This is a genomic window from Streptococcus sp. FSL K6-1323, assembly GCF_038630745.1.
GTDB classification, from domain to species: domain Bacteria; phylum Bacillota; class Bacilli; order Lactobacillales; family Streptococcaceae; genus Streptococcus; species Streptococcus salivarius_D.
In genome coordinates, this window is record NZ_CP152039.1 from 762,057 (window position 1) to 992,742 (window position 230,686).

At 38.9% G+C, this 230,686-nt stretch carries 199 protein-coding genes, 5 pseudogenes and 1 riboswitch (2 of these 205 only partly in view); of the genes and pseudogenes, 160 read left to right on the forward strand and 44 right to left on the reverse strand.

Translation table 11 applies throughout. The features are described from left to right. On the reverse strand, window positions 1-48 hold the 5' portion of the coding sequence (locus tag NST80_RS03370) for a S66 peptidase family protein (RefSeq protein ID WP_183138158.1). Its footprint begins 984 nt before the window's first position; the window shows 48 of its 1,032 coding nt (coding positions 1-48); its start codon is at window positions 46-48; its stop codon lies beyond the left edge, outside the window. Between the two features lie 507 nt (window positions 49-555). Between NST80_RS03370 and NST80_RS03375 the strand changes: the two genes are divergently transcribed. The 3 genes from NST80_RS03375 to NST80_RS03385 all read left to right on the forward strand — a co-directional run bounded on the left by NST80_RS03375 (window position 556) and on the right by NST80_RS03385 (window position 3,514). Further along, window positions 556-885 (forward strand): bacteriocin immunity protein, encoded by a 330-nt coding sequence (locus NST80_RS03375; RefSeq protein WP_021151650.1) that lies wholly within the window; start codon window positions 556-558, stop codon window positions 883-885. A gap of 159 nt (window positions 886-1,044) precedes the next feature. Continuing rightward, window positions 1,045-3,060, forward strand: a complete 2,016-nt coding sequence (locus NST80_RS03380; protein ID WP_183138159.1) for a M13 family metallopeptidase — start codon at window positions 1,045-1,047, stop codon at window positions 3,058-3,060. A gap of 133 nt (window positions 3,061-3,193) precedes the next feature. Then, window positions 3,194-3,514 carry a hypothetical protein gene (locus tag NST80_RS03385; RefSeq protein WP_175057209.1) on the forward strand — a complete coding sequence of 107 codons (321 nt, stop codon included), beginning with the start codon at window positions 3,194-3,196 and terminating at the stop codon, window positions 3,512-3,514. A gap of 234 nt (window positions 3,515-3,748) precedes the next feature. Here the strand turns inward: NST80_RS03385 and NST80_RS03390 are convergent, their stop codons facing one another. Further along, complete coding sequence (locus NST80_RS03390; protein WP_183138160.1) at window positions 3,749-7,255, reverse strand: KxYKxGKxW signal peptide domain-containing protein; 3,507 nt, start codon at window positions 7,253-7,255, stop codon at window positions 3,749-3,751. Window positions 7,256-7,621: 366 nt separating this feature from the next. Continuing rightward, entirely contained in the window at window positions 7,622-8,887 is a 1,266-nt protein-coding gene (locus NST80_RS03395) for a threonine/serine exporter family protein (protein WP_048790027.1), read from the reverse strand. Between the two features lie 325 nt (window positions 8,888-9,212). Here NST80_RS03395 and dhaK point away from each other — a divergent pair, with 325 nt between their 5' ends. The 6 genes from dhaK to NST80_RS03425 all read left to right on the forward strand — a co-directional run bounded on the left by dhaK (window position 9,213) and on the right by NST80_RS03425 (window position 14,067). Continuing rightward, complete coding sequence (dhaK, locus tag NST80_RS03400; RefSeq protein WP_183138161.1) at window positions 9,213-10,202, forward strand: dihydroxyacetone kinase subunit DhaK; 990 nt, start codon at window positions 9,213-9,215, stop codon at window positions 10,200-10,202. 31 nt (window positions 10,203-10,233) lie between these two features. Further along, window positions 10,234-10,809, forward strand: a complete 576-nt coding sequence (gene dhaL, locus NST80_RS03405) for a dihydroxyacetone kinase subunit DhaL (RefSeq protein WP_183138162.1) — start codon at window positions 10,234-10,236, stop codon at window positions 10,807-10,809. A 3-nt stretch (window positions 10,810-10,812) separates the two neighbouring features. After that, window positions 10,813-11,187: a dihydroxyacetone kinase phosphoryl donor subunit DhaM gene (gene dhaM, locus NST80_RS03410; protein ID WP_021143900.1), complete on the forward strand. Its 375-nt coding sequence runs from the start codon at window positions 10,813-10,815 to the stop codon at window positions 11,185-11,187. A gap of 14 nt (window positions 11,188-11,201) precedes the next feature. Further along, the gene (locus tag NST80_RS03415) at window positions 11,202-12,185 is read left to right on the forward strand and encodes a Gfo/Idh/MocA family oxidoreductase (RefSeq protein ID WP_342504638.1); all 984 of its coding nucleotides are present in this window, start codon (window positions 11,202-11,204) and stop codon (window positions 12,183-12,185) included. Between the two features lie 143 nt (window positions 12,186-12,328). Further along, complete coding sequence (locus tag NST80_RS03420) at window positions 12,329-13,420, forward strand: glycerol dehydrogenase (RefSeq protein ID WP_037601104.1); 1,092 nt, start codon at window positions 12,329-12,331, stop codon at window positions 13,418-13,420. 302 nt (window positions 13,421-13,722) lie between these two features. Further along, window positions 13,723-14,067 (forward strand): hypothetical protein, encoded by a 345-nt coding sequence (locus NST80_RS03425; protein ID WP_002891292.1) that lies wholly within the window; start codon window positions 13,723-13,725, stop codon window positions 14,065-14,067. A 221-nt stretch (window positions 14,068-14,288) separates the two neighbouring features. Here the strand turns inward: NST80_RS03425 and NST80_RS03430 are convergent, their stop codons facing one another. Further along, window positions 14,289-15,773 (reverse strand): DUF1846 domain-containing protein, encoded by a 1,485-nt coding sequence (locus tag NST80_RS03430; protein WP_342504639.1) that lies wholly within the window; start codon window positions 15,771-15,773, stop codon window positions 14,289-14,291. 306 nt (window positions 15,774-16,079) lie between these two features. On the opposite strand from NST80_RS03430, the gene NST80_RS03435 reads away from it, so the two are divergent. The 5 genes from NST80_RS03435 (at window position 16,080) to NST80_RS03455 (ending at window position 21,403) form a co-directional block, all read left to right on the forward strand. Continuing rightward, on the forward strand, window positions 16,080-17,339 hold the full coding sequence (locus NST80_RS03435; protein WP_118172238.1) for an FtsX-like permease family protein: 1,260 nt from the start codon (window positions 16,080-16,082) through the stop codon (window positions 17,337-17,339). Window positions 17,340-17,354: 15 nt separating this feature from the next. Next, window positions 17,355-17,987, forward strand: a complete 633-nt coding sequence (locus NST80_RS03440; protein WP_002885283.1) for an ABC transporter ATP-binding protein — start codon at window positions 17,355-17,357, stop codon at window positions 17,985-17,987. Between the two features lie 13 nt (window positions 17,988-18,000). Further along, complete coding sequence (locus tag NST80_RS03445) at window positions 18,001-19,377, forward strand: FtsX-like permease family protein (protein WP_342504640.1); 1,377 nt, start codon at window positions 18,001-18,003, stop codon at window positions 19,375-19,377. 71 nt (window positions 19,378-19,448) lie between these two features. Then, complete coding sequence (locus tag NST80_RS03450; protein ID WP_045768546.1) at window positions 19,449-20,102, forward strand: response regulator transcription factor; 654 nt, start codon at window positions 19,449-19,451, stop codon at window positions 20,100-20,102. Beyond that, the gene (locus tag NST80_RS03455; protein ID WP_118172241.1) at window positions 20,099-21,403 is read left to right on the forward strand and encodes a HAMP domain-containing sensor histidine kinase; all 1,305 of its coding nucleotides are present in this window, start codon (window positions 20,099-20,101) and stop codon (window positions 21,401-21,403) included. The genes NST80_RS03450 and NST80_RS03455 overlap by 4 nt, the downstream gene beginning before the upstream one ends. Window positions 21,404-21,467: 64 nt before the next feature. Here the strand turns inward: NST80_RS03455 and NST80_RS03460 are convergent. Next, a pseudogene (locus NST80_RS03460) lies at window positions 21,468-22,717 on the reverse strand (ISL3 family transposase). Window positions 22,718-23,054: 337 nt separating this feature from the next. Between NST80_RS03460 and NST80_RS03465 the strand changes: the two are divergent. After that, window positions 23,055-24,665, forward strand: a complete 1,611-nt coding sequence (locus tag NST80_RS03465; RefSeq protein ID WP_183138166.1) for an alpha-glucosidase — start codon at window positions 23,055-23,057, stop codon at window positions 24,663-24,665. Window positions 24,666-24,716: 51 nt separating this feature from the next. Here the strand turns inward: NST80_RS03465 and NST80_RS03470 are convergent, their stop codons facing one another. Further along, entirely contained in the window at window positions 24,717-25,742 is a 1,026-nt protein-coding gene (locus NST80_RS03470; protein ID WP_193757568.1) for a LacI family DNA-binding transcriptional regulator, read from the reverse strand. A 140-nt stretch (window positions 25,743-25,882) separates the two neighbouring features. Here NST80_RS03470 and NST80_RS03475 point away from each other — a divergent pair, with 140 nt between their 5' ends. The 14 genes from NST80_RS03475 to NST80_RS03540 all read left to right on the forward strand — a co-directional run bounded on the left by NST80_RS03475 (window position 25,883) and on the right by NST80_RS03540 (window position 42,206). Beyond that, on the forward strand, window positions 25,883-27,049 hold the full coding sequence (locus NST80_RS03475; RefSeq protein ID WP_183138168.1) for a galactokinase: 1,167 nt from the start codon (window positions 25,883-25,885) through the stop codon (window positions 27,047-27,049). 19 nt (window positions 27,050-27,068) lie between these two features. Further along, window positions 27,069-28,550, forward strand: coding sequence for a UDP-glucose--hexose-1-phosphate uridylyltransferase (gene galT / locus NST80_RS03480; protein WP_193757567.1), 1,482 nt, complete (start codon window positions 27,069-27,071; stop codon window positions 28,548-28,550). A 29-nt stretch (window positions 28,551-28,579) separates the two neighbouring features. After that, entirely contained in the window at window positions 28,580-29,581 is a 1,002-nt protein-coding gene (galE, locus tag NST80_RS03485) for a UDP-glucose 4-epimerase GalE (RefSeq protein WP_002888050.1), read from the forward strand. Window positions 29,582-29,656: 75 nt separating this feature from the next. Beyond that, window positions 29,657-30,703 carry a galactose-1-epimerase gene (locus NST80_RS03490; RefSeq protein ID WP_096833031.1) on the forward strand — a complete coding sequence of 349 codons (1,047 nt, stop codon included), beginning with the start codon at window positions 29,657-29,659 and terminating at the stop codon, window positions 30,701-30,703. A 110-nt stretch (window positions 30,704-30,813) separates the two neighbouring features. Then, window positions 30,814-32,718 carry a PTS sugar transporter subunit IIA gene (locus tag NST80_RS03495; protein WP_014632923.1) on the forward strand — a complete coding sequence of 635 codons (1,905 nt, stop codon included), beginning with the start codon at window positions 30,814-30,816 and terminating at the stop codon, window positions 32,716-32,718. A 3-nt stretch (window positions 32,719-32,721) separates the two neighbouring features. Beyond that, window positions 32,722-35,739 (forward strand): glycoside hydrolase family 2 TIM barrel-domain containing protein, encoded by a 3,018-nt coding sequence (locus NST80_RS03500; RefSeq protein ID WP_183138170.1) that lies wholly within the window; start codon window positions 32,722-32,724, stop codon window positions 35,737-35,739. Between the two features lie 490 nt (window positions 35,740-36,229). Further along, window positions 36,230-37,396: a hypothetical protein gene (locus NST80_RS03505; RefSeq protein ID WP_229056989.1), complete on the forward strand. Its 1,167-nt coding sequence runs from the start codon at window positions 36,230-36,232 to the stop codon at window positions 37,394-37,396. Window positions 37,397-37,489: 93 nt separating this feature from the next. After that, window positions 37,490-38,332 (forward strand): aldo/keto reductase, encoded by an 843-nt coding sequence (locus NST80_RS03510; RefSeq protein ID WP_183138171.1) that lies wholly within the window; start codon window positions 37,490-37,492, stop codon window positions 38,330-38,332. 133 nt (window positions 38,333-38,465) lie between these two features. Then, the gene (locus tag NST80_RS03515; protein WP_070438100.1) at window positions 38,466-38,681 is read left to right on the forward strand and encodes a DUF6290 family protein; all 216 of its coding nucleotides are present in this window, start codon (window positions 38,466-38,468) and stop codon (window positions 38,679-38,681) included. After that, entirely contained in the window at window positions 38,671-38,925 is a 255-nt protein-coding gene (locus NST80_RS03520) for a type II toxin-antitoxin system RelE/ParE family toxin (protein WP_145517253.1), read from the forward strand. The genes NST80_RS03515 and NST80_RS03520 overlap by 11 nt, the downstream gene beginning before the upstream one ends. Window positions 38,926-39,069: 144 nt before the next feature. Continuing rightward, window positions 39,070-39,756, forward strand: coding sequence for a YoaK family protein (locus tag NST80_RS03525; protein ID WP_145517254.1), 687 nt, complete (start codon window positions 39,070-39,072; stop codon window positions 39,754-39,756). A 92-nt stretch (window positions 39,757-39,848) separates the two neighbouring features. Next, window positions 39,849-40,481, forward strand: a complete 633-nt coding sequence (locus NST80_RS03530) for a nitroreductase family protein (protein ID WP_145517255.1) — start codon at window positions 39,849-39,851, stop codon at window positions 40,479-40,481. 163 nt (window positions 40,482-40,644) lie between these two features. Next, on the forward strand, window positions 40,645-41,328 hold the full coding sequence (locus tag NST80_RS03535; RefSeq protein ID WP_118172357.1) for a response regulator transcription factor: 684 nt from the start codon (window positions 40,645-40,647) through the stop codon (window positions 41,326-41,328). After that, window positions 41,328-42,206 (forward strand): HAMP domain-containing sensor histidine kinase, encoded by an 879-nt coding sequence (locus NST80_RS03540; protein WP_037602222.1) that lies wholly within the window; start codon window positions 41,328-41,330, stop codon window positions 42,204-42,206. The genes NST80_RS03535 and NST80_RS03540 overlap by 1 nt, the downstream gene beginning before the upstream one ends. A 477-nt stretch (window positions 42,207-42,683) precedes the next feature. On the opposite strand, the gene NST80_RS03545 is transcribed toward NST80_RS03540, so the two are convergent. Then, complete coding sequence (locus NST80_RS03545; protein WP_064525289.1) at window positions 42,684-43,439, reverse strand: ABC transporter permease; 756 nt, start codon at window positions 43,437-43,439, stop codon at window positions 42,684-42,686. Window positions 43,440-43,443: 4 nt separating this feature from the next. Continuing rightward, on the reverse strand, window positions 43,444-44,364 hold the full coding sequence (locus NST80_RS03550) for an ABC transporter ATP-binding protein (protein WP_021151675.1): 921 nt from the start codon (window positions 44,362-44,364) through the stop codon (window positions 43,444-43,446). A 248-nt stretch (window positions 44,365-44,612) separates the two neighbouring features. Between NST80_RS03550 and NST80_RS03555 the strand changes: the two genes are divergently transcribed. The 6 genes and pseudogenes from NST80_RS03555 to NST80_RS03580 all read left to right on the forward strand — a co-directional run bounded on the left by NST80_RS03555 (window position 44,613) and on the right by NST80_RS03580 (window position 50,209). Then, complete coding sequence (locus NST80_RS03555) at window positions 44,613-45,905, forward strand: PTS sugar transporter subunit IIC (RefSeq protein WP_118172359.1); 1,293 nt, start codon at window positions 44,613-44,615, stop codon at window positions 45,903-45,905. Beyond that, window positions 45,892-46,755 (forward strand): alpha/beta hydrolase, encoded by an 864-nt coding sequence (locus NST80_RS03560; protein WP_118172360.1) that lies wholly within the window; start codon window positions 45,892-45,894, stop codon window positions 46,753-46,755. Before NST80_RS03555 ends, NST80_RS03560 begins: the two co-directional genes overlap by 14 nt. A gap of 180 nt (window positions 46,756-46,935) precedes the next feature. Further along, window positions 46,936-47,385, forward strand: coding sequence for an Rrf2 family transcriptional regulator (locus tag NST80_RS03565; RefSeq protein ID WP_118172363.1), 450 nt, complete (start codon window positions 46,936-46,938; stop codon window positions 47,383-47,385). Between the two features lie 132 nt (window positions 47,386-47,517). Continuing rightward, complete coding sequence (locus tag NST80_RS03570; RefSeq protein ID WP_118172365.1) at window positions 47,518-48,372, forward strand: VOC family protein; 855 nt, start codon at window positions 47,518-47,520, stop codon at window positions 48,370-48,372. Window positions 48,373-48,508: 136 nt separating this feature from the next. Next, a pseudogene (locus tag NST80_RS03575) lies at window positions 48,509-48,778 on the forward strand (nitroreductase family protein); the annotation flags it as partial. A gap of 135 nt (window positions 48,779-48,913) precedes the next feature. Further along, window positions 48,914-50,209 carry an FctA domain-containing protein gene (locus tag NST80_RS03580; protein WP_229056988.1) on the forward strand — a complete coding sequence of 432 codons (1,296 nt, stop codon included), beginning with the start codon at window positions 48,914-48,916 and terminating at the stop codon, window positions 50,207-50,209. 73 nt (window positions 50,210-50,282) lie between these two features. Here NST80_RS03580 and NST80_RS03585 read toward each other — a convergent pair whose 3' ends face one another. Continuing rightward, complete coding sequence (locus NST80_RS03585; RefSeq protein WP_118172367.1) at window positions 50,283-50,834, reverse strand: hypothetical protein; 552 nt, start codon at window positions 50,832-50,834, stop codon at window positions 50,283-50,285. 461 nt (window positions 50,835-51,295) lie between these two features. Then, on the reverse strand, window positions 51,296-52,282 hold the full coding sequence (locus NST80_RS03590) for an IS30 family transposase (RefSeq protein WP_013990693.1): 987 nt from the start codon (window positions 52,280-52,282) through the stop codon (window positions 51,296-51,298). 146 nt (window positions 52,283-52,428) lie between these two features. On the opposite strand from NST80_RS03590, the gene NST80_RS03595 reads away from it, so the two are divergent. From NST80_RS03595 to NST80_RS03630, 8 genes are all read left to right on the forward strand, one after another. Continuing rightward, window positions 52,429-54,273: a YcaO-like family protein gene (locus tag NST80_RS03595; protein ID WP_118172369.1), complete on the forward strand. Its 1,845-nt coding sequence runs from the start codon at window positions 52,429-52,431 to the stop codon at window positions 54,271-54,273. 5 nt (window positions 54,274-54,278) lie between these two features. Then, window positions 54,279-54,443 carry a hypothetical protein gene (locus NST80_RS03600; RefSeq protein WP_181971223.1) on the forward strand — a complete coding sequence of 55 codons (165 nt, stop codon included), beginning with the start codon at window positions 54,279-54,281 and terminating at the stop codon, window positions 54,441-54,443. 16 nt (window positions 54,444-54,459) lie between these two features. After that, window positions 54,460-54,639, forward strand: a complete 180-nt coding sequence (locus NST80_RS03605; protein ID WP_118172372.1) for a hypothetical protein — start codon at window positions 54,460-54,462, stop codon at window positions 54,637-54,639. Between the two features lie 70 nt (window positions 54,640-54,709). Beyond that, on the forward strand, window positions 54,710-55,726 hold the full coding sequence (locus NST80_RS03610; protein ID WP_118172373.1) for a hypothetical protein: 1,017 nt from the start codon (window positions 54,710-54,712) through the stop codon (window positions 55,724-55,726). Beyond that, a complete protein-coding gene (locus NST80_RS03615) occupies window positions 55,723-56,106 on the forward strand; it encodes a hypothetical protein (RefSeq protein WP_118172375.1) in 384 nt (127 codons plus the stop codon). Before NST80_RS03610 ends, NST80_RS03615 begins: the two co-directional genes overlap by 4 nt. Continuing rightward, on the forward strand, window positions 56,107-56,703 hold the full coding sequence (locus NST80_RS03620; protein ID WP_118172377.1) for a DUF3267 domain-containing protein: 597 nt from the start codon (window positions 56,107-56,109) through the stop codon (window positions 56,701-56,703). 80 nt (window positions 56,704-56,783) lie between these two features. Continuing rightward, complete coding sequence (locus NST80_RS03625; protein ID WP_118172381.1) at window positions 56,784-57,614, forward strand: ABC transporter ATP-binding protein; 831 nt, start codon at window positions 56,784-56,786, stop codon at window positions 57,612-57,614. Then, window positions 57,607-58,314 (forward strand): ABC transporter permease, encoded by a 708-nt coding sequence (locus tag NST80_RS03630; protein ID WP_118172379.1) that lies wholly within the window; start codon window positions 57,607-57,609, stop codon window positions 58,312-58,314. The genes NST80_RS03625 and NST80_RS03630 overlap by 8 nt, the downstream gene beginning before the upstream one ends. A gap of 22 nt (window positions 58,315-58,336) precedes the next feature. Here NST80_RS03630 and NST80_RS03635 read toward each other — a convergent pair whose 3' ends face one another. Continuing rightward, on the reverse strand, window positions 58,337-59,323 hold the full coding sequence (locus NST80_RS03635) for an IS30 family transposase (RefSeq protein ID WP_013990693.1): 987 nt from the start codon (window positions 59,321-59,323) through the stop codon (window positions 58,337-58,339). A 147-nt stretch (window positions 59,324-59,470) separates the two neighbouring features. Here NST80_RS03635 and NST80_RS03640 point away from each other — a divergent pair, with 147 nt between their 5' ends. The 5 genes from NST80_RS03640 to NST80_RS03660 all read left to right on the forward strand — a co-directional run bounded on the left by NST80_RS03640 (window position 59,471) and on the right by NST80_RS03660 (window position 63,500). Further along, window positions 59,471-60,394 (forward strand): aldo/keto reductase, encoded by a 924-nt coding sequence (locus tag NST80_RS03640; RefSeq protein ID WP_118171903.1) that lies wholly within the window; start codon window positions 59,471-59,473, stop codon window positions 60,392-60,394. A 148-nt stretch (window positions 60,395-60,542) separates the two neighbouring features. Beyond that, window positions 60,543-61,118, forward strand: a complete 576-nt coding sequence (locus tag NST80_RS03645; RefSeq protein WP_118171902.1) for a TetR/AcrR family transcriptional regulator — start codon at window positions 60,543-60,545, stop codon at window positions 61,116-61,118. Beyond that, on the forward strand, window positions 61,115-61,795 hold the full coding sequence (locus tag NST80_RS03650; RefSeq protein WP_003007931.1) for an ABC transporter ATP-binding protein: 681 nt from the start codon (window positions 61,115-61,117) through the stop codon (window positions 61,793-61,795). Before NST80_RS03645 ends, NST80_RS03650 begins: the two co-directional genes overlap by 4 nt. Window positions 61,796-61,798: 3 nt before the next feature. Continuing rightward, window positions 61,799-62,944 carry an FtsX-like permease family protein gene (locus tag NST80_RS03655; RefSeq protein ID WP_045768567.1) on the forward strand — a complete coding sequence of 382 codons (1,146 nt, stop codon included), beginning with the start codon at window positions 61,799-61,801 and terminating at the stop codon, window positions 62,942-62,944. A gap of 295 nt (window positions 62,945-63,239) precedes the next feature. After that, on the forward strand, window positions 63,240-63,500 hold the full coding sequence (locus NST80_RS03660; RefSeq protein WP_002885327.1) for a SemiSWEET family transporter: 261 nt from the start codon (window positions 63,240-63,242) through the stop codon (window positions 63,498-63,500). Window positions 63,501-63,607: 107 nt separating this feature from the next. On the opposite strand, the gene NST80_RS03665 is transcribed toward NST80_RS03660, so the two are convergent. Then, on the reverse strand, window positions 63,608-64,090 hold the full coding sequence (locus NST80_RS03665; RefSeq protein WP_045768568.1) for a glutathione peroxidase: 483 nt from the start codon (window positions 64,088-64,090) through the stop codon (window positions 63,608-63,610). A 382-nt stretch (window positions 64,091-64,472) separates the two neighbouring features. Between NST80_RS03665 and NST80_RS03670 the strand changes: the two genes are divergently transcribed. The 5 genes from NST80_RS03670 (at window position 64,473) to NST80_RS03690 (ending at window position 68,583) form a co-directional block, all read left to right on the forward strand. Continuing rightward, window positions 64,473-65,471: a uroporphyrinogen decarboxylase family protein gene (locus tag NST80_RS03670; RefSeq protein ID WP_045768569.1), complete on the forward strand. Its 999-nt coding sequence runs from the start codon at window positions 64,473-64,475 to the stop codon at window positions 65,469-65,471. A gap of 18 nt (window positions 65,472-65,489) precedes the next feature. Next, window positions 65,490-66,356 (forward strand): transporter substrate-binding domain-containing protein, encoded by an 867-nt coding sequence (locus NST80_RS03675; protein WP_045768570.1) that lies wholly within the window; start codon window positions 65,490-65,492, stop codon window positions 66,354-66,356. A 68-nt stretch (window positions 66,357-66,424) separates the two neighbouring features. Then, window positions 66,425-67,117, forward strand: coding sequence for an amino acid ABC transporter permease (locus NST80_RS03680; RefSeq protein ID WP_045768571.1), 693 nt, complete (start codon window positions 66,425-66,427; stop codon window positions 67,115-67,117). A gap of 3 nt (window positions 67,118-67,120) precedes the next feature. Next, a complete protein-coding gene (locus NST80_RS03685) occupies window positions 67,121-67,807 on the forward strand; it encodes an amino acid ABC transporter permease (protein ID WP_014632957.1) in 687 nt (228 codons plus the stop codon). Between the two features lie 11 nt (window positions 67,808-67,818). Then, window positions 67,819-68,583, forward strand: coding sequence for an amino acid ABC transporter ATP-binding protein (locus tag NST80_RS03690; RefSeq protein ID WP_021143941.1), 765 nt, complete (start codon window positions 67,819-67,821; stop codon window positions 68,581-68,583). Between the two features lie 162 nt (window positions 68,584-68,745). Here NST80_RS03690 and NST80_RS03695 read toward each other — a convergent pair whose 3' ends face one another. After that, window positions 68,746-71,895, reverse strand: coding sequence for a KxYKxGKxW signal peptide domain-containing protein (locus tag NST80_RS03695; RefSeq protein WP_118171897.1), 3,150 nt, complete (start codon window positions 71,893-71,895; stop codon window positions 68,746-68,748). A 326-nt stretch (window positions 71,896-72,221) separates the two neighbouring features. Here NST80_RS03695 and NST80_RS03700 point away from each other — a divergent pair, with 326 nt between their 5' ends. From NST80_RS03700 to NST80_RS03710, 3 genes are all read left to right on the forward strand, one after another. Continuing rightward, window positions 72,222-73,607, forward strand: a complete 1,386-nt coding sequence (locus tag NST80_RS03700; RefSeq protein ID WP_118171896.1) for an amino acid permease — start codon at window positions 72,222-72,224, stop codon at window positions 73,605-73,607. Window positions 73,608-73,681: 74 nt separating this feature from the next. Continuing rightward, window positions 73,682-74,125 (forward strand): ASCH domain-containing protein, encoded by a 444-nt coding sequence (locus NST80_RS03705; RefSeq protein ID WP_118171895.1) that lies wholly within the window; start codon window positions 73,682-73,684, stop codon window positions 74,123-74,125. A gap of 119 nt (window positions 74,126-74,244) precedes the next feature. Continuing rightward, complete coding sequence (locus NST80_RS03710) at window positions 74,245-76,890, forward strand: carbohydrate-binding domain-containing protein (protein ID WP_118171894.1); 2,646 nt, start codon at window positions 74,245-74,247, stop codon at window positions 76,888-76,890. Window positions 76,891-76,956: 66 nt separating this feature from the next. Here the strand turns inward: NST80_RS03710 and NST80_RS03715 are convergent, their stop codons facing one another. The 3 genes from NST80_RS03715 to NST80_RS03725 form a co-directional block, all read right to left on the reverse strand. Continuing rightward, on the reverse strand, window positions 76,957-77,151 hold the full coding sequence (locus NST80_RS03715; RefSeq protein ID WP_013990383.1) for a CsbD family protein: 195 nt from the start codon (window positions 77,149-77,151) through the stop codon (window positions 76,957-76,959). A 66-nt stretch (window positions 77,152-77,217) separates the two neighbouring features. Continuing rightward, window positions 77,218-77,850: a DUF421 domain-containing protein gene (locus NST80_RS03720; RefSeq protein WP_002885232.1), complete on the reverse strand. Its 633-nt coding sequence runs from the start codon at window positions 77,848-77,850 to the stop codon at window positions 77,218-77,220. Further along, complete coding sequence (locus NST80_RS03725; protein ID WP_002885310.1) at window positions 77,847-78,299, reverse strand: DUF3290 family protein; 453 nt, start codon at window positions 78,297-78,299, stop codon at window positions 77,847-77,849. Before NST80_RS03725 ends, NST80_RS03720 begins: the two co-directional genes overlap by 4 nt. A gap of 378 nt (window positions 78,300-78,677) precedes the next feature. Between NST80_RS03725 and manA the strand changes: the two genes are divergently transcribed. The 7 genes from manA (at window position 78,678) to msrB (ending at window position 89,302) form a co-directional block, all read left to right on the forward strand. After that, entirely contained in the window at window positions 78,678-79,619 is a 942-nt protein-coding gene (gene manA, locus NST80_RS03730; protein WP_175060584.1) for a mannose-6-phosphate isomerase, class I, read from the forward strand. Between the two features lie 212 nt (window positions 79,620-79,831). Continuing rightward, complete coding sequence (gene brnQ, locus NST80_RS03735) at window positions 79,832-81,160, forward strand: branched-chain amino acid transport system II carrier protein (protein WP_175060585.1); 1,329 nt, start codon at window positions 79,832-79,834, stop codon at window positions 81,158-81,160. A gap of 159 nt (window positions 81,161-81,319) precedes the next feature. After that, window positions 81,320-83,794: a dynamin family protein gene (locus NST80_RS03740; protein ID WP_070849449.1), complete on the forward strand. Its 2,475-nt coding sequence runs from the start codon at window positions 81,320-81,322 to the stop codon at window positions 83,792-83,794. Window positions 83,795-83,813: 19 nt separating this feature from the next. Further along, window positions 83,814-87,233, forward strand: a complete 3,420-nt coding sequence (locus NST80_RS03745; RefSeq protein WP_183138174.1) for a DUF87 domain-containing protein — start codon at window positions 83,814-83,816, stop codon at window positions 87,231-87,233. Further along, window positions 87,233-87,826, forward strand: a complete 594-nt coding sequence (locus tag NST80_RS03750) for an HNH endonuclease (protein ID WP_183138175.1) — start codon at window positions 87,233-87,235, stop codon at window positions 87,824-87,826. Before NST80_RS03745 ends, NST80_RS03750 begins: the two co-directional genes overlap by 1 nt. Beyond that, window positions 87,823-88,200 (forward strand): hypothetical protein, encoded by a 378-nt coding sequence (locus NST80_RS03755; protein ID WP_049528082.1) that lies wholly within the window; start codon window positions 87,823-87,825, stop codon window positions 88,198-88,200. Before NST80_RS03750 ends, NST80_RS03755 begins: the two co-directional genes overlap by 4 nt. 151 nt (window positions 88,201-88,351) lie before the next feature. Continuing rightward, on the forward strand, window positions 88,352-89,302 hold the full coding sequence (gene msrB / locus NST80_RS03760; RefSeq protein ID WP_049528085.1) for a peptide-methionine (R)-S-oxide reductase MsrB: 951 nt from the start codon (window positions 88,352-88,354) through the stop codon (window positions 89,300-89,302). A gap of 884 nt (window positions 89,303-90,186) precedes the next feature. On the opposite strand, the gene NST80_RS03765 is transcribed toward msrB, so the two are convergent. From NST80_RS03765 to NST80_RS03775, 3 genes are all read right to left on the reverse strand, one after another. After that, complete coding sequence (locus NST80_RS03765; protein ID WP_118171890.1) at window positions 90,187-91,536, reverse strand: MATE family efflux transporter; 1,350 nt, start codon at window positions 91,534-91,536, stop codon at window positions 90,187-90,189. Window positions 91,537-91,663: 127 nt separating this feature from the next. Further along, on the reverse strand, window positions 91,664-92,932 hold the full coding sequence (locus NST80_RS03770) for a nucleobase:cation symporter-2 family protein (RefSeq protein WP_070578812.1): 1,269 nt from the start codon (window positions 92,930-92,932) through the stop codon (window positions 91,664-91,666). Next, entirely contained in the window at window positions 92,932-93,513 is a 582-nt protein-coding gene (locus NST80_RS03775; RefSeq protein WP_070578815.1) for a xanthine phosphoribosyltransferase, read from the reverse strand. Before NST80_RS03775 ends, NST80_RS03770 begins: the two co-directional genes overlap by 1 nt. Before the next feature lie 147 nt (window positions 93,514-93,660). After that, window positions 93,661-93,756: riboswitch (purine riboswitch) on the reverse strand. 205 nt (window positions 93,757-93,961) lie between these two features. Here NST80_RS03775 and NST80_RS03780 point away from each other — a divergent pair. The 29 genes from NST80_RS03780 to NST80_RS03920 all read left to right on the forward strand — a co-directional run bounded on the left by NST80_RS03780 (window position 93,962) and on the right by NST80_RS03920 (window position 125,413). After that, the gene (locus NST80_RS03780) at window positions 93,962-94,642 is read left to right on the forward strand and encodes a response regulator transcription factor (RefSeq protein WP_070578818.1); all 681 of its coding nucleotides are present in this window, start codon (window positions 93,962-93,964) and stop codon (window positions 94,640-94,642) included. Further along, window positions 94,632-95,606, forward strand: a complete 975-nt coding sequence (locus tag NST80_RS03785) for a sensor histidine kinase (protein WP_183138176.1) — start codon at window positions 94,632-94,634, stop codon at window positions 95,604-95,606. The genes NST80_RS03780 and NST80_RS03785 overlap by 11 nt, the downstream gene beginning before the upstream one ends. Window positions 95,607-95,750: 144 nt before the next feature. Continuing rightward, window positions 95,751-96,509, forward strand: a complete 759-nt coding sequence (locus NST80_RS03790; RefSeq protein ID WP_155214087.1) for an ABC transporter ATP-binding protein — start codon at window positions 95,751-95,753, stop codon at window positions 96,507-96,509. Between the two features lies 1 nt (window position 96,510). Next, window positions 96,511-98,511: an ABC transporter permease gene (locus NST80_RS03795; RefSeq protein ID WP_183138177.1), complete on the forward strand. Its 2,001-nt coding sequence runs from the start codon at window positions 96,511-96,513 to the stop codon at window positions 98,509-98,511. Between the two features lie 84 nt (window positions 98,512-98,595). Then, window positions 98,596-99,090: a YkgJ family cysteine cluster protein gene (locus NST80_RS03800; RefSeq protein ID WP_002885314.1), complete on the forward strand. Its 495-nt coding sequence runs from the start codon at window positions 98,596-98,598 to the stop codon at window positions 99,088-99,090. A 12-nt stretch (window positions 99,091-99,102) separates the two neighbouring features. Then, window positions 99,103-99,768: a hypothetical protein gene (locus NST80_RS03805; protein ID WP_183138178.1), complete on the forward strand. Its 666-nt coding sequence runs from the start codon at window positions 99,103-99,105 to the stop codon at window positions 99,766-99,768. 136 nt (window positions 99,769-99,904) lie between these two features. Continuing rightward, window positions 99,905-100,582: a hypothetical protein gene (locus tag NST80_RS03810; RefSeq protein ID WP_183138179.1), complete on the forward strand. Its 678-nt coding sequence runs from the start codon at window positions 99,905-99,907 to the stop codon at window positions 100,580-100,582. Between the two features lie 70 nt (window positions 100,583-100,652). Beyond that, complete coding sequence (locus NST80_RS03815; RefSeq protein ID WP_138261610.1) at window positions 100,653-101,534, forward strand: ABC transporter ATP-binding protein; 882 nt, start codon at window positions 100,653-100,655, stop codon at window positions 101,532-101,534. After that, a complete protein-coding gene (locus NST80_RS03820) occupies window positions 101,531-102,268 on the forward strand; it encodes an ABC transporter permease (RefSeq protein ID WP_004182313.1) in 738 nt (245 codons plus the stop codon). Before NST80_RS03815 ends, NST80_RS03820 begins: the two co-directional genes overlap by 4 nt. Before the next feature lie 10 nt (window positions 102,269-102,278). Then, the gene (locus NST80_RS03825; RefSeq protein ID WP_110981479.1) at window positions 102,279-102,728 is read left to right on the forward strand and encodes a cytidine deaminase; all 450 of its coding nucleotides are present in this window, start codon (window positions 102,279-102,281) and stop codon (window positions 102,726-102,728) included. Window positions 102,729-102,870: 142 nt separating this feature from the next. Next, window positions 102,871-103,806, forward strand: a complete 936-nt coding sequence (locus NST80_RS03830) for a bile acid:sodium symporter family protein (protein WP_138261609.1) — start codon at window positions 102,871-102,873, stop codon at window positions 103,804-103,806. A gap of 163 nt (window positions 103,807-103,969) precedes the next feature. After that, complete coding sequence (locus NST80_RS03835) at window positions 103,970-104,179, forward strand: hypothetical protein (protein ID WP_004182317.1); 210 nt, start codon at window positions 103,970-103,972, stop codon at window positions 104,177-104,179. A 10-nt stretch (window positions 104,180-104,189) separates the two neighbouring features. After that, a complete protein-coding gene (locus NST80_RS03840) occupies window positions 104,190-104,369 on the forward strand; it encodes a hypothetical protein (protein WP_096833342.1) in 180 nt (59 codons plus the stop codon). Then, on the forward strand, window positions 104,362-105,243 hold the full coding sequence (locus tag NST80_RS03845; RefSeq protein WP_138261608.1) for an ABC transporter ATP-binding protein: 882 nt from the start codon (window positions 104,362-104,364) through the stop codon (window positions 105,241-105,243). The genes NST80_RS03840 and NST80_RS03845 overlap by 8 nt, the downstream gene beginning before the upstream one ends. After that, window positions 105,240-105,977: an ABC transporter permease gene (locus NST80_RS03850; RefSeq protein WP_080610623.1), complete on the forward strand. Its 738-nt coding sequence runs from the start codon at window positions 105,240-105,242 to the stop codon at window positions 105,975-105,977. The genes NST80_RS03845 and NST80_RS03850 overlap by 4 nt, the downstream gene beginning before the upstream one ends. After that, window positions 105,970-107,052, forward strand: a complete 1,083-nt coding sequence (locus NST80_RS03855; RefSeq protein WP_138261607.1) for a sensor histidine kinase — start codon at window positions 105,970-105,972, stop codon at window positions 107,050-107,052. The genes NST80_RS03850 and NST80_RS03855 overlap by 8 nt, the downstream gene beginning before the upstream one ends. Next, a complete protein-coding gene (locus tag NST80_RS03860) occupies window positions 107,049-107,651 on the forward strand; it encodes a response regulator transcription factor (protein WP_138261606.1) in 603 nt (200 codons plus the stop codon). Before NST80_RS03855 ends, NST80_RS03860 begins: the two co-directional genes overlap by 4 nt. A gap of 170 nt (window positions 107,652-107,821) precedes the next feature. Further along, entirely contained in the window at window positions 107,822-109,360 is a 1,539-nt protein-coding gene (locus tag NST80_RS03865; protein ID WP_173018352.1) for a DUF262 domain-containing protein, read from the forward strand. A 2-nt stretch (window positions 109,361-109,362) separates the two neighbouring features. Further along, a complete protein-coding gene (locus NST80_RS03870) occupies window positions 109,363-111,447 on the forward strand; it encodes a DUF262 domain-containing protein (RefSeq protein WP_183138180.1) in 2,085 nt (694 codons plus the stop codon). A gap of 157 nt (window positions 111,448-111,604) precedes the next feature. Then, window positions 111,605-112,612, forward strand: coding sequence for a WYL domain-containing protein (locus NST80_RS03875; RefSeq protein WP_084871300.1), 1,008 nt, complete (start codon window positions 111,605-111,607; stop codon window positions 112,610-112,612). A 210-nt stretch (window positions 112,613-112,822) separates the two neighbouring features. Beyond that, entirely contained in the window at window positions 112,823-113,092 is a 270-nt protein-coding gene (locus NST80_RS03880) for a hypothetical protein (protein ID WP_084870027.1), read from the forward strand. Window positions 113,093-113,278: 186 nt separating this feature from the next. Continuing rightward, entirely contained in the window at window positions 113,279-113,434 is a 156-nt protein-coding gene (locus NST80_RS03885) for a hypothetical protein (protein ID WP_155214083.1), read from the forward strand. 526 nt (window positions 113,435-113,960) lie between these two features. Further along, window positions 113,961-114,953, forward strand: a complete 993-nt coding sequence (locus tag NST80_RS03890; protein ID WP_049546121.1) for an ATP-binding cassette domain-containing protein — start codon at window positions 113,961-113,963, stop codon at window positions 114,951-114,953. Window position 114,954: 1 nt separating this feature from the next. Beyond that, complete coding sequence (locus NST80_RS03895; RefSeq protein WP_049546120.1) at window positions 114,955-115,773, forward strand: ABC-2 family transporter protein; 819 nt, start codon at window positions 114,955-114,957, stop codon at window positions 115,771-115,773. A 1-nt stretch (window position 115,774) separates the two neighbouring features. Further along, window positions 115,775-116,560 (forward strand): ABC transporter permease, encoded by a 786-nt coding sequence (locus NST80_RS03900; RefSeq protein WP_045768591.1) that lies wholly within the window; start codon window positions 115,775-115,777, stop codon window positions 116,558-116,560. Window positions 116,561-116,598: 38 nt separating this feature from the next. Then, window positions 116,599-116,877: a hypothetical protein gene (locus NST80_RS03905; RefSeq protein WP_021147220.1), complete on the forward strand. Its 279-nt coding sequence runs from the start codon at window positions 116,599-116,601 to the stop codon at window positions 116,875-116,877. After that, complete coding sequence (locus tag NST80_RS03910; RefSeq protein ID WP_231724209.1) at window positions 116,862-117,059, forward strand: GNAT family N-acetyltransferase; 198 nt, start codon at window positions 116,862-116,864, stop codon at window positions 117,057-117,059. The genes NST80_RS03905 and NST80_RS03910 overlap by 16 nt, the downstream gene beginning before the upstream one ends. A gap of 728 nt (window positions 117,060-117,787) precedes the next feature. After that, window positions 117,788-118,807 carry an IS30-like element IS1139 family transposase gene (locus NST80_RS03915; protein WP_171021848.1) on the forward strand — a complete coding sequence of 340 codons (1,020 nt, stop codon included), beginning with the start codon at window positions 117,788-117,790 and terminating at the stop codon, window positions 118,805-118,807. Window positions 118,808-118,918: 111 nt separating this feature from the next. Continuing rightward, window positions 118,919-125,413, forward strand: coding sequence for a S8 family serine peptidase (locus tag NST80_RS03920; protein WP_155213863.1), 6,495 nt, complete (start codon window positions 118,919-118,921; stop codon window positions 125,411-125,413). 427 nt (window positions 125,414-125,840) lie between these two features. Here the strand turns inward: NST80_RS03920 and NST80_RS03925 are convergent. Further along, window positions 125,841-126,037, reverse strand: a pseudogene (locus NST80_RS03925) (transposase); the annotation flags it as partial. A 32-nt stretch (window positions 126,038-126,069) separates the two neighbouring features. Between NST80_RS03925 and NST80_RS03930 the strand changes: the two are divergent. Together NST80_RS03930 and NST80_RS03935 are read left to right on the forward strand one after the other, a co-directional pair. Next, a complete protein-coding gene (locus tag NST80_RS03930) occupies window positions 126,070-126,582 on the forward strand; it encodes an NAD(P)H-dependent oxidoreductase (protein WP_155213864.1) in 513 nt (170 codons plus the stop codon). 177 nt (window positions 126,583-126,759) lie between these two features. After that, window positions 126,760-126,837: pseudogene (locus tag NST80_RS03935) on the forward strand (XRE family transcriptional regulator); the annotation flags it as partial. A gap of 108 nt (window positions 126,838-126,945) precedes the next feature. Here the strand turns inward: NST80_RS03935 and NST80_RS03940 are convergent. The 4 genes from NST80_RS03940 to NST80_RS03955 all read right to left on the reverse strand — a co-directional run bounded on the left by NST80_RS03940 (window position 126,946) and on the right by NST80_RS03955 (window position 130,551). After that, the gene (locus NST80_RS03940) at window positions 126,946-127,854 is read right to left on the reverse strand and encodes an XRE family transcriptional regulator (protein ID WP_155213865.1); all 909 of its coding nucleotides are present in this window, start codon (window positions 127,852-127,854) and stop codon (window positions 126,946-126,948) included. A gap of 155 nt (window positions 127,855-128,009) precedes the next feature. After that, a complete protein-coding gene (locus NST80_RS03945; protein WP_155213866.1) occupies window positions 128,010-128,729 on the reverse strand; it encodes an ABC transporter permease in 720 nt (239 codons plus the stop codon). After that, window positions 128,722-129,558 carry an ABC transporter ATP-binding protein gene (locus tag NST80_RS03950; RefSeq protein WP_155213867.1) on the reverse strand — a complete coding sequence of 279 codons (837 nt, stop codon included), beginning with the start codon at window positions 129,556-129,558 and terminating at the stop codon, window positions 128,722-128,724. Before NST80_RS03950 ends, NST80_RS03945 begins: the two co-directional genes overlap by 8 nt. A gap of 72 nt (window positions 129,559-129,630) precedes the next feature. Further along, window positions 129,631-130,551: an XRE family transcriptional regulator gene (locus tag NST80_RS03955; protein ID WP_014632992.1), complete on the reverse strand. Its 921-nt coding sequence runs from the start codon at window positions 130,549-130,551 to the stop codon at window positions 129,631-129,633. Between the two features lie 217 nt (window positions 130,552-130,768). Between NST80_RS03955 and NST80_RS03960 the strand changes: the two genes are divergently transcribed. From NST80_RS03960 to NST80_RS03985, 6 genes and pseudogenes are all read left to right on the forward strand, one after another. After that, on the forward strand, window positions 130,769-131,290 hold the full coding sequence (locus tag NST80_RS03960) for an RDD family protein (protein WP_229104935.1): 522 nt from the start codon (window positions 130,769-130,771) through the stop codon (window positions 131,288-131,290). Between the two features lie 60 nt (window positions 131,291-131,350). Beyond that, complete coding sequence (locus tag NST80_RS03965; RefSeq protein ID WP_014634653.1) at window positions 131,351-131,794, forward strand: 8-oxo-dGTP diphosphatase; 444 nt, start codon at window positions 131,351-131,353, stop codon at window positions 131,792-131,794. A 186-nt stretch (window positions 131,795-131,980) separates the two neighbouring features. Next, a complete protein-coding gene (locus NST80_RS03970) occupies window positions 131,981-133,330 on the forward strand; it encodes a DUF262 domain-containing protein (protein WP_014634652.1) in 1,350 nt (449 codons plus the stop codon). 4 nt (window positions 133,331-133,334) lie between these two features. Then, on the forward strand, window positions 133,335-135,167 hold the full coding sequence (locus tag NST80_RS03975; RefSeq protein WP_014634651.1) for a DUF262 domain-containing protein: 1,833 nt from the start codon (window positions 133,335-133,337) through the stop codon (window positions 135,165-135,167). A 178-nt stretch (window positions 135,168-135,345) separates the two neighbouring features. After that, a pseudogene (locus tag NST80_RS03980) lies at window positions 135,346-136,281 on the forward strand (IS30 family transposase). Between the two features lie 441 nt (window positions 136,282-136,722). Next, a complete protein-coding gene (locus tag NST80_RS03985) occupies window positions 136,723-140,634 on the forward strand; it encodes a GH32 C-terminal domain-containing protein (RefSeq protein ID WP_183138181.1) in 3,912 nt (1,303 codons plus the stop codon). 83 nt (window positions 140,635-140,717) lie between these two features. Here NST80_RS03985 and sdaAA read toward each other — a convergent pair whose 3' ends face one another. Both sdaAA and sdaAB read right to left on the reverse strand, forming a co-directional pair. Next, window positions 140,718-141,587 (reverse strand): L-serine ammonia-lyase, iron-sulfur-dependent, subunit alpha, encoded by an 870-nt coding sequence (sdaAA, locus tag NST80_RS03990; protein ID WP_021147208.1) that lies wholly within the window; start codon window positions 141,585-141,587, stop codon window positions 140,718-140,720. A 12-nt stretch (window positions 141,588-141,599) separates the two neighbouring features. Continuing rightward, window positions 141,600-142,271: an L-serine ammonia-lyase, iron-sulfur-dependent subunit beta gene (sdaAB, locus tag NST80_RS03995; RefSeq protein ID WP_126429695.1), complete on the reverse strand. Its 672-nt coding sequence runs from the start codon at window positions 142,269-142,271 to the stop codon at window positions 141,600-141,602. A gap of 275 nt (window positions 142,272-142,546) precedes the next feature. Here sdaAB and NST80_RS04000 point away from each other — a divergent pair, with 275 nt between their 5' ends. The 10 genes from NST80_RS04000 to smc all read left to right on the forward strand — a co-directional run bounded on the left by NST80_RS04000 (window position 142,547) and on the right by smc (window position 156,780). Continuing rightward, complete coding sequence (locus NST80_RS04000) at window positions 142,547-143,242, forward strand: YjjG family noncanonical pyrimidine nucleotidase (protein WP_048675436.1); 696 nt, start codon at window positions 142,547-142,549, stop codon at window positions 143,240-143,242. A gap of 71 nt (window positions 143,243-143,313) precedes the next feature. Next, entirely contained in the window at window positions 143,314-145,101 is a 1,788-nt protein-coding gene (gene uvrC / locus NST80_RS04005) for an excinuclease ABC subunit UvrC (RefSeq protein ID WP_183138182.1), read from the forward strand. An 88-nt stretch (window positions 145,102-145,189) separates the two neighbouring features. Continuing rightward, window positions 145,190-146,740: a cardiolipin synthase gene (gene cls / locus NST80_RS04010; RefSeq protein ID WP_183138303.1), complete on the forward strand. Its 1,551-nt coding sequence runs from the start codon at window positions 145,190-145,192 to the stop codon at window positions 146,738-146,740. A gap of 80 nt (window positions 146,741-146,820) precedes the next feature. Beyond that, window positions 146,821-147,333: a GNAT family N-acetyltransferase gene (locus tag NST80_RS04015; RefSeq protein ID WP_045001650.1), complete on the forward strand. Its 513-nt coding sequence runs from the start codon at window positions 146,821-146,823 to the stop codon at window positions 147,331-147,333. Window positions 147,334-147,461: 128 nt separating this feature from the next. Further along, window positions 147,462-149,036, forward strand: a complete 1,575-nt coding sequence (gene cls / locus NST80_RS04020) for a cardiolipin synthase (protein ID WP_045002063.1) — start codon at window positions 147,462-147,464, stop codon at window positions 149,034-149,036. 15 nt (window positions 149,037-149,051) lie between these two features. Further along, entirely contained in the window at window positions 149,052-149,705 is a 654-nt protein-coding gene (locus tag NST80_RS04025) for a DNA alkylation repair protein (RefSeq protein ID WP_014633003.1), read from the forward strand. A gap of 296 nt (window positions 149,706-150,001) precedes the next feature. Continuing rightward, window positions 150,002-151,078, forward strand: a complete 1,077-nt coding sequence (locus NST80_RS04030; RefSeq protein WP_014633004.1) for an aspartate-semialdehyde dehydrogenase — start codon at window positions 150,002-150,004, stop codon at window positions 151,076-151,078. Between the two features lie 384 nt (window positions 151,079-151,462). Beyond that, window positions 151,463-152,398, forward strand: a complete 936-nt coding sequence (dapA, locus tag NST80_RS04035; protein ID WP_014633005.1) for a 4-hydroxy-tetrahydrodipicolinate synthase — start codon at window positions 151,463-151,465, stop codon at window positions 152,396-152,398. Between the two features lie 156 nt (window positions 152,399-152,554). Next, the gene (rnc, locus tag NST80_RS04040; RefSeq protein ID WP_002885331.1) at window positions 152,555-153,244 is read left to right on the forward strand and encodes a ribonuclease III; all 690 of its coding nucleotides are present in this window, start codon (window positions 152,555-152,557) and stop codon (window positions 153,242-153,244) included. A gap of 2 nt (window positions 153,245-153,246) precedes the next feature. Beyond that, on the forward strand, window positions 153,247-156,780 hold the full coding sequence (gene smc, locus NST80_RS04045) for a chromosome segregation protein SMC (RefSeq protein WP_014633007.1): 3,534 nt from the start codon (window positions 153,247-153,249) through the stop codon (window positions 156,778-156,780). A gap of 390 nt (window positions 156,781-157,170) precedes the next feature. Here the strand turns inward: smc and NST80_RS04050 are convergent, their stop codons facing one another. Further along, window positions 157,171-157,716, reverse strand: coding sequence for a DUF3278 domain-containing protein (locus NST80_RS04050; protein ID WP_014633008.1), 546 nt, complete (start codon window positions 157,714-157,716; stop codon window positions 157,171-157,173). Between the two features lie 26 nt (window positions 157,717-157,742). Continuing rightward, window positions 157,743-157,940: a helix-turn-helix transcriptional regulator gene (locus NST80_RS04055; RefSeq protein ID WP_004182348.1), complete on the reverse strand. Its 198-nt coding sequence runs from the start codon at window positions 157,938-157,940 to the stop codon at window positions 157,743-157,745. A 436-nt stretch (window positions 157,941-158,376) separates the two neighbouring features. On the opposite strand from NST80_RS04055, the gene pheS reads away from it, so the two are divergent. From pheS to NST80_RS04080, 5 genes are all read left to right on the forward strand, one after another. Continuing rightward, window positions 158,377-159,420, forward strand: a complete 1,044-nt coding sequence (pheS, locus tag NST80_RS04060; RefSeq protein WP_014633009.1) for a phenylalanine--tRNA ligase subunit alpha — start codon at window positions 158,377-158,379, stop codon at window positions 159,418-159,420. A 16-nt stretch (window positions 159,421-159,436) separates the two neighbouring features. Beyond that, entirely contained in the window at window positions 159,437-159,955 is a 519-nt protein-coding gene (locus NST80_RS04065; protein ID WP_045768603.1) for an N-acetyltransferase, read from the forward strand. Between the two features lie 216 nt (window positions 159,956-160,171). Further along, entirely contained in the window at window positions 160,172-162,580 is a 2,409-nt protein-coding gene (gene pheT, locus NST80_RS04070; protein WP_014633011.1) for a phenylalanine--tRNA ligase subunit beta, read from the forward strand. A 68-nt stretch (window positions 162,581-162,648) separates the two neighbouring features. Further along, window positions 162,649-163,230, forward strand: a complete 582-nt coding sequence (locus tag NST80_RS04075) for a hypothetical protein (RefSeq protein ID WP_045768604.1) — start codon at window positions 162,649-162,651, stop codon at window positions 163,228-163,230. A gap of 91 nt (window positions 163,231-163,321) precedes the next feature. Continuing rightward, the gene (locus NST80_RS04080) at window positions 163,322-163,660 is read left to right on the forward strand and encodes an ATP cone domain-containing protein (protein WP_002891184.1); all 339 of its coding nucleotides are present in this window, start codon (window positions 163,322-163,324) and stop codon (window positions 163,658-163,660) included. Between the two features lie 39 nt (window positions 163,661-163,699). Here the strand turns inward: NST80_RS04080 and NST80_RS04085 are convergent, their stop codons facing one another. Further along, window positions 163,700-164,965 carry a PLP-dependent aminotransferase family protein gene (locus tag NST80_RS04085; RefSeq protein ID WP_118171870.1) on the reverse strand — a complete coding sequence of 422 codons (1,266 nt, stop codon included), beginning with the start codon at window positions 164,963-164,965 and terminating at the stop codon, window positions 163,700-163,702. A 159-nt stretch (window positions 164,966-165,124) separates the two neighbouring features. On the opposite strand from NST80_RS04085, the gene NST80_RS04090 reads away from it, so the two are divergent. The 6 genes from NST80_RS04090 (at window position 165,125) to NST80_RS04115 (ending at window position 171,021) form a co-directional block, all read left to right on the forward strand. After that, window positions 165,125-165,655: a DUF5067 domain-containing protein gene (locus tag NST80_RS04090; protein WP_045768606.1), complete on the forward strand. Its 531-nt coding sequence runs from the start codon at window positions 165,125-165,127 to the stop codon at window positions 165,653-165,655. Between the two features lie 138 nt (window positions 165,656-165,793). Then, window positions 165,794-166,303 (forward strand): ECF transporter S component, encoded by a 510-nt coding sequence (locus tag NST80_RS04095; protein ID WP_118171869.1) that lies wholly within the window; start codon window positions 165,794-165,796, stop codon window positions 166,301-166,303. Then, entirely contained in the window at window positions 166,304-167,161 is an 858-nt protein-coding gene (locus NST80_RS04100) for a pyridoxamine kinase (protein WP_045768608.1), read from the forward strand. Next, window positions 167,151-167,681: an ECF transporter S component gene (locus tag NST80_RS04105; protein WP_045768609.1), complete on the forward strand. Its 531-nt coding sequence runs from the start codon at window positions 167,151-167,153 to the stop codon at window positions 167,679-167,681. The genes NST80_RS04100 and NST80_RS04105 overlap by 11 nt, the downstream gene beginning before the upstream one ends. 138 nt (window positions 167,682-167,819) lie before the next feature. Beyond that, window positions 167,820-169,358 (forward strand): ABC-F family ATP-binding cassette domain-containing protein, encoded by a 1,539-nt coding sequence (locus NST80_RS04110; RefSeq protein WP_265107414.1) that lies wholly within the window; start codon window positions 167,820-167,822, stop codon window positions 169,356-169,358. Between the two features lie 289 nt (window positions 169,359-169,647). Beyond that, window positions 169,648-171,021, forward strand: coding sequence for an FAD-dependent oxidoreductase (locus tag NST80_RS04115; protein ID WP_048675487.1), 1,374 nt, complete (start codon window positions 169,648-169,650; stop codon window positions 171,019-171,021). A 94-nt stretch (window positions 171,022-171,115) separates the two neighbouring features. On the opposite strand, the gene NST80_RS04120 is transcribed toward NST80_RS04115, so the two are convergent. Beyond that, complete coding sequence (locus tag NST80_RS04120) at window positions 171,116-172,102, reverse strand: L-lactate dehydrogenase (protein WP_060972460.1); 987 nt, start codon at window positions 172,100-172,102, stop codon at window positions 171,116-171,118. Between the two features lie 219 nt (window positions 172,103-172,321). Between NST80_RS04120 and gyrA the strand changes: the two genes are divergently transcribed. The 5 genes from gyrA (at window position 172,322) to NST80_RS04145 (ending at window position 178,475) form a co-directional block, all read left to right on the forward strand. Next, window positions 172,322-174,790: a DNA gyrase subunit A gene (gene gyrA, locus NST80_RS04125; protein WP_265107412.1), complete on the forward strand. Its 2,469-nt coding sequence runs from the start codon at window positions 172,322-172,324 to the stop codon at window positions 174,788-174,790. Then, a complete protein-coding gene (locus tag NST80_RS04130) occupies window positions 174,790-175,551 on the forward strand; it encodes a sortase (RefSeq protein WP_060972462.1) in 762 nt (253 codons plus the stop codon). The genes gyrA and NST80_RS04130 overlap by 1 nt, the downstream gene beginning before the upstream one ends. 36 nt (window positions 175,552-175,587) lie before the next feature. After that, window positions 175,588-175,989 carry a VOC family protein gene (locus NST80_RS04135; RefSeq protein WP_048790443.1) on the forward strand — a complete coding sequence of 134 codons (402 nt, stop codon included), beginning with the start codon at window positions 175,588-175,590 and terminating at the stop codon, window positions 175,987-175,989. A gap of 114 nt (window positions 175,990-176,103) precedes the next feature. Continuing rightward, entirely contained in the window at window positions 176,104-177,072 is a 969-nt protein-coding gene (locus NST80_RS04140; RefSeq protein WP_265107411.1) for a DUF1002 domain-containing protein, read from the forward strand. Between the two features lie 140 nt (window positions 177,073-177,212). Beyond that, window positions 177,213-178,475, forward strand: a complete 1,263-nt coding sequence (locus tag NST80_RS04145; protein ID WP_004182364.1) for an NRAMP family divalent metal transporter — start codon at window positions 177,213-177,215, stop codon at window positions 178,473-178,475. Window positions 178,476-178,601: 126 nt separating this feature from the next. Here the strand turns inward: NST80_RS04145 and NST80_RS04150 are convergent, their stop codons facing one another. From NST80_RS04150 to yghU, 4 genes are all read right to left on the reverse strand, one after another. Next, window positions 178,602-178,844 carry a type B 50S ribosomal protein L31 gene (locus tag NST80_RS04150; protein ID WP_003093591.1) on the reverse strand — a complete coding sequence of 81 codons (243 nt, stop codon included), beginning with the start codon at window positions 178,842-178,844 and terminating at the stop codon, window positions 178,602-178,604. A gap of 105 nt (window positions 178,845-178,949) precedes the next feature. Then, entirely contained in the window at window positions 178,950-179,882 is a 933-nt protein-coding gene (locus tag NST80_RS04155; protein ID WP_175062618.1) for an FAD:protein FMN transferase, read from the reverse strand. Then, window positions 179,869-180,813 carry a bifunctional oligoribonuclease/PAP phosphatase NrnA gene (locus NST80_RS04160; protein ID WP_164332275.1) on the reverse strand — a complete coding sequence of 315 codons (945 nt, stop codon included), beginning with the start codon at window positions 180,811-180,813 and terminating at the stop codon, window positions 179,869-179,871. The genes NST80_RS04155 and NST80_RS04160 overlap by 14 nt, the downstream gene beginning before the upstream one ends. Window positions 180,814-180,893: 80 nt before the next feature. Further along, on the reverse strand, window positions 180,894-181,682 hold the full coding sequence (gene yghU / locus NST80_RS04165; protein ID WP_014633021.1) for a glutathione-dependent disulfide-bond oxidoreductase: 789 nt from the start codon (window positions 181,680-181,682) through the stop codon (window positions 180,894-180,896). A gap of 174 nt (window positions 181,683-181,856) precedes the next feature. Here yghU and add point away from each other — a divergent pair, with 174 nt between their 5' ends. From add to dltD, 15 genes are all read left to right on the forward strand, one after another. Beyond that, on the forward strand, window positions 181,857-182,867 hold the full coding sequence (gene add / locus NST80_RS04170) for an adenosine deaminase (protein ID WP_342504641.1): 1,011 nt from the start codon (window positions 181,857-181,859) through the stop codon (window positions 182,865-182,867). Between the two features lie 183 nt (window positions 182,868-183,050). Further along, window positions 183,051-183,647 (forward strand): thymidine kinase, encoded by a 597-nt coding sequence (locus NST80_RS04175; RefSeq protein WP_004182369.1) that lies wholly within the window; start codon window positions 183,051-183,053, stop codon window positions 183,645-183,647. 37 nt (window positions 183,648-183,684) lie between these two features. Continuing rightward, window positions 183,685-184,764 (forward strand): peptide chain release factor 1, encoded by a 1,080-nt coding sequence (gene prfA, locus NST80_RS04180; RefSeq protein ID WP_004182370.1) that lies wholly within the window; start codon window positions 183,685-183,687, stop codon window positions 184,762-184,764. Then, complete coding sequence (gene prmC, locus NST80_RS04185) at window positions 184,761-185,594, forward strand: peptide chain release factor N(5)-glutamine methyltransferase (protein ID WP_004182371.1); 834 nt, start codon at window positions 184,761-184,763, stop codon at window positions 185,592-185,594. Before prfA ends, prmC begins: the two co-directional genes overlap by 4 nt. After that, the gene (locus NST80_RS04190) at window positions 185,581-186,186 is read left to right on the forward strand and encodes an L-threonylcarbamoyladenylate synthase (protein ID WP_342504642.1); all 606 of its coding nucleotides are present in this window, start codon (window positions 185,581-185,583) and stop codon (window positions 186,184-186,186) included. The genes prmC and NST80_RS04190 overlap by 14 nt, the downstream gene beginning before the upstream one ends. A 93-nt stretch (window positions 186,187-186,279) precedes the next feature. Further along, complete coding sequence (gene glyA, locus NST80_RS04195; RefSeq protein ID WP_342504643.1) at window positions 186,280-187,530, forward strand: serine hydroxymethyltransferase; 1,251 nt, start codon at window positions 186,280-186,282, stop codon at window positions 187,528-187,530. Window positions 187,531-187,535: 5 nt separating this feature from the next. Further along, window positions 187,536-188,513, forward strand: coding sequence for a nucleoid-associated protein (locus NST80_RS04200; protein ID WP_342504644.1), 978 nt, complete (start codon window positions 187,536-187,538; stop codon window positions 188,511-188,513). 1 nt (window position 188,514) lies between these two features. Next, window positions 188,515-189,126, forward strand: a complete 612-nt coding sequence (locus NST80_RS04205; RefSeq protein ID WP_073949933.1) for a lysozyme family protein — start codon at window positions 188,515-188,517, stop codon at window positions 189,124-189,126. A 31-nt stretch (window positions 189,127-189,157) separates the two neighbouring features. Next, on the forward strand, window positions 189,158-190,897 hold the full coding sequence (locus NST80_RS04210; protein ID WP_342504645.1) for an ABC transporter ATP-binding protein: 1,740 nt from the start codon (window positions 189,158-189,160) through the stop codon (window positions 190,895-190,897). Further along, window positions 190,887-192,635, forward strand: coding sequence for an ABC transporter ATP-binding protein (locus tag NST80_RS04215; protein ID WP_201041760.1), 1,749 nt, complete (start codon window positions 190,887-190,889; stop codon window positions 192,633-192,635). The genes NST80_RS04210 and NST80_RS04215 overlap by 11 nt, the downstream gene beginning before the upstream one ends. Before the next feature lie 176 nt (window positions 192,636-192,811). Continuing rightward, window positions 192,812-192,943, forward strand: coding sequence for a teichoic acid D-Ala incorporation-associated protein DltX (locus NST80_RS04220; RefSeq protein ID WP_002885174.1), 132 nt, complete (start codon window positions 192,812-192,814; stop codon window positions 192,941-192,943). Between the two features lie 8 nt (window positions 192,944-192,951). Next, window positions 192,952-194,502 (forward strand): D-alanine--poly(phosphoribitol) ligase subunit DltA, encoded by a 1,551-nt coding sequence (gene dltA / locus NST80_RS04225; protein ID WP_227039397.1) that lies wholly within the window; start codon window positions 192,952-192,954, stop codon window positions 194,500-194,502. Then, a complete protein-coding gene (dltB, locus tag NST80_RS04230) occupies window positions 194,499-195,746 on the forward strand; it encodes a D-alanyl-lipoteichoic acid biosynthesis protein DltB (protein WP_342504646.1) in 1,248 nt (415 codons plus the stop codon). Before dltA ends, dltB begins: the two co-directional genes overlap by 4 nt. An 18-nt stretch (window positions 195,747-195,764) precedes the next feature. Next, the gene (gene dltC / locus NST80_RS04235; protein ID WP_002891149.1) at window positions 195,765-196,004 is read left to right on the forward strand and encodes a D-alanine--poly(phosphoribitol) ligase subunit DltC; all 240 of its coding nucleotides are present in this window, start codon (window positions 195,765-195,767) and stop codon (window positions 196,002-196,004) included. Further along, window positions 195,997-197,265 carry a D-alanyl-lipoteichoic acid biosynthesis protein DltD gene (gene dltD, locus NST80_RS04240; RefSeq protein WP_073687013.1) on the forward strand — a complete coding sequence of 423 codons (1,269 nt, stop codon included), beginning with the start codon at window positions 195,997-195,999 and terminating at the stop codon, window positions 197,263-197,265. The genes dltC and dltD overlap by 8 nt, the downstream gene beginning before the upstream one ends. 146 nt (window positions 197,266-197,411) lie before the next feature. Here the strand turns inward: dltD and NST80_RS04245 are convergent, their stop codons facing one another. Next, on the reverse strand, window positions 197,412-200,048 hold the full coding sequence (locus tag NST80_RS04245; protein WP_118171865.1) for a calcium-translocating P-type ATPase, PMCA-type: 2,637 nt from the start codon (window positions 200,046-200,048) through the stop codon (window positions 197,412-197,414). 216 nt (window positions 200,049-200,264) lie between these two features. Continuing rightward, complete coding sequence (pabB, locus tag NST80_RS04250; protein WP_014633029.1) at window positions 200,265-201,995, reverse strand: aminodeoxychorismate synthase component I; 1,731 nt, start codon at window positions 201,993-201,995, stop codon at window positions 200,265-200,267. Between the two features lie 146 nt (window positions 201,996-202,141). Between pabB and NST80_RS04255 the strand changes: the two genes are divergently transcribed. The 3 genes from NST80_RS04255 to metF all read left to right on the forward strand — a co-directional run bounded on the left by NST80_RS04255 (window position 202,142) and on the right by metF (window position 206,057). Next, window positions 202,142-202,495, forward strand: coding sequence for a hypothetical protein (locus tag NST80_RS04255; RefSeq protein ID WP_045001669.1), 354 nt, complete (start codon window positions 202,142-202,144; stop codon window positions 202,493-202,495). A gap of 250 nt (window positions 202,496-202,745) precedes the next feature. Continuing rightward, window positions 202,746-204,995: a 5-methyltetrahydropteroyltriglutamate--homocysteine S-methyltransferase gene (metE, locus tag NST80_RS04260; RefSeq protein ID WP_118171863.1), complete on the forward strand. Its 2,250-nt coding sequence runs from the start codon at window positions 202,746-202,748 to the stop codon at window positions 204,993-204,995. Between the two features lie 186 nt (window positions 204,996-205,181). Further along, the gene (metF, locus tag NST80_RS04265; RefSeq protein WP_021144026.1) at window positions 205,182-206,057 is read left to right on the forward strand and encodes a methylenetetrahydrofolate reductase [NAD(P)H]; all 876 of its coding nucleotides are present in this window, start codon (window positions 205,182-205,184) and stop codon (window positions 206,055-206,057) included. 134 nt (window positions 206,058-206,191) lie between these two features. Here metF and NST80_RS04270 read toward each other — a convergent pair whose 3' ends face one another. The 5 genes from NST80_RS04270 to NST80_RS04290 all read right to left on the reverse strand — a co-directional run bounded on the left by NST80_RS04270 (window position 206,192) and on the right by NST80_RS04290 (window position 210,512). Further along, window positions 206,192-207,910 (reverse strand): phospho-sugar mutase, encoded by a 1,719-nt coding sequence (locus NST80_RS04270; RefSeq protein WP_004182081.1) that lies wholly within the window; start codon window positions 207,908-207,910, stop codon window positions 206,192-206,194. Window positions 207,911-208,062: 152 nt separating this feature from the next. Continuing rightward, window positions 208,063-208,623 carry an ECF transporter S component gene (locus NST80_RS04275; protein WP_004182060.1) on the reverse strand — a complete coding sequence of 187 codons (561 nt, stop codon included), beginning with the start codon at window positions 208,621-208,623 and terminating at the stop codon, window positions 208,063-208,065. A gap of 66 nt (window positions 208,624-208,689) precedes the next feature. Then, on the reverse strand, window positions 208,690-209,262 hold the full coding sequence (locus NST80_RS04280) for an ECF transporter S component (protein ID WP_084871334.1): 573 nt from the start codon (window positions 209,260-209,262) through the stop codon (window positions 208,690-208,692). A 28-nt stretch (window positions 209,263-209,290) separates the two neighbouring features. Beyond that, window positions 209,291-209,836 (reverse strand): phosphopantothenoylcysteine decarboxylase, encoded by a 546-nt coding sequence (gene coaC / locus NST80_RS04285; protein ID WP_084871335.1) that lies wholly within the window; start codon window positions 209,834-209,836, stop codon window positions 209,291-209,293. Next, entirely contained in the window at window positions 209,829-210,512 is a 684-nt protein-coding gene (locus tag NST80_RS04290; protein WP_084871336.1) for a phosphopantothenate--cysteine ligase, read from the reverse strand. Before NST80_RS04290 ends, coaC begins: the two co-directional genes overlap by 8 nt. A gap of 193 nt (window positions 210,513-210,705) precedes the next feature. On the opposite strand from NST80_RS04290, the gene NST80_RS04295 reads away from it, so the two are divergent. The 3 genes from NST80_RS04295 to NST80_RS04305 all read left to right on the forward strand — a co-directional run bounded on the left by NST80_RS04295 (window position 210,706) and on the right by NST80_RS04305 (window position 214,654). Next, a complete protein-coding gene (locus NST80_RS04295; protein WP_118171862.1) occupies window positions 210,706-212,376 on the forward strand; it encodes a formate--tetrahydrofolate ligase in 1,671 nt (556 codons plus the stop codon). Window positions 212,377-212,574: 198 nt separating this feature from the next. Next, window positions 212,575-213,249, forward strand: a complete 675-nt coding sequence (locus NST80_RS04300; RefSeq protein ID WP_002891134.1) for a response regulator transcription factor — start codon at window positions 212,575-212,577, stop codon at window positions 213,247-213,249. Continuing rightward, window positions 213,239-214,654 carry a HAMP domain-containing sensor histidine kinase gene (locus NST80_RS04305; RefSeq protein WP_118171861.1) on the forward strand — a complete coding sequence of 472 codons (1,416 nt, stop codon included), beginning with the start codon at window positions 213,239-213,241 and terminating at the stop codon, window positions 214,652-214,654. Before NST80_RS04300 ends, NST80_RS04305 begins: the two co-directional genes overlap by 11 nt. 77 nt (window positions 214,655-214,731) lie before the next feature. Here the strand turns inward: NST80_RS04305 and rpsT are convergent, their stop codons facing one another. Both rpsT and coaA read right to left on the reverse strand, forming a co-directional pair. Beyond that, the gene (gene rpsT, locus NST80_RS04310) at window positions 214,732-214,968 is read right to left on the reverse strand and encodes a 30S ribosomal protein S20 (protein ID WP_004182129.1); all 237 of its coding nucleotides are present in this window, start codon (window positions 214,966-214,968) and stop codon (window positions 214,732-214,734) included. A 69-nt stretch (window positions 214,969-215,037) separates the two neighbouring features. Then, entirely contained in the window at window positions 215,038-215,958 is a 921-nt protein-coding gene (gene coaA / locus NST80_RS04315) for a type I pantothenate kinase (RefSeq protein WP_022496694.1), read from the reverse strand. 112 nt (window positions 215,959-216,070) lie between these two features. Between coaA and NST80_RS04320 the strand changes: the two genes are divergently transcribed. The 8 genes from NST80_RS04320 (at window position 216,071) to NST80_RS04355 (ending at window position 223,824) form a co-directional block, all read left to right on the forward strand. After that, window positions 216,071-216,661 (forward strand): class I SAM-dependent methyltransferase, encoded by a 591-nt coding sequence (locus NST80_RS04320; RefSeq protein ID WP_014633038.1) that lies wholly within the window; start codon window positions 216,071-216,073, stop codon window positions 216,659-216,661. Further along, window positions 216,658-217,935, forward strand: coding sequence for a pyrimidine-nucleoside phosphorylase (locus tag NST80_RS04325; protein WP_342504647.1), 1,278 nt, complete (start codon window positions 216,658-216,660; stop codon window positions 217,933-217,935). The genes NST80_RS04320 and NST80_RS04325 overlap by 4 nt, the downstream gene beginning before the upstream one ends. A gap of 33 nt (window positions 217,936-217,968) precedes the next feature. Continuing rightward, entirely contained in the window at window positions 217,969-218,631 is a 663-nt protein-coding gene (deoC, locus tag NST80_RS04330; protein WP_022496692.1) for a deoxyribose-phosphate aldolase, read from the forward strand. Continuing rightward, the gene (locus NST80_RS04335) at window positions 218,618-219,016 is read left to right on the forward strand and encodes a cytidine deaminase (RefSeq protein ID WP_118171859.1); all 399 of its coding nucleotides are present in this window, start codon (window positions 218,618-218,620) and stop codon (window positions 219,014-219,016) included. The genes deoC and NST80_RS04335 overlap by 14 nt, the downstream gene beginning before the upstream one ends. Window positions 219,017-219,083: 67 nt before the next feature. Continuing rightward, window positions 219,084-220,148 (forward strand): BMP family protein, encoded by a 1,065-nt coding sequence (locus NST80_RS04340; RefSeq protein ID WP_282098142.1) that lies wholly within the window; start codon window positions 219,084-219,086, stop codon window positions 220,146-220,148. Between the two features lie 119 nt (window positions 220,149-220,267). Then, complete coding sequence (locus tag NST80_RS04345) at window positions 220,268-221,806, forward strand: ABC transporter ATP-binding protein (protein WP_045001677.1); 1,539 nt, start codon at window positions 220,268-220,270, stop codon at window positions 221,804-221,806. Beyond that, the gene (locus NST80_RS04350) at window positions 221,799-222,866 is read left to right on the forward strand and encodes an ABC transporter permease (protein WP_045768637.1); all 1,068 of its coding nucleotides are present in this window, start codon (window positions 221,799-221,801) and stop codon (window positions 222,864-222,866) included. The genes NST80_RS04345 and NST80_RS04350 overlap by 8 nt, the downstream gene beginning before the upstream one ends. A gap of 1 nt (window position 222,867) precedes the next feature. Then, window positions 222,868-223,824, forward strand: a complete 957-nt coding sequence (locus NST80_RS04355) for an ABC transporter permease (RefSeq protein ID WP_004182401.1) — start codon at window positions 222,868-222,870, stop codon at window positions 223,822-223,824. A gap of 107 nt (window positions 223,825-223,931) precedes the next feature. Here NST80_RS04355 and NST80_RS04360 read toward each other — a convergent pair whose 3' ends face one another. Continuing rightward, window positions 223,932-224,567, reverse strand: coding sequence for an MBL fold metallo-hydrolase (locus tag NST80_RS04360; protein WP_045768638.1), 636 nt, complete (start codon window positions 224,565-224,567; stop codon window positions 223,932-223,934). 95 nt (window positions 224,568-224,662) lie between these two features. Here NST80_RS04360 and NST80_RS04365 point away from each other — a divergent pair, with 95 nt between their 5' ends. The 5 genes from NST80_RS04365 to NST80_RS04385 form a co-directional block, all read left to right on the forward strand. Continuing rightward, window positions 224,663-227,149 (forward strand): bifunctional DnaQ family exonuclease/ATP-dependent helicase, encoded by a 2,487-nt coding sequence (locus tag NST80_RS04365; protein WP_342504648.1) that lies wholly within the window; start codon window positions 224,663-224,665, stop codon window positions 227,147-227,149. A 156-nt stretch (window positions 227,150-227,305) separates the two neighbouring features. Then, window positions 227,306-227,788: a DUF5590 domain-containing protein gene (locus tag NST80_RS04370; protein WP_214256695.1), complete on the forward strand. Its 483-nt coding sequence runs from the start codon at window positions 227,306-227,308 to the stop codon at window positions 227,786-227,788. Between the two features lie 4 nt (window positions 227,789-227,792). Then, window positions 227,793-228,974, forward strand: a complete 1,182-nt coding sequence (locus NST80_RS04375; protein WP_013990479.1) for a pyridoxal phosphate-dependent aminotransferase — start codon at window positions 227,793-227,795, stop codon at window positions 228,972-228,974. Between the two features lie 36 nt (window positions 228,975-229,010). Further along, a complete protein-coding gene (gene asnS, locus NST80_RS04380; RefSeq protein ID WP_073689031.1) occupies window positions 229,011-230,357 on the forward strand; it encodes an asparagine--tRNA ligase in 1,347 nt (448 codons plus the stop codon). 26 nt (window positions 230,358-230,383) lie between these two features. After that, window positions 230,384-230,686, forward strand: the 5' portion of a protein-coding gene (locus NST80_RS04385) for a hypothetical protein (protein ID WP_342504649.1). It continues 105 nt past the right edge of the window; the window shows 303 of its 408 coding nt (coding positions 1-303); it begins with the start codon at window positions 230,384-230,386; its stop codon lies off the right edge, out of view.

Consider the following 230,686-nt stretch of genomic DNA (forward strand, 5'->3'; position numbering starts at 1 on the left):
ACCGATAATTCCACTAGATAAGCTCACAATACCAATAGTAGAAGTCATATATTATCCTCCTAAAAATAAATTGATGCTATTGTATCATAAAGAATGGTAGAAAAATATAAGGAATAGCGTTAGACATATGATTTTATGTCAATAAATCAATAGAAAAATAACCGTTCGATGTGCTTACTTCAGAATATAGGCAAGCCCTTTTAGAAGTTGGTTACCACGTAGTTAAATCTCTTAGGAATATTGATGTAATGGAATTTATAAGAGTTTTTCACTTTATACTCTAAAAGAAACAGATTGAAGAAAGTTGCCTAAAATGGACTTTTTCTTCAATCTGAGAAGTAATCGTTTGATTACTTCTTTTTATCTGTTTGTGCTAAATTTGGACCATTTGTGGCAGAAGGATATTTTTGTTCTTGAATTTGATATGCTAGATGTGTATAATGATGTCACAGCGAACTATTAAAAGAGGTCGTTGCTCATGACAACACAAACAATTAACCAATTTAATTCACTTGCTCGACCTAATCTTGCTACAGGTTATAGGAGGTAATCTAGATGACAAAAAGCAATAACACGCAAATTACGGATATCTTAAACAATATCTATAATCTGATTGTAAATCCAGAAACAACTGAAAATGAGAGAGAGTTGCTCGTAACGTTTAAAAATGAAATCGAAGTTGGAAAGAAGGATAATGATGAACTTCTTGCAGAATTATGCAGAGCTATTCAAGTTCTAGCAGTCCGCAATCTTTCTAAAGGCAAATCACTGAGTTCTGGAGTGAGTGACTTGAGTAAGACACTCACAGAATTCCAAGAAAAATCAGAACGTAACTTTAATCTAGCAAGAGGATTAACATCACTCGGTAGTTTGTCTTTTAAATGATTTATCTTGAGTGTTATAATACCTAATTTTCGCTATTTAAGAAAATAAAGAGAAGTAATCGTCTGATTACTTCTTTTTGTCTTCCGGAAACATCTTGCTAAAGTTTGTGTTCTAATGATATAATACAAGTATATTAATCTAATTTTCTAAGGAGTATCTATGAAAAAGCGTAAGAAAATTATTCTTGGTTCCATAACGGGAGCCTTGGCCTTGGCTCTTGCAGGAGGTGGTTTTTGGGCTTATAAAACCTTTGTCCCACAAGAGACACCGATTGACAAGAATGCTACGGTAGCCTCAAATTTTTACCAAGCTGTTAACAAGGACTGGCTTCTAAAAACCAAAATTCCTGCTGATTCTCCAAGCATTGATAATTTTTATACTTTAGATGAAGATATCAAAGGAAAACTAAAGAAGGATATCAAAAATTTAGGGGAGGGCAAGGAAACGTCAGATATTACAGGGATGTCTGAGTTTATTACTTTCTACAAGGCTGCTAGTGATTACAAGCAACGTGAGAAAGATGGACTAGAACCTCTCAAACCTTATCTAAAAGAAATTGAGGATATCAAGGATCTAAATGATTTGGCCAGTAAATCTGCTAGCTTGACTGATAAAGGGATTCCTCTTCCATTTGGTTATGACGTAGGAACTAACGCAGAGAATACCAGCCAAAAACAAATCCAATTGAGTCCCCCAAGTATCTTATTGCCAGATGTGTCTATTTATAAAGACGAGGCCAGCAAGAAACAATATTTGACTCCAATTGAAACAGCCACGCAAAAAGCCTTGGAAATGCTTGGATATAGCGAAAAAAATAGTAAACGCATTGTCAAAGAAGCACTGGAGTTCGACGAAATCATTGCTAAGTACAGTCTCAGTAACGAAGAGATGTCTGAAAGTAAGAATTTGGTTCACCCTAAAACAGCAGAAGAGATTAATGCCTACTCTGGTTCCTTCAAATTATATGATGTCATTAAAGGCATTATGGGACGTGATTTAGAAACCATCAATGTCCCTAATACCAAGTATTTTGAGAATTATAGTAAGATCGTCAATCAGGACAATTTTTCTAAAATCAAATCATGGATCTTGGTGCAAGAAGCTATGGCAGCCTCAAATTCTCTGACAGAAGATTACCGCTTGAATTTTCAATCGATTAGCATGGCTATTATGGGTACACAGAAGCCAGTTTCTAAGGAAGATACGGTTTACGAGATGAGTGTCCATCTGTTTAGTGATGTCATGAGTGTCTATTATGGACGTAAATACTTTGGTGAGGAAGCCAAGACTGATGTGACAGATATGATTGATAAAATCAAAAATGTCTATCGTGGCCGTCTTCAACAGAATAATTGGTTGACAGAAGGTACACGCAACAAGGCCATCGAAAAGTTGGATAAAATGAAGGTTTTTGTAGGTTATCAGGAAGATGTCGACCCTGGTACTAAGGAACTACATCTTGACCCGAACAAGTCCTTCTTTGAATTGTCAGAAGACATTGCCCAGTTCGGAAAACGTTATACCATTGATCATTTTGATGATCCTATTGATAAGAATAAATGGTCTGGTTCTGCCTTTGATATCAATGCCTATTACAATCCAGAAAGTAACAGTATCAACTTCCCGGCTGGTATTTTGCAAGCTCCGTTTTATGACAAAAACCAAAGTACTGAAAAGAACTATGGTGGTATCGGTGTCGTGATTGGACATGAAATTACCCATGCCTTTGACTCCAATGGAGCCGATTATGATGAGAATGGCGACATGCATAACTGGTGGACAAAAGCAGATACTAAAGCTTTCGACAAGAGGATCAAAGCCTTTGAAGACCAGTGGAATGGTTTGGAAATCTACGGGACTAAGGTAAATGGAAAACTCACAGTCACTGAGAATGTCGCAGATGCTGGGGGTCTTTCATCCACACTACAAGTTCTCAAAACAGATATGACAAAACCTAACCTCAAGGATTACTTTGAGAACTACGCAGATATCTGGAAACAAAAGGCTAGCCTACAGTACAACAAATATACCATGGTACAAGACGTCCACGCACCAAATGAGTTGCGTGTCAACCAACAACTTAAAAATCTTCCTGAGTTTTATGAGGCCTACCCTCAGATTAAGGAAGGCGATGCTATGTACTTGGCACCAAGCAAACGCATTAGTTTGTGGTAAAGTGTGTTGCTATTTTGTTAATCAAGAAGAAGAGAATTTGGAATGGAAACATCCCAGATTCTTTTTTTATGTTGTCACTTTGGAGAATCATTTTCTAGTGTTATAATGTTGCTATTAAGGAAAGGATTCAAGAATGAAGCATAAAAAGAATCTGATAGAAGATAACAAAAAAGCCGAGAATCAGAGCTTTCTCTACTTTCTACATGAGGAGAAAAAATTTGACGCAAAGGCACTTAATGATTTGTGTCACTACATCATAGAACTGGATACAATCAGTCTCGAGCAGTTGAGAGATATCCATTATATTGAAAATCAAATACTACGTCATCTCGTGTATCATTTTGATGATAATGATCTAAGTAAGATTTCCAATCTCCCTTTTGAGTATTGGGAGTATATAGAGCCCTTTGAACGCTTGGTGGCATGTTTGTATGAGGGTGATGGTGAGGAATGACAATTATCCAGGGCATAACAAAGACTTAATCGAGCGTTTAAATCAACAGTATGGCTATGCTAAAGATGTCAAGAAATATTTTGACTTGAAGTAGATTGATGATAGAGATTTTGCCGGTAGCCTTACTAGGTTTTAGACAAAAAGAAAACACCAGAAAAAATGATTTCTGGTGTTTTTGAATACATTTTGGCAAAAATGAGGTATTTTTAAATGCTTACAGTTGTTAGTTTGATATTAATCCTTTTTCTCTGTAGCTACGCCATTTTCGTCAATAATATAGGTTTTTCCATCTTTTTCAAGCGTAGTGTTAGTGGTAATTGGAGAACCTTTTGAGTATGGACTAACTGATATCGGCATTTCAAAATGATAAAGTTTACCATCAAACTCTGCCCATTCGCCACTAAAAGGAGTAGTCATATAAATTTCAGGGTTGAAATAATAAAGCCTATTATCTTCTAACCGAATGACACCTGTTTTTACAACTCCATTTTCATCAGAGATACAGAAACCATTCCAAGAGGTCGAGGTGTCTGTAGCTGTATTCCTTAGAAGTCGTCCTTTAGGGCCCAAAAGATAGGTCTTTTCATTGATAGTTTTTAGATATGTTCGGTCTTCAGCTCCCCATGGTGGGCTAATATAGTAGGTTTCATTATTGTGATTAACCCACCCGAACTGTAGATGACCGTCCTTATCAGCATAATAGTATTTGTAGTTGCCGTCAATATCATTAGCAAGCATACTACCGTCTTTTTTGAAGAAATAATCGAAACCACCTATCTTGTATGTATCATTTCGAACTTGGTAGCCATCTTCTTTAAAATAAACACGTTTACCGTCAATAGTTGCCCAACCAAATATCTGGTTTCCATCCTCGCCAAAATAAGTATATTTTTTAGAAAAGTAATCGCCTGTTTCATGGAATTTATTTACGAACATAGCACCAGTATCGTTATCGAAGAAATAGTACTTTCCATCAAGCAGAAGTCGTTTTCCTTTGGCTTGTTTTCCAGTTGGATCAAAGTAGTATTTTTGATGATTAATAATTTGAAGTCCAGTGGCTAACTGTCCATTTTCTTTAATATAAGCCCAATCACCATCTTTATCTTGAATAAATTGTCCAGGTTTGTTCATCGTTACATAACCATTTTGGTCAATGACATAACGAATACCATTAAGTTCAAGTGTTCGGTTAGTCCACATAGCTCCGCTGTCTCTATCGAAATAATGTGTTTGACCGTCAATTTCGACAAGTCGTCCCTTAGCTTGTTTGCCCTCTTTATCAAAGTATAGAGTGACATTATCTATTGAATGGAGTCCGGTGACAGCTTTTCCCTCGTTATCAAAGTAGTACCAATTCCATGCATCATCGTGTTCGAAACGATTTGTTAGTTTAGTTTCGGTCGCTACTCCTTTATCATCAATGAGGTAGGCTTTTTTATTGTAAACTAAGGTCTTGGAAACTGTAAGAGGGGAAGTTTCGGAAAGCGAACTTGTTCTATTGAAAGCATAGAATTTATTGTCACTTTGAATTACAGTTTCTTCAATCTTGGTTAAATCTGTGTTTTCTGGAAGTAGATGTCCGATGTAAAAATCATTGTTTTCATCAAGATAGTATAGATTACCAAAATCATCATCAATAATACGTTTAATCTTATCGGTCTTTGTTCGTACTCCGTGGTTAATAATGTCTACTTCTTCTCTGACGGTATAGGTTCGGCTTCTTCCAGATTTGTAAGTTCTGTTTATGCTAGGTTCTAAGTGGTATAGCTTACCATCAATCGTTTTCCATGTAGGTGTTGTAACTGTAACCATTTGGGGGATATATCTTTCATGGTAAATATCTCCTTTATTTTCAAAATAATAGAGTTTACCATTATTTGCAGTGCTAACACCAGTAAGTAAAACCCCATCCTTATCTGTACCTACGATGCCAGAGTAGTATGCATCATAATCCAGTTCCTGACGTTTGAGTAAAGGTCCGAGATAGTTTTTTAGAAGTTTGCCTTCAAAATAGTAATAGTCCTTGCCTCCTTTTTCGACTATATCAGTGACTGGTGAACCAGAATTTGAAAAATAGTAGTCATCGCCATTAATGTGATGTTCTCCGGTTAGTACTTGGCCAAATTTATTGGAGCGATAGCTAGTATTTAAAGTTCCAACAAAGACACGTAATGACTGAATATAAAAGGCATCTTTTACCAATTTTCCATGATTATCAAAGAGGTAGTTTTGTCCTTTGAAGATAGTAAGACCATTTTCAACTCGACCAGTATGATCAAAATAATAAAGTTGATCGCCAACTCGATGCCATCCATAGTAACGTCGACCATCAGAACCATAATATTCGTAATACGTTTTAGCAAATGGTTCCTGTCTTCTGATTTCAATAGACCAAGTATGCCAATAGTTGGTTTTTACAGCACCTGAATAGTGACTAAAATAGTAATGGGAGCCGTCAATGATTCTTTCCCCATCTTTCGCTTGACGACCTTCTTCGTCAAAGTAAAGAGTTACTCCATCTACATTTTGCCATCCTTTTAGTTTCTCTCCTGTTGCGGTGTAATAGTACCAGTTGCCTGAGGAATCTTCTTGGAAATGGCCACCAGAAACAAGTGGACGTTGAGGAAGTTTCTGTTCAGTTTCAATCAAAAGACCATTAGCTTCTGCGTGGTAAGTTTTTCCATTAATAGTGATGTCGGTATTTATAACCTTATGACCACTATCCTTATCAAAGTAATAGGGTTCGATACCTATTGTAACGATTTCACCCTTGGCCTGAACACCGTCTGGGTAGAAATACATGTCGAAGCCATCTATAGTCTGTTCGCCTGTTAGAAGTTTCCCTTCTTTATCACTATAGTACCAGTTGCCGTCGTCATCCGACCAAAAACGGTCACGAACCAATTGGCCAGTATCTTTTTGAAAATAATAGGAATTTCCATCTAGGATGACAAAGGCATCTTTAGCTTGAACACCATTAGGGTAAAAGTAGAGTGTAATATTGTCAATAACTTGGCTGCCAGTAAGTGCTTTCCCGTCGTGGCCTAAATAGTACCAATTTCCATTCTTATCAGATGCAAAAGCATTACGGGTGAGTTGTCCACTATCTTTCTCAAAGTGATATGTTGATCCATTAACGTGACGAGTGTCTCCTTTGACTTGCTTACCATCGGCATCGAAGTAGACAGCCACATTATCAATATTTTGCATACCAGTAAGTGCTTTCCCATCCTTAATATAGTACCAGTTGCCCTGATCATCGCTAGTGTAATGACCGCCGGATATTACGGGTCTTTCTTCTACTTCATGGGCTGCATTTGTTTCAGAATGTGATGTTTCAGAGCTTACGACTTCACTGCTAGTAACAGTAGAGACTTCCGAACGAAGAGCTTGTTGAGAGTTAATTTCAGAAGTACCTATGTCTGAAGTAGCTGTATCAGTGACACTTTGTTTAGATTCAGTAGAAGTAGTTTCAGTAATGATTTCTCTTGTGTTTGGTGTTACAAAAGATTTGTCTTCCTCTGGTTTAGTGGTGACTTCATTAGTTGACGAGCTTATGACATCGATTGCATTTTCTTCTATGCTGTTTTCAACCGTTGGTTCTGTGGTGGGGTGAGTCTGTTCAGCTGCGGACACATAGCCCAAGCTTGCAAAACTAAGTCCTAGAGCTAGACTAGTTACTGCAATGGTTACCCATTGTTTTTTTACTTTGTGAAGTTTAAAGTATACTTTCTTTTCCATGGTAATGCTCCTTTCATAAAACTAAATAATAGTAGCAAGGATATGGTTAACTCATGAGTGAAATTAAGTTAGTGTTACGGTTTTCTCATTTACACATTCAGTTTATCATCACATTTTAATAAAATCAAAGAATTGTGTAAGCGTTTTTATTTTTTGTATAAACTCTTTCCAACTCTACTCTAAACAAAACTGATAGTATATGAATGATGAACTTTCATTAAAGAGTGTTAATGATGTATTTGCTTTAAGTTAGCAGCGGATAGATCCTTGAGTAGGGTATTTTTGATATTCATAATATGCTATTCACTGATTTTAGAACGCCACCAAAAAAGCCACTGGTATATAAAACCAATGGCTTTTAACAATTTATTTCTTTTTCCCTAATACAAAATAGCGGCTAGGGATTTGTTGTGTCAAACTGACGGCGATGGCGATGGTAAATGAGGCCAGGAAACAAGCACGTAGGAAGCTGAGACCTAGGTCCGAATTTCCAATCAAGAGGAAGTAGACCGCACGGTAGAAGCTCATCCCTGGGATGAGTGGGAACATGCTTGAGGCTAGGAAGACTGTAGCTGGACATCTACGGTAGTGGGCCAAGAAGCGTGAGGTGAATGTGACTAGAAGGGCTGGGAAGAGGATGGCAAGGACTTCGTGATGGGTATTGTTCCAAATCAAGAGGTAGAGGAGCCACGAGCCTGCACCTAGGGTTCCGAGGTCTAAGAAGTATTTCTTGGGTACTCGGTAAAGCACAGAGAAGGCTGCTGTCCCCAGCCCTGCCATGAAGGTTTGAATCAAGACCTCCTGCCATGAGGTAGATGGTGTTGAGAACATGCCTGATAATTGTTCCGCAAAGGGAAGAAGTGAAATCATGGCAAGAACACCGACAGAGATAGACAGACAAGTGGAGACCCCTGACAGCATCAGGGCCAGACCACTATAGTAGTTGTTCTGAGTGAATTCTCGTATGGCATTAACAAAGTAGGCCCCAGGAATCAAAATCATCAAGGTTCCCAGGATAATGACACTACGATGTTGGCCGATTCCTAGATAGTAGAGAACATTGGCTGATAAAGCAGCGATGGCACTAGAGAGGATAATCTGCAAGAAACTGGTATGAATAAAACGTGAAAAGAGCTGCATACCAATCCCTACAAAAAGTCCAGATATAGCGGCAGCAGTTCCATCAATCCAACTACTTCCCAGAGCTAGCGAGAAGCTCCCTGCACCAATGACACAGGCTATAATATCCTCTAAAGGACGATAGAAAGTCTTCTGCTCAATAGTTTTCAGCTTTTGAAAAATGCTAGAGACAGGCTGATTTGGTTGCTCTGCCAGTTCACGAGACAGGCGGTTAACTTCCTCGAGTTTGCCCAGATGGATAGAAGGAGCTGAGGTAGCTAGGACACGAGACTCCTTAAGACCAGATCGGTTGAGTCCGGAGATCATTACCCCTCGATTGACCACGTAAGTGGAAAAGTCTCTGATACCAAGAGACTTGGCCATATGCCCCATGGTGTCTTCAATACGGTAAATCTCAGCACCGCTCTCCATAAGGACACGGCCAGCCTGAAGGACGGCATCCATTTCGTTTTTAGTTTCTGTTTCTGTCTCTCTTTGGAAATCGATGGTCATTTGAACCTCCTTATCGCTTAATTCGTCATTCCATTATAAGGTTTGAATGGTGGTTTTTCAATAGCTTTGGCGACTAAAATAGGACTTTCTATGAGATTTTTCTTCTACTTAATGATAGAAGTCAGGAAAATGGAGGTCTTGACTTTTGCCTTGCTATTGATAGAGGCAAATGCTACAATTAAATTATTAAATGTATGCGTTTACATATTTTTACGCTGTCTTTCTCAAAAAGCCTTGAAGTCCTTTATTTAAAGGGAATTAACAATCACAGAAGGAAGCCAATGTAAGTGCAAATAGTTGATACCTTTGAAAAGGAGGCAATTCCATGAAAAAAATTATCAATAAACCTGAAAATGTAGTGACAGAGATGCTAGATGGCTTGGCTTATGTTCACAGTGATTTGGTACATCGTGTTGAGGGGTTTGACATCATCGCAAGAAATGAGCAGGCTGCTGGTCAGGTTGGTCTCATTTCTGGTGGTGGAAGTGGTCACGAGCCAGCTCACGCAGGTTTTGTAGGTGATGGTATGCTTTCTGCAGCCATTGCAGGTGCTGTCTTCACGTCACCAACGCCAGATCAGATTTTGGAAGCTATCAAGGAAGCGGACCAAGGGGCTGGTGTCTTCATGGTTGTTAAAAATTACTCTGGTGACATCATGAATTTCGAGATGGCTCAAGAATTAGCTGAGATGGAAGGGATTGAAGTAGCTAGCGTTGTTGTTGACGACGACATTGCTGTGGAAAATAGCCTCTATACACAAGGTCGTCGTGGGGTTGCAGGTACTATTTTCGTTCACAAAATCCTAGGTCATGCGGCTCGTGAAGGTAAGTCTCTGGCTGAAATCAAAGACTTGGCTGACAAGATCGTTCCTAACATCCACACCATTGGTTTGGCCCTTAGCGGTGCAACGGTTCCTGAGGTTGGTAAGCCTGGTTTTGTCCTAGCTGAGGATGAAATCGAGTACGGTATTGGTATTCATGGTGAGCCAGGCTATCGTAAGGAGTCTATGCAACCATCTCGCCAGTTAGCTGAAGAATTGACAGGGAAACTCCTTGAAGCTTTTGAGGCTAAGGCAGGTGAACGCTATGCCCTTCTCATCAATGGTATGGGTGCGACACCTCTCATGGAGCAGTATATCTTTGCTAACGATGTAGCAAGCATTCTTGGAGAAGTTGGACTAGAAGTGGCCTATAAAAAATTAGGTAACTACATGACATCGATTGATATGGCAGGTCTTTCATTGACGCTCATGAAGATTGAAGATGACGCTTGGCTTGAGGCTCTGGAGAGTCCTGTTAAGACCATTGCTTGGTAGTCTGACATGAAAACTAGAAATTAGGTATATTATGGATAAAACAGTTGCAGTAAAATGGATGCAATGCTTTGATCAAAAGGTTGAAGCAGAAAAAGACCACTTGTCTGAATTAGACGGTCCTATTGGAGATGGTGATCATGGTGCTAACTTGGCGCGTGGCATGGCGGCAGCCATCGAGGCTATTAACAGCACTGAACCACAAAGTGCAGCAGAAGTGTTCAAGGCGGTGTCTATGGCCTTGATTAGTAAGGTTGGCGGTGCCTCAGGTCCGCTTTATGGGTCTGCCTTTATGGGCATGATGAAGGCTGAACAAGCTGGTCAAGATTTGGCAGGAGTGCTTGAGGCAGGTCTCGAGATGATTAAAAAACGTGGTCATGCACAAGTTGGTGAAAAGACCATGGTGGATGTTTGGCACCCAGTTGTTGAAGCTGTCAAACAAGGTCAATTAACCAATGACCTTATTGATCAAGCTGTTCTTTCAACCAAGGAAGTTGTGGCTACCAAGGGGCGTGCCTCTTATGTAGGTGAGCGTTCTATTGGTCACATTGATCCAGGCTCTTATTCGTCTGGTCTACTCTTCAAAGCCTTGCTAGAAGCGGAGGGCTAGGATATGCCAGAACTTGGAATTGTGATTGTGTCCCACTCTGCGGATATTGCTAAAGGTTTGGTGAGCCTGATTCGTGAAGTCGCTCCAGATATCCCTTTGACGGCTACAGGTGGTCTGGAAGATGGCGGCCTGGGATCTAGTTTTGACCATGTTCAAGTGGCTGTGGACAGTCAGCCAGCCAATCGCCTTCTGGCCTTTTACGACTTAGGCAGTGCCCGTATGAATTTGGAAATGCTTGAGGAATTTTCAGACAAGGAAATCCTTATTCAACAGGTACCTCTCATTGAGGGGGCTTATGCGGCTGCAGCCTTGCTTCAGGCAGGAGCGAGTGAGGTTGAAATCTTATCTCAGATTAATGAATTGACTATTCAAAAATAGAATAAAGGAAAACTATGACAAATCAAATTAAGTACAACTGGGCTAGTCTTGGAACTGGCGTTATTGCCAACGAATTGGCACAAGCTTTGGAAGCTCTTGGCGGGAAACTCTATTCCGTTGCCAATCGTACCTATGACAAGGGTGTAGCCTTCGCTGAGAAATATGGTATTGAAAAGGTTTATGAAGAGATTGACCAAGTCTTTGAAGATCCTGAAGTGGATATTATCTACATCTCAACGCCTCACAATACGCATATTAATTACCTTCGCAAGGCCTTAGCAGCTGGCAAGCACGTCCTCTGTGAAAAATCCATCACCCTAAATAGTGAGGAATTGGCAGAAGCTATAAAACTTGCTGAAGAAAATCATGTCAAACTGGCAGAAGCCATGACCATTTTCCATATGCCTATCTATCGAAAACTCTCTGAAATCGTGGAAAGTGGTAAGTTGGGACCTCTTAAGGTTATCCAGATGAACTTTGGTTCCTATAAAGAATATGACATGACCAACCGCTTTTTCAATCGTAATCTGGCAGGTGGTGCTTTACTTGATATCGGTGTCTATGCCTTATCTTTCGTACGTTGGTTCATGACGTCGCAACCGACAGAGATGGTTTCACAGGTTAAATTAGCTCCAACTGGTGTTGATGAACAAGCGGGTATTCTCCTTACCAATGCAGAAGGGGAAATGGCAACAGTGACACTGAGTCTTCATGCCAAACAACCTAAACGTGGCACTATCGCTTATGACAAGGGCTATATCGAACTTTACGAATACCCACGTGGGCAAAAGGCAGTCATCACCTATACAGAAGATGGCTCACAAGAAGTCATCGAGGCCGGAGAAACCGCCAAAGCCCTCCAGTATGAGGTCCTAGACATGGAAGCAGCTGTTGCAGGCGAGGACGATCATAGCTACCTCAATTACAGCCGAGATGTCATGGAACTTATGACTCAACTCCGCAAAGACTGGGGCTTGGTCTACCCAGAAGAAGAGTAGCGATTAGATGATAAACAAGACCAGTATAATGTCCTGACTACAAAAGATAGACAGTCTCTTAAAAGGATTTAGCCCTGCATAAGATAGGAATAGGTCCATTTAACCGATTCTATATAAATACATTTATGTCAAAGGAGAAAGACATGAGAAATTTTGCAAGTCCGTCACGTTACATTCAAGGTGAAAATGCCTTATTTGAAAATGCAAAAGCCATTTCAGAATTGGGAACTCATCCTGTTTTACTATGTGACTCAGTAGTTTATGATATTGTAGGTAAACGTTTCGAAGAATACCTTGTTCAAAATGGACTCACAGTTGTACCAGTCTTCTTTAATGGAGAAGCATCGGATAATGAAATTAATCGTGTGGTCAGCCTAGCCAAAGAAGAAGGCTGTGATTTAGTTATTGGACTCGGTGGTGGTAAGACTATCGATAGTGCTAAAGCTATTGCAGACCTTCTACAATCGTCAGTTGTTATTGCCCCAACTATCGCATCTACAGATGCTCCAGTTTCAGCTTTGTCTGTTATCTATACTGACGAGGGTGCCTTTGAGCGCTATATCTTCTATTCTAAGAACCCAGAGTTGGTTTTGGTGGATAGTAAAGTGATCTCTCAAGCACCAAAACGTTTGTTAGCATCTGGTATTGCAGATGGCTTAGCAACTTGGGTAGAAGCTCGAGCAGTTATGCAAGCCAACGGAAAAACTATGCTAGGTAAACACCAAACTCTAGCAGGGGTTGCCATTGCTGAACGCTGTGAAGAGATTCTTTTTGCAGATGGTCTACAAGCCATGGCCGCTTGTGAAGCTAAAGTGGTAACGCCTGCCCTAGAAAATATTATTGAAGCTAATACCCTTCTTAGTGGTATTGGATTTGAAAGTGGTGGTTTGGCTGCTGCTCATGCCATCCATAATGGTTTCACAGCTCTCACTGGCGATATTCACCATTTGACTCATGGTGAAAAAGTAGCCTACGGAACTCTTGTGCAATTGTTCTTAGAAAATCGTCCAAAAGAAGTTTTGGATAAATACATTCGCTTCTATCAACAAATTGGCATGCCAACTACTCTTAAAGAAATGCATCTTGAAAATGCAAGCTATGAAGATCTTCTCAAGGTTGGTCAACAAGCGACTATTGAAGGAGAAACTATCCATCAAATGCCATTTGAAGTGAAAGCCTCTGATATTGCGCAAGCCATCGTTGCTGTAGATGCTTATGTTCATGGATTAGCCTAAGTAAATTTGGTCTTTTGTAGGGAAAGTGCCACCATTCCCGTATAGGAATATTATCCCCCTCAGGCACTTATCCCAACAGGATAGACAAATTGTTATAGGAAAGGGTTCAGTTCTGTATTAGATAGGACTGAGCCCTTTTTACTATTAAAAAACCAATATTTCCAAAGTCCCTCAAAGCGGTTTAAGAACTTTTGAAAACATAAAACATTTTCAAGAAATCTTGATTTAACAGTCATTTCCCTTGTGTAAGCGTTTCAAAAGGTGTATACTATAAATGAAAAGATAGGAAAAGGAGATGACTAGTGGCTAGTATTACAATCGAAGCGAGCAAGGTAGCTAGAAAGAGTCCTATTCGCGTAGACAGTAGTCTTGTGGGGACAGTTTCTGGAGTGGAAGACGTGAGCGTTTCCCTACCATCGTCAAAAGCTCGTTTGAGTGTCGGAAAATTGGGTTACAAGTCTAACACTATTACGGTGGAGGATGGGCAAATTGTCCGTGTTACTAGCAATTTTCTAAATCGCTTTATAGCGATAGCGCCATTGTTACTTTATCTTGTTGGAGGTCGTTACCTCCCACTTGTTGCTGTCCTATCTACTATAATTTTGCTTTTTAGCTTACCTTTTCTCAAGTTAGAAATCGTAGGCTGATTAGAATCGGGAGTGGCTTAGCCCTCTGTTTGATACCTTTAACTCACTTTTTCATAATAATGCTAGGCCACTCCCTTTTCATTGGGAACGGGTCGAGACGAAAGAGTGGGTTATCAAAAAGGGAACTCGATAGAGTTTCCCTTTTTTCTTTCTCCAGCTAAAGTGATTTCGAAAAGACCCCAGTTGGTAAAACTGAGGTCTTTCTTGTTTTAAATCATGAATTACTTACGGTACAATTTGTCGTATTGATAGTAAGGATCAAAGGTCACATTGATACCGAGCTTACGAAGAACATTTTTGTCTTCATCGGTAAGAATGATTGTTGAGTGAGCTTCAGAACCTTTGAGGTTACCAAGTTCCTTCATGGCATGCGCCGCATCCGCATTGTTGGCAGCAGTAATGGCCAAGGCAATGAGGATTTCGTTTGAGTGGAGGCGAGGGTTACGGCTACCTAAATGGTCAATTTTCAGACCTTGGATAGGTTTAACCACCTCAGGCTCGATAAGTTTAGTATCCTTATCAATACCTGCAGAAGTCTTGATAGCGTTGATTAAAGCAGCCGCAGTTGGACCAAAGAGTTCTGAATTTTTACCAGTGACGATTTGGCCATTTGGCAATTCGAGGGCAAGAGCAGAACCACCTGTTTCTTCAGCCTTAGCGCGTGCTGCAACGACCACTTGGCGATCTTCAGGAGTAATACCAAGATCGTTCATGAGCAACTCAATCTTCTTGACAGCGGTTTCAGGAACGCGTTCATTTTTGAAATCAAGTACAGTTTGATAGTAGCGACGGATGATTTCTTGTTTAGAAGCTTCTTTGGCAGCCTCATCATCTGTAATGGCAAAACCAACCATGTTAACACCCATATCTGTAGGTGAAGCATAAGGAGACTCACCAAGGATACGTTCAAGCATACGTTTGAGAACTGGGAAAATCTCGATGTCACGGTTGTAGTTTACCGTAGTTTTGCCGTAAGTTTCCAAGTGGAATGGGTCAATCATATTGACATCATCAAGGTCTGCAGTGGCAGCTTCATAGGCCAAGTTAATTGGGTGATGAAGTGGTAAATTCCAAACTGGGAAGGTTTCAAATTTAGCATAACCTGACTTGATGCCATTGATTTGGTCGTGGTACATGTTAGACATACATGTCGCCAATTTACCAGAACCAGGACCAGGGGCAGTAACGACGATAAGGTTACGACTAGTCTTGATATAGTCGTTTTTCCCCATACCCTCAGGAGAAATGATATGGTTCATATCCGTTGGATAGCCCTTGATAGGGTAGTGGATGTAAGACGTGATGCCATTTTTTTCCAATTGGTTACGGAAAGCATCAGCTGCAGGTTGACCAGAATACTGCGTAATAACAACAGAACCCACATAGATATTGAGCTCGTTGAACTTATCAATCAGACGAAGGACCTCTTGGTCGTAGGAAATGCCAAGGTCACCTCGAGCCTTAGAATGCTCGATATTGCTAGCATTGATGGCAATGACTACTTCGACCTGATCTTTGAGCTCTTGAAGGAGCTTGATTTTATTGTCAGGTTCATAACCAGGAAGGACGCGGGCAGCGTGGAAATCTTCCAACATCTTACCACCAAACTCCAAGTAGAGCTTGCCGTCAAACTGGTTAATGCGATCCAAAATATGGTCGCGTTGCAGATTCAAATACTGTTCAGAACTAAAAGCTTGTTTCTTCATAAATAAAAATACCTCTGAGAAAAATTATATCAAATGCCGAGGGTAAATGCTATTAGCGAAAGACGATTTATGGGAGAAAAAGATGTGAAGTCAATCATGAAACGTATTTTTTATGATAGTCCTTTAGAGTTATTATTTAATTGGAGTTCTCATCTCAGCAGTTAGATTTTTAGATAACAATCACTTTAGAATATTGAATTTCATAAAGGTTTCACATTTGTCGTCTATAATTAGGATAAGAAAAATGAAGAGTCCTCATTTATCTTTGGTGTAGCTGAGGGCCAATGTCTTAAATGGAGGTGGAAGATGGTTCTCTTACAACAGGCAGTTGCTTATATTTTCCGCAAAAAAACGCGGAATTTTATCCTTTTTCTTATTTTATTTTTGATATTATCTTGCTTGTACTTTTGTTTTTCTCTTATGCAAGTTGGTGGAGGAATGGAGGCACAAATCAGGAAGTCAAGTGGGGCAAGTTTTGATCTGGTAAGTAAAGAAAGAGGGAGTGCCTTTTCCTGGAAAGAGGGGGCAAAGATTAGTCATCTATCTGATGTGATTTCAACGATACCTCAATATGTAAGTCCGGTGCGACTTATCGATAAGAAGGTAGTTACAGGAAAACAAACGGTGGAACGTGATGATCTTAATAATGAGGCTAATCAAGCCTTGGGAGCCACTTTTACTAAGGAAACAGGCCAAAGTGTTGATTTTAGGAGTGGTGCTTTTCAACTCATTAAGGGGAAGCACATATCTGCTAAAAGGCAAATTATGATTCATGAATCGCTTGCTAGGAAAAATAAGCTAAGCGTCGGAGATAAGCTGACCTTGTCCAATTTCCAGATGACTGAAAGTGGAGCTAGGGAAATGACCTTTGATATCGTTGGTATTTTTTCTGGCAAGAAGGAGGAGACATTTACTGGAATGTCCTCAGATTTAAGTGAAAATCAAATCTTCCTCCATTATGACGATAATAGCCAACTGCTTAATTTGACTGATAAGTTAGTGACAAAATTATCCTTTGGTATTAAGAATCCAGATAGACTCAATCAAGTCATTAAACAAGTGGAACAATTGGAAATCGATTGGAATCGTCTACGTTTAGACGAGGACCGTAAGGCTTTTGACTCCTTGAAGGAATCGTCTAAAGCGCTACAAGGAATCGTCAGAACGATGATGATTAGTTTAATTGTTACAGGAGCAGGGGTCCTCTCATTTTTAATGGCACTATGGACGCGTGAGCGAAATCATGAGATAGGTATTCTTTTAGCAATTGGGAAGAGTAAGGGACGCATTTTTGCTCAATTTCTTATGGAGATATTGTTGGTGTCCCTTATGTCTTTGCTACCTGCCCTTGCTATTGGACGGCTACTAAGTCGACTGTTTTTGCAAGAATTTATAGGACAGCAAGGACAGCAGCAGGCTCTTCAGTTATTAGATCAAATACCTCAGGGACTACCTTTAGGCCAATCTTATCTAAGTCTTCTAGTCTTGGTAATATTATCGCTCGGTGTGACAACAGGTCTCATTTGGCGTAAAACTCCAAAAGAAATCTTATCTAATATGAGTTAAGGAGAAAGGAACACTATGTTAGAACTCAAAGATGTTACGTATAGTTATCAAAATAAAAGTGAAGCTATCCTCTCGAAGGTGAATTATCGTTTCGAGAAAGGTAAATTTTATAGTATTATTGGGCAATCTGGAGCGGGAAAATCGACCTTACTTTCACTTTTGGCAGGTCTTGATTATCCCAAGAAGGGGCAGGTCTTGTTTAATGGAGAAAATATCAAGAAAAAAGGCTCTAGTTATCATCGTAGACACCATGTTGCGCTTGTTTTTCAAAATTACAATCTCATTGATTATCTTACACCTTTAGAAAATGTACGACTTGTTAATAAAAATGCTGATAGGAAGATACTTTCTGAATTGGGATTAGATGAAAAACAAATTAATCGAAATGTCCTGCAACTTTCAGGTGGGCAACAACAACGTGTAGCTATTGCGCGAGCTTTGGTTTCAGAGGCTCCAATTATCTTAGCAGATGAACCGACAGGAAATCTAGACGAGGAAACTGCGAAGGATATTATTGCTATCCTTAAAAGAATGGCCTTAGATCGCCAAAAATGTGTCATAGTTGTTACGCACAGTAAGGAAGTTGCTCAGGCATCTGATGTGGTTTTAGAGTTGAAGAAGAAACAACTCATAGAAAAGAAAAAATAAAGAAAGGACTCTTATGTTTCGAAACGCTTTTGCATATATTACACGAAAATGGTCAAAGTCACTATTACTGTTAATTATTATTCTTTTGATGAGTACTCTTAGTTTGTTAGGACTTGCTATGCGAAGTGCAACCCAAGAAGCTGCATCCAAGAGTCTAGGGTCAATTACCAATAGTTTTTCAATGCAGATTAATCGTAACACGAATCCTGGAACTCCTCGTGGGGCTGGAAATCTTAAGGGAGAAGATATTAAAAAGATTAGTGAGACTAAAGGGATTGTTTCGACTATAAAACGGATAAATGGTATTGGTGATTTACTAGATTATGAGATTATCGAAACAGAGCAAACGCTACAAAATCAGTCTCCAGAACGTGCTAAAAATTTTAAGTCTACCTTGATGTTGACAGGAGTCAATGACTCATCAAAAGAAGACAAATTTGTTTCAGGTGCTTATAAACTAGTTGAAGGAGAACATCTAACCGATAAGGATCATAATCAAATCTTGATGCACGAAGATTTAGCTAAAAAGAATGGTCTTAATGTAGGAGATAAAGTAAAGCTTAAATCTAATCTCTATGACGCTGATAACGAAAAAAGGGCTGATGAAACAGTAGAAGTGACTATCAAAGGTTTATTTTCTGGTCAAAATAAAGCAGCCGTTACCTATGCTCAGGAGTTGTATGAAAACACCCTCATCACTGATCTAGATACAGTAGCAAAACTCTATGGTAATACTGTAGAAACTGCCACTTATGAGGATGCCACTTTCTTTGCTAAAGGCGATCAAAATCTTGATTCCTTGATAGCAAAGATTAAAAAGTTGAATATTAACTGGTCCCTCTACGATCTTGTTAAGAGCTCGTCAAATTACCCTGCTTTACAGAAATCTATTCTTGGGATGTATCGTGTGGCAAACCGTATGTTTATTGGAAGTCTCATTTTTACAAGTTTATTGCTAACCCTTCTGTTAATTTTATGGTTAAATGCTCGTCGTAGAGAAGTTGGTATCTTTTTGTCCTTGGGACTTAAAAAGACACAGGTTGCGGGTCAATTTTTAATAGAATTGCTGATGATTGCCTTACCAGCCTTTCTTTTGTCATATGGTTTAGCTAGTTTCTTTGCCGAAAAAGTTGGTAATACAGTCCTTTCCAATGTTACTGAAGGTATCAGTAAGCAAATGACAAAAGAATCTCTAGCTGCAAATCTCGGTGGAGGGGCTGAGGCAGAGAGCTTCAGCAAGACTCTGACTCAGATTCACATGACAGTCCAACCTAAGCAACTTTTGGTAGTCATTCTAGTCGGTGGATTTATTTTAAGCTTGGTATCCTTGATTTCTTCTCGCTGGCTTCTTCACAAGAAACCCAAGGATCTCTTAGTTGATGTTGAATGATAAGTTTGCTGCACCTATAAAAAACGGTATAATGGAAGAAAGAGACCATATATAGATTAAAAGGATAATGTATGAAGATACTAATCGTAGAAGATGAAGTCCTGATTCGAGAAGGGATGAGCGACTATCTCATGGAATGTGGCTATGAGGTCTTTGAAGCAGGCGATGGGCAGGAGGCCCTGGATATCTTTCACAGAGAAGCTCCGGATTTAGTCTTGCTGGACATCCAGCTTCCTATCCTCAATGGCTTGGAAGTCCTCAAGACCATCCGGAAGACCAGCTCAGTCCCTGTCCTCATGCTAACGGCCTTCCATGACGAGGACTATAAGTTGACAGCTTTTGGAGAGTTGGCAGATGGCTACCTAGAAAAACCCTTCTCCTTGTCCCTCTTGAAGGTCCGTATCGAAGCTATTTTTAAAAAGCTCCAACCTTCACGGGTCTTCACCTATGGAGAGGCACGGGTGGATTTTGAGAGTTATACAGCCAGCCTAGCTGGGCAAGCTATTTCCATGAATGCCAAGGAGTTGGAAATCTTGGAATACTTGCTCCAACATGAGGGCAAGGCCCGGACCCGCTCTCAGATCCTCGATGCCGTCTGGAAGGAGACGGAGGAGATTCCTTTTGACCGGGTGATCGATGTCTATATCAAGGAGCTACGAAAAAAACTGGAGCTGGACTGTATCGTAACGGTACGCAATGTCGGCTATAAATTGGAGAGACCATGACCAAACGGAGTATCTTTGCAAAGATCTTTCTGATCACCTTTGCCCTTTTTAGTGGCTTAGTCATCCTTCTACACGCTTCGGTTTACTTTATTTTCCCCTCGACCTATATCGAGTCCCAGCGCCAGACGATTTTGAAGAAATCAGAGGCCCTAGCTAAGAGTTTCCAGGGGCAGGAAGAAGGGACCATTGAGTCCGTCATCGACCTTTATTCCAAGACTAATGATATCAAGATATCTATCAAGGGCAAGGAAAAACAAAATGCCATAGAGGTCAAGGATGACCTACTCGTAAACCCTAACAGCCAGAATAATTCCTTGGTCATTGAAGAGCGAAAAATTCAGACTAAAGAAGGACAAGACTTGACCTTGCAATTCTTAGCGACCGTCGATTCTCAAAAGGAAGCGCGGGACATCAGTCTGGGCTTTCTTCCCTATAGTCTTCTGGCTTCCTTTGTTCTGTCGCTGATTGCCTCCTATCTCTATGCCCGCATGATTTCTGCTCCAATCCTTGAGATCAAGCAGATGACCAAGCGGATGAAGCGCCTGGATCGGACAGCTAGTCTTCCCATTCACTCGCAGGATGAGATCGGCGTTCTCAAGCAACAGATCAACGACCTCTATCACCATCTCCTAGAAGTAATCGACAATCTAGAGCAGCAGAAACAGGAAAATCTGAAGTTAGAGCAGATGAAGGTCGAATTTCTAAGAGGGGCTTCGCATGAACTCAAGACGCCTCTAGCTAGCTTGAAAATTATCCTAGAAAATATGCGAGATAATATTGGCCGCTACAAGGATCGGGACCGCTACCTGTCGGTCTCCCTCGATATCGTCGATGAGATGAACCAGATCGTTCTAGAAATCCTGTCCCTGTCCTCTGTCCAAGAATTGGCTGGAGACAAGGAGTGGATCCAGTTAGATGATGTGGTAAATCGCATACTCACTCAAAATCAAGTGTTGGTTGAGACTCGCTCCCTATCAATTGAAAATTATCTTCCGATAACTAGTATTTTCATGAATTTAGCTATTTTGAAATTGGTTCTCTCAAATATTATCAGTAATGCCGTCAAGCATTCTGATAAGGGTGGAGTGGTTCGAATAGGTTTAGAAAATGGAGGAACCGATTTTGTCATTGAAAATACAATTGTATCTAAAGAAAATTCTTCAACTAAAGCTCAAGCTAAGAAAGAAGGGGGATTAGGACTTTTTGTGGTCAAATACCTTCTAGAACATGAGGAACTTAGCTATAGATTTGAGGAAAGTTCTACGGGGAGGCGCTTTGTTATGGTCTTGCCCAAAAAGTAAAAAAGCGACGGTTAAGGTATTAACGGCTCTTTGTCAACTGTAGTGGGTGACGAAAAGCTAACATCTAGAGAGGACCTGATAGGTCTTCTCTTTTTTTATGTTTAGAGTGATGAAGACACGTTTCTTAAAGTTGATGAAGTTTCTAAAACCGAAGCCCAACCGTTTGATGTCTTTGATCAACTTGTTAGTCGCTTCGAGTTTCGCGTTTGAATAGTCAGTTTCTAGCGCATTCTTGATGTATTGCTTGTGTCTAAGAAAAGTCCTAAAGACCGTTTGAAAGTAGTGATTGACCTTGCTCATGTTCTCCTCTATTGACTCAAAAAACTCATCTACCCTCTTCTCCTGAAAGTGAAAAAGCAAAAGCTGATAGAGGTTGTAGTCATTAGCGAGCTCTTCTGAAAAGTCTAGAGTCTTCTCAACGACTTCATGTGGTGCTAAAGTTTGTCGGAAAGTCTTTGAATAAAAAGAGTTGAGCGATAGCTTACGGCTGTCCTTTTGAAAGAGTCGCCAGTGATTTTTCAAGGCTCGATAGGGTAGTGACTTCTTATCAAACTGGTTCATAATAGCAATTCTTGTCTTTAAAAATGCTCGACCAAGGTGCTGGATAATGTGGAAACGATCAAGAACGATTTTGGCGTTTGGAAAAAGTTTTTTGGCTAGTGGCATATAGGTCCCAGACATATCCATCGTGATAAACTGTACCTGTTGTCGGACTTTCAATGGATACTTCAAAAAGTAGTTTCGTATAGTGGTTTGGCGACGATTATCAAGGATGGTTATGAGTTCGTTTGTCTCATAATTCTGGGCTACAAAAGCGAATTCCCCTTTCTTGAACCCAAACTCATCCCAGGACATAACAGTAGGGAGCTTGTCATAATGTTCCTTGAAAGTAAACTGGTCGAGCTTACGATAGACAGTGGACGTCGACACACGAAGCTTTCTGGCAATATCAGTTAGTGACATCTTCTCAGTTAGGAGTTGTGTAAGCTTTTGTCGGACAAGGTTGGAGATTTGACAGTTTTTCTCAACGATTGATGTCTCAGCTACCGTGACTCTCCTACAATTTTTACACTGGAAGCGGCGTTTCTTCAGACGTAGTAGTGTTGGAGTTCCCGCTTGTTCGAGAAGAGGGATTTTAGAAGGCTTTTGAAAGTCGTACTTGATCATTTTTCCATGGCAATGAGGACATGATGGTGCAGGATAATCGAGTTTTGCTTGAATCTCGATATGAGTATCAGTTTCAAAAACAAGTGAAATATTGATATTTTGGTCTTTAATTCCGATTAATTCTGTGGTATTCTTAATAAGTCTCATAAGTTCTTCCTAATGATGGTTTGGTTGCTTTTCATTATAGTTCTTATGGGACTTTTTGTCTGCATTCAAAAAGCTCTATAATCTCTACAGTAGTTTTACCCACTACAGAAATTATAGAGCCGTATTAACTATCGTTTTTTTGTATTGTTAAAATAATCAAAGGCTAACCTTACATTTCAACTCTATTGTTTTTCAACATTACCAAAAATTTAAGGAGTCTGGAGTATAGGTCATTGAAATGTTTTAAACAACGAGAGAAAACGCTTGCATAACTTCTAGAAAAACGTAAAATAGAACCATCAGACTCATGATGATAATAAAAACAAGGAGTAGAATCATGCAAAAATACTGGTGGCATAAAGCTACGATTTATCAAATTTACCCTAAATCATTCATGGATTCCAATGGTGATGGTATCGGTGATCTCAAGGGGATTACAAGTAAACTAGATTATCTTCAAAAACTCGGAATAACAGCCCTATGGCTTTCGCCTGTCTATGACAGTCCAATGGATGACAATGGCTATGATATCGCTAACTATGAGGCTATTGCAGATATTTTTGGAGACATGAGTGACATGGATGAGCTTTTGGTGGAAGCCAAGAAGCGTGATATTCAAATTGTTATGGACTTGGTGGTTAACCATACCTCTGATGAACATGCATGGTTCATCGAAGCGCGTAAAAATCCAGAAAGTCCTGAACGAGATTTCTACATCTGGCGAGATAAACCTAATGAGTTAGTATCTATCTTTAGTGGATCTGCTTGGGAATATGATGAGACCTCAGGGCAATATTATCTGCATTTCTTTAGTAAGAAACAGCCAGACCTCAATTGGGAAAATCCACAGTTGCGCCAGAAAGTTTATGACATGATGAATTTCTGGATTGATAAGGGAATCGGTGGTTTCCGCATGGATGTGATTGATATGATTGGTAAGATTCCAGATCAACTGATTGATACAAACGGTCCAAGGCTTCACGATTACATCAAGGAAATGAACCAGGCGAGCTTTGGCAAGCATGACCTTCTAACCGTTGGTGAAACCTGGGGAGCGACACCTGAAATTGCTAAACAGTATTCAAATCCTGATAATCAAGAACTTTCAATGGTTTTCCAGTTTGAACATATTGGACTTCAGCATAAGCCAGATAGCCCTAAATGGGAGTATGAGAAGGAGTTGGATGTTTCAGCACTTAAGGCTATTTTTAATAAATGGCAAACCGAGTTAGAGTTGGGACAAGGGTGGAACTCACTTTTTTGGAACAACCACGACTTACCTCGTATTCTCTCAATGTGGGGAGATACTGGTGTCTATCGTGAGAAGTCAGCCAAGGCCTTGGCTATCCTCCTTCATCTGATGAGAGGAACACCTTACATTTATCAAGGTGAAGAAATCGGCATGACCAATTATCCTTTTAGAACTTTGGAAGAATTGAATGACATTGAATCTCTCAACTATGCCAAAGAGGCTCTCGAAAAAGGGGCATCGATAGAAGTTATCATGGACCAAATCCGTCAGGTGGGTCGTGACAATGCTCGAACACCAATGCAATGGGATACATCTAAAAATGCTGGATTTAGCATATCGGATAAGACTTGGTTACCTGTTAATCCAAACTATAAGGACATAAATGTTGAATCAGCCCTTGCCAATCCAGAATCAATTTTCTATACATATCAGAAGCTCGTAGAGCTTCGTAAGACTCAAGATTGGTTGGTAGATGCTGACTTTGAACTCTTGGAGACAACTGACAAAGTGTTTGCTTATATTCGGAAAACCAAAGATAGCAGTTATCTGGTTGTAGTCAACCTATCAGACCAAGAACAAGACTTCTGTTATGATTTTGACAAAGCAGAAGTTGTCATTGCAAATACCGAATTAGAGCCAATTGCAGACCAAGGAAAACTCCAAGCCTGGGATGCTATTTGTGTGAAAGTGAAATAAAAAGTGGTTGTCAACTTACAGTTGACGACCACTTTTTAGTCTATTGAGTAATCATGGGTTAGTTGGCAGTCGGATTGTCCTTTCCTTCGTACTACCCCTCAAGGTTAATTTCGTACCTAACATGGTAAGAGTTGGAATTTCTCGTGGAGCCAGGACTTGTTTATTGAGGACATCCATGGCCGTTCGTCCCATTTCTTCGGTGTAGACCGTGACACAAGATAAGGGAGGAAATACCTGTCTTGCCATGATTGTATCGTTAAAAGAAATGATTTGAATCTGATCTGGAACAATGAGGCCAGCTTCTTGAAAAGCTTTGAGTGCTCCAATAGCTAAGCTATCACTTGCGGCAAAAAAGGCATCTGGAAGTTTCTCCTGTGTCTCTAGTTTAGCTTTGATAAGTTCATAACCAGATAGAGCACTAAAGTTTCCTGTCAAAATGAGATTAGCGTCGTAAATTCCCTCTTCAATACAAAAATTGCGATAGGCACGCCGACGTGAATCAGTAATAATTTCTTGCAAGTCGGTTGTCTTCTCCTCGCCTGTTAAAAGTCCGATTGATTGACACCCTTGTTTTTTTAAATATTGGAGGGCAGTCTGAACAGCATTTTCAAAATCGGTCGTGACACAAGGGTGTCCCTGGGTTAAGGTATCGCTATCCACAAATACAAGGGGTTTCCCCAGTGCTTCAAAATCAGAAATTTGAGATTTACTGAATTTTCCGATACAAATTACTCCGATAACCTCTTCAGCCAGGTTAAAGGGGATATCGTTAAAATATCGTAGAATCTCGTAGTCGAGTTCCTGAGCCCTTTTTTCAATGCCGAGTCGAATATTATAATAGTAGATGTCGTCTAACTCATCTTCCTCACTTACCCATTGGATAATTGCCACTTGATGTTTCTCTTTTTTCAAGTTTCCGATTTTCTTATGTTTGGTATATCCGATTTCATCTGCCGCAGTTAAAATACGGTGCCTGGTTTCTTCAGTAACGGAGAGGTTTTCATCTTGGTTGAGAACACGTGAGACAGTTGCGATTGATACATCAGCCAATTTTGCGATATCTTTTAATGTAGCCATTTTGTTCTCCTTTCTTCCAAAGTATACCATAAATTCTAAAATTTTACCTATATTTTACTAAAAAAACAGTAAAAACATTGATTTTCCTTGTGAAAGGGGTTACACTGTTAGTGTAAAAAAGAATAAGCGAGGTACATCCTATGAAGACATCACAGTTAAGAGAAAAGTTTAAAGAAGTTTTTGGTGTAGAAGCAGACCATACTTTCTTTTCTCCAGGTCGTATTAATTTGATTGGTGAACACACAGACTACAACGGTGGACATGTGTTCCCAGCAGCTATTACTCTAGGTACTTACGGAGCGGCCCGTAAACGTGATGACAAAGTTTTGCGTTTCTTCTCAGGTAACTTTGAAGATAAGGGAATCATCGAAGTACCACTTGAAAATCTTCGTTTTGAAAAAGAACACAACTGGACAAACTATCCAAAAGGTGTTCTTCATTTCTTGCAAGAGGCTGGTCATACGATTGATTCAGGCATGGATATTTACATCTATGGTAACATTCCAAACGGATCAGGTTTGTCATCATCATCATCTTTGGAATTGTTGATTGGTGTTATTGCTGAAAAACTTTATGACCTTAAACTGGAACGCCTTGACTTGGTTAAAATCGGTAAGCAGACTGAAAATGACTTTATCGGCGTTAACTCTGGTATCATGGACCAATTCGCTATTGGTATGGGAGCTGATCAACGTGCGATTTACTTGGATACAAATACTTTAGATTATGATTTGGTACCACTTGACCTTAAAGACAATGTTGTTGTTATCATGAACACTAACAAACGTCGTGAATTGGCTGATTCTAAATACAATGAACGTCGTGCTGAATGTGAAACAGCAGTATCTGAACTCCAAGAAAAGCTTGATATCCAAACACTTGGTGAATTGGACCTCTGGACGTTTGATGCCTATAGTTACTTGATTAAAGATGAAAACCGTATCAAACGTGCTCGCCATGCAGTTCTTGAAAATCAACGTACACTTCAAGCTCGTAAAGCTCTTGAAGCAGGAGATTTGGAAGGCTTTGGACGCCTTATGAATGCTTCTCACGTGTCATTGGAACATGATTACGAAGTTACAGGTCTTGAACTTGATACTTTGGCACACACAGCATGGGAACAAGAAGGTGTTCTTGGAGCTCGTATGACAGGAGCGGGATTCGGCGGATGTGCCATCGCACTTGTAAATAAAGATAAAGTTGAAGATTTCAAAAAAGCAGTTGGTCAACGTTATGAAGAAGTCGTTGGTTATGCACCAAGCTTCTATATTGCTGAAGTAGCTGGCGGTTCACGAGTACTTGATTAATGAGAAAGAAGTAGAGATTATGGCTGAAAATTTAGTAAACACTTTTGTAACTCAGGTTATTGAAAATAGTGATTATGAGGAATTGGACCGTATCTATTTGACAAACAAAGTTTTTGCTTTGGTTGGAGAAGGAGTTTCTGATGTTGAAACAGATAGCTCTGAATTGATTGACCTTAAAGACCAGTTGCTTCAAGCAGGTGTTAAAGCTGGTTCTGTAGGTGAACTTAATGAAGAACAAGATATCATCGGTGCTCAACTCATGGACTTGATTACACCAAGCCCTAGCCTTGTCAATCGTAACTTCTGGGATACTTATAAATCTAACCCAGAGCAAGCAATTGCTGACTTTTATGCACAAAGTAAACGAAATGATTATGTGAAAGTCAAAGCCATTGCACAAAATATTGCATATAAAGCACCAACTAAATACGGTGACTTGGAAATTACGATTAACCTTTCAAAACCTGAAAAAGATCCAAAAGCCATCGCTGCAGCTAAAAATGCGGTAGCTTCTGATTATCCAAAATGCCAACTTTGTATGGAAAATGAAGGATATCTAGGTCGCATCAATCACCCAGCACGTAGTAATCACCGTGTTATTCGTTTCCAAATGGAAGAAAATGATTGGGGCTTCCAATATTCACCATATGCTTACTTTAATGAACATTCTATCTTCTTTTATGGTAAGCACGAACCAATGCACATCAGTCCATTGACGTTTGGTCGTCTCCTATCAATTGTTGAAGCATTTCCTGGTTACTTCGCAGGTTCAAATGCCGATCTTCCAATTGTAGGTGGTTCAATTCTTACACACGAACACTATCAAGGTGGTCGCCACACTTTCCCAATGGAAGTAGCAGGCATTAAAGAAAAAGTTAGCTTTGATGGATACTCTGATGTTGAGACTGGTATCGTTAATTGGCCTATGTCTGTTCTTCGTCTTAGAAGTGAAGACAAGGAAAGACTAATTGCTCTAGCAACCAAAATTCTCAATTGCTGGCGTGGTTATTCAGACGAAAAAGCTGGTGTCTTGGCTGAGTCTGATGGACAACCTCACCACACTATTACCCCAATTGCTCGTAGAAAAGACGGCAAATTTGAATTGGATTTGGTTCTTCGTGACAATCAAACTTCTGAAGAACATCCAGACGGTATCTACCACCCACACAAAGATGTTCAACATATTAAAAAAGAAAACATTGGTTTGATTGAAGTTATGGGATTGGCCATTCTTCCTCCTCGTTTGAAAACAGAACTTAAAGATGTTGAAGATTATCTATTAGGTCAAGGTAACCAAGTTGCTCCAATTCACCAAGAATGGGCAGATGAACTCAAAGCTCAAAATCCGAATGTTACGGCTGAGGAAGTGACAGAAGTTGTTCGACAATCTGTTGCAGATATCTTTGCTCGTGTACTAGAAGATGCAGGTGTTTATAAATCTGATAATGAAGGCTTGAATAACTTTAAAGCTTTTGTAAATTTTGTAAATTTAGCTGATTAATTGTTTTTTCTGAAGAAAGGAGATTAGAAATGGCAATTTTAGTATTAGGTGGAGCTGGTTATATCGGTTCTCACATGGTTGATCGCTTAGTTGAAAAAGGTCAAGAAAAAGTAGTAGTAGTAGATAGTTTGGTAACAGGTCACCGTGCTGCCGTACATCCAGATGCTATTTTCTACCAAGGCGATCTCTCTGATCAAGATTTTATGAGAAAGGTCTTCAAAGAAAATCCTGATGTTGATGCCGTTATTCACTTTGCGGCCTATTCATTGGTTGGTGAATCAATGGAAAAACCACTCAAATATTTTGATAACAATACAGCTGGAATGGTTAAATTGCTTGAAGTTATGAACGAATGCGGTGTTAAATACATTGTCTTCTCATCAACAGCAGCAACTTACGGTATCCCAGAAGAAATTCCAATTCTTGAAACAACACCACAAAATCCTATCAACCCATATGGTGAAAGTAAGTTGATGATGGAAACTATCATGAAGTGGTCTGATAAAGCTTATGGTATTAAATATGTGCCACTTCGTTACTTCAACGTTGCTGGTGCAAAACCTGATGGATCTATCGGTGAAGACCATGGTCCAGAAACTCACCTTCTTCCAATTATCCTTCAAGTAGCTCAAGGTGTTCGTGAAAAAATCATGATTTTTGGTGATGACTACAACACTCCTGATGGAACAAATGTTCGTGACTATGTTCACCCATTTGACTTGGCTGATGCTCACCTCCTTGCTGTTGAATATCTTCGTAAAGGAAATGAATCTACAGCCTTTAACTTAGGTTCATCAACAGGATTCTCAAACCTTCAAATTCTTGAAGCAGCTCGTAAGGTAACTGGTAAAGAAATTCCAGCTGAAAAAGCTGATCGTCGTCCTGGTGACCCTGATACATTAATTGCTTCATCTGAAAAAGCACGTACAGTTCTTGGATGGAAACCACAATTTGATAACATCGAAAAAATCATCGCAAGTGCTTGGGCATGGCATTCTAGCCATCCAAAAGGGTACGATGATCGAGGGTAATTAAAAAAATAATAATAAACAAAGAGTCAAAGAGTATATATAATTGTTGTACTCTTTGTTTTTTGAGGAAATAATATGAAAATAAGCTGCGAAATTATTGGAAAAGTTGACTCAGGTGATGTCAGCAAAATTACGATGGAGAATGATAATGGTGTTGTCATTTCCACACTCACAACAGGTGCTACACTTCAGGAGTTTTTGGTTCCAACGGAAACTGGTGCTCTTAAAAATATAGTACTTGGTTTCAGTGATTACGAGGATTACTATAAGAATAATTTATGTGCCTGCCAGTCCATTGGTAGGGTTGCTGGAAGAATTGGGAAAGCTTCGTATACTCATAATATGGTTCTTTATAGCCTTCCTAAGAATGAGGGAGAAAACTGTTTACATGGCGGTCCAAAAGGAATGCAGGTTCAAAATTGGAATTATGTCACAAACTTGACAGAGGAATATGTTGAGACAAAGTTTGTTAGAAGACTTTACTCAAGTGTCGATGGGTTCCCTGGTGACATGTCAGTTTCTATTACCTACAGACTTAACAACAGCAATCGCTTATCAATCTTCTTTGAAGCCTTCGATGTTACAGAGTCAACAGTCTTTAATCCGACCAATCATGTCTACTTTAATCTTAGTGACAAGCAAGATTTGTCAACTCATGAGTTAAAAATCTATTCAGACTACCATTTGGAATTGGATTCTGAGTTAATCCCTACAGGACAAAAAATTAATGTAGATGGAACAAATTATGATTTCAGAAAGACAACTGACTTGCTACCTCGAATTGAAGCAAATAATGGTTTTGATGATGCCTTTGTAGTTGGAGGGGAAACTTGTGATCATGTGAAAGAAGTAGCTATTTTGCATGACAAAGAAAGCGGAGATGGTATTGAAATCTTCTCTAACAGAAATGGTTTAGTTATTTATACTATGGATATTATAGAGGATAATATTTACTTTGCGAGAGATCAAGGAACAATTGCAAAAGGACGAGAAGCTATAGCTATGGAAGCTCAAACACTCCCAGATGCCGTTAATCATACAGATTTTGGAGATATCATCTTGGAGGAGGGTCATAGTGTAAGCTATGAAATCGGTTTCCAATATTTTAATTCATCAAAATAATCATGTTTTAGTAAAAATTTAGTAAAAAATCACTAAAACTATTGACGGTTTAAACTAATACTTATATAATGTAAGCGTATTCAAAAAACAACTAACAGGAGGTTTTCGTAATGGGAAAATCTAAAGGTCAAATGAAGTCTCGTCTATCCTATTCAGCTGGTGCTTTCGGTAACGACGTCTTCTATGCAACGTTGTCAACATACTTTATCATGTTTGTGACAACTCACTTGTTTAACACAGGTGATCCAAAGCAAAATAGTCACTACGTACTATTAATTACTAACATCATCGCTATTTTGCGTATCTTGGAAGTATTTATCGATCCATTGATCGGTAACATGATTGATAACACTCATACTAAGTATGGTAAATTCAAACCATGGGTAGTTGGTGGTGGTATCATCAGTTCTATCGCCTTGTTGCTTCTCTTCACCGATTTAGGTGGTTTGAATAAAACAAATCCTTTCTTGTACCTTGTACTTTTCGGAATTATCTACCTTGTAATGGATGTCTTCTACTCAATTAAAGATATCGGTTTCTGGTCAATGATTCCTGCCTTGTCTCTTGACAGTCATGAACGTGAAAAAATGGCAACTTTTGCCCGTATTGGTTCTACGATTGGTGCCAATATTGTAGGTGTTGCCATCATGCCAATCGTTTTGTTCTTCTCTATGACGAACAGTAGTGGCTCTGGAGATAAATCTGGATGGTTCTGGTTTGCATTTATCGTTGCTCTCATTGGTGTGATTACATCAATTGCTGTTGGTATTGGTACACGTGAAGTTGAGTCAAAACTTCGTGATAACAAAGAAAAAACTAGCCTTAAACAAGTCTTTAAAGTTCTTGGTAAAAACGACCAATTGATGTGGTTGTCTCTCGGATATTGGTTCTATGGTCTTGGTATTAATACACTTAATGCTCTTCAACTTTTTTACTTCACATTTATCCTTGGTGATCCAGGGAAATACTCAATCCTTTACGGATTGAATACAGTTGTTGGTTTGGTTTCAGTTTCACTCTTCCCTAGCCTAGCTGGTAAATTCAACCGTAAACGTTTGTTCTATGGATGTATTGCAGTAATGCTCGGTGGTATCGGAATCTTTAGTATTGCAGGAACATCACTTCCAATGATCTTGACTGCTGCTGAACTCTTCTTTATTCCACAACCTCTTGTGTTCCTTGTTATCCTCATGATTATCTCTGACTCAGTAGAATATGGTCAATGGAAATTGGGACACCGTGATGAATCACTTACTTTGTCAGTTCGTCCACTTGTTGATAAACTTGGTGGTGCGATGTCAAACTGGCTTGTTTCTACAATTGCCGTAGCTGCTGGTATGACAACAGGTGCCTCAGCATCAACAATTACAACACATCAACAGTCTATCTTTAAGCTTAGCATGTTTGGTTTCCCAGCAGCAGCAATGCTTATCGGAGCCTTCATTATTGCTCGTAAAATCACTTTGACTGAAGCACGTCACGCTGAAATTGTTGAAGAATTGGAACATCGCTTTAGCGTAGCAACTTCTGAAAATGAAGTTAAAGCTAACGTCGTATCTCTTGTAAACCCTACAACTGGCCATTTGGTTGACCTCTCAAGTGTTAATGATGAACACTTTGCTTCAGGTAGCATGGGTAAAGGTTTCGCCATTAAACCTACTGATGGAGCTGTCTTTGCACCAATTAGTGGTACCATTCGTCAAGTTCTTCCTACTCGCCATGCAGTTGGTATTGAAAGTGAAGATGGTGTCATTGTTCTTATCCACGTTGGTATCGGAACAGTTAAACTTAAAGGTGAAGGGTTCATTAGTTACGTAGAACAAGGTGATCGTGTTGAAGTTGGACAAAAACTTCTTGAGTTCTGGTCACCAATTATTGAGAAAAACGGTCTTGATGACACAGTACTTGTCACTGTAACCAATTCAGAAAAATTCAGTGCTTTCCATCTTGAACAAGAAGTTGGAGAAAAGGTAGAAGCTTTGTCTGAAGTTATTACCTTCAAAAAAGGAGAATAATCTATGAACACGACTGAAAAAATTCAAACTTACTTAAACGATCCAAAGATTGTTAGCGTTAATACTGTTGACGCTCACTCAGATCATAAGTATTTTGAATCTCTTGCAGAATTTTCTGAAGGGGAGATGAAGTTAAGACAATCTCTTAATGGAAAATGGAAAATTCACTATGCTCAGAATACAAATCAAGTTTTAAAAGACTTTTATAAAACAGAATTTGATGAAACTGATTTGAATTTCATCAATGTACCAGGTCATTTAGAGCTTCAAGGTTTTGGTTCTCCACAATATGTGAATACCCAATATCCTTGGGATGGTAAAGAATTCCTTCGTCCACCTCAAGTTCCTCAAGAATCAAATGCTGTTGCATCATACGTTAAACATTTTACCTTGAATGATGCATTAAAAGATAAAAAAGTATTTATCTCATTCCAAGGGGTTGCCACTTCCATCTTTGTATGGGTCAATGGTAACTTCGTAGGATACAGTGAAGATTCATTTACACCTAGTGAATTTGAAATCAGTGATTACCTTGTTGAAGGTGATAACAAGTTGGCGGTAGCTGTTTATCGTTACTCTACAGCAAGCTGGTTGGAAGACCAAGACTTCTGGAGACTTTACGGTATTTTCAGAGATGTTTACTTGTACGCTATTCCAAAAGTTCACGTTCAAGATCTCTTTGTTAAGGGAGATTATGATTACCAAACAAAAGCAGGTCAATTGGATATTGATTTGAAGACTGTTGGAGATTACGAAGATAAGAAAATTAAATATGTTCTTTCAGATCATGAAGGCATCGTTACAGAAGGTGATGCATCTGTTAATGGTGACGGTGAACTATCTGTAAGTCTTGAAAATCTGAAAATCAAACCTTGGAGTGCTGAAAGTCCTAAACTTTACAATTTGACCCTTCATGTTTTGGATGATGACCAAGTTGTTGAAGTCGTTCCAGTTAAAGTTGGATTTAGACACTTTGAAATTAAAGATACACTCATGCTTTTGAATGGTAAGAGAATTGTCTTTAAAGGGGTTAACAGACACGAATTTAACGCTAGAACAGGACGTTGTATCACTGAAGAAGATATGCTTTGGGATATCAAAGTGATGAAACAACATAACATCAATGCTGTTCGTACTTCTCACTATCCTAACCAAACACGTTGGTATGAATTGTGTGATGAATATGGACTTTATGTTATCGATGAAGCCAACCTTGAAACACACGGTACATGGCAAAAACTTGGTCTAAGCGAACCTTCATGGAATATCCCAGCTAGTGAACCAGAATGGTTGCCTGCTTGTTTGGATCGTGCCAATAACATGTTCCAACGTGATAAGAACCATGCTAGTGTTATCATTTGGTCTTGTGGTAATGAATCATATGCTGGTAAAGATATTGCTGACATGGCTGATTACTTCCGTAGTGTTGACAATACTCGTCCAGTTCACTATGAAGGTGTTACATGGTGTCGTGAATTTGATTACATTACAGACATCGAAAGTCGTATGTATGCGAAACCAGCTGATATTGAAGAATACCTCACTAACAATCCTCAAAAACCTTATATTTCATGTGAATACATGCACACAATGGGTAATTCTGGTGGTGGATTGAAACTCTACACTGATTTAGAGAAATATCCAGAATACCAAGGTGGATTTATTTGGGACTTCATTGACCAAGCTATTTACAAACCACTTCCAAATGGTAGCGAATTCCTATCATATGGTGGTGACTGGCATGATAGACCTTCTGACTACGAATTTTGTGGAAATGGTATTGTCTTCGCAGATCGTACCCTAACTCCAAAACTTCAAACAGTTAAACATCTTTACTCTAATATTAAGATTGCTGTTGATGAAAAATCAGTAACTATCAAGAATGATAATGTCTTTGAAGATCTTTCTGCTTATACTTTCCTAGCTAGAGTTTACGAAGATGGTAGAAAAGTTAGCGAAAGTGAATATCACTTTGATGTTAAACCAGGTGAAGAAGCAACATTCCCAGTAGAATTCGCTGTTGGATCTTCAAATGCTGAACGAATTTATGAAGTTGCTTGTGTTCAGAATGAAGCAACTGAATGGGCTCCAAAAGGACATGAAATTGTTCGTGGTCAATATGTTGCTGAAAAGATTAGCACTGAAACACCAGTTAAGGCTCCTTTGAATGTTGTTGAAGGCGACTTCAACATCGGAATCCACGGACAAAACTTCTCTATCTTGCTTTCACGTGCACAAAATACGCTAGTATCTGCTAAGTATAACGGTGTTGAATTCATTGAGAAAGGTCCTAAACTTAACTTTACTCGTGCTTACACTGACAACGATCGTGGTGCTGGATATCCATTCGAAATGGCAGGCTGGAAAGTTGCTGGAAACTATAGTAAGGTTACAGATACTCAAATTCAAATTGAAGATGACTCTGTTAAAGTGACTTATGTTCATGAATTGCCTGGCTTTTCTGATGTCGAAGTTAAGGTAACTTATCAAGTTGATTACAAGGGTCGAATCTTTGTTACTGCAAACTATGATGGTAAAGCAGGTTTGCCAAACTTCCCTGAATTTGGTCTAGAATTTGCTATCGGTTCACAATTTACAAACCTAAGCTATTATGGATACGGTGCAGAAGAAAGCTACCTTGATAAACTTCCTGGTGCCTATCTTGGTCGATATGAAACATCTGTTGAAAAGACATTTGCTCCATATCTAATGCCACAAGAATCTGGTAATCACTATGGTACTCGTGAATTTACAGTATCTGATGATAACCATAATGGTCTTAAATTCACCGCACTTAATAAGGCATTCGAATTCAGTGCTTTGCGTAACAGTACTGAACAAATTGAAAATGCTCGTCATCAATATGAATTGCAACAATCTGATGCTACATGGATTAAAGTTCTTGCTGCTCAAATGGGTGTCGGTGGTGACGACTCATGGGGTGCTCCAGTTCATGACGAATTCTTGGTTAGCTCAGCAGATAGCTATCAATTGAGCTTCATGATTGAACCACTCAACTAAAGTATTATTGGACTTTGCCTCCAACGATATATTTGATAAAGGAAACTCGAAAGGGTTTCCTTTTGTCATGGTTTGAAGTAAGAAAAAGGAAACAGACCTCTGTTTCCTTTTAAAATATAACTCAGTTTTCAATTCCCTTAAAAATGGGAGTGATCAAGTAAAATTATGAAAAAGTGAGTTAAAGATATTGATATAGAAAAGGGACTAAACCACTCCCAAGGCGTTAATGATTTTTTGTAGCTTTAAATGAAACTTGAAGATTATGCCTTGACGTTAATCGTCCAATGGCACTCTATCTAATATAAGTATACAACTTTGAGTTTAGATGTCCCAAAATAAGACTCTATGGATTCTTATCTGTATTGTGATTGGCGACTATTTTTGTCAATAAAAATTTAAGAGGTTGTTGATTTCACTTAGAATATAGTAATGTTCTATGAAAACGTATACAATAGTAGTTAGAGAAATAAACATAGATTGGAGAAGATTGATGACATCATCTTTTGAAGACTTCACAAAAAAAGCAGAAGCATTCTTAGAAGAACATATTACAGAGTATCTCAGTGTGGACATGGCTCTTGAAGATTTTGCAAGACAATACAACCAAGGGCTTTTTGATGAGATCACTTCCCCTGATTCAAAGCAGGAGAGAGCTTGGAAACTTATTGAAGAGGCTTATCATTATCACGAGGAAGATCCTTCGAGAAGTCAGGAATTTTTGACAGAAGCTTTAAAACTAGATCCTGAAAATCTTGATGCTAAGCAGATGCTCTTAACTTTTCAAAGTCCACTTGAACATCTAAAAGGCCTAATTGCTTTAGAAAAAGAGCAAAGGTCCAAGTGGGATCAAGGTCCAAAAATGGGCTGGGCTAATCTTGACGAGCGTCCTTATTTGTCTTTGAAGTATAATCTTGCTAAATTTTATTTAAGCAACAGTATGAAGCGGTTTGCTATTAAGGAATTTGAAGAGATTCTAGAGATAGATGTTCAAGATCACATGGGAGTCCGTTACGAATTGATGGCTACCTATTGTAATCTAGAGGAGTTTGATAAGGCTAAGAACTTTTTCGAATGTGAGCAAATGGAATATCATGAAGAAGATTTGATGATAGTACCAATGATGACCGTCTCACTAATGACGGGACATATTGAGGATGCGGATTTCTATTTTGATCTACTTTATGCAAAAAATCCAGAGTTCGAAAATTATTTAAAAATGATTGAACAAGGTGATGAAGAGCGTCTAGTTGCCGAAACGCTTAAAGTCAACCCTATCTTATTTGAAGCCAATAGTATGCAAAGTCTTTTGATGGTTTTTAATCAAGTCGTTGATCTGTCCCAGTCAGAATATTATTTTACTTGGTTAATCGAAAAATATTGTGCAAAACGTCCACAAAGACATGTTGCGAAAAAGAAAAATCCAGAATTGCACAAACTAATTAGAGAATTGGAAAAAAGTATAGAACCAAGCAAAGCCCTCCAAGGTCTTTCAATAAGTGTGGAGCGTATACTTCGTCAACATGGCTTAATAGAATTTAAAGATTTTAAAAAGAAAACGGAAGAGGAAGTAGCAGCGATTAGAGGAGTTGGAAAGGTGAGCATGGAAATCCTTAAAGAAAATGGTGTTGTCTTTAAAAAGAAGCGGAAAAAGAAGTAAGGAACTATTCATCAAACAAGCTGTAGCAAATCTTTGCAATTTTATCTTATATCCTTTAAGATAATTCTGTTACAACTTGAAAAGGAGAACAGGATGGAAACATATACACTTTCAAATGGCGTTACGGTTCCTAAAATTGGTTTTGGGACTTGGCAGATTCCAGAAGGGGAAGAAGCTTATAACAGCGTTAGTTTCGCACTTAAGGCGGGTTACACACATATTGATACGGCGCAAATCTACGGTAACGAGGTTTCTGTAGGCAAGGCGATTGCAGATAGTGATGTGGCGCGTGAGGATATTTTCCTAACGACTAAACTCTGGAATGACAAGCACGATTACGATTTGGCCAAGGCCTCTATCGACGAGTCTCTTGAAAGACTAGGTGTGGATTATTTGGATCTTTTGCTCATCCACTGGCCTAATCCAAAGGCTCTTCGTGAGAATGATGCTTGGAAGGTTGGCAATGCAGGTGCTTGGAAGGCAATGGAAGAAGCCTACAAAGATGGTAAGTTGCGTGCTATCGGTGTGTCTAACTTTATGCAGCATCACCTTGATGCTCTCCTTGAAACGGCTGAAATTGTGCCACATGTCAATCAAATTCTTTTGGCTCCAGGTTGTGCCCAAGAAGATTTGGTTGCCTATTGCCAAGAGCGTGATATTCTTCTTGAAGCCTATAGCCCACTAGGTACTGGTAGCATTTTTGGAAATGAAGACGTAGAAGCAGTGGCTGAACGTAACGGAAAATCTGTTGCTCAAGTTGCCTTACGTTGGAGCCTTCAAAAAGGTTTCTTGCCACTACCTAAGTCAGTGACAGCAAAAAATATCGAAGCCAACTTGGATATCTTTGACTTTGATTTGTCAGAGGAAGATATGGCAGTATTGGATAAGATTCAAGGCATTAAAACTCAGGATGATCCTGATTCAGTTAACTTTTAATAGGACTGCAAGCAACTCGTAAGAGTTGCTTTTTCTATTGTTTTACGAATAAAAGTATGAACCTATTATCAAAATTGACAAAAAGGAGGAGTGGTAATACAATGGTGTTACAAAAGAGAACGAGGTTAAGGATATGACAACAATTACATTGAAGGTTTCAGAAGCAGATAAGAAGTTCATGCAGGCCATTGCGAAATTTGAAGGGGTATCCTTGTCAGAATTAATTCGTACCAAAACTTTAGAAGCCATTGAGGATGAATATGACGCTAGAGTAGCCGATTTGGCTTTGGTAGAATATGAAGACTATCTTGAAAATGGTGGGGAGGTGCTAAATTGGGATGACCTATAAGATAGTACCCACCCCTATATTTGCCAAAAATTTAAAAAAGTTGGATCCTTTCGTCAGAAAACAAATTAAGGCTTATCTCAATCGTGTCACAGATAATCCAAGAGCCAAGGGTAAGGCCTTGGTTGCCAATCGCACTGGACAATGGCGCTATCGTATTGGTGCCTATCGTGTTATTGTCAATATTCAGGACAATGAACTAATCATACTTGCCCTCGAAGTCGGTCATAGACGTGATATCTATTAGTATCAAGACTTATAATATCCCAGATTCCGTTAATTTTTAATAGGATAGAAGCAACTCGTGAGGGTTGCTTTTTTCTACTGTGTGTGCCCGAATTTGCTATAATAAGGCTATCATATCAATTACTATTAGAAGGGAAGTTATGCTATGGAATCGCGGAACCTTCTTCCTCAAAATACGCGTCTGATGGCTAATTTGTTGAGTTTCTCGGGAGGGGCTTTGGATGTCTTTTGTCATATGTACTATCATAGTTTGGTTGCTACACAGACTGGGAATATCCTTCTCTTGGTCGCTGACTGGCGAAACAGTAGTATGTACTATAACTTGTTGCGTTGCTTTTCAATCTTATTCTTTTCTTTAGGCTTTCTTTTTGGTATGTGGTTTAAAGACCAGCGTAAGAATGCCTATTGGCGAGTTTATGGTCTTCTTCCACTTTGTGTGATGACAGCTATCCTGCCTTTTCTACCTTCAAATGCCTTGATTGAGCTCCCGATTATCGCTTTTTCTGCAGGTATCATGATGAAGACTTTTACTGGCAGTCAGATTGAGAATCATCCCTTCGTGATATTTATGACCTCAGGAAATTATCGAAGGATGTTAACGGCCCTCTATTATGCCATTCAGGGAAGTGGTGATCAGAGAGAATATCGTCGTCAGGCTGTCAATTATAGCTTTATCGTAGGGAGCTTTGTCGTTGGCGCTATCGTCTCAGCCGTTCTGATGCATTTTGTACACCTTAAGTCAATCTGGGTAATCACACTCAGTCTTATTATCATCATGGTTTACTATTCATCTGAAGTGAAACGGCTAGGACTCAAGGAGACCAATCTTTAAGCACTTTTGTAGCAATTATTTTTGATAACAATTGTCTTATGTTATAATTTTGATTATATTATTTTCATTTAATCAAAAAAAGGAGACATAAGATGCCTGTAGTATGCAATGATTTTTCAGATATCGTTTATAATCGTCGTTCCATTCGTAACTTTGATCCATCTGTTAAGATTCCGCGAGAAGAACTGTTGGAAATCCTAGATAAGACTGTTACAGCACCATCATCAGTCAACATGCAACCTTGGCGTTTTGTTGTTGTTGAGAGCGAAGAGGGCAAGGAAAAATTGACACCTTTCGTCAGCTACAATGTTGTGCAAAATGAAACATCATCAGCCATGGTCCTTATTTTTGCCGATTTGAAGAGCCAAGAAAGAGCTGAAGATATCTACGGTAAGGCTGTTGCTCAAGGAAAAATGCCTGAAGAAGTCAAAGAAAAACAACTGTCAAGCATTGTACCAATGTATGAAAATGCTCCTCGAGAAATGATGAATGAAATTGTCCACATTGATGCTAGCCTTGCTGCTATGCAGTTGATGTTGGTTGCTCGTTCTTATGGTTATGATACCAACGCCATCGGTGGTTATAAAAAAGATGGGCTTGCCAAAGCCTTTGGACTTGATGAAGACCGTCATGTACCAGTTTTGCTCATTGCTCTTGGGAAAGCCAATGAAGAAGGCTTTGAGTCTGTTCGTCTGGATGCTTCTGATGTGACGACTTTTGCTTAATAAATAATTGACCGTAAGTCTCGGAAGTGGAGGCTTACGGTTTTTATTTTTCCTTTTATGCTATCAATAACTCATAATGCACCTTGTCATTAATTTGGCTTTTTGTTAAGATGAAAGAAAAAGTGAGCGTATACAATTGGTAGTATCATTGGAGGATTAAGACATGGCACGTATTTTACAGATTGAAGACAATGAGGATATCCAGAATATTCTTTTTAACTTGTTTTCTGAAGAACATGATATTATCCAAGCCTACTCTGGAACCGAAGGAGAGCTTTTGTTTCAAAGTCAAGAGATTGATTTAGTTCTCCTAGATATCATGTTACCGGGTAAGGGTGGCGAAGAAGTGCTTAAGTTTATCAGGCAAAGAAGCTCTGTTCCTGTCATTATGCTGACAGCCTTGGGTGACAAGCACTTGATTAGCCAGTACTTACTTGATGGTGCAAATGATTATATCGTTAAGCCCTTTGATCTTGAAGAAGTTTATGCGCGTGTCTCAGTTCAACTACGTGAACACAGCAAGGGAAGGAGTAAGCCTGATAACATCTATCAAGTCAAAAATATCACGATAAACCCAGACAGTTTTGAAGTCTCCTGTCAGGGAAAAGTCATTCGTTTAGGTAAGAAAGAGTTTCAAATTTTTCACACACTCCTTCAAAATCCAAAGAAAATTTTTACTAAAGAGGACCTTTATGAGACGGTTTGGGCAGCCCCTTATCTATCAGGTGATAATACATTGAATGCACAGTTGAGTAATCTACGTAAGAAACTAGCCCAAGTGGATGCGGGTACGGAGTATATCGAAACGATTTGGGGCTTAGGTGTGCGACTTAAAGGAGAAGACTGATGGAAGGACTGCTTATTGTATTGATAGGACTTCTTCTGGGAGCGACTACCTGTCTAATTCGTTACTATTTGGCTGTAAAATCTCTCTCAAAGCAGATTGAAGAAAAGCTAGTTGAAGAAAGCCATCGACGAATTACTCTGAAAAACCAGCCAAAATCATTGGTTACTCTAACGAATCGGATTGAGTCTCTCTTTACCCAAATTGAAAAGACTAAGCTTGTCGCTCTCCAAGAAAAGAAAACCATGGATATGGCTATCAGTAATATTGCCCATGATATACGAACACCATTGACAGTAGCGAGCGGCTATGCTCAGCAAAGTCTTCGAAGTAGTAGTGAAGATGACATGGCTATGGAGAAGATTTCTAAAAATCTACTGACTGTTTCAAAGCGTTTGGAAGCCTTGTTGGAATATCGACGATTAACAGAGGGGGCCATCCAACCACAATTTCAAGATGTGGACTTTTCTCAACTTGTGGTTAAGTCTATCCTGCCTTACTATGACATGTTTCAGGAGACAGGGATTACACTAGATATTCAAGTAACCCCTGATATCCAATGCGAAATGGATGCTGATATTTTTGAACGTCTATTTCAGAATATTATCAGTAACGTTCTAAAACATGGTAAGACTCAAGCTCAACTGACATTGCAGAAAAAGGACGATGGCATTTATTTGTCAGTTAGTAATATGGTCCAACAGCCGATACAGCATCTGGACCAACTAACGACCCGCTTTTATTCTGAAAACCTGTCAGATACCGAGGATTCCTCTGGACTTGGGCTTTATATCACTGAACACTTAGTTCAAGTCTTAGAGGGTGAGTTGCATCTGGCCTATGAGAATGAATGGTTCTATTTAACTGTGAGATTAAAATAATTTCGGAAAACAACTCAACCACCGATTTGATTTTGCAAAAAATCTTTGATTCTAGAATTCTATTAAAAAATAGAAAGTAACATTATTCATACTGCTTTTCTTGATTCTATTTGCTTTCAGTGATAGAATAAAAATATTGAGAGGATATTGTAGGATGACTGGTAACAGAGCATTCAAAGGTACCAACTTCTGGTACGGGTGCGGTGCTACCTTCAGCTTCAGGCTGTAAAGAACCCTTACTGACATTGGTCCTCTTTTTTTAGTTGTCGTCAACTTTTGTTGGTGACTTTTTTATATTTTAGATTTTGAAAGAATCCATAAATTTATACAAACTCTCGTAAATAAAATAGATATCTTCAAAGTAAACAAACACTTCTACATCAAAAATAAGATTTGTTTCGCACCTCCGGAGAGAAACGGATTTGAAGTCACAGAATAAAAATAACATCGCGCATGTTCACGATGTTATTTTTGTTATCATAAATCTTGTTTTTCAAAGGTAATCAAGCCCAAAGCTGTAAATGCTAGGATAAATCCTACTGCCACGATTGCAGTATTTTGAATGATAGTTTTATCTGCAGTCATGCCGTAATTAAAGTTGAGTGACAAGTATTTCAAAATTTCTACTTTAGGGAAGATTGCTGCTGGTACGGTTAAAGCTACTAAACCAAGGGTGTAAGTCACAAAGGTTGTCACGATAGAATGTGTGAGGTAGAGGGTAACCGTGGTCAGACTTACCCAAGCTAGATTACACAAGAATTGGAGAAGGAAAGTTAAGGCAAAGTTTCTAACAAAGTGATCAGGTACAGTTCCAAGACCGTGGCAAAGAGTACCTAGAACAAAGGCAAGGCCGTAAGACAGGAGGAGTTGTCCTAAAGTGATAGCTACAATGACGGTTGCCTTGGCGAAGAAGAACCCGCTCCGTGAAATGCCAGAGGTGAGATTATTCTTGTACAATTTTTGTGCTAAATCAACACCCAAAATGATAGAGACCACAATTAAAGTGAATAGGACTGTCATGGAGATACTACTAGAGTAATTAATCAGTGATCCGACACCAGTCCACGAAGAGGCGCTTTTAACGGCTTGTTTTGCCCCAGTTTCTACGCCTACATGCCCTGTGCCTCCCAATAGGACACCAGAAATAATGTTTAGGGCTAGGATAATTTCAGAAATCCAAAATCCTTTAGAACGGAAGAGTCGATAGAAATCGGCGTGAATAGTGTGTAACATGGCTCTACCTCCTTTCTGAATCTACTAGTTGTGTGAAGTAGTTTTCTAAGTCTTGACGTTTGTAGTAAATTTCATCGATGTCAACTTCTTGTTTAACCAGCTCTTTGACAATTGCCTTTATAACATGGGATTTGTCAAAAATATGAATTTCATTGTCGCTGTTAACCACTTTGAAGTGTTGATGGAGTTGGTCTTGGAGAATGCGACTAGCCAGGGCTAATTGGTTAGTTTTAAGAACGATATAGTCTTCGCTGAGATGTTCGAATTCGTCCTTAGTGATTTCACGGATGATGTGACCGTGATCAATAATGCCAAAGCGGGTTGAAACTTGATAGAGTTCAGACAAGATATGGCTAGAGATGAGAACTGTCATACCTTGCTCTTCGCTCAATTTTTTAATCATTTGGCGGAATTCTTTGATAGCAACTGGGTCGAGACCATTAATCGGTTCATCTAAAATAAGTAGGTCTGGTTTTGCAATCAGTGCAATAGCGATACCTAGACGTTGCTTCATACCCAGTGAGAAACTACGAAATTTTTTCTTGCCAGTGTGTCCAAGTCCAACTGTATCAAGGATTTCATCAATGACCTTGTCAGGATTTGGAACGTGATGAATCTTGCAGTAGTAACGTAGGTTTTGACGTGCATTGAGATGATTCAGGGCAACTGGTGTTTCAATCACAGAGCCAACACGTTTCAGTGCGTGAGTCCACTCTGATTTGGAGGTAGAGTGGAAGAGGGAAACACTGCCTTGGCTAGGGCGGATGAGTTTAGTGATGACTTTAATCAGTGTTGTCTTACCTGCCCCGTTTCTTCCGATAAGGCCATAGACCTCACCCTTTTCTAAGGTCAGGTTTACATTGTCGAGTGCTAGGTGTTGGCCGTAACGTTTAGTCAGATGTCTGACCTCAAGTACCTTTTTCATGATAAGCCTCCTTTCGCTTATTTGATACCGCTTTCTTTTCATCTTTATTGTAGTATAAAGTCATTAAATAAACATCAAGAAATTCTCAAATATTTCTTAAATTTTTCAAGAAATCATGAAAATGGTGGTGACTAAATTCTGATAGTATGTGCTTTAACTCACGATTAAGGTAAGGCCTCTCTCTTTGTGCTATAATGAAGAAAAACGTTGAATGTAAAGTTTATTTTGCCTTTTACTAGGAGTCTTTTATGACAAACTATTTGGTCCAGAGGTTTCTCTGGTTTCGTGAGCGAGGCTTCGTCCAAATTACGCAGAAAACCTTGGTTTCGCTCTTTCCCTTTTTCCTATTTTCAGGAATTATTCGGGTGATTTCACTATCTGTCTTTTCGGAGCTTGGTTATATTAACCAATTGTTTTCAGTTTCTGACTGGTTACCGGCCTTTAAGATAACTGGGCAGGTGCTCATTAATCTTTCCAACTTTCTTGGTGGCTTAGCCGGGCCCTTATCAACCTACTTTGCAGGAAAATACACAGCTGGTCACTATGGTAGAAGTACTGGTACAGCTGGTGTGACATCCCTTTTGGTTAGCTTAATTATAGGATCGCAGGAGCTGTTGCTGTCACCACTAAACGATGGTGTTTTGACTCGTATCAATTTACCGGCTTCAATCAACATTATGTTGGCTATCTTTGTTGGCTATCTGGTTGGCCAGATTTTTCGCTTTTCAAGAGCTAGTGATGATCAGATTGTGGACAAGGACTATATTTATCAACCAAAGACCGTCCGTCCCATTTTTTTGTCACTCATTTTAGCTATTGGACTTAACATTCTCTTTGTGATTGGAGAGCAAGATAATGTTTTTCTGACGATTAGGCAGGTTACCTCTACCTTTACTGTAACTGATAATCACCTGTTCTCAACCTTTATGATGGGACTTTTGAACACTTTTTCTGCTTGGATTGGAAATAGTCAGGCTTTTGCCCTAAATTCAATTGCCGAGGATAGTTTTGCCTTGGAAAATTTGACCTATGCTGTTTCCCATCATACGACGACTGGGCTTCCCCACCTTTACACACTAACAAATCTTTATCATAGTTATGGCTTGGTTGCTGGCATTGGCTCAGGGCTAGCCCTCTTGGTGGCTCTGCTTTTAGCATCAACCAGTTATAAGGATAAGAAGGTGAGTCTTCTAAGTGTCTTTCCTAGTCTCTTTAACAATGGGGCTCCATTTATGGTGGGGATACCAGTCTTGCTTAATTTAGTTTATCTGCTTCCTTTCCTATTGGCACCTATGATCAATATGGCCATTGCTGCGGTGGCCTTGGCTATTCATCTTATGCCAGCTGCGGTTTATCCAGTTCCAGATGGTACACCAAGTCTTCTTTTCGCCTTTATCGGAACTGGGGGTAGTTTACGAGCTCTTGCTGTTAGTCTGCTCTGTTTTGCAGTCGACATTGTTATCTTTATTCCATTTGTGCGTCTGTCTAATAAAGTACAACACGGTCTAATAGAGGAAGGAGAGAGCATTGAAACTAAATAAAAAAACTAAGTTGGTCTTTATCCTTGTTGCTTTCTTTCTCATTGGGCTAGCCGTCCCATCCTATAGTTGGACTAGGAAAAATATCAAGGAAATAGAGACTTTCTATAATTCAAAATTGTCTCCCATTATCATGATTCCAGGGAGCTCCGCTACGGAAAATAGATTCGATGGCCTAGTACGTAAACTCAATCAAGACCGTCGTGGTGTCAAGCATAGCCTTCTCAAAGTCAAGGTCTGGAACAATGGACGGATTACCTTTGAGGGTAAAATCAAGGATAAGGATAACGAGCCAGTCATTGTTATTGGATTTGAGAATAACAAAGATGGCTATTACAATATCAAGAAACAAACCAAGATGATGAATCAGGCATTTGAAGCCTTGCAGAATAAATACAATTTCAATAATTTTAAAGGGTTGGGGCATTCAAATGGTGGCTTGATTTATACGGCTTTTATTGAAAATTATCTTAGCGACTACGATGTCAAAATAAATTCTTTGATGACTATCGGAACGCCCTATAATTTCACTGAAACCAATATTAAAAATAAATCGGTCATGCTAGCAGACTTTATAGCTGCTAAGGAGAATATTCCGTCTACCCTACATGTCTATTCGGTAGCGGGAACCATCACCTATGATTCGGACGAATTGGTTCCCGATGCTAGTGTGTCCGCTGGGAAATATATCTATCAGAATCAGGCAAAAAGTTATACTGAAATCACTGTTACAGGTGAAGATGCCCAACACTCGGATTTACCAACCAATGATGAAGTAGTGGAACTAATCAAACAACATATCGAAGGACAAGGTGTTCGTAAGAAGCAAAAGACCAATCTAGAACCTCAATAGGCTAGAATACTATGTATTATTGGTCTAGTTAGTTATTATCAAAAACAAAAGAATAGAGTCTACGATGGCTCTATTTTTTTGTGTAAGACTAACTCTTTAAGTTGTTGTAACTCCTTGTTTTACAACGTTGGTTTTGTTATAATTGATTGAAAAGAAAAAGATGAATGAGAGGTTCTTGATATGCAAATTCCAAGTCGCTTTACCATAGCTGTCCATATTTTGACCCTTATAGCACAAAATAAGGGAAATGAAACTAAGCTAACCAGTGATTTAATGGCAGGCAGTGTGGGGGTTAATCCAGTTATTATCCGCAAAACCTTGTCGCAACTGAAGAAAGCAGACTTGATTTCTGTTCAAAGGGGAAGTGGAGGAGCCACATTAGTCAAGGCACCAGAGGAGATTAACCTTTTACAGGTTTTTCGTGCGGTGGATAGCATCGGTCCAAGTGGCAAACTCTTTAGTTTTCATGACAATCCTAATCCAGCGTGTCCAGTAGGACGTAATATCCATGGGATTTTGGATCAGAGCCTAGAAGACGTTCAAATGGCAATGGAAAAAGAACTCGAAAAGAAAACTTTGGCTGGTATTTTAAAGGATGCTAAGGCCAACTGGAAAGAAACTGGAGCTTGATTTTTAGATTTTAAACTATAAGAAATCGAAAGTTTTTCGGTTTCTTTTTTAATTCCCAAGTTGTAATGATTGACGTGACAATAGAAAAAGTTATAATGTAATTTATATAATTACAACAAAGGAGAAAATCATATGACATACGACTACAATAGTAAGATTTACCTCGCAGAAGCGGTACTCAATGTGAAGGATTTGGCACGTCAGACAGTCTTTTATACACAGGTTATAGGACTTGAAATCCTATCTCAAACTGCAACAGAAATTGTTTTGGGTGCTGGAAACAAGCCTCTAGTTCACTTGATTGAAACCAATCGTGTGGAAGCGGTCAAGTCTAGTTATGGTCTTTACCATATGGCGATTTTGTTGCCGTCTCGCGAGGATCTGGCAGATGTTTTCAAACATATTGCTGAGCTGGACTATCCTTTTGTTGGTGCCGCTGACCATGGTTATAGCGAAGCCCTTTATTTGGAGGACCTTGAGGGTAATGGCATTGAGCTCTATCGAGACAAGCCTGTTGCTGAATGGGATATTCGTGAGGATGGTCGCATCGTTGGGGTAACAGAAGAACTCTCAGCCCAAGAAATTTACGATATGGGACGCAAGGTTGAACCTTTTGTGATAGCTAAGGATACTCGCATGGGGCATATTCACTTATCGGTCAAGGATAGTCAGCTAGCTTCAGCTTTCTATCAGGAAGTTTTGGAGTTAGCAGATAAATTCACTATTCCAAGTGCTAGTTGGATTGCTTCAGGCGATTACCATCATCACCTAGCGGTCAATGAATGGGGTGGAAAGGACTTGGCCAAACGTGAAGAAGATATGTCTGGTCTTGCCTATTACGTCCTTGAAGTAGAAGACAAGGAAGATTTGATTGCTATTGCAGAGCGTGCTAATAATCGTGGAGCTGAGGTCAAATGGTTATCTTCTAATGTCTTAACATTCGAGGATAATGACGGTATTTTGACACGGATAAGAAAAAAATATTAACAATTAGTGATTTTTAAGTCGTAACCATTGACATTACATTAAGGATCTATATAATAGTTATTGTAATCAAAGTTATTACAAATAAACTTAACAATTTTAACAATTAACATATATCACAAAGAAAGAGGAAATAACGATGACAAACTTTACAGATTTACAAACAAAACGCCGTTCTATCTATGCATTGGGAAAAGATGTGGAACTTTCAAATCAAGAATTGATTGATACTATCCAAGAAGCGGTTCTTAACACACCAACTGCTTTTAACTCACAAACATCACGTGTGGTTATCTTGCTGGATGAAGAATCAGATGCTTTCTAGAATGAGATTGCTTATTCAGAACTTGAAAAAGTGACACCTGTAGAAGCCTTCGAGGGAACAAAAGAACGTTTGAAAGGTTTTGCCCATTTGTTTGAAGCTGATGAACAAGCCTTGGAGTATGCCACTAAGCGAGATATTCTCTATCTCGACTTAGGGCCTGCAGGACAGTAGTCAGTAGAAAGTGATGTTGAGTCAAAAACATATACTTCTGAAGTACGTTTGATTGGTGGCCTTGGAAATGTCGGCGGTGAACAAGAAGTACATTTCAATCTTGAATTAGCCAAAGAGTTGGTAGGTAGAGCCTTGAAAGATAAGGAATTCACCTTCAAATTGGTTGATATGACAGATAATAAGATGGTTGATCTTGGTGAAACAACCAATGATGCCACTGGTAAAATTGTCTTTTCAAATCTTGTTCTTAACCAACCTGGTACCTACCACTATCGTGTGACAGAAGTTCCTGGTAATGATAGTGACGTCGTTTATGATAAGCTTCAAGCTGATGTGACTGTCCAAGTGGCTAGAGAAACCACAGATGGCCGAGAAAAATTAGTGGCCAAAGTGGTTTATCCAGATGACGTTATCTTCAACAATAAATTGGTCACACCAGCCAAAGCTAAGATTCAATTTAGCAAGGAATTGAGCAAGTCAGGTGTAAATCAAGCTTTGACTGCTAATGAATTCCAATTTGTCCTCAAGGATAGCGCTGATCATGTGGTCGAAACTGTAAGTAATACAGCAGATGGTCGTGTTGCCTTTAGTAACCTTAGCTTTGAAAAACCAGGTACCTACACTTATACTGTTGAAGAAGTCAAAGGTAATAACGAAGACATCATCTATGATGGTATGAAAGCAACGGTATCAATTACCGTGACACGTGACGGAGAAGCCCTAGTATCAAGCGTTACAAATCCAAAAGACACTATCTTCAATAACTACGTCAAAGAATTGAAACCAGCTAAAGCTAAATTCGTATTGACTAAAGTTCTTGCAGGTCGTCAACTTCAAGATGGTGAGTTTAGCTTCGTTCTCAAAGATGAAAAAGGTAATGTTGTCCAAACTGTGACTAACGATGCTAAAGGTAACATCAACTTTGACAGTATTAGTTATGATAAACTAGGTGTTTATTTCTACACAGTCGAAGAAGTCAAAGGTTACGAATCTAATGTGGTTTATGACAGCATGGTAGCTAAACTTAAAGTGACGGTTACTAAGAGTGTTGGTGATAAGGAAAACTTGCTTGTAGTAGCAGTTGTCTTTCCTTTGGATACAGAATTTAACAATAGTTACATTCCACCAAAACCACCATATGTTCCACAAACACCATCAGTGGTTTCTACAACTTCATCAGTGAAACCCGAACCAGCTATGCCAGTTCAATCTTCTGTGAAATCAGAACCTCAACTTCCAGAAACTGGTCAAGCCAGTGATAAAGCCTTGCTTGCTCTTGGAGTGGCAGCAGAAGTAGCTGTAGTCACGGGTATAGCCTATAACCGTCGTCGTAAAGATATTTAAGGTGATAACTAAAAAACAGCTTGAAACTTTTGTTTCAAGTTGTTTTTGCTTTTTCAAGTTTGCAATTGTTATACTAGGACACGAACTCAATATAGGGAGTCTTAAGGAGTAAAATAAACTGTTTTTTGAAGATGTCAGGTGGTGTTGGAAATTCTTGAGAAATCCACAGTTGGATGATGTTAAGGATATTGAGGAGAAATAATTCTTGTAAGAAAGGTTTTGGCATTTGAAGGTCTACCTTTGTTGGACTCATATTTTCTTTGATCCATTTTCCATAAGTGATTTGCAAGAAGCTTCGCCAACTTGGATCAGCTTCGGTCGTGTAAAGACATCTTAGCCAGGTTCTTTTAGAGTAAAGTAAGGGAATAATATTATCGCCAAAGAGTGTGATTGGATCTTTAGTGGTTAGATCCTGTTCGATATGAGAATGGATATCGGCATCAATCATTTCATGAATATACTGAATTAATTCATCATAATTGTTAAAATGATTTTGATAAATAGACTGCCTAGATATGCCTGCCTCCTTAGCAATTTGGGTTAAGGTAAAGTGAGTGCTAGAAGGGTGTTTAGAGGCGAGCGAGAAGAAGGCATTGATAATATTTTCTCTAGTTCCTTTAGGCATAAGAATCTCCTTAGTCTTTTATAATTATATTATATTGAAATGCTTTTCAAAATCAATAGTTGTGCTAGCAAAAGAGGGATAAAAAGCTGACACCGTGTAAATTTGTGAGGTAAGTCTATCCGATAAAGCGAGAATTTCCTATGGGAAAGAGTAGGTAGAAAACTAAGTTTAGTTGTTGCAGTTACAGATTTAGAGATTAGCTTTTTTGGGAAAGGTCATTGACAGGACGCCAAGTTTTTACTCTTGATTTCACCTTCTTTGAGATTTAATATAAATTTAACTAGTTAATATAAATTTAACTAGCACCACGGGTTATTATATAATTGTAAATTACTTATGAGCACAGAATACTAGTTGAAACTGCTTATTTGTGGGTTAGGGATAATATTGTATGTACTTAATAAGAGGAGGTATAGAACATAATTCTAAAAATAAATGATAATTTTATCTATCTTGAATTGTCAAATTAAGTGCATACTTTCCCCATAGAATACTTCATAAGGTGTTTTCCAGTTAAGACATTTTCGTGGCCTATTATTAAGTTTGTTCTCCCATAGCTGAATAGTCTGATCATCAACCAATGTTAGATCACTACCCTTTGGAAAATATTCTCTAAGTAATCCATTCGTGTTCTCATTGGTTCCTCGTTGCCATGGAGCATGAGGGTCAGGAAAATAGACTTCAATGTTCAATTGATCACTCAATTTCTGATGATACGTGAATTCTTTCCCTCTATCAGGAGTTACTGTATACTTCGTCAAGGGTTCTAACAGTTTTACCATAGCTTCTATTACCAACTTGCTTTTCTTAACAGCTACCTTTTTGATTTTTAGAAAACGAGAATAACGGTCTGTTAGAGTCACTAAACAAGCTTTTCCAGTTTTACCTGCAACAGTATCGGCTTCCCAATCTCCTATTCTAGTTCGATTATTAGCCTCTTCTGGTCTTTCGTGAATTGTATGAGAAATGGATATTTTCCCTCTATTTTCAACATGACCTTTTGTATGACGTGTTTTCCCACGATGACGAAGTTTACGAATGACACCACGAGCACCATGAGATAATGAGTTATCCTCAAAATGTCCTCGATAAATGGCTCTATAGATTGTTTGATAACTAACAACAGTTTTCCCATACTCTAAGCGCAACCGACCTTCTATTTCTTCAGGAGACCATTGGTAATCGAGAAATAGATGTTTGATGGTATTGCTTAAATTGTGATCTATTTCAAGCATCCGTTTCCGCCCACAGTGTGATTTGGCATTATGGTACGATTCCTGTGCATGATTTGGAGAATAAGCTCCTGATTTTGTATGGCGCTTCCACTCACGACTAATACTAGATGGATGACGATGAAGTAACTTAGCAATTTGAGAAAAATTTAGGCCTTGCGTACGGTAAATGAGAATACTTTCACGCTCGTCTATGGTAAAATGATGGTAGCTCATAAGATTTCCTTTCGTAACTAGTTCGTTCAATTCTATTTTACTAGAAAATCTTATGAGTTTTTATTGTGCACTTATATTGTATATTCAAGATATAATTTATGGAAGGTTAGTATATATTAATTGATTCCAAAAATGAAGGAGAAGAAATGAATTCGTTACAAGACAATCATTATAAAGAAAAGAAGCCCGCAGAAACAGTTCAGTTCCTGAAAAAAAGGTTAGATGAACTTGGATTGGAAGTTGAAGAAAAGTGGTTAGATGAAAGTCATATTGGAACATATTCCTTAAGAGTTAATTTTAAAGGAACAACGATTGGAACAAATGGTAAAGGTTGCACTAAGGAGTATGCACTAGCGAGTGCATATGCAGAGTTATTTGAACGCTTTCAAAATAGCATTCTCTCCAATACAATGACATCACTGCAGAAGTCAGAAAAATACTCATTCAGATTTGAACCGAATGAAAAAGTTCTTTCAGCACTTGACATAATGAGACAAGATACTCCATTCAGTAGGTATTATTGTAAACAGCATAATATAGAACATCTTACTACTGAAGAGCAAGCAGAGCAGTTTAGAACAATCAATAAATTAGAATATATTCAACTTCATGAAGAAGATAGTTATACTTGTATTCCGTTTTATGACGTTAAATCACAAAAAGTGGTTTACATTCCAATGAGTTCAATAAGAAAACTGTACGGAAGTAATGGTATGGCTGCGGGTAACACTCCTGAAGAAGCGCTGGTTCAAGCATTCTCAGAAATAATGGAACGTGTAGTACAGAAAAGAGTGCTTAAAGAAAAGATTTCTCTCCCCGATATTCCTGAGTCAGTAGTAAAATGTTATCCATATGTTTATGATATGTATCAAAAAGCTAAAGAATTAGATGGATATAGAGTCTATTTGAAAGATTGTTCCTTAGGAGGGAAGTATCCTGTTGCAGCGTTGATAATTATAAATGAAGATACAGGGGAATTTGGGTTAAAAATGGGAAGTCATCCAGATTTTGGTATCGCAATGGAAAGAACGTTTACTGAAGCCACGCAAGGTAATGATATTATTGAATATACGAATAGAAGTATATTAGATTTTTTCAATGCTCAAACTGACAATCCCGATAATATTATGAATAGTTTTAAGACAGGACATGCTCAATATCCTCATGAAATTTTCGGTGAAGTTCCCAGTTTTCAATATACCCCAGTAAAGAATATCGAAGGTCTAACTCAGCGCGAAATACTTCAGAGATGGGTTGGAGATATTCTTAATGATGGATATGATATCTTAATTAGAGATGTTTCAACTTTAGGTTTTCCCTCTTACCACGTAATTATTCCGGGTTTATCTGAGTTAAGAACCGATACAGATAAAGAAATACGTGCTGAAAATACCAGAGTAGTAGCATCTGGTTTAATTTCTAATATATCTAAGATTAATAGAGAAAATTGCAAGTATGTGATAGGTAGTTTAGCATATTATTCTGATAGGCTTATGGAAAATACTATTACTTCGTTCATACCAGATTCAGAAAATCTGAGTATTCCTTTTGGCTCACAACATAATGGTAGCATATATTTATCAGCTATGTGTTATGCATTTATGGGAGAATTTAATAAGTCCTATATCCAATTGAGAAAATTAGCAACATATCTAGCCTCTTCAGAAGAAAATTTTGAAGAAACTAAGAGAGCGTTAATAGCTATGCATTATATGGCTTGTAGAAGTATAGGGTATTCTCACGAAGAATCACTAACTTATCTAAGAAAATTCTTTTCTTCTAGTTTATGTGACCATATTGATGATATTTTTAAAGATAGTGACCTAATATTAGTGAAACAATATCCTGAAATTTCAAAAATAGTAAATAGTGATGATGCTCTAAGGTCTTATAGATTGATAAATAAACTTGTTGATATTTTAAAAGAAAGTCGTGTTGTAAATCCAATAAGGCAAGATAACTTAAAAGAAATTTTTGAAGAAAGGGGGTGAATTTCATGAAACTAGATGATAGTTGGTTATTGACCGATATTGAGTTAAGTGAAGTTTCAAATCTAGAAATTGAGAATAATATGATGGATTTGACTTCATCTCCAGCGTGGTCTACCGCGTTGAAAATTGGTTTGAATCTATTACCTGTTGCATCTGTGTTCATACCATAAAAAGGAGGTATCTATTATGGACTATAAGAAAATGGGGTTATTGACTGATGAAGAAATTGTATCTGCTACTGAGCATGAAATGATGGCTGATGAATCTTTAGTTCTAACTTCATCTGGTATTAAAACAGGTGCTAAAGCTGCTTTGGCAGCTGCTCCTGCAGCTTCTGTATTACTACCTGTAGCTGCTGCGGCTTGATGTTGTAGCTAAAGGGGGAAGGTTTCCTTCCCCTTTAATTGCTTAATCAGCTTTGAGGCTAGTATTACCTATGGATGAAATTTTCGAAAAATATCAAAAAAGTTCAAATTTATACTGTAAGCAAGTGGATTCTGATAGAGTGTATATTTATAATTCTTATAGTAAAACTGGATGTTACTTAAATAATAAAGAATTATTTATTTTGGATGAAATGAAAGGTGATAAAAATTATTATGACATGATTGAGCAGAAAGTGTTTGCATTGTCAGAAAAGGGATATATTATCTTTCTAGAGAAACTGAAAAAGCTTAATTTGCTACAAGATTATGAACAAAAAGCACATAATTCACTAATTCAATATAAGTTGAAGTTAATAAATCCAAATGATTGGATAAGTAAGTATTTTAATATTATTTTTCCCATTTTGAGCGTGTTACTAATATGTTCTATACCCATGCTTGTATTAGGAATTGCAAGAACAGATTTATCTAAACTTTATGTCAACCTTGTAAATTGTATTAGCATTAAGACAGGAGTGGCATTTTATATAGTGTCGTTTATTTTTCTTGCCATCCACGAACTTTCTCACGCATTAGTTGCTAAAAGTAGAGGAGCTGAAATTGTTGAAATTGGATTGATGATATATGTGTTTATACCATTTGTATATGTTACGATTGCTTCTACTAGGAAGTTAAAAAATGGTAGCAAAATGTTGATAGCGATTTCAGGTATTCTTTCAAATATGTTTTTTGTAGGAATCCTATTAGTGTTATTAGAACATCGTGCTAGTCCAATTTTATTATTTTGTCTTGTTTCAAATTTTAGTCAGATAGTCATAAATGCTAATCTTTTTCTTGAAGTGGATTCATACTGGTTTTTAGAAAGTTATTTAAATCTTTCTGGTATGTATAAAAAGGTAAAAAATATATTCTCTTTTGCTAAAAATTTAGAATATTACTCTGATGACTACGATAAGTTACTAGTCATAATATATGGTATATTTTCACATTTGAATTTACTTTTCTTGCTAATACTGGTTCTTACTTTATTATTTCAAACGATTATAAGTGGAGGGAACTTCTTTTGAAAGGTTCGATAGATAAAACATTAATTATTTTTTTGCCACTATTATTGAGTGTATGGTTTATTGTTACCCGAAATATTATGACAGTTTTTCTATTTGAATTGATGATGGTATTTCAAACACTGTATTTTCATGATAGCTACATACGGAAACGGGCATTTATTGCTTCATGCCTATTCTTTAATATTTATTTTCTTGGAGCTGCTATAAAAGCACTATTCATAGAGACTTTTGATAAGGTGTTCTATTATGTGGCTATGTTTGTTGTAGCGGGATTTTTAAGTAGCATTATGATTTTATCGACGCTTGCCTTAGAAATGATAATTGAAAAATCATTTTATTTCATTCGTAAAGTTGGTATTCATCACAAGGAGGATTCTTAAATGTTGAAAATAAAATTTGTTGGTACCTCTATGAAATCTGAAGATTATACTTATTTGCCTTTACCTGAAAAATCTGTTGCTTATACTATAAAACATTGGAATGGAAAGATTTTCTTGTCAGCAATAGTATCACTTATTATTGGTTTTCTACTTTTCTTATACAAAAGGTATGTACAAAATGATGGTATATTTCCATTTGATAGACGTTTAATCATAGTTGGTTGTATTTTAGGTTTTGTACTACTCTTAGCACATGAGGTTCTCCATTTATTGCCATATCCTAATCAGTCATCAGGGATAATTGGTATTGAAGGAGGTACTTTATTTGCTGTTTGTAGTGAACCAATTAGCCGCAATGTCTTTCTTTTTTCTGCTATCTTACCATCACTTTTGTTAGGAGTGTTGCCTTTATTTGTTTTTTGTATGACACCAGCAAGTGTTGTTAAAATAAATACCTTGTTGTGGTCCGTGGGTTGTATTGGTTTAGCAACCTCTTGCCAAGACTATGTTGTCATACTCCATACTTTGTGTCATGTTCCTTCAAAAAGTAGGATTCAGTTGTCTAACGGCGAATTACATTATTTTACCAATGAATAAATATTTTATTTTTATTCTTTGGATGGGAGTTACTAACTATAGAATTTTATTTTAGTAGGGGAAGTACGATGAAGCATTTAATGATACAAATGGATAAAGTAAAAAAAGAATTTAGAGATACTCTTGCTCTAAATGAAGTTAGTTTTACGATTGAAGAAGGCGTTATTTTTGGCTTACTAGGTCCATCAGGTTCAGGGAAAACAACGACGATAAATATTCTTACAGGTCAAATAACAGCTGATAAAGGTTACTCAAAAATTTTAGGTCGCAATTCAAATCAACTAACAGATCAAGAGTTGAAAAAAATTGGCTTAGTCACAGACAGCAGTGGTTATTATGAAAAGTTAACGCTCTATGATAATGTGATTTTTTTTGCCAAATACTATGGGATTGATAACAAAACGGTGGACAATCTTCTTAAACGAGTTGGGCTCTATGATAGTCGTAAAAAGATTGCAAGTCAACTGTCAACAGGTATGAGACAAAGAATGTTATTGGTTCGTGCATTAATTAATGAACCTAAAATACTTTTTTTGGATGAACCAACTTCTGGTTTAGATCCAAATACAACAAAGACTATTCATGAATTAATTTTAGAATTGAAAAGTAGAGGCACTACTATTTTTTTAACAACTCATGATATGAGAGAAGCAACGCTCCTATGTGATTATATTGCCTTACTTAATTCTGGCGTACTTATTGAGCAGGGAAGCCCAGAAGAAATAATTCAAAAATATAATCAAGAAAAGAAGGTGAAAGTGAAATATAAAAATGGCTCAGAGACTGTTTTCTCATTAAAAAAACTAGAAGAAGTAGCTAAAAATGTGGAGAATATACTGACAATACATTCGTGTGAGCCAACCTTAGAAGATATTTTTATTGAGCTAACAGGAGGTAAATTAAATGTTTAAACAGTTTTACTCTCTTTTGTGGCTACGTTGTAAAATAATTTTGTTCAACAAAGTCATTCTCTTGCAGATTTTGATGCCTATTGGCTTGGCATATCTTTATAAATTTATGATAGACAACCAATCTGAGTCTAAAGAACAATTGACAATTCCCTATTTAATGATTTGTTTGTCACTATCATTTGCTTTGGCAATTGGTGGACCAGTTCTTACAGTTATGGCAGAAGAAAAAGAAAAAAATAACCTAAAGATGTTGCTTTTGAGTGGGATAAGTTTTTTTAAGTATCTTCTATCTACTGTAGTATTTCCAATTATTATCTCAGCATTCTATGTCATTATTTTGCCGATTATATTAGGTGTCCAAATTGAAAATGTTACAAATTACACTTTAGTTTGTGTTTTAACAGTTATTGTCATTTTATTACTTTATCTTTTACTTGGTTTGTTAGCCAAATCCCAAGTTATGGCTCAAACATTTGCTATTCCAACGATGCTAGTATCTGCTTTTTTGCCCATGCTTTCCAATATGAATAAAACGATTTCTAAAATAGTCGATTACAGTTATATGGGATTTTTTACTAAATTTTTTACTAAATGGAAAGATTTTTTGTGGAATCATTCAGTTGTGCAACTCATCAGTATATTAATTTGGATATCTTGTTTGCTCTTTTTTGTTACAGTAGTAGCTAAAAAACAAAAGTAGTGATTTTCTAAATCTTGAATTGTCAAATTAAGTGCATACTTTCCCCATAGAATACTTCATAAGGTGTTTTCCAGTTAAGACATTTTCGTGGCCTATTATTAAGTTTGTTCTCCCACAGCTGAATAGTCTGATCATCAACCAATGTTAGATCACTACCCTTTGGAAAATATTCTCTAAGTAATCCATTCGTGTTCTCATTGGTTCCTCGTTGCCATGGAGCATGAGGGTCAGGAAAATAGACTTCAATGTTCAATTGATCACTCAATTTCTGATGATACGTGAATTCTTTCCCTCTATCAGGAGTTACTGTATACTTCGTCAAGGGTTCTAACAGTTTTACCATAGCTTCTATTACCAACTTGCTTTTCTTAACAGCTACCTTTTTGATTTTTAGAAAACGAGAATAACGGTCTGTTAGAGTAACTAAACAAGCTTTTCCAGTTTTACCTGCAACAGTATCGGCTTCCCAATCTCCTATTCTAGTTCGATTATTAGCCTCTTCTGGTCTTTCGTGAATTGTATGAGAAATGGATATTTTCCCTCTATTTTCAACATGACCTTTTGTATGACGTGTTTTCCCACGATGACGAAGTTTACGAATGACACCACGAGCACCATGAGATAATGAGTTATCCTCAAAATGTCCTCGATAAATGGCTCTATAGATTGTTTGATAACTAACAACAGTTTTCCCATACTCTAAGCGCAACCGACCTTCTATTTCTTCAGGAGACCATTGGTAATCGAGAAATAGATGTTTGATGGTATTGCTTAAATTGTGATCTATTTCAAGCATCCGTTTCCGCCCACAGTGTGATTTGGCATTATGGTACGATTCCTGTGCATGATTTGGAGAATAAGCTCCTGATTTTGTATGGCGCTTCCACTCACGACTAATACTAGATGGATGACGATGAAGTAACTTAGCAATTTGAGAAAAATTTAGGCCTTGCGTACGGTAAATGAGAATACTTTCACGCTCGTCTATGGTAAAATGATGGTAGCTCATAAGATTTCCTTTCGTAACTAGTTCGTTCAATTCTATTTTACTAGAAAATCTTATGAGTTTTTATTGTGCACTTATATTGTATATTCAAGCTCAATTGATTTTTGAAACCCTTTTCACTACAATAGAGATACAGAAAAGGAGGCAGTGATGAAGTATATTGATTTTGCTGAAAATGAGCGTTTGTCAACGATTGTCCTTGGGATGATGCGTATTAGCGAATTGGGTGAAGACGAGGTGGAGGCCTTGGTGGAGGCAGCCTTGTCGATTGGAATCAACACCTTTGATCTGGCGGATATTTATGGAAATGGACAGTGTGAGGTCCTGCTGGGCAAGGTTATCAAGCGTCGTCCGGATCTTCGGGACCAGATGTGGATCCAGTCCAAGTGTGGGATTCGCAAAGATGGCTTTACCTATTTTGATTTTTCGAAGGATTATATTTTGGATTCCGTTGATGGCATCCTCGAGCGTCTGCAGATTGAGCGTTTAGATAGCCTTCTCCTTCACCGACCGGATGCCCTCATGGAACCTGAAGAAGTGGCAGAAGCCTTTAATCACTTGGAGCAAGCTGGCAAGGTCCGTCATTTTGGGGTATCCAATCAAAATCCTATGATGATGGAATTGCTCAAAACGACAGTCAAACAACCTCTCAAGGTCAACCAGTTGCAGTTGAGTGCAGCCTTTACGCCGAGCTTTGATGCAGGTTTTCATGTCAATATGGAAGGACCGAAGGCAGCCATGAGAGATGGCAGTGTCTTTGAATATTGTCGCTTAAATGATACGGTGATTCAGGCTTGGTCTGTCCTCCAGCATGGCTATTTCAAGGGAAATTTTGTCGGCAAGGAAGAGTTTGCGGCCCTCAATCACGTCCTCAATGACTTGGCAAAAAAATACCAAGTCACTCCGACAGCCATCGCCCTTGCTTGGGTCCTTCGCTATCCAGGTAAGATGCAGGCTGTCATCGGAACGACCAAGCCTCAGCATGTCCTTGAAGCAGGGAAAGCAGCAGAAGTTATCCTAACCCGCAAGGAATGGTACCAAATCTACCTGGCTGCAGGAAATGATTTGCCTTAGAATCTTGTTATCAAACCAGATTCCACTCTTATCGGTAGTCTGGTTTTTTGTTTTGTGGTCTTCAGTTTTTTCTTGACAATCCTTTCCTTTTTATGATATCTTTTAGGCAACGTGTGTTGCGCAACGAACGTTGCGCGAAAGGAGTATTATGCCACCCAAGGTTAAATTTAGTAAAGAAACTATCATTGGGACAGCTTTACAATTGGTACGCGAACAGGGCATGTCTAGTTTGACAGCTAGAGCATTAGCGGAGAAACTGGGAGCTACACCAAGAGTCATTTTTGGGCAATTTGCTAATATGGCTGAGTTACAAGCAGAGGTTATTGGTGCTGCGGAGATGGTCGTGGTGGAGTATATTCGAAAGGCCTTAGAAGATGAAAAGCCTTTTCGATCTGTCGGGGTTGCTTATATCCTTTTCGCCTCAAAAGAGCCCCAACTTTTTCAATTGCTTTTCCAAAATCCTAGCAAAGATCCGATTCGTCGCTTTCAAGATTTTCTTCCCATGAAGGATCATAGTTACCAATTGGTTCTGGATTCGATCGTCGCAGACTATCCTTTGACTGTAGAGGAGGCTAGTCGCTTGTACCAGCATCTATTTATCTACTCGCATGGGATGGCCTCTATGGTTGCTTCTGGTATTTACCAGTTCAGCATGGAAGAAGTGATTGGATTACTGACAGAAGTTTGTCAATCTCTCATCAAAGAAATGGTAGGAAAGAAATGATTCAACTAGAAAATGTTCACAAAAGTTACGGCCAAACCAAGGTTTTAAAGGGGATTGACTTGCAGATTCAAGACCAGGATGATGTGGTTATCCTCGGCCCTTCTGGATCAGGCAAGTCAACTCTCTTAAATGTGTTATCAGGCTTAGAAAAGGTAGACGAGGGGCATATCCTCATTCAAGGACAAGATTTATCACAACTCACGGATGCTCAATTGACAGCCTTTAGACGTGAGAAGATTGCCTTTATTTTCCAGCAGTATTATCTATTGCCGAATCTAACGGTCAGACAAAATGTAAAGATGGGAGCTGACCTGGCAGACAATCATGATTTTTTGCAGATCATCGAGGATTTGGGACTTGGCGATAAGCTGGACAAGTATCCGAGTGAATTGTCGGGTGGGGAACAGCAGAGAGTGTCTATTGCCCGGGCCTTGGCCAAAAAGCCAGAGATTCTCTTCTTAGATGAGCCGACGGGAGCTCTCGATGAAGAAACAGGGCGCAAGATTCTCGACTATATCTGGAAGTTAAAGGAAAAGCTGGGCTTCACCCTCATCATGGTGACGCACAACCAAAATATTGCGGATATGGCCAGAACCATAATTCGTGTCAATAGTGGCAAAATTACCGAAGTTGTGACCAATGATCAACCTCAGACTGCCTATGAGATTGGATGGTAAGCCATGTTTTCAGTAAAAGATATTCGAAAATTAGTTGTCGTCAGTATCATCGGAGCCTGTGCGGTCTTTGTGGCCAATCTCTTCTTGAATTTTTACCTGGATATCGAGCAGTTGGAGATTTCTAAAACCAATCCCATGATGCAGACCTACTATGATGCCCAGGTATCGCTTTCCTGGATGGTGGCCATGGTCAGTGGGGTTGTCTTGTCCTTGACGTCGGTTCTTCTCATGTGTTTTTATATCAAACAATTTGTTGATGACCACAGGGAACAATTAGGAATTTTAAAGGCTTTGGGCTACAGCAATGGCCTGTTGGCTAAACGGTTTTGGGCCTTTGGACTCAGTTTTGGAGCTGGAGCGCTTCTTGGCTATTTTGCTTCTTTTCTTATGATGGGACATTTTTATGACTTCCGCAATGAAAAGGGGATCCTGCCAGAAATCACCATTCACTTTCACTGGCAGCTCTTGCTTGCTTTGGTGATGCTACCAACGACCTTCTTTATGCTTCTCGCGATTGGTTATGCTAGAAGACAACTCCAAACCCCGGCACTTCGCTTATTGAAAAAATCTCCAAGTCCGATCAAGGTCAAAAGGAGAAAGAGGGCACCCAAGAAAGACAAATCTTTCTTAAAAGAGCTGTCTTCGTCACTGATTTGGGGGAGAAAATCTATCTTGTTTTTTGTGGTCTTTGGCTCCATGTGTTTTGCAGCCATGGTTCAATTGTCCTTTGGCTTAAGAGATTATACAGATGATATCATCCAAACCATGATGATTATGATTGGCTTAATTCTTTCTTTCTCGATTCTCTTTTTGTCATTAGGGATTGTCATCTCAGAAAGTCGCGAAACCTTGGCCTTGATGAAGGCTTTTGGCTACACAAATCGTGAATGCCAAAGTCATATTCTCGCTCCCTATCGTTTTTGGGCTTATCTAGGATTTGTTTTAGGGACGGTTTATCAATACGGTATCATGGAAATCTTGATTGGTGTAATCAAAGATACAGTTCCTGAAAAGATTGAGCATCACTTTGATTGGATTGTTTGCTTCCGGACCTTGCTTGGCTTTGCTGTGGTTTATGAAAGCCTGTTTTATCTATCCAACAGAAAACTCCAAAAGCAAACCATCAAAGAAGTACTCTTAGCTGAATGATTTATGACAGTAATCCTTAATATCAGTGCTTTTTAATGAGAAAAAATAGAAGATTGATTGACTTTAGACCTCTTCACGAGGTCTTTTTCTCTTATGAAAACGCTACATAAGAGACTAAATGCACTATCACAATCTTGTGATAGTTTACATCTTCTTAACATTGTCCCGAAATTCTTGCATTCTCTATTGTTAAAGCGTAAGATAGACACTGTTTTAATTTTAGTGCATTAAAACATGTCTTGTAATATTTCTAGATGTACAAGGCAGAAAGAATCTTATGAAAGAGGAGTCTCGAATGTCAGATAAACAAATGAAAACCCTTGGTTGGGTGGCAACCTTCATGTCAGTTATGATGTATGTATCATACGTGCCACAAATCATGGACAATTTGTCTGGTCATAAAGGAAACTTTATCCAACCATTGGTAGCTGCAGTCAACTGTAGCCTTTGGGTTTACTATGGTCTCTTTAAAAAAGAACGTGACCTTCCCCTTGCTGCGGCCAATGCACCAGGTATTATCTTTGGTTTAATTACAGCATTGACAGCTTTGTTCTAAAATAAAGCAAAATTTCTTTCTATACTATTTTTCTTAACGCAGAAAACGAGAGCAGAACTAGCGACAGTCAAAGATTGTCGTTCTAGTTTCACTCTCGTTTTTTGTTTTTAGTTATTAAGAAGAGCCTTGATAGCATCTTCCATTTTTAGTGGGTACGTTTTGGAAGAAAAGCGTTCGACCACTTGACCTTCACGGTTAATCAAAAACTTAGCAAAATTCCATTCGATTCTAGCCCCAAGCGGTCCAGATTTTTCTTGTTTTAGCCAATCAAAAAGTGGTTCTGCTTCCTTACCATTGACCTTGATTTTGGCAAATCGAGGGAAGGTTGTATGGTAATTGAGGGTGCAGAAGGTATTGATTTCTTCAGCACTACCAGGTGCCTGCCCCATAAATTGATTACAAGGAAAATCAAGAATCTCGAATCCTTGGTCTTTGTATTTGTCATAGAGTTCCTGTAAGCCCTGATACTGTGGCGTTAAACCACAACCTGTTGCTGTATTAACAATTAGAACTACCTTTCCCTTATAGTCCTGGAGAGACACAGGTTGGTCAGCTTGATCTGAAACTGTAAAATCGTATAAGGATGTCATAGAAAATCTCCTTTTATTTGTTTGAGACTATTATAGCAAAGTTAGTCAGAGAAGTGATTTTTCAGGAAGACTAGAGATTAAATGGTGTTTGTGATAGTAATTCTTTATCTTGGTGTTAAGAATTACTTATAGCTGACGGTAATAATACTATGTAAGGTCATGTGCTTAAAAGAAGGTAACAATAGGTTTTAACGTTATTTGGGTTACTATATCATAAATTTTATTTATGGCTAGGGATAAAATTTCTTTATTTTTCGGATGTGATAATCTCTGATAAGATAATGTCATTCAGTTTTGAAGCAGCTAGTGATAATAGGAGTTGAAAGTATTTTAGGTATGTTCATTAGCTGTTGATATTAGGATAAGAGAAAAGGAGATTCTTATGTCAGAAAAAAGAGAGTTAGTTTTGAAAGCATTTCGTGGAGAAAGTGTTGATCGTGTCCCGGTGGGATTTTGGCATCATTTTACTACTGAAGACGAGTGGTTATATGGTTTTGAAAATCCAGAAATTATTGATAAAAATAAAGCTGGTCATAAAAAATTTATTGAAGAAGTCAAACCTGATTTTGTTAAATTGATGAGTGATGGTTTCTTCGCATACCCACAACCTGCTTTTAAAGATTTTAAGTCAATCAGTGATTTGCAAACGATTGAACCTTTAGGTGCAAATCATCCTTGGATTTCTGCACAAGTCGAACTTGTAAAAAGTCTGATTGCTGATTTTCCTGAAGATATTGTTGCAATTTACAATATCTTCGCTCCGGTTACTTATTTAAAATGGTTAGTTGGAAAAGTTTCAGGTGGCGATGATCTTATCGCAGATTACATTGTGGAAAACCGAAAAGCTTTGAAGCATGTTTTAGATGTTATTGGCGAAGACATTGCGAGTCTTAGTCAGAGGGTGATTGAAGAAGCAGGTGCTGATGGTATTTACCTAAGTGTTCAAAGTATTCAAGATGAGCGAGTTAGCGCTGAAATTTATAAAGAAATCATTGCTCCAAGTGAATTAAAGGTTTTAGAAGCAGCTAATGGAGCCAAAGGACATAATATTCTACATATTTGCGGATACGAAGGAGCCCGTAATAACATCGAACTCTTTAAAGATTATCCTGCTCAGGTAGTTAATTGGGCGGTCGGTCCTGAAGGAATTAGTTTGGCAAAAGGTCTTAACATTTTTAGAGGTCGCACAGTTCTTGGAGGATTTGAAAATGGAAAAGACGGTCTTCTATATACTGGAACTAAAAAAGCTATTCAAGAAAAGGTTAGGGAGATTATTGCTGATACAGGAACCCATGGGTTAATCATTGGTGCTGATTGCACGATTCCAAGTGATATTAACCATGAGCGTATTGAATGGGTACGTGAAGCAGCAATTTTGTAAGAAAAAGGAGAGATTAATATGAGTAAAAAGACATGGATTATTGGTGGAGCTGTTGTTGTAGCACTTATTGGGGCTACAGTTATTGGACGTAGCTTAACAGGAGATAAAAAAGCAAAATCAGATTCTGGAAAGGTAACAACATTAAAAGTTGCCCATACTCAAAACTATGTTCCTTATGATTTTGTTGATAAGGATGGTAATTCTGATGGCTATGAGGTAGCTGTATTAAAGGAAATTGATAAAAAGCTTCCACAGTACAAATTTGAATATACCGGAACAAGTGATGATGATCTTTTGATTGGTTTAGAGTCAGGTAAATATGACATCGGTACGAAGGGCGCGTGGTACACAGATGAACGTGCTAAAAAGTTTATTATTCCGAAAGATCCAATTGGAGCAAGTATTATTGGATTTACCATTCGTAAGGATGATAAAGATAAATATAAAAATATCTCTGACTTTGCAAAACAAAATGGTCGATTGGTGCCAATCTCACCACAAAATGCTCAGTGGAATGTTATCAAAGACTACAACGATAAGCATAAAGATCAACCAATTGAGTTAACATCTGCGGAATCTTTCCAAGTTTCAGATGCCTATGCATGGGTTTTGGAAAATCGTTATGATGCTTACTTTGATATTAAATTATCTTTTGAAAAGGCTGTAACTGATAAAGATGGTGCGTATCATCAATATGCAGATAAATTGACTTGGTTCCCTTATAAAGGAATTCCAACCTATCCACTCTTCCATCGAGATAGTAAGAACGAAGAGTTTTCAAAAGAATATACTAAGGCAATTAAGGAACTAAAAGAAGACGGTACACTTGAAAAGTTGTCTAAAAAATACTTTGGTGAGGATGTCTTCTCATACGTAGACAAATAAGTAATTGTAACGTCGTAAAAGTAGGATGTTTTGATAAGCTTCTGAAGTGAGTTTAGTTAGGAGAAATTATGGTCAATTATGACATTTCAAAAGTTTTTGGAGCATTACCTGAAATCATAAAGGGCTTACCGATGACATTATTGGTTATCTTATTAACGACTTTACTTGGGTCGTTATTAGGAGGATTAGTTGCTTGGGCAAGCCTTTCTAAGGATAAAGCTTTAGAGAATTTGGCTAAGGGATATGTTTTTATCTTACGCTGTACCCCACCGATTGTGTTGCTATTTTTAGTATTTTACGGAGTTCCAGAATTTCTTAATTGGTGGTTAGGATTAGATATTAATGATTGGTCCAAATTGATATTCGTTCTTGTGACTATGGTTCTCCTATTCTCAGCAATGATATCAGAAGTACTTAAAGCAGCTTATCAAGCAATCCCTAAAGGACAATTAGAAGCTGGGCTTAGTATTGGGCTTACTTCTGAACAAACCTTTGTAAGAATTATCGCCCCTCAAGCATTTAAGGTTGCTTTACCAAATATTACAACAGCTATACTTAACCTTATGCGTGATGCAGCTTTGGCTTATACGATTGGTTTTATTGATGTTATGGGCAAAGGGAACCTTTTGATTAGTCGCCATTTAGGAAATTATTCTTTGGAGACTTATACAGCTGTTGCCTTTGTTTATTGGGGAATAGCATTAATTCTATCGTTGATTTCTAGGATAGCAGAGCAACAATTGAGTGTAAAAGAGAGGTAAAAAATGAATATTACTTTTATTATAGATACCTTTATCAAGGCTTTCTATGGTGTTCCGGTAACACTGGGAATCATGATTGTGGCTATTCTATTGAGTTTTCTACCTGCTTTATTTCTCGCTTTGGGTCAAATTTATAAGGTACGGGGTGTTAAGACTTTTTCAATTGTTTATCTTGCGTTTATTCGTGCAACACCTCCAATTCTTTTAATTTTATTCTTTTATAGTTTGTTCCCTAGTTTGTTAAATCAGTTTTTTAAAGGAATTGGGAGTCACATAGATGTCTTCAAAGTTAACCCGCTTTACTATGCCTTTATTATCTATAGCTTGATGACGACAGGAAGCTTATCGGAAATCATTCGATCAGCATTACTAACTGTTGATAAAGGTCAACTAGAAGCTGCACAAGCTATAGGCTTAACAACAAGACAAGCCTATCTGAGAATCGTTTTTCCACAGGCACTTAAGGCTGCTCTTCCAAATTTGTGTAACTTAGTTATCAATATTGTAAAAGGAACGTCACTTGTCTTTGTTATGACGATAAAAGATATTACCGCAATTGCACGAGTCGAAGCAGCATATGGATATCAATATTTTGAATCTTATTTTGTCATCTTCATTTTATATTTAATCATTTGTGGTATCATTCAAGTTCTCTTTAACGTTGGAGAAAGAAAATTGCAATTTACATAGAGGGAGTCACTATGCTAGAAGCTAAACATATATCAAAAACATTTGGAGATCGTCAGGTTCTTGTTGATGTCAATCTACAAGTGAAACAGGGAGATGTGGTTGTCATCTTGGGACCATCAGGTTCAGGAAAAACAACTTTCTTACGTTGCCTTAATCATTTGGAGAAAGCTGATGGAGGTCAATTAACAATTTCGGGTAAGGACTACTCTTTGGATAAGTTATCAAAGAAAGATATTTTAGATATCCGAAAGAAGACAGCTTTTGTATTTCAACATTACAATTTATTTGCAAACAAGACTGCCATTGAGAATATCTTGGAAGGTTTAGTGATTGCTAGGAAAGTTCCTAAAAGTGAAGCGCAAGAGATTGCTGAAGAAGCACTTAAAAAAGTTGGTCTTCTGGATTTTAAAGATTACTACCCATCACAACTTTCAGGAGGACAGCAACAACGTATTGGTTTAGCCAGGGCTATAGCAGTTAAACCAGAAGTTATCTTGTTAGATGAACCAACATCAGCCCTTGATCCAGAACTAGTTGGGGATGTTCTGGATGTCATGAAACAACTTGCTCATGAAGGAACGACAATGGTAGTTGTGACTCATGAAATGGGGTTTGCACGAGATGTAGCTAATCATGTCGTTTTCATGGATGGTGGTCATGTCATCGAAGAGGGGAGTCCAAAAGACATTTTTTACAGACCAAAAGAAAAACGTACACAACAATTTTTGGCACGTATTCTTTCTGATGCTAGTTATGATTTGGAATATATGATTTGATCCATCATTAATAAGTTGTAATTAGAGTATATAATTCTTGTATAAATAAAATAGGCTGAGGTTATTTCTCAGCCTATTTTATGTTTCCTATATGTAATGTTAGTTTATATGGTCCTTAACTTCAACAAAAAACCAAGACTTTCGTCTCGGTTTCATCTCATCTTATGACACGACATGTCCGTCTTTGTCGAAGGTATAGAGTTTACCATCGATGAGGACAGAGCGGTTAGTGTATTTTTCACCTGTTTTAGGGTCCAAATAGTAGGTGTAGTTATCGACTGTGACAAAGCGTCCTAGGACTTGTTTGCCTTCAGCGTCGAAGTAGAGGACCTTGCCATCAACTTCTTGGAAGCCGGTAACTTTCTCACCTTTGTCATTGTAATAGTAGTTATCGCCCTTATCGTAGACAATGCGATTGCGATAAGCTGGTTCACCCTTGCGGTCAGCAACTACACCATTGTCATCAGCATTATAGGCTCTGTCTCCGATGACAAAACGTCCTGTTTCAAGGTTTCCGCTATCTCGGAAGAAGTAGTCCTTGCCATCGATGGTTTGCCAACCTGTCAGAGCAGCTCCGTCGTTGCCATAGTAGCGTGTTGGGTAGTATGGGAAGCGTGGAGAACCTTCGTAGTTGTATGATTTTGAAAAGGCGTTACGTGTCATGATACCAGTCAATTGGTCAAATTGGTATGTTTTACCATTGATTGTGACCTCTGTGCCTTTGGCTTGACGGCCATCTTCATAGAAATAGTAAGTGACGCCATCAAAGGTCTTCAAGCCAGTGACTTTCTGACCATTTTCATAGAGATAACTTGTGCCGCTACGATCCGTCTGCAATTGGTCAAAGTGGATGGCTTTTTCTTTTGCCGCATCAATACCCTTGGCATCAAAATTAAAGGTTACACCGCGATAAGTAAGGGCCTTGTTAGTTGTTGCAATGGCCACGTTTGTGGTCACTTTTTGGCCATTTGGTGCTGTGAAGGTCATTGGTGTTGAGTCGAAATGGTAGAGGTGCCCATTAAGAATGTCCCATTGGTCAATAGTTGACCAATGTGATTGTCGGACACTGCTATATTTAGATCCAAGAATCTTACCATCATATTGATAAGGACCTTCTTTGATTTTACCATCAGTATCTGTGATATAGACGTCTTTAAGTTCATAATCATTTTCACCAGTACGCTTGAACTCAGGATAGAGACCGTTTGTCAAGAGTTTTCCATCTGGGCTAAAGAGCTGAGAGTTGACAACTCCTGTGTAGAGACTTCCTTTAGAGGTATCATTATCAGAATAGTCGCTACCGTAGTAACGGTCGCCATCAACTTCAAACCAACCTGTCTTGAAGGCACCATCACTTCCTGCGTAGTAGATTGTTTCAGAGAAGTCACCGTAATGGTCAGTGGATGTATCATGATAAAAGGCGTTGCGAAGGACAGCACCAGTGTCTTTGTTGGCGAAGTAGTGTTTATCACCTATGGTGAAGAAAGCACCTCGGACTTGTTGGCCCTTATCGTTAAAGTAGTAGAGGTCCTTGTTAATAGTTTGTAAACCAGTGACCTTTTTACCATTAGCATCATAGTAGTACCATTCTTGATCGCTACCTTGAACAAATTGGTTTCGATTTGAGGTTTGAGCAGTTTTAAGAGTCGCCACACCATTGCTATCAAAGTTATAGACCGTACCGTTTAAGGTAAGTGAGCGATTAACCCACTTGTCACCTGTATTTGGATCGAAGTAGTAGGTTTTGCCGTCAATAGTAACCAGTTGTCCCTTGGCTTGGACACCATATTCGTGGAAATAAAGGTTCTGTCCGTTAATGGTTTGGAAACCAGATACGGCTTTACCATCAGCTCCGAAGTAGTACCAAGAGTTATCTCTATTAACGAATTGGTTGGTTACTGGATTTCCATTGTCTTTGTCGAAATAGTAGATATCGTTATCGTAGTAAAGGAAGTCCCCTTTGACTTGTTGACCACTATCATTGAAGTAGTGAAGGCTACCATCTACCGTTTGAAAGCCATGAAGCGCTTTACCGTCTTTACCAAAGTAATACCAATTCCCCTTGTCGTCAGAAACATAGCGATTGGTTACCATGATACCAGTCTTAGGATCAAAGTAATACTGTTGTCCGTTCAGGTTTTGAACGCTTGTCTTGTAGTCAGCTTGGCTACGGTCTAGGAATTCGGTGCGGAAACCAAATGGGGCTGAGAAGCCTTTAGTTGCCTTGTAATTGTCGAAGTAGTACCAGTTGCCCGACTTATCTGAGACAAAGACAGAATCAGGTTGATTACCAGTAGCATCAAAGTAGTAAAGATTGCCATTCTCAGTGATGAAGTCATCTTTTACCATCTTGCCATCTTTGTCAAAGTAGTAATAACCAAAGTATTTATGGTTTGCATAATCAAGATATTGGCGACCTGTTACACGACGTCCATTGTCTTTATCGAAATAGTAGCTATCACCATTAATAGTGACGATTTCGTTTTTAGCTTGTCGACCATCTTCGTGGAAGTAGAGGTTAAAGCCATCGATGTTCTGAGCACCAGTGACGGGTTTCCCATCTTTGCCGAGGTAATACCAGTTGTGGTTGTTGTCTTCAATAAACTGGTTACGTTTGTTCGTTTCAGGGAGAACTGCTGTCAAACGACCTTGGGCATCAGCATTGTAGGCTTGACCATCGATGTTGATAGAGGTATTGGTTACCTTACGTCCATTGGCTTTGTCATAGTAGAAAGATTGTCCATTTTCTGTGATAATCTCACCCTTGGCTTGCTTGCCATCCTCGTGGAAATAAAGGTCGAAATTGTCAACGTTTTGGGCACCTGTCAGATTTTTCCCGTCTTTAAGGTAGTACCAGTTGCCCTCAGCATCGCTCTTGAATTGACCGCCAGAAACGACAGTAGCTTCAACAGATTCAGGTGCTTGACTGTTTACTTCAGTGACTGTACTAGCTGTTTCTGAAGTTGAAGTAGCAGTTCTCGTTTCGCCACTAGACAAATTGTAAGTGCTACTTGCTTGGTCTTCTTTAAGGACTGGCTGCTTATCAGTTGTGACAGTAGCAGTTGTATCAGTTGCCTTATTGGTTGCGCCTTGATCAGCTTTTGTCGTAGCTACAGTTGTTTCTGTGACGACAAAATCAGGATCCTGGCTGACGCTTTCAGGTGTGCTAGCTGAGGTAACTTGATTTGTAGCTTGTTCGTCGGCAGAGACACCAACTCCAATCAATGAGGCACCAAGTGCCAAACCAGACACGGCAATGGTAACCCATTGTTTTTTCACTTTATGAAGTTTAAAATGAACTTTATTTTCCATAAAAGTTCCCCTTTTCCTTTTTAATGACCCCATTCTAACATCTTTCATTAGAAGAATCAAACGCATTCATAAGATTTTCATGTTTTTTTCTAAAAATTGAAAATTCTTTCCAGATAAGGATTTGAGAAACAAAAAAGAATGCTAAAGGACCACTTTAGCAAGCTCCTTTTAATCGAGATGTATGTAAAATTAAAAAGTAAGCATTAGGAGTCCCTATTTTTGGCATAGCATTCACCAATAAAAGTATAAAAATACAGAAAAAAGACCATTTAGACCAAGAAATATGGTATAATGGTTCGGTATTTCGCAAAAAATGGAGTATAAAAATGAGTATTTTTCGTAAAAAGGATGTCGGTCTCGCTCAGACTGAGATGAAACGACATTTGACCCTTAGGGATGTGGTCCTTCTGGGAATCGGTGCCATGGTTGGTACAGGAATCTTTACGATTACTGGTACCGCGGCATCGACTCTGGCTGGCCCTGCCCTGATTATTTCGGTCTTGATTTCAGCCGTGTGTGTTGGGATGTCAGCGATTTTCTTTGCTGAGTTTGCCTCACGTTACCCATCAGCCGGTGGTGTCTATGGTTACCTCTATGCTGTCTGGGGGGAGTATCCTGCCTGGATGGGTGGCTGGTTGACCATGATTGTCTTTATGAATGCCGTATCCAGTGTAGCCTCTGGTTGGGGTGCCTACCTCAAGGGGCTACTGGCTAGCTTTGGTCTTAAGTTGCCTCAAGCCATCAGTGGACCTTTCAATCCCAGTCAAGGTACTTACATTGATCTTTTGCCAGTCTTGGTCTTGGTCTTGGTGACGGCTCTTCTTCTCATGAATTCTAAGCAGGCTTTACGTTTGAACTCCCTCTTGGTAGTGCTCAAGTTTTCAGCCTTGGCGGTCTTTATCTTAGTGGGCCTCTTCCATTTGAATCCTAGCAACTGGGCAGATTTTGCACCATTTGGCTTTGGTCAGATTTATGGAGGAAAAACTGGGATTATGGCAGGTGCCTCCCTCATGTTCTTTGGATTCCTTGGTTTTGAGTCTATCTCTATGACCGTAGACGAGATTAAAGAGCCGCAAAAGAACGTTCCTCGAGGTATCGTTCTTGCCTTGATTATTGTGGCTTCACTTTATGCAGTGGTTTCTCTCGTCTTGACAGGAGTGGTTCACTATACCAAGTTGAATGTTGATGATGCCGTGGCTTATGCTCTTCGCTATATTGGGATTTCTTGGGCAGCCAACTACGTCTCTGTCGTTGCAATTATGACCTTGATTACGGTATGTATTTCAATGGCCTACGCCCTTAGCCGTATGGTTTATAGCCTGGCGCGTGATGGTTTCCTTCCTCAAACCTTCCAAGAGGTTTCAAAGACTAATAAGGTTCCACATCATGCGACACTTTTGACAGGCGTATTGTCAGCTATCTCGGCAGGTATCTTCTCCTTGGCCAACATGGCATCCTTGGTTAACATTGCGACCTTGGCTTACTTGGTCCTCTTGGCTATTGCCCTCATTATTCTTCGTAAGGACAAGGGCTTGCCACAGAAGGACGAGTTCAAGGTTCCATTTGTTCCGGTCTTACCAATTATCTCAATTATCGTCTGCCTCTCATTTATGAGTCAGTACAGTTGGCAGACATGGTTAGCCTTTGGTTTGGCTGTGCTAATCGGTTCAGTGATTTATGCCTTTTACGGTTACAAACATTCTAAGTATTAAGATGAAAATGATAGTGCCATCTGGCCTATCATTTTTTGATATAATGGAAGGAAAGTAAAAGCAGGAGTAGATTGATGAAATCAGACCAGATGTGGCAAGCCTATAAGATTTTAAATCAGACAATCGGAGATAAGATTGATGCCTGGGCCTTTGGCGTGGAAGCAGATTATTTGGCAGAACTCGTATTGATGGGGCAAAAGACAGCAACCAGTTCAGCTTTTGACTTGTATGCAGTGGGGAATGAACCATTGCCCAAGGAAAATGAACTGAGAGTCATTCTTGATAGTAAGGAGAATGCTATCTGTATTATTGAAACGACTAAAGTTGAGGTCATCCCATTTAAAGAGGTTTCTAAAGACCATGCCTACAAGGAAGGTGAAGGAGATCGAACCCTAGCTTACTGGCAAAAGCTTCATGAAAACCTCTTTAGCAAATGGTTGCATGAGGTTGGACTACATTTTAGTCAGGACAGTCTAGTTGTGTTGGAAGAATTTAGAGTAGTTTATCCTATAGATTGAAAGTTCCCAATATCTTGGGGACTTTTTACTTTAAGGAAAGATTAACCTTTCTTTAAGTCTTGTCTTAGGTTTCTTGTGTTTAATAGAGGCATCTCAAAAGTAAGAAAGAGGTCTAACATATGACATACAAAGATACGAAACAAACACAAGAACGTTACGCCATTAAAAAATCATCAAAATGGAAAACAGCGGGTTCAGTACTAGTAGCGAGCTTAATTTTTGGTAGCTCGGTCGTCTTAAATGAAAATAAGGCTTCAGCCGATGAGACTAACACCGAATCAACACTCTCAACGGTTACGACGGGTGAAACCACTGCCGATTTGATTGAAGAAAGTGTTCAGACCGACAATACATCAGAAACTACTGAAACAAGCACAGAATCGGCTACAAGTACTTCAACTGCGGCTTCAACTTCAGACACTGATTCGTCAACAATAAGTACAACAAGTACGACAGAGGACACGACTGCTACATCAACAAGCAGTGAAACATCTGATGATTCAAGTACTTCCGCAACTCCAGAAGCAAGTTCTTCTGAAACTGCTGAAAGCACAACTAGTGAAACCTCAGCATCTGAAACGAACAATGCAGACGAAAACACTAGCTCTAATACAAGCTCAAGCACCACTGAAGCCACTGCATCTGAAACAGCTTCAGTGTTAACCAACAGCGCCTCAGATTCAGCTACTGAAACGACGACAACTGAGTCTGAAGATAGTGATTCAGAAAGCTCAACGACAACGATTACTTTCAATGGAACAACCGTGGTAACAAGTGATAGCGATACTGTCACAGTTGATGGAACGACAATTACCATCAATCAAGCAGGATCATACACTTTGACCGGAAATGGTTCAAGCTATACCATTATTGTGTCAGGTAGCGTGACAGATCCAGTTACAATCTACTTGGATGGTGTGACCTTAACGGATTCGTCTATTACTTCCAATTCTTCAGCAGAATTGACTGTTAATGTCCTTTCAGACAGTTCTATTTCTTCGACGTCTGCTAATGCGATTGAAGCCGCTGGTGCCTTAACAATCACGAGTGGTACTGGAAGCACCCTTACCCTTTCAAGTACTGAAAAACACGCCATTAAAGCTGATAGTGTAACGGTTGACTCTGTAACGCTTGATTTGACTTCTGAGGCCAAGGATGGCATCAATGCGACGACAGCTGTAACCATTAAAAATGCCACAGTTAACATCACAGCAACTGATGATGGTATTCAAGTCGAAGACGAAACAGATGTGAATAGTGGTGATTTGACAATTACTGACTCAACGGTAACCATTAATGCGACTGATAAAGGTATCACAGTTACGGATGAATTAACTGTTGAGGGTAATTCTAAAGTAACGGTCGTGGCAGGTGACGAAGGCCTTGAAGGACGTTATATCAATTTGACAGGTGGAACCGTTGACATCACTGCTGGAGATGACGGTATTAACGCCACTGAGTGGACGACCAAGGACAGTGCTGATACTTCAAGCCTAACCAACTCGACTTCTGATTTGGAAAATGAAGTTGCCATCAATATTGACGGTGCAACGGTTACAATCGTAGCAGACGGTGACGGTATCGACAGTAACGGGAATGTGACTGTTAAAAGTGGTTCTCTCTATGTCGCTCAGACAAGTGCTGATAATGCCGCTATCGACTACGATGGAACAGGCATTATCTCGGGCGGTACCGTTTGGGCCATTGGTAACCAAGGAATGGCTCAGGCCTTTACAACAGGTTCAAGCCAATCTTATATCATGGCTAACATTTCAGGTAGTGCAGGAGACACTATCACAGTCACTGATAGTTCTGGAAATGTTATTGCCACAACGACAGCGACGTCTTCATTTGGAAATGTGGTCTTTAGTACCGAGAGTCTAACTTCGGGTGAAACCTATACCATCACGACCTCAAGTGGGTCAAGTGCCACTGCAACAGCTACTGAAGAAGGCACAAACAACGGTCCTGGTGCAGGTGGAATTGGTGGCTTCCCAGGTGGAAGCTTTGACAATACCTCAATGTCTGATAATTTCGGAGGCTATGGGGGACCGACTAGCTATGGCGGAAGCTCTACCAATACTGGTAGTATTAACACACCATGGGGCCAATCTACTTCGACAAGTTTTGAGAATACGACAAGCACAAGTAGCACGAGCTCAACAAGTCAAACGTCTAATACAGGACGTCCTACCCCACCAAACTTTGCTAGTCAAACAAGTAGTTCAAGCTCTACAAATACTAGCATTACGACAGGCAATAGTGCTAGTCAACCAGCTACCAATGCTTCAGCACTGACAGCGACAAACACAGCCTTGTCAAGTCAAAACACGTCAACTTCAAAAACTACAATCCCTAAAGTGTCGTCTCTTGAATCACAAACAACAGTTGCAAATCAGTCAGCAGAAGTACAGCCCGCACAGGCAAGGACAGATAAGACAAGTAGCACCCAACAACAAAATCAAGAGACTGCTGAGAAGTTGAATAAGATTCCTACTCAAAATCAAACTTCTGAAGCATCAAAAGGTCAGTCAGTCTTAAGTCAAAAGGAAAATGTTAGCTCAGTTGTACAAACTAATTTTGCTCAGAAACAACATACAAGCTCTAAGGCTAATCAGTCTGCTAAAAGTTCACAAAGTAGCCAAGCAAACCAATCAACGTTACCAGATACTGGTGATGTGAGTAGCTTGGGATTAGGTGCATTAGGAGCTGTACTTATGACAACATCATTTGCACTTAAAGGAAGCAAGCATTCTCGTAAGTAATTTCAGTTTAGAAAACATATAAAAAGAAGTTCTCTTGCCAAATGGCTTGAAAACTTCTTTTTTGTCTTATTTTTTAAAGCTATTTTTAAGGCCTTCAACAGCACCTTCAATGCCTTCTTTAACATCTTCGAGACCGTCTTTTGCTTTTGCTACAACTTTTTCAACAGCACCTTCAATTTCAGTCTTTTTGTCGCCAGTCAGTTTACCAGCACCCTCTTTAAGAGCACCTTTAGCTTGATTCAATTTATCTTCGATTCCCATGATAGAACCTCCTTTTTATGATGAGACCATTGTAGACAATATTAAACGGTAATGCAAGTATTTTGTTTAATAAGTGACAACATTAATCTTTCCTTTATCATATTCAGCGATGAAGATATCTGAAATGTTGTCATATCCCATTTTTTGAAGCTCTTCATTTAACCAATCCTCCGTTTTACCAATAGTATCAAGAATTTCTGTTTGAATGACCCCATCAGTAACGATTGGGTATTTCGGATTTTCATCACCCGCACGAACCACAATCAATTGGCCGTTCTGTTCAATAACTGCACGTTTAACCTCTTTAAGTTGAAAAATTCCTTGGGAACGTAATTTTAAAGCGACATCAGAGGCTGAAAGTCCTTTAGAGCGACAAGCTTCAGGATCTAGTTGACCATGTTTGATGATGACAGTTGGTTTACCGTCAATCAAATGTTTGATAAAGAGAATATTGGTAATTAGCCATTTTAGAAGTAAAATCAAAATCGTCCAAATAATCAAAATCACGATATATTGGAGGATTGAAACGGTACTACTATAAATTGTACCACCGAGGATTGCACCAAGAACAAAGTTCTGTACTTGGTCAGTAGCTGAGCTAGGTGCTAGGTTTCCTTTACCTGTTAAATTGATAACAAAGACGAGTGAAATAAGCCCCAAAGCTAGTTTAATTGCAACAGTAAGATAAAAAGATGTCATTTTTTAACCTCCACGAGTTCAACATCAGACTTGTAAAGTTTTATTTGTTCTAGCAAGTAGCTGTCAGGTTCTGAACCTGAGATGGCACGATAGTACTTGTTTCCAACTTTGAGGATAGCGCCATCTGTAGTAGTAGAAGTATTGACATAAACCTTGCTCTTATCAACGTCAAGATTTTTAGACACAACCTCGATAAAGTGAAGAGATGCTCTAAATTGGTCGTTGTTAGATTGATTGCTTTGGAAATTACTGATAGCAATTAGAACCACGGCAACTAAGGTTAAAATAGAAATAATAGAGAGTTCACGAAACTTAGTATCATGGCGTTCTTTGAAGGCTTTAAAAGCAAATACACCGGTCACTAAAATAAGTCCTGCAGTAATGGCAACCATAACCCAGTTTTGTTGGCTAATCTGACTTAGCACATAGTCATAGGAATAGAATTTCATTGAGAGATTTCCTTTCATAATATCAATAACATTATAGGTTAAAAATTTGTGTAATTCAAATAGATGAATTTAGGAAAACGTTTAACTGGACATATTTTTTTAGGTGTTCTATTAAGGTTAGTGATCTGGAAAGTTGGCCTGCTAATTCTGTTCTTTTCTCTATAAGTTTGTTGAATTTTTCACAAATTATGCTTATAATTGAGGTAAACAATCATAAGAACTTGCCTAAACTTTTGGTAAATAAGAAGATTATTGACTTAAATATGATAGAGTTACGCCTATAGAGTACCTCTATCTGAGAATCTATTATGTTAAGGTCACTATTCTAAATATTCCTAGAGACTTTTTGGCCTCTCGTTCCTAGAAAAAGGAGTAATTATGTCTGAACCATTATTTTTACAATCTGTCATGCAGGAGAAGATTTGGGGCGGCACGCATTTGCGTGATGTCTTTGGCTACGATATTCCTAGCGACCATGTTGGAGAGTACTGGGCTATCTCAGCTCACCCAAATGGTGTTTCTACTATTAAAAATGGTCGCTATGCCGGTCAAACTTTAGATGTTCTATATGCTGAGCACCGTGAGTTGTTCGGCAATCGTCAGGAACCTGTCTTTCCTCTTTTGACGAAGATTTTGGATGCCAATGATTGGCTTAGTGTTCAAGTCCATCCAGATGATGCTTACGGACTTGAGCATGAAGGCGAACTTGGTAAAACAGAGTGCTGGTATATCATTGATGCTGAACCAGGTGCTGAAATCATTTATGGTCACAATGCCAAATCAAAAGAAGAATTGCGCCAGCAAATTGAAAGTAAGGATTGGGAAAATCTTTTGACCAAGGTTCCAGTTAAAGCAGGCGATTTCTTCTATGTCCCAAGTGGTACCATGCATGCCATTGGTGCAGGAATCTTAGTTCTTGAAACCCAACAGTCAAGTGACACAACCTACCGTGTGTATGACTTTGACCGTAAGGATGACCAGGGCAACCTGCGTGAGCTCCATCTGGAAAAATCTATCGATGTCCTAAATATTGGTGAGCCGGCTAACAGTCGCCCAGTCACAACAAAAGTAGATGATCTCAAATCTACGCTTTTAGTGGCTAATGATTTCTTCGCCGTTTATAAATGGGAAATCTCAGGTAAGGCTGATTTTGAAAAGACTGCAGACTACAGTTTGTTTAGTGTACTTGACGGTCAAGGAAGTCTTCATGTAGACGGACAAAATTATGACATTGCCAAAGGTAGCCACTTCATTCTACCAAGCGATGTCCAAGCCTGGGAAATCAAGGGAAATCTTGAACTGATTGTTAGTCATCCTTAATTAAACTATCAAACTAGACGAGATAAGAATCTTGTCTAGTTTTTTCGTACAATGATACAGAAAATTTGCAATTTTAAAAACCTTTCCTAATAAGTCTGAATAGCTTGAAGTTCCAAACTAATCATGTCATACTAAGTAAGTTGACTAAAATAGTAATAAACAAGTTATCTTTTTTGAGATGATATCTTGTTTGTCTTAGATCGGAGAAACTTATGTTAAAAAAAGGAGGCCTTACAGCTTTATTGTTGTTTGGTATGTTCTTTGGAGCCGGAAATCTGACCTTTCCGCCTCAGCTAGGCTTTGAATCTGGAGGTCATTTTTGGCCTGCGATTGCAGGGTTTGTCCTATCAGGTATTGGTATTGCCATCCTAACGCTGGTGATTGGGACCCTAAATCCTAAGGGGTACATTCATGAGATTTCACAAAAAATCTCGCCTAAGTTTGCCCTAGTCTATTTGGCAGTCCTTTATCTGTCTATTGGTCCTTTCTTTGCCATTCCTAGAACGGCAGCAGCAGCCTTTTCGATTGGCTTCTCGCCTTTGATTGGCAGTGGACATACCAGCCTTTGGCTCTTTGTCTTTACCGTAATCTACTTTGCTTTAGCACTTTGGATTGCCATGAACCCATCTAAAATTCTAGATAGTATTGGACGTATCTTAACACCTGTCTTTGCTATTATGATTGTTATGGTTATTGTGGCAGGAGCACTTAAATACGGTGCTCACAGTCCTCAGGTAGCTAGCCAAGCTTATCAAGCTTCTGCATTTGGTAAGGGATTCTTGGAAGGCTACAACACCTTGGATGCCTTAGCTTCTGTGGCCTTCAGTGTAGTGGCAGTAGTCACTCTCAACCAACTAGGCTTTAAATCTAAGAAAGAGTATATCTCTACCATTTGGGTCGTTGGTTTTGTAGTGACGCTTCTCTTTGGTGCTTTGTATTTGGGACTAGCCTTTTTGGGCAATCATTTCCCACTCCAAGTGGCAGGCCTACCAAAAGATGCCAATATTGGTGCTAGCGTCTTGTCACAAGCCACACAAGCTATCTTTGGACCAGCTGCTCAGATTTTCCTAGCTATCATGGTGACAGTGACTTGTTTCACAACAACTGCAGGACTTATCGTTGCGACAGGAGAATTCTTCCACAAGGCATTTCCGAAAGTATCCTACAAGGCTTACGCCATTCTCTTTACCTTGATTGGGTTTGCGATTGCCAACTTGGGACTTAACAATATCATTGCTTTCTCAGTGCCAGTGCTTTTGATTCTCTACCCAATCACGATTACGATTGTCATGATTGTGATTGCCAACAAGTTCGTGGCCTTGTCTAAACCTGGTATGCAGGTTACAGTTGCGGTAGTAACGCTGATTGCCTTGCTTAGCGTGCTTGGCAGCCAGTTCAAGCTTGCAGGACTGAATGCCCTCATTAACTTCCTACCATTGTCAGGAGCTTCCTTACCATGGTTGATACCAGCCATCTTGTGCATCCTCTTGTCTCTCATCTTACCAGATAAGATTAAGAGCGAAAGCTTTGAAATGGAATAAAAATAAAATCCTATCACAATGTGATGGGATTTTTTGTGTGGGGTGAAAAATGAGTTAAACATTAGATAAATAAAAATAGTTAGATTTTATAGAAAGCGCATACAGAAAACCGTTTGCTGTGATATAATACACTTGTATTATTAAATAATCGGAGTAATTATGAATAAAATTAAAGTTGTAAGTAATCCTTACGAGAAGACAGTAACTTTTTGTCGCTACGACTTATCTAGTGAAAGTTGGATAACAATAAATAGTGAAAATAACTCAAATAGTAAGTTGGTTTCAGCCGTTTTTCAACGTGGCTTTTTTCCTTTTAAGGTATATGATATTTTAAAAGAAATTGAAAATGAGTATTCTGTTCCAGATGAAAAACTTGAATTAATTTTTGAGGGGCCAAATGATGAAAAGCAACAGTTAGAAGAAGCATTAAAAGATGAGCGCTTTTCAAATATTATTTTATCATCATCTACAAGCTATTTAGAGAACGCACGCGATGTTCTGCCAGAAATTAATCGTATTTTTAAAAATCTTGAGCCACTGATTATAAAGAATATTGGGGAGAGCAACAAGGAGATTGAAACACAGTTAAAACGCTTTTCGGATGCCTCCGGAGATACAGTTCCTATCTGTGTATTAGGAACCTATAGTGCAGGGAAGTCAACTTTTATCAATGCCTTGATTGGGCAGGAATTACTCCCAAGCGCTGAGACTCCTGTGACCGCTAAAATCTATAAAGTTACGGCTAGTTCTTATGAAGATCGTGCCAAAATCTCTTTTGTATATAAAGATGAAAGAGTCGTTCTCACTTTCCATGATAATCAAGTATTTTATGATGGATTGAATGTCACTGATTCATTTGGTAAGAAAGTCGATGGTATCTTGAATACTTCTTTTGATTCAATCATTTCAAAGCTACATGCAGTATTAGAAGTTATCAATGATTCTGCTGACCAAGGTGTTGGAGATTTAATCGAAGTACTTGTCCCATTTTCGAAAGGTATTTTAGGAGATGTAGGTTCAAAAATTACAATATTCGACACCCCGGGTTCTAATTCATCAACCAATAGTCAACATTCAGAAGTACTTGCTAATGCCATGGCTGGTATGTCAAATGGATTACCAGTTTTTGTAACTGACAGTAGTTCCTTGGATAGCACAGATAACAGTAAATTAAAAGAAAAGCTTATTTCAGTAGAAGGCTTAGATGAACGGTTCACCATGATTGTGGTTAATAAGGCCGAGGCAGCGGATCTAAGCTCGACTAATCTTAAAAGTGATTCTTTTAGAGATAGAATCATGAAACAAGCCATTCCAAGTAAATTATATGCCCAAGGCATTTATTACGTGTCTTCAATTTTAGGACTTGGAGCGAAATTAAAAGGTCATCTTGAGGGTGAATTTTACTCTGAGCAATTTGATACTTATAGAGAAAAATATTCAAATCCTGAAACGAAATACTATAAGAAATTGTATGAGTTCGATATCCTTCCAAGACAAATGTCTAGTACAGTTCGAGAAACTGCTGAAAAAAGCTCAGACCTCATCTATGCAAACAGTGGTTTGTTGACTATTGAAGATACCATAAAAACTTTTGTTGACCGCTATTCACACTATAATAAGTGCCAGCAGGCAAAAGCTTTATTAGATAAACTTTTGTTAAAAACTAATGCTGTAATTACTGAGAAAAATGCAGATTTACATAGCAGAGAGGCTGAATTGGAGGCTAATCTTGATGACCAAAAACTCGTCATTGTTGAAAGTTTGAAATCCACTTCGTTGTCAATGGGAAATGATCTTTTGATTCAGTATCCAAAAGAAATGAAGATTTTCCAAGAAGATCTCATGAAACAAATTAATAAAGATGATGTTCTAAACCGTTTCAATGACATACAGACTGAGATACTCTCATTAAATCCAACTTTAAATTTAACTGAGCATCAACAAATAGATATTAGTAATCTAAAAATAGGAAATATCAGTAACGAGGTTAGTAACTATTTCGGTGTTACACGTGAGAACAAGACAAAGAAAATCAATTTAGAGAATCTAGCTTCTGCACAAACAGTTGACTATTTTAGAAATAAATTTGTAGAAGAACTTTATTTTTCAAGGATAGACTTTGAACGTATTTCTAGCAGTTTTTGGTCTAATCATGCTTCTGAGATAAAATCTCATTTTGAGCGTATTATTTCAGGTGATTTGGGACTTGAACCAGAAAAACGTCAAAAGCTTTCTCAATTGATTTTATCTTATGAAGAGATAGATTTTACTCAATTAAATCTTGAAAAGTTTAGTAAAGAAGAACTTAGTTATGTATTTAGATTGGGAGACTTTACTTTGAAATCAAGTAAAGTTAACGCATCTGGCCTTAAGAAGACCTATAATGATTTATTTAAATCAAAGATGACAGAATTTGCAGGAAGTATTTGTTCGGAACACGAGAAAGCTTTTAAAATTTGGCTAGTAAATCTTACAAGTATAATTGTTCAAAATATAATTGAATTTAGTCCAGAATTAAGTGCTTTGAATACGAAAATTCAGAGAACAAGAAATGAAGTTGCAAGCTTAGAGGAGCAGCAGCAACAAATTGAAAATTATACTAACCAGATTAAACAAATGATTACTTGGAAATAGCTTTTTGTAGGTGAATCGTATGGGAATAAAAAATATTATTAATAAGGCAGGAGCTAAGGCTGCAGACAAGGTTGCGAAACTTTCAGCTTTGAGCCCTGAGCAACTCAAACAAGTTGAGGAGCAAAGAGAAAAGTATCTGGCTGATCAACCTAATATTAGCGATGAGGAGTTAACGAATCGTTTATTAGCTTCATGTGGAGTAGAAATTTTCAATTCGTATTTGGAACAAATAAAAGAACTTTATGTTCCTATAGAAAATAAGGTAGAATTTGGTACAGACTTTCAGGAATCATATAATATCAGGTATTTCAATATCACAAAATGGGTCATTGACAAAAAAGAAAATAGTTTAGAAAAACTGGTTAATGTTTATGAAGTACTTTCTAACGAGGACTGTAATATTGCTCTCGTCTTCAATCGAACTGAAACCAATACAGAAGTTTATCTGGCTGTAGTAAATACCAAGAATGATTCTGATAATGTCAATGTCGAAAATTATCGTAAGAGATTGTTAGAAGCCATTAAAGGTAACTTTCCTGGATCTACAGTCCAGAATGAAAAGGGAATCGGTAGGATTCCTTGTCTAGCAAACTCTAAGCCTTATTCAGTGGCAACGGTGTCTAATTTACCAACTGCCAAATCTGAAAAATTTATCAGTCAAACCATCGAAAAATTGATTGATGGCGTCATTCCGTCACAACCATCCGAAAACTATACCTTAATCCTTTTAGCAAGTCCTATTCAAGATATAGAGAACAGAAAGTTACGTTTATCTGAGCTATTTTCAGCCTTAGCGCCTTATGAAAAATGGCAAACCAACTATACTTTCACAGCTTCAGATGCAACGACTTCCATGGCTACTTTTGGAGTCAATGTTGGAGCCAGTGCTGGTATCCAACATGGTAAGAATCAATCAGTTAACCAATCTGCTGGGGATACCCAAACTAGTGGTCAATCTCAAACGGATTCGTCTGGTCAGACTGATGGTACCAATACTTCCCATACAGATGGTACAAATAAAGGATCATCACATACTAGTGGTGGCAGTCTTGAAGGGAGGACGCCATTTGGAGTGGGAGCAACTGTTGATTACCATTACTCTAAAAATCATGGAACAAGTACTGCAGATTCTGTTGGTCAATCGACTGCAAAAACTGTTAGCCGTGCCCTTGCTAAAATTGCTAGTCGTGCCCTATCACAAACGGTTGGACAAACCTTGGGGTCTTCAAGTGGTGTTAACTTAGGTTCTAATATCGGTGCTAATTTTGCGCGTGCCTCAAATGTGACTGCGACAGTCGGTAAGAATGAGGGAATCACTCAGTCCTTTACCAATCATAATATTTCTCACGCCCTTAAGGTCCTTGAAGAACAGATGAAACGTTTTGAAAAAGGAACGGCTATGGGCATGTGGGAGTTCGCTGCCTATGTACTCAGTGAGGATCAAAATATTGCGAATAATGTTGCTCACACTTACTTAGCTTTGACCCAAGGAGAAGAGTCCTTTATGAGTCAGTCTTCGGTTAATTTATGGAGAGGGGATTTAGGTGAGAGCAGTGGTGACGCAGAGGAGATTGTAGCATACCTAAGAGAATTACGTCACCCTTTATTTGGATTGAACCCTAATTTGCTATTAGCTGATCCAACCTTTAGTGTCTACCCATCTATCGTGACATCAACAGTACCTCTTACTGGTCAAGAATTAGCCTTTTCATTGAACTTCCCAAGAAAATCTATTCCTGGACTACCGATATTAGAGTGTGCAGAATTCGGCCGAAATATTGCTAAATTTGATGAAGAAGATGTTACTGATAAGATGCTTCATTTAGGTGATATTTTCCATATGTATCATAAGGAAGATGTACCAGTAAATCTGAACCAAAACTCTTTAGCCTCTCATGTTTTTGTGACAGGTAGTACGGGATCTGGTAAAAGTAATACGATTTATCAACTCCTTAATGAAGGCAGAAAGAATGGCTTGAAATTCCTAGTTGTTGAACCTGCAAAAGGAGAATATAAGCATGTCTTTGGTAATCACGACGATGTTTCAGTTTATGGAACGAATCCTCAGTTAACACCATTGCTGAGGTTGAATCCGTTTAGTTTCCCTAAAGAAATTCATATTTTAGAGCATCTAGATAGACTAGTTGAAATTTTCAATGTATGTTGGCCGATGTATGCGGCTATGCCAGCTGTTTTAAAAAAAGCTGTAGAACAATCTTATCAAGATTGTGGATGGGATCTTCTTGAATCAAGCAACCCTTATGGTAGACTTTATCCAAATTTCAATGATATAGCAGATAATATTAAGACGATTATTGATTCCAGTGAATATGATGATGAGAATAAAGGTGCTTATAAAGGAGCCTTACTAACTCGAATAGAATCTCTGACAAACGGTATTAATGGACTTATCTTTTCAAATGATGAACTCACAAATGAACATCTATTTGATACGAATGTCATTGTTGATCTCAGTAGAGTTGGTTCCACTGAGACTAAATCATTGCTAATGGGTATTTTGGTATTGAAATTGCAAGAGTATCGCATGACTAATGGGGATATGAATGCAGAATTAAAACACATCACGGTGCTTGAAGAAGCGCATAATCTCTTAAAACGCACATCAACAGAACAAATGTCTGAATCAGCTAATCTCCTAGGTAAGAGTGTGGAGATGTTGGCAAATGCCATTGCTGAAATGCGCACCTATGGGGAAGGATTTATTATTGCTGATCAAGCACCAGGTTTAATGGATTTGTCAGTTATCCGAAATACTAATACTAAGATTATCATGCGATTACCTGATTTTTCAGATCGTGAATTAGTCGGTAAGTCAGCTAATCTAAACGATGACCAAATCATAGAACTCGCCAAATTACCAAAGGGCGTTGCAGCAGTCTATCAAAATGAATGGATTCAACCAGTTTTATGTAAGGTTGAAAAAGTTGAGCATGATTCTAATACATTTCAGAATACATTCGTAGAAAGTGTTACGTCTAAAAGTTTCAAAGCCAACAATGTCAAATCGGTTATTTTAGATTATCTTGTAACAAATTGGATGACCAAAGGTAAGCATGTAGATTATTCTAGTGTAAGTGAATTGATATTAAATTCAAATATCAGCTCAAAGATTAAAAGGCTTCTTATGGAAGTCAATGATTCTAGCGGGGACGTTAATTTGAAGAGTTTGAGAGAACTTGTGTATGAATTGCTAGATGCCAATAGGGCAATCGAGAAATCAAAGGATGAGGACGATATTCATGACTGGGTTGACACTGTAGTACATAACTTCCAACTACCTATCGAATCTTACCCTAAAGAAACGATTAATATCATCTTGGCATTGGTAATTGAAGAACATCAGTTTCGAGATTCCTCTTACGAAAATCTATTTAAACGTTTTGTAGAAGTTCAAACAAAAGAAGGGGGCGTATACTAATGGAAGGAAAAAATCTTGAAGCTGTAAAAAATACTGCCGATAATTTTAAAAGTATTCTCCCAAAGGATAAATTGTCTGGACAAGACATTAAAAATTTTACAAAATCACTATTTAAAATAAATGACAATAATTTTGAAAAGCAATTTATTCCTAGCACAAATGGTAACTGGACTGGTGAGCCTGGAAATTCGAAATGGATTCCTGATCCAAGCTATGTCCCGCAGAATACACAAACTAATCCAGAACAGAAAACGATTAAGGAAATATTTCAACCATATGGTATTGATGGAATTACCTTTAAAAATTTTGAACCAGATTTTACACCTATAGCTAAAGAAAGCTTTAAAATAAAAAACTTTTCAGAAAAAAGGAATAAAAATTTTAAACAAGGTGATTTACAATTAGCTATCAAAATGGGAGTCAGTCCCGAAGAGGCAAAAGCTTATAGAAAAGAACATAGGCTAACCTATCATGAAAGAAGTGACATGAAAACCTTAGATCTAGTACCTATAGATGCCCACGGTGCAATTCCACATAAAGGTGGAATTGCGAAATGTAAAGAATTAATTGAGAAGAAAGGTAATGAATCATGATAGAGTCAAAATTTGGTGAATTAGAATTTGATTTTGGGTATTACACCAAGCTTGAAGTAAATTTGTTTTCACAGTCTCAAATTGTGCCAGTTGATTTTTCTGCGTATTATGAAAATGATGGTATTACAGAACAGCAAGAGTCGGTATATTCTCAGTTTTTAGAGGAAAAAGATAAACAGTTAGAAAAGCTTCAAGCCCTGTTGATAGCTGAATTTGGTATTGAAAGTAAACAGAGATTTAGTTTAAGTGAATTGTACATTGAGAGAACTGGAGAACTAGCATTCCTATTTGATGATTCTGAAAATCCTGATGAAGGAATTGTTGTCCAGTTGTTACCTAAGGTATTGATTACCAGTCAATCTGTTTATTTGTAGATTTATCAAGGTAATAAAGTCATCTATTTGAATCCTATCACACTTGTGATGGGATTTTTTCTCCCTCAAGTCACTATAAGTGCGAAATCTTCTCAAAAGCGTTACACTTAAGGCGTGGAGATGAGAGTATCTATTGAAGGGAGTGTTAAAAATGTCAAATCTAAATAATCATATGATTTATCTTGCTGGTGGCTGTTTCTGGGGTGTTGAGGAGTATTTTTCTCGCGTGCCTGGTGTGCTTGATGCGGTTTCGGGTTATGCCAATGGCCGTAGTGAGACGACTCGCTATGAGCTTATCGGTCAGACGGGTCACGCTGAAACGGTTCAGGTGACCTATGATGCTAGCAAGGTGTCCTTGCGTGAGATTCTGCTACATTTCTTCCGTATCATCAATCCTCTGAGTAAAAACAAACAGGGCAATGATGTGGGTAGCCAGTACCGTACGGGTGTTTACTACACGGATGCAAATGATTTATCGACTATCGAGCAAGTTTTCCAAGAAATGACTGAGCAATACGGTCAGCCTTTGGCGGTTGAATTGTTGCCCCTACATCACTTTATTCCTGCTGAGGATTATCATCAAGATTATCTCAAGAAAAACCCTAATGGCTACTGTCATATCAATGTCAATCAGGCAGCTAGTCCTGTTATTGATGCTAGTGCTTATCACAAGCCGAATCGAGAGGAGCTTAAGGAAAGTTTGAGTCCAGAAGCCTACGCTGTGACTCAGGAGAATGGAACGGAACGGGCCTTTACGAGTCCGCTTTGGAATCAGTTTGAGCCTGGGATTTATGTTGATGTGGCGACTGGTGAGCCACTCTTTTCGTCCAAAGACAAGTTTGATTCAGCCTGTGGTTGGCCAAGTTTCTCTAGACCTATTAGTCCAGAGGTAGCTAACTACAAGGAAGACCATTCGCACCATATGGATCGTATTGAGGTCCGTAGTCGTGTGGGTGATTCTCATCTAGGTCATGTTTTCCCAGATGGACCAAGTGATAGGGGTGGTTTACGCTACTGTATCAATGGTGTAGCAACGCGATTTGTTCCTAAAGCTGACATGGCAAAAGAGGGCTATGCTTACTTGCTTGATCAAGTGGACTGATTAGTCATTTTTAGATAGTTATTACTTAGTAAAAGCTAAAAGAGAGGTTGGTGCCCTTGGTTCTAACCTCTTTTTACATGACAAAAGAAGCTGTGAGATGAAAGCCTTTTAAATCTAACATGATATGTAACCTAACCATTCAGGATAAAAAAGTGACCTTTCATTACATTTTTTTACAATTTTATCCTATTTGTTTTACATATTATATAGAAAAAATAGTACACTATAATAGTGAGAAATCTGACAAGTGTAAATGTGTCCTTCTCCTTGGCTTTTGCTGGTTTTGGCGTCTGTAAACATTATTGTACTTTACGTAATAATGAGTCTTCCCAACCTCCCAATATGATTTTATATGTCTTAACTTACCAAAACAAGACTAGCAAGAGAATACTAAGATATTTCCTTAAGAAGTAATGACAGCGCTTGTTAGATTTTGTGATAACATTCAGATAGTCCTAAGGACTATTTTATTGTGCTAAACCTTTTTGACGGAGATTATTATGGAATGGATGAATAAACTAATCATATTAATAGCCATTTGTGTCTTGTGGTTCTGGTCTTTTCTTTTACTTCCTAAAACAGGGGAGAAAGTAGTTTATCTTTATCATTTCCTAGCTCTATGTGGTTTAGTCATGATTTATGTTGCCCTAGTTGATCCAGCTGGTCTCTGTGATACTTTTTTCAATATTAAACATCTATGTTTTCATTAATGAATCCAGTTTGGTAATAGGTCAGGAAAATCTGAATTTAATTAATCACTCATCAAAAGAAGCTTTCTGTGTATTGATAACAGTTTATCTGTTTTCAATATGCAGGAGGTTTTTTTCTGTATTATCGAGATTTGGACATAGAAAAAGCAGTCGGAAAAGACTGCTTCAGGTGTGTTACTGTTGTGATTCGTATCGTTTGACGATTCTATTTAAGCGCCACTGGTAACAGAGACCACTGACGATAAGACTGGTAATCAGGCCAATCCAGTAACTATAGGGACCAAGTCCAGTGACTTTTTCAAGCAGGAAGCCAACTGGGAGGGTGATGCCCCAGTATGTTAGGACACCGAGATAAAAAGGTACCTTGGTATCTTTATAGCCACGCAGGATTCCTTGAAGCGGAGCCGCAAAGACATCTGCCACTTGGAAGAAGAGGCTATAGGTCATGAAAATGGCCGTCATTCTCAAAAAGTCAGGCTCATGCCCATAAAGTTCAGCCAAATCATAACGCAAGAAGTAGAGGAAAATCAAGGTAAAGATAGAAAATCCTAGGGCTGTTAGACGACCTAGCTTGCTGTAGCTCTTGACGGCATTCATGCGTCTAGCCCCAAATTCGTAGGAAATAATGATAGCCATAGCACTGGAAATGCTGAGAGGAAAGGCATACATGAGATTTGAGAAATTCATGGCCGCCTGGTGACTAGCAATCACTAGGGACGGATATTTAGACATAACCAAACCAACACCTGAGAAGATAGCGACCTCCGCAAAGACCGTTCCACCAATAGGAAGACCCAGTTTAAGTGCGTCAAGTAGAGCTGTTTTATCAAGGGGTTGGACCTTTTCAATGTGGTAGGGCTTAACCTTTTTATGCTTTCTGATAACCGAAATGGAAATGAGGAGAAGGGCCCAATAAGCCATTGAAGTTCCCAGACCTGCCCCGGCTCCCCCTAACTCTGGTAGACCAGCAATGCCATATATGAGGAGGAAATTGAAGAAACCGTTGAGAGGTAGGAGCAAAAGCATGAGATACATGGAAAGGCGTGTGAGGCCAAGGGCATCAAGGAAGGAGCGAACCACACTAAAGAGTAGAAGGGGGATAATCCCAAGACTTAGAAAGCGTAGATAACCAAGGGCAACCTTTCTGACCAAAGGCTCCAAACCTAAATGATTCAAAACCAAGGGTGCCCCTAGAAAAACGAGGGCAAAAAGGATAAGTGATAGGCCCAAAGCCATATAGAGAAATTGATAGAAATCAGGTGCTACTCGGTCCTTGCGACCTGCTCCTAGATGGTGTCCGATAATAGGAACTAGGGCAGAGACGATACCTGTTAAAAAGGTGAAAAAAGGACTCCATAAACTCGTTGCCATGGCTACCCCCGCCAAGTGTAGGGCATCGTATTGACCAGTCATGGTAGTGTCCACAAAGGCTGCTGAGAAGTTGGCAAACTGATAAATCAGTATGGGCACAAAAATCTTGAAGAAAACAAGAAATCGCTCACGGAGAGAATGTGTTTCGTGCATTCTGTTTTCCTTTCTAAATTAATTTTTCAAACATTTATATTCTCATTGTACTATAGATATGACTTGGATTCAATCTGTTTAATTGCATGACAAAACACCTAAGTCAAGCGACTCAGGTGTTCTTGTGTTATTTTTCTTTTTTGTTATGGTTCAAAATGGCATTGAGGACAATGGCAAGCAAGCTTGCGACCACGATACCGTTTGAGAAGAACATTTGGAAAGCATTTGGTAGGCTGTTGAAGAGGTTGCTGCCGTTAAGACCAACCCCTGCAGCGATTGATACTGCAGCAATCAAGAAGTTGTGTTCGTTATTGGCGAAATCAACACGCGCCAAGATTTGCATCCCTTGGATAGAAACAAAACCGAACATGACAAGCATTGCACCACCAAGGACTGGGCTTGGGATGATTTGTGCCAAGGCACCAAACTTAGGAAGGAGTCCAAGAAGAACAAGGAAACCAGCGGCATAGTAGATTGGCAAGCGAGTCTTGATACCTGACAACTTCACAAGACCAACGTTTTGTGAAAAACCAGTGTATGGGAAGGTGTTGAAGAGTCCACCAAGGAGAACAGCCAAACCTTCAGCGCGGTAACCGTTACGAAGGCGAGTGCTATCGAGTGGTTCTTTGGTAATATCAGAGAGGGCCAAGTAAACCCCAGTTGATTCAACCATAGACACGGTAGCGATAATACACATCATAATAATTGATGACAACTCAAACTTAGGTACCCCGAAGTAGAATGGCGTTGGCACGTGAACAATAGGTGCCGCAGCTACTGGTGAGAAGTCAACCAAGCCCATGCTTGCTGCGATAGCAGTACCGACAATCAAACCAATCAAGATTGAGATGGATTTGATAAATCCTTTAGTGAAAATATTAACTACAAGGATGATAAGAACGGTGATAGCGGCAAGGAAGAGGCTTTGACCAGTAGGCTTATCAGCATTATTCCCCATATTTCCGATTGCAACAGGGATGAGGGTCAAACCAATAGTTGTAATGACTGATCCTGTAACGATAGAAGGGAAGAGATTGGCCACTTTTGAAAAGACGCCAGAAACGAGGATAACATAAATCCCTGAAACGATAAGGGCACCAAACATAGCACCGCTACCGTGTTTCTCACCAATCATAATAAGTGGTGCTACTGACTGGAAGGCAACCCCAAGAACAACTGGAAGACCGATACCGAAGTATTTATTAAGTTGAAGTTGGAGGAAGGTTGCTACACCACACATGAAAATGTCAGTTGAAATCAAGTAGGTTAATTCGTGAGCTGAATACCCCAAGGCTCCAGCAATCATGATTGGCACCAGGATTGATCCCGAGTACATGGCAAGTAGGTGTTGCAGTCCTAGGACCGCTGCTTGCGAGTGTTTCTCTTTATTTTGCATTAGATGTCTGCCTCCTTAAATACGACTTGACCATTTTCAAAACGATCCAAACGAGCAAGTGAAACGACTGGGTAGCCAGCTTCTTCCAGAAGGGCACGACCATCTTGGAAAGATTTCTCAATAACGATACCAACCGCTTCGACGTGTGCACCAGCTTCTTCGATGATTTGAATCAAGCCTTTGGCAGCTTGGCCGTTAGCTAGGAAGTCGTCAACGATGAGGACCTTATCTTCAGGAGTGAGGAACTTGCTTGCGATAGAGACAGTACTAGTCACCTGCTTAGTGAAGGAGTAGACCTCAGCAGTGAGGATCCCTTCATTCATGGTGATATTTTTAGCCTTCTTAGCAAAAATCATAGGGACATCCAAGGCCTCAGCAGCGTAGAGGGCTGGAGCAATACCAGATGCCTCGATAGTCACCACCTTGGTGATGCCTGCATCCTTGAACTTTGCAGCAAAGACCTTTCCAATCTCACGCATGAGGTCAAAGTCCACTTGGTGAGTGAGGAAAGAGTCAACTTTGAGGATGTTCTCCCCAAGGACATTCCCATCTTTGAGAATGCGGTCTTCCAGTAATTTCATATTACCTCCTATAAAAAATATAACTAAAGTGTATTTTGATTTTCCCAGATTCTATTAAGACTCTGACAAAGATCAAAACCATCGAATAACAGAAAAAGGCTTGCAAAGCAAGCCTTTAAAATCATAAAAAGACGGTAAAATCTTTTTATGACTTTCTGACTTACTCATTGTTAGGTGTTACGGCACCTTGTAGAAACGTCACGCCGATTCGTGACATAAATAAGTAATGTTCTCATTGTTCGATGAAGCTGTCGTTGGTTGATGATAAACCAACATCAACTCTATTATAATACTATATTTTCTTTGAAGACTCAAAGGATTTTTCCTATGAAAACGCACTATTTTAAAAGTTGGAAAATTCAATCTAACATTATTGTAAGATTTGCTGATAATGGTCGTTTCTTATAGCATTTCTGTTATAATAGTGGGAAATGAAAGAGGTAGAGTTATGCATAAGATTTTATTAGTGGAGGACGACGAGGTTATCCGTCAACAAGTCAAAAAAATACTAGAACAGTGGGGTTACGAAGTTGTTCTTGTTGAAGATTTCATGGAAGTATTATCTATTTTTGTAAAAGTAGAACCCCACTTGGTTCTTATGGATATTGGTTTACCTCTATTCAACGGTTATCATTGGTGTCAGGAAATTCGTAAGGTCTCCAAGGTGCCTATTATGTTCTTGTCTTCCAGAGATCAGGCCATGGATATTGTTATGGCAATCAACATGGGTGGGGACGACTTTGTGACTAAACCTTTTGACCAAAATGTTCTCCTAGCAAAAATTCAAGGGCTTTTGCGTCGTTCTTATGAGTTTGGTAAGGATCAGAGTCTCTTGGAATATATGGGTGTGATTCTGAACCTTAAGGCCATGGATTTGGTTTATCAGGGAGAGGTCGTTTCTTTGACAAAGAATGAGTTTCAGATTTTACAAGTTCTTTTCGATCATGCTGGTAATATCGTTAGTCGGGAAGACCTCATGAAGGAGCTTTGGAATAGTGACTTCTTTATTGATGACAATACCCTGTCAGTTAATGTAGCTCGTTTACGTAAGAAGTTAGAGGCAGTGGGTTTGAAGGATTTTATTGAAACCAAGAAAGGTGTTGGCTACGGGTTGCGTCATGATGGGTAAGTGTCAATTTATCAAATACCATATTAGGTCTCGTCTGATTTTCTATCTTTTGTTCGCCTTTAATGGAATCATATTGGTCTTGTTTGCTTTTTTATTTGAAGAGGCGGCAGATATTCTTTATTACGCCTTGACCATAATGACATTTGTGACTATCATCATGGTTATTTGGGACTTGGTTAGGTCCTATCACTCTTATAACTTAGCTTATCTCTATGAGGAAATCACACCATCAAGTCCTTTAGAATTTTACCTGGCCCAAGCTTTGGAAAGTGCTAGGGAGAGCCAGATGTCTCAGACTGAGGAGGAGCGCAAGCGCTATACAGATTTGATGGACTACTATACGCTTTGGGTGCATCAAATCAAGACACCAATAGCAGCCAGTCAATTATTGCTTCAGGATGTTACGGATAGTAAAACGAGGGCTCTCTTGGAGCAAGAGGTATTCAAGATTGATTCTTACACCAATTTGGTTTTGCAGTATTTGCGTTTAGAGAATTTTCATGATGATTTGCAGTTGAGGCAGGTTACATTAGAAGGGTTGGTTAAAGAAGTTGTTAGAAAACATAGTCTTTTCTTTATTCAAAAAGGATTGACTATTAATCTACATGACTTGGATGTTAAGGTCGTTTCAGATGAAAAATGGCTCTTGGTTATCATAGAGCAGGTCTTGTCAAATAGTTTGAAGTACACAAAGAGTGGTGGCATTGACATTTACTTCAAAGATAATAGGCTTTATCTTAAAGATTCTGGGATTGGTATCAAGGATAGTGATATTTTACGTGTCTTTGAGCGTGGTTTTTCAGGTTACAATGGCCGCTTGACTCAGCAATCGTCTGGACTGGGACTCTATCTTTCTAAGAAAATTGCTGATCAGCTTGGACATGATATTAGTATTAGTTCCCAAGTAGGTCAAGGAACCACAGTTTCCATTCATTTTCAAAAGCAAAAGTTGGCTATTGATTAATAACTTACAAAAGTGTAAGAAATAAGGCTAGAAATGAAAGCAAGGGTTATGGTTGAGACCTTGCTTTTTCTATAAAATGGTATCAGAAGTTAAGTAAGAGGTTCCTAAAATCTCTTCCAAATCTATTAAATAAAGGAGCTTATTATGACATTACTAGATGTTCAACATGTTAAAAAAATCTATAAAACACGTTTCAAAGGAAATCAGGTTGAAGCCCTTAAAGATATCCATTTTACGGTTGATAAAGGTGACTATGTTGCAATCATGGGTGAGTCCGGGTCAGGAAAATCAACCTTGCTTAATATCCTTGCCATGCTTGATAAACCAACAGCAGGACGTGTCTATCTGAATGGTATGGACACAGCAACCATCAAAAACAAGGATGCTTCTAGCTTCCGTCGTGAAAGATTAGGGTTTGTTTTCCAGGATTTCAATCTTTTAGATACCCTATCAGTTAAAGATAATATCCTGCTACCTTTGGTTCTTTCTCGTCGCCCACTTAAGCAAATGATGACACAAGTTGATGCAATTAGTCGTCAACTGGGAATTCATTCCTTACTAGAGAAGTACCCTTATGAAATTTCAGGTGGGCAAAAACAAAGGGTTGCGGTTGCGCGTGCAATCATCACTCAACCAGAAATCCTCTTAGCAGATGAGCCAACAGGTGCTCTGGATTCCAAATCTTCAGCGGCACTCTTAGATGTCTTTGATGCCATCAATATCAGCGGTCAGACCATTCTCATGGTAACTCACTCGACGGCTGCCGCCAGTCGTGCGAAGCGTGTTTTGTTTATCAAGGATGGAATTCTTTATAATCAAATCTTCAAAGGAGATAAGTCTGAACATCAAATGTTCCAGGAAATTTCCGATACACTAACTGCAATGGCAAGTGAGGTGAACTAATATGTTTCTTCTGACCAATAGACTGGCTTTGTCCAATCTCATAAAAAATCGTAAGCTTTATTATCCATATGCTTTAGCAACTATTTTGGCTATTGCCATTACCTATATTTTTACATCTTTAACGCTTAATCCGCATCTGGATGACTTAACTGGGTCAGATCCTATCAAGATGGTTTTGGGGATGGGACTTGTGATTGTCGCCCTCTCTTCTGGAATTATTGTTCTTTATGCCAATAGCTTTGTTATGAAAAATCGTTCAAAGGAGCTTGGCCTCTATAGTATGTTAGGCTTAGAGAAGCGTCACCTCTTTAGTATGATTCTAAAAGAAACGGTGATTATGAGTTTTGTGACTCTGCTTCTAGGTATAGGTGTGGGAGCACTATTTGATAAACTCATTTATGCTTTTCTTCAAAGGCTTATCGGTGAAAGTACTGGTTTAGTTTCGACCTTTCAAGTAATGACAATTCCTATTGTTCTTGTCATCTTTGCTTGTATTTTTAGTCTATTGGTTTTGGTAAATGGTTTCCGATTGCTACGGCTTAATCCTTTACAATTAACTAAAGATGGCCTTAAGGGTGAAAAAAAGGGACGTTTCCTAGTTATTCAAACCTTTTTGGGGCTTGGGTCTATGGGGTATGGTTACTATCTTGCTCTCTCTGTTCAGAATCCAGTAATAGCTATTATGAGTTTTTTCTTGGCTGTTTTACTAGTTATTCTAGGAACTTATCTTCTCTTTAATGCCGGGACTACAGTAGTTCTGCAACTCTTGAAAAAGAAGAAAAACTACTATTACAAGCCTAATAATATGATTTCCATTTCCAACCTTGTCTTTCGGATGAAAAAAAATGCAGTTGGTCTGGCGACTATTGCTATCCTCTCAAGCATGGTTTTGGTGACGCTTGTAGGCGCTGCAAGTATCTATGCTGGTAAAAAAGACTATCTAGCGAGTGCTACTCCACATGATTATTCAGTTGCGGGCAATAAAGTTGACCTTACAAGCACTAAAAAGCTTATGGATGATTTCTTAATCAAAACAGGTGAGCAAGCAAATGAAGAAGTAGCTGTCTCTTATCTTTTATTTGGTATAAAAAATCAAGAAACTAATAAGTTAACCGTTTTTACTAAAAATGAAAGAAAAGTTGTTCCAAAATCAATTGTTCTGGTCTTTTCTCAAGAAACCTTTAAGCAATTGACAGGGAAAGAACTCAATCTCAGTTCTAATCAAATTGCCTTATACACTAAGAATAAAACATTGAAGACGCAAAAGAGTCTGTCCATAGATGGTAAGAACTACCAGATTCATAGGCAACTTGGTGACTTTATCAATAAAAAAATACCAAATATCTATAAGATTATTGTGTCAGATTATAGCTACTTAGTTGTACCAGATATCAAGATTTTTGAGTCATCAATGAAAGGGACATCAATAACGCAAGCTACTTATGTTGGTGTTAACGTCAAGAACCCTACACATGATGCCAAGAAAAATTTAGATTTGCTAGACCAAATAGCAGGTGAAGCAACAAAACAGTTAGATAGTCAAACTACTGGTGTCCCTGTGTCTTACTTCTCTGCAAACAGCCGATATGATGCAGAAGGGATGGTAAATGGCTTTGTTGGTGGAACCTTCTTTATTGGTATCTTCCTATCCATCATCTTCATGCTTGGCACAGTTCTTGTGATCTACTACAAACAGATTTCTGAAGGTTATGAGGATCGTGAGCGTTTTGTTATTCTTCAAAAGATTGGTTTGGACGACCTTCAAGTCAAGCAAACCATTCGTAAGCAAGTTCTTACAGTCTTCTTCCTTCCTTTGATTTTTTCCTTTATTCACTTGGCCTTTGCCTATCATATGATCAGTTTGATTGTGCGTATCATTGGAGTTCTCAATCCAGATCTTATGTTAGTGGTCACTATCATTGTTTGTGGTGTTTTCTTCCTAGCTTATATCATGGTTTTCGTCCTAACGTCGCGTTCTTATCGTAGAATCGTATCAATGTGACTTACATAGAGTCTAGTTCAAGCTAGGCTCTATTTCTTTTATGCTATAATAGATGACAGAATTATAAATTATCGGAGAAAACACATGTCACAGACTATTGATGTCAAACGTTATGAGGAATTGGCACGTCAAAAGCAAGGGGAGCACCGAAAGTTTCTAGCACAACTCAAGAAGAAGGCTCCTAAAAATTTAGATAAGATTGTTCAGCAGGTACACAATGAAGTCTTTCAAGAAATTGATTGTACCCAGTGTGCTAATTGTTGTAAGACGCTTGGTCCCGACTTCACAGAGCAGGACATTACTCGCATTGCCAAACATTTTCGAATGAAATTACCTGCCTTCGAGGAGATGTACCTTCAGGTAGATGAGGATGGCGACAAGGTCTTCAAGTCTATGCCTTGTCCCTTCTTAGGGCCTGATAATCTCTGTGATATTTATGATGTCCGTCCTAAGGCCTGCGCAGCCTTTCCTCACACGGATCGTAAGAAAATCTATCAGATCAATCATCTGACTATCAAAAATACGCTTTTCTGTCCAGCAGCCTACCTTTTTGTGGAAAAACTCAAGGATAGGATTTAGAAAGGAACTGTTATGAAACGATTTAATGCAGGTGTTTTCACCCTACTTATCATTGCTGCCTATTTTATTGCAACAGCTTTTATTCCAGATTTGTATTTGGCTTTTAATTATAAGTTGATTTTGGCCTTGCTTTTTGTGCTTTTGAGCTGGCAATCTAAGGGAAAATTTCTCTTTTTCTTGGGGATGGCTTTTCTATCGACCTATATCCATGACCTCTTTAGATTGGACTATTCAGAATGGACACTCTTTGTAGGGATTCTTATCTTGGGCATTGCGGTAGACCGTTTGAGTAAGCCAAGTTATAAGAAAAAATTCTCTTACAAGGTGTCTAAAGAACATGAGCGAGAAATTTTTGCTAAGACTCTTTTTTCAGAGTCTGTGCAGGTGGTGACTTCTCAAAACCTCGAAACTGTCTATGCCAATGCTGATTTTGGGCGTTTGACCTTGGATTTGTGTCAGGCTCAGTTTATGACGGACCGACCTCAGATTGTGGTTCAGGCCAATTTTTCTCAGGTCATCATTCGAGTGCCCAAGGATTGGCAAGTGGATACACACGGGCTTCATACAAGCCTAGCAGGAGTGAAAGGCTATGATGGTCTAGGAGAGCGAGAATTATCAAGCACTACAGTTTCTCTAACAGGATCTGTATCCTTTGGACAAGTAACTGTCAAACATTGAAAATGATGAAAGAGCGAAAGCTCTTTTTTCTTGCAAATCCTTTTAATATAACATTGAATACGTTTACAAATAGTGCTATACTGATAGTGAAAATAATTGGAAAATTGCAATCATTTCTTTAGAAAGGAGTTTTCTTATGGAACGATTTAATCTTCGATCCTTCTTGTTGCTTTTACTAGCAGCTTGTTTTATCGCTAGTGCCTTTATTCCAGATTTTTGGATCATGGTCAATTATAATCTGGTCTTCTTCGTGGCCGTCATTTGTTTTGGTATCTTGAATAGGCGACCTCTCCTTATTTTTCTTGGTTTGGCCTTCTTATCAACCTATGTTCATGACTTGTTAAATCTCGATTTTGCACAGTGGAAACTCTTTAGCGGTATCTTTCTAATAGGTTTGGCCTTAGAGTTGCTCTATGGCAATAGGCAAAAGAAGGGTCTCACTAAAGACTATAAGGTCAATAAGAACGACCAAGAAGGACCACATATTTCTGTTAAGACATATATGGCTGAGGATAGGTATCGCATCTATTCTCAAGAAGTCGAAACGGTTGATATGAATATGGCTTTCGGTGAGCTGTGGCTGGATTTGAGTCAAGCCAGCTTTGCATCAAGTCAGGTAGCAGTTCATCTTGATGCTAAGTTTGGTGAAGTTCATATTCGACTTCCTCATGCTTGTGTTATGGACACCACTGGAATCTCACATCCCCTATCATCTGTAAAGGTGGATCGTTTTGAATCTGATTTAGAACAAGTTGAAACGAGACTTCATCTGAGCGGAAGTCTCTTCTGCACTGAGCTAGAAGTGGAGTATTAAGGGAGTCCAATGATATCAGCTCTATTGTCAATTAGCATGGTTCCTATACAAAAGAAAGGAAATCACAGGTATGAGTGAAACGGTTATTCAAGTCACATCCCTTGGAAAACGCATCAAGGGAAAGACCATTTTAGAGGATATTAGTTTTGAGATAAATCAGGGAGATTGTGTCGCCTTGATTGGACCTAATGGGGCGGGTAAGACTGTCTTGATGTCTTGTATTCTTGGAGATAAAAAGCCCAGCAGTGGTCAGGTCCTCATTGATGGTAAGGCAGGTAAGGCCAAAAATAAAATTGCGGTTCTCCTTCAGGAAAATACCATTCCAAATAGTTTGAAAGTGGAAGAGCTGATTGCCTTCTTCCAATCTATTTCTGATAATCCCTTGACCAATCAAGAGGTTCAGGAACTCCTACAATTTAAGGAAGACCAGTATCAGCAGTTCGCGGATAAACTCTCTGGTGGACAAAGACGTCTTCTAGCTTTTGTCCTTTGTTTGATTGATAAACCGAAAATCCTCTTTTTGGATGAACCGACAGCGGGTATGGATACATCTACTCGTCAGCGTTTCTGGGAGATTGTCAATGACTTGAAAAGAGCTGGGACAACTATCCTCTATTCCTCTCACTATATCGAAGAAGTGGAACACACGGCTGACCGCATCTTAGTCCTCCATCAAGGGAAACTCATCAGAGATACCACGCCATACGCTATGCGACACGAAGAGAAAGAGAAGCAGGTCACTCTTCCAAGTAGCTTTGTTAACATTGTTCACGGACTATCAGACATCTATGAGCTTACTGAGAAGAGGGATGTCATCAGCTTCATGACCAAAGATATCGAAAAGGTATGGCAAAGTCTTGAAGAAGCGGGTTGTGGAATCTCTGATATTGAAATTCAAAATAAAACACTCTTGGATAGCCTATTTGATTCAACAAGGGAGAACAAGGCATGAAAGCATTACTAAAAATTGAATGGATTAAAACGTGGCGAAGTTGGCCAGTCTTTATCATGGGAATCGGGATACCTGTCGGATTTTTCCTCCTTTTTTCTAGTATCTTCTCAGCACCTACTCCAGAAGCTCAAAAAGAGTTTTTGCTGTCTTATATGCTGACCATGACTGGCTTCTCCATGTCTAGTTTTGGTTTGTTTACCTTTCCCTATATGTTGCAAGAGGACCGAATTGAACACTGGTTGACCTATATCGAGCACTCAAAGGTTAGTATTGCAGCTTATTATCTTTCTAAAATCTTTCGTGTGCTTCTAAACTTTATGGTTGCCATCATTGTGACCTTTTGTGTAGGTGCCTTTTTCCGAGATGTAGAGATGCCATTCTTTAGATGGGTAGGGTCAGGTGCTCTCTTACTTTTGTCCGGTCTGCTCTTTCTAGCTTTTGGTTTACTTATCGCTCAGATTAAATCTCAACAATTCATGTCTCTTGTGGCAAATATTATTTACCTTGTCTTGCCTATAGTGAGTGGTTCATGGGTTCCTATTTCCATGTTCCCTAAGTGGGTTCAGAGCATCTCTGAGTGGACACCTGTCTATCATGTCAATGAATTGGTCGTTAATTTTGCCATCAATGGGAAATTTTCATGGAAATCACTCCTGTTTATTGTAGCTTATACTGCAGTAGCAACAGGGCTTGCACTCTTTATCAAGTCTCAAAGGGAAAGTGATCGAGGTTAAAGGAGAAATAATGGATATCTGGCAGAAAATGTATGAAAAGGCTCAAGCCTTGTATCAGCCACAGGAAGTCTCAGACTTTGTCTATGCTAGACACGTTGTGGCTGCCGTTGAGGCTGGAGATGGGCAAATTTTCACGGGCTTTTGTATGGAAGGAACGTGTGGTGTTTTCCATCTATGTGCCGAAAGAGCTGCCCTTTTCAATATGTATCAAGAAACTGGTCAAACTAAGGTCAAGCGTATTATCGCCTTTCGTGACCAGCCACCTCATGGTGGACCATCTGGCATGCCTTGTGGGGCTTGTCGAGAATTTCTAATGGAACTCCATCCTGACAATCGTAACTTGGAGTTTATGGTTGACTACGACACACGTCAAACCATTACTTTGGGCGAATTATTGCCACTATGGTGGGGCGAAGAACGGGCTCAACAGTTTGAAGAAAAGTCGCAAGACAAGGCTTAACGTTTATCGAAATCACAAAATCCTCACATCTTAAGTGTGAGGGTTTATTTTTTGAAATTAATTTCAGAAAATTCGAAATTTACCTTGAAATTCAAAATGAAAGTGCTATACTATTCTGTGAAAATAGAAAGAAGGTTTCATTATGGAGTCACTTGTATCTTTTAGTAGATGGCTCAGCAAATGGTTTACTGTAGCTGTTATCCTCTGGGCTGCCTTTAACTATGCACTTCCCGCAACTAGTAGTTGGGTCATTCCCAATACGGCTTATCTACTTGGTTTGATTCTCTTTGGTATGGGACTTACCTTAACTACTGAAGATTTTAAACGTATTGCTAAGCGTCCAATTCCAGTTGTCCTTGGGACTGTTGCCCACTATGTCATCATGCCTGGTTTGGCTTGGTTACTTTGTATGATTTTCCATCTGAAAGGTGCGACAGCAGCAGGGGTTATCCTTGTTGGGTCTTGTCCAAGTGGGACTTCATCTAGTGTTATGGCCTTCCTTTCAGGTGGGGATGTTGCCTTGGATGTCTCTATTGAAACCCTCTCAACTCTCTTGGCACCACTCATGATTCCAACCCTCTTGTCATTCTTGGCTGGTCAGTACGTGAGTGTCCCTGCCCAAAGCCTCTTCCTTAGTACCTTGCGTATCGTGGTTGTCCCTATTATCTTGGGTGTGCTTGTTCACTCAATCTTTGGTAAGAAAATTGATGCCATCATCAAGATTATGCCTTTGATTTCTCAAGCTGCCATCCTCTTAATCGTTGGAGCAGTTGTTTCTGCCAACCATGCTAATATTTTCACAGCAGCGACAGCCCTTGTCATTCCAGTCGTTATGCTCCACAATCTTTGTGGTTATGCCCTTGGTTTTGGATTTTCAAAAATCCTTGGTTTGGAAGAGCCACAACAAAAAGCCATTACTTTCGAAGTGGGGATGCAAGACTCAAGTCTTGGAGCAACCCTTGCCATGAAGTATTTCGTGCCACAAGCTGCGATCCCATCAACTATCTTTAGTATTTGGCACAATATCTCAGGTTCCATCCTTTCATCATGGTGGAAGAACCATTCAAAAAATAATTAATAAGATAATGAAAAGCTGACCTTGGGTCGGCTTTTTTTCTTGTCTTTACGTCACATGACAAATGTCATGTCATGTCATGACATCTGGTGCTAAAAAGAGAGTGACTAAAAAGATATACTTTAGTCATAACTTAGAAATAATAAAAAACGAAAGAGGTCATCTCATGAAAATCAAAACATCTTATCTTATCTATGCTGTTATCGGAACTGTCTTTGCTGGACTTAGCATGTTTACTGATATCTTTGAAAAAGGCAACTTTGAAGCTATTTTCTCAAATCTTGGCATGATTATTGGCTTGTCTATCTCAGCCTACATTCTCATCACTATGGCTAAAAGTTTTATCGACCTTGTTATTAATGAATTGAAAAACTAGGAGATCCAGCATGAAAAAACTAAAAATACTGAGCATCATGCTCCTAGCGGCAATTTGGACTATCCTCTTTGCCTATGTCCTATTTCATGGTAGCAGTGATATTCTCTACAGTGTTATGGGCGTCTCAGTTGCAGCCTGTTATGTTTTTCTAGCCTTCTACCAAAAGAAAGGAAGTCACAAACATGAGTGAAGCGGTCCTTCAAGTCACAAATCTTGTCAAAAAGATCAAAGGTAAAACGATTTTAGATCATATTAGTTTTGAGGTGGGACAAGGTGACTGCCTTGCCTTGATTGGGCCCAACGGTGCGGGTAAGACGACCTTAATGTCCTGCATACTTGGTGATAAGAAAGCCAGTAGCGGTCAAGTCTTTATCAAGGGCAAAAAGGGGAAAGCACAAGATCAAATTGCAGTTCTCCTCCAAGAAAATACCATTCCCTCAAAATTAAAAGTTAAGGAACTGATTGTTTTTTTCCAAGATATTTCTGAAAATGGATTATCTAAGGAAGAGATTCAAGCACTCTTACAATTCAAAGACGACCAGTATCAGCAGTTTGCGGACAAACTTTCAGGGGGACAAAAACGTCTTCTTGCCTTTGTCCTCTGTCTCATTGGCAAGCCTGACATTCTCTTTTTAGATGAGCCGACAGCAGGGATGGATACGACGACACGCCAACGCTTTTGGGAAATCATCAATGACCTGAAAAAGTCTGGTGTAACCATCCTCTATTCGTCCCACTATATCGAAGAAGTCGAGCATACAGCTGACCGTATCTTGGTCCTTCATCAGGGGAAACTTATTAGGGATACTACGCCACATGCTATGCGTAGCGAGGAAAAGGAAAAACAAGTCACCTTAGCAAGTCGTTTTGCGCCAAGTCTTGACAAACTGGCAGCCATTTATGATGTGACTGAAAAACGTGATGTTGTCACCTTTATGACTAAAGATATTGAAAGTATTTGGAGTAGTTTACAAGCTCAAGGCTGTCGCATTTCTGACATTGAAATTCAAAACAAGACACTTTTAGATAGCCTATTTGATAGCACAAGGGAGGACAAGGCATGAAAGCACTACTTAAAATCGAATGGATAAAAACATGGCGCAGTTGGCCAGTCTTCATCATGTCCATAGGAATGCCCGTCGGATTCTTCCTCTTGTATTCAGGTATGGAAATGAGTCCTGACCCTGAATCACAAAAAGCCTTTATCTTGTCCTATATGTTGACCATGACTGGATTTTCTATGTCTAGCTTTGGTTTCTTTACCTTCCCCTACATGCTTAGAGAGGATCAAACCGATCACTGGTTAACTTACATCGAACATTCAAAAATCAGTATTCAATCCTATTACCTCTCTAAAATCTTTCGAGTTCTTATGAACTTTATGGTTGCTATCCTAGTGACTTTCTGTGTGGGAGCTTTTGTGCGTGATGTTAAGATGCCATTATCACATTGGCTTGGTTCAGGGGCTCTTTTACTCTTGTCAAGCCTAGTCTTCCTATCCTTTGGCTTGCTCCTTGCCCAAATTAAGTCTCAACAAATCATGGCTATCGTCGGAAATATCGTCTTTCTTGGTCTTGCCATTATCGGTGGTTCTTGGATGCCAGTAACCATGTTTCCAAAATGGGTTCAGCACATTTCGGAGTGGACACCCATCTATCATATTAATCAGTTGGTAGTCAATTTTGCGAAAAAAGGGGAATTTTCATGGAAATCACTCATTTTTATCCTGGTCTATGCTACAATAGCTACAGGCTTAGCCCTTTTTATTAAATCTTACAGAGAAAGTGACCATGTTTAGAACTTACCAGAAAAATGATTTCGCTTATTTTGTTAGTCTGATTTTCCTTGTCTTTCCAGTATTGGGAGTCTTTGGTGGGTATTTTCCAGTTTGGACCATAGTTTTGACTGGACTGTTTACCATAGCTTATCTCCTGATGGTGTATTTGAAAAAAGCTTATAGTAAGTGGATTCCCTTTCTGTGGTTTTACACTCTAGCTTACATTATCTTTATGACCCTGACCTTCCAGGGGGGGATGATGTGGTTTATTTTTTTCAACGTCAATCTTCTCGTTTGGCGCTTTGAGGATAGCATATCATCTTATCGCTTCTTATCCTTTCTAGCGACACTCTTGATTTTGACGTCATCATCCTTCCTATTGACAGACGATTTGAGCGCCCACCTCATGTCTATGGCTATTCCCCTATTTTCTTTGGGAATGTACTATTTTCAAAACCGTATGCGTCAGGAGAGAAAGATGGAAGAAGCCAACCGTACCATCAATATCCTATCAGCTGAAAATGAACGTAATCGTATTGGTCGTGACTTGCACGATACCTTGGGACACACCTTTGCCATGATGAGTCTCAAAACCGAGTTGGCTCTAAAACAGATGGACAAGGAGCAGTATGATGCTGCTAGGAAGAATCTGGAAGAATTGAATCAGATAAGCCGTGACTCCATGTACGAGGTGCGTGAGATTGTCAATAAGCTCAAGTACCGAACGGTGGCAGAGGAGTTACTGGAACTCGAGCGACTCTTTGACCTATCTGATATCGTCTTGACCGTGGATAGTAGCCTTGACTTAGACAGCCTGTCACCCGTTAGCCAGTCTACCTTGTCCATGGTGCTTCGTGAACTGGCCAATAATGTCATCAAACATAGCCAGGCCGATAGCTGTCAGATTCGTCTAAGCCGTGATCATGGTATTGTCCTTGAGTTTGAGGATGATGGTTGTGGCTTTGAGGAAGTCACTGGACAAGAACTACACAGTATCAGAGAGCGCCTCAGTTTGGTCGATGGAGACTTGGAAATTCTGTCTCAATCGCATCCAACCATTATTCGTGTACATTTAAAAGAGGGAGGAAAAGCATGAAATTATTAGTCGCTGAAGACCAGTCAATGTTGAGGGATGCCCTCTGTCAACTTCTTATGTTGGAAGACGATGTCGAAGAGGTCCATGCGGCCAGTGATGGTCAAGAAGCCATTGCTCTCTTGGAAAAAGAAGAAGTCGACGTAGCCGTTTTAGACATTGAAATGCCAGTTAAGACAGGCCTTGATGTCCTTGAGTGGATTCGAGCCAATCAAAGAGAAATAAAGGTCGTCATTGTGACTACTTTCAAACGAAAAGGCTATTTTAAACGAGCCCTTGCAGCCCAGGTGGATGCCTACGTGCTCAAAGAGCGTTCCATCAGTGACCTCATGGCGACCATCCATACCGTCCTAGCAGGTCAAAAGGAGTACTCACCAGAGCTTGTCGAAGGTGTCGCCTTTGACAATAATCCACTCAGTCAACGTGAACAAGAAGTCTTGGCCATGGTGGCCCAAGGTTCAACCAACCAAGAAATCGCTGAAAGCCTCTTTCTTTCAAATGGAACTATCCGAAATTACATGACAGCCATCCTGACCAAACTTGATGCAGGCAACCGAACAGAAGCCGTCCGCATTGCCAAAGAAAAAGACTGGCTGGGATGAGTAGAAATAGATAAGAATGAAGTCACCATATGGTGGCTTTTTTATTATCCTGTCCTATATAGAAAGTATTTTACATTTTTTCCAATATTTTGATTTATAATAGTGCTATAATTATAGATAATAATTTTGTCAATTCTAATAACAACCTCTAGATGAAAAGGAGATATCAAATGGTAGTTTCTGAAAAACGAATTGAAGACCTAAAAGGCCTAAAATTTAATGTTCCTTCATATCAAAGGGGATATCGCTGGACTGAACATGAGGTTACAACTCTTTTAGAAGACCTCTATACACATAGTAAACAAAACAGAGATTATAAGTACTGTTTGCAGCCCTTGATTGTTAAAAAGGTTTCAGATAATACTTATGATGTCGTTGATGGTCAACAGAGGCTAACAACGATCTTTATTTTTTTGAAATTTATGTCTGCTGAATTTAGTAGTGGTCGTAGAAGAAGTAATCAATATGATTACTTTGAGTTGGTTTATGAAACAAGAGAACAGAGTGCTAAGTATTTGAAAGAATTAAACTTTGACACTTATCAACAAATCGAAGATTATGATATTGATGCACATCATATCAGTAAGGCTTTTGCAGCCATAGATAAATGGGTAGAACGAAAAGACATTAATTCGGATAATGCTCTACACGATATTTATCAAGTCTTAACTGAGTCTGTTTTCTTTATTTGGTATGAAATTGATGAGACAGAAGACCCTATAAAACTATTTACCAAAGTTAACTTAGGTAAGATTCCTTTGACTAATGCTGAGCTCATTAAAGCTCTATTGTTAGATCAAACTAATTATGAATCTGAAAATGATAGTGAAAGGATTCAAAGGGGAATAGAATGGGATATTATTGAACATAGACTTCAAGAGGAATCATTTTGGAAGTTTCTTACAAATAGTGAGAATTATGTCACTAGGATAGATCTTTTGTTTAACCTACTTGAACATGAAACTTTAGAAATACCTCAAAATGATATTTATGCAACTTTTTACTCAATCTACGCAAAATATCAAAATGCTGAAAATAAATCGATTTTTATAAGTGAGTACTGGAATGAAGTCTACTTAAAATTTGAAGATTTGACCAATTGGTACAAGGATCTAAATAGATACCATTTAATCGGCTATCTCTTATCGGTTGACGATAAGAATATTGAAAAGGTCTTTGAGGCTACAAGAGGGAAGAAAAAGTCAGAAGCTTTTTATGAATTAAAAAAAATTGCTTATAAAACTTTGAAAAAAGATATAGGTTCTATCGAAGATTTTTCCTACAGTAGTAAGAAAAAAGAAATTAAGGATCTACTTTTACTGTTTAATCTCGTTACTTTGATTAATAAGAGTGAAAAACAATATCGATTTCCTTTTGATATTTATAAGAAAGAGAAATGGGATATCGAGCATATTCATGCTACGGCTGATGAGACTGCTGAGGCTGATGATAGTCTAGCTAATTTAACCTTGCTAGACTCTAATACGAATCGCTCTTATGGAAATAGCCCATTTGACCAAAAGCGTAGAATTATTCTTGAGGTTGATGCGGAAGGAAAATTTGTACCTGTTTGTACGCGCAATGTGTTCTTGAAAGTCTATAGCAATGAGGTAGATGGATTTGACGACTGGACTGATAAGGATAAAGACAGTTATATTCAAGCGATAAAACAGGAATTCAACCAATTTTTTGGAGATTATGAGGAGTAGTCATGCAAGAGATTAATGTAAAATATAACTTAAAATCATTGTTAGAAAATTATCGAGTCGTAATTCCATTGATTCAGCGAGACTATGCACAAGGAAGAAAGGATAAAAGAACTACCGAAGTTCGAAAAAAATTACTCCAGGATATAAATACTGCCTTACTTGACGCAAACGTTGGACCACTTGATTTGAATTTTATTTATGGAAAATCAACCAATGGGAAGTTTATTCCATTAGATGGGCAACAACGTCTGACAACTTTATTCTTGGTTTATCTTTTTGCCTACAGGAATAATGACGAGTGTGACTTTCTAGGTAATTTTTCTTATAAAACTAGAAAGTCTTCTACACAATTTTTCAAGAGTCTATTTGAGAACAGAAAGAATATCTTTACAGAAACAAAAAGTCCTTCCGAAATCATAACAGATGAACCATGGTTTGCAGATTCATGGCAGTTAGATCCAACTGTACAAGGTGCCTTGAAGACACTAGATGACATTTCTGCTTCTTTCGATTATGGGTTCGATTATGTTTCAATTTTATCTGATTCTAATAACCAAAAACTTGTCTTCAATTTTCTAGATATTGATAAACTTGGTTCAGAAGATGAGCTCTATATCAAACTGAATTCTAGGGGGCGTCCATTAACTGACTTTGAAAATTTTAAAGCAAGATTAATTGATAGAATAAAGAAAATAGATAGTCATTTAGAGAGGGAATTTTCCCAAAATATTGATACAAAATGGACTGATGTTATTTGGAATATTGATAAAAATGCCTTTGACACCAACTTTTTAAATTTATTTGAAATTGCGCTTATCAATAATTTAGATAGCCTGGATTATTCTAAACGTGATAATTGGACTCTTGAAATTGACTTTGAAACTATAGAAATAAGTCATATAGAAATAATTGTATCTGTTCTTGATTTCCTCTCCAAGAATAAAATGACTGATGCTTCATCTATCTTAGAATGTTCAATAGTTAACAAAACTCTGAAGGATAGGGTTTACTTTCACGTTATTTCAACATTCATTGAACATCAGGGTGATACATTAGATACTAGCTATAAAAACTGGTACCGTATCTTTAGGAACCTGATTAATAACTCAGTTATAGATTCTCAAGATTCATATGAACGGGCAATCAAGGGGATTAATGAACAAATCGAACATACTTCAGACCTGCTAGAATATCTAGCCGAGGGAAATAGAATTAATGGTTTCAGTATTGACCAAGTTGACGAAGAGATTGAAAAAGCTAAATTGATAACAGCAGATGATTCCTATAGAGAGATTATTGAAGTTGCTGAAAATCATCGCTATTTTGATGGTCAGATTCGAAGTTGCTTCTACTTCGAAGAGAATGATTTGCCAAGCAGAAAGATTGATGATATTTCAATCTATTGGAATAAAATATCAAAAATGTTTACTGAAATAGAGCCTAAAGAAGGTCTATTAATGCGGGCAGCTTTGCTAGCTCTAGGAGACTATACAATGACTACAGCTAATAATTATAAAACGCTGTATCGGGATAATTCAAATGAGTCTTCTGGGTATGCACCAAGCCTTAAAAGTTTATTTTCATCTCGAAATGAGTATGTCAAAAGATTACTTGATGAAGTAGATATTACCAAGCCACTAGATGGTGAGTATCGTCGTATTATCCAAGACAATATTAGTCATCTGACTCCTCAGGAATGGCGTTATGCCTTCATTTCTTATTATGAAACCATGTTTAGTAAAATGGATTCTTCACAATATAGAATGAAATCTCCGTTCTGGCTTAATCGGTCAGAAGAGATGTTGTTAATTCCCAATAAGAGCTCTAGTGCTAGAAACTATGATATTCATTTGATAGCCCTAGAAGAAAAACTAAAGGAATTAGGAATACAATCTTATTATCAAAGTGAGAAAGGGATTGAAAGTACCAATAGGATTCTTTATGTAAACGAAGTATATGAAGTCAGATTTCGAGGAAATCATTTTAGCCTTAATTTAATAGGTGGTGAAGAAGCAGAGGAAGAACATTTTGATCCTACGCTATCATTTTTGGATATAGCAGAATACTTGAATAATAAATTGCACTAATATTATCACAAAGGCTAGTGAAGTTCACACTGGCCTTTGTGTATTAAATCTCAATTTTTATTGTAAGCTAGTATAAAAAAGACTTGAGATAATTACGAATAGAATGAGGATAATGATATTATATTCTAGAAGTTATAATCAAGCATGAGGTCGATTAATGAAAGAAGAAAATAATTTGCAAGGGAAAACCAGTCGCCTTTTATATTTTATGTCTGAATTGGAAAAGGGGCATAAGGTTAATAAAACTGATTACCTTAAACGTTTTAATATCGCCGAGCGAACCTTTAAAGATGATTTAAGGGAATTAAAGGAAAATCTAAAAATACTTAGAGATGACATGAAAATAAAGTATTCTCGACTTGCAGGAACCTATGAGGCAGAATATAACCATGGTTATGGTAACTTAAAGTACAACCAGGCCGTCATCTTGTCTAAGATTCTTTTAGAAAGTAGAGCACTACGTGTTGAGGAAGTTAGAGAAATCATTGATACCTTTGTAGAGAGAGCTGTTGATGATAGGGAACGTCAGCGTATTAGAAACTTTACGGAACGGGAACTAGAGGAGTATAAGGAATTATCGATTTACAGGGACAATAAGAGTAAATCAATCTTGCCTCATCTATCCGCTATTTTTGATGCTATTGAGAATCAGAAGCCTCTTTCTTTTAAGTATACGAAATACCAAGGTAAGGATGCCGATTATGATGTGTTACCGGTCTCGATTATGTTTAATGACCATTATTTTTATTGTATGGCATATAAAGTTGAAGAAAAAGATGGAAGATTAAAAATAGATACAAGGAGTCTGCGTAATTTTCGACTGGATCGTTTTAAAACTGTTCATCGTTCGAAGCATAATACAGAATTAATATTAAGTTCTGAGGAATTAACTCAAATTTTGTCAGATAGTGATGTTCGTTATCATACTTTCTTGATGTTTTCAGATACGGAAAAATTTCGGATTAGATTCAGATATGTTGGTCAGTTTTGGGAAGTACTTGAAGATGATATCCCTGCACTTAAAGTTATTGAGAAAGATACAAGGAGTACAGTTCCTAGGGTAATATATGAAATTGAAACCTATGGCAGAGATAGTTTTCAACGTTATATTGATCGATTTAATGGGGTGTTTACTATACTTGAACTAGAAAAAATAAATAAGTAAAATTGACACTTATTTTAAATAGCATTTCGCAAAAAAACAGAAGTACGTTTTATACGTACTTTTTTTGTTGTATTGTTTGAAAGTATAAAACAGATGGACAATGATATGTTTAAGGTACTTGTATTGTGTATTTCTGGTGATAAAATATAGTTGTAAATAAATAATGCAAAACAAAAGTACAGCATTTATTACCAAAAGGAGGAAAGCAAAATGTCTAAAATTAGAAAGATTATTTATAGAAACAAAATGAAACTAATGGAGAACAGACACTCAACAAAAGGTGTTTATTGTCATGGAGCTAAAAAAAATAAAATAGTTTATGAGACTAATGCCAAAGCACTTCGTGCAGTAATGTTGTGTGAGGATCAAACCATTCGTACTTATTATTGTCATTATTGTGCAGGATTTCATACAACCTCAAGACCTGAACATGATGAATTAGATGATTTGTATATGTTTGCGAGAGCATATGTTTGTTAATGGTTAACACTAATAATGAACATAAACAAGGAAAACACATCTTTTCAGTGTGAAGTGTTGAAATTCATTCAATAGTTTAGGGATAAGAAATTTTATTTTAAAGGGAGAGAAATTATTATGAACCTTATCATATTTTTTACCACAATTAATGTGTTAACATTCATGGCTTATGGAATTCTTTTTTGCATGAAATTAAAAATTAAGCGACTTGAAAAAGAAAACGAAAAGATTGAAGCTCGAAGAAAGATATATTTAGCCATTTTGGAGGATGACGAAGATGCATTGTTAGCCATTATGAAGAAGGACAAAGAGTTATTGTTAGATGTGATAAATGGACTTTAATATATTTTTTCGTTTTTTAGATGAAGACTTTCATCTTTTCCATAGCTTGGTTCTAAAGCTTACAACTACTTGAAGCAATTGTTCAAAGGAATTTTTATCATTGTGTAAAGTTATGATTTATACTCACAGAACTCAAAAAAGTAATTATTCCAAATTCTTTTTAGATTGTCTATCATTAAGTCACCATATGGTGGCTTTTTTGTGCCTTATAATCTATCTAAACATTCACAAGCAAGAATGAGAGAAGTTGAAATGAGCCTCTACAGGAATATGTAGAGGCTTTGATGAATTATTGAATTGTGTCATTTTGTTTAGTGAATTAGACGGGTGGTTTTGATTTTTTCAAGTATCAAAACTATTTTCTCTTTTGAGAGAATAACACTTGGTTTCCTTTTTTAACTGCTTTATAATAGAGTAATACTAAGGTCTTCTGCTGTGATAAAGAAGGCAGATTTTAGGAGATGAGAAATTGGCTTTTTGTGTTTAGAGGACACGGTTTGTTGATTTTTTACTGTAGGAGATAGATATGGCAATGATAGAAGTGCAACATCTTCAGAAAAATTTTGTGAAGACAGTTAAGGAGCCAGGATTGAAGGGAGCTTTGCGCTCCTTTGTTCATCCTGAAAAGCAGACCTTTGAAGCGGTCAAGGATTTAACTTTTGAAGTTCCAAAAGGGCAGATTTTAGGATTTATCGGGGCAAATGGTGCTGGGAAGTCAACCACCATCAAAATGCTGACAGGGATTTTAAAACCGACATCGGGTTTTTGTCGGATTAACGGCAAGATTCCACAGGACAATCGCCAAGATTATGTCAAGGATATTGGAGTCGTTTTCGGACAACGCACCCAGCTATGGTGGGATTTGGCACTGCAAGAGACCTACACGGTCTTGAAGGAGATTTACGATGTGCCAGACTCGCTTTTCCATAAGCGCATGGACTTTTTGAATGAAGTTTTGGATTTGAAGGAATTTATCAAAGATCCTGTGCGGACTCTTTCACTAGGTCAACGGATGCGGGCGGATATTGCGGCTTCCTTGCTTCACAATCCCAAAGTTCTCTTTTTAGATGAGCCGACTATTGGTTTGGATGTGTCGGTCAAGGATAACATTCGTCGGGCCATTACTCAGATTAATCAGGAGGAAGAGACAACTATTCTCTTGACCACTCACGACTTGAGCGACATTGAGCAACTCTGTGATCGGATTTTTATGATTGACAAGGGGCAGGAGATTTTTGATGGGACGGTGAGTCAGCTCAAGGAGACCTTTGGCAAGATGAAGACTCTCTCCTTTGACCTGACGCCAGGTCAAAATCATCTAGTCTCTCATTATGAGGGCTTGCCTGATATGTCCATTGATAGACAAGGAAATACTCTCAATATTGAATTCGATAGTTCCCGCTACCAGTCGGCCGATATTATCAAGCAAACCTTATCTGATTTTGAAGTCCGTGATTTGAAGATGGTAGATACAGATATTGAAGATATTATCCGTCGCTTCTATCGAAAGGAGCTCTAAGATGGTCAAATTGTGGAGACGTTATAAACCCTTTATCAATGCAGGGATTCAGGAGTTGATTACCTATCGAGTCAACTTTATTCTCTATCGGATTGGTGATGTCATGGGGGCTTTTGTGGCCTTTTATCTCTGGAAGGCAGTCTTTGACTCCTCCCAGGAGCCTTTGATTCAGGGCTTCAGTATGGCAGATATCACTCTCTACATCATCATGAGTTTTGTGACCAATCTTTTGACCAGGTCTGATAGCTCCTTTATGATTGGGGAGGAGGTCAAGGATGGCTCCATTATCATGCGCTTGCTGAGGCCAGTGCATTTTTCGGCCTCTTACCTTTTCACCGAACTTGGCTCCAAGTGGTTGATTTTTATCTCTGTTGGACTGCCATTTTTAAGTGTCATTGTTTTGATGAAAATCTTATCTGGGCAAGGTATTGTAGAAGTGCTGGGATTAACTGTCCTTTATCTCTTTAGCTTAACTCTGGCTTATCTGATTAACTTTTTCTTTAACATCTGCTTTGGATTTTCAGCCTTTGTCTTTAAAAATCTTTGGGGTTCCAATCTACTCAAGACTTCCATAGTGGCCTTTATGTCTGGAAGTTTGATTCCCTTGGCTTTCTTTCCAAAGGTGGTTTCAGCTATTCTCTCCTTCTTGCCTTTTTCATCCTTGATTTACACTCCGGTTATGATCATTGTTGGGAAATACGATGCCAGTCAGATTCTTCAAGCGCTTTTGCTTCAGTTCTTCTGGCTTATAGTGATGGTGGGCTTGTCTCAGTTGATTTGGAAACGAGTCCAGTCATTTATCACTATTCAAGGAGGTTAGTATGAAAAAATATCAACGCATGCATCTGATTTTTATCAGACAATACATCAAGCAAATCATGGAATACAAGGTTGATTTTGTAGTAGGTGTCTTGGGAGTCTTTCTGACTCAAGGTCTGAACCTCTTGTTTCTCAATGTCATCTTTCAACACATCCCCTCGCTAGAAGGTTGGACCTTTCAAGAGATTGCCTTTATCTATGGATTTTCCTTAATTCCCAAGGGATTAGATCATCTCTTTTTTGACAATCTCTGGGCTTTAGGTCAACGACTAGTTCGAAAAGGGGAGTTTGACAAGTATTTGACTCGTCCTATCAACCCTCTCTTTCATATTCTGGTTGAGACCTTTCAGATTGATGCCTTGGGGGAACTTTTGGTCGGTTGCATTCTATTGGGAACAACAGTATCAAGCATTGCTTGGACGCTTCCCAAATTCCTGATTTTCCTAGTCTGTATTCCATTTGCTACCTTGATTTATACTTCCTTGAAAATAGCGACAGCCAGTATCGCTTTTTGGACTAAACAGTCAGGCGCCATGATTTATATTTTTTATATGTTCAATGATTTTGCCAAGTACCCGATTTCCATTTACAATTCGCTCCTTCGTTGGTTGATCAGTTTTATCGTGCCATTTGCCTTTACGGCTTACTATCCTGCCAGTTATTTCTTGCAGGGTAAGAATGGGCTCTTTGATATCGGTGGTTTGATTCTGATTTCCCTTGTCTTCTTTTTCATTTCCCTCAAACTCTGGGATAGGGGCTTGAATGCCTACGAAAGTGCTGGCTCGTAAGGGGGAAAGTAAGACTAAAATCAAGAAAGGAACTTATGATGTTTACAATTGAAGAAGTCAAGGATGAAGATCAAAAAATGGCAGTTGTTGATGAGGTTTTAAAGGATTTGCCAGAATGGTTTGGAATACCTGAAAGCACGCAAGCCTACATCGAAGGAGCCAAAGATTTGCAAGTTTGGGCAGCCTATCAGGAGAGTGATTTGACTGGATTTGTAAGCTTGTCCTATTCTAGTGAAGAGTGTGCAGAGATTGATTGTCTCGGCGTAAAAAAGCTAATCAAGGTAGAGGAATTGGGAGTCAATTGCTTGCTACTTTAGAAAGTGAAGCACGCAAACAAGTAGACTACCTACAGGTAAAAACAGTAGCAGAAGGCTCTAATAAAGATTATGATCGAACAAATGTCTTTTATCGAAGTGTTGGTTTTAAAAAATTAGAGATTTTTCCTCAACTATGGGATCCCCAGAATCCTTGCCAGATTTTGATAAAGAAAATCGTTTAAAACTTCCTGACAAAAAATTGAGAGTGCCATACTATAAAAGTGTTAGCCAATTTAGCTCAGTTGGTAGAGCAAGGCACTCGTAAAGTCTAGGTTATAGGTAGATAAACGACTGAGGATTTGAAAAAATAGATATGTAGAAGATAACCGTTAAGTCTTATTCTTAGCGGTTTTTTATATTGTTTAATAGCGCTGATATTTCATTAATGATGTTTGACTTTGTGATGTTGCTAGTGCTTTAAGTTGATTGCTACTATTTTTGATGGTGTGAATGTTCTGATAATGTACCCCAGCTAACTACGAAAGTTTTTGACTCTATGTTTTTAACGCTTATTAAAAAATAAATTAATGTAGGTTAATTTTTCTTGACTTAAATTTTTTAAATGATATACTATTTTTCTGGAGAGCTAACAATTATATATAAATGTACTACTCTATTTCCTAGATAATACTTATACTCGATGAAAATCAAAGAGCAAACTAGAAAACTATCCGCAGGTTGCTCAAAGCACTGCTTTGAGGTTGTAGATAGAACTGACGAAGTCAGTAACCATACATACGCTAAGACGACGTTGACGCGGTTTGAAGCGATCTTCGAAGAGTATTAGTAAAACTTTTTATAACAAATGCTAGCAAAGTTAAAGTGCCCTATTGTAAAATGAAGTGCAACACAAAAGACATGTTCATCTGATATACTAGAGTTGCGAAAAACAGTATAAAGGAAGATGAACATGTCCACTAATTATTCTACCACAAATCAATCATACAAGCACTTATCTGAAGCTGAGCGAGGGGAAATTGAAGCTTATTTAAGCGTAGGACTCAAACCTGCTGAGATTGCTCGTAGACTAGGGAGAAATCGCTCTACTATTACTCGTGAAATTAATCGTGGTTCCATAACACAAGTGAAAAAAGTAAATGGGCAAAAGGTCTATTACCAACACTATTATGCAGATGCTGCTCATAACCGTTATCGTCATGCTAGAGAAGCCAGCTATTATTTGAAACTGGATTCCGTATCGGATGACTTTCTGAGAGCATTTACAGAAGCAATGAGAGAGAAACCAAGGGTGCATAGCGTGGATACCTTTGTTCATACCTATAGACTCCAACATGTAGATGCAGTTGTTCCTTCAACCAAGACGCTCTATAACTATATCCATCAAGGATTGTTAGAGATTAAGGTCATTGATTTGCCAAGAGCAGTGCGGATCCGTAAGAAATTTACCAAGCGCCCCTCTACCAAGAAACATCTAGGAAAGTCAATTGAAGAAAGGCCAGAAGAAATCAATAATCGTTCCCGTTTTGGAGATTGGGAAATCGATTCTGTTCTGGGTGGAAAGACAATAGGAGAACCTTCTATTCTAACCTTGGTAGAACGACAAACACGCTATGCTGTCACAAAGAAACTCGTGGAAAAGAAAGCAGAGTATGTCAATCAAGCAGTCTTAGAGTGTATGAAACTTTATCCCATTAAGTCCATAACTGCAGATAATGGAAACGAATTTTCATCATTGAGTAAGATAGAGGGATTAGATGTTTATTTTGCACATGCCTATTCATCTTATGAACGAGGTACAAATGAGAATTTCAATGGACTACTAAGAGAGTTCATTCCGAAGGGGTGTTCGTTAAAAGAACTAAATCAGAATCTTTTAGAGGACTATACAAAGGCTATCAATGAAAGACCTAGACGAATTCATGGCTATCAGTCCGCAAAAAAGCTGTTTGAGCTAACTCAAACAGCTTGAAAGATACTCACTTAATCAGAGGAACATCTTTGTTGCACTTGACTTGACAATTAGGGGCAAAGTTAAAGTTTACTATCTATTGGAAGTTAAATAAATATGTAAGGAATTAAAATGAAAAAAAGTACAGTATTGTCATTAACCACAGCTGCAGTTATTTTAGCAGCATATGTCCCTAATGAGGTAATCCTAGCAGATACACCTAGTTCTGAAGATTCTTTAAAAATATCTGATAAAGAAACAGTAGTAGGTAAACAAAACGAAAACAAAGAAAAACTTGAAGATATTCATAATGTTATAGAAACTTCAAAGGATACTGAAGAAAAGAAAACAACAATTATTGAGGAAAAAGAAGTTGTTAGTAAAAATCCTGTGATAGACAATAACACTAGCAATGAAGAAGCAAAAATCAAAGAAGAAAATTCCAATCAATCCCAAGGAGATAAAGCGGACTCGTCTGCAAGTAAAGACCCAGAAAGTCCCAAAAAAGAGGATAAACTTGTCTATATTGCTGAATTTAAAGATAAAGAATCTGGAGAAAAAGCAATCAAGGAACTATCAAATCTTAAGAATACAAAAGTTTTATATACTTATGATAGAATTTTTAACGGTAGCGCTATTGAAACAACCAAAGATACTCTGGACATAATTAAACTAATAGAAGGTATTTCATCGGTTGAAAGGTCACAAAAAGTCCAACCTATGATGAATCATGCTAGAAAAGAAATTGGAGTTGAAGAGGCAATCGATTACCTAAAATCTATCAATGCACCATTTGGGAAAAACTTTGATGGTAGAGGTATGGTCATTTCAAATATCGATACGGGAACGGATTATAGGCATAAGGCCATGAGGATTGATGATGATGCTAAAGACTCAATGAGATTTAAAAAAGAAGACTTAAAAGGTACTGATAAAAATTTCTGGTTGAGTGATAAAATCCCTCATGCTTTCAATTATTATAATGGTGGTAAAATTACTGTAGAAAAAGCTGATGATGGAAGCGATTATTTTGATCCACATGGGATGCATATTGCAGGGATTCTTGCGGGAAATGATACTGAAAAAGATATTAAAAACTTTAACGGAATAGATGGAATTGCTCCTAATGCACAGATTTTCTCTTATAAAATGTACTCTGACGCAGGATCTGGCTTCGCAGGAGATGAAACAATGTTTCATGCTATTGAAGATTCGATCAAACACAATGTCGATGTTGTTTCGATATCATCTGGCTTTACAGGAACAGGTCTTGTAGGTGAGAAATATTGGCAAGCTATTAGAGCATTAAGAAAAGCAGGCATTCCAATGGTTGTAGCTACGGGTAACTATGCGACTTCTGCTTCAAGTTCTTCATGGGATTTAGTGGCAAATAATAATCTGAAAATGACCGACACTGGAAATGTAACACGAACTGCAGCACATGAAGATGCGATAGCAGTCGCATCTGCTAAAAATCAAACAGTTGAGTTTGATAAAGTTAACATAGGTGGAGAAAGTTTTAAATACAGAAATATAGGTGCCTTTTTCGATAAGAATAAAATCATAACAAATGAAGATGGATCAAAAGCTTCTAGTAAATTAAAATTTGTATATATAGGCAAGGGGCAAGACAAAGATTTGATAGGATTGGATCTTAGAGGCAAAATTGCAGTAATGGATAGAATTTATACAAAGGAGTTAAAAAATGCTTTTAAACGTGCAACGGATAAGGGTGCACGTGGCATTATGGTTGTAAATACTGTAAATTACTACAATAGAGATAATTGGACAGAGCTTCCAGCTATGGGATATGAGGAGGATGAAGGAACTACTAGTCAAGTTTTTTCAATTTCAGGAGATGATGGTGTAAAGTTATGGAACATGATTAACCCTGATAAAAAAACTGAGGTTAAAAGGAATAATAAAGAAGATTTTAAAGATAAATTGGAGCAATACTATCCAATTGATATGGCAAGCTATAATTCTAATAAACCGAATGTAGGTGACGAAAAAGAGATTGACTTTAAGTTTGCACCTGACACAGACAAAGAACTGTATAAAGAAGAGATCATCGTTCCAGCAGGGTCCACATCTTGGGGACCAAGAATAGATTTACTTTTAAAACCAGATGTTTCAGCACCCGGTAAAAATATTAAATCCACTCTCAATGTCATTAATGGGAAATCAACTTATGGTTATATGTCAGGGACTAGTATGGCAACTCCAATCGTGGCAGCTTCTACTGTTTTGATTAGACCAAAATTAAAGGAAATGCTTGAAAGACCTGTGTTGAAAAATCTTAAGGGAGATGACAAAATAGATCTTACAAGTCTTACAAAAATAGCCCTACAAAATACTGCACGCCCTATGATGGATGCAACTTCTTGGAAAGAAAAAAGTCAATATTTTGCATCACCTAGACAACAGGGAGCAGGGCTAATTAATGTTGCCAATGCTTTGAGAAATGAAGTCGTAGCTACTTTTAAAAACACGGATTCTAAAGGTTTGGTAAACTCTTATGGTTCTATTTCTCTTAAAGAAATAAAAGGAGATAAAAAATATTTTACAATTAAGCTTCACAATACATCAAACAGACCTTTAACCTTTAAAGTTTCAGCATCTGCTATAACTACAGATGCTCTAACTGACAGACTCAAACTGGATGAAACATACAAAGATGAAAAATCTCCAGATGGTAAGCAAATTGTTCCAGAAATCCACCCAGAAAAAATCAAAGGAGCAAATATTACATTTGAGCATGACACTTTCACTATAGGTCCAAATTCTAGCTTTGATTTAAATGCGGTTATAAATGTTGGGGAGGCTAAAAACAAAAATAAATTTGTAGAATCATTTATTCATTTTGAGTCAGTGGAAGAAATGGAAGCTCTGAACTCCAACGGGAAGAAAATAAACTTCCAACCTTCTTTATCGATGCCTCTAATGGGATTTGCTGGGAATTGGAACCACGAACCAATCCTTGATAAATGGGCCTGGGAAGAAGGTTCAAAATCAAAAACAATGGAAGGTTATGATGATGATGGCAAACCGAAAATTCCAGGAACCTTAAATAAGGGGATTGGTGGAGAAGGTATAGATAAATTTAATCCAGCAGGAGTTATACAAAATAGAAAAGATAAAAATACAACATCCCTAGATCAAAATCCAGAATTGTTTGCTTTCAATAACGAAGGGATCAACGCACCATCATCAAGTGGTTCTAATATTGCTAAAATTTATCCTTTAGATTCAAATGGAAATCCTCAAGATGCTCAACTTGGGAGAGGATTAACACCTTCTCCACTTGTATTAAGAAGTGCAGAAGAAGGATTGATTTCAATAGTAAATACAAATAAAGAGGGAGAAAATCAAAGAGACTTAAAAGTCATTTCGAGAGAACACTTTATTAGAGGAATTTTAAACTCTAAGAGAAATGATGCAAAGGGAATCAAATCTTCTAAGCTAAAAGTTTGGAGCGACTTGAAATGGGATGGACTCATCTATAACCCTAGAGGTAGAGAAGAAAATGCACCAGAAAGCAAGGATACCAAAGATCCTGCTACTAAGATAAGAGGACAATTTGAACCGATTGCAGAAGGTCAATATTTCTATAAATTTAAATATAGATTAACTAAAGATTACCCATGGCAGGTTTCCTATATTCCTGTAAAAATTGATAATACAGCCCCTAAGATTGTTTCGGTTGATTTTTCAAATCCTGAAAAAATTAAGTTGATTACAAAGGATACTTATCACAAGGTAAAAGATCAATACAAGAATGAAACCTTATTTGCGAGAGATCAAAAAGAACATCCTGAAAAATTTGACGAGATTGCAAACGAAGTTTGGTATGCAGGCGCTGCTCTGGTTAATGAAGATGGAGAGGTTGAGAAAAATCTTGAAGTAACTTATGCAGGTGAGGGTCAAGGAAGAAATAGGAAACTAGACAAAGACGGAAATACTATTTATGAAATTAATGGTGCAGGAGATTTAAGAGGAAAAATCATTGAAGTCATTGCATTAGATGGATCTAGCAATTTCACAAAGATTCATAGAATTAAATTTGCTGATCATGCTGATGAAAAGGGGATGATTTCCTATTATCTAGTAGATCCTGATCAAGATTCATCTAAATACCAAAAGCTTGGCGAGATTTCCGAATCTAAATTTAAAAATTTAGAAAATAGAAAAGAGGATAGTCTTAAAAAAGATACAACTGAGGAAGAAAATCATCAAGAAAATGAAGAGTCTATCGAAGAAAAATCAAGCTTGACTATTCATAAAACTATTTCAACAATTAGAGATTTTGAAAGTAAAGACTTAAAGAAACTCATTAAAAAGAAATTTAGAGAAGTTGATGACTTTACAAGTGAAACTGGTAAGAGAACAGAGGAATACGATTATAAATACGATGATAAGGGAAATATCATTGCTTATGACGATGGTAGTGCCTTACAATATGAAACTGAAAAACTTGACGAAATCAAATCAAAAATTTATGGTGTTCTAAGCCCGTCTAAAGATGGACACTTTGAAATTCTTGGAAAGATAAGTAATGTTTCTAAAAATTCCAAGGTATATTACGGCAATAACTATAGATCTGTAGAAATCAAAACGACTAAGTATGATTTCCACTCAAAAACGATGACATTTGATTTATACGCTAATATTAATGATATTGTGGATGGATTAGCTTTTGCAGGAGATATGAGATTCTTTGTTAAAGATGATGATCAGATAAAAGCTGAAACTAAAATTAGAATGCCTGAAAAAAATAAGGAAACTAAAACAGAATATCCCTATACATCAAGTTATGGGAATGTAATAGAATTAGGAGAAGGTGATCTTTCAAAGAACAAACCAAACAATTTAACGGAAATGGAATCTGGTAAAATCTATTCTGATTCAGAAAAACAACAATATCTGTTAAAGGATAACATCATTCTAAGAAAAGGCTATGCACTAAAAGTGACTACCTATAATCCTGGAAAAACGGATATGTTAGAAGGAAATGGAGTTTATAGCCAGGAAGATATAGCAAAAATACAAAAGGCCAATCCTAATCTAAGAGTCCTATCAGAAAAAATAATTTATGCTGATAGTAGAAATGTTGAAGATGGAAGAAGTACTCAATCAGTATTAATGTCGGCTTTGGATGGCTTTAACATTGTAAAATATCAAGTGTTTACCTTTAAAATGAATGATAAAGGGGAGGCAATCGATAAAGATGGAAATCTTGTAACAGATTCTTCTAAACTGGTATTATTTGGTAAAGATGATAAAGAGTATCATGGGGAGGATGAGTCCAACGTAGAAGCTATAAAAGAAGATGGCTCTATGTTATTTATTGATGCAAAACCAGTAAATCTTTCAATGGACAAGAACTACTTTAATCCATCTAAATCTAATAAAATTTATGTACGAAATCCAGAATTTTATTTAAGAGGTAAGATTTCTGATAAGGGTGGTTTTAACTGGGAGTTGAGAGTTAATGAATCGGTTGTAGATAATTATTTAATCTACGGAGATTTACACATTGATAACACTAGAGATTTTAATATTAAGCTTAATGTTAAAGACGGTGACATCATGGACTGGGGAATGAAAGACTATAAAGCAAACGGATTCCCAGATAAGGTAACAGATATGGATGGAAATGTTTATCTTCAAACTGGCTATAGCGATTTGAATGCGAAAGCGGTTGGAGTACACTATCAATTTTTATATGATAATGTTAAACCAGAAGTAAACATTGATCCTAAGGGAAATACTAGTATTGAATATGCTGACGGAAAATCTGTAGTCTTTAATATCAATGATAAAAGAAATAATGGATTCGATGGTGAGATTCAAGACAAACATATTTATGTAAATGGAAAAGAATATAAATCATTTGATGATATTAAACAACTAACAGATAAGACACTAAACATTAAGATTGTTGTAAAAGATTTTGCAAGAAATACAACCGTAAAAGAATTCATTTTAAACAAAGATACGGGAGAGGTAAGCGAACTAAAACCTCATACGGTAACTGTGACCATTCAAAATGGAAAAGAAATGAGTTCAACGATAGTGTCGGAAGAAGATTTCATTTTACCTGTCTATAAGGGTGAATTAGAAAAAGGATATCAATTTGATGGCTGGGAAATTTCTGGTGTCGAAGGGAAAAAAGATGCTGGCTATGTTATTAATGTATCAAAAGATACTCTTATAAAACCTGTATTCAAGAAAATAGAGGAGAAAAAGGAGGAGGAAAATAAACCTACTTTTGATGTATCGAAAAAGAAAGATAACGTGCAAGAAAATCATAGTCACTTAGATGAAAATTACAAAAAGGAGGATTTACAAAGAGAAAATCATTCACACAAATCTGATTCAACTAAGGATGTCACAGCTAAAGTTCCTGATGAAAATGATAAAAACTTTGAAAATAAGAAGGAAGTTTATCTTAATGAACCAGAGAACATAGATAATAAACATACCAATATTGATAGTAAATCAACTACTAACAATGATAGGTTGCCAAAAACCAGAACAGTTAGCGAAGTCTTCATGTCATTAGTTGCCGGAATAATGTTTACCTTAGGTGCGTTTCTTGGATTAAAGAAAAAAGATCAAGATTAAGACAAAGCTATAGAAAAATGGTTTGTGTACTGAGATAGTGTGATGATGAAACAGTTTTGTGAAAATAGCCATTTATAACTCAATTATTTAGTTTACTTTACTATTGATACTCTTTTTGGATTTATTAATGTACTTAGTTTCGACAACTAATGAATTGATTGAAAGGGTTAGTATTGATAATATTGGTCATATTAATTAGAAAATAGAGTCTATCAAAATTTAAAGGCTAATAGAGGTGATGAGATAATTTCAAGGAATTAAGTAGCGTTTGGTTGCTTAATTCCTTTTTATTATGTGACTATTAGTCTGTTTCGCTCCGAAGGTGCGAAACAAATAAACCACCCGCTATGATTGATATGCCCCCTGTCAAGTAGACAGGTTAAATATGGCTCTTTGTCAACTGTAGTGGGTGACGAAAAGCTAACATCTAGAGAGAACCTGATAGGTTTTCTCTTTTTGTATGTTCAGAGTGATGAAAACACGCTTCCTAAAGTTAATAAAGTTTCTAAAACCGAAGCCCAGACGTTTGATGTCTTTGATAAGCTTATTGATCCCCTCCAATTTTGCATTTGAGTAATGTGTTTCTAGTGCGTTTTTGATGTATGGTTTGTGTCTAAGGAAGGTCAAGCATAATTAAGATAAGAAAGAGAAACGATATGAAAACCACAATTTTTACATTTCACCCTCAATTAAAAACGGGCTCACGCATTAATAAAGAACTGGCAACAGCTGCTGCTGGAGCTGGTTATGACGTGCGAGATATGTACCAACTGTATCCCAATTTTGACATTGATGTCAAAACGGAGCAAAAGATTCTAGAGGTAAGTGATCGCATTGTACTCCAGTTCCCAATTTATTGGTACCAAACGCCAGCCCTCATGAAACAGTGGTTTGACGTTGTTTTTGAATACGGTTGGGCCTATGGTTCGACTGGTACTGCCTTACAAGGCAAGGACGTCATGTTGGTAGCTAGTTTTGGAGCTGGGCAAGATGACTACACGAGAAACGGCCGCTTCCATGTAACAATTGAAGAGATTTTAAAGCCTATCACTACGATTCAGTATTTGACAGGTCTAACATTTCTGGAACCTCTTATCATAACTGGTACTTTAAACATGGATCAAGAGTTATTATCAAATAAAGTAAATAAATACCTACAAATAATATAAATAAGACATATCAACCCTCTATAAATGGAATATACTTTATTATTTTTCTGTTTCAAACAATAAAGCATCAATCAATATACTTGAATACTAGTGGATATTATTGAGTATATTTCATATTGTCCAATTAGGACAATACATAAAATTTTTCCTCTATACTTTTCCTTAGGAGAAAGATTGATGTACCGACGTTTAAGGGATTTGAGAGAAGACAATGATTTCACTCAAAAATTCGTTGCCGAAAAACTTTCGTTTACTCAACGATATTCAGGAAAGATAAGAAGCATCTGAGTTTAACTTCAGATGCTTCTTTGGTAGTTATTACATTTGGAATGAATCATGTTTAAAATGTTGATGATATATTTTCTATTTTATGTTTAAATCTTTTTCCATTTCCATTTTAAGATTTTTTATGAAGACTTGATCACCAAAAGCTTCAGCTAGTACGGTAGCTGTATTATAGAGCTCAGTCGCTTTATCTCTATTGTTCTCATAGAACAGATAATATTTTGCTTCAAAAACTATGATACCTGGTTGATAGGAATGTTGCATACATGAATGCATAATCTCATACAATTTATCTACAACAGATTTCATGTCTTTATAGTCATGATGCATGACGTAAATACCAGCTATAGATGTTAGAGCTCCCATTAATTCAATATTAAACAGCTCTTCACCTTGTAATTCTTGTTTAATTAATTTACGTCTAAATTCGTCAATTATTCCTTTATCATAGTTAGAATCTTGACATCTATATGCGTAGTGTGAAATTAATAGAAGATCATTTAAAGAATATGTCTCTTTCTTCAAAGCTTGAGTTAAATAGTCTTCAAATACATATTCAATAATACTATCTTCCTCTCTGATCATAAAATCTAACGATTTTTCAAGGAGATCAATGGCTAGAAGCTCTTCCTCCGGTAGAAACTCAATATAGTTGTCGTAGAGTTCCTCAATATCTTTTAGCTTCTTCTTGATACGTTCGGGGTCGCCATAGACAGGAGACTTCATGAGTTTATATTTAGCCTGATAATAGTCTTCAGGAATGTCTAGTTTTGTTTCACCTAGCAAATAGTTGAGGGAAACTCCTAATTTATCACTGATATACTGCAGTTTGACAATAGTTGGTAATGAGCGACCGAGCTCAATTCTCATCAGTTGTTTGACAGTTAATTCATCTTCAGTATCACAAACTTGCTCTCGAGTTAACCCTTGTCGTTCACGTTCTTCACGAATTCTTTTTCCAATCTCGATTTTAATCTCTTCAGACATCTGTATTTCCTTTGAGTTTTAATTATATAATAATATACCTTAAAATCATGTGAATGAAAAGACTCCAGGGATTTGTCTTTTTATGGTTAGAGAAAAAGATGGGGAATAAACAAAATAACCATCTAACACTCAGTTTAGATGGTTGTGGTTTGGAATTAGGATATTTTTCGTAATCTCTTAGATTGTAGAATGGTCAGTGTAGCAAAGAGGAGCAACCAGGCTAGTAGAGAAAGTGAGCTTGCTATTTGGTCTTGCCACTTAAAGCTTTCAAGCTGGCTTATTGATTTTGAGAACAATCCCATATAACTGTACTTCGTGACATTATCAAAATCTTTACTGATCCCTGAAAGCATTGGAATAAACATACTAATCATTGTTACTGGAAGGCTAATTACTTGGGCAGATACTTGAGTTTTACTGATTAATCCGATGAAAAGATTAATCAGCATCATTACTAAAGCTGTAGCAAGCGAGATGATAAGATAAGGACCATAATTATTTTCAATATTAAGTTCGAGTATTCTCGGAATAGCAGTTGTCATAACTAAGCTAATAAGCACTGGATAAAATAAAACTGAAAGAATATAGTTTTTACTGTTAACACCACTTAAAAATAAGGTTCTTAAAATATTTTTTTCCTTTTCTTCGGAAACAATAGTACTGATTGGATTTCCAACTGATAAACTCAAAGATAGGGCTAAACAGTTGACTAATAGATTGACTTTCATTGAGTTGTTTAGGCTACCTTGAATCTCATAGATATGTTTGTAGAGAAAGGTAAACCCTAAAGGAAGGAGAATTTGTAGGATAATGGTTTTATTAGATTTGATAACTCGCTTTCTAAGCCATAGTAAAGATTTTAATTGGTTAAACATTAAGTTTTCCTCCTGTAAGTTGGATGAAGATGTCCTCTAAAGTTGGTTCACATGAGTGGATGGTTTGAATATCTTGAGTAGCACTAATATGATTTAATTCAGAGAAAGGAATCACTTTTTCTTGACCTGAGCAGTAGGTCACTTTTACCATTTTATTTGTATTATATTTCTGAATAAGTTCAGCAGGTTTACCTTCTTCGACAATCTTACCTTTATTTAGAAGTACAATCTTATCGCACAAAATTGTAGCCTCGTGCATGTCATGTGTCGTCAGAAAAATGGTTGTTCCTTGTTGTTTTAGTTCTTCAATAAGAGAATGAATGGTTTGAGACGTTGATGGATCTAGTCCAGAAGTAGGTTCATCAAGAAAGAGAACTTTTGGCTTGTTTATGATAGCTCTCACTAAAAGCATCCGTTGTTTCATCCCTGTAGAGAGCTTTTCTGCCAAGGTTTTACGATGGTCATAAAGACCTACACGTTTTAACAAATCATCAACATACTCTGTCGAAACATTATAGAGTTTTGCGAAGAATAGAAGATTGTCATAAAGTGTCAATTTTTCATAAAAACCACTATTTTCAGTGATTAAACCAATCTTTGACAAATCATCTTCTTTTAACTGAAGGGATGATTTGCCCAAAATATAAGTTTCTCCCTGACTAGGACTGAGTTGACCTGTTAAGATATTGATTGTTGTCGTTTTACCAGAACCTGATGGTCCAAGGAAACCTAGAATTTCACCTTTTTCAACTGTGAAGTTTAGATTTTCGATTGCTTTATATTTTTGAAATTCTTTGGTTAACTGTTTTGCTACGATAAGGTTTGTCATATCTTGATTTCTCCTATTTGATTATATGAACGAGTATAAACAAAAAAATAACGAATCAAAAGGACATCTATGTCACTTTGATTCGTTACTTGTATCTAAATCATTTTCCATTTCCATTTTAAGATTTTTGATGAAGACTTGGTCACCAAAAGCTTCGGCTAGTACGGTAGCTGTATTATAGAGCTCGGTTGCTTTATCTCTATTGTTCTCATAGAATAGATAATATTTCGCTTCAAAAACAAGTACTGCGGGTTTATAAGCTTGTTGAAGTGTCTTATCAATAAGAACATACATTTTATCAACAACAGACTTCATTTCTTTATAGTCATGATGCATTACATATATCCCAGCTATAGCTGATAAAGCACCTATCAGTTCAACATTAAACAGCTCTTCACCTTGTAATTCTTGATTAATTAATTTTCGTCTAAATTTTTCAATTCTCTCTTTATCATAGTCATAATCCTGACATCGAAATGCATAGTATGAAATTAATAGAAGGTCATTTAAGGAATATGTTTCTTTTTTCAAAGCTTGAACCAAATAGTCTTCAAATACAGATTCAATAAGACTTTCTTCCTCACTAATCATAAAATTCAGGGTTCTTTCAATGAGATCAATAGCTAAAAGCTCGTCCTCTGGTAGCACATCAATATAGTTGTCGTAGAGTTCCTCAATATCTTTTAGCTTTTTCTTGATACGTTCCGAGTCACCATAGACAGGAGACTTCATAAGTTTATATTTAGCCTTGTAATAGTCTTCAGGAATGTCTAGTTTTGTTTCACCTAACAAATAGTTGAGGGAAACACTCAATTTATCACTGATGTATTGAAGTTTGACAATAGTTGGTAAAGAACGCCCAAGCTCAATTCTCATCAGTTGTTTGACGGTTAATTCTTCTTCGGTATCACAAACTTGCTCACGTGTTAACCCTTGACGTTCACGTTCTTCACGAATTCTTTTTCCAATCTCGATTTTAATATCTTCTGACATACATAATTCCTTATGATTTAGTTTTTTAATAATAATATAACGTAAAATTGAAATAAAGTCCAAAAGCCATAATAGAAGTAGTGTATAGTAGAATCTAAAGGAGTTTACAATTATGAAACAATCTTGATTTGCGAGGGCGCTAGCCAGCGGATATTCTTCTCAAATATTATTTAGAATATTAAAAATGTTATAATAGGAGATGAGAAAGGGGGAGACGATGATGAAAATTATAGCAATAAACCCTATTCCGTTTAAAAAAAGAATGATTGAATTTCTCTTTGATTATCTTTTCATTCTAGCTTATTTAGTTCTTCTGTTTTTAAGTTCGATGCTTATTTACATCATCTTTTTTAATGGTGTCCCAGAGTTTACAGAAATTCAGTCGCAGTGGCTTGTATTTTTCACCTCTGTTTTGCCAATCACGCTCCTTTTCACATTCTTGGATTATAAAAATGATGGCAGTTTTGGGAAGGTAAAAGCTGGACTTGAACTGGTCTACCAGAAAAAAACAGTGCAGGCTAGCTTGATTAGAAATGTTATCAAATTTTTACCTTGGCAACTCGGTCATGTGGGCACGATTCATGGCTTATATAGTGGTTTTGATGTGGTATCCATTATCCTTTCTAATTCGGCGACTCTACTTGCAGTTTTGCTACTGGCAATGACGATATTTAGGAAAGATAAGAGGCATCTAGGAGACCTACTAGCCCGTACACAAGTGCAACTAAAAGAAGAATAGGGTAGAGATTGTTTATCCTATCCTTAAAGAAAAAGACAAACATAGTTAGGAAGTATTTGTATGAATGAGACTGTTGAGTTTACAAATCTTTGTATGGTAAGAGACGGCGATAGAGTTCTTGTTATTGATCGTAAAAAAAAGGACTGGCCAGGCATAACCTTTCCTGGTGGTCATGTCGAAGCGGGAGAATCATTTACGGAAGCAGTAATCCGTGAAGTGAAGGAAGAAACTGGCTTAAGGATTGCTTCTCCCCGGATTTGTGGAATGAAAGATTGGGTAGAAGACGGCATTCGTTATGTAGTTCTCTTTTATAAGACAGAAAAGTTTGACGGAGAATTAATATCCTCTGAAGAGGGGGAAGTCTGGTGGGAGGACCTGAAAGAATTGCCAAATCTAGACCTCTCTCTAGATATGGAGGATATGCTTCGTATCTTTCTTGAAGAAGACCTGTCTGAATTTTTCTACTACCAAGATGGAGAAGACTGGAAGTACGATTTAAAGTGAATTTGGATACTGATTCTTTTAATAATTAACTTGATAACTTTTTTTAGCAGTTAACCCAATGGTTGGCTGTTTTTCTTTGTCATAAATAAAAATTCGTCATCAATCTTGAGTTGACTTCTTAAAATGTTATAATGAGTGATATAAAACCGTATTTAAAGAAATTGAAGTAGATAGAGGAGTTGTTCAATGTCAAACTTGAATGAAAATTTGCGCATTGTCAGTGTTAGAGAAATGATGGTAGAAAGGTTAGCGATTCCTAATTATCAGAGACCGTATCGTTGGGGAACACAATCAGCACTTAGACTGATCACAGATACTTATGAGGCGTTTAAGAATAGAATTCCAGAATATCGAATGGGGTCTGTTGTACTCCACAGAGAAAACATAAATGACGCATCTTCTAAACTTAATATTGTCGACGGCCAGCAGCGCTTAACAACTCTTTCTATTCTTTTATTTGTGGTGTATGAGATACTTCAAGAGGCATCATATGCTAATCTTTCATCCTTGCTGAATGAGGAATATAATGAACTATCTAGAGAAGCGATCGTGCATAATTTCCAAATCATCAAGCGCAAGCTAAGAGAGTTTGACGGACAAGAAGTTAAAAAGTATGCTGATTATCTTCTTGATAACTGTTCTTTGGTAAAGATTATCACGAATGATGAGCAGGAAGCTTTTCAATTCTTTGACTCCCAGAATTCTCGGGGGAAGGCTCTCTCTCCACATGATTTGTTGAAATCTTATCATTTGAGAGAAATGAATGATGAATCTGAAAGTGATAAGATTGAGATCATACAAGCTTGGGAAAATAAAAATCAAAGCGAACTGGAGGATCTCTTTGCAGACAATCTCTTCCCCTTAGTGAGATGGTATAAGAACAAAAATGGCCTTCATTATTCTACTAAAGATATTCAAACTTTTAAGGGAATTAAACCTTCGAATCCCCATCATTTTGCGACTTATGCTAAAGCCTCTCATCTTTATGTGGAACGTTTTAATGCTGACAAAGTGTATGAGCTAACAACTGGAATTCCTTTGAATCAATTCCAGTTAACCCAACCCTTGATTGCTGGAAAAAGATTCTTTTCATACACTTTGCATTATGCCAACCTCTATAGAGAGATTGTGAACTTGGTCGATAGTAGATTTAATGAAGAAGAGGTCATAAAAAACGGAACTGGTGATCTCTATGTTTATAATCTCTTCATAAATATTTTGATCTTCTTTGTCGATAAATTCAGTATGAAGGAATTGACACCTGCAAGATTGTCTTTTCTACATAGATGGGCTTATTCTCTAAGATTGATCATGAAAGCAGTCTATAGAGAATCGGTAAATAAGTACGCACAAGGACAATCAGATCGTATCAATAAGGGATTGAATCTCTTTGCTTTGATTTCTGAAATGCAGGATCCGATAGGGTTGGATACCATTGTTTTAGATATTATCTCAAAGGAAGCTTTCCAGAATTCCAACGTGAATAAAAAACGCTATCAAAAACTCTATGATAAAGTATTTGGAGAGGAGGACTAGTCTAATGAGAAGTGAAAAGTATATTCAACCAGATGAATTGAATGTGGACAATGTTTTTGAAAATGTCAACTATGTCATCCCAATCTATCAACGAAATTACGCATGGAGAAAAGATGAAATTGAGCAATTGCTAATGGATATTGATGATCTTGACGAAACTAATTCAAGTAAATATTACCTTGGCAGTTTAGTGGTCAATCAAGTCCAACCTCGAGTTTATGAAGTAATCGATGGCCAGCAACGCTTAACTACTTTGTTTTTGCTTCTTCGTTATCTGGATCATCCTTCTGTAGAAAGAAATCCTTTGAAATTTGAAGCTAGAGAAAAATCGAACATCACTCTAGGTGAGATCGAAACTGTAATGGATAGTAAAGAGCCTTCTCTTTATTCAGAAGAGTTAGTAGAAGGATATGAAATAATTAAGAAATATTTCCAGAGCAAAAATGCTAATGATGATTATAAAAAACGGTTTAGAGATAAGTTTTCTACTGTAACAATCATCCGAACCCAGGTTCCTCAAAATATCGATTTGAATCACTATTTTGAGATCATGAATACTCGTGGAGAGCAATTGGAGCTCCATGAAATTGTGAAAGCAAAGATTTTGGGTGCTATCAAGTCTGAAAATGGATTCAGTGAAGAGGACAAAAAAGATAAACTAATTGCAGCTACGATTTGGGATGCTTGTGCACAAATGGACAACTATCTTCAGATGGTTCTCCCAGTAAAAATACGTGAAAAACTATTTAGTGCAAATTGGGATATGCTGAGGGTGGCTGACTTCTCAGATCTTCGTGACATTTTTAATGCAGAAAATAACAGTGATGAGACTCAATTTACCTTAAAAACTATCTTGCAAGCGCCGGATTCTACTGTGTCTAATCAAATTGATGATAGGGAAGAAGAAAATGAACGGTTTGAGTCTATCATTAACTTTCCAAATTTTCTTTTGCAGGTCAATGAAGCCATGGAGATGACTGAGACGGATCGTGATAGTGGATTAGATGATAAGCGATTCCTTGACTTATTAAAGGACAGATGGGCTAGTAAAGAAAAGGCCTTGGAGTTTATCTATGCTCTTTTGAAGTATCGGTATCTATTTGATCGTTATATTATTAAAAGAGAATATATCGGTGAATACAAGGTCGAAGGGAAATGGTCTTTACAAAAGCTCGTCATGTATGAGGATAAAAAGGGGAGAAAACCATCCTATAAATCTACTTTAGACTCAATGGATCAAGAAGAAGGAACGGATAATCAACAATTACGACTCCTAGAATCTTGCCTGCGCGTGACCTATACTTCCCCTAAGACCATGCACTGGATTGCTAGAGTCTTGACGAATGTGAATAAAGAGCAAGATGGCAAACTCCTTATCCCTACCTTAGAAAAGTATTGCTGCAAAAAAATTGAATCTTCAGATTATCGAAATCGAAGTGGATTTGGTATCGATCGGATTGTCTTTACTTATTTGGATTATCTGTTGGCGAGGGATAGAGCATCTGAATTTAGCAATTTCCAATTCCAGTTCAGAAATTCTATCGAACATTTCTTCCCTCAGCACCCTATTAACGCTGATAATTCAGTGACTGTTGAAAATAGAGATCTGTTGGGGAATCTTGCTCTCATCACTGTTTCAGCCAATTCAAAGTTTTCGAATCGGTTTCCAATTGAGAAGGTTGAGCATTTTCCAAATATAATAGAGCAAAGTCCCAAGTTGAAGGCGATGAGTGACCTGCTCAAGAAATATGATCGAAAATGGGATAATAACAGTGTCAAAGAGCACAATGCTAGCATGCTCAGTCTATTAGAAACGGAGATAGAAAAGTACAAATAAGTGTTAATCTTTTCAAAATAGTGAAAAGCTAAAAATTATAGGAAAGAAGAAAACTGTAAAGTAGAAATTGCAGTTTTTCTTTTTGATAAATTGTAAAATATAGTGCAACAAAAAAACTCATAGCGTTTCATTGGTGTAAACTGTAAGTAACCACACAAACAGAACCCGAGGAAAAACTATGAGCTACTCCCATCTTACCATAACCGACCGAATAAAGATAGAAACTTACTTGGATTTAGGTTTGAAATCTTGCCAAATTGCAAGTAAACTTGGTGTCCATAAGTCTACCATTTCAAGAGAGTTAAGACGATGCCAAAATGGTTATTCCGCCGTCTTAGCACAGGAACAGTACGACCACAGGGCTAAGCAAAAGGGTCGGAAGTCTTGTTTGACACCAAAGTTGAAAAAGAAAATTGAGAAGGGGTTAAAAGCCTCTTGGTCACCTGAACAGATTTGTGGTCGCTATCAGCTTGAACAAAAGCCAATGGTAGCTTTTAAAACCATCTATAATTGGCTCTATGCTGGTTTGATTGATCCGGATTTAAGCGTCCTGCGCCGAAAGGGAAAAAGTCGACAGCCCAAAGAAACACGTGGGACATTTAGGATTGGCACGTCGATTGCCAAACGTCTTAAAGAGGTCAGGAATCGTGAGACTTTTGGCCACTGGGAGCTCGATACTGTGGTGTCTTCCAGAGGCAAAAGTAAGGGCTGTTTAGCGAACTTTCTAGAGCGAAAAACTCGTTTTTACTTAGCTTTCAAGATACCAGATAGAACAGCCAAAGCCATGTTTTCAGCTATCGAACAACTTTGTAGGCTATTTCCAAAAGAGACTCTTAAAACCTTCACTTCAGACAGGGGAAAAGAGTTTGCCTGCTATCCTCTGGTGGAGAACTTAGGAATTCCCTTTTTCTTTGCGGACGCCTATTCTTCCTGGTAGAGAGGAAGCAATGAAAACGCAAATGGCTTACTAAGAGAATATTTCCCAAAGAAAACAGATTTAGCCGCTATCTCTGAGGAGGCTTTGAACAAAGCCTTATATGATATCAATCACCGACCGCGAAAATGTTTAGCTTACAGAACTGCTTGTGAAGCTCTAGAGGATGAGTTTGACTAAATGTTGCACTTATTCTTGTAATTTATCATTTTTAATCGAAATATGAATCTTTCGGGTGGGTCCTGGATGTGGAGTGCTAGCCTTTTGATTTTACTGGCTGCTTTTGCCTAGCCTTTTGGGATTCTTTGGGATTGCTATTGTAACCATTGGTATTATTGGAAATAGCCTGCTAACAGGCTCAGATTAAGCATAAGTATGAGACTTTCGAATGGCAAATTCGGAAGTTTTTCATTTATATGAAAAATATTATAGAAAAATGCGACATTTTCAGACGATAGTGCTATAATGATATTAAAAGTAAGCGTTTACCGTTTTAATGTAAATCCTAGAGATATTTCCGGAAACTTTGATAGGCTTATTAATAAAGGCGAATGTATTAACTTTGAATTTTCATGAAAAATGAGTTAACATTTAATGTTGCTCTAAAGAAGGAGAAGAGTCATGAATGATACTGTTTGTAAAAATTGGTTTATGCGTAAAAGTGGGAAAACTTGGGTCTATGGTTGTGCCTTGGTAAGTTTTGCAGGTTTGGCCCTGGCTAGTCCTGTCTATGCGGACCAAGTGGAACAGGCAACTGTGAGCCCAACACTTCAAGAAGTGGTAACTCAAACTGACCATCAACTTGCCCCTCAAGTGGAGCTTGCACCTAGCACGACCAAGGAAGTCCCCCAAGTGGTAGAGCCAAGCCAGTCTCTTGTTTCCGAATCTGCTAAAACAGCTCAAGAGAATCCCACTCAGCCTAGCCCTGACCAGTCAAAAGAAGTACAATCACAGGCTAGTGAGGCTGAGAAAGTAACTAACCAAACGCAAGAAGCCGATTTGAATCAGACCAATCAAGAACAATCTCCAGTTGTAACGAATAGCACCAGTCCTGTTCTTGTGACAGAGGAAAAAATGGATTTGCCTAATAATGAAGCAGTTACCAATCTTGAAGGGATGACCGCAGACCAAAATGGTCACTGGGAAATGCAGGCTGACGGTATTCATTCAGAAGCCAAAGACAAGGGAGACTCTTTCCTTTATTCTCAATCCGAGGGTAAGAATTTTATCTATTCAACAGATGTGACCTTCAAGGAAGCTGGTGGTGCCGCTGCCCTCATTTTCCGTGGTAACAATGATAGTAGCGATAAAAATATGTACGGGGTCAACGTAGACTCTGGTAACCATAAGGTTAAGTTTTGGCGTTGGGTCAATAATCATGATATTCAACTTGTAGATGAAAAAGATGTAACACCAACTGCCGATGAAACCTACAATCTTAGAGTAGTTGCGGCTAATCAGTGGCTTTCTTACTATGTCAATGATGTGCTTGTCGCAAGTACAGGCGACGCTGTTCTTCAAAAAAGTGATAAGGGTCAACCTCAAGTCCTTCCAGAAGGTTACTTTGGACTTCTTAATTGGAATGCCAATGTCATTTTCAAAAACACCCGCTATGTTAATCTTGATGATGCCAGTCTTCCTTTGATTGACAATCTTGTTGTGACCTCAAAAACAGGATCTGTTGAAAAACAAGCCCAATTCTTCTCTGAAGAACCACTCCATATCCAATATGTGGGACACAATGCAGAGACAGTAGGCTTTGACATCACTAAGCATAATCCAAATGCTGTTATCAAGGTAGAAGATGCCAAGGGAAATGTCTACACAGATATTTCACAATTGCCAGTGGCTGTAGGTGCCAATTACTTTATTATTGAAAGTAGTATGACTGATTCACTAGGCCGTCCTGTGACCTTGACTTATCGTGTTAATATCCACCGCAGACAGAGTGATGATGTGTATTACAACGAGCTTTATCGTGATCAGTATCATTATTCTGTCAAGGATGGCTGGGCTAATGACCCTAATGGTTTGGTTTTCTACAAGGGACGTTACCATCTCTTCTATCAATTTTACGATGATACCAAATGGGGGCCAATGCACTGGGCCCATGCGACAAGCCGAGACTTGCTACATTGGGATGAAGAGCCGATAGCCTTCTATCCAGATGCGACAGGTCACATGTTCTCAGGCTCTGTCGTGGTTGATAGTACCAATAGTTCAGGCCTCTTCAAATCTCCGGAAGGTGGCCTGGTAGCTATTATCACTTCAAATGGTAATGGGCAACGGATTGAAATTGCCTATAGTGAGGACGAGGGTAGAACTTGGCAAAAATATGACAAGGTAGTTGCCGACTGGTCTCAGGACCCCCTTCAAAACCAAGATTTCCGTGACCCTAAGGTCTTCCGCTGGGATAACCAATGGTTTATGGTCCTTGCCGGTGGTCCACTCCGCATTTATTCTTCACCAGACTTGAAGAACTGGCAAGTGGAAACAACCTACAAGGATTTGCATACGGAATGTCCTGACCTTTATCCGATTGTAGCCAATGATGGCGCACTCAAGTGGGTCCTCTCACGTGGCGGTCGTTCTTACAAGGTTGGTGATTTTAAACAAGTGGATGGCAAGTGGGCCTTTGTAGCTGATGATGTTTACCAAGATCATGACGAGATCATGAATTTTGGTAAAGATTCCTATGCTGCCATGACTTATTATGTTCATGATTTTGGAACAGCTGACCATCCAAACATCCCACAATTGACTGAAATTAACTGGATGAACACTTGGGAAGATTATTGCAATCTGGTTGCAGATACTGTAGGTCAAAAATTTAATGGTACCTTTAACCTTAACCTTGACCTTGGTTTGGTTAAATCAGGCGATCGTTACCTTTTAACCCAAACCCCTGTTAAGGCCTATGAAAGCCTTCGTGACACAGACAACGCTCAGTATTTTGAAAATGTCATAGTAGCTTCTGATAATGAATTGCTTAAAGATTTCAAAGGTGACACTTATGAAGTGGTTTCTCACTTTGTACCAGGCAAGGACACGACAGCAGTTGGATTTAACCTTCGCGTCGGTGATGGTCAAGCTACTAAGGTCATTTACGATTTAACTAAGGAAACTTTGTCTATTGACCGTAGCCAATCTGGTACTATCCTTTCAGATGCCTTTGCTAAGGTTAATAGTCAACAAGTGACTCGCAATGAAGATGGTTCAATTGATTTGCATCTTTATGTGGACCGTGCGAGTGTGGAAGTCTTTGCTAAGGGGAATACGGTAGCTGGTGCTAATCAGATTTTCCCAAGCCCAAGAGCCGTTGGAGCGAGCGTCTTGGTTGAAGGTGGTCCAGCCAAAGCAAATATTGCTATCTACCCAATTAAGAGTACTTGGACTGACAAGAAGGAAGTCACTAAGGCTGTTGCCATGAACACCACAGTTGCAGGTCATTTGGCTCTTGAAGTTGGTCAAAGTAAGGATTTGCAAGTTTACCTCGCACCAGCTTCTGAAGAGCAGGATGTGACATGGACAGTAAGTGATCCAAGTTTGGTGTCCTATACTGAACATGACAATAAACTTTCTCTCAAAGCCCTTCACAAGGGTCATCTCACTGTCACAGCAACTTCAGTTGAAAACCCATCATTGACCAAGACCTTTAATATTGACATTACGCTCAATAATTTTGCGACCAACCTTAAAGGCTTGAAAGCTGTCACTGGTGATTGGTATATTGATGACGATACCCTTTACGATAGCAATGTTAGTGCCAATGACTTCTTCATGGCCTATGAAAGTAATGGCTTCAAGCAATTTGACTATGATATCGATGTCAAATACCAACATGGCTTGGTCAACCTCTTTGTAGCTGCGGAACGTGAAGAACCAGGTCGTGCCTACTCTGTCCAATTTGCTGATAACGATACTGTTCGTCTCTTCCGTTTTGGTGGTGAAACCATCGCTGAAGCTCACTTGGATAAGGCTATCAATGACGGCCAGTACCACCACGTCAAGGTTGAAAAGGGCAAGGACACCATGACAGTCTATGTCGATGGCAAGGAAGTGCTCCATCATCAATTTGATGCTGTGGATAATTACTTCAATCAAGCCCATGTAGGTGTTGGTCTTTGGGATGGCTCAGTAGAATTCCAAAACTTCTTCGTTACTGAAAAAATGACAAACACAAGCAGTGACACTACTGACGAACCAATTAAACCTGATCCTCAGCTAGAACCTAGTCCAGAGCCAAATCCAGAAAATAAAACAGATGAACCTGAGCATCAGCCTGAGCTTGCTCCAGAGCCTGAACCGACAGGACAAAATAATGGTCACGACAGTACAAACACAGTGCCAGATCCATCTCAGGATAATACTAGTAAGCAAGAAGAAAGTAAGGCTCCAGTGGAAACACCTAAGACTGTCACTCCACTAGTTGAGAACCTTCTCAAAAAATTCAACGCATTTAGTCTCTCAACTTTTCTTGCAAGTATTGCCAAAGAAACATGGCACTTTTTGACAAAATGGCTATTCAGCTAAAATCAAAACGTTGAAAAGGCTATGTAAGAAGAAAAAAACTTAGAAGTATGAGTGCTTCTAAGTTTTTTTGTTTCTACTAAAAATTATCCAAAAATTTCTTTTGCGAGAGCTTTTCCTTTCGGAGTTGCTGCTAAGCCACCTTCAGCAGTTTCACGGAAGGCAGTTGGCATAGCTGAACCAACCTGATACATAGCATCAACGACCTGGTCGACTGGAATGGCTGATGTGATGCCTGCCAAGGCCATGTCAGCAGCTACTAGGGCAAAGCTTGCCCCCATAGCATTACGTTTGACACATGGGACCTCAACCAATCCGGCTACAGGGTCGCAAATGAGTCCCAACATATTCTTAAGCACAAAGCAGATGGCCTGGCTGGCTTGGAAAGGTGTTCCACCAGCAGCCATTGTAATAGCGGCAGCAGCCATAGCAGAGGCGGAACCGACTTCAGCTTGGCAGCCTCCCTCGGCACCAGATATCGAGGCATTATTTGCGATGACTAAGCCAAATGCACCAGCAGTAAAGAGAAAATCCAATTGTTGTGATTCGGTTAAGCCCAGTTTTTCGATAGCAGTTGTAAGAACAGCAGGTAGACAACCAGCTGATCCAGCAGTTGGTGTGGCACAAACCAAGCCCATCTTGGCGTTAGATTCATTGACTGCCATGGCATTTCTAGCAGCACCTAAGACGGCAGAATCAGCCAAGGTCTTTCCATTTTTGATATAGGCATCCAGTTTGGCAGCGTCTCCCCCGGTTAAGCCAGTTGGTGATTTCTCAGGAGACAAACCAGCCTGAACAGACTCCTTCATCACTTCAAGATTTCGAGCCATCAGAGCTAGGATTTCAGGACGTTCCCGTCCAGTTAGCTCTGTCTCTGTAGCAATCATGAGTTTGGCGATATTACCTTGGTAATCTCGGTCAGCTTGTTGAACTAATTCTTCAATAGTGTAAAACATGCAATCCCCCTCTTAGCTGAAAAAGTTGACATTATGTAGATGAGGAATTCTAGCGATTTCAGTGACGGCCTCATCACACTGGTGCGAGTCAATTTCGATAATCATAATGGCCTTTTCACCGGCGTTTTCCCGAGTAACAGTCATTTGGGCGATATTGATGCCATAACGCAACAAAATATCTGTGACAAGGGCAATCATTCCTGGAACGTCTTGGTGGACAATGATGAGAGTCGGTGTATTCATCTTGAGATTGACCGCAAAACCATTGAGTTCAGTTACTTGGATATTTCCTCCACCGATAGAAACGCCTGTGGCAGAAATGGTTTTTGTAGCATTTTTTAAGGTGATACGAGTCGTATTGGGGTGTGGCGCATTACTATCCTTGTTAATTTTCCAGTAGACCTTAATGCCTTTTTCGTATGCGATATCCAGAGCGCGTGGGATGTCAGGGTCGTCCGTTTCCATACCTAAAATACCAGCTACTAGAGCCACATCAGTCCCGTGACCTCGATAGGTTTTGGCAAAGGAATTAAAAAGTTGAAATTCTACCTCAGTCGGTGTCTCACCAAAGATGGCAGAAACAATCTTGCCAATACGAACAGCTCCTGCAGTATGACTAGAGGAAGGCCCGACCATGACAGGTCCGATGATGTCAAAAACGGATTGAAATTTTAAATTTTTCATAACACGCCTCGTTTGATTAATCTTGTATTTTCAGTATACCACGAATTAAAGAGATTCGCTGTTTAAGTAAAAATCTATAGAATCAAAAAAATAAGCTACTTTAAGCTTTCTTTAAGGTTCAATGGATATAATAGCAGTCTATTAAGTAAGCAATACTTATTTTTCATAAATCTGAGAGGGTGGCCTGCGGGTCGCCCTTTTGTGTTTCTTTGTTTATATATAGCTGGATTGTGGTAAAATAGAGCCTAAAGATTTCCAGTTAGAAAGGATATACCATGACCTACACGCATTTACTTTTCGACCTTGACCACACCCTCCTAGATTTTGACCGTGCTGAAGATTTGGCTTTGACCTACCTTCTTGAAGGGGCTGGGGTGGCTTCACGAGATCTTAAAGTTTACAAGGATCACTATATCCCCATGAATCGTTCCATGTGGGAAGATCTCAATCATGGTTTAATCACTAAGCCGGAATTGCTTCGCACTCGCTTTTCTCGTCTTTTTGAGCATTTTGGACAGGAGGTTGATGGCAGACACTTAGCTGGCCGTTACCAGCATTTCTTGAGCCAACAGGGGCAGGAGTTGCCTCAGGCCCATGCTTTCTTATCGAACGTTAAAAATCGCGGTCACAAGATTTATGCAGCAACTAATGGTGTTAGCTACATCCAACGTGGTCGTCTGCAAGCCTCAAGCATCTTGCCTTTCTTCGACGATATTTTCATTTCAGATGAAGTGGGTGCCCACAAACCGTCTACGGACTTTTTTGAAAAAATTGCGGATCAGGTGAATGACTTTCATCCCGATTCGGCCCTCATGATTGGTGATAGTCTAACTGCTGATATTCAAGGTGGTAATAATGCAGGAATTGACAGCATTTGGTTTAATCCAAAAGGTTTGGTTAATGAGACTCCAGCTGTTCCAACCTATCAAGTCAAAAACTACCAAGAAATTTTGACGATTTTGAGCAAATAGACCTCTTTTCAAATTGTATTTACCCATGACTATTAAGAGCTTTTCAGCTCTTTTTTTGCTACAATGAAAGCATGAATAATCTGATTAAACATAAGCTGGAATTGCTCCCAAACAACCCGGGGTGCTATCTCCACAAGGACAAATTCGGCAATATTATCTATGTCGGTAAGGCTAAAAATCTAAAAAATCGTGTGCGTAGCTATTTTCGTGGAAGTCATGATACTAAGACGGAGCTTTTGGTATCTGAGATTGCAGACTTTGAATTTATCGTAACCGAGTCCAATATTGAGGCCCTGCTTTTGGAAATTAATCTTATCCAAGAGAATATGCCCAAATTTAACATCCGCCTCAAGGATGACAAGTCTTACCCATTTATCAAGATTACTAAAGAACTCTATCCAAGGCTCTTGATTACCCGCCAGGTTAAGAAGGATGGAGGTCTCTATTTTGGTCCTTACCCAGACTCTGGTGCAGCTAATGAAATTAAGAAGCTTTTGGACCGTATTTTCCCCTTTAAGAAATGTAAAAATCCCGCCAACAAGGTCTGTTTCTATTACCATATCGGACAATGTAATGCCCACACCATCTGTCACACCACTGAGGACTATTGGCAAGGTTTGGTTGAGGATGTCAAGAATTTCCTAAACGGTCATGATGATAAAATCGTTAATCAGCTTAAGGCCAAGATGAAGGATATGTCTGACCAGATGGAGTTTGAGCGTGCTGCGGAGTATCGTGATTTGATTGAGGCAGTATCGACGCTCAGGACTAAGCAGAGGGTTATCCGTCAAGACATGCAGGACCGTGATATCTTCGGTTACTACGTGGACAAGGGCTGGATGTGTGTTCAGGTTTTCTTTGTTCGCCAAGGGAAACTCATTCAGCGTGATGTCAATATGTTCCCTTATTATAATGATGCTGAGGAAGATTTTCTAACCTATATGGGTCAGTTTTATCTGGATAGTCGTCATCTCAAGCCTAGGGAGATTTTCATTCCAGGGGACATTGATCAAGAGTCTGTCGAAGCTCTAGTTGGAGATGAGGTCAAGGTCTTTAAACCTCAACGTGGCGAGAAGAAGCAGTTGGTTAATCTGGCGACGAAAAATGCCCGCGTCAGTCTGACCCAAAAATTTGACCTCCTTGAAAAAGATCTAGCCAAGACACAAGGAGCCATTGAAAATCTAGGCAAACTCATGGGAATTCCGACACCGGTTCGCATCGAGTCCTTCGATAACTCTAACATCATGGGAACGAGTCCTGTATCCGCCATGGTCGTCTTTGAGAATGGGAAACCCAATAAAAAAGAGTACCGCAAATACAAGATTAAGACGGTTGAAGGGCCTGACGATTATGCTAGCATGCGTGAGGTCATTCGTCGTCGTTATAGTCGTGTCAAACGCGATGGGCTAACGCCACCAGACCTTATTATCATGGATGGTGGTCAAGGACAGGTCAATGTGGCCAAGGATGTCCTGCGTAATGAATTGAATCTCTCTATCCCAGTTGCGGGGCTTCAGAAAAATGACAAGCACCAAACCAACGAATTGCTCTTTGGGGACCCCTTGCAGGTTATTGATTTGCCACGTCAATCCGAGGAATTTTTCCTCCTTCACCGTATCCAAGATGAAGTTCACCGTTTTGCTATCACCTTCCACCGTCAAGTTCGTAGTAAAAATAGTTTCAGTTCCAAACTTGATGGTGTGGAGGGCCTTGGACCAAAGCGTAAACAAAAACTCCTCAAACACTTCAAGTCTATGACAGCTATCCAAAAAGCTACCGTTGAGGATATCCAAGCACTTGGCATTCCAGAAAAAGTGGCTCAGGCTCTATTGGATAAGTTAGGAGAAGATAACAATTAAAGAAACTTAAATTCATTAAGCCATTTTTTTGTTATAATAAGAATAATTAAAAAGGGAAAGGAGTCCTGCTATTAAAAACGAAGCTAAAATTGAACGTCTTTATGATAGGGGGCGTCGTGGCTTTCTTCGAGGTATCTTTAGTCGTGCCACGATTATCTTCCTAATCATCTTACTACAGCTTGTTGTTGTAGCCATGTCATACTTATGGTTGAGACAGTACAGGGTGCACTTGCAAGTAACGGAAGTGGTCCTCCGTATTCTGGCCATCGTCTATCTCTTTCAAAGTGATATGGAATCAACGGCTGTTAATACGTGGCTGCTGATTGTCTTACCTTTCCCTATTATCGGAACCTTACTCCTAGCCTATACGAAACTAGATTTGGGCTATACAGGGATGAAGCGTGCGATTCAGAGCAATATTGACCGCAGTTCTGGCCTATTGAAACAGGATGATCAGGCTCTCGAAGAGCTTAAGGAACGTCACACGAGCAACTACAACTTGGTCCAATATCTTGAAAATGTGAATGGGCATTTTCCTGTCTATCGACACACGAAGACGACCTATTTTCCAAGTGGTGAAGCTAAGTTTGAGGAAATGAAGAAGCAACTCCTTAAAGCGGAGAAGTACATTTTCTTGGAATATTTCATCATTGGTGAAGGTGAAATGTGGGGTGAAATCCTAGCAATCTTGAAACAAAAGGTTCAAGAAGGGGTGGAAGTGCGAGTCCTATATGACGGAATGAATGAATTTTCAACCTTAAGTTTCGACTATAAGAAACGTTTGGAGAGAATTGGGATTCAATCTCGTGTTTTTGCCTCTGTAACGCCTTTCTTGTCGACCTATTACAACTATCGTGACCATAGAAAAATCTTGCTTATTGATGGTAAGGTTGCTTTTACAGGTGGGGTTAATTTAGCTGATGAGTATATCAACAAAATTGAGCGTTTTGGCCATTGGAAAGATACCGCACTTATGGTTGAGGGGCCAGCAGTCGACACTTTCTTAGTCCTCTTCCTTCAGATGTGGACTTACTCTCATGAAACACTGGATGTGACACCCTATATGGTTGAGCATGAGGCCTTCGATACTCCTGGTTTTGTTGTCCCTTACGGGGATATCCCACTTGATAAGGATAAGGTTGGTGAGAATGTTTATATTGATATCCTAAACCATGCGCGTGATTTTGTTCATATCATGACACCTTATCTTATTTTAGATGGTGAGTTACTGCATGCTTTGAAGTTTGCGGCTGAGCGTGGGGTAGACGTCAGTATCATCATGCCTGGTATTCCTGATAAAAAGTCAGCTTACTACTTAGCTAAGACTTACTACCCAACACTTTTGGCATCCGGCGTAAAAATCTACGAGTACACACCTGGATTTGTTCATGCCAAGGTCTTTGTGAGTGACAATAGTAGAGCTGTTGTTGGAACAATTAATTTGGATTACCGTAGTCTTTATCATCACTTTGAGTGTGCGACCTATCTTTACAGGACGTCATCAGTGGTTGGTATTGAAGAAGATTTCCAAGCGACAATGGCCAAGTGTCATCGAGTCAGCATGGCTGATATTAAAAATCGACCATTCCACCAAAAGTGCTTGGGCTTATTGACCAGATTAGTTGCGCCATTGATGTAGTGACAAGACTTGTTATAAGAGGGTTGAGCCCTCTTTTTTTATAGTTTAAAATAAAGATAATGAAGTCGAAGGAGAAAATGATGTTAACCATTCGTCCAGTCAGCTTGTCAGATGCACAGGCTATTCAGGCCATCTATGCACCCTATGTCGAGAAGACAGCTATTACCTTTGAATATGAGGTTCCCAGTGTTCAAGAGTTTGAAAAACGCATTAGCAAGACGATTGAAAAATACCCTTATTTAGTAGCAGAAGAGAATGGCCAAGTTCTAGGCTATGCTTATGCCTCAACCTATTATGCTCGTACAGCCTATGATTGGACGACAGAGCTGTCTATCTATCTTCATGAAGATGCACGTGGTCGAGGTTTGGGAAGCCAGCTCTATGATGCCCTAGAGAAGGAACTTGAAAAACGAGGATTCTTACGTTTCCTAGCCTGCATTGCAGTTCCTAACGAGTCCAGTATTGCCATGCATGAAAAACGCGGTTATGTTCAAGTTGCCCATTTTCCAAAAGTTGGCTACAAGTTTGAGCAATGGCACGACATCGTCTGGATGCAAAAGACGATCGATGGTCCTGTTAGGAAAATACAGTAGAAGCTTGCCGAGCCTAAACCACAATAGCTAATTATCCCTGCCTTTTGCATAGGCTAAAATGATACTAATAAAATTACTGAAAGAGATCGGAAAGTTGTGATGGTCTCCCCTACATGAAAGGAGCTTATATGTCTCAAGTAAGCAGTGCTAGACTGTTACCTCAAAAGCCCTCCAAATGGGCTAAAATTCTACTTAACCGAAAGGTTCCTATTCTCCTGTTCTTCTTACTGGAATTGGCCTTTCTTGTCTTTTCATATCTCAGCCTACAAGAGCATTTCCCATCCATTATCTTATGGGAACACCTATTGAGTGTCTTTACCTTCTTTTACTTGCTCAATCGTTCCATGGATTCTCGTTCCAAACTGTCCTGGGTGATTATCATTGCCCTCTTTCCAATTTTTGGGACGGCTCTGCTTTACTTTTCACTGGCTGATTTGGGTGTGAGACGCTTGAAGAAACGGCTTGAGGATGCTACAGTGCAGGCATCCGACCATTTAAGCACCGATCCAGAAGTTGCTGATTATTTATCCCAAAGTGATCGCCAATTACAAAAGTTAGCCTATTTTTTGGAGCATAGTCCAGCACAGTTTCCTATCTACAGAGACACTGAGGTTACCTATTTCCCACTTGGAGATGACATGCTTCCAGCCTTGTTGGAGGATTTGAAAAAGGCGGAGCGTTATATCTTCATGGAATATTTCATTATTGACGAAGGGATCATGTGGGGTGAGATTTTAGCCATTTTGGAGGAGAAGGCCAAGGCAGGTCTTGATGTCCGTGTCATGTTTGATGGGATGAATGAGATGACTACCTTGTCCTACGATTATATCGAGCGGTTGCACAAGGTTGGCATTAAAGCTCAGGCCTTCTCGCCAGTCAAGCCTATTCTATCAACCTATTACAATTACCGAGACCATCGAAAGATTACAGTGATTGATGGTCAAGTTGCTTATACTGGTGGCGTTAATATCGCTGACGAGTATGTCAATAAACGAGAACGCTTTGGTCATTGGAAGGACACAGCCCTTCGATTAGATGGTTCAGCAGTTCAAACGCTAAAAGCTCTCTTTTTGACCATGTGGACAGTGACTGGAATAGAAGATAAAACGGATATGGAGCACTATCTACAAGAAAAACCTCAACAAAGGAAGAGTTCGGGCTTTGTACTCCCTTATGGCAATTCACCGCTGACCTACCACAAGGTTGCCGAAAATGTTTATTTACATCTTCTGAATACATCAACTAATTATGTCTATATCATGACGCCTTATCTGATTTTGGATGATGAATTGGTCAGAGCCATGACCTTTGCGGCCAGACGAGGTGTGGATGTGCGTATCATTATGCCAGGAATTCCGGATAAACAGTATGCCTTTGATATTGCAACTACCTATTTTAAAGCTCTCTTGGATGCTGGCGTCCGTATTTTCCGCTATACCCCAGGCTTTGTCCATGCTAAAGTTTATGTTTCTGATGGCCAACAAGCTGTGGTAGGTACCATTAACACAGACTATCGAAGTCTCTATCAAAATTTTGAAGACGGGGTTTATCTCTACAAAAATCTGGAAGTGATTAAGATTGAACAAGATTTTGAGAAAACTCAGGCTCTCTCAGAGGAAGTCACTCTGGAAAGTTTATCAAAAATGCCTATAGCACATCGTCTAGGTGGCTATCTCTTTTCCCTGATTGGACCATTGATGTAAAAAAGGAGGAATCATATGGATACAAAAATTCTTTTGAAATTGTTAGAAGACCAAGCTGATCCAGCGAAAGTCTCAGCAATGGAAGCTTATATGAAAAATAAATTCAGCTTTCTTGGCGTTCAAAAACCAATTCTCAAAAAGATTGAAAGAGAGTTTTTTAAGCCTTTCATAAAGGATCCAATTGATTGGACTTTTGTGGAAGAGTGTTGGCAGCAACCTTACCGTGAGTTTCAATATATTGCTATGGATTATCTGGATAAAAAGAAGAAGGAGCTTAGACCTGAAGATTTTCCAAAGCTAAAGGAATTGGTTCAAACCAAATCATGGTGGGACAGTATAGATCAGTTGGACCGTATCATCGGGGAGATTACTTTTCACTACCCAGAAACCAAGAATATCATGCGTCAATGGAGTCTGGATGAGGATTTTTGGTTGAGACGTATTGCCATCGACCACCAGCTTATGCGTAAAGAATTGACTGATACAAACCTCTTAGCTGAGGTTATCTGTAACAACTTTGGACAGACTGAGTTTTTCATTAACAAGGCTATCGGTTGGAGTTTGCGCAATTACTCAAAGGTAAATCCTGATTGGGTTCGAGCTTTTATTGATCAACATGCTAGTCAAATGGCATCTCTTAGCATTCGTGAGGGAAGTAAGTATTTATAGAAATCAAGAGCTTGACTCTTGCGTTCATTATGCTAGAATAGAAACATGCGATGAGTCGATTGGCTCTTTGGAGCCTTTTGCGCTGAGGAGGTCTACATTAGATTGTAACGCAGGAGCGGACCTTGAGTAGTTGTGTGAACCTGCTACTCTCATCGAAAGATGCCTCCTATCCCTTACCATTTGGTAGGGGATTTTTTCTTTATTCTTGGCGTTTTAACCCTTTTCAACTGGGCTTAAACGTAGTATAATAGATTCACTAAACTAAATTGATAGAAAATTCCGAAAGAGGTTTTACTATGGGATACACAGTTGCTGTTGTCGGTGCTACAGGTGCCGTCGGTGCTCAAATGATCAAAATGTTGGAAGAATCAACACTTCCAATCGATAAAATTCGCTACCTTGCGTCTGCACGTTCTGCAGGGAAAGTCTTGCAATTTAAAGGACAAGATGTGACTATCGAAGAAACGACTGAAGACGCATTTGAAGGTGTAGATATTGCACTTTTCTCAGCTGGTGGATCTACCTCTGCTAAATATGCACCATTCGCTGTTAAAGCTGGTGCAGTAGTCGTTGATAATACATCTTACTTCCGTCAAAACCCAGATGTACCATTGGTTGTACCTGAGGTCAATGCACATGCGCTTGATGCTCACAACGGTATTATCGCTTGCCCTAACTGTTCAACGATTCAAATGATGGTTGCCCTTGAGCCAGTTCGTCAAAAATGGGGCTTGGACCGTATCATCGTGTCAACTTACCAAGCTGTATCAGGTGCTGGTATGGGAGCAATCCTTGAAACACAACGTGAGTTGAAAGAAGTTTTGAATGACGGCGTTAACCCACGTGATGTCAAAGCTGAAATCTTGCCATGTGGTGGCGATAAGAAACACTTCCCAATCGCCTTCAACGCCTTGGCTCAAATCGACGTCTTCACTGAAAATGACTACACTTACGAAGAAATGAAGATGACAAACGAAACTAAGAAAATCATGGAAGACGATAGCATTGCCGTATCAGCAACATGTGTACGTATTCCAGTCTTGTCAGCTCACTCAGAGTCAGTCTACATTGAAACAAAAGAAGTGGCACCAATTGACGAAGTGAAAGCTGCTATTGCAGAATTCCCAGGTGCAGTCCTTGAAGACGACGTTGCTAACCAAGTCTACCCACAAGCCGTTAATGCTGTAGGTTCACGTGATACATTCGTCGGACGTATCCGTAAAGACTTGGATGCTGAAAAAGGTATCCACATGTGGGTTGTTTCAGATAACCTCCTTAAAGGTGCCGCTTGGAACTCAGTCCAAATCGCAGAAACACTCCACGAACGTGGTTTGGTTCGCCCAACTTCAGAATTGAAATTTGAATTGAAATAGGGAGCAAAACAGAAATCAGTAACTCGAAGAGTTTGATTTCTCCTTCGCTTTTATAATTTAAGGCTTAGGCTATAAAAGTCCACAGGACTTTTATACCACCCCCCGCACAGTTGATTAGGAAGTACGAATGTTGTAGACATGAGTAGTTCCAATCAATCACTGCGTTATGATTCAGGAATCAGTAAGGATTTAATGTTGTATTTAAATACTAAAGTCAAGCTGAATCCTATAAAGCAGAGAGACTTCTCTCTGTTTTTTTGTTTATTAGCTATCAAATGGAAATAGTCAGTCCTCACGTTTTCAGAAAATTGTCAACTTATCTGTCTGTCTTGTCAAAATTATGGTAAAATGGAAAGGATTAGAAAACGGTTGAAGGAGAATATTATGTCAATTGATCAATTAAGAGATGTCAAACTGATCACAGCCCTTATTACACCTTTCCACGAAGATGGCTCTATCAATTATGATGCCCTTCCAGAATTGATTGAGCATCTTTTGGCTCACCATACAGAAGCTCTTCTTTTGGCGGGAACAACGGCTGAAAGTCCAACACTTACTCACGATGAGGAGTTGGAACTCTTTGCGGCTGTTCAGAAAATTGTTAATGGACGTGTGCCATTGATTGCTGGTGTCGGTACCAACGATACACGCGACTCTATCGAGTTTGCTAAAGAAGTTGCCAAATTTGGTGGTTTCGCAGCTGGTCTTGCTATCGTGCCTTACTACAACAAGCCATCACAAGAAGGTATGTACCAACACTTCAAAGCCATTGCGGATGCTTCTGATTTGCCAATTATCATCTATAACATCCCTGGTCGTGTGGTTGTTGAAATGGCTCCTGATACCATGCTTCGTTTGGCGGAACATCCAAATATCATCGGTGTTAAAGAATGTACTAGCCTTGCAAATATGGCCTACCTTATCGAACATAAACCTAAAGATTTCTTGGTTTATACAGGTGAAGATGGGGATGCCTTCCACGCTATGAATCTTGGAGCTAACGGTGTCATCTCAGTAGCCTCTCATACAAACGGTGATGAGATGCATGCCATGCTTGAAGCTATTGAAAATAGTGACCTCAAGACAGCAGCAGCTATCCAACGTAAATTCATTCCTAAAGTTAACGCTCTCTTCTCAGTACCAAGCCCTGCACCTGTTAAGGCTGTTCTTAATCATCTTGGTTTCGAAGTTGGACCACTTCGTTTGCCATTGGTTGCATGTACTTCAGAAGAAGCTAAACGTATCATCAAGGTTGTCCTCGAAGAAGATGTCGAGGCAACACGTGAGACAGTTACAGGTGTCGTTCGTCCAGATTATTAAGAAAATGAAGTTGAGCAGCTTGCTCAGCTTTTTTAGTTGAATAGGTTAAATCTCACAAAATAAGCTGATATAGGGTCTAAAAGCAGTTTTCTATCATGAAAATTGGCTTTTTTTGATATAATTATAGTTAGTGTGCTTAAAAAGAAAGGAAGTTTCATGAATCAACTTGAACAAAAACTTGAGCAGGATTTTGGTATTGTTTTTAGCCAAAAAGACCTCTTAGAAACAGCATTTACCCATACCTCATATGCCAATGAGCACCGCCTCCTAAACATTTCACATAATGAACGTTTGGAATTTTTAGGAGACGCGGCTCTGCAATTAGTCATTTCTGTTTATCTATACAAACGCTACCCTAATAAGCCAGAGGGGGAAATGTCTAAGATGCGTAGTACTATCGTTCGTGAAGAAAGTTTGGCAGGTTTTACAAAGGCCTGCGGTTTCGAGCAGTATATCCGTCTTGGTAAAGGGGAAGAAAAATCTGGTGGACGTGAGCGTGCCACTATCCTTGGTGACCTCTGGGAGGCCTTCCTGGGTGCCCTTTATCTGGATCAAGGGTTACCTGCTGTTGAGAAATTTTTGAATCAAGTCATGATTCCTCAGGTTGAAAAGGGGAACTTTGACCGAGTAACCGACTATAAGACAGCCTTGCAAGAGCGTCTTCAGGTCAATGGTACGGTTGATATTACTTATACCGTTATCGACGAGTCTGGACCAGCTCATGCCAAAGAATTTACTATGCAGGTAGCTGTTGATGGTAAGGAACTCAGCACAGGTCTTGGAAAATCTAAGAAATTAGCTGAACAGGCAGCGGCTAAGGCTGCCCTTGAACAACTAGGGAATTAAGCATGTATTTGAAATCAATTGAAATGCAGGGCTTTAAATCCTTTGCGGACAAGACGCAAGTTGTCTTTGACAAGGGAGTAACAGCCGTTGTAGGTCCAAATGGATCGGGAAAATCAAATATTACAGAGAGTCTACGCTGGGCACTGGGTGAATCCTCTGCCAAGAGTTTGCGTGGAGGCAAGATGCCTGACGTTATTTTTGCAGGGACAGAGGTTCGTAAGGCTCTCAACTATGCGGAAGTGGCAGTTACTCTTGATAACAGTGATGGCTTTATCGCGGGTGCTAGTGAAACCATTCGTGTGGAGCGTCACATTTATCGAAATGGTGACAATGATTACTTGATTGATGGTCGTAAGGTTCGTCTGCGTGATATTCATGACCTCTTCATGGATACCGGTCTGGGGCGTGATTCTTTTTCCATTATTTCCCAAGGTCGTGTTGAGGCTATTTTTAATGCCAAACCCGAAGAACGCCGCGCTATTTTCGAAGAAGCCGCAGGGGTTCTTAAATATAAGACACGTAAGAAAGAAACGGAAAGTAAGCTTAATCAAACCCAAGATAACCTTGATCGTTTGGAAGATATCATCTACGAGCTGGACGGTCAGGTTAAACCGCTTGAAAAGCAAGCAGCGACAGCTAAACGTTACTTGGAATTAGATGAGGAACGTAGACAGACTCAGCTTAATCTTTTGGTCCACGATATTGAAGTTGGTAAATCTGATTTGAGCCAGACCCAAGAGGATTTGGCAGCGGTCAAGGAAAAGTTAACCAGCTATTATGAGGAACGCCATCGTCTAGAGACTGAGAACCAAGAACTCAAACAAAAACGACATCAAATTTCAGAACAAATTTCTTCTGACCAACAAACCTTGGTGGATGTCACACGACTTATTAGTGACTTTGAGCGTCAAATTGATCTTTATACCATGGAGAGTCAGCAGCGTTCAGAGAAAAAAGAAGAAACTGAAGCTCGTCTCAGTGAGTTAGAGCATTTGAAAGAAGAAGCTCAGGCAGCACTCGATAAGGTTAATCAAGGCCAAGTTGAATTGAATACTGAGTTGGATAGCCTTGCCCAAGAGCTGATTGCTATTCAAAAAGAACTGGAGCAATTTTCTGATGATCCAGATACGCTTATCGAACGTTTACGTGAAGACTATGTTGGTCTGATGCAGGAGGAAGCTAAGGTTTCCAACAGTTTGACTCAGGTCACTCACGACATGGACAGTCAGACACAAGCGCTTGAGGCACAAGCTGAAGAATTTAAACAAGCTCAGGCTGATTTGCTTTCCGCTCAGGAAGTGGCTAGCGAAACCCAAAAAGCTTATCAAGCGGCCCAAGCAAGTCTTCAAAACCTTCTAAATATCTACAAAGAAAAGGCTCAGGCTTATCAAACTCTTGATAAGGACTATCAAGAGGCTCAAAAGCAGATGTTTGACCTCATGGATCACCTTAAGAGTAAAGATGCCCGTCGTCAAAGTCTTGAATCTATTCAAAAAAATCATTCTAATTTCTATGCAGGGGTTAAGGCTGTCCTTCAAAACGCCCAATCCATTCAAGGAATTATTGGTGCAGTTAGTGAACACTTGACCTTTGATACGCGCTATCAGACGGCTCTTGAAATCGCTATGGGGGCTAGTGGGCAAAATATTATTGTTGAGGATGAAGCGGCTGCTAAGCGTTCGATTGACTACTTGAAGCGCAATCGTCAGGGGCGTGCAACTTTCTTGCCGTTGACAACCATCAAACCACGTCAACTTAATGGACAATTTGCTCAAAGTCTTGCCAATGCACCGGGCTTTATTGGTTTGGCTTCCGATTTGGTTACCTATGAGGACCGTTTATCTAATATTTTCCAAAACCTTCTAGGGGTAACGGCAATCTTTGATACCATTGACAATGCTAATAAAGCAGCTCGAGCTGTTCGTTTCCAAGTACGTATGGTTACTCTTGACGGGTCTGAGATTCGTCCCGGTGGTGCCTTTGCTGGTGGTACCAACAAACAAAACAATAACCTCTTTATCAAGCCTGAACTGGATGCATTGACTGCTGAAATTAACCAGATTAAGGCTCAATTAAGTGATAGTGAAGCCAAAGTTGAAGCCCTCCAAATCAAACGTAAGGCTCTACAGAAAGAGTTAGAAGACCTTAAGCTAGATGGTGAAAATGCTCGTCTTCAGGAGCAAAAACTAGACCTAGAACACCAACAAGCCTTGTCTGATGTGGAGAAAAATCAAACCCTAGTGGATAGTTTCAAACAGGATTCTCAGGGAACTGATGGAGCAAATCTTCAAGATAAGGCTGAACAACTTAAAGCAGAGTTAGCACAAATTGCATCCAAGCGTGAAGCCATTAACGACCGTATTGAGGCTATTAAGGAAGATAAAGACGCTCTTGGCCAACAAAAACAGGTTCTCTTAGACAAGCAATCTGAACTTCAGTTGAAGGAACGTGATTTGCAAGCAGAATTGCGTTTTGCTAAGACAGAGAGCAATCGTCTTCAAGCCGACTTGTCTGAGTTAATGAAGGAATCGGATAGTCTTAAAGCCCTCCTTAATAACCAGGTCAATGATGACCAAATTGACCGTCTTCCGCATTTGCAAGCACAGCATAAAGAAGCTGTTCAACGTAAGGACGATTTGGAACAAGCTCTTGTCCGTGCCAAGATTCAGGTGCAAGATTACGAAGGTCAGTTGGAAGACTTGGAGGAGCGTTTGGCTAAAGCTGGCAATCGTAACGAGGACTTGATTCGTCAGCAGACTCGCTTGGAAGAACGTGAAAGTCAGATTAGTCAATCGCTTCGTAAGTTTGCGACTCAGTTGGCTGAAGATTACCAGATGACACTTGAAGTTGCCAAAGGTCAGGCTAGTCCTCTTGACAATGTCGAACAAACTCGCCAGAATCTGCAAGGTCTTGAACGTTCGATTAAAGCTTTGGGTCCGGTCAATGTAGATGCTATTGCCCAATTTGAAGAGGTTAAGCAACGTCTTGATTTCTTGAACGGACAAAAGGATGATTTGCTCGAAGCTAAGAGCCTCCTTCTGAATACCATAAATGACATGGATGATGAAGTGAAATCACGCTTTAAAGCAACCTTTGAGGCTATCCGAGAAAGCTTTAAACAGACCTTTACCCAGATGTTTGGTGGAGGTTCAGCAGACTTGATTTTGACCTCAGACAATCTCCTAGAGGCTGGGGTAGAAATTTCTGTGCAGCCACCAGGTAAGAAAATTCAATCACTTAACCTTATGTCTGGTGGTGAGAAGGCCTTGTCAGCTCTTGCCCTTCTCTTTGCCATCATTCGTGTTAAAACCATTCCATTTGTTATCCTTGACGAAGTAGAAGCGGCTTTGGATGAAGCCAATGTTAAACGCTTCGGTGACTACCTTAATCGTTTTGACAAGTCCAGTCAATTTATTGTAGTTACCCACCGTAAGGGAACGATGTCTGCAGCAGACTCTATTTATGGGGTAACTATGCAGGAATCAGGTGTCTCGAAAATCGTTTCGGTCAAACTGAAAGACCTTGATTTAGACTAAAAATAGATTATATTTTCATGAAAGATAGTTGATAGCTTTATCACTATCTTTTTTCATTGTCTCAAAAAATTTGTAAGGACTTTCAGAAAAACATTAAGTTTGCGCTTTCAAAATTACGCAATCGATTGCGTAAAATGGCTTAACAAAGGCTATGATTAGGATTTTAGGGTTTATGAGAGAGAGGGTGACTTGTCATTTTGCACTGACATGTTACAATATTTAAGGAAATGTCATATGGGGATATGGTGTTTTTTGAAGTTAGTTATAGTGTATGTGTTAAGATACGATTTTCTGGACACATTTAGGCTTCGCGTATACAAGTCTAAGAAGTCTTCTTTCGAGCAAAAAATCCAGGCTGGGAAACCTGGATTTTTTCTTTGTCTTTTGAGTTTATTGGTCATCTTTTTCAGCTTGAGATTTGGCTTGTTTGATACCAGCATTAACTAAGCCCTGCATGATAGCCCCAAAAAAGATAGCTTCAAAGATGCCTGATAGCATATTACGGATTGAGAATAATTCTGTCAAATAGTCTTTATTGTCAACTAAGAAGTGAACTAGGGGCATGCCTAAGAACATGCTAATCCCAAAGCATAAACCTGACTTAAGCCCCACGTGCTTAAGTTGTTTTTTCTCTTTCTCAGTCAGTTCTTCCTCGTCAAAAGCATTAACAGCACTTATCTTTAACTTATAAGTAAGGATGCTGCTAACTAACAGAATGATAATCAAGAGGAGGATAGGATAAATACGAGCTACAAGTTCGGGATACTTAAAGCCTATAAGAAAGGCAATACAATTACCACAAAGTAAGGTAAAGAAAAGAACTACGAAAGCTATGTTACCCATTCGATCAACCTGTTGGCGCTTTTGTTCATCTAAAGGACCTGTGATACCATAAAAACGTTTAATGAGTTTGTCAGTGAAAGTTTCTTTAATCATGATTTACCTCTTTCTATCTTATATCTCTATTCGGAATTTCCATCCCAAAAGAGACTGTTAAGATCCGTATCTAGAGCTTTAGCTAGATTAAGACAGAGCTCTAGTGTTGGGTTATACTTGTTATTTTCGATCATGTTAATGGTCTGTCGGGAAACGCCAATAGACTTTGCAAGTTCTAATTGCGAAAGCCCCATATTCTTTCTAAATTCCCTGACATGATTCATAATGGGCCTCCTTCTGAAAGATAAGCTAACGAGTTACTGTAAGTAGCAATTAAATATGTCAACTTTATCTGACATAATTGTAGCAAGTTTATATAGATGTGTCAATTATCTTAGACATATTTTCCATTTTGGCATTAACTAAAGGTTTCTTTGTCAGCTCTTGAAAGCTTTTTGTTTTTTTGGTAAAATTGATAGTAATTGAATAGAAGTCGTAGAGACTAGTAACCTTATGGAAATTGACAGGGATTGGGGGTCATGGACTGGAAGCCTCCTCAAGGGAAGTTTGGCGAATTCACTCATGAAGACGACTGACGAATCAAGGTCTGGGTAACCAGATAAAAAACGGATGGTACCGCGTGTCAACGCTCCGGGTTGGAGTTTTGGCATGTGGTTTTTTTGTTTGCGATTCGAAATTGTTACATAAGAAAGGAATCTCATGGATTTACAAACACAATTGCAAGAGTTGAAAACATCAACGCAGGCTAAATTGGCTGAAATGCGTGGTGAACACTCTAAAGAATTACAAGAATTGCGTGTTGCAGTTTTGGGTAAAAAAGGCTCTTTGACAGATCTTTTGAAGGGGCTCAAAGACCTTCCTAATGAAGAACGCCCTAAAGTTGGTAAAATGGTCAACGAAGTTCGTGACGTTTTGACTGAAGCTTTTGATGAAGCCGCTAAAATTGTTGAAGCCGCTAAAATTCAAGCACAACTTGACTCTGAAAGTCTTGACGTAACCCTTCCAGGACGCCAAGTCAAACTTGGTAACCGTCATATTCTTAGCCAAACAGCTGAGGAAATCGAAGACATTTTCTTGGGGATGGGCTTCCAAATCGTTGATGGTTTTGAAGTTGAGACTGATTACTATAACTTTGAACGTATGAACTTGCCTAAAGACCACCCAGCCCGTGATATGCAAGATACCTTCTACATTACTGAAGAAATTTTGCTTCGTACTCACACAAGTCCTGTTCAAGCTCGTACACTTGATAAACACGATTTTTCTAAAGGTCCACTTAAGATGATCTCACCAGGACGTGTTTTCCGTCGTGATACAGATGATGCGACTCACAGTCACCAGTTCCACCAAATCGAAGGTTTGGTCGTTGGTAAAAACATTTCAATGGGTGATCTTAAGGGAACGCTTGAAATGATTATCCAAAAAATGTTTGGTGCAGAACGTCAAATCCGTTTGCGTCCTTCTTACTTCCCATTCACTGAGCCTTCAGTTGAAGTTGACGTGTCATGCTTTAAGTGTGGTGGTAAAGGATGTAACGTATGTAAGAAGACAGGTTGGATCGAGATCCTCGGTGCTGGTATGGTTCACCCACAAGTGCTTGAGATGTCAGGAGTTGATTCTGAAGAATACTCAGGTTTCGCCTTCGGTCTTGGTCAAGAACGTATTGCCATGCTTCGTTATGGTATCAACGACATTCGTGGTTTCTACCAAGGGGATGTTCGCTTCTCAGAACAGTTTAAATAAGGTTTAGGAGGTTGTCATGTCAGTCGTTATTCGTAAGGTTCTTCCGGAAGAAGTAGCAGAATTAAAAGTTATCTCCGAAGATACCTTTAGAGAGACTTTTGCTCATGATAATACCGAAGCCCAGTTGCAAGGTTACTTTGACACTGCACTTTCTGAGGAAGTCCTCTTAGATGAAATCACTCAGGAAGAATCGCGTTACTTTTTCATTCTCGTTGATGGTGAAAAGGCAGGTTTTCTAAAGACTAATGTAGGTTCTGCTCAAACAGAGCAGCACTTGGATAATGCCTTTCAAATTCAACGTATTTATATCAGTCAGGCCTTCCAAGGCATGGGCTTGGGTAAGCAACTCTTTGAGTTTGCCTTACAAGAAGCTCGTGATTTAGGTTGTGATTGGGCCTGGTTGGGTGTTTGGGAAAGGAATTTCAAAGCACAGATATTTTACGATAAATATGGCTTCGAAAAATTCGCAGAACACGATTTTCCAGTTGGTGATGGTAAAGTAGACCGCGACTGGTTGCTTAAATTAAAACTATAAACCGATTATTATGTTGATTGAGAGGATTTTATAAGGCGATTAAACGTGTTAGTTCGTCTTCCTCTTATATCAGATATACATATTCCTAAATTACAGAAAGGATTTGAACCCGCCCTAAGCTCTGGGCAAAAAAGATAAAGTCACCTAGGTGCTGATGCACCAACGTTGCCTTTCCTATTTTTGCTGAGAGCTATTAACGGGCTTGGTATCATAATTATGCTAGTTAGTTATAAATGGTTAAAAGAGTTGGTTGATGTGGATGTTACCACTGCTGAACTCGCTGAAAAAATGTCGACGACAGGTATTGAAGTGGAAGGTGTTGAGACACCTGCCGAAGGCTTGTCAAAATTGGTTGTTGGTCATGTCTTGTCATGTGAAGATGTGCCTGACACACACTTGCACTTGTGTCAAGTAGATACAGGAGATGCTGAAGGTCCACGTCAAATTGTTTGTGGTGCTCCAAATGTCACTGCTGGTATCAAGGTAATTGTTGCTATTCCTGGTGCCCGCATTGCGGATAACTACAAGATCAAAAAAGGTAAGATTCGCGGGATGGAATCTCTCGGTATGATCTGTTCTTTGGCAGAGCTTGGACTTCCAGATAGCATTATTCCTAAGGAATTTGCGGATGGTATCCAAATTTTGCCAGAAGATGCCGTACCTGGAGATAGCATCTTCCCATATCTTGACCTTGATGATGAAATCATCGAATTGTCAATCACACCTAACCGTGCGGATGCTCTTTCTATGCGTGGTGTGGCACATGAAGTTGCTGCAATCTATGGAAAATCTGTTCACTTCCCAGAAAAAACGGTTACTGAAGACAGCAAACCAGCTTCTGATAAGATTTCAGTAGCCATCGAAAGTGATAAAGTGGCTACTTATGCTAGTCGTGTGGTTGAGAATGTTACTGTTCAACCAAGTCCACAATGGTTGCAAAACCTTCTTATGAATGCTGGTATCCGTCCAATCAACAACGTGGTTGACGTGACAAACTATGTTCTTCTTTATTTTGGACAACCAATGCATGCCTTCGATTTGGATAAATTTGAAGACTCACGTATCGTTGCTCGTGATGCCCGTGATGGGGAAAAATTAGTCACTCTCGATGGTGAAGAACGTGAATTGACTGCTGAAGATATTGTTATTACAGTTGCTGACAAACCAGTTGCCCTCGCAGGTGTTATGGGTGGCGCTTCAACTGAAATTGACAACAATTCTAAAAATGTCGTTCTCGAAGCTGCTGTTTTTGATGGAAAATCAGTTCGTAAGACAAGTAGCCGTCTCAACCTTCGTTCAGAATCATCATCACGTTTTGAAAAAGGTATCAATAACGACACTGTCCTTGAAGCGCTTGATTTTGCTGCAGCTATGTTGCAAGAATTGGCAAATGGAACGGTTCTTGCAGGCCGTGTTCAAGCGGGATCTGTTGATACAGAGCCAGTTCAAGTTTCTACAAGCCTTGACTACGTAAATGTTCGCCTTGGTACAGAATTGACTTTTGCAGATATTGAAGATGTGTTTGCAAAACTTGGTTTTGGATTGACTGGTGATGCTGATAAATTCACAGTATCTGTACCACGTCGTCGTTGGGATATCAGTATCCAAGCAGACTTAGTTGAAGAAATTGCACGTATTTACGGCTATGAAAAATTGCCTACGACTCTTCCAGAAGCAGCAGGAACAGCTGGTGAGTTGACTGAGACACAAGCGCTTCGTCGCAAGGTTCGTACCATTGCTGAAGGTGCTGGATTGACGGAAATCATCTCATATGCTTTGACAACACCTGAAAAAGCTGTTGAATTTGCTGTGACACCTACTAACTTGACTGAGTTGATGTGGCCAATGACTGTTGACCGTTCAGCCCTCCGTCAGAACATGGTCTCTGGTATGCTTGATACTGTTGCTTACAATGTTAACCGTAAGAATAGTAACGTTGCTATTTACGAAATCGGTAAGGTCTTTGAACAAAACGGTAATCCAAAAGAGGAATTGCCAAATGAAATCAATACCTTTGCCTTCGCTATTTCTGGTCTAGTAGCTGAAAAAGATTTCCAAACTAAAGCAACACCAGTTGATTTCTTCTACGCCAAAGGTATCGTTGAAGCTCTCTTTGATAAACTTGAAGTTTCAGTTGACTATGTACCGACAAAAGATCTAGCAAGTATGCACCCAGGTCGTACAGCTGCTATTGTCCTTGATGGTCAAACGATTGGATTCCTTGGTCAGGTTCACCCACAAACTGCTAAAAACTACGGTATTCCAGAAACTTATGTCGCTGAAATTAACCTTAGTGCTGTAGAAGCAGCCTTGCAACCGGCTCAACCATTTGTTGAAATCACAAAATTCCCTGCAGTATCACGTGATATTGCCCTTCTTCTCAAGGCAGAAATTACTCATCAAGAAGTTCTTGATGCTATCTACTCTGCAGGAGTGAAACGCTTGGTTGCCGTTAAACTCTTCGACGTTTACGCAGGTGAAAAACTTGGTGCTGGAATGAAATCAATGGCTTATAGCCTTACCTTCCAAAATCCAAATGACAACCTCACAGACGAAGAAGTTGCTAAATACATGGAAAAAATCACCAAAGCTCTTACTGAGAAAGTCGAAGCAGAGGTTCGTTAATAGTTAAAAAATCCATCTGAGAAGATGGATTTTTAAGTGACTAGACTATATTACAAAAAGGAGTTAATTTGTTTTTAGAGTTCTTTGACGGTGTATGGGGACACTACACTTTTGAATCTGATAAAGTCAATGTTCTGATTGGTGGTTTACCCAGTCTTGCTTATCCCTTGGGGCAAGTAATATTTGTATTATTAGTCTACAGGTTACTCGTTCATCAATATTTTAAAAAATTTTTAACCATGTCACCTCAGGATATTTGGGCTTGGCATAAAGAAACGTTCCGCAAAAGTAAATTATCTTTCATTGTCATCCCAATAGTTTATCTGTTCGTTTTCGGAATGACCTATGTTTTAGTTGAAGATGTTTTGACTACCGTCACTATTTACAAAGACTATAGAGGCCCTATAGCTAAAACCATTGATGGTCAAGTTGAACAAATAGATATTAGTCATGTTGGGACAAAAACGAGTAGTGCTAGGATTAATGCTCACTTTGTAAGCTCTGACGGGCAGACTTATGACATTCACCTGATAAACGGTGACAAGAGAATCGCTAATTATATGCGCCATCATAAGTCAGAGTCCTACACAGCAATCCTTTCCTTTGATAAACATGGCAAACCAGTTTACATTTCTAAATTCTGGGAATAAGCAGTCTGGATAGCTCTTTCAGGGATTTGCACTTGACAAATATGTAAATTCTCTGCATAATAAAAGAAAAAGCCATGAAAAGAGGGTAGCCATGCAAATTATTAAACGTAATGGTCAAGTTGCTGAATTTGATCCTGATAAAATTTACCAAGCCATCTTAAAAGCAGCACAGACTGTGTATGTTCTTGATGATACTTGGCGCCAAAACCTTGCTCAAGTTACGAAAAAAGTAGTGCTTGATCTTCAAGATGCTCAGGTGGAACGCCCAACCATTAACATGATTCAGTCATTGGTTGAAAATCGTCTCATGGAAGCAGGCTTTATCAATATTGCTGAGCATTATATTTCATACCGTTTGCAACGAGATTTGGAGCGTAACGGTTATGGTGACAAGGTCATTGTACACCTACGCTTTGAGCAGACTAAATAAGAAAAGCCATCAAGCGATGGCTTTTTTTGTGTCTGATTGTCACTTTGTCTTTTTTAAAAGTTTTATAAAGGATTCGAGTTCCTGTCCATGACCTATCTGCAGATAAGTTTCAGAAGTTGGTCTAATAAAGGAGGATTCTAAAAAGCGAATCTGCTTGTGGGCTTTGAATTTTTCGAGTGAAAATTCCTTAGGAAGTTGCCAGGTCACATGCCTAGGGGAAATCTGATAAGGAATGCTAACCTTAGATTTCTCAATGATTGCTTGGCTTTTAGCCATGTTTTTTTGAAAGAGGTCACCAAGTTTTTTAATGTTTTTTTGGAACATGCCATTTTCGAGATAAACGGAAAGTGCTTTTTGCATGATGAGATTGGTATCATAGTCAATAAGTCCCTTGTGGCTCAAAAAGGTAGGCTTAAGATTAGGAGGTAAGACAAGGCTACCTAGACGTAAACCTGGAAAAAGAGCCATGGAAAAGGATTTGATGTAGATGGTCTGATTTTGGGTGTCATAGTAGTGAATCGGGAGATTTTTACTATCGCTAAAGTCTCCCATATAGTCATCCTCGACGATATAAACGTTATACTGATTGGCAAGCTGGGCCAGCTTTTCTTTTTCACTGGCAGAATAGCTTAATCCAAGAGGGTTGGAGTAACGACTGATGGTATAGAAGAACTTAATCTGTCCAGATTTAAAGTACTCTTCCAAGCGGTCAAAATCTAAACCATCAAAACCACGGTTAATCGTTTCGTAAGCTAGATTTTGACGGTTGATGAGCTGGTTCATGCGATGATAGGTAGGTTGTTCTAAGAGAATTTTGTAGCCACCATTACCAAAATCCATCTGTGAAAGGATGTAGAGGGCCTGTTGGCTTCCTGAGGTTATGACAATCTGATCCGAATTGACATAAATATCGTCAGCTATTAATCGACTCTTTAAGGCTTCAAGCAAATCTTTGAGTCCGGCTTGTTCATGATAATAGTTGAAGAGGTAGTCCTGGTGACCCGCCAAACTTTCATCCAAACAAAGCTTAAAATCCTCGTAGGCCAATTGATTGTAATCGTTAAGGTTAAGAAGCACCTTATTATCAACTTCATTACGACCTTCAAGGACGTAATAGCCACTTTTGGGTACGGCGTAAATATAGTTTTGATACTTGAGTTCCAAGAGTGCTCTTTGGGCTGTATCCTTACTACAGGCATAAGTCTGGCTTAGTTGACGAATAGAGGGGAGCTTACTCCCTTTTTTCAAAGTACCATTTTGGGTATCTTTGATGATGGTCTCGACAATATCGTGATAAATACTCATAACTGACCCCTTACAGATTTTCCCTTATTTTACCCTACTTGCCTTCTAAGGGCAAGAGGCCTAGAGATATTTGACAAGATTATTAGATTTTGACATAATAAAAAGGTTGTAAGGTAAAACTAAATTCCCCTTTCAAACAAGTTTAAGGAGATTATAAGAATGACTTTTAAGAAAATCTTAGGACTTCTGACTCTTGCATGCTTAACTGTTATTGGTTTGTCAGCTTGCACACCAGAGAAAGAGCCTACTTGGACCTACGATAAAAACAAAATGCTATTTACAGGACAAGATGCTAGTGTACAAGTTCTTTCTGCAACTAAAATCGAATCACCAGAAGGTCAAAAAGCTGTACGCGTTCACTATAAACTTACCAACTCAAGTAAAGAAACCATGAATGCCTACACTCTTTTGATGAAGGTAGTCCTTGATGTAAAACAAGAAAAGGAAGAAGTGAAGGTTGCTACATTGGTCTTTTCTAAAGATGATGACCGAGATAAGATTGCAAATAAGACCAAGATTGCTCCTAAGGAAGTTAAAGAAATCGTTGTTGACTATGCCGTTGCTGATTTTGATCATGATCTTAGCATTGATTTCTCTGATTACGGTACTGAGGCTAACGCGACTGCCAAGCTTTCACTACAAAATCTTGAAAAGGCACCTGTCAAATACTTTGATAAAAAAGCTCAATAAGTTTTATCACCACATGAATGTGTGGTGTTTTTTTATTGTCTTAAATCTGTACCCATACAGTATTGAAAATACTATCTTGTTTAATCGTCAGAATTTTCATAAACTTATACTATATTTATTGACTAAGGAGTTTTAGGTATGTCACCAAAACGTTTAACCATTTCTGCATTTTTCATGGCACTTGTCATTATTTTGAGCTCGAGTCTCTTATCCATTCCTGTGCCAGGAGGTCATTTCTATTTTAACGGGATTATTATTTTCCTAGTTGGTTTAATTTTCCCACCTACAGAAGCAGTTATTATTGCCGGAGTAGGTTCCTTTATTGGAGATTTTCTTTTCTACCCCCTTCCTATGTGGGTAACTCTAGTAACACATAGCCTTCAAGTTCTCGCTATTGCACTCATTGTTGGAGGCCGCTTAGGAAAATTGAGTAAGTCTAGGGCAGCTTTAGGTCTCTTGATTGGGGCTATTATTGACTTAGTCGGTTATGGCTTAGGAAGAGCCTTTATCTATGGTACGCCTTCCTATGCTATTATGAAGATTCCTTTTGACATTGTAGCTGCTATTCTTGGTTTAGGAGTGGCCTACTACATTTATTTCCACACAGGTTTTGTTAAACAGTTTAAAAAGACCTGGGAAGGAAAATAGATGACCAAAGTAATTGTTGCCAATGACCTGGTTGGTCTAGGTAAGGTTGCTTTGACTAGTAGCCTACCTATCATGTCAGCCTGTCAAACTGAAGTCCTTCCCCTACCAACCGTTCTTTTATCTTCGCACACAGGGGAGTTTGAAAATATCTATGTACGGGATCTTACGGATGACCTAAAAGGATTTTGTAAGCAGTGGGAGCACTTGGATTTTATAGTAGATGGCCTTGTGAGTGGTTATTTTAAGTCAGAAGAAGGACTAAAACGTGTAGGTCAATTGGCTCGTGATAAACAGATGTCTTTATTTGTTGACCCTATTATGGGTGATAATGGTCGTCTCTATCAAGGATTTGATAGAAAATATGTAGAAGCCATGAAGGATTTCTGTCAACAGGCAGATGTCATCATTCCCAATTTAACAGAAGCTGCTTTGTTGACTGATTCTCTTTATCTTGAAGCAGGTTCCTATGATGAGGCCACTATTGAAAAGCTTCTGAGAGAGTTGAGCAAGCTTGGACCTCGAAAAGTTATTTTGACAGGTATCTCGTTTGAGAATGACAAAATTGGGCTGGCTTATTTTGATAAAAAGACTAATGAAACGGTTTATCGCATGCAAAAACGTTATGGTAATCATTTTTATGGAAGTGGCGATTTGCTAACGGCAATCTTATCAGCAGGTTACTTTTATAATCTTGATTTACTAAAGGTTTGTGATTTGGCCTTGGATGTTATGGATAGGGTTCTTTCGTCAACACTGTCCGATGGTCGTCCTTTAAAGTATGGTCTTTGCTATGAGCCCCATATCGGTTATTTATTCAGTGGTTTTAATGCCCTATTGGAGGAGAAAAATGAAAAGTGATAAAACACGTGAATTAGTTGAATTGAGTTTGTATGCAGCTTTAATTATTGTGAGTGTACAGTTTATTCGTATTCCTTTTGGACCTCAATTTGTCCATCTGGGAAATGCCCTAGTTGTGATTGCTGTTTTGATTTTCGGTGCCAGAAAAGGTGCGCTAGTCGCAACAGTAGGGTTAGGGCTATTTGATATTTTCAATGGTTATGCTGCTGAGGTCTGGATTACTATTTTAGAATCTTTGATTGTTTGTTATGTTCTCTATCTTGTTTTTGAAAAGCTTCTAAAATCAAATGACAAAATGACTAACATCATAATTATTGGAGTCATAGCGGCAGTGACCAAAATTATTTTGAATTTTGTTAAGTATACGATTATTAATAGTGTCGTTGCGGCTTTACCACTCAATGCAGCCATGGTATTGGCACTTACTAAAATTGGTGGGACCTTTGGGACATCAGTAGTGACTATCATTGCTGTGCCTCTCCTCTATCCTGTCTTCAAACGTATTTTACAGAGAAACTAAAGATTTAGCAGGTTAGTCCTGCTTTTTCTTTTTAATTTTCCAGAAGCAGAGGTCCAAATTTTCACTAAAAAATGGTAAAATAGTAAAGTTAATGTCAAGAAAGGAAAGGGCTGAAGGCAGGTTCAGCCCAGATATGCTATGTCTATTTTAGAAGTCAAAAATCTTAGTCACGGATTTGGTGACCGTGCTATTTTTGAAAATGTCTCATTCCGTTTGCTCAAAGGTGAGCATATCGGTCTTGTCGGTGCTAACGGTGAAGGAAAGTCAACCTTCATGTCTATCGTTACTGGAAAATTGCAGCCAGATGAAGGTAAGGTAGAGTGGTCTAAATATGTTACAGCGGGTTACTTGGATCAGCATGCTGTTCTTGAAAAGGGGATGACTGTACGTGATGTCCTTCGTACGGCTTTTGACGAACTCTTTAAGACTGAAGAACGTATCAACGAGATTTACATGTCTATGGCTGACGAAGGAGCTGACATTGATGCTCTGATGGAAGAAGTGGGTGAGCTTCAGGATCGCTTGGAAACTCGTGATTTCTATACACTAGATGCTAAGATTGATGAGGTTGCCCGTGCACTAGGTGTCATGGATTTTGGCATGGATACAGATGTCACGGACCTTTCAGGTGGTCAACGTACCAAGATTCTCTTGGCTAAGTTATTGCTTGAAAAACCAGATATCTTGCTTCTCGATGAGCCAACCAACTATTTGGATGCTGAACACATTGCTTGGCTTAAACGCTATCTTCAAGAGTATGAAAATGCCTTTGTCCTCATTTCTCACGATATTCCATTCCTAAACGATGTGATTAACATTGTCTATCATGTTGAAAATCAAGACTTGGTTCGTTATGCAGGTGATTATGACAATTTCCAGTCTGTCTATGCTATGAAGAAAGCTCAATTAGAAGCTGCCTATGAACGTCAGCAAAAGGAAATTGCAGACCTTCAAGATTTCGTTAACCGAAACAAGGCACGTGTTGCTACTCGAAATATGGCCATGTCTCGTCAGAAGAAATTGGATAAGATGGAAATTATCGAATTGCAGGCTGAGAAGCCAAAACCTGAATTCCATTTCAAGGAAAGTCGTACGCCTGGACGCTTTATTTTCCAAACTAAAGACCTCGTTATTGGTTACGACCGCCCTTTGACCAAGGCTCCTTTGAATCTTACCTTCGAACGTAATCAAAAAGTAGCTATCGTGGGTGCCAATGGTATCGGTAAGACTACTTTGCTTAAGAGCTTGCTTGGTATTATTCAACCACTCGAAGGAGAAGTTGAAACAGGTGACTTTATTGATCTAGGTTACTTTGAGCAAGAAGCAGAAGGCTCACGTCAGACACCTCTTGAAGCGGTTTGGGACGCTTTCCCAGCTCTAAATCAAGCTGAGGTTCGTGCAGCTCTAGCCAAATGCGGATTAACCTCTAAGCATATTGAAAGTCAAATTCAGGTGCTTTCAGGTGGAGAACAGGCTAAGGTTCGTTTCTGTCTCCTTATGAATCGTGAAAATAATGTCCTTGTTCTGGACGAACCGACCAACCACTTGGATGTTGACGCTAAGGATGAATTGAAGCGTGCCCTTCAGGCCTTTAAAGGTAGTGTCCTCATGGTATGTCACGAACCCGAATTTTATGAAGGTTGGACAGATGTTTGGGATTTTAATGAGTTAGTATAGTGATAAAAGAGTGTTGGCATTCTCTAAAGAGAGACTTGCTCACTCTTTTTTTATGTTAAAGAGACGAGTAGACTAACTAAGATTTGATAAGATGGAGATGGTGTAGAGGAAGGTCGTCAGCATCATAAAGTGTTTTTCTACAGATTTTGTCGTGACCTATTTGGGTTTTGAGCATACAAATTTAATTTGTTCAAAAAGTAACAAAGTCTGAGCATAAAAGGTGTAACCGTTTTCCGATTATGGTAGAATAAAACAGTAAACTATTATCAAAAGAAAGTTGGACAAACTTATGTCAAAAATCGTAGTTGTTGGTGCTAACCACGCTGGTACTTTTAGTATTAATACTATTCTCGATAATTACGGAGACCAAAATGAAGTAGTTGTTTTCGACCAAAACTCTAACATTTCATTCTTGGGTTGTGGTATGGCCCTTTGGATCGGTAATCAAATCTCAGGTTCTGATGGTCTTTTCTATGCCAACAAAGAAGGACTTGAAAGCAAGGGCGCTAAAGTTTATATGAACTCACCAGTTGAGTCTATTGACTTTGATGGTAAAACTGTTACAGCCCTCGTAGATGGTAAAGAGCATGTTGAATCATATGACAAATTGATTTTGGCTACAGGTTCTCAACCAATCTTGCCTCCAATCGAAGGTGCCGAAATTAAAGAAGGTAGCCGTACTTTCGAAGCTACACTTGAAAACCTTCAATTCGTTAAACTTTTCCAAAACGCTCAAGAAGTTATTGATAAATTGAACGACAAATCTCAAGATATCAAACGTGTAGCGGTTGTAGGTGCTGGTTACATTGGTGTTGAATTGGCTGAAGCTTTCCAACGTCATGGAAAAGAAGTTATCCTTATCGACGTTGTTGATACATGTTTGGCAGGTTATTACGACCATGACTTGACTGACCTTATGGCTAAAAATATGGAAAGCCACGGTATCAAATTGGCATTTGGTGAAACTGTTAAAGCAGTAGAAGGTGAAACTAAGGTAGAACGCATCGTTACAGATAAAAATGCTTACGATGTCGATATGGTTGTTCTTGCTGTTGGTTTCCGTCCTAACACAGCTCTCGGTGCTGGTAAGTTGGAAACATTCCGTAATGGCGCTTACCTTGTTAATAAGAAACAAGAAACATCAATCAAAGATGTTTATGCAGTTGGTGACTGTGCTACCGTTTATGACAATGCCCTTGATGATGTGAACTACATTGCCTTGGCTTCAAACGCTGTTCGTTCAGGTATTGTCGGTGGTCATAATGCCGGTGGTGGCGATGTTGAATCAAACGGTGTTCAAGGATCAAATGGTATCTCAATCTATGGTTTGAACATGGTATCAACTGGTTTGACAGAAGAAAAAGCAAAACGCTTTGGTTTCAATCCAGCAGTAGTATCTTCAACAGATCTTCAAAAAGCTGCCTTTATGGAAGATGAAAATGCAGACGTTACAATCAAGATCGTCTATGACAAAGATACACGCAAAGTTCTTGGTGCTCAAATGGTATCACGCATGGACATCTCTATGGGAATCCACATGTTCTCATTGGCTATCCAAGAAGGTGTAACTATTGACCGTCTTCAATTGCTTGATTTGTTCTTCTTGCCACACTTTAACCAACCGCTTAGCTATATTGCTAAAGCAGCTATCTCAGCTAAATAATCTTAAACAGCTAATTCAGTCGAATTAGCTGTTTTTTCTTTTTTTAATACGAAAAAAGCCTCCTACTGGAGACTTTTATTTAACTAATGTTAGATTAGTTTTTTGAAGCTTCTTGGAAATCAGGGTTTTTCCATGCTTCATCAATGATAGCTTGCAATTCGTCAGCAGAAGCTTTCATTTTTTGTTGTTCAGCATCGTTCAATGGGATGTTAACTGGACGTACGATACCGTGTGCACCTACGATAGCAGGTTGACCGATAAAGACGTTGCTTACACCATATTGACCTTCTTGGAATACAGACAATGGAAGTACTGCATTTTCATCGTCAAGAATAGCTTTAGTGATACGAGCAAGGGCAACAGCGATACCATAGTAAGTAGCACCTTTTTTGTTGATGATTGTGTAAGCGGCATCACGAACACCTTCGAACAATTCAACCAATTCAGATTCTTGAACGTTTTGAGTGTCTTTAAGGAATTCTTCAAGGTTTACACCGGCGATGTTAGCGTGTGACCAAACGGCAAATTCTGAGTCACCGTGTTCACCCATGATGTAGGCGTGAACTGAGCGAGCATCAACGCCAAGTTTTTCAGCAAGTGCTTGACGGAAACGAGCTGAGTCAAGTGAAGTACCTGAACCGATAACGCGTTCTTTAGGGAATCCTGAGAATTTCCATGTTGAGTAAGTCAATACGTCAACTGGGTTAGCTGCTACAAGGAAGATTCCATTGAAGCCTGATTCAACAACTTGAGTAACGATAGATTTGTTGATAGCAAGGTTTTTACCAACAAGATCAAGACGAGTTTCACCTGGTTTTTGTGGAGCACCAGCAGTGATAACTACAAGGTCAGCATCCGCACAGTCTTCGTATTTAGCTGCGTAGATTTTTTTAGGTGAAGTGAAAGCAAGCGCGTGGCTAAGGTCAAGCGCATCACCAACAGCTTTTTCGAACAATTGTGGAATTTCGATGATACCAAGTTCTTGAGCGATACCTTGGTTTACAAGTGCGAAAGCGTAAGATGAACCTACGGCACCGTCACCAACGAGGATGACTTTTTTGTGTTGTTTAGTTGCAGTCATGGGTCTAAACATCTCCTTATTTTTTAATTGGGTTACCCCGTACACTGCTTATTCTACCACTTTAAGTGATGGATGTCACGAAATAATAAGGAAATAATAGATGAAAGCGTTTACACAACTGAAAAGTAAAGCGTTTTATGGTATAATATTATAGAAATTTTCTATACTCTTTTATTAGAGTTTGGAATGATTTGAATGAAAGAAAAGAGGCATTTTTGAGTGCAAGATAATAATTTAATTGACGTTAATTTGACGTCTGAGATGAAGACGAGCTTTATCGATTATGCCATGAGTGTTATCGTGTCTCGTGCTCTCCCAGATGTTCGTGACGGTTTAAAACCTGTACAACGTCGTATTCTATATGGAATGAATGAGCTTGGGGTGACACCTGATAAGCCACATAAAAAATCTGCCCGTATTACCGGGGATGTCATGGGTAAATATCACCCACACGGAGACTCATCTATCTATGAAGCCATGGTTCGTATGGCGCAATGGTGGAGCTACCGTTACATGTTGGTTGACGGTCACGGGAACTTTGGTTCTATGGATGGTGATGGGGCTGCCGCTCAGCGTTATACTGAGGCGCGTATGTCTAAAATCGCCTTGGAAATGCTTCGTGATCTCAATAAGAATACCGTTGATTTTCAAGATAACTATGATGGCTCAGAACGTGAGCCAATCGTTCTTCCGTCACGTATTCCAAACCTTCTTGTCAATGGTGCAACAGGGATTGCCGTTGGTATGGCGACTAACATCCCACCACACAATTTGGCTGAAACGATTGATGCTGTCAAATTGATGATGGATAATCCTGAAGTCACAACACGTGAACTGATGGAAGTGCTTCCTGGTCCAGACTTTCCAACTGGTGGCTTGGTCATGGGGAAATCTGGTATTCACCGTGCTTATGAAACTGGTAAGGGTTCTATTGTTCTTCGTTCGCGTACTGAAATTGAAACAACCAAATCAGGTCGTGAGCGTATTGTTGTCACTGAGTTTCCTTACATGGTCAATAAGACCAAGGTCCATGAACATATCGTTCGTTTAGCTCAAGAAAAACGTATTGAGGGGATTACAGCAGTCCGTGACGAGTCTTCTCGTGAAGGTGTACGCTTTGTCATCGAAGTGCGTCGTGATGCTTCTGCCAATGTTATCTTGAACAATTTGTTCAAATTAACGCAACTTCAGACTAACTTCAGCTTCAACATGTTAGCCATTGAAAAGGGTGTTCCTAAAATCCTTTCTTTGCGTCAAATCTTGGCTGACTATATTGCTCACCAACAAGAAGTTGTGGTTCGTCGTACACAGTTTGACAAGGATAAGGCTGAGGCACGTGCCCATATTTTAGAAGGTTTGCTGATTGCCCTTGATCATTTGGATGAAGTGATTACGATTATCCGTAACAGTCAAACTGATGCTGAGGCTCAAGCTGAGTTGATGGCTCGCTTCGAACTTACGGAACGTCAAAGTCAAGCTATTCTTGATATGCGTTTGCGTCGTTTGACAGGTTTGGAACGTGATAAGATTCAAAATGAGTACAATGATCTCTTGGCTCTGATTGCTGATTTAGCTGATATTTTGGCAAAACCAGAACGTGTCATTGCTATCATCAAGGAAGAATTGGACGAAAGCAAGCGTAAATTTGCAGATGCTCGCCGCACAGAGCTTATGGTCGGAGAAGTTATTTCTCTTGAAGATGAGGACCTCATCGAGGAAGAAGATGTTGTTATCACTCTCTCAAATAAAGGGTATATTAAACGTTTAGCCCAAGACGAGTTCCGTTCACAAAAACGTGGTGGTCGCGGTGTCCAAGGTACTGGTGTTAACGATGATGACTTTGTTCGTGATATTGTCTCAACAAGCACTCATGATCACCTTTACTTCATGACTAATAAGGGACGTGTATACCGTCTTAAGGGGTATGAAATCCCAGAATACGGTCGCACAGCCAAAGGTTTACCTATCGTCAATCTCTTGAAGTTGGACGAAGGTGAGACCATTCAAACAGTCATTAATGCCAAGAGTGATGAAGCTTCTGAAAATAATCACCTTGTCTTTGTAACTCGCCAAGGTCTAGTTAAACGTACAAAAGAAGCGGAATTTAAGAACATTCGTCAAAATGGGTTGATTGCCTTGAAACTTAGAGAAGGTGACGAGCTAATCAATGTCTTCTTGACTACTGGTAATGAAGAAATTGTCATTGGTACTAAATTTGGTTACAGTGTACGCTTCAAAGAGGACACTATTCGAAGCATGAGTCGTATGGCTGCTGGTGTTAAAGGGGTAACTCTTCGTGATGGTGACCAAGTTATTGGTGCAGCTGCCATTACAGAAGACCAAGAAGTCTTGATTATCACCGAAAAAGGTTACGGTAAGCGTACCTCAGCTACTGAATACCCAACGAAGGGTCGTGGTGGTAAAGGTATCAAGACTGCCAATATCACAGAGAAGAATGGTAACCTAGCAGGTATTGTAACAGTGTCTGGTGATGAGGATATCATGGTCATCACCGATACAGGTGTTATCATCCGTACTGCCGTTGCTAATATTTCACAAACTGGTCGTGCCACTCAAGGGGTTAAGGTCATGCGTTTGGATGACTCTGCTCGTATTGTAACCTTTGCTTTAGTTGAGCCAGAAGAAGTTGAACAAGCTTCCGAAGATCAAGAAAGTGGTGACAACTAATGAGCAAAGATAAGAAAAATAACGTAACAAAAAAACGCCGTAAGTGGCTTGATATTCTTCGCTGGGTGTTGATTATTGTTCTCTTGGTTGTTGGTTTAGCCTTGATTTTCAATAAGTCTATTCGAAACACAGTGATTGCTTGGAATACAAATAAGTATCAAGTGAGCAAGGTTTCTAAAAAGACTATTGAGAAAAACAAGGAAGCTAAGACTAGCTTTGACTTTGATACCGTTAAATCAATTAGTACAGAGTCTGTCTTGCAGGCACAGATGGATGCTCAAGAGCTTCCTGTAGTTGGTGGTATTGCTATTCCAGAGGTAGGTATCAATCTCCCTATTTTCAAAGGACTTGGCAATACAGAGTTGACTTACGGTGCAGGAACGATGAAAGAAGATCAAGTCATGGGTGGTGAAAACAACTATTCACTAGCTAGCCACCACGTCTTTGGTATTGCCGGTGCATCTGACATGCTATTTTCACCGCTAGATAAGGCTAAGGAAGGTATGAAGATTTATCTTACGGATAAAAATAAAGTCTATACTTATGTTATCAGTGAGGTGAAGGTTGTCCAACCAACTGAAGTAGCAGTAGTTGATGATACACCTGGCAAGTCTGAAGTTACCCTTGTAACTTGTACGGATGCCGAAGCAACTCAGCGTACAATCGTCAAAGGTGAATTGAAATCACAGGTAGATTTTGACAAGGCAAGTTCAGATATTATTGAAGCCTTTAATAAGTCATACAATCAATTTCAAAGTTAAGAAAGGGCCTTCGGGCCTTTTTCAATGGAGGAAAATATGTTTTTAAATACAGTGCACCATGTTGCTATTATTGTTTCTGATTATGACTTGTCTCGAGATTTTTATGTAAATAAACTTGGTTTTGAGATTATTCGAGAAAATCACCGTCCGGAACGCCATGATTATAAGTTAGACCTACGCTGTGGAGGTATAGAACTTGAAATCTTCGGCAATAAGACCAGTGATCCGAACTATGTGGAGCCCCCAAAACGTCCGTCTTATCCTGAGGCATGTGGCTTACGTCATTTAGCTTTCAGAGTGACTAATATTGAAGAGGTCGTCCAAGAGTTAGAACAAAAGGGCATCTCCTGCCAACCTATTCGCAAGGACACTTTTACCGGTGAAAAGATGACTTTCTTTGCTGATCCAGATGGTCTTCCCTTGGAGTTGCACGAGTAGTTTTTTTAACCTTAATTTTTTAAGTCATGGTATAATAGGTGAACGGCTGAGCCTAGAGTCAGTCGTCCTTTAGGAGATTATGGAATACTATTCTATTTTCGAAAGGAAACACATATGAAATTGAAAAAACTTCTTGTTACTGGGATGGCTATATTGGCTTCAGTAACAGCCTTTACTTCGGTTGCTCAAGCAGCAACATCATCACAAGTCCAAAAGGTTATTGATGAATCTTATGTTCAACCAGACTATGTGATGGGGTATTCATTGTCGGAAGAGCAACGAAATGAAACCTTGAATTTATTAGGGTATGATAGTAGTAAGGATACTAATGTCAAGACCTTGACGACATCTGCTTACGCCAATATCATGAATGTGGCTGACGATTCTAGTCTTCAGCTATATTCTTCGGTTAAGATTGCTAAGCTGGGTGCTAAGGAAACCTTGAGTGTAGAGATTGTGACACCGCAAAATATCACGAAAATCACTCCAGATATGTACCGTAATGCTGCCACGACACTTGGTATTGAACATGCTAAGATTACGGTAGCAGCACCAATTGCAGTTACAGGAGAAAGTGCCTTGGCTGGTATTTACTATTCCCTTGAGCAAAATGGGGCTAAAGTTTCAGATGAAAGTAAAGAGCTTGCGCAAGAGGAACTTAAAACCCTTTCTCAAATCAATGAGGAAAATTCTGGTAAGACTGACTATGATGCAGACAAGCTTAATGTAGCTATGACTGATATTAAGTCAGCTGTTGCTGATAAAGGGGATAAGTTAACAGAAGACCAAGCTAAAACGATTGTTCAGCAAACAGTCAATAACTATAACTTGGATCTTTCAGATACGCAAATTAATCTTCTGGTGAATTTTGCTTTGAATTTGTCTAAGTCTTCAATCATTGATAGTGCTAGTTTCAAGTCGAGCTTGAGTTCACTTAAGGATTCTATCGTTTCGAAAGCTGGTAATACCTTCTCTGGAATTAACCTAAACTTTAATGCCAACAAAGCGGTTGAGAACAGCAAAAATATCTTTGCACAAATTTGGCAAGCTATCGTAGATTTCTTTACAGGACTGTCTAAATAGTAAAAGAGCTATCCGTTTGGATGGCTTTTTTCTATTTTTCAGAAAATATGTGAAATGCTATTGAAATTATTCCAACAATTGTGTACAATGGTAAACATCAATTCAGATTATTCTGAAAATTTGTTTTAGGAGATTCTCTTATGTCACAAACAAGTGTATCTAGTCAGTCTACCTGGCGTAGTAAAATAAAAGCAATGGGACCCGGTATCCTAATGGCTTCAGCGGCCGTAGGTGGTTCCCACATCGTTTCATCAACCCAAGCGGGTGGTTCTTATGGATGGGCCTTGTTAGGCTTGGTTATTCTTGCCAACCTCTTTAAATACCCGTTCTTCCGTTTTGGTGCTGAGTATACCGCAGATACAGGTAAAACCCTCGTTGAAGGTTATGCTGAGAAAGGTAAATTCTATCTTTGGGTATTCTTCATTTTGAATGTTTTCTCAGCTTTGGTTAATACTGCGGGAGTTTCTATTCTTTGTTCAGCCATCATTGCTAGTGCCTTTCCAATGCTTGGTTTGAGTATTACCACATGGTCAATCATTTTGGTTGCCATTATCTGGGGTATGTTACTCTTTGGTGGTTACAAACTTCTTGATGGTATGGCTAAATGGATCATGTCAGCTTTGACTATTGCAACAGTGGCAGCAGTTATTATTGCGGCAATCAAACACCCTGAGTACAGTGCTGACTTCGTTGAAAAAACACCATGGCAGCTCGCAGCCCTTCCATTTATCGTTTCACTTCTTGGATGGATGCCAGCACCAATTGAAATTTCAGCCATTAACTCACTTTGGTCAGCTGAGAAAAAGAAAACTGTTGATTTCAACACTGATGATGCCCTCTTTGACTTTAACGTTGGTTACATCGGAACAGCTATTCTTGCGGTATTCTTTGTAGCACTCGGGGCTCTTATTCAGTATCCAACTGGTAAGCCAGTAGAAGCAGCATCAGCCAAGTATATTGCACAGTTTGTTGGTATGTACGCATCAGTGCTTGGTGAGTGGTCACGCTATTTGATTACCTTTATCGCTTTCTTGTGTATCTTTGGTACTGTAATTACCGTTATTGATGGTTACTCACGTGTTAACGAAATTTCTCTTCGTCTTTTGTTTAACCAAAAAGAAAAAAATCAAACACCTTTGAATGTTTGGATGACCTTGACAGCTATTCTTGGTCTCATCATTATTTTCTTCTTCCAAGGTCAAGTAGCAACCATGCTTCGTTTCGCCATGATTGGTTCATTCCTTACAACACCTTTCTTTGCGCTTTTGAATTACGTACTTGTTACTAAAGAGAAGAAAGACCTTCCAACTTGGTTGAAAGGACTTGCCATTGCAGGGTTGATCTTCTTGTTTGGATTTGCCCTCTTCTTTATCTGGGCTTTGGCTATTGGTAAAGCAGGTTAATAAGATAAAACGGTTTCCATATGGAAGCTGTTTTTTTATTTTATAAAGATGAGAGTAGGAGAGCTTATATCCAAGAGCATACAAAAAAACCATTCCAATCGGAATGGCTTAACAACAAGATGTTGCTTATTTGAGACCGTATTTTTTGTTGAAACGATCCACGCGTCCGTCTGCTTGAGTGAATTTTTGACGGCCAGTGTAGAATGGGTGTGAATCTGATGAAATTTCTACACGGATAAGTGGGTAAGTTTCACCTTCGAATTCAACTGTTTCGTTTGAGTGTTTAGTTGAACCGCTAAGGAATTGGTAACCAGTAGTTGTGTCCATGAATACTACTTGACGGTAATCTGGATGGATATCTTTTTTCATGTTAAAATATTTCCTTTCTGCCATGGTACTTTCCGCACCATAGTTTTTTTAACTATTTTAGTTTATCAAAAGGTGGTCTTCTTGACAAGTCTTTTTTACTATTTTTTAGGAAATTCGCATTTTGTAAATGCCACCTGTCTGAAAGCAGTGATTATCTTTATCAACGATGATTGCTTCAAGCTCAGCTTGTGAACTAACTTCTTGGAATATGTGTTCGAGACTAGAGCCAAATAAGCGGGTTGTCCAAATTTCACCATCCACTGAGAGGGATGAAATAATGGTAAGGCTGGCTAGGTCACTGGAGACTGGATAACCAGTCTGGCTATCAAAAATATGATGGTAGGTTTTGCCATCTATCTCAAAAGTTCGTTCATAGATTCCCGAAGTGACAACAGACTGATCTCTTATAGCAAGCACCATAAGATTTGTGTTTCTAGTCTCCTTAGGATTTTGAATACCAATTCGCCATTTGTGGTCAGGATTATGGAGAGCTGGTCCAAAGGTTAGGACATTACCTCCGAGATTGATTAGGGCACTGGTTACTTTTTCAGCTTTAAGAAAATCTGCAATACGATCTGCAATATATCCTTTTGCCAGAGCACCAAGATCAATTTTCATCCCTTTTTCTTTAAGAAAAACGCTTTGATTTTCCTCGGATAGAAGAATGGCATTGGGATTGATGATATCCAGGAGCGGACGAATTTCTTCAGGAAGAGGCAGCTTAGCATCAGAAAAACCAATACGCCAAGTCTGAATGAGAGGCCCAATAGCAATATTAAGGTGACTTCCAGGTTGGCAGCTATGCCATTTTCCAAGAGAAATAAGTTCAAAAAGTTCTGGGTGAACTGTCACTGAATGTAAGCCTGCTGCCTTGTTAATTTTCATGAGTTCGGAACTGTCGTCATTGGCTGAGAAGCGCTTATTGTAGGTATGCAGAAGTGCTTCAACTTGGTCTAGCAGGGGTTCTGGTTCTTCATGATAGATAGAGACGTCAATCACAGTTCCCATGAGACGTACACGACGATTAGTGAGTTGCATGGGCAACAGTATCCTTGATTTCTTGATAGATTTGTTCGTTTTCTTCTAAGCTGTAGGAATTGGCACCACTAGCAAGTGGGTGGCCGCCACCATCATGGCGTTTGGCAATCTCGTTAATGACAATACTCTTACTGCGTAGACGGACACGGTAATGCCCTTCAGGCTGCTCTACGAAAATAGCCCAAGATTCGACACAATCAATACGGCCTGGAGTGCCAACAATGGCAGAACTTTCAGCATCAGTGACATTGAATTCATCCAAAATCTTTCGTGTCAAGACAACTCGAGCTGCACCATTTTCATCGACTTCTAGATTATCGAAAACATAACCTTGTAGTTTAGCAATTTTGAAAGGAAAACTGTCCATACGACGAGCCATTGCTGCAAAATCAAAGTCGTATTCACGAAGTTTAGCCGCGATTTGAAGTGTTTTAGGAGTAGTAGATGGAAAGAGGAAGCGACCTGTATCGCCAACAATACCATTGTAGAGAACACGAGCAGCAGCATCTGACAAGGAAAGGCCAAGGCTGAGGGCCCAGTCAGTCACAATTTCGCTGGCACTTGAAGCAGTCGTATCAACAAGTAGAAGGTCACCGTAGGCATCATCGTTAGGATGATGGTCAATTTTGATAAGGAAGTCACCTTTATCATAACGATCATCATCGATACGAGGGGTGTTGGCTGTATCGGTAACAATAACAAGTGCCCCTTCATAATCTTGGTCAGTTACCTCATCCATCTCAGCAATCCAAGATAAGGTAGGTTCATTGACACCTGTCGCAAGAACCTTTTTATCTGGAAAGTTTGTTTTTAAAATTTCCTTCAGTCCTACCTGACTACCAATGGCATCAGGATCAGGTCTTTGGTGGCGGTGAATAATAATAGTGTCGTAGGCTTTGATTTTTTCTAAAATAGCTTGAAATACAGTCATGAATGTCTCCTTGTCATTTTGCTTCTATTATATCATGAAACAATAGAAAAACGGTTGGCTTAGGCAAACCGTTATAAAAATTAGATCTCTTTATAGTCAACTTCAAGTCCACGTTTAACCGCTGGACGGTAGGCAATTTTTTCAGTCCAAGCTTGAAGATGCTTGTATTCTTTAACATCAAGGAAAATACCAGCCTTATCCCAAATCTTATCTTGAGCAAGACGACCATACCAAGACCAGATGGCGATATCAGCGATAGTGTACTCATCACCAGCAATATAAGGTTTAGTTGCTAATTCTTTATCAAGCAAGTCAAGTTGGCGTTTGGCTTCCATGGCAAAACGGTTGATGGCATATTCGATTTTTTCAGGTGCATAGTGGAAGAAGTGACCAAAGCCACCACCTAGAAAAGGAGCAGCACCTGTTTGCCAAAAGAGCCAGTTGAGAACTTCCGTACGTTTTGCGTGATCAGTTGGAATGAGTTTGCCAAATTTTTCAGCCAAGTAAAGGAGGATGTTAGCTGATTCAAAGACACGAACTGCTTGGTCTTCAGAGTAATCCATCATGGCTGGAATCTTTGAGTTTGGATTGATTGAAACAAAGTCTGAGCCGAATTGGTCACCGTCACCAATCTTAATACGATAAGCGTCATAACCTGCTTGAGTCACACCAAGTTCTTTCAATTCTTCCAGCATGATAGTTGCCTTGATACCATTTGGTGTCGGAAGAGTATAAAGTTGGAAAGGTTGGTCACCTTTAGGTAAAGTTTGTTCAAAACGTGCACCAGCTGTAGGTTGATTGAGGCCACCCCAGGCACCTCCCATAGAGGTTGGGTTTTCCCAAACTTCTGGTAAAATATAGTCAGACATAAAGTTTCTCCTTGTATTCTTGATAGTTACATCCTAACAAAATGCTAATGGCATTTCAAGAATCTACTACGTCCTATTAGGCGCGACACCTTGACTTTTTCCATAAGAATGATAAGATAGTAAGAATTAATTTTTATCTGATAAAAAACATATTGTTTAGAGAGGAAGAAAAGAATGACTGCTATTGATTTTCATAAGTTGGCTAAAACAGAACTACACTGCCATTTGGATGGTTCTCTATCATTGGAAACCATTCGTCACCTAGCTGACTTGGCACAGATTGAGTTACCTGAGGACGATGCAGAGCTCAAACACCATGTGACAGCACCTACTACCTGTGAGAGTCTCCTAGATTATCTTGAGGCTTTTGATTATATTCGTCCTTTGCTTCAAACAAAGGAAGCCTTGACCATTGCGGCTTATGATGTCGTAAAACAGGCTGCTCTTGAAAATGTCATCTATATTGAAGTGCGTTTTGCTCCCGAATTATCGATGGATAAGGGATTGACTGTCGCTGAAACCATTGATGCCGTTTGTCAGGGCTTACGTCAAGCTCAAGAAGAATTTGGTATTGTAGCCAAGGCCCTAGTTTGTGGCATGCGCCAATCGGATCAAGAATTAACGGCTCGTATTCTTGATGAAGCGAATGAGGTTGGAGATAGTGACTTTGTTGGTTTTGATTTTGCTGGAGATGAACATCATTATGGACCTAAAGCGATTAAACCTCTGATTGAGCAAGTCCAAAGTTACAACCGTCCGATGACTTTCCATGCTGGTGAGTGTGGTTGTCCAGCCTTTTTGGCTGAGTCGATTGCCATGGGAATTAAGCGTAATGGCCATGCAACGATCTTGGCTCAAGAGTCTGAGCTTTTGGAAGAGTTTGTCAAAAATGGTGTCACAGGAGAGTTATGTTTAACAAGTAATCTCCAGACCAAGGCAACCGTTACAGTTGATGATTTTCCTTATCTAAAAATGAAAGCGGCAGGGGCTAATATTACTATTAATACGGACAATCGTACCGTTTCTGATACAAACCTGACCAAAGAGTACGAACTCTATCACAAGCATTTTGATAGCTCAGTTCAAGACTTCTATGCTCATAATAAGACAGCAATCGAAGCTTCATTTGCTAGCGATGAGGAGAAAGAAGAACTTCTTGAAAAATTGGCTAAAGCCTATTCATAAGAAGTTATTAGACTGGTAAAACTATATTAGGGTGATAAGATTGAGCCATTTGGAACATCAGTCAAACCTATCATAAAAATAAGGGAGAGAGGCGAACTTTTTCAAAAATTGTTCAGTCTCCCTCCCTTTTACGCTTGGAATTATGATAAAATAAGTACAATACATATTTTAGAGGAGACTGGTTTGGCACAACTTTATTTTCGCTACGGCACCATGAATTCTGGGAAATCCATTGAGATTCTTAAGGTTGCCTATAATTACGAAGAACAAGGAAAACCAGTGGTACTATTGACCAGTCGTTTGGATAATCGAGATGGGGTCGGCTATATCTCGAGTCGTATTGGCATGAAGCGGAAGGCCTATCCTATTGGTGATGGTACGGATATTTTTGGTTACATTGCTAATATGGATCCACGACCTTACTGTGTTTTAGTTGATGAGGCTCAGTTTTTGACTCGTGCGAATGTCTATGATTTGGCACGAATTGTTGATGAGTTAGATATCCCAGTGATGGCTTTTGGTCTCAAAAATGATTTTCAGAACAATCTCTTTGAAGGATCTAAGTATCTTTTGCTTTTGTCTGATAAGATTGATGAGATAAAGACCATTTGTCATTATTGCTCGAGAAAGGCAACCATGGTTCTTCGTATGGAACATGGTAAGCCAGTATATGAGGGAGCACAAGTTCAAATTGGAGGACACGAGAGTTATATCTCTGTTTGTCGAAAGCACTGGTTTAATCCCCCTCAAGAAAACATAATCCCTTTGAATAAGGCCTAAAAACGACTATTAGTTATATAAGGAGTAAAGATAACAAATGAATATTTATGATCAGTTACAAGCGGTTGAAGACCGTTATGAGGAATTGGGTGAATTGCTTAGTGACCCTGAAGTCGTTTCAGACACTAAACGCTTCATGGAGTTGTCACGTGAAGAGGCAAATACTCGTGAAACTGTGACAGCTTACCGTGAGTACAAGCAAGTCATTCAAAGTATCTCAGATGCTGAAGAGATGATTAAGGAAGCAAGCGGTGATCCTGATTTGGAAGAAATGGCTAAGGAAGAGCTTAAAGAATCTAAAGCCGCTAAAGAAGAGTATGAAGAACGTTTGAAAATTCTTCTCTTGCCAAAAGACCCTAATGATGACAAGAATATTATCCTCGAAATCCGTGGAGCCGCAGGTGGTGATGAAGCTGCCTTGTTTGCAGGTGACCTTTTAGCTATGTACCAAAAATACGCAGAAACACAAGGTTGGCGCTTTGAGGTTATGGAAGCATCTTACAATGGTGTTGGTGGTATCAAAGAAGTGGTTGCCATGGTTTCAGGACAATCAGTCTACTCAAAACTCAAATATGAATCAGGAGCACACCGTGTACAACGTGTGCCTGTGACTGAGAGCCAAGGTCGTGTTCATACCTCGACAGCAACTGTTTTGGTTATGCCAGAAGTTGAAGAAGTAGAGTACGAAATTGATCCTAAGGACCTTCGTGTCGATATCTATCACGCATCTGGTGCTGGTGGTCAGAACGTCAATAAGGTTGCGACTGCGGTTCGTATGGTTCACATTCCTACTGGAATCAAAGTAGAGATGCAAGAAGAACGTACACAACAGAAGAACCGTGATAAAGCCATGAAGATTATCCGTGCACGTGTTGCGGACCACTTTGCACAAATCGCTCAAGATGAACAAGATGCTGAGCGTAAATCTACTGTTGGTACAGGGGACCGTTCAGAGCGTATCCGTACTTACAACTTCCCACAAAACCGTGTAACGGATCACCGTATTGGTTTGACCCTTCAAAAACTAGATACAATTTTGGCTGGGAAAATGGATGAAGTCATTGATGCTCTTGTTCTTTACGACCAAACTCAAAAATTGGAAGAGCTTAACAAATGATTCTAGCGGATGTTCTAGCTGACTATGAGAAGCAGCTTGAGGCTGTTGGAGAAGAGCCAGAGGCCCTATCCTTTGTTTATCGTGGTTTGAAGCAATGGGACTTGACTCATTTTGTTCTTCAATTGCGTCAGGAAGTTTCAGAGGAGGATGCTGAGCTATTAGCTCATGTATTTAGCCAACTAAAGAATCACAAGCCTGCCCAGTATATCTTGGGCTATGAAGTCTTTCATGGTTTACGTTTTCAGGTTGATGAACGAGTCTTGATTCCACGTCCTGAAACTGAGGAATTAGTGGACTTGATTTTAGCGGAAAACCCAAGCACAGAGCTTAAGGTTCTTGATATTGGAACTGGGAGTGGTGCTATTTCGGTATCCCTGAAAAAGAGTCGCCTCCTTTGGCAAGTAACAGCTAGTGACTTGTCAGTTGATGCGCTAGAGCTTGCCAAGGAGAATGCTAAGCTAAATCAGGTAGACATTAGCTTTGTTCAATCGGATGTTTTCGAAAATATTTCTGGCAGTTTTGATATCATTGTGTCAAATCCTCCCTATATTTCTGAAAATGATAAGAACGAAGTTGAGGTCAATGTCTTGGCTAGCGAGCCAAAGATGGCCTTGTTTGCTGATGAAGAGGGACTTGCCATTTATAGACAGATTATTGAGGAGGCAGATAGGTATTTGACTCCTAGTGGAAAGCTCTACTTTGAAATTGGCTATAAGCAGGGAATGGATTTGAAAAAGCTCTTGTCTCTACATTTTCCAGATAAGCGAGTGCGTGTCCTTAAGGACCAATTTGGACAAGATAGAATGGTCGTGATTGATGATGAAAAATAAGAAAGTGTTAAGAGAAATCTTGTCTGACGGTGGCGCAGTCGTTCTTCCTACAGAGACTGTCTATGGTCTATTTGCTAAGGCTTTGGATGAGAGTGCTGTGAACCATGTCTATGAGCTGAAAAATCGTCCTAGAGATAAAGCCATGAATTTGAATGTCGCTTCTTATGAAGATATCCTGTCTTATTCGAAAGAGCAGCCCAAATATTTGAAACAATTGTATGATGCTTTTTTGCCTGGACCTTTGACTATCATTTTAAAAGCTAATAATAAAGTCCCTAAGTGGATTAATTCGGGTTTGGCGACGGTTGGCTTCCGTTTACCAGACCATCCTGTTACTAGAGAACTGATTCAAGCGGAAGGTCCTTTAATTGGTCCCTCAGCCAATAAGTCTGGGAAGGCTAGTGGTCGGTATTTCGACGATATTAGAGTACAATTTGATTTTCAGGTGACTGGCTATCAAGATGACGCTGCCTTGTTGGGTGTAGATTCGACGATTTTGGATTTGTCTGTTTCACCTGCTAGGATTCTCAGACAAGGGAAAATTACAAAAGAAGACCTATTGGCGGCTCTACCAGAGTTGACCATAGAATAAATGACTAACAGAGACCTATGGAAGTGTGAGATAACTTCCGACTATATGCGGGCGAGTTGATTGAAAGCCCATTAGACCTCAAAGGAGACCTCTATGATTTTTGATAAAGAAGATTACAAAGCATTTGACCCTGAACTATGGAACGCCATCGATGCTGAGGCAGAACGTCAGCAAAACAATATTGAGTTGATTGCCTCTGAGAACGTAGTATCTAAAGCTGTTATGGCTGCTCAAGGAACTCTCTTGACTAACAAGTACGCAGAAGGCTATCCAGGTAAACGTTACTATGGTGGTACAGACGTGATTGATGTGGTTGAGTCTCTTGCTATTGAGCGTGCCAAAGAACTTTTTGGAGCAAAATTTGCCAACGTGCAACCTCACTCAGGTAGCCAAGCCAATGCTGCTGTTTACATGTCATTAATCCAACCAGGTGATACGGTTATGGGAATGGATTTGTCAGCGGGTGGTCACTTGACACACGGTGCACCAGTTAGCTTCTCTGGTAAGACCTATAACTTCGTCGCTTACAATGTAGATAAGGAAACTGAACTCCTAGATTATGATGCCATTCTTGCGCAGGCTAAAGAAGTGCAACCAAAACTCATCGTGGCTGGTGCTTCAGCTTACTCTCGTATCATTGATTTTGCTAAATTCCGTGAAATTGCCGATGCTGTAGGTGCTTACCTCATGGTAGATATGGCTCACATTGCAGGTCTTGTAGCGTCTGGTCATCACCCGAGTCCAGTTCCTCATGCACATGTGACAACTACAACAACCCACAAGACGCTTCGCGGTCCTCGTGGTGGTTTGATTTTGACTGATGATGAAGCTATCGCTAAGAAATTGAATTCTGCAGTCTTCCCTGGTTTGCAAGGTGGTCCTTTGGAACATGTTATTGCTGCCAAGGCTGTTGCTCTTAAAGAAGCACTCGACCCTGCCTTTAAGGAATACGGCGAAAATGTTATCAAAAACGCTGCTGCTATGGCGGACGTTTTCAATCAACATCCAGATTTCCGAGTAATTTCAGGTGGAACTAACAATCACCTTTTCTTGGTTGATGTCACTAAGGTTGTTGAAAATGGTAAGGTTGCGCAAAATGTTCTTGAAGAAGTTAATATTACTTTAAATAAGAATGGTATTCCATATGAGCAATTGTCTCCATTCAAGACATCTGGTATCCGTGTTGGTAGTCCAGCTATTACGAGTCGTGGTATGGGTGAAGCTGAGAGCCGTAAAATTGCTGAATTAATGGTTCAAGCTTTGGAAAATCACGATAAACCTGAAGTTTTGGAACACATTCGTGGAGAAGTTAAAGCTCTTACAGATGCCTTCCCACTCTATTAAAAACTATGTTAGATTTATATATTAAACGCATTATCATTCACCAGTTTTCGCCAAATGATACGGAGCTGGTTTTAGCTGAAGGACCTCTTGAAATAACGCCTCGCTTAGATGAGTATTTTCGAAAGAAACTCTCTAAAGTTTTCTCAGATGAGGCTAAACGGGGCTATTTCGATGCGGAAAATGTTTTTATCAGTCATCTAGGAGATGATTTGATGCAAAGTTCTGTTAAAATTTCCCAACTTTGGAAGGAAGAATTTGTCATTTCTGAAGATCAAAAGACCAATGATTTGGTCTTTATTCAGTTTGATAAAGAAGGGCAAGAATATTTTGCTTTCTTGCGTATTGCTCTCAAGGACAGTTTGATTCATTCTTTGGGAGATAGTCAGCATCCTATTCAATTGTCACAAAATAATTTGCCATCTGCGGCTCAGACACCTGATGAAGCTTTGGTAATCAATCGTAGTAGTAAGCAGTATTATTTGATTGAAAAGCGAATCAAGCATAATGGAAGCTTTGCCAATTATTTCTCTGAGAATCTCTTGCAGGTCCAACCTGAGCAGTCTGTTAAAAAATCAATTAAGATGGTTGAAGATACTGCTCAGAAGATTGCTGAGAATTTTAATCAGGATGACTTTAATTTCCAAGGAAAAATGAAATCAGCTATTTTTAATAACCTGGAAGAAGACCAGGAGTTATCACCTGAAAAATTGGCGGACCAGCTCTTTGATAATAATTTGACAGCTCGTTTGACCTTCGTTGATGAGCTCAAAGAGGCCATACCTGAACCTATCTCAGTATCAGATATTGATCATTCACGTCAAATTAAGAAATTGGAGAATCAAAAATTATCGTTATCGAACGGAATTGAGTTAATCGTGCCTAATAATGTTTATCAGGATGCCGATAGTGTTGAATTTATTCAAAATCCTGATGGCACCTACTCTATTCTCATCAAAAATATCGAGGATATCATCAATAAATAATATGTTTAAATGGATAAGACGTCTGGCGGTTTTTGTCGTAGTCCTCATCATAGGTATCCAATGTTATCGAACCCATGCCAATATTCAACATGTCTTAACCTATGAATCCATGGTTAAGGAGGTATTGGCTGAGGACGACATTGATAATACAACCAATGTCGATTTGGTGTTGGCTATGATCTACACAGAAACCAAGGGGAAGACAGATGACGTGATGCAGTCCAGTGAAAGTTCTACAGGGGTGACTAACTCCATCACAGATCGAAAAGAAAGTATTCGTCAAGGGGTGACGGTGCTGTCAGAAAATCTGGAAGAAGCTGCCCACCATAAGGTGGATCCTTGGACAGCAGTACAAGCTTATAATTTTGGTAAGGCCTATATCGATTATGTGGCTGATAATGGTGGAGTTAACACCGTCGAATTAGCAAAAGCTTATTCAAAAAATGTCGTTGCTCCAAGTCTAGGAAATATCAGTGGAGAAACTTACACCTATTACCAACCGGTTGCCATGTACTATGGTGGCGGAAAACTTTATACAAATGGCGGAAATATTTATTACGCCAAAGAAGTGCAGTTTAACCTCTTTTTGATGCGTATGTTCTCTCGTCTCTAAGAGGATACGCTTCATTCTTAAGGAAAGACAAATGAAAGCATTATTAGTTTATTTTAAAGGATATGTCAAAGACAGCATCCTGGGACCCGTTTTTAAATTAATCGAAGCCAGTTTCGAACTTTTGGTCCCACTAGTCATTGCTGGAATTGTCGACACAACTATTCCAAATAAAGACAAAAATCATCTCTTTTTGATGATTTTTATCTTGTTTGGACTTGCCGTTATTGGTGTTGTCGTTGCTATTTCAGCACAGTATTTTTCATCAAGAGCAGCAGTTGGTTATGCGCGAGTCTTGACCAATGACCTCTATGCGAAAATCATGCGTTTATCAAAGGAAAAGCGGGATGAGATTGGAACTTCAAGTTTGGTAACACGCCTGACTGGTGATACCTTTCAAATCCAAACGGGGATAAATCAATTTTTGAGGCTCTTTTTGAGGGCGCCGATTATCGTGACGGGAGCCATTATTATGGCATTCCGAATCAGTCCACGCTTGACCCTCTGGTTTATTGGTATGGTCTTGGTATTGACCCTTATTATTGTACTAGCTAGTCGCATCGTCAATCCTTTATATGCCAAGATTCGAGTGATTAATGAGTCAATTGTTACTAATACGCGCCAACAACTTGAAGGTATGAGGGTTATTCGTGCCTTTGGTCAGAGTGAGCGTGAATTAGATAATTTCACGACTGTAAATAAAGACCTGAAGAAGTGGCAACTCAAAACAGGCGTGATAGCAAGTCTCATTGGTCCTTTGACTTTCTTAGTTGTTAATATGACTTTGATTGCTGTCCTTTGGCAAGGAAATCTGCAAATTCAAGGGGGACTCCTGTCTCAAGGGATGCTGATTGCTCTGGTCAATTATCTCTTGCAAATTTTGACGGAGCTTCTTAAATTGGCTATGATGTTGACCAATCTTAACCAGAGCTTTATTTCGGCGAAAAGGGTACAAGCTATTTTTGAACTCCAAGATGAGGATATTGAGGCACCTTTAACACTAAGAAAACCAGATCAGTCGGAAACAGGACTTGCTATTGACCACATGACTTTTACCTATCCGACAGCTAGTCAACCGTCACTACAAGAGATTGATTTAAAGATTGCTAGAGGTGAGTCACTGGGTATTATTGGTGGTACTGGCTCGGGTAAATCGACCTTGGTAAACTTAATCATGAACTTATATCAACCTCAGATTGGTTCTTTAGCTATTTTCAAAAATCAACAATCACCAAAAAATCTTAAAGAGTGGCGTTCTTGGGTTGCTTATGTCCCACAAAAAGCTGAGTTATTTAGGGGAACCATTCGTTCAAACTTATCACTAGGACTTGATCACGAACCAAGTGATAAGGAATTGTGGCATGCTCTTGACATGGCTCAGGCTGCTGATTTTGTTAAAGACAAAGATCTTGGTTTAGATGAGCCAGTTGAGTCATTTGGCCGTAATTTTTCGGGGGGTCAACGTCAACGTTTGACTATTGCGCGTGCGCTGATGAGACCAGCACCATTCTTGATTTTGGACGACTCCACTTCAGCCCTAGATTACTTGACTGAAAGTCGTCTACTAGCGGCTATCAGAGACAATCTTAAATCAACGAGTTTGATTATTATTTCGCAAAGAACAAATAGTCTAAAAGCTGTTGATCAAATTTTGGTGCTTGATAAGGGACATCAAGTTGGCTTAGGTAATCATGAAGAATTGCTTGCCACAAATAAACTCTATCAAGACATTCATTATTCTCAACATCAAAAGGAGGTCGCTGATGAAGGCTAGAAATAATAAATCAACGCTTAAACGTTTAAGTAGAGATATCTTAAGTCAGCGTTACCTCTTTGCCTTAGCAACTGTTGGGACCATTATTCAAGTTGCCTTAACGGTTTACTTACCTATCTTAATTGGTGATGCAGTGGACGCTGTTCTTAAGATGAACGCCGTTCTATTGATGTCACGTTTAATTTGGCAGATGCTTGTAGTTATCTTAGCTAATAGTGCAATCCAGTGGCTTAACCCTTTGATTTATAATCGATTAATTTATTCATATAGTGAAAGTTTACGTGAACGAGTCATGATGAAAATCCATGCTATGCCACTTAGTTACCTTGATCGTCAAGGAACTGGAGACATGGTTAGCCGTGTGACTACAGATAGCGATCAGTTAAACAACGGACTTCTCATGGTCTTTAACCAATTTTTCGTTGGGCTTTTGACTATCTTTGTCATAATCATTACCATGGCTCGCTTAGACTGGTTCATGATGCTATTAGTTCTAGTGATGACGCCTTTGTCAATGCTTGTGGCACGTTTTATCGCAAAGAAGAGCTACCAACTCTATCGCAATCAAACTAAATGGAGAGGCATGCAGACTCAGTTGATTGAGGAAAGTTTGACTCAAGAAGCTTTAATACAGAGTCTAAATGCTCAAGACCAGATGGTTAGGAGTTTTAAAGACGTCAATGGTAAGTATGCTGATTATTCACAGGGTGCTATCTTTTATTCGTCAGCGGTTAACCCAGCTACACGTTTTGTTAATAGTCTGATCTATGCTCTTATTGCAGGTGTTGGGGCCTATCGAATCATGTCGGGTGGTGCTTTCACAGTGGGACAATTGACTACCTTCCTAAATTATGTGACTCAGTATACGAAACCTTTTAATGATATCTCATCTGTTCTATCTGAACTTCAAAGTGCTTTGGCCTGTGCTGATCGCCTTTATATGATATTGGATGAAGAGGAAATAACAGAAACAGGTAAGGCGGTCTTGGAAGAAGCAGATGTGCAGGGACGTTTTCAATTTGATCATGTCCAATTTGGCTATTTGCCTAATAAACCTCTTATCAAGGATTTGAGCATTGAAATCCCTGAAGCAAGTACTGTTGCCATTGTTGGCCCTACAGGAGCGGGAAAATCTACCTTGATAAACCTACTTATGCGTTTCTATGATTTGGATAAGGGGAACATTCTACTGGACGGTAGACCTATTACCGATTATACTCGTGAGAGTCTTCGGAAACAGATTGGGATGGTCTTGCAGGAAACTTGGCTTGAGGTTGGCACTATTCATGATAATATTGCCTATGGTAATCCAGAAGCCAGTCGTGAAGAAGTTATAGCAGCGGCCAAGGCTGCCAACGCAGATTTCTTTATTCAGCAGTTGCCTCAAGGCTATGACACCTACTTGAATGACGCTGGGCAATCCCTTTCTCAGGGACAACGTCAGCTTTTGACCATTGCTCGCATATTTGTCAATGTGCCTAAAATCTTAATCTTGGATGAAGCCACTTCTAGTATCGATACCCGTACAGAGCTCCTCATTCAAGAGGCCTTCGCTAAATTAATGAAAGGTCGAACAAGTTTCATCATTGCCCATCGATTGTCTACCATCGAAAATGCGGACCTTATTTTGGTCATGAATAATGGAGATATCGTTGAACACGGAACCCATGAACAACTGATGCAAGCTAAGGGAATGTACTATCGTATGCAGACGGCCCAAAAGACACAAAATAGTTAAATCCGACAGAGCTTTTAAGCTCTGTTTTTTTATGATTTTAGCCAATCATTTATCACGGAAACTTATTAATGAAAAAGAAATGAAATTTAGTTATTTTTTCTTTTTTATTGGAAAAAATACTGATAAGATGGTAAACTAAAGAGGATATTATATAAAAAAAGGTATCGAAAATTAGAATGTTAAAACATAAAAACGTCCTGGTATTTTTAGGACAAACCTTGCTTTATTTCGCCATTTTTATGGCCCTAATTTATCTCTACAATTACCTAGGACAAGGTCAAGGTAATTTTATCTATAACGAATTTTAGGAAGAATAATGACGAATACAAAAATTAAAGATATGATCGAAACGATTGAGCAGTTTGCTCAATCACAACCTGACTTTCCTGTTTACAATATTTTAGGGGAAGTTCATACTTACGGTGACTTAAAAGCTGATTCGGATAGCCTAGCTGCCAAGATTGATAGTCTTGATATTCCAGAAAAATCACCTGTTGTGGTTTATGGCGGTCATGAGTATGAAATGTTGGCAACTTTTGTCGCTTTGACTAAATCTGGTCACGCCTATATTCCAATAGACAGTCACTCAGCTCTTGAGCGCGTGACGGCAATTGTTGAAGTAGCAGAGCCTAGTCTGATTATTGCTATCAATGACTTCCCACTTGAGGATGTCCAAGCTCCAATCCTAACATTGGACCAAGTGATAGCAGCTTTTGAAAGCAAGACTAGCTACGAAGTGACTCATCCTGTTAAGGGGGATGATACTTATTACATCATCTTTACATCAGGAACTACAGGTAAGCCTAAAGGGGTACAAATTTCACACAATAATCTCCTCAGTTTCACTAACTGGATGATTACGGACAAGGAATTTGCGACTCCAACACGTCCACAAATGCTGGCTCAACCGCCTTATTCATTTGACTTATCGGTAATGTACTGGGCACCTACATTGGCACTTGGAGGAACACTTTATGCTCTTCCTTCAGCTATTACACAGGACTTCAAGAAGCTCTTTGAAACGATCTTCTCACTTCCAATTGCCATTTGGACATCAACACCATCTTTTGCAGATATGGCAATGTTGTCTGAAGACTTCAATGCAGAGAAGATGCCAGAAATTACGCATTTCTATTTTGATGGAGAAGAGTTGACTGTCAAGACTGCTCAAAAGCTTCGCCAACGTTTCCCAGAAGCACGTATTATTAATGCTTACGGACCAACTGAAGCAACTGTAGCCTTATCAGCAGTAGCAGTAACTGATGAGATGCTGGCTAACCTTAAGCGTTTGCCGATTGGTTATACCAAGGAAGATTCACCAACTTATATTATCGATGAGGATGGCAATATCCTTCCAAATGGTCAACAGGGTGAAATCATCGTATCAGGACCAGCAGTTTCAAAAGGCTATATGAATAATCCTGAAAAGACTGCTGAAGCCTTCTTCGAGTTTAATGGCCTTCCTGCCTACCATACTGGTGATGTGGGAACGATGACTGATGAAGGTCTCCTTCTTTACGGTGGACGCATGGACTTCCAGATTAAATTTAATGGTTTCCGTATTGAGTTAGAGGATGTTTCACAAAACCTTAATAAGTCTAAGTATATTGATTCAGCAGTAGCTGTGCCACGTTACAATAAAGACCATAAGGTTCAGAACCTCTTGGCTTATGTGATTCTTAAGGATGGTGTTCGTGAGCAGTTTGAACGTGAAATTGATATCACCAAGGCGATTAAGGCTGACTTAGAAGATATTATGATGTCTTACATGATGCCTACTAAGTTCCTCTATCGTGAGAGCTTGCCTTTAACACCAAATGGGAAAATCGATATCAAGGGTCTTATCAGTGAGGTTAACAACCGATGATTGACTTCTTGAAACAGCTCCCCCATTTAGAAGCCTACGGTAATCCCTTCTATTTTATCTATCTTGGATTAGCTCTATTGCCAATCTTTGTGGGTCTCTTCTTTAAAAAGCGTTTTGCGATTTATGAATGTTTGGTCAGTCTAGCCTTTATTGTTCTCGCTCTGACAGGAACACATGCTAGCCAATTACTAGCCTTACTTTTCTATATCGTTTGGCAAATCATCTGGGTTTATTCCTACAAACATTACCGTAGTAAAAAGGACAATAAATGGGTTTTCTATTTACACTCATTTCTTGTAGTCCTTCCCTTGATTTTTGTTAAGGTAGAGCCTGCGATAAATGGTACTCAGTCACTCTTAAACTTTCTTGGCATTTCTTACTTGACCTTCCGATCAGTTGGTATGATTATCGAGATGCGGGATGGTGTCTTAAAAGAGTTTACACTTGGAGAATTCCTCCGATTCATGCTCTTTATGCCAACCTTTACGAGTGGTCCTATTGATCGCTTCAAACGCTTTAACGAAGATTACCAAGCGATTCCTGAGCGAGACGAGCTGATGAATATGTTGGAGCAAGCTGTCAAATATATCATGCTTGGTTTCCTCTATAAGTTTGTTTTGGCTCAGATTTTCGGAAGTATGCTCTTGCCTTCACTGAAAGCACAAGCTTTGGCTCAGGGTGGTATCTTTAATTTACCAACACTTGGTGTCATGTATGTTTTCGGTTTTGATCTCTTCTTTGACTTTGCGGGTTACTCGATGTTTGCCTTGGCAGCATCATACCTTATGGGGATTAAGAGCCCAATCAACTTTGACAAACCTTTCATCTCACGAGACTTGAAAGAATTTTGGAATCGTTGGCATATGAGTTTGTCTTTCTGGTTCCGTGACTTTGTCTTTATGCGTTTGGTTATGGTTTTGATGCGAAACAAGGTTTTCAAAAATCGTAACACGACATCAAATGTGGCCTATGTCATTAATATGATGGTTATGGGATTCTGGCATGGAGTTACCTGGTACTACATTGCTTATGGTATTTTCCATGGTATTGGTCTAGGAATCAATGATGCCTGGTTACGTAAGAAGAAAACTATTAATAAAGAGCGTAAGAAAGCAGGTCTTGAGCCACTTCCTGATAATAAATGGACGAAGGCTTTGGCAATCTTTATTACATTTAACACTGTTATGTTGTCATTCTTGATTTTCTCTGGATTCTTGAATGACCTCTGGTTCACTAAAAAATAAGTAAAGGAATTATAAAAAATGGATGTAAAATCAGAAGTTATTGAAATTATTGATGAACTCTTCATGGAAGATGTTTCAGACATGATGGATGAAGACCTTTTCGATGCTGGTGTTCTTGATTCTATGGGAACAGTTGAGCTTATCGTTGAATTGGAATCACGTTTCGATATTCGTGTGCCAGTTTCAGAATTTGGTCGTGATGACTGGAACACAGCTAATAAGATTGTTGAAGGGGTAACGGAGCTTCGCAATGCTTAAGCGTTTATGGCAAATTTTTGGCCCTATAATCTGTGCCTTAGTCTTGGTAGTAATAGTTATTTTTTCCTACCCTCAAGGCAGAAAACATAGTTATGAGGTTGAAAAACGTAACGCAGTAACCTTGACAACTGAGAACTTTAAGAGTCGTATTAATAAGACGACAGCTCTTTCTGATAAGAATCATCGATTTGTCCCTTTCTTTGGGTCTAGTGAGTGGTTGCGTTTTGATGCCCTTCATCCAGCTGTTTTAGCTGAAAAATATGACCGTAACTATCGCCCATATTTTATTGGACAACGTGGGGCTGCCTCTCTAAACCAATATTTGGGAATGCAACAAATGCTTCCTGAATTGAAAAATGGGACAGCAGTCTACGTCTTGTCACCACAGTGGTTTACTAAAAAAGGTTACAATTCTGCGGCTTTCCAGCAGTTCTATAATAACGACCAACTTAGTAGTTTCTTAAGTCAAAATCAGACGGATGCAAATTCTCAATATGCTGCTCAGCGTATCTTAGAGATGAAACCTGAGATTACTATGAAATCTCAACTTTCTAAAGTGGCTAATGGGCAAGATTTAAATTCTCTTGATAAGACTTATATTCAAATTATGGCAGAGCTTAATAAGCGAGAAGATGCCTTGTTCAGTCCTTTTGCAGCATCAAATAATGCAAATTACGACAAGAAGGTTCTTCCTTATCTTAAAGAGTTGCCAGACAAGCTCTCTTACGAGGCACTTGACCAGGTTGCCGTAAGAGATGCAGAAGCCCATACCAAGTCAAACGACTTTGGTATCGATGACCGTTTCTATAAGAAACGTTTGGCTAAAAAGATTGGTAAACTTAAAGGGTTCCAAAAGAATCTTTCGTATGAAGTTTCACAAGAATACGGTGACCTACAGTTGGTGTTAAATCAATTTGCTAAGTCAAATACTAACGTCATCTTTGTCATCCCACCTGTTAATAGCAAGTGGATGGCTTATACGGGATTAAGTCAAGAAATGTATGATGCTACGGTTTCTAAAATCTGTTATCAATTAGAAAGTCAAGGCTTTACCAATATTGCCGATTTTTCAAAAGATGGAGATCAACCTTACTTCATGCAAGATACCATTCATATGGGATGGAAAGGATGGGTAGCCTTTGACAAGGCTGTTGATCCATTTGTAAGTAATCCAACACCTGCACCTAGCTATAACTTGAACGACCGCTTTTATAGTAAGGATTGGGCAGGTTATACAGGGGCTCCTAGTCAGTTTAAGTAGCATTACTTAATAAATCAAAAAGGCTTGTTAAAGCCTTTTTATGTTATGATCTTTCCACGGTATCACCTTCATAAATTATAAAAAGGATTGGGAATTACGCCAATCCTTTTTATCCTTTTAAGTTTTATAATATGTTAAACAGATGGTTATTTGTTTTTAGTTAGAGCTTTTCGAATTAAATCTGCAGGGATAATCAAAACCGCGATAAGAAGTGCAACGATATAGTGTTGAACGTCCATAGGAACGGTACTAAATACTTTTCCACCGAATTGAATGATCAAGGTTTGAACGACAGCAATAGAAATCATTACAATTGAGAATTTCTTGTTTTCGCCGATATGTTCAAAAACATTGAATCCATTACTACGTGTATTAAGTGAGTTGAAAATGACAGCATAGATAAATACTGTAAAGGTGAATGTTGTTACCATTTCAAAGTTGCCAGTTCCATTTGTGATAAAGTCTTGGATACCACCAACATTTTTAAGAATAGCTAAACATACAAGAGTAATGAAGACGCTAGCTACACCAATAGCAGATTTCATATAGCCAGTAAGAATATTTGCCTTCTTAGCAACTGGCTTTTCATTCATGTAACGATCTAGGGTAGGCTCTTCACCAAAGGCAAGGGCAGCAAGTGTGTCCATGATAAGGTTAATCCAGAGAATTTGGATAATTGTAAATGGTTCTTTGAGGCCCAAAAGTGGTGAGAGAAGTGACATAGCAATTGTAGTCACGTTAACGGTTAATTGGAAGATAATGAATTTACTTACTGACTTACTCATAGTACGTCCATAGAGGACGGCTTTTTCAATCGAAGTCAATGAGTTATTCAAGATAACGATATCTGAGGCTTCACGTGCGACTTCAGTACCATCACCCATTGAGAATCCGACATCAGCCGATTTAAGGGCAGGTGAGTCATTGACTCCATCACCTGTCATACCAGCAACCATATCGAGGTCTTGAGCTGCCTCAATAAGACGTTTTTTATCCATTGGAAGGGCACGACTGACCACTTTTAAGTGAGGCAATTGTTGTTTGAGTTCTTGATCTGAGAGGGCAGAAAGTTCATCGTGAGTAAGGACAAGGTCATTTTGACCAGTAACGATACCGGCTTCTTTAGCGATAGCAACAGCGGTTTCTTTACGGTCACCAGTTACCATAACTACTTGAACCCCTGCACGGTTCATTGTTTCAACAGTTTGTTTAATTGAAGAACGAACGTTATCACGGATACATACGATACCAATTAAAACTTTATCATTACCATCTGTATTGAGGATAGCAAGTAAACGCATTGAACGGTTAGCTTGTTCCAATGATAATTCTTGGAAACGAGCTTTAATATCATCTGTAAAGTTTTGTTTATTACCATCTTTATCAAGATAGTAGTAGCAGTCATTTAGGATGAATTCTGGAGCACCTTTGATGTAGGTTTTTCCGTCCTTAGTCGTTACACTTGCGAATTTTGTTGCTGAGTTGAATTGTTGCTTCTCAGTAATAGTATTTGTATCAAAATCAAGTTGAGAACGTCCGATAAGGAAATCAAGAAGTGCACGGTCAGTGGCGTTACTACCAACAGCACTGCCATCAGCTACCATGGCGTCGTTATTAAGACCGATACCATTAATCATTTCAGCTTTAAGGCTATCTGACATTGTGTCAAAATCAGGAGCGTCAGTTTCACCAGTAGCTGCATAAAGTGTTCCATCAGCAAGGAAGAAGTCAACTACAGATAGTTTACCTTCAGTGATAGTACCAGTCTTATCACTGAAGAGGATATTCATGTATCCGGCTGTTTCAATGGTATCAGGATGGCGAACCAAGATATTTTGTGCTAAAAGTCGACCTGAGTTCATTGAAGAAACGAGTGCCAACATCATTGGGAGACCTTCTGGAACGGCCATGATGATGATTGTAACCGCAAAGAGAATGGTTTCAATGATAAGAAGGAAGATTGAACCACCATTGAGGTTATTAGCCTTATTGAGGGCAATAAAGCCTAAGACAAGGTTGATTACTGAATATGCAACACCTGCACTATAACCGAGGACACCGATGTTTCCAGCCAGCTTGTTGAGTTTTTCTTTGGATGGTGAATCTTTACTATCTTCTTGAAGAGAAGTATTGATGCTTCCTAGAACGGTATTATCACCAATTTGTGTAGCTTCCATAACGGCTTCGCCTGAAGTAACAACTGTACCACGGAAGACTTTGAGCTCTGTAAAGAGGTCGGAAGAGTCTGGCTCTGCTTGATCACCAAGAGGAAGTTTTTTAGCATCTTCACTTTCACCATTAAGGACAGCTTGGTTTACTTTTAATTCACCTTCCAAGATGATACCATCAACTGGGATCTTGTCCCCTGATTGAAGGAGAATCTGATCACCTTTCACAATATCATCAACGAGAACCTCTTTAAGTTTACCATCACGATAAACCTTAGCATTAGTTTTTGAAGCCTCTTCCTGAAGAGTGTTGAACTTTTGCTCATTTCGGTATTGTGAGACTGCTGAAAATCCTGTAGACATCAAAATGGCGAAAATTAGTGAGATAGCCTCATACCAATTAGCTTCACCAATAGCAGGGAAAATCATTCCAACAAAGTTGAAGATGATTTTTAATCCTAAGGCAGCCAAGAGGATAAGAATCCATTGATCTTGGAAGGCTTCGATAAAGATTGAGAGGAGCGAGTTTGCCTCTTTACTAGAGAGCCTATTATCGCCATGGGCGTTTTTACTTGCTTGAACTTCAGCAGAAGTCAAGCCTTTAAATTTTTTCATTTAAGGTTTTGTATCCTTTCTAAATTATTACTGAGTTTTAAGGCTAGTAAATTATAAGCCAAAAAGTTCATCATTACAGTCACGATAACTGAATAACCATCAGTAAGTATTATACTTTATTTTACTATTAAGTTGTTGATTTTTCACCAATAGAATATTGAAGTTTCTTTTCTCTTTAGCAAGTGTAGGAGTGTACAAAGAACCCGCATTTTTTATTTAGAGATAATTCTGTTTTTTCACCTTCAATTCATACAACCCTCTCACCGCATTGCATCCATAGATGGCCTGAGCCTGTTCCATATCTTTTAAGGTCAAGACTTTTTCTTTAAGCTTATTATCAGCAATAAGTCTTTGTCTGTAGATGCCATTTAAGAGGCCGAGGTGAACGGGTGGTGTGTAGAGTTGGTCTTTGATTTTAAGAACGATGTTACCGATAGAGGTTTCTAGGAGTTGCCCCTCATGATTATAATAAATTTGTTCGTGAGGTTCGATACTAAGGTGAGGACGGTAACTTGTTTTGAAGAAGGTATAGGGGCTATCCAACGGATGCCTTTGCTCAACTAACCTTGCTTGGCAGAAGTCATTAGATAAGTTTGTTAATTGGGTATGTTCAAACTTCAGTTCACCATCTTTTGCAAGTGACATTTTAAGACGGTAGTCTTTGTCAAGGTTTAGTGATTGGCACAGAGCTTCGACTTGATAGTGTGCTTTTTCTGCATTGAAAGGATAGTCAAAGTAGCGACTGCTCTCTTGCAAGCGTTTCATATGCTCCTCAAGAAATAGCAGTTTTCCTTGATGGACACGACCAGTTGAAATGAGATTGAATTTGGGGTTCTGACGGTATAGAACAGCAGCTTTTTGCTTGGTTTCTTCATATTCAGCTTCCCAGTTGCTATCCCAGGTAATACCTCCTCCGACACCATAGATAGCTTTGGTTCCTTCCATTTGTAGTGTTCGAATGGCCACGTTGAAAATACTAGGTCCCTGTGGCATCAAGATACCAATAGCTCCACAATAGACACCTCGAGGCTGTTTTTCAACCTTCTTAATAATCTCCATGGTTGCTATTTTTGGGGCACCTGTAATCGAGCCGCATGGAAAAAGGGCTTGGAAGACATCGCTTAAACTACTATTTGGTAGGAGTTGCGTCTCAATAGTCGAAGTCATTTGCCAAACCGTAGAGTATTGTTCAACTTGGCAAAGGCTCTTGACATCCTCACTTCCTATTTTTGAAATACGATTCATGTCATTTCTAAGAAGATCGACAATCATCATATTTTCAGAGCGATTTTTCTGATCCTGAGCTAGCCACTGGGCTTGTTTGAGGTCAGATTCACTTGTCAAACCACGATTAGTAGTACCTTTCATAGGACGAGTGGTCAATCTATCACCATCTTTTTTAAAAAAGAGTTCTGGGCTTATGGAAATGATAGAGACATCATCGTGCTGAATAAAGGCATTGTAATGTGCATTTTGCTCAACAACCAATCGGTTATAGATGGCAAAGGGATCAGCTGTCAGGTTCTGTTGAAGTTGAACAGTATAATTGACTTGATAAGTATCACCTTGTCGAATATGGTGGTGTATTTGCTCAATAGCAGCCTTGTATTCCTCTGCAGAAGTTAGCTCTTGCCAAGATTTTGGTAAGGCAATTGGCTCATAAGCAAGTGGAATAGGCTCTATTTGAACAGTTTCATGAATAGTGAAGTAGAGGAGATACTCTGACATTAATGGACCAGCAATAACCTGAAATTTTGTCTCGAAGGCAGGAGCTGCTTCATAGGAAACATAACCTACTGCATAATAGCCCTTATTTTGATAGGCTTCGACTTCAGTTAAGAGATGCTTAACTTCCTTAATGTCCTTTGTTTTTAGTTCTTTAATGGCGTCTGTAAAGATTTGTCTGACACCAAGTTCTTTAAAATCAATAACAGTTTTCTTATGCATACTTAGAGTATAACATAAGAAGTTTCCCTCTGGTTCTTTTTCATGTTTTAATTCTCTTTCTCAAAATTTTAACTAAAAATGAACTTTTTTGACAGTTTTACATATGTTATAATAGTGGTGACTAAAAGAAGATTTCAGAGGGAAGTATGACAAAAAAAAACAATTTAAAGAAGGGTAACAGCAGTTTTTTACATAAAAAAATGAAAAGAGGGACATCTAAAAGTAATTCATGGAAGCATCAAATGTACGAGCTAGAAATTGCCATTGCTAAAGAGTCAAGTAACAAAAAAAGAAATGAACTTATTAAAATTCATAATAGCTATATGAGTGAGTATGATAGCTTAAAGAAACAAATCATTTGGTTAGTCGTATTGGGAATTTGTTTCTTATTGGTACTGGTAGTTTTTGGTTATTATATTTGGAAAAGTTACAATAGTGAGAATATGTCTTATACATCATCTTGGATTCAAGAGAAAGTACTGAGCACCTATAGAGCTTAGTATCCTAATCCTAGTAAATAATAGAGTCTCTAGACAAAAGTCTAGGGATTTTTTGTTAAAAAAGGTTTTATCAGGTTGATGTATAGTTATTAGCTATAACAATATCTAAACAAAAGGAGATAACGGTAGCTAGAAACCCATTACTTTATAGGTTATAGTCTAAAACTATATATAGAGAAAACTAATAGCAATTATACAGCCACCCATTTCTTTGGTAAGATAAGTTCAACAACAAAGAGGAGGACACAAGATGTCAACTACTATCATTGGTTTCCCACGTTTGGGTGAATTCCGCGAATTAAAATTTACAACAGAAAAATACTTTAGAAATGAAATTACTGCAGATGAACTCTTAGCAACAGCCAAAGACTTACGTGCAAAACACTGGAATATTGTTAAAGAGAAGGGTATCAGTGAAATTCCTTCAAATGATTTTTCACATTACGATAACTTCCTTGATGCAGCTTTCCTTTTCAACGTCGTACCTGAATCTGTTCAAAACTTGGATTTGACAGATCTTGAACGTTACTTTGCTTTGGCGCGTGGTTACCAAGGTGAAAAAGGGGATGTACGTGCCCTTCCTATGAAAAAATGGTTTAACACTAACTACCATTACATCGTTCCTAAATTTGAAAAAACAACAGAAGTTAAACTTGCTGGTCACAAGATTTTTGATGAGTACCAAGAAGCTAAAGAATTGGGACTTAACACACGCCCAGTTGTGGTTGGACCATTCACTTTCCTTCAATTGTCTGATTTTGAAGATGGTGTAAAAGCTGAAGACTTCGTCGACAGCCTGGCTGCTGCTTACCAAGAAGTCTTCGCAAAATTGGCTGAGCTTGGTGCGACTCGTATTCAACTCGATGAGCCAGCCCTTGTTAAAGATTTGACAGCTGAAGAAAAAGCTCTCTTCTTGAATATCTACAACAAACTCTTGGCTGATAAAAAAGGTCTTAAAGTCTTGATCCAAACTTACTTTGGTGATGTTCGTGATGTCTACAATGATCTTGTGAACTTGCCAGTTGATGGTATTGGTCTTGACTTTGTTGAAGGTAAGAAAACACTTGAATTGGTTAAAGGTGGTTTCCCAGCTGATAAGACTCTCTATGCCGGTATCGTCAACGGTAAAAACATCTGGCGTAACAACTACGAGAAGAGTCTTGAAATTCTTGAACAAGTTCCAGCTGAAAATGTTGTTTTGACAACATCTTGCTCACTTCTTCATGTACCATTTACAACTGCTAACGAAGAATTTGAACCAGCTATCTTGAACCACTTTGCTTTTGCGGTTGAAAAATTGGACGAATTGCGTGATTTGGATGCTATCCGCAATGGTCAAGGTGCAGAAGCCCTTGCAGCCAACAAAGAACTCTTTGCGACTGAGCGTGTTGGTGAAAATGCTGAACTTCGTGCTCGTATTGCAGGCTTGACTGAAGCTGATTACACTCGTTTGCCAGCATTTGCAGAACGTGAAGTGATTCAAAAAGATGCTTTCAAACTTCCATTGCTTCCAACAACAACTATCGGTTCATTCCCTCAAACTAAGGAAGTTCGTGCTAAACGTTTGGCTTTCCGTAAGAATGAATTGTCACAAGAAGAATACGATGCATTCCTTGCTGAAATCACTGATGAATGGATTAAATGGCAAGAAGAAGTTGGATTTGATGTGCTTGTACACGGTGAATTCGAACGTAACGACATGGTTGAATACTTCGGTCAAAACTTGTCAGGTTACCTCTTCTCTAAAAACGGTTGGGTGCAATCATATGGTATGCGTGGGGTTAAACCACCAATCATTTGGGGTGATGTGACTCGTCTTAACCCAATCACTGTGAAATGGTCTAGCTACGCACAAAGCCGTACTGACAAACCTGTTAAAGGTATGTTGACTGGACCTGTTACTATCCTTAACTGGTCATTCCCACGTGAAGACATCTCTATCAAGGATTCAACTCTTCAAATTGCTCTTGCAATCAAAGATGAAGTTCTTGACCTTGAAGCTGCAGGCGTTAAAATTATCCAAATTGACGAAGCTGCTCTTCGCGAAAAATTGCCACTCCGTCGTAGTGACTGGTACGAGGATTACCTCGACTGGGCTATTCCAGCCTTCCGTTTGGTTCACTCAACAGTAGCACCAGACACACAAATCCACACTCACATGTGTTACTCAGAATTTACAGATATCATCCCAGCTATCGACAACTTAGATGCTGACGTTATCTCATTTGAAGCTAGCCGTTCAAATCTTGAAATCTTGGATGAACTTAAAGCTCAAAACTTCCAAACAGAAGTTGGACCTGGGGTTTACGATATCCACTCACCACGTGTCCCACAAGACGGTGAAATTGACCACACTATCGAAGCAATCTTGGCTAAAGTACCAAGCGGTAAAGTTTGGATCAACCCTGACTGTGGTTTGAAGACTCGCGGAATCAAAGAAACTAAAGAAAGCTTGATCAAGCTTGTAGAAGCTGCAAAAGCAGCTCGCGAAAACTTGTAAGCAGAAGTTATCATACGTTGAAGACCTTCTTCCTTAAGTGTAGAAGGTTTTCAATAGCGAATAATTTTCTAAAGATTTTTGCAAGCAGGCTATGATTAACAAGTGTTTAACTGAACTCATGAAGTCAGTAGGCACTTAAAACAGCTTTCGTCTTAACAAAAATCTAAAAAGAAGAAGGTATAAAATATGACAAGCCAAACACCATCACTCTCTTTTGAAGTCTTTCCACCTAACCCAGCAGTAGGTAATGAAAAAATCCTACGTGCTCTTGAGGATATGCAAGGATTGGCTCCACACTTTATCAGTGTGACAGCTAGTAATAACAAATATAATATCAAAGAGACGACGGTTCCTTTGGCAGATCATATTCAAAATGACCTAGCTATCCCAACGATTGCCCACCTTCCAGCTATCTATTTGAGTAAAGAAAAGGTTGCTGATACCTTACGTGACTTGGATGCCGTTGGTGTACACCGTATCTTAGCCCTACGTGGCGATATCATTCCTGGTGTGGAACCTCTTAAAGACTTTAAATATGCCACTGATTTGATTGAATTTATCAAGGAAGAAGCTCCTCAATTTGATATCATCGGTGCCTGCTATCCTGAAGGGCATCCAGATTCGCCAAATCAAATCTCTGATATCCAAAACCTTAAGAAAAAGGTTGATGCAGGTTGTTCTGGTCTTTTAACCCAACTCTTCTTTGACAATGAACGTTTCTATGATTTTCAAGATAAATGTACCTTGGCTGGAATTGATGTACCAATTCATGCGGGTATTATGCCAATTTTGAATCGTAACCAAGCTCTACGTTTGCTTAAGACTTGTGAGAATATCCATTTGCCACGTAAGTTCCGTGCCATTTTGGATAAGTATGAGCATGATCCTGAGTCACTTAGAGCGGCAGGTCTTGCTTATGCGATTGACCAGATTGTCGACCTTGTTACTCAAGATGTTGCAGGCGTTCACCTCTACACCATGAATAATGCAGAAACTGCTCGTCATATTCACGAAGCGACTCATTCCTTATTTAAGCATCATTCACAAGTTAGCGCTCTATAATTGAATCATAAAACTACCACCTATAGTTTAATCTATAGGTGGTTTCGTGTTTATAGTATGAAAAAAGTGACTTCCTTAATTCTAGTAGTGTAATGTATAAAAAAGACTCAGAGCTAAGCTCTAAGTCTTAAATATTACTCGCCTACGAAAGCATTGATTTCTGCTTCGATATTCGCAATTTTTTCTTTAGCATCTGCTTCAGATTCACCAACTGTAGCGATGTAGAATTTGATTTTTGGTTCTGTACCTGAAGGACGAACGGCAAACCATGAATCATCAGCCAAGATGTATTTAAGCACGTTACTTGGAGGAGTTGTCAATTTTTCAACGCCGTCAGCAGTAGTAGCTGTTTGTTCCAAGAAGTCTTCTGTCTTAGCAATGTCTGTGTTGTTGAATTGTTTAGGAGCATTGCCACGGAATTTATCCATGATTTTCTTGATTTCAGCAGCTCCGTCAACACCTGAAAGGGTAACAGAGATGGTTTTTTCTGCGAAGTAGCCGTATTGTTTGTAGATTTCTTCGATACCATCTGCCAAAGTCATGCCACGTGAGCGGTAGTAAGCTGCGATTTCAGCAACGATAAGAACAGCTTGGATAGCATCTTTGTCACGTACGAATGGTTTGATGAGGTAACCGAAGCTTTCTTCGAAACCAAGCATGTAAGTGTGGTTGTGTTGTGTTTCAAATTCATGAATTTTTTCACCAATAAATTTGAAACCAGTCAAGACGTTAAACATCGTTGCGCCGTAGCTTTCTGCAATCTTAGTAACCAACTCAGTTGATACGATTGATTTACAGAGGGCAGCATTGGCAGGAAGTGTACCAGCTGTTTTGTGAGCTTCAAGAATGTATTTAGCAATGATAGCTCCGATTTGGTTACCAGAAAGGTTGAGGTAAGAACCATCTGGTTGACGAATTTCAACACCAAGACGGTCAGCATCGGGATCAGTTGCAACCAATACATCAGCGTCTACTTTGCGACCAAGTTCTTCAGCAAGAGCAAATGCTTCTTGGTTTTCAGGGTTTGGAGATTTAACGGTTGAGAAGTCAGGGTCTGGTACAGCTTGCGCTTCAACAACTTGTACAGCTTCAAATCCAGCTTGCGCAAGAGCACGACGTGCCAACATTTCACCAGTACCATGAAGTGGAGTGTAGACAATCTTCATGTCACGACCGTATTCATTGATTAAGTCTTGGTTGATGTTAACGCCTTTAACTTCTTTCAAGTATTCAGCGTCGACGTTTTCACCGATAACTTCAATCAAGCCGCTAGCTTTGCTTTCTTCAAGGTCAGCCAATTGCACAGTGAAAGGATTTTCGATAGCACGGATGTAGTCTGTCAATGCATCTGCATCTGCTGGTGGCATTTGTCCACCGTCTTCTCCGTAAACCTTGTAACCATTAAATGGTGCAGGGTTGTGGCTGGCTGTTACCATGATACCAGCAAATGTGTGAAGATGACGTACTGCAAATGACAATTCAGGTGTTGGACGAAGGCTTTCAAATACGTAAGATTTAATACCGTGAGCTGCCAAAACTTGTGCAGATTCAAATGCAAATTCTGGAGAGAAGTGACGGCTGTCATAGGCAATAGCAACACCACGTTTTTTAGCTTCTTCCCCTTTTGAGTCAATCAATTGGGCCAAACCTTCAGTTGCTTGGCGAACAACGTAAATGTTAATGCGGTTAGTACCAGCACCAATCAATCCACGCATACCAGCTGTACCGAATTCAAGGTTGGTATAGAAGGCATCTTCTTTCGTTTTTTCATCCATTGCGACCAACTCATCATGAAGGTAAGCAGGCAATTCAGCGAAGTCGAGCCATTTTTGATAATTTTCAGTGTAAGACATAGCAATCTCCTTTATATTTTTAACCGCTTACATTATAACAAATTTTTTCAGAAAATTCTAGCGATAATTGTAAATCTTTTTAAAAAGAAAATGGTATCTAAAATGTAAATGAAAATAAAAGAGCCAAGACATATCAGTCTCGACCTAACTAATTATTTTAATCTTTCAAGTGTCGGAACGGCTGCAGTTGTGACAAGAACTGTAGCAATAACTTCAATAAGAGAGTTTGTTGTCAAAATTAAAGCAAGAAAATGTTGAAAACTACCACCATAGATGTTACCGAAGAAGATATAAATTCCCAATAGAACAAAAATGGTATTGGTCATAGACCCGACAATAGCAGCTGTCACTAAACCAGTACGATTGTGTAGCCATCGATAGACGAAGTAAGGAGTCACTCCGATTAAAATACGTGGAAACAGTGCAATAATGAGAGAATAGAGATTTCCATGTGAGACAAAGGGACTAAAGAGGAAACTTGCTGGCGTCAAAACCAATGTATTCATGGTCACACTAAAGAGGCCCATGAGGAGTCCCAAAACAGCTCCGATTCTAGGTCCATAAATGACGGAAGCGATAACAACAGGAATATGAACTAAGGTCGGTTGAATACCAGACGGAACAAATTCGAGAATGAAGGAAGTTACAAAATGAATGGTGAGCATTACTGCAAAAAAGATGGCAATTCTTGCAATAGCGGTTGATTTTTTCATAAAAATTCTCCTTAACGGTTTATAGAATAGTATCTGATTTTCGGCACTATCCATAGATTAAATGATTTACTTTTTCAATCGTAAAAGCATAGGAGTGATACTTACTGTCAAAAGTCCAGCAATAATCATTTCAGCAATCGAATTTGTTGTGAAAATGGTTGCCATTAGTGTTTTGCCACCTGCTGTGTAGAAGTTAGGGATTAGGAAGTAGATGCCAAGAAGTACGAAAAATGTATTTGTGAAAGCACCTAAAACCCCAGATAAAGTCAGACCTAGACGGTTTTGAAGTAACTTGTAGACAAAGTAAGGGAAAATACCGATTAGGATACGAGGGACGATGGCAATGACTACAGATGCCCAAGTTCCTCCTTCAACAAAAGGACTAAAGAGATAGCTACTAACCGTATAGATAACAGTGTTGCGAATAATACTCATAATTCCCATGAAGCCACCCAAATAAGCTCCAATTTTAGGACCGTAGACGATGCTAGCGATAATAACTGGGATATGGGTTAGGGTTGGTTTGATTGGAAGTACAAAAGCAGCAAAGATGGTTTGACTGAGTACTTCGATTACAACCATTGTAGCTATCAAGAGGGATAACTGAGCCGTTTGGTTTGCTTTATTTTTCTTATTCATCATAAACTCCTTTTTATTCTCTGCAAGGCTATTTTGTTAAAGCATTGTCAATGGATTCAATAATGTCATCAATATCAGCTAAGGCACCACGTCCTGTATCTCCACAAGCCAGTAAACCTGATTTTGGAAGAATTTCTTGGTAGCCAACGTTATGTAGAGTATCTAAATTCTTCTTAGTCAGTGGATTTTCATACATTTTCGTATTCATTGCAGGGGCAATTAGTTTTGGTGTGGTGCTAGGTGAAGCTAAGGCAGTAGCAGTAAGCATATTATCGGCTAGACCATGTGCTAATTTTGCAATGGTATTTGCTGAAGCAGGAGCTACAATAAAGAGGTCAGCTTCTTTACCTAAATCAATATGATTAATACGTTCAGCCGATTTTTCTTCCATGACATCAGTGTGAACAGGATTCTTCGAAAGGACTTGAAGCGTCAGAGGAGTGATAAAGGCTTGCGCAGCTTCAGTCATAATGACATGAACGTCATAACCTTTTTTCTTTAACCTGCTTGTTAAATCAGCTGCTTTATAGGCAGATATTGATCCTGAAACAGCAAGGATGATACGTTTAGTCATGGCATATCCTTTCAAATAAAGCTTGAGCAATCGCAGATTTAGTCGTAACTTTCTCCTCGTTTTTTTCGTCAACAAGATAGGCAATATGTTGATCTGGAGTAATATCACTCAAGTCGTTGGCAACAATAATATTAGCTTTGTTGCGTTTCAGACTTGCACGAGCAACCTCAAAAAGCTCTTCTTTACTTACATTAACCAAAAGTTTGAAGCCAATCAATTGAATAGCAGGATTCCATTGTTTGACGAGGCTAATGACCTTCGGTGTTTTTTTAAGAAAAAGAACCTGATAATCTGAAGCTGAAGATATCTTGCTCTCAGTGTTAGATTTATGCAAGAATTGAGCGAGATCTTCGGTGTCCTCCAATTCAGCGAAATCCGTCATATAAATAGGAGTATAATCAGAGACTGCCATACTATGGATAAGAACATCGTGCTCTTTGACGAGTGGCTCCATCTTTTTGAGAAGACTATCTACGTTCGTAATTTCTGTAATCTTTAGATTTTCTTTCGGTTCTGGTTTAACCGCTGTCTTGGTCGTTACTAAGGTTACTTGGTGACCCTTAGCCAAGAAAAGTTCAGCGATTTCCTTTCCTAGATAACCTGTTGAATGGTTTGTGATTCCACGTACAGCATCAATCTTTTCAGTGGTACCACCCGATGTAATCAAAATTTTCATAGTAGTATTGTACTAAAAATTGCGTCTTTAGTAAATAAAAGTAAGTATTTTTGAGGCGTACCCCTATAAATTAAAGTTATAACGATTTATAACAAAACAAAAACCGAACATTGAAAAGTAATTGACCAAAAATAATGCGTTTTTTATCAAACTCTGATATAATAGATTCTAGAAAAATATAGAGGAGTGTCTCATGAAAACAGATATCGAAATTGCTCAAAGTGTAGAATTAAAACTAATCACAGAAGTAGTTGAAAAAGTTGGAATCGGCTTTGACGATTTGGAACTCTACGGAAAATATAAGGCAAAATTGTCATTTGATAAAATCAATGCAGTCAAAGACAATAAGCCAGGAAAATTGATTTTGGTAACAGCCATCAACCCAACACCAGCAGGTGAAGGTAAATCAACCATGTCAATCGGTCTTGCAGACGCTCTTAACAAAATTGGTAAGAAAACGATGATTGCCCTTCGTGAACCATCTCTTGGTCCGGTTATGGGAATCAAAGGTGGTGCTGCAGGTGGTGGTTACGCTCAAGTGCTTCCGATGGAAGATATCAACCTCCACTTCACAGGGGATATGCACGCTATTACTACAGCAAATAATGCTTTGTCAGCCCTTCTTGACAATCATATTCACCAAGGAAATGCTCTCGGCATTGACCAACGTCGTATCATTTGGAAACGTGTGGTTGACCTTAATGACCGTGCGCTTCGTCATGTAAATGTTGGTCTTGGCGGACCACTTAATGGTATTCCACGTGAAGATGGTTTTGATATTACTGTTGCGTCTGAAATCATGGCGATTCTTTGCTTGGCTACTGATATTAATGACCTTAAAGAACGTTTGGCTAACATTGTAGTTGCCTACCGTTATGATCGTACACCAGTTTATGTACGTGATCTTGAAATTGAAGGTGCGCTTACCCTTATTCTTAAAGATGCGATCAAACCTAACTTGGTACAGACAATTTATGGGACACCAGCCTTGGTACACGGTGGTCCATTTGCCAACATCGCTCACGGATGTAACTCAGTTCTAGCTACAGCTACAGCTCTTCGTTTGGCTGATTATACGATTACTGAAGCAGGTTTCGGTGCTGACCTTGGTGCTGAAAAATTCCTTGATATCAAGACTCCAAACCTCCCAACAACTCCTGATGCTGTTGTTATTGTTGCGACACTTCGTGCCCTTAAAATGCACGGTGGGGTAGCTAAAACTGACCTCTCTGAAGAAAATGTTCAGGCCGTTCGTGATGGCTTCGCAAACTTGAAACGTCATGTGGAAAACGTTCGTAAATTTGGTCTTCCAGCAGTCGTTGCTATTAACGAGTTTGTTGCTGATACAGAAGCTGAAATTGCAGCCCTTAAAGAACTTTGTGCAGAAATCGATGTTCCTGTTGAATTGGCTAGCGTTTGGGCTAATGGTGCTGATGGTGGTATTGACCTTGCCAACGCAGTAGTTGATGCTGTTGAAAATGGTAATGCCAACTATAAACGTCTTTATTCTGATGATGATAGCTTGGAAGAAAAAATCACTAAGATTGTTACTGAAATCTATGGTGGTAAATCAGTTGTCTTCGAGAAAAAAGCTAAGAACCAACTTAAACAATTTGCAGAATTCGGTTGGGATAAATTGCCAGTATGTATGGCCAAAACACAATATAGCTTCTCAGATAACCAATTCTTACTTGGAGCACCAGAAGGTTTTGATATCACTATCCGTGAATTTGTTCCTAAAACAGGTGCTGGATTTATCGTAGCTCTTACAGGTGACGTCATGACTATGCCTGGTCTTCCAAAAGCACCAGCAGCCCTCAAGATGGACGTAGCTGAAGACGGAACAGCTGTTGGTTTGTTCTAAGAAGAAATATCGATATAAAACAGTACCTATTGGTGCTGTTTTTTCGTTTGAGTTATGAAAAACTTAAGGAAAGTTTAGTAGACTAAATCTAAATAAAAGAAGATCAAAGCACTAGATGATTACGTCTATTTTAGATATAATGATAAAACTTAGTCAAAGTGTTATTTGTATCTTTGACACCTAACAAGGGGGATAACTATGATTAAAATACTACTAGTAGAAGATGATTTGAGTTTGTCGAACTCAGTTTTTGATTTTTTAGATGACTTTGCTGATGTGATGCAAGTCTTTGATGGAGATGAAGGCCTTTACGAAGCTGAAAGTGGCGTCTATGATTTGATTCTTTTAGACCTTATGTTACCTGAAAAAGATGGTTTCACGGTTCTTAGAGAATTACGTGAAAAAGGTGTAACAACTCCTGTACTTATCATGACGGCTAAGGAAAGTCTAGATGATAAGGGTCATGGCTTTGAACTGGGTGCAGATGACTATCTAACCAAACCTTTCTATTTAGAAGAGTTGAAGATGCGTATTCAAGCACTTTTGAAACGATCTGGTAAATTTGACCAAAACACACTTTCTTTTGGTGATGTTCGTGTCAATCTTGCTACAAATTCAACCTTTGTGGGGGATAAAGAAGTAGAACTTCTTGGTAAAGAGTTTGATTTATTAGTTTACTTCTTACAAAATCAAAACGTGATTTTGCCTAAGTCACAAATTTTTGACCGTCTTTGGGGATTTGATAGTGATACCACGGTATCAGTTGTTGAGGTTTATGTTTCTAAAATTCGTAAGAAACTTAAAGGAACAGACTTTGCTGCCAACCTCCAAACCTTGAGAAGTGTGGGGTATATTTTGAAGAATGCTGACTAAATTTTTCAATTATCTCTTTAGGAGAATCAAGTCAGACGGATTTAAGTCGTTCATTCATTTCTTTGCCACTTTTTCTGGTATTTTCCTTATCATGACTGTCATGATTTTACAGATTTTGAGTTACGGCGTTTATTCCAATGTGGACTCAAGTCTTAAAATGGCAGCCGCTAAGACCAATTCTTATTTAGAAATGGAAATGCTAAAACGGGAACTTTTTCTGACTTCTGAGGTGGATCAAAATAATACGACAACCATTTACCAAGCCTATGATAATAAAGAGTCGACAGCTGAAACACCTGACTCGAGTGGCTCTAAAAAAGAACCTAAGAAGAAATCAAGAATTGAAGATGCCCCTCACGATTTATCTGTTGCGGCAAACACCAGTGTCTTAGTGCTTGATAAGAATGGAAAAGTCCTCAATGTCGTTGATAAATTTTCAAGCTTATCCAATTTACCAATAGATAAAAATAACATTGATGTTATCAGCAAGGGAAGTGCTCAGAATTATTTCGATCAAACAGAAAAGTACCGTCTGATTACTGAGAAAGTAGACAATAGTCTCTATCCTGATGCTAAGTACCTTGTTATTGCGATTAATACAACTCAATTGGAAGAAGCCACTGAACGTTATGTTAAGCTAATTGTCATCATGATGAGTTTCTTCTGGCTCTTATCTGTTGCGGCTAGTATGTATTTGGCCAAGTGGTCAAGACGTCCTATCCAGGAAAGCTTGGAGAAGCAGAAGGCTTTTGTTGAAAATGCTAGTCATGAGTTACGCACGCCACTTGCAGTTATCCAAAACCGTTTAGAAGTTCTTTTCCGAAAACCTGAGAGCACCATTTTAGATAATTCTGAGAATATCGCATCAAGTCTTGATGAAGTACGTAATATGCGTCTTTTGACGACTAATCTCTTGAACTTGGCTCGTCGTGACGATGGTATTAAACCAGAAATCGAAACCTTAGAACCTGCTTTCTTTGATACAGTATTTACCAACTATGCCATGATTGCAGAAGAAAATGAGAAAGGTTTCACGGCTCAAAACCAAGTAGGTCGTCCAATAAATACTGATAAAACACTGTTGAAACAGTTAATGACTATTTTATTTGATAATGCTATCAAATATACGGAAGAGGATGGACATGTGACCTTTACTGTCCGCACTAATGACCGCCATCTTTATATTTCTGTAGCTGATAATGGTCCTGGAATATCAGATAGTGATAAGAAAAAAATCTTTGATCGATTTTATCGCGTAGATAAGGCTAGAACCAGACAAAAAGGTGGGTTTGGACTTGGCTTATCCCTAGCGCAACAAATTGTTTTAGCCCTTAAAGGAACAATTGTTGTTAAAGATAATCAACCAAAGGGAACGATTTTTGAAGTTAAGATCACCGGAGTTTAATTAATAAAGAAAACCTGCTAGACGATAATCTAGCAGGTTTTTTAGGTAATAAAAAAACTCCTAAATGGAGCTTTCAATTAGTTAGCCAATTTAGCTGCAAGACGTGATTTATCGCGGCTTGCTTTGTTTTTATGAATCAAACCTTTAGAAGCGGCTTTATCGATGCTAGCTGATGCAGCACGGTAAGCTTCTTCAGTTGGGTTAGCGTTGAATGCTTTAATAGCAGTACGCAAAGCTGATTTTTGAGCTGAGTTTTTTTCGTTTTGTTTAACGTTAAGTTCAGCGCGTTTGATAGCTGATTTAATATTTGCCAATGTTTTCACCTCCAAAATTTATCTAACTATGTCATTATACGTTATTTTAGGCCCCTTGGCAAGCTTTTTCTATTTTTTTAAGTGGATGAAGTCGATTTTATGATTGTCTCCCTTGTGAAGAATCAGTTCAGCTCGACTTCGTGTAGGTTCGATATAATTTTCCAGGTTAACCAAATTGATATCACGCCAGGTTTTTTGTGCTAAAGATAAAGCTTCATCCTTACTAAATTTAGTAAAACTATGGTAGTAGTTGTTTTCATCTTTTTTGGCAAGCTCAAGAAGGGTTTGAAAACGTTCAAGATACCAGGATTCGATATTATTAACTTCAGCGTCAATGTAGAGAGAAAAATCAAAATAGTCACTCATGTAAAGTCGTTGGTTAATAGGGTTCTGGAAAACATTAATCCCTTCGACAATTAGAAAATTGGGCTGTCTGATTTCTTGGGTAAGTCCTGGTACAATATCATAAATTTCATGAGAGTAAACAGGAATATTGACATCACCACCATTTTTTATAGTATCTAAAAAGTTGAGAAGAAGTGGCATATCGTAGGACTCAGGGAAGCCCTTACGATTAAGGATGCCTTTTTCTTTCAAGGTTTGGTTAGGATAGAGAAAGCCATCAGTTGTCACAAGTTCAACATTAGATTGGGGAAAGGTACGCTGCAACAAGAGTTGAAGCAAACGACTGGTAGTGGATTTGCCAACAGCAACTGAACCAGATACCCCAATAATAAATGGACGGTTAGTCTGTGATTTTTGTAAAAAGATACTCTTAGAAAAGGTTAGATCGTTGGCAGTTTTCTGATAGATACGAATGAGATTGATAAGGGGAAGATAAATGTCACTAACTTCTTGCACATCGATCTTATCATTAAGGCTGCGAATGGAATCCAGTTCTTCTGCAGTCAATGGGGCATTGTCCTCTTTATGAAGGCGTTGCCATTCCTTGCGTGATATCGTTTCGAAATTGATAAATTCATTTAACATAAATAACATTATAGCAGAAAAAAAGGTCGAATGTAAGCCTTGTCATTTCACTAGCCTTACTTTTCTATTTATGATACGATAGAGAAAAAGTACTATCTAGAAGGAAAAAACAATGTCAAAAATGTATTATGCTGAGACGCCAGATGCGGCTCACGATATTCACGATTTAAAGGTAAACTTATTAGGAGAAAGTTTTCAGTTTTATACAGATGCTGGGGTTTTCTCTAAAAAAATGATTGATTTTGGGAGTCAAGTGCTTTTGAGTGCATTAGATTTGGAAGCTGGCAAAACGCTTTTAGATGTGGGTTGTGGCTATGGTCCTCTCGGTATCAGTTTAGCCAAGGTCCAAGGAGTTAAAGTCACTATGATTGACATCAATAGTAGGGCGATTGATTTAGCTAGACAAAATGCTCAACGAAATAAGGTTGAAGCTACTATCTTCCAATCAAATATCTATGAAAATGTCACTGGAAGTTTTGACTATATTATTTCTAATCCACCTATCCGTGCGGGCAAGAAAGTGGTTCATCAAGTTATCGAGGAGGCATATGATTATCTCAATCAAGGTGGTAACCTAACTATTGTTATTCAGAAAAAACAAGGTGCTCCGTCAGCTAAGGCTAAGATGGAGGATGTGTTTGGTAATGCTGAAGTCGTTAAAAAGGCTAAAGGATATTATATCCTTAGAAGTGAGAAATTATGAGAACAGTTGATTTAATTGAAAAGAAAAGAGATGGTGGCGAGTTAAGCACAGAGGAAATTTCATATCTCATTAATGGCTATGTGTCTGGGGAAATACCAGACTATCAGATAGCTGCTTTGGCGATGGCGATTTATTATCAAGGTATGTCTATTCGTGAAATCCATGATTTGACCACTGATATGGTTGCTTCAGGCGAACAATATGATTTGTCAGAAATTCCAGGTATTAAGGTAGATAAACATTCGACCGGAGGCGTTGGTGATAAGGTAACCATCATTCTGATGCCGCTTGTAGCTAGCTTTGGCGTTCCAGTGGCTAAGATGAGTGGTCGTGGTCTCGGACACACAGGTGGAACAATTGACAAATTAGAGTCTATCAAAGGTTATCAGGTTGAGCGTAGCAAGGAAGAGTTCATTCGGCAAGTTAAAGACATTGGGATTTCCCTTATTGGTCAGTCTGAGCATTTGGTTAAGGCTGATAAACTTCTTTATGCCTTGCGTGATGTCACTGCAACAGTAGATTCCATTCCTCTAATCGCAAGCTCTGTTATGTCCAAAAAGATTGCAGCAGGCGCTGATAAGATTTTACTGGATGTTACTGTTGGTCAAGGCGCTTTCATGAAAAATATGTCTGACGCTGAGAAGTTGTCTGAGAGCATGGTTGCACTAGGGCATGAGGTCAATCGTGAAACGATTGCAGTTATTACAGATATGAGTCAGCCACTAGGTAAAGCTATTGGTAACCGTTTAGAAATCACTGAGGCTATTGAGATTATGCAAGGTAAGGGACGTGAAGATATCACTGACTTTATCTGTGAGTTGGCTGAGATTCTATTAGATTTAGCTCAGGTTGAAGCTAGTCAGGAAGAGATTCGTCAGCACTTAGTGGGAGGACAAGCCCTTGCTAAGTTTGAAGAACTCATCCAAGCTCAAGGTGGTGATTTGACCGATCTTTATCGTCATAGCAGTGCGCCTGTCGTGACAGATATTCATGCTCATGAAACAGGTTACATTAAAGAGCTACCTGCTATGGCATTTGGAAAATTCGCTATGCAATTAGGAGCAGGTCGAGCTACGAAGTCAGATAGTCTTAATTATGAAACAGGAATTGTATTTGAAAAGAAAGTTGGCGATTCTGTGACTCAAGGAGACCTTATTGCCAAGGCCTATAGCCAAGAAATTTTATCTGAAAAAATGCTGACTGAATTCGAAAAAAATGTTATTATGGGTAGTGAATGTAAAGAAACGACAGAAATATTAAAGATAATTCGCTAACCCTTAATTTAATTCTAATCAAGGAGTTTGTTTATGTCTGTTAATAGCTATATTGACCATACCTTACTAAAAGCTGATGCTAATAAAGAACAGATTCTTTCCTTAATTGATGAGGCTAAGAAGTATGAGTTTGCCAGCGTCTGTGTTAATCCAACTTGGGTCAAAACGGCAGCTGAATTGCTAAAAGATAGTTCTGTTAAAGTTTGTACGGTTATTGGTTTTCCTTTGGGAGCATCGACCTCAGCAGTTAAGGCTTTTGAAGCCAAGGATGCTATTTCCAATGGGGCGGATGAAATTGATATGGTAATCAATATCGGTGCTCTTAAATCTAGAAATCTTAAATTAGTTGAAGACGATATTAAAGCTGTTGTTGAAGCTAGTGGAAGTAAACTTGTAAAGGTTATCATTGAAACTTGTCTATTGACTGATGAAGAAAAGGTCGAAGCTTGCCAATTAGCAAAACTGGCAGGTGCAGATTTTGTGAAGACATCTACAGGTTTTTCTACTGGTGGTGCTACCATTGAAGATATTGAACTTATGCGAGAAGCTGTGGGTCCTACTATGGGAGTCAAGGCATCTGGTGGAGCACGTACACTTGAGGCGGCTCAAGCCTTTATCAGAGCTGGTGCAACCCGTATTGGTACTTCGTCAGGAGTGGCCATAATGAAAGGGCAAGAAAGTCATGACAGTTATTGAAAAAGAGCAAGTGATAAATGCAGCACAAGAGGCAGCTGAAAATGCCTATGTTCCCTACTCTAAGTTTAGAGTTGGTGCGGCTTTGATTACAAAAAATGGAGAAATCTTTCAAGGCTGCAATATAGAAAATGCCTCTTTTGGATTGACCAATTGTGCAGAAAGAACGGCTATTTTTAAAGCGGTATCTGAAGGACACCGTGATTTTGAGTGTCTCGCTGTTTACGGTGATACCAAAGAGCCTATCTCACCGTGTGGTGCTTGTCGCCAAGTGATGGTCGAATTTTTAAAATCTGATTCTAAAGTGATTCTTATCGCTGAAGATAAATCGACAGTCGAGATGACAGTCGGAGAGTTGTTACCATACTCTTTTACGGACTTACAATAGTCTAGTTGTTTTATTCTTTATTAAGCAAGTTTTCTTGCAAGTTATAGGAGGAGTGTTCAAGATGAAATTGAACAAGAAAATTATCGGTCTTGGCCTTGTTGCTGTTGCAGCACTTGGTCTTGCAGCATGTGCACGTGGCGGACGCGGCGGATCATCAGCTGATTCAAAAGTTAAAGCTGCTATCGTTACAGATACTGGTGGGGTAGATGATAAATCATTTAACCAATCAGCATGGGAAGGACTCCAAGCGTGGGGTAAAGCTAACAATCTTAAAAAAGATTCTGGCTTCACTTACTTCCAATCTGGTTCAGAGTCTGACTTTGCAACAAACATGTCTTCAGCACAAAGTCAAGGTTACAACCTCATCTTTGGTGTTGGTTTTGCCCTTCATGATGCTGTTGCAGATGCAGCCAAAGAACACGAAGATGTTAACTATGTAATCATTGACGATGTTATTAAAGACCAAAAGAACGTTGAGAGTGTCTTGTTTGCCGATAATGAAGGTGCTTACCTTGCAGGTATCGCAGCAGCAATGCAATCAAAAACAAATAAAGTTGGTTTCATCGGTGGTCAAACATCAGATACAATTACACGTTTTGAAGCTGGTTTCACAGCCGGTGCCAAGTCAGTAAAACCTGACATCGATGTACAAGTTCAATATGCTGAATCATTCTCTGATGCGGCTAAAGGTACAACAATCGCTTCAACAATGTACGCTTCAGGCGTTGACGTAATCTACCAAGCTGCTGGTGGTACTGGTACTGGTGTCTTCACAGCTGCTAAAGATGTTAACGAAAAACTTGATGCTGACAGCGATAAGAAAGTATGGGTAATCGGTGTTGACCGTGACCAAACAGCAGAAGGTGATTACACATCTTCAGACAAGAAAAAATCTAACTTTGTTTTGACTTCAACAATCAAACAAGTTGGTACAGTTGTTAAAGATATCGCTAACGGACAAGTCAAAGGCGACAAATTTGAAGGTGGTAAAACTAAAACTTACGGTATCAAAGACGGTGGTGTTGACATTGTAACGTCTAATCTTCCTTCAGATATCAAGGATGCAGTAGAAAAAGCTAAAGAACAAATCAAGAATGGTGAATTGAAACCAACTGATGGTCTTAGCAAATAATCGTTAAGCATAAGTCTTTATAGAGCTTAAACTGAGACAATTTTTGTCTCAGCAAAGGGAAGCAGTTACAGTTAATGATCCCCTTTGCTGAAATAAAAATTATTCTGAAAGGAGATTGTATGACGAAGCCAAATGTCATTGAGATGCACGATATTACCAAAAAATTTGGTGAATTCGTGGCAAATGATCATATCAATCTTGATGTGAGACAAGGAGAAATCCACGCCCTCCTCGGTGAAAATGGTGCAGGTAAGTCGACTTTAATGAATATGCTTTCAGGTCTTTTGCAACCTACGAGCGGAACCATTAAGGTTAAAGGACAAGAGGTGACCATTGATTCACCATCTAAAGCAACGAAACTGGGGATTGGGATGGTTCACCAACACTTTATGTTGGTTGAAGCTTTTACAGTTGCTGAGAATATCATTTTGGGTAGTGAGGTAACCAAAGCTGGTGGAGTACTTGATATGAAGAAGGCTATCAAGGAAATTACTGAACTCTCTGAAAGATATGGTCTTGCAGTAGATCCAACTGCCAAAGTAGCAGATATCTCTGTTGGTGCTCAACAACGTGTTGAAATCCTTAAGACTCTCTATCGTGGGGCTGATATCTTGATCTTCGATGAACCGACTGCGGTATTGACTCCGTCTGAAATTACTGAACTTCTAAACATTATGAAGACCTTGGTTAAGGAAGGTAAGTCAATTATCCTTATTACCCATAAGTTGGATGAAATCCGTGCAGTATCTGATCGTGTCACTGTCATTAGACGTGGTAAATCAATTGATACAGTAACGATTGAAGGGTCAACAAATGCTGACTTGGCTGAAATGATGGTTGGCCATCAGGTTTCCTTCAAAACAGATAAAATTCCTTCAAATCCAAAAGAAGTTGTTCTTTCTATTAAAGATTTGGTGGTTAACGAGAACCGTGGAGTTCCTGCTGTTAAAAACCTGTCATTGGATGTTCGTGCTGGTGAAATCATCGGTATTGCCGGTATCGATGGCAATGGTCAGACAGAACTTGTCCAAGCGATTACAGGACTTCGTAAAGTTAAGTCAGGTGATATTACCATCAAGGGTGAATCGATTATTCATAAGACAACGCGTCAGATTACTGAAATGAGTGTTGGTCATATTCCTGAAGATCGTCACCGTGATGGTATGGTCCTTGAAATGACAGTTGCTGAAAATATCGCTCTTCAAACCTACTACAAAGAACCAAATTCTAAGAATGGTATCTTGAACTATAGTGTCATCAATGCGAAAGCGCGTGAATTGATGAAAGAATTTGATGTTCGTGGTGCAGGAGAGTTAATTGCTGGTGGTGACTTGTCAGGTGGTAACCAACAAAAAGCTGTTATCGCTCGTGAGATTGACCGTGACCCAGAACTTCTTATTGTAAGTCAACCAACTCGTGGTCTTGACGTTGGTGCTATTGAGTACATCCGTAAACGTATTATCGCTGAACGTGATAAAGGTAAGGCTGTTATTGTTGTCAGCTTTGAATTGGATGAAATTCTTGATATGTCAGACAGAATTGCAGTTATCTATGATGGCGCAATTCAGGGAATTCTAGATCCTGCTGAAACGAATAAGCAAGATCTTGGTATTCTTATGGCTGGTGGACAATTGAATAAGGAGGAAGCAAATGTCTAAAAAATTACAAAATTGGGCAGTTCCTTTAATTGCTGTCCTCTTGGGAATGTTGATTGGAGCCGTTTTGATGTTAATCTTCGGTTACGATCCATTCTGGGCTTACTACGATCTCTTCACAACGGCCTTTGGTTCATTGAAAAATATTGGTGAAATTCTTCGTGCCATGAGTCCGCTGATTCTGATTGCACTTGGATTCGCTGTTGCATCTAAGGCAGGTTTCTTTAACGTTGGTTTGCCAGGACAGGCCTTGGCAGGATGGGTTTCTGCTGTATGGTTTGCCTTGTCATTCCCTGATTTGCCAAAGGTGGTTTCAGTTATCTGTACAGTCATTATTGGTTTGGTTGCAGGTGGTATCGCTGGGGCTATTCCAGGTATTCTCCGTGCTTACTTGGGAACAAGTGAGGTCATTGTAACCATCATGATGAACTACATCATTTTGTATGTGGCAAACAATATTATTCGCTTTGGGTTTACAGCTGATATGTTGCGTTCTTCAGAAGCATCTAACAAGGTTGTAGCCTCAGCTAGTTATCAAACAGAGTTCTTATCTCAAATAACTGGTGGTTCGCGTTTCAATATTGGTTTCTTCCTTGCTCTTGCTGCTGCCTTCTTAGTTTGGTTCTTGCTTAAGAAAACAACAACTGGTTTTGAAATTACATCTGTAGGTCTTAATCCTCATGCATCAGAGTATGCAGGGATGTCATCTAAACGTGTTATTATCATGTCAATGATTATCTCAGGTGCTCTATGTGGTCTTGGAGGAACAGTAGAAGGACTTGGTACATTCCAAAATGTCTTCGTTCAAAACGCTTCATTGGCTATCGGTTGGAACGGTATGGCGGTTGCGCTTTTAGCGTCTAACTCACCTATCGGTATTCCATTTGCCGCCCTCCTTTATGGTGTCTTGTCTATTGGTAAGAGTGGTATGATTGGCGTGCCACCTGAAATCATTGATGTTGTTTCAGCCTTGATTATCTTCTTTGTTGGTGCTAACTACATCATTAGATATTGGGTTCGCCCTCGTCATAAATCAGTGAAAGCTAAAGGAGGACAAAACTAATATGGACTTTATTACAATTATAGCCTTGATCGTTGCCTCTATGTTGAAATACTCAGCACCATTGATTTTTACAAGTATCGGTGGAACTTTCTCTGAACGAGGCGGTATCGTAAATGTCGGCCTTGAAGGAATTATGGTAATTGGTGCTTTCGCAGGTGTTCTCTTTAACTTGACTTTTGCAGAAAGTTTTGGAAATGCGACACCTTGGATTGCTGCGATTGTAGCAGGTCTGATTGGAGTTCTCTATTCATTGCTCCATGCGGTTGCGACAATTAACTTCCGTGCTGACCATGTTGTCTCTGGTACAGTTTTGAACCTTATCGCACCATCTTTGGCAGTATTCTTGACACGTGTTATCTATGGTGCTGGTCAAACACCTGCTATCAGTCATAACTTTAAGACTGTATCATTCCCAATCTTGGATCATATTCCATTCTTGGGTAAAGTTTTCTTCACTAATGTTTCTTTGGTAGCATATGTTGCCATCTTGGTTTCAGTAGCATCATGGTGGCTTATCTTCAAGACACGCTTTGGTTTGCGACTTCGTTCAGTTGGTGAACACCCACAGGCAGCCGATACACTTGGGATTAACGTCTACCGTATGCGTTACTATGGCGTTATGATTTCAGGTTTCCTTGGTGGTGTTGGTGGTGCAGTTTATGCACAATCAATCTCAAACAACTTTGCTGTTACAACAATTGCAGGTCCTGGTTTCATCGCCTTGGCTGCTATGATTTTTGGTCGTTGGAGTCCAATCGGGGCTATGCTTTCAAGTTTGTTCTTTGGATTGTCACAATCATTAGCAATCATTGGAAAACAGCTCCCACTCATTTCACATGTACCAAATGTGTATTTGCAAATTGCACCATATATCTTGACTATTATTGTCTTGGCTGCTTTCTTCGGTAAAGCCGTTGCACCTAAAGCAGATGGTGTTAACTACATCAAATCTAAATAAACACACTACAGTGTTTCAGATAAGAAGGTCTATCGGCCTTCTTTTTTATTCGAGAAAAAAAGCTTGTCAGTGCTTACTAAAGTAGGTGTCGACAAGCTTTTGTTTTTTTATGAAAAATGTGGGTTAAAGACCTTCTCATGACCAATAGTGGTGTCCCATCCATGACCTGGGAAGACTCTGTAGTGGTTAGGAAGTGTAAAGAGTTGTTCTTTAATACTAGTGAGTAATTGTTCGTGGTTCCCTGTTGGAAGGTCCCAGCGTCCAATTGTTTCTTTAAAGAGGGCATCACCAGAAAATACAGTTTCCTCTTTATCAAAGATAAAAGAAACACCTCCAATAGAGTGTCCTGGGGTTGGAACAACTTTAAACTGGAAATCCTCGATGTTATAGTCCTGAGTGAAATCGAAGTAGTATTCTGCCGGATTGACAATAACGTCTTCCATATCGTCATGACGTGGAAGTCCAGATAAATTATCAATAGGATTCAGCAACCAGTCTTTTTCAGCTTCGGCAACGTAAACAGGAGGATGATTGTATGCCTGACGGACTGCCTCAACACTCATAATATGGTCGTAGTGTGTATGTGTCAAAAGGATAGCAGCAACTGGTTTGTCGATTGCTTTTAATTCAGCTAAGATACTAGAAGTATCACTTCCTGGATCAATGACTAGGCAGGCTGTATCGTTTTCTAAAATATAGGTATTTTCCTGAGCAACAGGATTTAAAATTCGTCTTATTTTCATAGCTCTAGTGTAGCACGAATTTAAGGCTTTTTCCAATATCAGAATGATGGCTTTGTCTTTTTTTGGTGCTTTGGATATGCTATAATAAGGTCACTATGAGTGAAAAAAACACGAATAAATATGCCATTGTTGACTTGGAAGCAACCTCCGCTTCGTCAACGGCTAGTATTATACAGGTGGGAATTGTCATCATGCAAAATGGTCAGGTGATTGACGAATTTGCGAGTGATGTCAACCCACACCAAGAACTCGATGATCACATTATTCATTTAACAGGGATTACCGATCAGCAGTTGGCTCAAGCCCCAGATTTCTCAGAAATTGCTAGAACCATTTTTGAACTGATTGAGGACTGTATTTTTGTTGCCCATAATGTTAAATTTGATGCCAATTTGCTTGCAGAGGCTCTTTTCATGGAGGGCTTCGAACTAAGGACTCCTCGTGTTGATACTGTCGAATTGGCTCAGGTCTTTTATCCGACGTTAGAACAATATAAGCTATCTCATTTATCCAAGGTTCTTAATCTTGACCTAGCTCAGGCCCATACCGCTATTGAAGATGCGAGAGCGACCGGACAGCTTTTGTTTCATTTGATGGATAAGATTACCAGCTTACCTAGACAGACCATTGAGATGCTTTTGACCTTTTCAGATAATCTTCTTTTTGAGACTGAGTTGGTTATTCGTGATGCTATAAGAGGTCAAAATTTAGGCCTTTCAAAAGAATATGTCATGCTTGAAGAATCTGGAATTGTTCTTCGTAGACCTTTGACTTATAAGTCTGAACGAAAACTATCTCAAGATTTTGATACCAATATTGCTCTCTTAGATTTGGAATCACGGCCTAAACAAAAAGAGTTTGCAGAGGCAGTTAGAAGGGAGCTTGATAATACTGATATTTCCATGATTCAGGCTCAGACTGGAATCGGGAAAACCTATGGCTATTTGCTTCCCTTGTTGGCACAGTCTGATGTAGATAAAGTGGTGGTGGCTGTTCCGACCAAGCTCCTTCAAAATCAGATTATGAATCAGGAAGCTAAAGCCTTATCGGATGTCTTTAATATTAACTTTCATAGTCTCAAAGGACCTCAGAATTATATCAAATTAGATGCATTCTACCAGACCTTACTTCGTCAGGATAGTAACCGTTTGATTAATCGTTACAAAATGCAACTCTTGGTTTGGTTGACTGAAACAGAGACAGGGGATCTTGACGAAATCAGACAAAAGCAGCGCTATATGGCTTATTTCGATGAGATTAAGCACGATGGTAAGCTAAAAGCTGACAGTCTTTTTACTGAATATGATTTCTGGCAACAGTCCTATCAAAAAGCCCAAGAAGCAAGGGTAGTTGTGACCAATCATGCTTATCTTTTGAGACGTATGGAAGATGATCATGATTTTGTTCGAGGAAAGACTCTTGTGATTGATGAGGGACAAAAGATGGTTCTGGCTTTGGAACAATTTTCACGTCATCAAGTCAATCTTACGGTCCTTTTGCAACATATTCATCGAATTCTTGATAGTGGTAGTCAAACCCTGCTTCAACAACGCTTGCTCGAAAATTTGCAGTTTGAAGTTAGCCATCTAATCCAAGAACATCAACAATTTCCTCAGAAGCAGTATAATCGCCAGCAATTAGAACGTTTGCTACAAACCATTTCTGAACTGGAAGGTGAAAGTGATTTGATGGAGATGTTGTCTCCACTTAAGACACCTCTTTACAGTCATTTCTGGCTTGAAACAGACTATTATCAGGAACATCGGGTGACCTATTTAAAGGCGTCACGTCAAGAGCTCTTAGAGCTTTCAGCTTATCTACCAAGTGCTCAAAAAGTGATAATTGTTTCAGCAACTATTGATGTAGGACCTGATGTTGATGTGGCTGATTTGTTGGGCTTAAAACAGGTACGCAAGGTTAGCCTCCCAATGGACACTTTACCCAATCAAGCTATTTGGATTGATCAAAGTATGCCTATGATTGGTATTGCTTCTGAGGAAGAGTATGAAGTTGCTCTTGCAAAGCGTCTCCAGAAGCTATCTGAAATGGAATATCCAATTTTAGTACTATTCACGTCTCGAAAGAGTATGATGGCTGTTTCAGATTTATTGGATCATAGGGAAGTTCGTCACCTAACTCAAGAGAAAAATGGGACTGCTTTTAATGTCAAAAAACGTTTTGATAGAGGTGAGACCAATCTCCTTCTGGGTATGGGGGCGTTCTGGGAAGGTGTGGACTTTGCCCAACAAGATAGGGTAATTGAGGTTATTGCACGTCTGCCGTTTGACAATCCTAAGGATCCATTCTATCAAAAGATTGAATCTTGGTTTTCTAAGCAAGGAAAGAGCACATTTGATAGTTACAGTCTTCCCATGACGGTTTTACGTTTTAAACAAGCTATTGGGCGTGCTCAGAGACGTCCAGAACAGCGCTCGGCTATTCTTCTTATGGATAATCGCCCGCTCGTTAAGAGTTATGGAAAACTATTTCTAAAAGAAGTGACACAAGAAGTTGCGCTTAAGCACGCTAAGTTCGAAGAAGTCAAAGAGGATATTCAGGATTTCTTAGAAAAAGAAAGTTAACTTTTTAAAAGAAACCTTTTCTAAGATTACTCAGGCTTTATGAATTTTACTGACTTATAAAAAAGATAGACTTATTGCTCAATACTAGCTATATTGCTATGTAAAGATTTATCATTTTCTGATATAATAAATTCAGAAACTTTTTTAGGAGGCATTATGCGTAAACAACGTTCACCCTGGACCAAAAAGCAACAGTTCATTTTTGGAATAATTGTAATCGTTGTGACCTTAATTGCCTCTTTGACTGCTATTCTTATTGTAGCGACTAAGCCTTATGTAGACGCTGAAAAGAAGGTTATTGCCATAGCAGAGAGCAAAGCAGATATTAAGACTGTTACTGAATTTGATATCTACCATGGTGAGGCAACCTATTACGGACTTCTTGGAAAGTCTGGTCAAGGTGAGAAACTGGCTGTTATCGTGAGTCATGATTCAGGTGAGGTTGATATCTTCAAGCAATCTGATGGTATAAGTAAGTCAGTGGCTAAGAAAGCTGCTAAAGCCTATGGTGCAAAGGATATATCCTATGTCCACCTAGGAAAATATGGCAAAACTCCTATTTGGGAAGTGAAGTCAGGAACCCAGTATTATCTGGTTGATTTTATCTCAGGTCAGGTTATTAAAGTGGAAGGACTATAATGAAATGACAAAATTATCAAATCGTGTATTACAAATGGAAGAAAGTGTTACTTTAGCTGCCAGTGCGCGTGCTAAAGCTCTTAAAGCTCAAGGACGTGATATCTTGAGTTTGACACTTGGTGAACCAGATTTTGTAACACCTAAGAACATTCAAGATGCTGCCATTGCCTCTATTGAAAATGGTAAGGCAAGTTTCTATACCGTAGCTTCTGGACTTCCAGAACTTAAGGATGCGATTAGCACTTACATGGAAAACTTCTATGGCTATGCTGTAAAACCAAATGAGGTTGTTGTCGGCACTGGTGCGAAGTTTATCTTATATGCTTTCTTTGCTACGGTCATCAATCCTGGTGATGAAGTCATTATTCCAACACCCTGCTGGGTTTCTTATGTAGACCAAGTTAAAATGGTTGAGGGTGTTCCGGTCACTTTCCAAACGACTGAAGCTAATCACTTTAAAGCAACGGTTGAACAACTTGAAGCGGCCCGTACTGAAAAAACCAAAGTTGTCTTGCTTAATTCTCCATCAAATCCAACAGGAATGATTTATAGTAAGGAAGAATTGCAAGCAATCGGTGACTGGGCGGTTGAGCACGATATCTTGATTTTAGCAGATGATATCTATGGCCGTTTGGTCTATAATGGCAACACCTTTACTCCAATTTCAAGTCTTTCAGATGCCATTCGTAAGCAAACAATCGTGATTAATGGCGTTTCCAAGACCTATGCTATGACAGGTTGGCGTGTTGGTTTTGCTGTCGGAGATCCAGAAATTATTTCAGGTATGGCTAAGATTATCAGTCAAACGACATCAAATCTTACAGCAGTTTCTCAATATGCTGCTATTGAAGCCTTAACAGGTGATCAGTCTTCTATCGAAGAAATGCGTCAGGCCTTTGAGGAACGTTTGAATACGATTTATCCACTCCTAGCTGAAGTGCCTGGTTTTGAAGTCATCAAACCTCAAGGTGCCTTTTACCTCTTCCCTAATGTTAAAAAAGCGATGGAAATCAAAGGCTACACAAATGTTAATGATTTTACAAACGCTATTCTTGAAGAGGCTGAAGTGGCTTTGGTAACAGGTGCAGGATTCGGCGCACCTGAAAATATTCGTCTTAGCTATGCAACAGACTTGGATACTTTGAAAGAAGCAGTCCGCCGAATCAAAGCCTTTATGGAAAAATAGAATTAATATAGATTAAAAGAAAAGAGAAGTAATTACATGTCTAAACAATTAGTTTCAATTATTGATGTGCCTAAACATGTGGGTGAGGAAATCACTATCGGTGCATGGGTAGCTAACAAATCAGGTAAAGGAAAATTGGCCTTTCTTCAATTGCGTGACGGGACTGCCTTCTTCCAAGCTGTGGCTTTCAAGCCTAACTTCATCGAAAAATATGGTGAAGAAGAAGGTACTGAAAAATTTGATACTGTTAAACGCCTTAGCCAAGAAACATCAGTTTATGTGACTGGTGTGGTTAAAGAAGACGAACGTTCAAAATTTGGTTACGAGTTGGATGTGACAGCAGTAGAAGTCATCGGTGAATCACATGATTACCCAATCACACCAAAAGAACACGGAACTGACTTCTTGATGGATAATCGTCACCTTTGGTTGCGTTCACGTAAACAAATGGCTGTCCAACAAATTCGTAATGCGATTATTTACGCAACATACGAATTCTTTGATAAAAATGGTTTCATCAAATTTGATAGTCCAATTTTGTCAGGAAATGCTGCTGAAGATTCAACAGAATTGTTTGAAACAGATTACTTTGGTACTCCTGCTTACCTAAGCCAATCTGGTCAGCTTTACCTTGAAGCTGGTGCAATGGCTCTTGGTCGTGTCTTTGACTTTGGTCCTGTTTTCCGTGCTGAAAAATCAAAAACACGTCGTCACTTGACTGAGTTCTGGATGATGGATGCTGAGTATTCATTCCTGACACATGATGAGTCACTTGACTTGCAAGAAGCTTATGTTAAAGCGCTTATTCAAGGTGTTATTGATCGTGCGCCACAAGCTCTTGAAATCCTTGAACGTGATGTAGATCTTCTTAAGAAATACATTGCTGAGCCATTCAAGCGCGTGTCATATGATGAAGCTATCGATCTTCTTCAAGCACATGAAAATGATGAAGATACTGATTACGAGCACCTCGAACATGGAGATGACTTTGGTTCACCACACGAAACTTGGATTTCTAACTATTTTGGTGTTCCAACATTCGTTGTTAATTATCCAGCAAGCTTCAAGGCCTTCTACATGAAACCAGTTCCTGGTAATCCTGAGCGCGTTCTTTGTGCAGACCTTTTGGCTCCAGAAGGTTATGGTGAAATCATCGGTGGTTCAATGCGTGAAGATGACTACGATGCTCTTGTAGCTAAAATGGATGAACTCGGAATGGACCGTTCAGAATACGAATTCTACCTTGACCTTCGTAAATATGGTTCAGTACCACACGGTGGTTTTGGTATCGGTATTGAACGTATGGTTACTTTCGTAGCTGGAACAAAACACATCCGTGAAGCTATTCCATTCCCACGTATGTTGCACCGTATCAAACCATAAGTAAAATTCTTTAGGAGTGCAAAAGTATGAAAAGATGGTTACTTGGTCTTTTGGCCTTACTTTGTATGGTTTCAATGGTAGCTTGCAGCAATTCTGCTCCCTCACTAGAGGGTGAATGGCATGCACAAGATGCCTTAAAGAAGGATTATACGATTGTTTTCAAGAAAGATAAGGTCAAGATTGGTGAGCAGGATTATAACTATACAGTGGATGGTCCCAAGTCTAAAGATGACTTTACCTATTATTCGCTAAAAGTAAAAGATCAGGGAAAAGAAACGTCTTATACAGTATTTTTCCCAACTAAATCCAAAGAGGTTGCTCTTTTTCTA

Bases quoted from the DNA above. Each gene is read 5' to 3' on its own strand.
- NST80_RS03375 (WP_021151650.1), top strand. From the start codon at position 556: ATGACAAAAAGCAATAACACGCAAATTACGGATATCTTAAACAATATC.
- NST80_RS03380 (WP_183138159.1), top strand. From the start codon at position 1,045: ATGAAAAAGCGTAAGAAAATTATTCTTGGTTCCATAACGGGAGCCTTG.
- NST80_RS03385 (WP_175057209.1), top strand. From the start codon at position 3,194: ATGAAGCATAAAAAGAATCTGATAGAAGATAACAAAAAAGCCGAGAAT.
- NST80_RS03390 (WP_183138160.1), bottom strand. From the start codon at position 7,255: ATGGAAAAGAAAGTATACTTTAAACTTCACAAAGTAAAAAAACAATGG.
- NST80_RS03395 (WP_048790027.1), bottom strand. From the start codon at position 8,887: ATGACCATCGATTTCCAAAGAGAGACAGAAACAGAAACTAAAAACGAA.
- dhaK (WP_183138161.1), top strand. From the start codon at position 9,213: ATGAAAAAAATTATCAATAAACCTGAAAATGTAGTGACAGAGATGCTA.
- dhaL (WP_183138162.1), top strand. From the start codon at position 10,234: ATGGATAAAACAGTTGCAGTAAAATGGATGCAATGCTTTGATCAAAAG.
- dhaM (WP_021143900.1), top strand. From the start codon at position 10,813: ATGCCAGAACTTGGAATTGTGATTGTGTCCCACTCTGCGGATATTGCT.
- NST80_RS03415 (WP_342504638.1), top strand. From the start codon at position 11,202: ATGACAAATCAAATTAAGTACAACTGGGCTAGTCTTGGAACTGGCGTT.
- NST80_RS03420 (WP_037601104.1), top strand. From the start codon at position 12,329: ATGAGAAATTTTGCAAGTCCGTCACGTTACATTCAAGGTGAAAATGCC.
- NST80_RS03430 (WP_342504639.1), bottom strand. From the start codon at position 15,773: ATGAAGAAACAAGCTTTTAGTTCTGAACAGTATTTGAATCTGCAACGC.
- NST80_RS03435 (WP_118172238.1), top strand. From the start codon at position 16,080: ATGGTTCTCTTACAACAGGCAGTTGCTTATATTTTCCGCAAAAAAACG.
- NST80_RS03440 (WP_002885283.1), top strand. From the start codon at position 17,355: ATGTTAGAACTCAAAGATGTTACGTATAGTTATCAAAATAAAAGTGAA.
- NST80_RS03445 (WP_342504640.1), top strand. From the start codon at position 18,001: ATGTTTCGAAACGCTTTTGCATATATTACACGAAAATGGTCAAAGTCA.
- NST80_RS03450 (WP_045768546.1), top strand. From the start codon at position 19,449: ATGAAGATACTAATCGTAGAAGATGAAGTCCTGATTCGAGAAGGGATG.
- NST80_RS03455 (WP_118172241.1), top strand. From the start codon at position 20,099: ATGACCAAACGGAGTATCTTTGCAAAGATCTTTCTGATCACCTTTGCC.
- NST80_RS03465 (WP_183138166.1), top strand. From the start codon at position 23,055: ATGCAAAAATACTGGTGGCATAAAGCTACGATTTATCAAATTTACCCT.
- NST80_RS03470 (WP_193757568.1), bottom strand. From the start codon at position 25,742: ATGGCTACATTAAAAGATATCGCAAAATTGGCTGATGTATCAATCGCA.
- NST80_RS03475 (WP_183138168.1), top strand. From the start codon at position 25,883: ATGAAGACATCACAGTTAAGAGAAAAGTTTAAAGAAGTTTTTGGTGTA.
- galT (WP_193757567.1), top strand. From the start codon at position 27,069: ATGGCTGAAAATTTAGTAAACACTTTTGTAACTCAGGTTATTGAAAAT.
- galE (WP_002888050.1), top strand. From the start codon at position 28,580: ATGGCAATTTTAGTATTAGGTGGAGCTGGTTATATCGGTTCTCACATG.
- NST80_RS03490 (WP_096833031.1), top strand. From the start codon at position 29,657: ATGAAAATAAGCTGCGAAATTATTGGAAAAGTTGACTCAGGTGATGTC.
- NST80_RS03495 (WP_014632923.1), top strand. From the start codon at position 30,814: ATGGGAAAATCTAAAGGTCAAATGAAGTCTCGTCTATCCTATTCAGCT.
- NST80_RS03500 (WP_183138170.1), top strand. From the start codon at position 32,722: ATGAACACGACTGAAAAAATTCAAACTTACTTAAACGATCCAAAGATT.
- NST80_RS03505 (WP_229056989.1), top strand. From the start codon at position 36,230: ATGACATCATCTTTTGAAGACTTCACAAAAAAAGCAGAAGCATTCTTA.
- NST80_RS03510 (WP_183138171.1), top strand. From the start codon at position 37,490: ATGGAAACATATACACTTTCAAATGGCGTTACGGTTCCTAAAATTGGT.
- NST80_RS03515 (WP_070438100.1), top strand. From the start codon at position 38,466: ATGACAACAATTACATTGAAGGTTTCAGAAGCAGATAAGAAGTTCATG.
- NST80_RS03520 (WP_145517253.1), top strand. From the start codon at position 38,671: ATGACCTATAAGATAGTACCCACCCCTATATTTGCCAAAAATTTAAAA.
- NST80_RS03525 (WP_145517254.1), top strand. From the start codon at position 39,070: ATGGAATCGCGGAACCTTCTTCCTCAAAATACGCGTCTGATGGCTAAT.
- NST80_RS03530 (WP_145517255.1), top strand. From the start codon at position 39,849: ATGCCTGTAGTATGCAATGATTTTTCAGATATCGTTTATAATCGTCGT.
- NST80_RS03535 (WP_118172357.1), top strand. From the start codon at position 40,645: ATGGCACGTATTTTACAGATTGAAGACAATGAGGATATCCAGAATATT.
- NST80_RS03540 (WP_037602222.1), top strand. From the start codon at position 41,328: ATGGAAGGACTGCTTATTGTATTGATAGGACTTCTTCTGGGAGCGACT.
- NST80_RS03545 (WP_064525289.1), bottom strand. From the start codon at position 43,439: ATGTTACACACTATTCACGCCGATTTCTATCGACTCTTCCGTTCTAAA.
- NST80_RS03550 (WP_021151675.1), bottom strand. From the start codon at position 44,364: ATGAAAAAGGTACTTGAGGTCAGACATCTGACTAAACGTTACGGCCAA.
- NST80_RS03555 (WP_118172359.1), top strand. From the start codon at position 44,613: ATGACAAACTATTTGGTCCAGAGGTTTCTCTGGTTTCGTGAGCGAGGC.
- NST80_RS03565 (WP_118172363.1), top strand. From the start codon at position 46,936: ATGCAAATTCCAAGTCGCTTTACCATAGCTGTCCATATTTTGACCCTT.
- NST80_RS03570 (WP_118172365.1), top strand. From the start codon at position 47,518: ATGACATACGACTACAATAGTAAGATTTACCTCGCAGAAGCGGTACTC.
- NST80_RS03585 (WP_118172367.1), bottom strand. From the start codon at position 50,834: ATGCCTAAAGGAACTAGAGAAAATATTATCAATGCCTTCTTCTCGCTC.
- NST80_RS03590 (WP_013990693.1), bottom strand. From the start codon at position 52,282: ATGAGCTACCATCATTTTACCATAGACGAGCGTGAAAGTATTCTCATT.
- NST80_RS03595 (WP_118172369.1), top strand. From the start codon at position 52,429: ATGAATTCGTTACAAGACAATCATTATAAAGAAAAGAAGCCCGCAGAA.
- NST80_RS03600 (WP_181971223.1), top strand. From the start codon at position 54,279: ATGAAACTAGATGATAGTTGGTTATTGACCGATATTGAGTTAAGTGAA.
- NST80_RS03605 (WP_118172372.1), top strand. From the start codon at position 54,460: ATGGACTATAAGAAAATGGGGTTATTGACTGATGAAGAAATTGTATCT.
- NST80_RS03610 (WP_118172373.1), top strand. From the start codon at position 54,710: ATGGATGAAATTTTCGAAAAATATCAAAAAAGTTCAAATTTATACTGT.
- NST80_RS03620 (WP_118172377.1), top strand. From the start codon at position 56,107: ATGTTGAAAATAAAATTTGTTGGTACCTCTATGAAATCTGAAGATTAT.
- NST80_RS03625 (WP_118172381.1), top strand. From the start codon at position 56,784: ATGATACAAATGGATAAAGTAAAAAAAGAATTTAGAGATACTCTTGCT.
- NST80_RS03630 (WP_118172379.1), top strand. From the start codon at position 57,607: ATGTTTAAACAGTTTTACTCTCTTTTGTGGCTACGTTGTAAAATAATT.
- NST80_RS03635 (WP_013990693.1), bottom strand. From the start codon at position 59,323: ATGAGCTACCATCATTTTACCATAGACGAGCGTGAAAGTATTCTCATT.
- NST80_RS03640 (WP_118171903.1), top strand. From the start codon at position 59,471: ATGAAGTATATTGATTTTGCTGAAAATGAGCGTTTGTCAACGATTGTC.
- NST80_RS03645 (WP_118171902.1), top strand. From the start codon at position 60,543: ATGCCACCCAAGGTTAAATTTAGTAAAGAAACTATCATTGGGACAGCT.
- NST80_RS03650 (WP_003007931.1), top strand. From the start codon at position 61,115: ATGATTCAACTAGAAAATGTTCACAAAAGTTACGGCCAAACCAAGGTT.
- NST80_RS03655 (WP_045768567.1), top strand. From the start codon at position 61,799: ATGTTTTCAGTAAAAGATATTCGAAAATTAGTTGTCGTCAGTATCATC.
- NST80_RS03660 (WP_002885327.1), top strand. From the start codon at position 63,240: ATGTCAGATAAACAAATGAAAACCCTTGGTTGGGTGGCAACCTTCATG.
- NST80_RS03665 (WP_045768568.1), bottom strand. From the start codon at position 64,090: ATGACATCCTTATACGATTTTACAGTTTCAGATCAAGCTGACCAACCT.
- NST80_RS03670 (WP_045768569.1), top strand. From the start codon at position 64,473: ATGTCAGAAAAAAGAGAGTTAGTTTTGAAAGCATTTCGTGGAGAAAGT.
- NST80_RS03675 (WP_045768570.1), top strand. From the start codon at position 65,490: ATGAGTAAAAAGACATGGATTATTGGTGGAGCTGTTGTTGTAGCACTT.
- NST80_RS03680 (WP_045768571.1), top strand. From the start codon at position 66,425: ATGGTCAATTATGACATTTCAAAAGTTTTTGGAGCATTACCTGAAATC.
- NST80_RS03685 (WP_014632957.1), top strand. From the start codon at position 67,121: ATGAATATTACTTTTATTATAGATACCTTTATCAAGGCTTTCTATGGT.
- NST80_RS03690 (WP_021143941.1), top strand. From the start codon at position 67,819: ATGCTAGAAGCTAAACATATATCAAAAACATTTGGAGATCGTCAGGTT.
- NST80_RS03695 (WP_118171897.1), bottom strand. From the start codon at position 71,895: ATGGAAAATAAAGTTCATTTTAAACTTCATAAAGTGAAAAAACAATGG.
- NST80_RS03700 (WP_118171896.1), top strand. From the start codon at position 72,222: ATGAGTATTTTTCGTAAAAAGGATGTCGGTCTCGCTCAGACTGAGATG.
- NST80_RS03705 (WP_118171895.1), top strand. From the start codon at position 73,682: ATGAAATCAGACCAGATGTGGCAAGCCTATAAGATTTTAAATCAGACA.
- NST80_RS03710 (WP_118171894.1), top strand. From the start codon at position 74,245: ATGACATACAAAGATACGAAACAAACACAAGAACGTTACGCCATTAAA.
- NST80_RS03715 (WP_013990383.1), bottom strand. From the start codon at position 77,151: ATGGGAATCGAAGATAAATTGAATCAAGCTAAAGGTGCTCTTAAAGAG.
- NST80_RS03720 (WP_002885232.1), bottom strand. From the start codon at position 77,850: ATGACATCTTTTTATCTTACTGTTGCAATTAAACTAGCTTTGGGGCTT.
- NST80_RS03725 (WP_002885310.1), bottom strand. From the start codon at position 78,299: ATGAAATTCTATTCCTATGACTATGTGCTAAGTCAGATTAGCCAACAA.
- manA (WP_175060584.1), top strand. From the start codon at position 78,678: ATGTCTGAACCATTATTTTTACAATCTGTCATGCAGGAGAAGATTTGG.
- brnQ (WP_175060585.1), top strand. From the start codon at position 79,832: ATGTTAAAAAAAGGAGGCCTTACAGCTTTATTGTTGTTTGGTATGTTC.
- NST80_RS03740 (WP_070849449.1), top strand. From the start codon at position 81,320: ATGAATAAAATTAAAGTTGTAAGTAATCCTTACGAGAAGACAGTAACT.
- NST80_RS03745 (WP_183138174.1), top strand. From the start codon at position 83,814: ATGGGAATAAAAAATATTATTAATAAGGCAGGAGCTAAGGCTGCAGAC.
- NST80_RS03750 (WP_183138175.1), top strand. From the start codon at position 87,233: ATGGAAGGAAAAAATCTTGAAGCTGTAAAAAATACTGCCGATAATTTT.
- NST80_RS03755 (WP_049528082.1), top strand. From the start codon at position 87,823: ATGATAGAGTCAAAATTTGGTGAATTAGAATTTGATTTTGGGTATTAC.
- msrB (WP_049528085.1), top strand. From the start codon at position 88,352: ATGTCAAATCTAAATAATCATATGATTTATCTTGCTGGTGGCTGTTTC.
- NST80_RS03765 (WP_118171890.1), bottom strand. From the start codon at position 91,536: ATGCACGAAACACATTCTCTCCGTGAGCGATTTCTTGTTTTCTTCAAG.
- NST80_RS03770 (WP_070578812.1), bottom strand. From the start codon at position 92,932: ATGCAAAATAAAGAGAAACACTCGCAAGCAGCGGTCCTAGGACTGCAA.
- NST80_RS03775 (WP_070578815.1), bottom strand. From the start codon at position 93,513: ATGAAATTACTGGAAGACCGCATTCTCAAAGATGGGAATGTCCTTGGG.
- NST80_RS03780 (WP_070578818.1), top strand. From the start codon at position 93,962: ATGCATAAGATTTTATTAGTGGAGGACGACGAGGTTATCCGTCAACAA.
- NST80_RS03785 (WP_183138176.1), top strand. From the start codon at position 94,632: ATGATGGGTAAGTGTCAATTTATCAAATACCATATTAGGTCTCGTCTG.
- NST80_RS03790 (WP_155214087.1), top strand. From the start codon at position 95,751: ATGACATTACTAGATGTTCAACATGTTAAAAAAATCTATAAAACACGT.
- NST80_RS03795 (WP_183138177.1), top strand. From the start codon at position 96,511: ATGTTTCTTCTGACCAATAGACTGGCTTTGTCCAATCTCATAAAAAAT.
- NST80_RS03800 (WP_002885314.1), top strand. From the start codon at position 98,596: ATGTCACAGACTATTGATGTCAAACGTTATGAGGAATTGGCACGTCAA.
- NST80_RS03805 (WP_183138178.1), top strand. From the start codon at position 99,103: ATGAAACGATTTAATGCAGGTGTTTTCACCCTACTTATCATTGCTGCC.
- NST80_RS03810 (WP_183138179.1), top strand. From the start codon at position 99,905: ATGGAACGATTTAATCTTCGATCCTTCTTGTTGCTTTTACTAGCAGCT.
- NST80_RS03815 (WP_138261610.1), top strand. From the start codon at position 100,653: ATGAGTGAAACGGTTATTCAAGTCACATCCCTTGGAAAACGCATCAAG.
- NST80_RS03820 (WP_004182313.1), top strand. From the start codon at position 101,531: ATGAAAGCATTACTAAAAATTGAATGGATTAAAACGTGGCGAAGTTGG.
- NST80_RS03825 (WP_110981479.1), top strand. From the start codon at position 102,279: ATGGATATCTGGCAGAAAATGTATGAAAAGGCTCAAGCCTTGTATCAG.
- NST80_RS03830 (WP_138261609.1), top strand. From the start codon at position 102,871: ATGGAGTCACTTGTATCTTTTAGTAGATGGCTCAGCAAATGGTTTACT.
- NST80_RS03835 (WP_004182317.1), top strand. From the start codon at position 103,970: ATGAAAATCAAAACATCTTATCTTATCTATGCTGTTATCGGAACTGTC.
- NST80_RS03840 (WP_096833342.1), top strand. From the start codon at position 104,190: ATGAAAAAACTAAAAATACTGAGCATCATGCTCCTAGCGGCAATTTGG.
- NST80_RS03845 (WP_138261608.1), top strand. From the start codon at position 104,362: ATGAGTGAAGCGGTCCTTCAAGTCACAAATCTTGTCAAAAAGATCAAA.
- NST80_RS03850 (WP_080610623.1), top strand. From the start codon at position 105,240: ATGAAAGCACTACTTAAAATCGAATGGATAAAAACATGGCGCAGTTGG.
- NST80_RS03855 (WP_138261607.1), top strand. From the start codon at position 105,970: ATGTTTAGAACTTACCAGAAAAATGATTTCGCTTATTTTGTTAGTCTG.
- NST80_RS03860 (WP_138261606.1), top strand. From the start codon at position 107,049: ATGAAATTATTAGTCGCTGAAGACCAGTCAATGTTGAGGGATGCCCTC.
- NST80_RS03865 (WP_173018352.1), top strand. From the start codon at position 107,822: ATGGTAGTTTCTGAAAAACGAATTGAAGACCTAAAAGGCCTAAAATTT.
- NST80_RS03870 (WP_183138180.1), top strand. From the start codon at position 109,363: ATGCAAGAGATTAATGTAAAATATAACTTAAAATCATTGTTAGAAAAT.
- NST80_RS03875 (WP_084871300.1), top strand. From the start codon at position 111,605: ATGAAAGAAGAAAATAATTTGCAAGGGAAAACCAGTCGCCTTTTATAT.
- NST80_RS03880 (WP_084870027.1), top strand. From the start codon at position 112,823: ATGTCTAAAATTAGAAAGATTATTTATAGAAACAAAATGAAACTAATG.
- NST80_RS03885 (WP_155214083.1), top strand. From the start codon at position 113,279: ATGAAATTAAAAATTAAGCGACTTGAAAAAGAAAACGAAAAGATTGAA.
- NST80_RS03890 (WP_049546121.1), top strand. From the start codon at position 113,961: ATGGCAATGATAGAAGTGCAACATCTTCAGAAAAATTTTGTGAAGACA.
- NST80_RS03895 (WP_049546120.1), top strand. From the start codon at position 114,955: ATGGTCAAATTGTGGAGACGTTATAAACCCTTTATCAATGCAGGGATT.
- NST80_RS03900 (WP_045768591.1), top strand. From the start codon at position 115,775: ATGAAAAAATATCAACGCATGCATCTGATTTTTATCAGACAATACATC.
- NST80_RS03905 (WP_021147220.1), top strand. From the start codon at position 116,599: ATGTTTACAATTGAAGAAGTCAAGGATGAAGATCAAAAAATGGCAGTT.
- NST80_RS03915 (WP_171021848.1), top strand. From the start codon at position 117,788: ATGTCCACTAATTATTCTACCACAAATCAATCATACAAGCACTTATCT.
- NST80_RS03920 (WP_155213863.1), top strand. From the start codon at position 118,919: ATGAAAAAAAGTACAGTATTGTCATTAACCACAGCTGCAGTTATTTTA.
- NST80_RS03930 (WP_155213864.1), top strand. From the start codon at position 126,070: ATGAAAACCACAATTTTTACATTTCACCCTCAATTAAAAACGGGCTCA.
- NST80_RS03940 (WP_155213865.1), bottom strand. From the start codon at position 127,854: ATGTCTGAAGAGATTAAAATCGAGATTGGAAAAAGAATTCGTGAAGAA.
- NST80_RS03945 (WP_155213866.1), bottom strand. From the start codon at position 128,729: ATGTTTAACCAATTAAAATCTTTACTATGGCTTAGAAAGCGAGTTATC.
- NST80_RS03950 (WP_155213867.1), bottom strand. From the start codon at position 129,558: ATGACAAACCTTATCGTAGCAAAACAGTTAACCAAAGAATTTCAAAAA.
- NST80_RS03955 (WP_014632992.1), bottom strand. From the start codon at position 130,551: ATGTCAGAAGATATTAAAATCGAGATTGGAAAAAGAATTCGTGAAGAA.
- NST80_RS03960 (WP_229104935.1), top strand. From the start codon at position 130,769: ATGATGAAAATTATAGCAATAAACCCTATTCCGTTTAAAAAAAGAATG.
- NST80_RS03965 (WP_014634653.1), top strand. From the start codon at position 131,351: ATGAATGAGACTGTTGAGTTTACAAATCTTTGTATGGTAAGAGACGGC.
- NST80_RS03970 (WP_014634652.1), top strand. From the start codon at position 131,981: ATGTCAAACTTGAATGAAAATTTGCGCATTGTCAGTGTTAGAGAAATG.
- NST80_RS03975 (WP_014634651.1), top strand. From the start codon at position 133,335: ATGAGAAGTGAAAAGTATATTCAACCAGATGAATTGAATGTGGACAAT.
- NST80_RS03985 (WP_183138181.1), top strand. From the start codon at position 136,723: ATGAATGATACTGTTTGTAAAAATTGGTTTATGCGTAAAAGTGGGAAA.
- sdaAA (WP_021147208.1), bottom strand. From the start codon at position 141,587: ATGTTTTACACTATTGAAGAATTAGTTCAACAAGCTGACCGAGATTAC.
- sdaAB (WP_126429695.1), bottom strand. From the start codon at position 142,271: ATGAAAAATTTAAAATTTCAATCCGTTTTTGACATCATCGGACCTGTC.
- NST80_RS04000 (WP_048675436.1), top strand. From the start codon at position 142,547: ATGACCTACACGCATTTACTTTTCGACCTTGACCACACCCTCCTAGAT.
- uvrC (WP_183138182.1), top strand. From the start codon at position 143,314: ATGAATAATCTGATTAAACATAAGCTGGAATTGCTCCCAAACAACCCG.
- NST80_RS04015 (WP_045001650.1), top strand. From the start codon at position 146,821: ATGTTAACCATTCGTCCAGTCAGCTTGTCAGATGCACAGGCTATTCAG.
- cls (WP_045002063.1), top strand. From the start codon at position 147,462: ATGTCTCAAGTAAGCAGTGCTAGACTGTTACCTCAAAAGCCCTCCAAA.
- NST80_RS04025 (WP_014633003.1), top strand. From the start codon at position 149,052: ATGGATACAAAAATTCTTTTGAAATTGTTAGAAGACCAAGCTGATCCA.
- NST80_RS04030 (WP_014633004.1), top strand. From the start codon at position 150,002: ATGGGATACACAGTTGCTGTTGTCGGTGCTACAGGTGCCGTCGGTGCT.
- dapA (WP_014633005.1), top strand. From the start codon at position 151,463: ATGTCAATTGATCAATTAAGAGATGTCAAACTGATCACAGCCCTTATT.
- rnc (WP_002885331.1), top strand. From the start codon at position 152,555: ATGAATCAACTTGAACAAAAACTTGAGCAGGATTTTGGTATTGTTTTT.
- smc (WP_014633007.1), top strand. From the start codon at position 153,247: ATGTATTTGAAATCAATTGAAATGCAGGGCTTTAAATCCTTTGCGGAC.
- NST80_RS04050 (WP_014633008.1), bottom strand. From the start codon at position 157,716: ATGATTAAAGAAACTTTCACTGACAAACTCATTAAACGTTTTTATGGT.
- NST80_RS04055 (WP_004182348.1), bottom strand. From the start codon at position 157,940: ATGAATCATGTCAGGGAATTTAGAAAGAATATGGGGCTTTCGCAATTA.
- pheS (WP_014633009.1), top strand. From the start codon at position 158,377: ATGGATTTACAAACACAATTGCAAGAGTTGAAAACATCAACGCAGGCT.
- NST80_RS04065 (WP_045768603.1), top strand. From the start codon at position 159,437: ATGTCAGTCGTTATTCGTAAGGTTCTTCCGGAAGAAGTAGCAGAATTA.
- pheT (WP_014633011.1), top strand. From the start codon at position 160,172: ATGCTAGTTAGTTATAAATGGTTAAAAGAGTTGGTTGATGTGGATGTT.
- NST80_RS04080 (WP_002891184.1), top strand. From the start codon at position 163,322: ATGCAAATTATTAAACGTAATGGTCAAGTTGCTGAATTTGATCCTGAT.
- NST80_RS04085 (WP_118171870.1), bottom strand. From the start codon at position 164,965: ATGAGTATTTATCACGATATTGTCGAGACCATCATCAAAGATACCCAA.
- NST80_RS04090 (WP_045768606.1), top strand. From the start codon at position 165,125: ATGACTTTTAAGAAAATCTTAGGACTTCTGACTCTTGCATGCTTAACT.
- NST80_RS04095 (WP_118171869.1), top strand. From the start codon at position 165,794: ATGTCACCAAAACGTTTAACCATTTCTGCATTTTTCATGGCACTTGTC.
- NST80_RS04100 (WP_045768608.1), top strand. From the start codon at position 166,304: ATGACCAAAGTAATTGTTGCCAATGACCTGGTTGGTCTAGGTAAGGTT.
- NST80_RS04105 (WP_045768609.1), top strand. From the start codon at position 167,151: ATGAAAAGTGATAAAACACGTGAATTAGTTGAATTGAGTTTGTATGCA.
- NST80_RS04110 (WP_265107414.1), top strand. From the start codon at position 167,820: ATGTCTATTTTAGAAGTCAAAAATCTTAGTCACGGATTTGGTGACCGT.
- NST80_RS04115 (WP_048675487.1), top strand. From the start codon at position 169,648: ATGTCAAAAATCGTAGTTGTTGGTGCTAACCACGCTGGTACTTTTAGT.
- NST80_RS04120 (WP_060972460.1), bottom strand. From the start codon at position 172,102: ATGACTGCAACTAAACAACACAAAAAAGTCATCCTCGTTGGTGACGGT.
- NST80_RS04130 (WP_060972462.1), top strand. From the start codon at position 174,790: ATGAGCAAAGATAAGAAAAATAACGTAACAAAAAAACGCCGTAAGTGG.
- NST80_RS04135 (WP_048790443.1), top strand. From the start codon at position 175,588: ATGTTTTTAAATACAGTGCACCATGTTGCTATTATTGTTTCTGATTAT.
- NST80_RS04140 (WP_265107411.1), top strand. From the start codon at position 176,104: ATGAAATTGAAAAAACTTCTTGTTACTGGGATGGCTATATTGGCTTCA.
- NST80_RS04145 (WP_004182364.1), top strand. From the start codon at position 177,213: ATGTCACAAACAAGTGTATCTAGTCAGTCTACCTGGCGTAGTAAAATA.
- NST80_RS04150 (WP_003093591.1), bottom strand. From the start codon at position 178,844: ATGAAAAAAGATATCCATCCAGATTACCGTCAAGTAGTATTCATGGAC.
- NST80_RS04155 (WP_175062618.1), bottom strand. From the start codon at position 179,882: ATGCAACTCACTAATCGTCGTGTACGTCTCATGGGAACTGTGATTGAC.
- NST80_RS04160 (WP_164332275.1), bottom strand. From the start codon at position 180,813: ATGACTGTATTTCAAGCTATTTTAGAAAAAATCAAAGCCTACGACACT.
- yghU (WP_014633021.1), bottom strand. From the start codon at position 181,682: ATGTCTGACTATATTTTACCAGAAGTTTGGGAAAACCCAACCTCTATG.
- add (WP_342504641.1), top strand. From the start codon at position 181,857: ATGACTGCTATTGATTTTCATAAGTTGGCTAAAACAGAACTACACTGC.
- prfA (WP_004182370.1), top strand. From the start codon at position 183,685: ATGAATATTTATGATCAGTTACAAGCGGTTGAAGACCGTTATGAGGAA.
- prmC (WP_004182371.1), top strand. From the start codon at position 184,761: ATGATTCTAGCGGATGTTCTAGCTGACTATGAGAAGCAGCTTGAGGCT.
- NST80_RS04190 (WP_342504642.1), top strand. From the start codon at position 185,581: ATGATGAAAAATAAGAAAGTGTTAAGAGAAATCTTGTCTGACGGTGGC.
- glyA (WP_342504643.1), top strand. From the start codon at position 186,280: ATGATTTTTGATAAAGAAGATTACAAAGCATTTGACCCTGAACTATGG.
- NST80_RS04200 (WP_342504644.1), top strand. From the start codon at position 187,536: ATGTTAGATTTATATATTAAACGCATTATCATTCACCAGTTTTCGCCA.
- NST80_RS04205 (WP_073949933.1), top strand. From the start codon at position 188,515: ATGTTTAAATGGATAAGACGTCTGGCGGTTTTTGTCGTAGTCCTCATC.
- NST80_RS04210 (WP_342504645.1), top strand. From the start codon at position 189,158: ATGAAAGCATTATTAGTTTATTTTAAAGGATATGTCAAAGACAGCATC.
- NST80_RS04215 (WP_201041760.1), top strand. From the start codon at position 190,887: ATGAAGGCTAGAAATAATAAATCAACGCTTAAACGTTTAAGTAGAGAT.
- NST80_RS04220 (WP_002885174.1), top strand. From the start codon at position 192,812: ATGTTAAAACATAAAAACGTCCTGGTATTTTTAGGACAAACCTTGCTT.
- dltA (WP_227039397.1), top strand. From the start codon at position 192,952: ATGACGAATACAAAAATTAAAGATATGATCGAAACGATTGAGCAGTTT.
- dltB (WP_342504646.1), top strand. From the start codon at position 194,499: ATGATTGACTTCTTGAAACAGCTCCCCCATTTAGAAGCCTACGGTAAT.
- dltC (WP_002891149.1), top strand. From the start codon at position 195,765: ATGGATGTAAAATCAGAAGTTATTGAAATTATTGATGAACTCTTCATG.
- dltD (WP_073687013.1), top strand. From the start codon at position 195,997: ATGCTTAAGCGTTTATGGCAAATTTTTGGCCCTATAATCTGTGCCTTA.
- NST80_RS04245 (WP_118171865.1), bottom strand. From the start codon at position 200,048: ATGAAAAAATTTAAAGGCTTGACTTCTGCTGAAGTTCAAGCAAGTAAA.
- pabB (WP_014633029.1), bottom strand. From the start codon at position 201,995: ATGCATAAGAAAACTGTTATTGATTTTAAAGAACTTGGTGTCAGACAA.
- NST80_RS04255 (WP_045001669.1), top strand. From the start codon at position 202,142: ATGACAAAAAAAAACAATTTAAAGAAGGGTAACAGCAGTTTTTTACAT.
- metE (WP_118171863.1), top strand. From the start codon at position 202,746: ATGTCAACTACTATCATTGGTTTCCCACGTTTGGGTGAATTCCGCGAA.
- metF (WP_021144026.1), top strand. From the start codon at position 205,182: ATGACAAGCCAAACACCATCACTCTCTTTTGAAGTCTTTCCACCTAAC.
- NST80_RS04270 (WP_004182081.1), bottom strand. From the start codon at position 207,910: ATGTCTTACACTGAAAATTATCAAAAATGGCTCGACTTCGCTGAATTG.
- NST80_RS04275 (WP_004182060.1), bottom strand. From the start codon at position 208,623: ATGAAAAAATCAACCGCTATTGCAAGAATTGCCATCTTTTTTGCAGTA.
- NST80_RS04280 (WP_084871334.1), bottom strand. From the start codon at position 209,262: ATGAATAAGAAAAATAAAGCAAACCAAACGGCTCAGTTATCCCTCTTG.
- coaC (WP_084871335.1), bottom strand. From the start codon at position 209,836: ATGACTAAACGTATCATCCTTGCTGTTTCAGGATCAATATCTGCCTAT.
- NST80_RS04290 (WP_084871336.1), bottom strand. From the start codon at position 210,512: ATGAAAATTTTGATTACATCGGGTGGTACCACTGAAAAGATTGATGCT.
- NST80_RS04295 (WP_118171862.1), top strand. From the start codon at position 210,706: ATGAAAACAGATATCGAAATTGCTCAAAGTGTAGAATTAAAACTAATC.
- NST80_RS04300 (WP_002891134.1), top strand. From the start codon at position 212,575: ATGATTAAAATACTACTAGTAGAAGATGATTTGAGTTTGTCGAACTCA.
- NST80_RS04305 (WP_118171861.1), top strand. From the start codon at position 213,239: ATGCTGACTAAATTTTTCAATTATCTCTTTAGGAGAATCAAGTCAGAC.
- coaA (WP_022496694.1), bottom strand. From the start codon at position 215,958: ATGTTAAATGAATTTATCAATTTCGAAACGATATCACGCAAGGAATGG.
- NST80_RS04320 (WP_014633038.1), top strand. From the start codon at position 216,071: ATGTCAAAAATGTATTATGCTGAGACGCCAGATGCGGCTCACGATATT.
- NST80_RS04325 (WP_342504647.1), top strand. From the start codon at position 216,658: ATGAGAACAGTTGATTTAATTGAAAAGAAAAGAGATGGTGGCGAGTTA.
- deoC (WP_022496692.1), top strand. From the start codon at position 217,969: ATGTCTGTTAATAGCTATATTGACCATACCTTACTAAAAGCTGATGCT.
- NST80_RS04335 (WP_118171859.1), top strand. From the start codon at position 218,618: ATGACAGTTATTGAAAAAGAGCAAGTGATAAATGCAGCACAAGAGGCA.
- NST80_RS04345 (WP_045001677.1), top strand. From the start codon at position 220,268: ATGACGAAGCCAAATGTCATTGAGATGCACGATATTACCAAAAAATTT.
- NST80_RS04350 (WP_045768637.1), top strand. From the start codon at position 221,799: ATGTCTAAAAAATTACAAAATTGGGCAGTTCCTTTAATTGCTGTCCTC.
- NST80_RS04355 (WP_004182401.1), top strand. From the start codon at position 222,868: ATGGACTTTATTACAATTATAGCCTTGATCGTTGCCTCTATGTTGAAA.
- NST80_RS04360 (WP_045768638.1), bottom strand. From the start codon at position 224,567: ATGAAAATAAGACGAATTTTAAATCCTGTTGCTCAGGAAAATACCTAT.
- NST80_RS04365 (WP_342504648.1), top strand. From the start codon at position 224,663: ATGAGTGAAAAAAACACGAATAAATATGCCATTGTTGACTTGGAAGCA.
- NST80_RS04370 (WP_214256695.1), top strand. From the start codon at position 227,306: ATGCGTAAACAACGTTCACCCTGGACCAAAAAGCAACAGTTCATTTTT.
- NST80_RS04375 (WP_013990479.1), top strand. From the start codon at position 227,793: ATGACAAAATTATCAAATCGTGTATTACAAATGGAAGAAAGTGTTACT.
- asnS (WP_073689031.1), top strand. From the start codon at position 229,011: ATGTCTAAACAATTAGTTTCAATTATTGATGTGCCTAAACATGTGGGT.